Origin of the sequence: Anaerorhabdus furcosa (assembly GCF_900167375.1) — a bacterium.
Classification (GTDB): domain Bacteria; phylum Bacillota_I; class Bacilli_A; order Erysipelotrichales; family Erysipelotrichaceae; genus Anaerorhabdus; species Anaerorhabdus furcosa.
Map to the genome: position 1 here is coordinate 1 of NZ_FUWY01000003.1, position 230,686 is coordinate 230,686.

Sequence of the window (230,686 nt, forward strand, 5' to 3'; positions counted from 1 at the left end):
GATTGACTCTGCAGTTACTTTTAGTTCATCTGCATCATTAATCCATACTGTTTCTTTTACTGTTACTACTTCACTATCTCCATTTGGTAACTTGTGTGTTACTTCATAGCTTACTTCTTTTGTTTGTGTTTCATCTTTTACATAGTTGATTGTGATAACTTCACCCTCTGCAACTGTAGTTGGTGCATTATCAATATCAGATTGTACTACTTTATATCCTATTATTGTTTTTGCAATAATCGCTTGTACTGGTGCTTTTGTTTCTAACACTTGCACTGTCACTGTGAAATCATCATTGATTTCTTGTGTTCCTGCCACATGCTTCACTGTATAATGGATATCTTTTGTTTGTGTTTCATCTTTTATATAGTTAATTGTGATAATAGTGCCATTAGGTACTTTATCTCCAAATTTAACATCATTGCCTTTACCATCTTTGATCGATTCAATTTTGTAACCAGCATAATCTTTATCAGTTTTTGCCTTCAATGAATCAGATGTAACTTCAATTGTTTTTTGTGATTCTCCACGCCAAATTGTACCTTTTACCGTGTCTATTGTACTTTTTCCATTAACAACATGATTAACTTTGTATTCAATATTATCCATGATTCTTGTATAGTACACTGTCAAAAGATTATTTTGTGAGTTTATTTTATTTTCAATTTGAGAAATAGAATCTTTATGATTTTCGACAAAAGTATAATTTGTTAAATAACCTTCATTCACATAGTTCTTCGCATATAAAATTTCACCTTCAACTGAAGGAGTTTCATATTTAGAAGACATCTCTTGTTTTGTAAATGAGCCATCTTCATTTTCAAGATAATGTTGCACATAGAATATAAAATTTGGAACTGTATATTCTTTGTAGCCATAATAAACATTTTCTGTTTTATTTGCTGGATTTAAAATGATAACTTTATCAATAGATGTATTGTATTCTCCACTAGCCACATACACATAGGTTACATTATCTACTACTATCGTTGTCGGTGGATATGGATGATAAGTTCCAAAATCTAACGAACTACTTCCATTCTTTTCGAACATTTCTGTTTCCAATACTACTCTCTTAGAAAAATCATCAAGTGGAGCTCCTGTTTGCGAAATGAGCTTTCCATTTTTATCAACAAGATAATAATTCATTTGAATGGACCCTTTGTTACCAATTGTTAATGATGCATTTGGAATATCTTTAGTTTGAGATGAATTTGCATAATCTACATATGTGTTATTTGCACTTGTATTTGTATAAACTAAACCTGATGCATTTACATTTGATACCTTAACATAAATTGTTAATTTCTTTTCGGATTCGGTAATATCTCCAATATTCCAAACTACTTTATTACCTTCAATTAAAACAGTTCCATGACTTGCTTCGTAATTTACATTTGAATCTGGTTTTGAAGCAATTTCAAATATTTCAGAATTAATATAATCTGTAATAATTGCATCTGTACCAGCAATTTTAATTTGTCCTGCAAGTTCTCTATATATAGATTGAAGTTGACTTAGATCTTGAATATCTTTTGCATATTGTGAAGTAGGATTTGATGCTAACGGTTCAATAAATTCATTAAAAGGTTTCTCCCCCGCTAAACGCAAGCCTAATGAAAATACTTTAACTCCACTTGTTTTCAATTGATTTGAATACATTTTTGCAGTTTCATAATCCCCTGCATTTGGAACACCGTCACTTAAGAAAATAACAAACTTTGGACGATCACTATCAAGATCTGTAAACATTTTTACAGCACTTTCAAATGCTACTTCGTAATTTGTACTATTTCCATAAGGGGATAAAATATTCCACAAGATGTTATTATAATATTCTTTCGCCGAATATTTACCTGCACTTCCACCTGCATTAACGCTTATTAAATCATTAACACCTGCAAAGCCATCAGTATATGAATCAGCGTTCGATGAAAAAGCTAATAAGCCTATTTTATTAGTAGACGTATGTCCATTCACATCAGCATACAGTTCATTTACGAATGATTTAACTGAATCTTGTAATGGTGTCCAGCGATCTTCACCGGCATTTGTCATACTTGCAGAGTTATCAACAATTAACAATACATCTGATCCAGTAATTACTGGATTTCCTTTTACAGTAAAATCAATTGCAGCGATGCCACTATTTTCATCAACCCAACGAGCCTGTTTAGTCGTAAAAACTGCTCCTGGTTCATCATTACCCACTTTGGCTGATCTTGCTTTTTTATTGCTTGAAGATCCTGCAATTACACTGCCATAACTTAATAATTGTCCACTATTTATGATTTCATATTCATAGACGATCACATTATCACTTCTTTGTAACAATAATGAATCATTTGATGTTGATACTACTGTTTGTCCATCAATTGATAATGCATAATCTTTAGCTTGGATTGTTTGTCCAATTTCTAAATCTTCTATAATAACTTCTTTATTCACTACTTGATCATTTTCGATATATTGATGAATCGTCACCAATGTCGTTTTACCCACAGTTACTTCAGGAGTACCCGTCGGAGTTACCTCTGGTGTTGGCGCAACATCTGGTGTAGCTGTTATCTCTGGTGTTGATTCCGGTACAACTGTCACCTCTGGTGTTGTAGTTGGTTCAGACGAAAAATTACCTGTATTCTCTTCAGGTTTATTTTCGATAGTTATTGTTTCTTCTCCAACAGTAGCAAATACTTGCCATGAAGATGTAGGTACTACAGTTAACATAAGCATTAATGCTAGCATCAACTTAATCAATTTTTTCATAGTGTTGCCTCCAATTTACTTCTTACTATGGTAATGATAATAGATATCAGTTATATTCCGGTTATATAAAGAAAAAATCTCATTTTTAATTAAACGTAAGAAAAAGCCTTTATATAAGGCTTTTTAAAGTTAGTGTTACTTATCAAATTAAAATAACCAAGGTATTTAAGCACCTTGGTTATATTTTTTGTTGTTATTTATTACTATTCTGTCTTTAATGCTGCATCAAAGCTTACATCTGATGGTTGGAAATCCCACTTTTTAATATACTCACAAGCTTCTTTCGCACCTGCAAATCTTTCCATACCGCTATCTTCCCATTCTACTGCAACGGGTCCTTGATAACCAATTTGGTTTAATTCGCGTGTAATATTATCAAAATTTACGTCACCATGACCTAGAGAAACAAAGTTCCATCCACGTCTTGTATCCCCAAATTCAATATGAGATCCTAGAATACCAGCTCTACCATCAAGACGAACTTTTACATCCTTCGCATGAACATTATAGATTCTATCACCAAAGTCTCTTATAAATAACGCAGGATCCATTCCTTGCCATACAAAGTGACTTGGATCAAAATTCAATCCTAGTGTATCCCTATAATTAATAGTTTCTAATAATTTCTTTGTTGTGTAGTAATCAAAAGCAATTTCTGTAGGATGAACTTCCAGTGCAAGTTTAACTCCACATTCATCATAGACATCAAAAATTGGTGTCCATAACTCTTTTATTAGATTGAATCCATCATCAACCATTTGTTGGGTAGTTTGAGGAAATGAATACCAATATGCCCAAATAGGAGATCCTAAGAAACAAGTAACAACTTTAACATTTAATATTTTAGCAGCACGAGCAACATCTTTCATCGATTCAATTGCCCATTGTCTAATTTTCTCTGGTTGATTCGCTAAATCATTTGGTGCAAAGTTGTTCAAACGAGGATCAAAATTATCTCCAACACATTGTCCAATTAAATGAGCTCCTAGAGCACTTATCTTTAGATTGTATTTATCCAAAGTAGCAAATAACTCTTTTACATATGCTGGATCTTTGATTACTCTTGGTACATCTACATGAGCCGCAACCGCTAGTTCTAATCCCTCATATCCAAAACTACTCATTTTTTGACATAGTTCTTCAAATGGTAAATCTCCATATTGTCCACTACAAATTGATATCATTCTTTTCATTTTTCCACCTCTAATATTTTACCTTTACCATGCAATTCTTTGCTGCAGATTCTTCTGCTGCAATAACAACTCTCATCGCTTTACTAGCATCATAACCTGGAACTGGTACTTCTTTACCCTCAAGTAAAGCATTTACAAAGCCATCAATAACACCTGTATTTGTTCTACCATTGCTTGTTTGTTCTTTATTTGATGTCATTTGATCAAGTTGAAATTTTTCTACTTCTCCATTTTTCTTCTCCAAAATTAACGAATACTCAGGATCAGTATAACATTTTAATATTCCTTCTGTTCCATAAATAACAGTAGAGTTATCTTCATTACCATAGAATGTCCAACTAACATGCATTGTTCCTATTGCACCTTTTTTTGTTTGATACATACAATATGAATTATCATCAACTGTTATTGGCGTTCCATCTGGATATTTTTTATCTAATGTACGGATTTGAGCAAATACATCTGTAATTTCATCATCAAGCAGATAATGCATCAAGTCTGTCTTATGGACTCCTAAGTCTGCCATTGCTCCAAAATGTGCTAATTTCTTATCAAAGAACCATGAATTCGCATCACCCGTCCAACCCTCAGGTCCTGGGTGTCCAAATACAGTTCTAAATGTTAATACTTTTCCAATTGCTCCACTTTGAATTAATTCATGTGCTTTAACATGTGCACGAGCAAATCGTTGATTTTGCGCAACCATTAATTGTACGTGATTTTCTTTTGCTGCATTAATCATCGAAACACATTCATTAACCGTTGTTGCCATTGGTTTTTCAACCAGTACATGTTTTCCTTTGTTTAACGCTCTTACTGTTACATCAGCATGGGCAAAGTTAGCAACATTGACACTTACTGCATCAAGATCCATATCTAATAATTCATCCAATGTATCACAAGCAACTGCGTTATATTCTTTTGCAAGTTCTTGTGCTCTTTCATAGTTATTATCAAAGAAAGCAACGATTTCACAATTTGGATTTTCAGCATATTCTGGTGCATGTCGAACTTGAGTAATTTTTCCACATCCAATTATCCCAACTTTTATCATTTCATTCACCTATTTCTTTCTATTTTGGAAATTTTGCAACAATACTGCAATAACAATAATTGAACCACTAATCGCACCATTTAAGAATGATGACACATCAGCACTCGTTAAAATGTTACTAATAATCTTGAACATGAGAACACCTAAGAAGGTTCCCATTATTTTACCTTTACCACCACTCATTGATGTACCACCAATTGCTACAGCAGCAATTGCTTCCATCTCATAACCTACAGCAGCATTTGCTGATGCAACAGCCGTTAAACGTGATGCATACAATACAGCAGCAACACCACACATAATTCCTGTAATAGTAAATACAGCAATCTTAGTCATATCTACATTAATACCTGCAAGTCTTGCAGATGTTTCATTACTTCCAACTGCATAAATATGTTTTCCAAGCTTTGTTCTTTTCATGATGATGTTAAAAATAATTGCTACAACAATGAAGATTACCATCATGTATGGAATTTTAAATGATCCAATTTGGAAACCCCCTACTGCAATCATTCTAAAACTGTCATAGATTTCTTTTTTTACCGTAAATGGTCCACCTTGACCATAGAAGTTAATAATTGATCGACATGCAGTTTGCATCGCAAGTGTTGCAATCATCGCTGGCAAATGTCCTTTTGCTACAAGCAATCCATTGACAGTACCAATAATTGCACCGCCAATAATACAGAAACCAAGCATAATCCAAACACTTCCAGTTGCATTTAAAACCATGATTCCAAATCCACCTAGAATAGCTACTTGTGAACCTACTGAAATATCAATTTGTCCAGCAGATATAACCATACTCATACCCATTGCAATTAAACCAATCATTGCACTTTGTACAAAGATGTTTGAAATGTTATTCCAACTAAAGAAGTTTGGATTCATAACTGATGCAATAATAACAAGCAAGAAAAATGATAACCAATAACTATAATCTTGTACAATTTTTCTTAGTATTTCTTTTGATGATAATCCTTGAAAAGTTTTAAACATTCGTTGCTACCTCCTTATTAACTCCCGTTGAATATAACATGACATCTTTTTCATTTAATTCATCACGATTCATTTCTTTCATGATTTGTCCTTTGTATAGGACTAAGCAGCGATCCGCCACTTTGTATATTTCAGGAAACTCTGCACTAAATACAATGATTCCTTTTCCCTGTCTTGCAAGCTCTAAGATTAAATGATAAATTTCAAATTTTGCCCCTACATCAATTCCTTGTGTCGGATTATCAAATAACATAATCCCTGCATCAGCTTCAAGCCAACGTCCCAAAATAACCTTTTGTTGATTACCACCAGATAGTGATGTAATCGGATTATTTGGATTACCTACTTTAATCTTCATCGCAGATTGTTGACGTGTAAATCTTTGATTTTCTTCTTTATCACTTATCAATAATTTTTTTAATTTCGTATTGAAATATGCCATCGACATATTATCGTAAATTGATAAATCATTGAAGATTCCTCTTTCTTTACGCATACGTGGAACAAGAGCTACACCACGTTTCATAAAGTTAATAATTTTGGAACCTTTCTTCATTTCATATCCATCAATTTCTATTGTTCCAGAGTATTTTTCTGCTCCAAATAAGGCATCGGCAATTGCTTCTCTACCTGATCCCTGTAGCCCTGTAATCGCAAGAATCTCACCTGAATGCAATTCGAAATTAATATCATGAAACAACTCACTTGAGAAATTCTTTACTGACAAAACGACCTTATCTTTTGAATGATTTTCTTTATTATCAAATGAATCTTCTGCTAGGTTATGACCTATCATCATTTCAGTAATTTCACTCTCTACAATATCTTTAAAATTACCTTGTGATACATAATTACCATCACGCATAATAAAGTACGTTTTACATATTTCAAATAACTCTGGCATTTTATGTGAGATAAAAATAAAACTAACTCCCTCTTCACTTAATTGCCTCATGATATTGAACAAATTCTCAATTTCATTTGTTGATAATGCTGTTGTTGGTTCATCCATAATTATAAGTTTTGATTCAAATAATAATGACTTTGCAATTTCAAGCAATTGTTTTTCAGCTGCTTGTAAATCTGATACTGGAGACATCGGATTTATTTTTACATTCATTCTATCAAACACTTCTACACAGCGATTTATCATTTCTTTTGTTTGCGTAATACCGTTTTTAGTAATTTCTTGTGCTAAAAACATATTTTCTACAACAGTTAGTTCATTGCAAAGATTTAATTCTTGGTGAATAAATCGTATACCATATTTACCAGCAACATGTGCATTAGCAATATGAACTTTTTTACCATCGATAAAGATTTCCCCTTTTGTAGGTTGAAGTGCCCCTGCAAGTACATTCATTAATGTTGATTTGCCTGCACCATTTTCTCCAAGTAATCCAACAATATCTTTTGAATCAATTGAGAAATCTACATTGTTTACAGCACGAACTGGACCGAAGTCCATGACAATACCTTTCATTTCAACAAGCATATTCTTACTCCTTTATTTAATAAGAAAGTCGGTCAGTGACGACCGACTTTCAACATCATCATCAAATTTTATTATTCGAAAATGCTGTAACGTTCAGTGAATATATCGCTTCCTCTATATCCTTCGAAATCAAACTTAACATCTCCACCTGCATTAGAAATTGCAAATGTAGGGATTAAGTAAACTCCATCAGTTAATGTTGCACCTGTATAGTCAGTACCTTGAGCAGATGCGATACCTAAACGGATAGCTTCTCTAACCATACCTGGAGCAAAGTAATAAGTGATAAGTTTAACACCTAATTTAGTGTTTTCAAATTTGTCTAAAGTTTCTTTACGTCCACCAATTGAAGTAACAAGTTTTAAGTTGCTTAAATCAGCTCCGCCTGTGTATGCTTCTAACGCATTCATGATTCCATCAGCGATTTCATCATCATGAGTTACGATTAAATCTAAACTTTCGATTTCATCTTTTGAAGCTCCTGCTAACCATTCTTCCATTTGGTTTTGAGCAGTTTCAGAACTCCAGTTAGTTACAAATGTTTCTTTCATTTGAACAAATTTAGCAGGATCAATTACATCATCCATACCTTGTGAACGTTGAACACCAACAGTTGATGCATCACCGATGAAACGTAAGTAATTAACTGCATCATCGTCAGCATAGAATGTTGTTAAATAGTTACCCATTTGAGTACCAATACCAACGTTATCACCCATGATATCTCCTACAAATGTATCAGCAGTAAATCCATCGATTAAACGGTCATAGATAACTAGTTTAACACCAGCATCAGTAACAGATTGTGCAGCACTACGTAATGCTTCACCTTCCATTGGCCATAATACGATTACATCTGGATTGCTACTAGAAAGTAAATTTTCGATTGAAGTGATTTGATCACTTGCTTCAAGTCCATCTTTAACGATAACTTCAATGTTTTGACCACTTGCGTTGATTGCTTCTGCTTCTGCTTTTGCATGAGCTAAACTTTCACCAGTAAATCCATGGTCTCCAGAAGGAACAACTACACCAATAACAATTTTGTCTCCTTCAGTCTTGCCAGCATCGCCACCTGGAGTTGCAGCTGGATCTTTAGCAGGTGTGCTACAAGCTGCAAGGCTTAATGCTAATAATGATACAAGTAATGCTTTTAAACCTTTTTTCATTTTCTTTCCTCTCTCTCTTAATGAAATTTTATGATTAACGAGTTCCTATTCTCGTTCAATCCAATTTAAATTTTTGATGTTGATCCTCGAACAACTAGACGATGTTTAAGAATTTCAACTTTAGGTTCAGATTCTGGGTTATTAAGTTTATCTTGAATTCTTTCCATTGCTGCTTCTCCTAATTTATAACAAGGTTGATTCACCGTGGAAATTTGTGGAACCATCATTTCAGAATACTCAAGATTATCAAACCCTAGGATAGATACATCTTCTGGAACTTCTAACTTACATTCCCTTGCTCCATAGATAGCACCAAGAGCTAAGATATCTGAGATACAAAACAAAGCATCAATGTGATTTTTCTTAGAAAATATTTTTTTTGCTAAACTGCGAGCACTTGAGAATGAATAGTCTTTAGATGCATACACAATATTTTTCTCAGCGTTTTTGATTCCATGTTTTTTACATGCATCTAAGAATCCTTGTTTACGCAATTCAGTTGAGATATAGTCATTTTCACTACTCATCATTCCTACGTTGCGATGTCCTAAACCGATAAGGTATTCTGTCGCTTCAACAGCTGCTTGATAGTTATCAATGGATACACGATCGATATTGAGTGCAGGATTATATTCACTGCAGAATACTACAGGATATTTTTTAACATAAGGTAATATTTCATCGTTATCAATGTTTGTCGCTAGAATAATAGCTGCATCAGCTCTTCTGTTATCTAATATTTTTAATAGTTCTAATTCCTGTTCTTTATCACCATCAGTACTACAAACAAATGTACTGCAATCATACTTTCTTGCTGTCTCACTAATTCCTTTGATAATGTTTGAATAATATGGGTTGGTCATATTTGGAGCAATTACTAAAATTGCACCACTTGTATTACGTCTTAAATTTCTTGCAGACAAATTAGGTTCATATGCCAACTCTTCAACTGCCTTCAATACTTTTTCTTTTGTTTCTGGATTTACAAAACAGGTATTATTAATTACACGAGATACCGTCGCTACAGATACGCCAGCCAGTTTTGATACATCACTAATTTTTACTGACGAATATTTGTCCATATGCCCTCCCATGTAATCCATTACATGAACTTGTAAAAAAATATAACTTTTTTTGGAAGTTCATCAAAATCTATTTACAGTATTAAATTAGCATAAGATATTTTAAAATGCAAGCGGTTTCTGTAATCGATTACAAATCTTGTGAAGTTTTTAGCATTATATATACCAAAAAAAGCCTTTGCTATTCAATTATTTTAATATTTTCTATTTTTTAAAAATTTTTTTATTTTTATGATAAAAATAACTCTAGATTAACTAAAGAGATGATTTACTCTATTTTTATAAGATTACTTTTATATTTAATTTTTCCTGCTAAGACATCATCATAAAACTTTTGTTTTGTGTCAATATAATCAATACTCTTACTAATTGCATTGAGTTTAGTTATTAGTATCTCTTTTTTCTTTTCTAATATTTTTTTACGTTCTGTAATAGAAGATATTCCCTCCAAGCATAAATCAATATAAACTTTCATCTCAGAAATACCCATGCCACATTGCTTTAGACAAGTTAAATTTTCAATCCATGCAATATCACGATCATCAAATACACGATAATTATTACTATCTCGTTTTACGTTTGGTATAAGTCCTTCATTGCAATAATACTTGAGTGTTTCATAACTTAACCCCGTTTGTTTAGATACTTCTTTCATTGAATACATCATTATTTCTCCTCTAAGTTAAAATAACTCTTGACCGGTAGTTACTACCGAGTTTTATAATCCAATCGTACTAAATCAATTAGTAACCGTCAAGGAGGAATGACAAATGGAATATGTAACATTAAGTAATCAAGTAGTAATGCCAAAATTAGGATTTGGTGTATTTCAAATTTCAAAAGAAATTTGTGAAGAATGTGTATTGAACGCAATTCAAGTTGGGTATCGGCATATTGATACTGCACAATCTTATTTCAATGAGGAAGAAGTTGGTCAATCCATTAGTAAATGTGGTATTCCACGAGAAGAATTATTTATCACGACAAAAGTTTGGATTGATAACTATGGCTATGAGAAAACATTAAGTTCAGTAAAAAAATCACTTGAGAAACTAAAACTTGATTATTTGGATCTAGTTTTACTTCATCAACCCTTTGGTGATTATTATGGAGCATATCGTGCTTTGCAAGATTTGTATAAAGAAGGAAAAATTCGTGCAATTGGTGTAAGTAATTTTTCTCCTGATCGATTAGCTGATATTGCTGGATTTAATGAAATTCCACCTCATGTTAATCAAGTAGAAGTTAATCCACTCCATCAACAAGTAGCAGCACAAGAAAATATGATAAAACGTAATGTACAGATACAAGCTTGGGCACCTTTTGGAGAAGGCAAATGCAATATGTTTGAAAATCCTACATTAAAAGAAATTGGAGCGAAATATCAAAAGTCTGTAGCTCAAGTAATTTTAAGATGGCTTATGCAACGCAATGTTGTTGCTCTTGCAAAATCAACTCATATTGAAAGAATGAAAGAAAATATCGAAATATTTGATTTTGAGTTATCAAATGATGAGATGAAGAAAATAAGTGAACTTGATACAAATACAAGTTTATTCTTTAATCATCAAACACCTGAAACTGTTGATTATTTCTTAAGTATAATTGAAGAGAGAAAAGGAAAGATTTAATGAAGAAATGGATAATCTGTTTCTTAGGTATTCTTCTAGTTTTTGGGCTTTCCGCATGTACCTCATCAAACGTAAATACTCAAGAAGCAGTCATTGATAATCAGCCACAAGAAAATAATTCGAATAAGATACTCATTGTTTACTTCTCAATGCCCGAGACATCTTCATCTACTGACATGAGTAGCGAAGAAGAAAATAGTACTGTTGTCATTGATAATGAAGTCATGGGTAATACACAATATTTTGCTTCTATCATTCAAGAATATACTCAAGGAACATTATTTAGAATTGAACCTACTACACCTTATCTAACAAGTCATGAACTATTAATAGACTTAGCATCCACTGAACAGAAAGAGGAAGCTCGTCCTTTAATAAAGAATTCAATAGACAATTTTGAGCAGTATGACATTGTCTTTGTTGGTTATCCAAATTGGTGGGGTGATATGCCAATGATTTTATATACATTCTTTGATGATTATGATTTTGAATCAAAAACAATTATTCCTTTTAATACACATGGAGGTAGTGGGTTTTCAAATACAATTGAAACCATCAAAGAATTAGAACCTGCTGCAATTGTTTCTAATCAAGGGTTATCTATTTCAAGAAATGAGATTGAAAATTCAAAATCAACGATTACATCTCGGCTAGATGCATTAGCCAAAAACTAAACTAAAGGAGAATAAGAATGAAAAAAAATGTATTAATTCTATTAGGAAGTCCTAGAAAAAATGGAAATTCTGAAATATTAAGCCACGCTTTTGCGCAAGGAGCTAATAGTGTAGGACATATTACAGAAGAAATTTATTTACAAGAAAAAATGACTAAACCTTGCTTAGCTTGTTATGGATGTCGCAAAACAAAAATGTGTATCCAAAAAGATGATATGCAAGATTTATTAGAGAAAATGATAAACGCTGATGTCATTGTACTTGCTACACCTGTTTACTTTTATTCCATGAGTGGACAAATGAAAGTGATGATTGATCGTACATTACCCCGTTATACAGAAATAAGGGATAAGGAATTTTATTTTATTGTCACTGCTGCGGATGGTAAAGAAATGATGGAGCGTACTATGGATTCTTTACGTGGATTTACTGATTGCTTGCCAAACTCTGTCGTTAAGTCTTATCTTTACGGTGCTGAGCTTTATGAAAAAGGGGAAGCACAGAACTCACATTTAAGACAAATAGCGTATGATATGGGGAAAAATATTTAATGATTGATATGCATCTTCAACTTCATTCATTGCATTAGAGTACAATTCTTTATCAATTTATGATAAATATAGAATGATTATTTATCTTTGGAGGATTTCTATGCAAACTACCCATTTTTTACTTGATGTATTCATTTGTTCCTTAGGTGCTTATGGTGGACCTGAGGCTCACTTTGGTATCTTTTATTCACAACTTGTTCATAAGAAAAACTATCTAAGCGAAGAAGAATTAGTTGAACTTAATGCTTTGTGTTCTATATTGCCTGGTCCAACAAGTACTCAAACAATTACAGCAATTGGCTATAAAGTAGGTGGTAAACTACTCGCCTTTCTGACTTTACTTGTATGGGCACTACCCGTATTAATTTTAATGACAGTTCTTGCACTTATTTTCCCCTATTTAGAATCAAATAATTTATCAATTGATTTCTTAAGATATTTAGCACCCATGGCAATCGCATTTGTTTTATTTGCTGGACTTAACATTTCTAAGAAAGTTTTGATTAATAAATCTACTGTAATTCTTGCGATTACGAGTGCTCTTCTTACTTATTTTATTCAAGCAACTTGGCTCTATCCTGTTCTTCTATTGTGTGGTGGCGTTCTAATGATTTATCTTGAAAAACCAGATTTAAATTTATCGGATTTTCATATCAAGCCGTCCTGGAAATTTTTAATTTTTTTCTTTGTATTTGCAATTGGAAGTTATTTCCTTATGATTCTTACTGGCTCATTACTCGCAACACTTTTCTATGAGTTCTATCGTTTTGGTTATTTAGTATTTGGTGGAGGTCAAGTAGTTGTACCATTAATGATTTCAGAGTTTGTTGATCATTATCATTTTTTAAGTCAACAAGAATTCTTAATTGGTTATGGACTTATCCAAGGTCTTCCTGGTCCAATGTTTGGCTTCAGTTCTTTTGTAGGTGGCTTAGCTGCCCGGGATACGAATCTTACTCTTCAAATTATTTCCGGGTTATTATCTGGTGTATCAATATTTTTACCTGGTGTTCTTCTGATTTATTTTATTTATCCTATGTGGGATAAATTAAGGCAGGTTAAAGCAATAAAAGTCGCATTAAAAGGAATAAGTGCAGTGGCTTGTGGACTACTCTTAAAAACAGCCTTTACGCTATTATTTACACCGCTATTACCTTTGGTACAATACTTATTTATACTTTTCTTCTTTATCCTACTTTATACTAAAAAAATACCTGCACCTGCGCTTGTTGTTCTTGCGATACTGCTTGGATTTATCAACTAAAAATCTTCGAGTAAAATTACTCGAAGATCTTTTTTTATTTATTACTACTAATGTAGTCTTCTATATTTTTAGTTACCATGCTAAATGGTGCATTCCCTGATTTTAATAATGCATCATTGAATGCTTTCACATCAAACTTGTCACCTAATTCAGCTTCAGCTTTTGCACGTAAATCTAGTATTTGGAAATAACCAATACCATAAGATAAACTTACACCCGGGTTTGATTGAGTCATGTAGTATGTAGCTTCCATACCCTCTCCATTTAAACCATAGCTTGCTAAGAAATCATTAAATTCTTCAATTGTCCATCCATGATAATGAACACCAATATCCATTAGAGCACTTAATGCCCAGTTTACGTCAAAGTTTGCACGCATAATTTCTTTTAATGCTTCATTTGTATTTGCTGCATCTAACGCATAATTTGCACCATAGTTTGCAAATCCTTCAGAGAATCCAAGATGTGTTGATAATAATAAGTTGTATGGATCAATATCATTTTGAACCACATAATTATAATAATACATATGTCCTGGAATTCCTTCATGCGCAATATAATAGAATGTTTGTAAATCATCAATTAACGCTGCATTCTTAGTATTTACACGAATATAGTTTTTACCTTCCTTATCAATAAATGGTGTGATGTAGTAGGCTCCAACACCATCTGATACAAGTTTAGAAGCAGGAATCGCTTCATACTCAGGTATATTAATTTCTGTATATTGTTCTTTTGACCAATCAATTAGTGCTTCAATCATTGCTTCATAAGAATCATAACCTGCTTTATATTCTCCACTTTGCACCATTTCAAGTGCAGTTGGATCTTTCATCATAGCAGTTTGCATTGCTTGTATACTTGTTACAATACGTTGTTCAAGCATTTTTTCTGCTTCTTCAATTGATAATGTTGAACTTGTATACATGCGATAGTATAGTTCATAGATTTCTTTTCCATTTTCAAAATGAGCTAAACCAAATTGGTTATTTGCAGGATCCTTTAGTTTAGTAAGTTCTTCACCTAGTGTTAAGTAGGCAGGTACAATCGAATCAGTGTAAACAGCTCTTGCTTGTTCGATGTATTTAGCTTTTGCTGCATCATCAATACCTTCAAAAGCATTAATATTTTCTTCTACTACAGCCATCATTTCTTCACCATAACCTTGATTAGCTAAGTTATCAGCATACTTAACGATTTCATCAACATTGTAGTCAGACATGAAATAGCCTGCATCTTTTTGCTTTTTAGCATATTCTGTGTAACCTTCAAACATTGGTTTTACACTACCCATTAACGTAATTAAATCTTGTACATCTTTTTCACTATAGAACACAAAGTCAGATAAAATTTGTGGCACTGAAATATGAATTCCACTAAATAATCCAAATACATTTCCTACATATTCAAAATCTTCTCTATTTGAGATTTCATTTAATTCAATTTGATCTTTAATAATATCATAAGTATTTTGTTGCTTCTCAGTTAAAGTTTTACGATCAAATGTTTCAAATTCTTTCTTTGAAGTTTCAAATTCTTCAAGTGTTTCTTTAACTTGATTTTCACTCCAAGGCTCCGTCATTTGGACTACAATATTGTTTACATCTACGCCAAACGCCTCAGGTTTTGACACAGTTTGATGGACAGATAAATAATTATCTTCTAGGTACATTTTGATTTCATTTGTTACAAATTCATCAAAACGAGTTTGTTCAGCTACATTATCAACTGGCGCAGTTGTTTGACATCCAACTAATCCTAATACCAAGAACGTCGTTAAACTTGCCGTCAATAGTTTTTTTAAAGTATTCATGATTTCCTCCTCATCACTATTTAACTTTAACATATGTCAATTGTTATTCCAACATAAGAAAAGCCAATAAGTATAAACTCACTGGCTCATTTCATATTAGATTTTTGGTGTTTTTGTTTCAATTTCGTCTTCAATAGAATCACTTTCATTAATTTCATCTAATGAAGGATTTTGATCTTCTGGAATATCCACTGGTTTTGGTTCTTCAAGTGGCAGTTGATTTTGTTCAGCTTTTGGTTTACGTTTACGAGTTGTTTTCTTTACAACAGGTTCTTCCGTATTTCCATCATCTTTCTTATCATCCTTATTAACATCTTTCTTAGGAAGATCTTGATTGATTGGTAAGCCTTTAATCACTAGATCAATTTGCTCAGCAGTAATTGTTTCATACTCAAGCAATGCATTCGCAATTTTAATTAAATCATCTTTATGTTCTGAAATAATTTTATGTGCTTGTTTATGGCATGTATCAATAATCTTACGTACTTCTTGATCAATTTCAAAAGCAATTTGTCCCGATACATTTGAAGGCGAATTGTAATCTCTTCCTAAGAAGACATTACCACTTCCACTATCATATTTAATTGGTCCTAAATCACTCATACCATATACAGTAACCATATCACGAGCAATACGAGTTGCTGATTCAATATCACCAGATGCTCCTGCAGAAATATCATCAAAGAAGATTTCTTCTGATGTACGTCCACCCATATATGAAGTGATAGTACTCATTAAGTCTTTCTTTGTACGCATCATTTTTTCTTCCTTTTCAGTCATCAAGTTATATCCACCAGCTTGACCACGAGGAATGATTGTAATTTTTTGCACTACTGTTGCATCATCTAAGTATAAACCAATGATGGCATGCCCTGCTTCATGATAAGCAACAAGTTTCTTACTTGCTTCATCATACTTACGACTCTTCTTAGCAGGTCCCATCATAACACGGTCAATTGCTTCATCAAGTTGTGACATATGAATTAAATCTGAACTTTCACGAACTGCAAGAATTGCAGCTTCATTTAATACGTTTTCTAAGTCAGCTCCACTAAATCCTGGAGTACGTTTTGCTAATGCTTCTAAGTCAATATCTGGACCTAAATGTTTATTTCTTGCATGAACTTCAAGAATTTCTTTACGACCTTTACGATCAGGTAGTGATACTGTAATTTGACGATCGAAACGTCCTGGACGAAGTAATGCTGGGTCAAGTACGTCTGGTCTATTTGTTGCAGCAATCATAACAATTCCCGCATTTTCACCAATACCATCCATTTCAACTAAGAGTTGATTTAATGTTTGTTCACGTTCATCGTGTCCTCCACCAAATCCAGCTCCACGTTGTCTACCTACTGCATCAATTTCATCAATAAAGATAATACATGGTGAAGTTTGTTGTGCTTTTTTAAACATGTCGCGCACACGACTTGCTCCAACCCCTACGAACATTTCAACGAAATCAGATCCTGAAATACTATAGAATGGAACATCAGCCTCACCAGCAACAGCTTTAGCAAGTAAAGTTTTCCCTGTTCCTGGAGGACCTACCATTAAAATTCCTTTTGGTATACGAGCACCCATTTTCGCAAATTTCTTTGGCGACTTTAAGTAATCGATAATTTCTACCATTTCTTCTTTTTCTTCATCACATCCAGCTACATCCGCAAAACGAACTCGAATGTTGCCTTCAAGTTTTGCACGTGATTTGGAAAATTCAAATGCTTTGTTGTTTCCGCCACCTTGCATTCTTGTTAACATGAAAATTGCTAACCCACCTAATGCTAAATATGGAATAAATGAAATTATAGTATCAAGAAATAGATTGCTTTCTTCAGCATCTATTACTGCAACTTGTCCTTCATTTAATAATTCCAATACTAAATCAGATTGGCTTTCAGTGTTAGGAACTGTAGATGAGAAAAGTATATCTTGAGCTCCATCGTTATAAATCCCTTTAACATGAATTACATTGTATCCAATGCTTACATCTGCCTTAGTGACATCTTGAGTTTCTAACACATTCAACAATTCATTATATGAAAGTTTTTGTGTTGAACCAGAGCCTCCTCCTAAGTTGAATAAACTAAACATTGCGATAGCAACAACCAAGTATGGCAAATAATTTAAAAACCGGTTGTTATTTTTCATCAATTAAACACACTCCTTACTATTTATCGATAACATTCATCTTTTAATACACCAATGTATGGTAAATTACGAAATTTTTGGTTGTAGTCTAAACCAAAGCCAACCACAAACTCATTTTCAATTTCGAAACCTGTATATTCTGCTTTAATCTCAACGACTCTACGATCTGGTTTATCAAGTAAAGTCACAATCTTCACAGAGTTTGCACCTTTATTTAATAACGTTTGTTTAACTGTAGTTAGTGTTCTTCCTGTATCCACAATATCTTCTACAAGAATAATATCTAACCCCTTAATCGAGCGGTCTAAATCTTTTAATATTTTAATATCACCAATTGATTCAGTTCCTTCGTAACTTGAAACATCCATAAAATCAAATTCAATGTCCATCTCAACATGTTTTACTAATTCTGCTAAGAATGGTACAGATCCCTTCAACAATGCTACAAATAGCGGTGCTTCTTTCCCTGCATAGTCATTTGTAATTTGTTTGGCTAATTCTTTTGAGCGTGCAATAATTTGCTCCTCAGTTACTAATACCTTTTTAATCAATTGATGCATACTTTTTCCTCCGTGCTATTCAGTATTTTAACACAAATAAGTTAGGTTTTATAGAGTAATGTTCCACATTACACCCAATTCCAGGCACCAATATCACTTCGTTATTACAATTTAAGACAATCGGCCATGACTTTCTATCTTTTAATGGTATTTTTCGATCAATAAACCATCGATTTATTTTCTTTGTACCAAACCGCAATTGAATCGCATCCCCTTGTCTTACATTTCTAATTGTAAGCGGAAAATCAATTTCTTTCACCGTACATGCATTCACTCCCATCGAACCCGTTGTTTCTACTATAAAATAAGGACTTTTAAAGTCTTGAATAGATTGTATTACAACCTCATACTCTTTGTCCTCATTTCCCACAATTTCACAAATTCCTTGTGAAACAATGAGTTTTCCATTACTTAACTCTACTTCATAATTATTTCTACTCCATAAAACAGTTTCTAATTGCTCAAAATAGTCTTTTGAATTATTTGCTTCCCTTAGGTTTTGATTTCTAAACCATTGTCTTAAACAATTCATTCGAAATTCCTTTGATTCATGACTTAATGTAGAAATATCCAATTGAGCTTTTGACAAAAGCCCTTCATATTGTTTCATTCTATATCGTTCTTTATTTCTCTCTTCGATTTCTTGTAAAACACAAATACGGTCTTCATGTGTCATTTTTTCAACAATTTCATGCCGTAGTTTATTTCGTGTGTAGTGATTGGTTAAGTTAGACTCATCGATTTTGTAGGACACATCATGCGTATGACAATACGCAATACAATCCTGTTTGCTCATATTGAGCAATGGTCTTATGATTTCCATCTCTTTATACATTGAAATTTGTGCAATTCCATAATGAGAAGGAATTGATTTTCTCTCTTTTTGAAACAAATAAGTTTCAATCAAATCATCTTGGTGATGTCCCACCAATAACCCCTGAGCATTTTCTTCCTTGTAGCATTTCATAAAAAAATCATATCGCACATCCCTTGCCCAAGCCTGAAAATTTCCTTTGCCTGTTTGTTTTGGATGTAAGACAATCATTTTAATTTGATATTTTTCACAATATTCTTTTACACATTTTTCATCACGGTCTGCAGTATTTCTTTTATGATAGTTTACATGTGCAACTACAACATTCATTTTTTCTTGGACACACATGTCTAAAAGGGCCATTGAATCTGGCCCTCCTGATACTGCTACAATCCATTTCTTAGAAACAAGTTCTTTCATCATAACTATAGTTTATCACAACTAAATTAATTTTACACAGTTTCGCTTTCAGTAATTAATCGTATAATTCGTTTCTTAATCATTCGATAACAAGGTGAATCCGTCGATAAATGTGCTTTGATATCAATGATACGTGCTGTATTGATGTACTTACAATCATTTAGAAATAGAACTGATGGTTTATTCATACCGGGGTAAACATCCTAATCGCATCAAATGTTTCTTACCATTTGGATTTTCCACTAAATCATAGGCACTATGATATTGTACCTCATTGGATGTCATTGGAATTACGAAGGCTTTCTTTTGATAAAGGGAAAAGATCAAGCCAAAATGTTGAAAACCAATTTCATTGATATACGCTTGTCCATAATCTATGAAACAAATATCGCCTTCCTTAACCTCAACTCCCAACTGTTCACATGAGGTATATTGACTACGTAATACCCAATTCGCATCACTTACCAAATAATTATCACTGTTTTTTTCATCCACATGCATCATTACTTCTTTTCTTGCTTTGACATAAGCTAGCCACTTTGTCTGATAAGATTCTACGCACTCATCATCACCATTTAATAATTGATTAATCCTTTGTTTATTCATAATTACCTCCTTACTGTCTTGTTCTAAATATTGCATTAAATTCCTAAAAAAAACACTGTTTTATCAGTGTTCGTTTGTATCTTCTTTACTTTTTCCTCTAATTCGTCGCCACAATCCCAATAACGGATGAAATTTAGGATTAATCATTCCTGTTTTTTCAATGAATATCTCCGATATAAACAACAAAATAACAACCATGATCATACCTGCTACTTTATCGAAATAACTGATAACTGAACTTACTCCAAATAACATCGTCATTAAATAGAGAATTAAGACTGCATTGCGATGACCTAAATCTAATTTGTACATTAAGATATGATGCAAATGACTACGATCGGCTTCAGATATTTTTTGGCCTTTAAGTTTTCTTCGTATAATCGCGAGAAGTGTATCTGAAATTGGTATAAACAACATCAAGATTGGAAATCCCAATGTAATAAATGCAGTTGTTTTAAATCCGAGTAAGGATATGGTCGCAATCATATACCCTAAGAAGAGTGCTCCACAATCTCCCATAAAAATACTCGCCGGGTGGAAATTATACTTCAAGAAACCTAAAATCGATCCCGCTAAGATAAGAGACATAATACAAATATCACGTCTTCCCATAAAGAAACCTAGTAAACCAATGGTACAGGTAACAATAAATGAAATACCACTTGATAAGCCATCTAACCCATCAATTAAGTTAATTGCATTGGTGATACCTACAATCCACGCAAATGAAACAAATCCTGAAATAAATATATTATTAATTTGAATGCCAAATGGCAAACTAATGGATGTTAAATAAATTTGACCCACAAACATCGCAACTAAAGCAGCGGCAATTTGAAATCCTAGTTTTACAATAGGTTTTAAATCAAAGATATCATCCAGTAACCCACCTGTGAAAATAATCATTCCCCCAAGAAGAATACCATTTAACGTATCATCTGCTTTAACAAAAATAGCCATTGATATCATAAATGCTATGTAAATCGCTAAACCACCGATACGTACAATTTTCCCATGATGAACTGTTCTTTGATTCTCCTGGGCATAAATGCCTAAATTCAAACCTACTTTCTTTGCGATAGGTACACAAATAAAAGAAAGAAGAAGTGGTAGTACAAAATAAGGGAATGCCCCAATAACTAAATTCAAATTGTACACCTCTCTTTCAACTGTGAGTAATTATAGCATAGAAACAAGGGTCAAGAAAACGGGTAATGTACATTACTAGATTATCTTTCTTTTATAGTTGTGTCAAACACCTCTAAAAGAGTTTAATAAAATTATATGAGATGACAATTGTCACGAAGACCAAGATTGTTAAACTAATTGGTGTGCCATACTTCTTCGGCAAATACTTATTAATTGCATATCCCAAAATGCTTCCTATTGTAGACGAAATTAATAGCACAACAACAATTTTAGGATCAAATGAACCAAAACCTGTTGTTAAAGCTATTTTTGTAAGTTTGGTACTTAATGAAAAGAAAATAATTACAAGTGATAAAAGTGGAGCTTCTTTTTTATCATATGGAAAAAATGTCATGTATGCTGCAAGATTTAAACCACGACCACCAAAACCTAAAAAGATAATGATTGTTGATAATGTAAAACTAATCCAAAATATCTTATTCTTTGTTTCAATTACTTTTTCTTTAATCTTTATTTTATCTAAAAAGTAAAAAAACATAACGATGATAATCATGATAAAGAATAATGTTTGTATTTGTTTTACAAGCGTTTCATCAATTTTCGCTAAGTATTCTAGTAGATATTCACCTACTATACCACCCACAATTGCCCCACATGCAGAAACTAAAACTCTTGACCAATCAATCGGTGATTTATTATTTTTAAAGAAGCGATAAGTCAAAATAAAAAGCATAGGAAAAAAGGCAACCGAAATATAATATCCAATCTCAGTTACAGAATGAATATTTATTAAATCAAACAAGGGTCTCATAATTAATCCAGGTCCTAGCCCTGAACCAATACCAACCACAAGTGAGAAGAATGTCACGACTGCATACAATACAATTGCCATACCTAAACCAATATCATCTTTCTAATTTAAGTCTAGCACAACTTTTTCTCTACCTATTAAATAACGCTTCATTCAAATTAAGCTTTATTTTAAAAAGTGTCTTGTTATAATTGACTTAACAAGCAAAGGAGACAATCTCATGGAATTAAGTAATAAACTAAAAAGTTTTCTCGAATTTGATCAAGGTCACATGGACCCTACATGTTTTCCAATTCACGAATTAGATATCCCCTACTTCAAAAATCAAAAATTAGATGTTTATTTACCAGACTACACCACAACTAAAAAACCAACCGTAATTATCATTCATGGTGGTGGTTGGATTAGTGGATTTAAACAATCTAAATTTATGAAAGGTATGATTCAAATTGTTGAATTTGGCATTAACGTTGTATCTATAGATTATTCATTGTCCATTGATGCTCGCTACCCTCAACAAATCATTGATATCAAACAAGCTTTATGCTGGGTTGAAAATCACGCTGAGCAATATCATTTTGATTTAGATAATCTTCATCTGTGGGGAGAATCTGCAGGTGCTCATTTAGCACTACTTGGTGGATTGATTCAAGAAGATAATTTACTTCATTATTCTCTTACGCAAACACAACACACACTAAAAAGCATCATTGCTTTCTATCCTGCAATTGATTCCACAACCATGTCAAAACAACTCACTGATTTAGGGTGCACCTTTACAAGTGAAACAGACATTAACGATGAAGATGGGCTCATTAGTTTACTTATTGGAAAAGAAAACTTTACTAATCCAACTATACTGGCTGCAATTAATCCTACTACTTATATCACAAAAGAGATGCCACGCCTTTTATTACAACATGGACAAAAAGATACTCTTGTACCTGCTCAACAAAGCATTGATTTTTATAACACAGTAAAAGAACGTTTTCCTCAAGCTAAAATTACATTAGAATTATTCCCAACGGCAATTCATACAGATGATCAATTCTTCACTCGAGAAAACATTCAACGTGTCGTTGATTTCATTAACGAGTAAAATCATATTCAATAAAGAATTTAGAATTTTCAACTGATACTTTTGCATAAGCACCATTTACCATTGGTATCGTTGGATAGGTATGACCTATCTCAACATCATAGACAATGGGTACATTTAAATTCAAATCATTCAATGCATCACTTATCGTTACATCGAATGCTGGTTCTGCATTATTTAATTTTCCAATCATTAATCCTTTTAAATTAGATAAGTATCCTAATTCATTTAATTGCCACAATACTCTTTTTACACCTAATGTGTTGTATTCATAGGCTTCCACATATAAAATCACATCGTTGCAATATTGTTCTTTAAATGCCAGTGTTTCATCAAAACGAGTTTGTAGTAAATTAACTAACACTTCCATACAACCTCCAAGTAATCTACCTTCAAAGTGTAAATCACCGCTTGGAATTGTATAAGTTGGTTCATCTAAAAATTGTTCGAATTTATTTTGTTTACCCATTAGTAAATCTAGTAGTGCATCACTTGCTGCTTTTAGTTGTAATGTATTGTACTCAGAAACACACATTCCATATATCGAAGCAGTATTAGCACAAGTTGCAAGCGGGTGTACAAAACATGTATTGTCTGAATAGCCAATAAACCATTTTGGTTTCATTTCTTTTATTTGTTTAAAATCAAGATAAGGTAAGATTTCATTCATGATTTCTCCACCTGCACAAGACCATAAAAAATCAATTGAATCATCAGCATAAAAGTTCATAAGTTCTTTTGCTCTAATTTCTGGCAAATTACTTTGAGCTTTTTTTAGATTGTAAATACTTGGACATTCAACTAGTTTAAATCCTTTTTCTTCTAAGCTTTTTTTAGCAATAATATAATTTTCATAATATGGTGTTCCTGATACACCAAAGGATGGAGCGACTATACCAATCGTTGCATTTTCTTTAATAAATTGCGGATATCTCATAACTCTTCCTCCAAACACTTGTTAAGTATGTTAATCTTATTATATCTAGTTTAGATTAGCAACAAAGAGGAGGAAGTATAATGGAATTTAAAAATGCATATGACAAAATATATAGTGCTTGGATGGGAAAGATTATAGGTATTCGTTTAGGAGCACCTGTTGAAGCATGGACCTATGATGAAATAAAAAATACGTATGGCTATATCAACAATTATATAGTTGACTATGGAATCTTTGCAGCAGATGATGATAGCAATGGTCCTCTTTTTTTCAAAGAAGTTTTACGTAATAAAAAAATAGAAGAGATTACTGTTCAAGATATCGCTAACACCATGTTGAATTATATCCCTTATGAACATGGATTCTTTTGGTGGGGTGGAAAAGGTATCTCAACAGAGCATACTGCTTATCTTAATTTAATTGAAGGTATACAACCTCCTCAATCAGGATCATCTAAATTAAATGGACAAATTATGGCTGAACAAATCGGTGGACAAATCTTTGTTGATTGGTGTGGATATTGTTCACTTGGAGATCCTCATATTGCAAAGAAATTAGCCCATATGGCAAGTTCAATCACACATGATCAAGATGGTATTGTTGGCGGCGAATATGTTGCTGTGATGATTGCCTTAGCATTTACCTATCATGATGCCTACACAATTGTAACTAAAGCACTAGAGTACATTGATACCAACTCCATGTACGCAGAAGTAATTCAAGATATCATCCACTTTTATGATGCAAATCCAAATGATGAAATGAAATGTTTCGATTATGTTTTATCAAAATATAGTTATGATCATTTCCCTGGTATGTGTCATATCATTCCAAACATTGCAATTATGATTTTGGCACTTTTGTATGGTCGAAATGATTTTAATAAAACCATGACATTGCTCTGCACTCTTGGTTATGATACAGATTGCAATTGTGGAAACGTTGGTTCTATTATTGGTGCAATTGTTGGAATTGAAAACATTGATGAAAAATGGATAACACCTATACAAGATATTTTATTAGCGTCAAGTAATAATGGATATTTAAACCAAACAACTGTAAGTGATAGTGCTTATGAATTTACACAACTTGCATTTGAATCTCATGGATTAGAAATTCCAAATGAATACAAACGTGATCTTTCGACAACAACTTATCACTTTGATTTACCTTATGCTACAAAAGGATTTATTGCACACTCATCACGCTATTGTGAATCAAATGTAAAACAAGATCAAAACAAACTTAAAATTATTTTAAATAATTGCTTTAATGATTACAGTTTGGATGTTGATAAAATAACTTATTTTTTACCAGATGATATTTATGATGCACGTTATGATCCACTTTTCTCTCCACAAGTTTTTCCAAATGAAACCATTACAGTTTCCTTATCGAATCCTTTAAATTGTAACTTAAGTGCTTGTCTAAGAATTACTTACACCGATGGAACAATTGAAGATTCTACTTCTATACCCTTTACAGATCATATTGAACTTCAACACAAAATCATGAAGACAAAGAAGACAGTTCACAAAATCGGACTACATTTCGATTTTCATGAACGTATTATGAGAAAATATATTCTTGTGAATTCATTTGAGATTGATCATCATATGAAATATGAAATTGATTTTAAAAATCAATCACCTTGTGACTTCGGATTAACCTTTGGTGAAACTTCTTGTGTTAACCCTTTCTTATTCAGTTTGCATCGTGGTAATTTAAATTACACAAATTCAGGTTTTGAGTTAATAAGTACTGATGAAGCATTTATTCAAATGGGTGAACCTCATATCAACAAAAGAGTGATTGAAATGACTCTAGAATGTGATTGCGAAGAAGCTCATATCATCATAAGTAGCACTGGTTATAGTGATTTTCTTTCACTGAAACTAAGTCATGAAAAACCAATTTCACTTTGTAAGAAAAACGCATACAATTTTCAAGAAATTTACATAACGAATTTAATATATGAAAAAATGAATTCTGCATTGAAAGTCGAATGTACTTGTGATTTAATTATGGTACATATAAACAATCAAACTGTTCAAATACCAATGTCTTTAAATCAAAGTACTTTAGGTATGTTTGGAATTTATATCAAAGGAAACGGAAAAGTATCATTAATTGATTGTAAACTGGAAGGACAGTTTTCAATATAAACAGGAGGAAAGAGATGAAAAAGATTTTAGCAGTACTTTTGGCTATGCTACTTGTTGTTGGATGTTCAAGCAAACCAGCAGAAAAACCAAGTAACACAGACCAACCAGAGGGCGAAAAGACAATTAAAGTAGCCTTATTATTACCATACATTGGTGACCAATCATATTTCGATATCGTGTATGCAGGTTTCCAAGAAATCAGTGCTATGCCAAACGTTGAAGCAAAACTAATTGAAATGGGTAAAGACAACAGTAAATGGGAAAACTATTACCTAGAAGCAGCTGAAGGTGGTTACGACTTAATTATGGGTGGTAACTGGGAAGCTGAACCTTCACTTTACAAAATTGCAAAAGAATTCCCAGAACAAAAATTTATCAACTTCGATTACAGTGCTCCAGAAGATTTACCAAATGTGTATGCAATGACATACAAATGTGAAGAGTTAGGATTCTTAGCTGGTGCTGTCGCTGGTACCGCTACAACAACAAACAAGATTGGCGCTATTGGTGGTATGGATTCTCCATCAATCAATGATTTCTTTGGTGGTTATATTACTGGAGCTCAAGCTGCTAATCCTGATGTAAAAGTATCATTCGGATATGTTGGAAACTTCCAAGATGCTCCAAAAGCAAAAGAACAAGCTGATAACATGTACAAATCAGGTGCTGATGTAATCTTCCACGCAGCTGGTGGTGCAGGAAATGGTTTATTCGAATCTGCTTCAGGACTTGAAGGTGTTTGGGCAATCGGTGTTGACTCTGACCAATCATTAACATTCAGTGAAAAACCTGAAATCGTAAAAGTTATCTTATCATCTGCTACAAAGAATTGCGACAAAGCTTTAGTACGTGCATTCAATATGTACTTAGATGGAACACTTCCATTTGGTGAGAAAGAATTATTAGGATATAAAGAAGGTGGAGTTGGAATCGTTAAAAATGATGCATATAACAACTTCTTCTCTGATGAACAAAAAGCTGCAATCGAACAACTTGAACAAGATTTAATTGACGGCAAGTTCGATATCCCTCAAATTCGTCTTGAAACAGACAATACAAAATGGGAAGCATTAAAAGCTAGCGTTCAATAGTATTCATAAGTAATGCTCTACCAAGTAGAGCATTATTTTTATTTAGAAAGGGGATTATATGGACGATATCATCTTAAGTTTACAAGAGATTACAAAAGTATACGATAATGGTGTATTTGCAAATCGTAAAGTATCAATCGATTTCAAGAAAGGTGAAATACATTCTGTCGTTGGGGAAAACGGTGCTGGAAAATCAACAATTATGAAAATCGCATTTGGTATGGAAAAACAAAGCGAAGGCCAAATTGTGTACAAAGGAAAACCTGTACAGTTTGAAAACTCAATGGAGGCAATTAAACTCGGTATTGGCATGGTACATCAACACTTTATGTTAATTCCAAGTTTCACTGTTGCTCAAAGTATTGTATTAGGTAATGAACCTGTTAAAAACAAATTCTTTGTTGATTACAATCAAGCAACAAAAAAAGCAACAGAGCTTGCGAAGAAATACAATTTTGAAATTGATGTAAAAGCAAAAATAGAAACACTCTCAGTAGGTGCTAAACAAAAAGTTGAAATATTAAAAACGCTTTATCAAGATGCAGAAGTTATTATTCTTGATGAACCTACTGCAGTACTAACACCTCAAGAAACTGATGCTCTTTTCATTGAACTGAAAAAATTCAGAGAATTAGGACACACAGTTATCTTCATTTCTCATAAATTAAATGAAGTAAAACAAATTAGTGATCGTATCACAATTATGAAAAATGGAGAAAGTTGCGGAACTTATAATGCATGTGACATCTCAATAGAAAAAATGACTGAACTCATCGTTGGTCGTGAACTATCTACATCCTTTGAAGATATTAAAAAGAAATTAGATAATACAAAAGCTGTCTTAGCAGTTGAAAATTTAGAAATTAAAACTACAAAGAAACACACTTTAAATAATATTAATTTCACTGTGAAAAGTGGTGAGATACTTGGTATTGCAGGAGTTCAGGGGAATGGTCAATCTGAATTAATTCAAGCAATTGCCGGCATGAGATCTTTTACATCTGGTTCAATTCATTTAAATGATGTTGATATCTCCACAATTCCAATTAAGCAAAGACGCCAAAAAGGATTAGCTTATATTCCAGAGGATCGTATGCAAGATGGAATTGCAGCAAATGCTTCAATCAGTGATAATATCATATCCACTTATTATGATTCTCCTGAAATAAGTGGAAAAGTATTCATGAAGAATAAAAGCATTCGTACAATTGCCGATAATTTGATTTCAAAATTCAGTGTGAAGACTACATCTGCCAAAACCAAAATAGGAAGTCTATCTGGTGGTAATATTCAAAAAGTAGTTGTAGCACGTGAATACCAAACAGATCCACAATTACTCATTGCCGAGCAACCAACTCGTGGTATTGATATCGGTAGTGCTAACTTTATCCACAATCAATTAATTGATCTTAGAAATGAAGGACGTGCTATCCTATTAGTTAGTGCCGACTTAACAGAAGTTATGGATTTAAGTGATAAGTTAATTGTTATGTATGACGGTGAGATTGTTGCCTACTTCGAAAGTACAAATGATGTAACAGACAAAGATTTAGGTCTTTATATGCTCGGTGTCAAAAAACAATCAGAAGAAGAAATAAGGAGGGCATACCGTGTTTAAGAAAAATTCTGACGTTATGTTTGAAATTGTAAAAACTCTTGTAGCGATTGCAATTTCACTTGTCATCTCTTTCCTTATTCTAGTTCTTGTATCTAAGACTCCCGTTGATGCCTTCTTCAAATTATTAACTGCTCCAGTAACTAAAATTAGATACTTTGGTAACGTACTTGAAACCATGGTACCTATCGGATTTGCAGGACTTGCAACATCCTTGTTATTTAGAACAGGTTTATTCAATCTTGGAACAGAGGGTATCTACTACATTTGTGGTGTTGTAACTGCAACTGTTGCATCACAAATGTTTGGTAATGCCTTCTTAGATCCAATTCTTACAATTCTTATTTCAAGTGTTTTTGGAGGACTTGTTGCATTAATTCCAGGATACTTTAAAGCAAAATACAACACCAATGAATTAGTTGTATCCTTGATGATGAATTCTATCTTATTTGGATTGGGTTTATTCTTTGTAAAAACATTTATTCGTGCAAGTGATGTTCCATCTGTTGCAAGTAATAAATTCATGGAAACAACTCGTTTACCTATCTTCATCCCAGGTACAAGAACACACATTGGTGTTATTGTGTTACTTGTTGTTACAGTCTTGATGTTTATCTTGCTGTTTAAAACAAAACTTGGATATAGCATTCGTATGACAGGTTTAAATAAGAATTTTGCTAAATACTCTGGTATGAGTGCATTCGCTTTATTCTTGTCTGTACATTTTATCTCAGGTTTTATTGGGGGTATGGGTTCATCAATCGAATTGCTTGGTATGTATGAACGATTTACTTGGGTAGCCTTGCCGGGCCTTGGATTTACAGGTGCCTTAATTGCAACCTTAGGTAAAAACAATCCTTTTGGTGTACTACTTGCATCATTTGGAATTGCCTACATTCGTGTAGGTGCAGAAATCATGTCTCGTACAACCGATGTTCCTGTTGAAATGGCAGCATTTGTTGAAGCAATTCTAGTATTTCTAATCATGTCACAATATTTCCTAAAGAAATGGCGTGATCGTTCATTATTAAAGGAAGGAGATAAAGCAAATGGAACAGTATAAAGACCTCATATTTAGCGCTTCATTCTTCTTTGTTATTATTCGCGTATGTGTTCCTCTTATGTTCGCTTCTATGTCTGCCTATACCGCTAATTTATCTGGACTTCCAAATATTGCAGTAGAAGGGATCATGTTAATTGCTGCAATTATGGGTGTTCTTGGTAGTGTTTGGACTCATAGTGCTTGGCTTGGTCTTTTAGTCGCTATTGCATCTGGTATTTTAATGGCATTGATTCTAGCATTCAGTGCTATCAAGTTAAAAACAACTCCTATCATGGGTGGTATCGCATTAAATGTATTCGCATCAAGTTTCACAGTCTTCTTATTGTTTGTGATTACTGGAAGTAAAGGAACCACTGCATCGCTTCCAAGTAAAGTATTACCTACAATTCATATTCCAATTATCAAAGATATTCCAATTCTAGGAGAAATTATTTCTGGACATAATGTATTGGCATATATTTGTATGATTACAGCTGTTCTTGTGTATATCTTAGTTTATAAAACAAAATTTGGCTTGCACATGCGTGCTAGTGGTTTAGATGAAAATGCTGCGCGAAGTGTTGGAATCAACGTAAATCGTGTGCGTTTTACTTCACTTATCTTATCTGGTATTTTAGCCGCTATGGGTGGTGCATATCTATCAATGGGTTACTTGTCTTTCTTCACAGCCAATATGACAGCATCTCGTGGTTGGATTGGTATTGCTGCTGAAGCCATGGGACGTGGTAATTTCATAACTGTATTATTAACTACGCTTGTATTTGGTGTCTTTGATGCCATCACAAATGTATTATCACTTACAAATTTACCAAGTGAATTATTACAAACAATTCCTTACCTTGCTGTATTCTTCGCAATTATCGCTTACTCAATTAAAGAGTACAATAAGAAGAAAAGGAACAATGCCTAATGAGAAGAAAAATCATATTCGATTGTGATCCAGGACATGATGATATCTTCGCAATCTTATTTGCACTAGCTCATCCCGAGGAATTTGAAATCCTCGGGTTCGCTACGGTTGCAGGGAATCAAACATTAGATAAGGTTAGCAATAACCTAGCCAATGTACTTGATTTTCTACATCTTGATTTACCAATATACAAAGGCTATGACAAACCTATCGCAAAACCACTTGAGGTTCAACCTCTAGCTCATGGTGAAAGTGGTTTAGATGGTCCTGTCTTTCCAAAAAAAGAACATCAGTTTCAAACAAAACACGCAATTGAATTTTATAAAGAAATGTTAGAGACACATGATCAAATTTCAATCATCGCCATTGGACCACTGACAAATGTTGCACTTATGTTAAAAACATATCCTCATCTCATACACAAGATTGAATGTATTTCTTGTATGGGTGGTGGTATTCACGAAGGTAATATTCAAAAACGTTCTGAATTTAATATTTATCACGATCCTGAAGCCGCAAAAATAGTATTTGAAAGTGGTGTTCCAGTGATTCTCAATCCACTTGAAGTATGTGTTGCAGGTGGTATTACTTTTGCGGAAATGGATTTATTCAACACGAAAGCTCCAGTTAGTAAACTTGTATATGAACTCTTTGAATTTTACTCTCGCTATAGTAAAGAGCACAACATGTCTTCTTCACCTATCTTCGATGTATGTCCTCTATTTTATTTGTATAAACCTGAATTCTTTAAAGGATTTAAAGCAAATGTATTCATCGAATTAAATGGTAATTATACTCGTGGAATGACTGTTGTCGAAGAATCAGAACAAGGAAATACATTGGTATTGTTTGATGTGGATCGTGATGGTTTCATCCAATCCTTTATCGAAAGCATCTTTACATTAGATAGGAACCTTCAATTATGAAAGATCTCGCTTATTTAACATTAGAAAAATACAAAGATGAATTATTAGATCTTGCAACTACTTTATTCAATACTCCAGAACTTGGTTATAAAGAAATAAAAACAAAATGTATCATTCAAAACTTCTTAATCAAACACGGATTTAGAATCGAAAAAGAATATTTCGAAACTGGATTCCAAGTAACAATTGGACAAAGTGAAAAACCACATATTGGTTTAATTGCTGAATTAGATGCAATTCCTACTTTAGGACATCGTTGTGCTAATCCTCTTGATCATGCTGCCCATAGTTGTGGACATTCTACACAAGTTGTTATGATGATAGGTGCTTTGTTAGCATTGAAAGATTTAATTGATACAAACCAAATCAAAGGGAAGATAACTTTATTCTTTTGCCCAGCTGAAGAATTCATTGATATTGATTATCGTAAGCAGCTCATTCAAGAGAAAAAGATTTATGCCATTGGTGGTAAACAAAATATGATCATTGATCACATTTTCGATGATGTAGATTGTATTCTTCATGCTCATGGTATGGGTGAATTTCGCAAGTATCGCTTCAATGTAAAATCATCTCTTGCAGGATTTGTATACAAAAAATATCATTTCCTTGGAAAAGCATCACATGCTGCTATGGCACCAAGTGAAGGTATCAATGCATTGTCCGCATGCAATTTATTTCTTCAAGCACAAGCAATGCTTCGAGAAACATTCTTAGATAGTGATATGAATCGAATTCATGGTATTATAACCAAAGGTGGTGATGTTGTAAACTCAATACCATCTGAAGTTATCTATGAAGCCTATGTTCGCTCATTTTCAACAACAACCTTAATTAAGTTAAACCAGCAATTATCTGATGCAGCTAAGCATTGCGCTCTAGCAATTGGAGCAGATTGTGATATCGAAGAAATTAAAGGTTATTTCCCATTCAATCAAGATATCAATTTATCTGATGTCGTTTATCAAAATATGCTTCCATTTGTTGATTCCAAAATGATTCAAACAGATGAAAAAAGTGTGGCTTCAGGTGATATCGGTGACTTAAGTTTATTTAAACCAACTATTCAATTTGGCTATACGGGTTTCAAAGGAACAATGCATGGTAAAGACTTAGAAATAAGTGAACCTGATATAGTTTATACAACCTCATCAAAAATAGTCATTGGTTCAATCATCGATTTACTCACAAATGAAAAATCTTTAGATAAAATCATCAACACATTTGTACAACAAATGACAATTGATGAATATAAAAACTACATCTTAAATTCATAAAAATATCAAGATTCATGATAGCCTATTATCATGAATTTTATTTTCTCAAAAATGATATATTTATCAATTTCTATACTTATAAGAACTACCTATAATTATTCTTTCATCTGTGATATAAAGAACTATTACTAGTCCACTTTCTTTAATGTAAAGGAGGTGAAATACAATGGAATTGGTCGTTATGATTCACGCTATCGCAGCAAGTATAATTGCTTATTATATTTGCAAATGGCTAGACAGCAATAGAGACTAGTAATTAGCATAAATGAAAAGGCAAGAGTTGCACCTCTTGCCTTTTCCTATACAATGGAATTGATATACTTATTATATATCATCATTTGAAAAAATCAACTAATTTTCTTAGTTAACAAATAAAAAATTGTTTAGAATTTATATAATATTCTGGTTACTTCAATATCATTAGAAGTGACCTAAGATTCTATGATTAATTAGGCACAAGAACTGACTAAATAATGATATAAAACGGATTACTAAATTCTAATAAAATAATATTTGTATCACTAAATTTTCGTGAATTTTATTTTCTCAAAAATGATATATTTATTAATTTCTATACTTATAAGAACTACCTGTAATTATTTTCTCATCTGTGATATAAAGTACTATTACTAGTCCACTTTCTTTAATGCAGAGGAGGTGAAATGTAGTGGAATTGGTCGTTATGATTCACGCTATCGCAGCAAGTATAATTGCTTATTATATTTTCAAATGGCTAGATAGCAATAGAGACTAGTAATTAGCATAAATGAAAAGGCAAGAGTCGGACCTCTTGCCTTTTCTACTGCAGTGGAATTGATATTCTTATTATATATTATAGTTTAAAAAATGCAACTAATTTTCTTAGTTAATAAATAAAAATTTATTTTGCGTTTTTATGAAGTCTTTGTTGCTTCATTTCTTCAATATCCTCTTGAGTAAATATTCCTTGTTTAACATAATAATCAGTATCCAATTCATCCAGATGAATAACATCTTCATTTTTAATTGCTTCAACTAATTCTTTTTTTAGTTTCCAAAATTGTTCATTTTTATTACGTAACATTTTAGGAAAAATCGGAGGATTTGCTTCTCGATAGAAATTGATTTTCATTTCATCTAATTTCACAAATTTTCCATCTTCAATTGTATTGGGTAAACCATATTCCATTTCATAATTTACTAAGCGTTGATTTAAATTATTTCTTATCGATTCATATCGTTCAGGATTTACTTCTAATACATTCGTTGTTTCATTTGGATCATTTATTCTATCAAATAATTCTTCTCTACCCAAACTAAAATAATAATTATATTTAAACTCTTGAGTACATATACTCACCCATCTTCTATTACCACGGCAATGTTCCATAAACACTTCAGCTTTTCCGGTATGCTTTTCAAGTAGTGATTGTCCTGGTAACTTTATTGCTCCTGGATATTTTAGTCCAGCAGCATCCATCATAGTTGGAAGAATATCATTCAAACTTACTAAGCGATTATCAATTGTATGTGGCGCAATGCGACGAGGATAGCGAACAATCATCGGCACTCTACTTGAAGAATCATACGGTAAGAATTTTTGATAAGTACCATAATCTCCAAGCATCTCCCCATGATCACTTGTAAAGATAATGAGTGTGTTATCATATTCTCCAATCTCTTTTAATTTTTGTATTATTCTTCCAATATGAGTATCTACATGAGTAATTGCAGAATAATAACATTCTTTTGCTCTTCTTAAATAAGATTCATTTGGATAATCCGCAATATTCATATTTTCTAATGCAAGATTACTCAAACTAGTCTTACTTTCCTTAGATGTTGGAATTTCTTTATCACGATAGATGTCTTGGTATTCTTTTGGAACATCAAATGGTGGATGCGGTGCAATAAAGCCTGCCCAAATCAAAAACGGTCTTTCTAAAGATATCGTATCTAATGTTTCAATCGTTTTATTGGCTACCCAAGTTGTCCCATGATCTTCTTCTTTAACCAATGACTCTTGTGGTTGCATATAAAGCATGTGACGTACCCCATGAACACTTTGAAGATGCGTATATCCTTTTTCTCTTAGATACAACGCATAGTCATCATCTTCAAGAAAACGTGGAATTTCATCCATTAATAAAAGTCGATTAAATCCATTGTGTGCTCGGTAAGGTTGAAAATGCATTTTACCAATCGCAACAGTATTGTAACGATCATCTTGCAGTATTTCTGCAAATGTTGGCAAATCATATGGAATTGATTTTGATTCATCAAAATAGTTATCATCAAACCCATGATACTTTGCAGTCAAACCTGTAAGTAAATTATGACGTGCTGGTATACAAACAGGATTGGGTGAATAGGCATTCGTGAATAAGCAACCCTCATCTGCTAGTGCATCTAGGTTGGGAGTAATCATATGATCATAACCCGCACAATGCAGCGTATCATATCGTTGTTGATCTGTTGTAATAAGTAAGATATTAGGCTTCTTCATACTGTTCAACCTCATCTAATGTAGGCATAGCACTTTGTGCACCAATCTTACCAATAGAAATCCCTGCAGCGATATTCGCTTTTTCCAATGCATCAACCAAGTTGATTTCCTGTGCAATAAAAGCCGCTAATGCGCCATTAAAGGTATCTCCTGCACCTGTAGTATCAACTACATTTACTTTTTTAGGATGAATATGTACTAATTGATTACCATCATGCATGAAGGCACCTTCACTCCCTTTTGTCATGATAATTTTATTTGGATATTTACACAATACTTCTTCATAGGATTCATCAAACATTGCATTAATTTCAGTTTCATTGGGAGTGAAATATGTAACCTTATCAATTATCGTTTTATCAAATGGTACAAAAGGAGCTGGATTTAAAATTGTTTTGATACCGTGCTCATAACAATAGTCCACAAGATAAAATACAGTTTCTAATGGTATTTCAAATTGCAATACAACCATACTTGCTTCTTGAATGACTTCAAGATATTGTTTAATAAATTCAATATTTATTTTTTCATTTGCTCCTTTAATAATTACGATTTGATTATCATTCTCAGCAACTGTAATACTTGCAAGTCCTGTACTTATACCATTCAACTTAGCAACTGATGAAATACCAACCCCATGATCTTTCAAATTATTTAATGCAAGATCACCATATGAATCATCTCCAACAGCACCAATAAATTCAACATGTCCACCAAGCTTACTTGCACTAACTGCTTGATTCGCTCCTTTACCTCCACAAAATACATTGAATGAATTACCAATAATGGTTTCTCCTTTTTTAGGAAAACGCTCACTACTTACCACTAGATCTACATTAATACTTCCAATTACCACAATCTTTTTCATATAGTCTCCTTCTTTACAATGTTTGTGCAATCGCAACAATTTGTTTTTCTTTTGCTTCTAAAAACTCTTTGATACCACAATATTCCAAATCAAAATATACACCACTCATCCGTTTACAATTTCCTCTACACATCTTGTTGTATGGGCATGAATTGCATTGATTACTCAATACTCTTTTTTCTTGTATGAATTCTTGAGTTATTTTTGACTTTGCAAGTTCTACGATTGTATTTTGATTTATATTTCCTATTTTATATTGATCTAAAACATAGAAATCACATGGATAAACATCCCCATTTGATTCCGCAACAAACTGCATTGAACAAAATCCCATAGCTCCACACTGTTGTGGTGGTATCCCTGCAAACATAGGAATGATATTATCAAAGAATGTCACACTACGGTAAATCCCTTTGCGATATTCCTCAAACCACAAATCAAAAAACTCATTGTAGAAATTAAAGAACTCCTTTGGTTTTAGTCCATATTCAGATTCATGGTTGAAATCACTTAAACAAGGAATTAATTGAATATAAGATAAATCATGTTCTTGATAAAACTTGTATAACTCTTTTGCATGATTCGACAAAGAAGATGTAAGTACTGTAAGAATATTAAAATCGATTCCATTCTTTTTAAGTTGTTCTATCGTATTCATGATTCGATCATATGTGCCTTGATTATTTCTATCTTCTCGAACTAAATCATGATTTGATTGATACCCATCTAGTGATACCCCTACCAGAAAATGATGTTCTTTAAACAACTCAATCCATTCATCATTTATTAATGTTCCATTAGTTTGAATTGAATAATGTATATCGTGAAAATCTTTTTTTACTTCATTCACTTGATTGATAAATTTCTTAAATACCTCTATTCCTGCACAAGTAGGTTCTCCACCTTGAAAAGCAAAGGATATTTGTGCTGGCTCTTTAAAGTATCCAACTGTTTTATTTACTATGTTTTCTATTGTTTCATCACTCAACACATCATAACAATAGGTTTCTCGATTGCTTGCAACATCATGATAAAAACAATATTTGCATTTTAAATTACATAAGCTAGATGCTGGTTTAATCAGCATAGAAAAGTATTTCATATAATCACCTGTACCTATTATAAACTATCTCTTCATTAATCTAAAATTATATTTGCATTTTCTTTCATCATTATGTACCTTTATACATAGAGGGTAAACAATATGAAATTTACAAGCGCAATATTTGACTTTAACGGAACCTTATTCTTCGATAGTGACTATCATTTTAAAGCATGGAAGAAATTGGTAAAAGAAGAATTTAATCACGAACTCACAGAAGTTGAAATGAATACAATTATACATGGTTGTCCAAATATCGAAGCAATTGAAAGACTTGCACCAAATGCTTATTCACTTGATAAAAAGAATGAACTTTCTAAATTAAAAGAAGCGATGTATCGTGAAATATGTGCATCGATTGATCATATTAGTTTAGTAGATGGAGCTCCCGAGCTAATGAACTACTTGAAGGAAAATAATATTCCACTTACAATTGCTAGTGCATCCATTATAGAAAACATCGATTTTTTTTACACCACATTTCATCTAGACCAATGGATGAAACTTGAAGATATTATTTATGATAATGGAACTTACAAAAATAAGATTGCTATGTTTAATGATGCTTTATCCATTTTAGGTAAAGAAAAAGAGTCTTGCATTATATTTGAAGACTCTCTAAGTGGAGTATTGAGTGCTATTGAAGCTGGATTTAAACACATCATTCTTCTTCACCAACATCAATATCGCGAAGATTTTGATAAGTATCCTGAAATCTTATTCCATTCGAATAACTTTTATGATGTTCTCAATTATATAAAAAGTAATTAATTATTACTCGCACTAAAAAAACATTAAATCATTCAAAAGCTTCTTATCGGAAGCTTTTTATTTTATATAACTTCAATAAATTGATTAGTTTAACTCCGCAGATAAAACCCAAACAAATCCAAATTTATCTTTTACCATACCACTAATTCCATCATCATGTGGTGGTGGATTTACAGCCAAATCACCAATTATTTCACCGTCTTGTGCAAGAATCGAAAATGCTTTTCTTGCTTGTTCAGGTGTTTGACAATAAACATGAATGTTAATTGCTGAACCTTTTTCAAATGGCCAAATCGCATCAGCACCACTAACACCACCTGTTTCACTTAGCATTATGTGTCCATGCATGATTTTGTTTTTTTGTTCTTTATCTAAATCAGGATAAGCACTATCGGGTGCATCGCTATAACGTGCTAAAACAGGCTCTTCTGCTCCAAATGCTTGTTGGTAAAGTTTGAAAGCTTCTTCACAATCTCCTGAAAAGTTTAAATAAGGCATTATCATAGAAATCTCTCCTTTAATTTCTTTCTCTTTTGGTTCAATGTAATGTTAAAACTATATTTTATTTGTACTGCCTATTTCAAGCAAGTTACCCTCTAAATCAGCAACATAGAAATTGCGAATTCCAAAAGGATAAGTAATCGGTGCTCCTGTAGGAAATTCCAAATTAAACTTTGAAAGACGATCATATTCTGCATCTACATCAGCAAAACTAGGTAACCAAAGGGCAATTTCAAATGTTTGATTTATTTCTTTCTTAGGTGGATTATATTGTTCACCTATTGCCTTTACAAATTCTTTCCTACTATACATAAACAGTGACAACGAACCACTTGCTGTTTCAAATTCTGCAAAGTCTCCACCATCCCATGTCGTGTGAAATCCCAATATGTCTCTATAAAATCGGACCATGTTGTCAATATCACCAACTAATAAACTTACGCCTACCTTTACCTCATATCCATTCATATCAATTTCCCCCCACAGACTGCTTCTTTAATTGATTACTTGTTAGTGAAGTTAATTCTAGAAATTATTCATCAATATCTGTTGCAATAAGTTCACCTTTTCTTATTTCAACTTCATATCCTTCATTTCTAAGCCTATCAACTAGGCTTTCTTTATGTTGTTGATTCAATGTTTCAAGTACCATGGATACTGAACATTGATGTTTTAATACTTCGTTTGATAAACGATCATGTTCAACAGTAATAATATTTGCACCTGCATCTGATAATGTATCAATAACTCGTTTTAAGTTACCTGGCTTATCTGTTAAGTGGAATGACACAGAGAAACGTCTACCCGTTTTAATTAATCCTAAATCAATGATTTGTGATAAATAATTGACATCAATATTCCCACCAGATAAAACTGCAACTGTTTTCTTTTGATCAATACTTATTTTATGGAATACCGCAGCAGCAACAGCAGTAGCTCCTGCTCCTTCTGCCACAAGTTTCATTTTCTCAAGAAGCATCAAGATGGTTGCGGATATTTCTTTATCGCCAACAAGTACTACATCATCTAAATAGTCTCTGCAAATTTCAAAAGTTTTATTACCCGGTTTCTTAACTGCAATTCCATCTGCCATCGTGTTCACTTCAGCTTCTGTAATCTTATTATCATCAATTGATACTTTCATACTTGGCGCATGTTTTGCTTGTACCCCAATAACTCGAACTGAAGGTTTCAAAGTTTTAATTGCATAGGCAATACCACTAGCTAAACCTCCTCCACCAATTGGAACAAGAACCGTTTCTACATCTGGCATTTTTTCTAATATTTCAAGCCCAATTGTTCCTTGTCCTGCAATAACTTCTTCATCATCAAATGGTTCAATGAAAACTGCACCTGTCTTGCAAACTAATTCCTTCGCAAATTCATAGGCTTCATTAAAAGTATCACCGACTAGTTCTACATTTACACCATAACTACGAGTTGCTTCTATCTTTGATAGAGGAGCAGTAGCAGGCATAACGATTGTTCCTTTAATTCCCATATCACGACAAGCATAAGCTACTCCTTGCGCATGATTTCCTGCACTTGCAGCAACAACACCACAAGCTCTTTCTTCTGGCGAAAGTTTGCTTATTTTATAATATGCACCTCTTAATTTAAAGGCGCCTGTTTTTTGAAGATTTTCTGCCTTAATCCAAAGGTTGTTATGGATTAGTGATGCATCGATAATTGGTGTTTTATTGATGACTCCTCGTAAAACTTCTTTTGCTTCATGAATCATTTCTATTTTCATATGTTTTCCCCAAATTTCTTCTATTATTTTACTTCATATTGATTTGAAATTGAATACTTTTCACAATCATTTCACAGTTCAATTATAAGCCTTTAATTTTATTCCAGTCTTTGCACAATTGTACAAAGGTTTGTGCAGATTCAGTTAAATACTTGTTTTTATTATAGATAACCATGAACTTGCGGATCAAATCAATTCCCTCTACCTCAAGTCTTACAATCTCTTTCTTTTTAATATCATCTTTAATCATTAGATACGGCAATATAGATACTCCTAGATTTTTTTCAACACCACGTACCAACGCTTTTGTACTCACACTTTCCCATATCGGCTTTATGATAACATCATTAGCAGTAAACAAGCTATTCAATAAATCTCTCTCTGCACTTCCTGGTTCTCTAAATAATAAATCACAATTCTCTAGGTCCTTTAGTTTCACCGATTTACGTTTTGCTAGATGATGATCTTTACTCACTATTAAACATAACTCATCGGTATAAAATGGTATTTCAATCATTTTATCTTTATGATGACATCTTCCTTCTAGCAAAACTAAGTCAACTTCATTTTCAATTAATAAGTTTTCAATATGATGGCTATTATTAATTGTTACTTGTACTTTAGTTTTAGGATATTTTTCTTTAAATAATTTGATGATTGTTGGCAAGATAAAATTTCCTATAGTAATAGTTGTTCCAATACGAAGAGTTCCAAGTATTTCATAATTAACCAAGTTTTGTTCCATCTCATCAAACATAACTTGTATTTGTAATGCATAATCAAATAGTTTATGTGCTATTTCAGTTGGGTATATTCTTCTAGCAAGTCGATCAAAAAGTTGTATCCCATAATACTCTTCCATTTCTTTTATCGCCAAACTAACTGCAGGTTGAGCTAGATGCAATTGTTCCGCTGCTTTCGTTATACTTCCCAATTGATATACCATCACAAAAATTCTTAAATGTCGTAACGTCATGTCCCCTCCATACATAATGAATTCAATATGTATTCCATAATTTAATATTAATTTAATTATATACCTAAATAGCTTAAACTAATAGACAAGGGAGAACAAAATGGAAAATAAAGCACAACTCAGAAAAAAATTATTCTTGTCTACTTTTTACCTAAGTGCATTCACATTTGGGGGCGGATATGTCATTATTACACTTTTAAAAAATAAGTTCGTTGATCAATATCACTGGATTGATGAAAAAGAAATGCTAGATCTTGTTGCGATTGCACAATCTGCACCTGGGGTTATGGCGGTTAATGGAGCGATTGTTGTTGGTTATAAACTAGATGGTTTAATTGGTGTTCTAATCTCAATACTTGGTACTGTTCTACCACCATTTATTATCATCACAATTGTTTCTTATTTTTATGAAGCATTCCAATCAAATCAATTTATAGCACTCATGTTAGATGGTATGCAATCAGGTGTTGCAGCAGTAATCGCTGCCGTTGTCCTTGATATGGCACTTGGCATTGTAAAAGAAAAAAGCATACTCAATAACATCGTTATGGTTATTGCATTCATCTGTGCCTTTGTATTTAAAATTAATGTTGCTTGGATTGTTATTACTTGTATCATCATTGGTGTTGCACGTATGTTCATTTTTGAAAGGAGACATGATTCATGATTTATTTACAATTATTCTTTAGTTTCCTTCAAATCGGTTTGTTTAGTTTTGGTGGAGGCTATGCAGCTTTACCACTTATACAAGAACAAGTAGTTACTTTACATAAATGGTTAGAACTAAGCGAATTTACTAACCTTGTCACGATTTCACAAATGACACCCGGTCCAATCGCAATTAATGCAGCTACATTTGTCGGCTTGCAAGTAGGAGGTATTTTTGGTGCTATTGTTGCTACAATTGGAAGTGTATTACCAGCTTCTATTATTGTTTCAGCACTTGCATATTTTTACATAAAATATAAAAACGTGTCTTGGATTCAACACGTATTAAGTACATTACGTCCCGCAGTTGTAGCAATGATTGCTACAGCAGGTATCTCTATTTTAACAACCGCTTTGTGGGGCACTTCTACTGTATCACTTGGTACAGTTCGTATTGATATGATTGTTATCTTCGCAATTGCATTTATTGTTCTTAGCAAATTCAAGGCAAACCCGATTACTGTTATGTTACTATGTGGTGTTGCTAAAGTTATACTATTCTATGTAACTGCACTATAAAAACTTGCTTGCAAGTTTTTTATTTAAAACAAAAACACTCCTATTCAACAAAGATCTATTATCCACCATACAATATGATGAATTTGTACTTTGATTAATTTGAAAAGGAATGTTTTAAATTACTACTTTAATAAATCAATGCAATTACGATATCATTTACATTTGTTCCTGTTGGACCAGTTTTAATTAAACTTCCAACTTTTTCTAATGCAAAATAAGAATCATTCTTTTGTAAATACGTATCTCCGGTACCATTTAAAGCATCCCAAGAAGATTCATCAACGATACCTCCAGCTGCGTCGGTTGGTCCATCTGTTCCATCACTTCCTACTGATGCGATTGTTATGCCTTTAGTTTTATTTAGAAGCTTTGCTGCAAATAAGGCAGTTTCTTGATTTCTACCACATGGAAGTTGCAGGCGAAGACATAACTTCATTAAATGATTTCATGCCTTATGTAAGACACCTTCATACAAGTGGGAATGGTATCAATCATCAACGTGATTTCTTAACCATGCAAGATAAAGATAAGCTAGTTTCAATTAAGAATGCTATTCACACTTATAACGGTACTCTTAGTATCGAATCCGTATCTACTAATTTTATTGAAGATGCTAAAGTGAATCTTGATGTCATGCTCAGTGTCTTTAAATAAAAAAGAGATGTTTCCATCTCATGATTTTATAAATACGATTTCCCTATTTGATGAATACTCCTCGCTATAAACAAAGCCATAATCATCAAATTGTTTTATTCCATCGATGGTTGTAATATTTTTTTCAGCCATCATCCGTACTAAGGCACCTCTAGCCATTTTAGCTAAAGTGCCTTTTACTTTTATTTTGTCATTTACTCGTTCACCAAACACAACAGTTACCATATTATCTTTACAATATGACTCTATTACATCACTGTATTCTTTCGATGCTAAGTTAAGAATAATTTCATTATCCTTTAATAATTCTTTCGCAATCTTGTCTCCCCAATAATCATATAAATTAGTATGCTTCTTGATGTTGATTTTCGTTTGCATTTCCAAACGATAATGGACTACTGCATCACTAGGTCTAAGATAACCATACAATCCACTAAGGATAACTAAATTCTTATTAACATAGTCCCATGCATTATCAGAGAAAACATGAGGAGCCATTTCTTGATATTGTAATCCTTGATATGTCACTAAAGCCATCATATTCGCTTTTTCTAATTTATTCATTGCATAACGCTCATAATTTAGATTTACTAATTGATCATTGCATTTTAGTACTGTTTTTAATTCTTCTTTATCTAATTTCTTGATTTCATTGAAAATGATTTTTGCCTCATTGAGAAAGCGAGGTGTCGTTGATGGTACAAATGAATCGCTTGTATCAATCATCTTCTTTGCTGGAGAAATTATAATTTTCATTTTTATCACCAGATGTATTTTAACATATTTAAGATTCAATTACCTTACGATGATGATGTGCTACTGAATGAGTTGGTTCAATTAATCCTGCAAATATAAATGAAAGTTTTGCACAAGCAGGTCCAACCATTTCATAAAGAACTGATGAAGATAAAATAATTGTAAGTAGTAAACTGCCCATTTCTGCTGGTAGAAGTCTTTCTGCTAAGAAAGCCAACCCAATTGCTACACCAGCTTGAGGTATCATTGCTAAACCCATATATTTTTGATAGGTCGTTGGCATACCTGTTAAACGACATCCCATTGCTGTACCCGCATATTTCCCTATAATACGAATTGCAAAGTAACCCACACCAATAAGTCCTGCACTCATTAATGCCATCACATCCAATCTCATTCCCGATACAATGAAAAATAGCGACATAATTGGTGGATTGAATGAATTTACTTGATCGAAAATTTTCTTATCCTTTGTGATATTAATATAGACCGCTCCAAAAATCATACATGATAGTAGTGGAGATACATCAAATTGAGCACAAATACCAGATATAGCCAATAGAAAAGCTAATGTTAAGATAAGTTTATTATCAGTACTTCTATGTTTTAATAATTTGCTCAATGTGATTGCAGATAAGATACCTAGAACCCAAGAAGCCGCATTAAGCAATATTGGTAACATTATTTCTTGTATTTCCACACTACCCAATGTACTTGCATTGATATAGGCAACAACAACTGAAAAAGTTAATAGACAGATTACATCATCTAATGCGACTATTTGTAAAAGGGTATTCACATAATCACCTTTGACATGATATTGGCGTATTGTCATCATTGTACTTGCAGGTGCTGTTGCAGTTGCAATAGCACCTAATATTAATGAGAAGTTCCATGATAAGTTAAATAGATAGCGCATTGCAAATGTAACCAGTAAACCCGCTAAAAGTGCCTCAAAACAAGTAATTACAATTACTTTTAACCCTGTAGCTTTGATAACTTCTTTTTTAAAGAATTTCCCAACACCAAAGGCAATAAAGCCCAATGCAATATCATTAATGAATCCCATATGATTTAATAATGATAGTGGTACTAGATTCATTAAACTAGGACCAATGAATACTCCCGCTAAAATATACCCACTAACATTAGGTAAACTCACTAATTTTGTCATCCTTGTTCCTAAAAATCCTGCAAATAGGATTATTGATAAGGAACAAAGGATTAGTGTTGTTTCATTTATACTCTCCATCACATTCAACCTTCCTTTACACTTCTTGTATGGTATAATTATGGCAAGAATAATACATAAAATAAAATTATGATTATTATGATAGTCATAAATATATTTTATAGCGAGGTGGTTTAATGATCGATCCTAAATTAGAAACACTTCTTGCAGTACACGAAACTAAAAGTTTTACCAAAGCTGCAAAACATTTGAATTTAACACAACCTGCAGTTAGTCAGCATATCAAAATGCTCGAGAAAGATTTGGGGGCTCAATTATTTTTACGTACTGATGGTGCACTTAAAACCACTGTTGAAGGAGAAATTGCAGTCAAATACGCTACACGTATCAAAACACTTTATCAAAATCTTAAACAAGCAATTATTGATCAATCTACACATTTGACACGCTTAACAATTGGAATTACTCATACGGCTGAAAGTAATTATATGGTAGAAACTTTAGCACGATATAGTTCCGACAACCACGGCGTACTCATAACAATTATTTCTGATACTATAAAAAATCTTTATAAGAAACTAAAGACATATGAAATTGACATGGCTATTGTAGAGGGTAAAATTATTGATAATAACTTCAACCATATATTGCTTGATACCGATTATCTTATTTTAGCAGTATCAAAAGATAGTCCATTAAGTAAGAAAAAGATAGTGACCCTCAATGATTTAAAGAAAGAGAAACTGATCTTACGCTTACCTAATTCTGATACAAGAAAACTATTCGCATCTCATTTACAAAGTAATGGCTACTCTATTCATGAGTTAAACATTATTTTGGAGGTAGATAATGTATCAACAATAAAAGACTTGATTATGCAGAACTTCGGTTCTTCTATTCTTCCCCACAGCGTTCTAGTTGATGAAATAAAGAAGAATAAAATTATCGGATTACCCATTGAAAATTTAACCATGTCACGCGAAGTAAATTTAATGTATCACAAAGATTTTAATTATCCCGAATTACTCCAAGAGATTGTATCTCTTTACTCTAGTAATCAGGATACAAATTAATTTTGAGGACTAAGCTTATGAGAAAAAATTATAACGCAATTGATTTAATGAAATTCATTTCAGCATTTCTAGTTATTCTTGTTCACACCTATCCTTTTTATACAAGTGTTCCAACTTTAGGATTTGTTACAAGTAATATTGTAGGACGTGTTGTTATTCCTTTCTTTTTCATCGCTGCTGGTTATTTCTTTCAAAAAGGAAATCCCAATCCAGCAAGATTCAAGAAATATACCTTTAAGCTAATTCGACTCTACCTTGTATGGAGTATCCTTTATATTCCTCTTGGAATACATTTATTGAATGGATTTATGGAGATGACACCTGTACTTTGGGCCGCAGGATCATTTTTGGCTCTAGTTAATTTTGGTACCTATTTTCATCTATGGTATATGGCAGCACTTATTTTCGCTATTTGTTTTTGCTACTTCTACCTCAAAAAATTCTCAATGAAATCATTATTAATCTTGGGATTCATTCTGTTTTTGTTTGGTTGCCTTGAAACCTATTATGGTTTATTACCTAGTGGTGCTTTCTTAGATGCATTTAATATCTACCTCATGATTTTCTTTACCACAAGAAATGGATTGTTCTTCGGAATCCTATTTGTTTCTCTTGGTATGTACATTGCCAAGACAGATTTAGCCGAAAAAATAAAACACGGATGGATTTATTCAGGAGTATTTTTTGTTGCATTATGCGTTGAAGCTTTCTCGATTAAGAATTTAGGTTGGGCTATTGATTATAATTTCTATTTCATGGTTGTACCATTTAGTTTCTTTTGGTTCATTACATTGCTCAATACAAAATTAAACTGGAAAGTTGATTTTGTTGCTATGCGTGAATACAGTGTCATTATTTATTTTAGTCACGGTATTTTCTTAGAACTGATTCCTATCTTATTAGGTACCCAATACGGATACTTGTTTGACAGTGGCGTCTTTAGATTGTTTTCTGTACTCATACCTACTTTGTTATTATCCTACCTCATTAAACATAAAATTCCATTATTAAAATAATAATCAAAATCAAAGATTATTAATTACTTATATTTCAAAACGTTCTCATTGCTAGCCTACAATCTTTCCATTTCGCATAAATTTAGCAATATGTATTCTTTGTCACGTTAAACTTCTTCTACATATTTACTATTTCATATTAAAAACAACCCTTGTTTTAAGAAAACTATTATAAGTTATTCTTATTCCAATATTCTCGGTTGTTTTTTTATTTACTATCAGAATAAATAAATTTAATGACCTCTAATAGTAGAATATTTATATTCATTTAATTGTGAAATATCCACCATTTTTTCTGCTTCCTTGATATTCTACAAGATTAGAATCAACCAGTATTTTCATTTGCCTTTGAATAGTTTTCAAAGGGCGATTACCAAGTTTGCTACTTAGAGCGATTGCATTCAAGCCTTCATTAAATTTAATTGCTTGGTATAAAGAAAGTTGGCCTTTATTAAGTTTGATTTTTATACCCTCATTTATAACCTCATTTATAACCTCATTTTTATTTTGATGTATAAAAAGAGGGTGTATGTAAAGAGTTGTCACAAAGTAAGTTCTGTTTAAATCTGTTTCAAATAGTGGTTCTGGTGAACCATTATTTCTCAACGATGAAACAATTTTTCTGAACCCAGTATTCCTTCCTTCTGTTAATCGTAACTCCTTTAGAAAATCTCCAATTCTTCTGTTTCTATATCGTCTACTTATTGCACGATATTCTTTTAGATGAGTTTGTGTTATAGACCTATCTGCACCAGGATGACTAATCATTTCTATCCTGTCTGCTAACACCCTTACTTCTATTGGTTCTCTAACGTCGTACCCTTTGTGATAAACACAGTTTGACAAAGCTTCTTCAATTGCTTCATAAGGGTAGTTAAAAAATCGATTAGATTCAGCAATACCCTCAACTTTGATTATCTTTTCAGCAATTATATTATTTGAAATATATTGCAGTGCATCTCTCAATTGGATATGCAAAGGACCTTTGAATATTCTTTCGTCTAATCTACCTCCCTCATCTTCATCCGGAAATAAAACAATATCTATTTGCGCTTGTGGAAAAAACTTATCTGGAGTCGGGTTAAAAAACATCAAAGCAATATTTCTTGGTTTTATATATTCAGGCAACTCACATATTAAATTCAAATTTTTGCATAATTCTTCAATACTTAAATCATCAAGATTATCATACAAAGAACTTTTGACTTCATATAGATATTCTTTAACTAAATTTCTTTTGATATCACTAATATTTGCCTCATGATTCACTCTATCATCAAAAGGAATATTATTAGCTAGATTATATAACTCTCTAATCTCTTCCTGTGTTGGAGCTATCGTACTTGACAGCTTTCTAATATAACTAACTCTTTCTCTATTATCTTTTGACATTGTCTTAGGAGATGAATAGGGTCTTAAATTTCCACCTGGAGCCCACACAACAATAAATTTTTTGCTTTTAAAGTCAACGATTTCGGTTATCGGCATGTATTCAGGTTGAATTAATTTAAATTTATTTAACATATCTTTTAAATAACCATCAATTTTATTGGTTTCAACTCCTTTTAGAATCAAATTGTTTTCCCTATCTCTTTCATTGGATATACCAATAATTAAGTAACCACCTCCCCAATTATCAATATCATTGGCAAATGCGCAAATAGTTTTCAAAGAGGAATCAGCATTCCATGTCTCTTTAAATTCTAATCTCGCCCATTCTACAGTTTGCCCAGAAAGCAAATTATTTATATTCGCTGGAATTTTCATTATTTTTATTTCTCCTCTATAAATACTTGTTTTTGCTATTGCGAGCATCGTTTCAGCTAAATAAAGTAGTAAATTCGTTGAATATTTGCTGAAAATAAAAAATGACTAAAACAAAGCCCTTATATATATTTCATATGTTAATAAACGTATTTTTCCTAAATTATTTATGAAATATAAACAGAACTTCATCAAAGTCATCTAATTTTTGTGAATTTCAAATATAAAATTTTTATGCAAAAAATGTATTTCTACCGAACCATCTGAGCAATCATCGAAAATTGAAACAAAACTCAATATGACATTTTTTAGAACTGATTCCTATCTTATTAGGTACTCAACACGGATACTTATTTGACAGTGGCGTCTTTAGATTGTTTTCTGTACTCTTACCTACTTTGTTATTATCCTAACTCATTAAACATAAAATTCCATTATTAAAACAAACTCCAAGTCTATTCTTGGAGTTTGTTATATATTATTTCATCAATTGCTTTTGTAAATCCATCATCATCGTTTGTATCAGTAATCATTGTACAAACCTTTTTGACATCTTCATGCGCCTGCCCCATCGCAACACTAATCCCTGCTTCTTTCAACATGTCGATATCATTGAAATTATCCCCAAGAACAAGAACTTCATCTCGTTGTAATCCAAGATATTTCATTAGGAATTTAATGGCTTTTCCTTTTCCTGATTTCTTATTCAATAACTCAAAACTAAACGTTTCATTTCGTACTGTATAATAATTTTCCAATACTGCTTCAGGTATACAAGAAATAGCTTGATCTATATTTTCCTTATCACCCATGATATTTAACCTACCTATGGGATTGGTTATTTCATAAATATCTGTTTCTGTAATTGGCATGCTCAATATTTTTGAATCATGGTTTAAGGCAGGATTTATCACTTTTTCAAAACTATACAAATCATAGTCACTATAACCTGCTACTTGAATATTAATACCATTTGTATAGCTTTCTATTAGATGATAATCCTCACTATTTAAATACTTAGCACGTAATATCTCATATCCTTTATTTTGATAAACACATGCTCCTGTATTTGTAATGGAATAACTTTCTATTTCTGTAAGATTACACTGCTCTAAAAATTTCTTTATTCCTCCAAGTGGTCTACCTGTTGCAAAGCATACAATAATATTCGAATCTATTAATTTTTTAATTGTTCTTTTATTTGTATCACTTAGTTCTCTATTGCAATTCAGCAATGTTCCATCTAAATCCGTAGCAACAAGTTTAATCATTCAATAACGCTTTGAAAATGATATATGAAACATAAGCGCCTCCGTCAATGTGCCCCAACGTCTTCTCTTTGTGATATGCTGCTCTACCATGAACTGCAATCAGTTTTGATGTTTCTTCCATACCATTTTTTGCTGCTTCATTTGCAAAATGCAACGCTTCTTTTTGATTACCACTTCCACAAAATGCATTTACTGCTGGTTCTAGTGAATCAATAATTGTTTTATCACCCACTTTTGCACCTGTTTTCTCTTTGATATTTTCTAATCCCTTTTTGAACGCTTCTTGAAAATCACTTAATTTTGCATCTGTAATTCCCTTCATGCTTTTTGCCATTCCCATAAAACCAAATGAAATAATTGTTCCAAGTGATGAGGGTGCTGATTCATTGAATGTTTTTGATACTTGCATAAAATACTTTCCAAAATCTTCCTCTTCACAACTTTTAATAAATTCAACTACACTTGAAAATCCTTGATCCATTGAAATTCCTAAATCACCATCACCAAAAGCTTGATCTAATTCTACAAGCTTTGCAGAGTTTTTATGAATCTCAGTTTTAATTCTTTCAAAGTATTGTATACATTCTTTTGTTTTCATAAGTTCCTCTTTTCTTTATTTAGAAATCAAGGTTTGCCTTAACAAACCTTGACTACTTAAAATAGATTATTATTTGTATAAAATGGTGATAACGCAGGATACTCAAGTAACTTCAAGCATTCATCATCCAGTTTAAATATAGTAATTGAACATCCTGCCATCTCCATTGATGTAGCATATTCACCTATATGTGGTAAAACACAACTAACATTTTTTGATTTGCATAATTCAACAAGTTTACGATACAGAACAAACAATTCTTCCAAAGGGGTTGCACCTAATCCATTTACTAACACAGATATCTTATCTTCTGATTTTAAATGAAGCTCCCTATCTATTTTAGTAAAGATTAGTTGAGCAAGATCGTCTGCTTTCATAATATCTGCTATTTCAATTCCCGCTTCTCCATGAATTCCCATTCCGATTTCCATTTTGCCCTCATCTACTGTAAATGTGGGCTCTCCTACAGTTGGAACAATGCAAGGTGATAAGGCAACACCCATTGTGCGTATATTCTCTAATGCCTTTTTTGTAATCGTTGCTACTTCTTCTAAACTATATCCTAGTTCTGCTGCAGCTCCAGCGATTTTAAAAGCATACACCATCCCTGCTACTCCTCGCCTTTTAGCAAAATCTTCAGATGATGCGATATCATCTGTTACAAGTACTGATGATGTTTTAATATCATCAAACTCTACTTCCTCAGTCGCCATCGCAAAATTCATTTTATCTCCACCATAATTACCATATAAGCAGAGTACACCTTTTCCACTATCACAGGCACGAATTAAATCTGCCATTTTTGATGCTGAAGGTGAAGCAAATACATCGCCAATAGCACAACCATCAAGTAAACCTTCTCCTACATACCCAAGGAATACCGGCAAATGTCCACTTCCGCCTGCCGTTACAATTCCTACTTTATCTTTTTTTCTTGAGTTATCAGCACGAACAAGCATTCTAAAGTCATCATTCAACATTTTTACCTGTCCTTGATATGCAAGGCAAATTCCTTCTACTGTTTCCCTTACAAAATCTTGAGGGCTATTCAAAATTTTCTTCATTTTATTTCTCCGCAAATACTTCTGGATATTTCCAACTCTCTAATTCTGCCTTTGTAAATACTGCTGGTTCTTTTCCTTGATTAATCATGAGTGTATTGAAATAAATTTCTGCCACTTCTTCAATATATTGTGCGCTTAAAAATGCATCCGCAAGGGTTGGTCCTAAAGCAATAACACCATGCTTTTCCATCAGTAACATATCAGAATTTACTGCTGTTTCTGCAACACGTTTTGCTAAGTCAATTGTTCCAGGTCTTCCATAAGGTGCTACTGGAATTTTCCCGTCTGCTAATCTAAATCCTGCGATTTCATAGATGACAGCAGGAATTGGTTTATTTAACACCGCAAAGGAAGTTCCCATTTTTGAATGAGTATGAGCAATTCCATACGCATTGGGACAAGCTTTATAAACTTCAACATGCATTAACGCTTCACTTGATGGTTTTAACCCTTCAAGCAGTTTTAAATCTTGATCTAGAACACTGATGTCACTAACTTTTAAACATTCTCTATCAACACCAGATGGGGTTATACACACATATCCAGTTTCTTTATCACGAATACTAAAATTTCCTGATTTATGCTTACACAATCCAATTCTTTGTGCCTCTAGTGCTACTCTTAATACTTCCTCTTTTAGATTTTCTAACATAGTTTCTCCCTCTATTCAGTTTCACTGTCTTTCTTTTTCATTGTTTTAATATAGTATGCAAGTAAACCTGCCATAACAATTAATCCAACGATACCAATGACATTGCCTGATAATCCTGTTGAAATAAAATATCTAAATAATGGAGCCTCAACGCCAAAGTACGTAATCATTTGTCCAGCAGGAATAGTGATTGTACCTACAGCTTGTGCAAGTGCGGTTGCAGCAGGTGCAAACGCAGATGATACAAACAAATATATTGGTGTAAAAATTACGCCTAATATAAACATACGAATTAGATTACCATTCGTTACTACTAATGCTGGTACAGCAACAATAATATTTACAATACCTGCAAGTGGTAAAACATTTGAGAATCCAAATTTAGCCATCAAGAAAGCTAACGCTAATTCAACTGGCACTAAAATAATTGAAACAATCCAAATTTCAGAACGTCCTGCCATAAATGGCCAATCTAGTCCAATATAAATTTCTCTGTCTTTGAATTTACTCTTCATAAATGTTCCAGCAGCATCCGCAATTGGAGCAAGTGCTTGCATAAATAATTTAGCAACCATAGGGAATAGAACAAGTGCTGTAGCAACTTTAATTGCTACTTGCAATGATGATCCAACTGAATTTCCAGCTAGAAGTGATAAAAGTAAACCAACAATGAATCCCATAACACTATTCTCTGAGAAGATTCCAAGTTTTTCTTTTATCTTATCTGTTTCAAAACTCTTTGAATTTAAACCAGGTATTTTATCCATTAATTTGTTAATTGGATTCATCCATAATGCTTGTAGTAACATATAGTGTGTACATGTAACTCCAGGTATACCTGTTTCTTTTTGAATTTGTTTTTGGCTTGCACCACCCACAACTAGTTCAAGTACAACTTGTACTGTTGCTGCTAAGAAACCAAGATAAATATTATTTGTAAATGCACTAACCATTGTAGCTGTGAAAATTTTACCCCAAACATTCCATAAATCTACATTAAGAACATTTGTCCAATTAAAGCCTAGCATGACTAAGTTAATAATAATTTGTAATGGAAATACTAATAATGCATATGGCCAAGCCCATGCAATTGCAGCCATAGGCGACCAACCCACATCAATTACATTGAGTGCAATACCCGTGTTCTCAACAAATTGAGTTGCTACTGGTGATATAGCACCAAACATAAAATCTAAAATTACTGACATACCTGTAAATGCAACACCTAGTGTTAGACCTGCAATTACAGCTTTCTTTAGTTTTAATTTTACAATTAGTCCAATAATTATCATAATTACTGGCAAAAATATCGCTGCCCCTAATCCTAAAATATATTGCAGAATATCATTAAACATTTTCTATCCTCCTTGTCTTACTTAAGTAAGTTTTTTAGTTTTTCGAATTCTTCGTCAATGCCCATTCCTGTTAAGAATGCAATTCCATTAACAGTTGGAACATCATATGATTTTGAACCTGGAACAATTGTGATATAAACATCCACAGAATCAATGATATTGTCTAATGACTTAATATCCACTGCTTCAACATGACAATTGATTCCTTCATTTTCTAGCATTGATTCAACTTTTGATGCAACTGTTTGTGATGTTGCTACTCCCGATCCACATGCTACGACTACTTTTTTCATATACACTCCACCTCCTTTTCTTTTAAAATTTGTAAAAATTCTTCTTTATTTCTTGCCCTAGCAAGAGCTGAAACATTATCTTGATTCGATAATATATTCATTAAAAGTGATAAAACTGGAACTTGATTCTTTGGTTCACTTATCGCTAACATAAATATCAAATTTACCTCAATCTCCATTTTAGGATCTGCCATATATTTAAATTTCACAGGTCTATTTAGCTTCGCAATTGCTATTGCGTTCTTATTCACATGTTTACTTTCAGTATGTGGAATCGCAACATTGTAATTACCTAGCAATAACCCTGTTGGATATATTTCTTCTCTATTTAATACCCCCTCCAAATACGTTTCCTTTACAATTCCCATTTCTTGCATCTTGTTTGCTAAAATTTGAAGAACTTTTTCTTTGTCTTGCTCATCAATATCTAAAATCACAAGATCTTCATTTATTGATTCACTTAAAATTCCCATACCATTTCTCCTATTCGTATTCTTCTATTAATTTGTGTAAACACTTTGGTGTTTGACATTCCATCATTTTTTGATAAAACTCTTTATTTTGTAATAAATTAACTAAACTAAAGAATGCTCTTAAATGTGATGCCATATCTGTTACTGATAAACAACAAACAAACTGAACTTCTCCTAATGGAGAATTGTAATCTACAGAATGATTTAATTTGATTAAACTAAATCCAGTTTTCTTCCCACCATCATCAACTCCTGCATGGGGTACCGCAAATCCTTTTGCTAAAACCATATAAGGACCATTACTCTCAATTTTATTGATCATTGCATCAATATAACGTTTTTCTATATAACCCTTGTTCAATAATATTTCTGCTGATTTAGAAATACTTTCTTTCCAAGTTGATGCATCTTTTCCAAATTCAATCATCTCAATAGGGAGTAATTCAGATAGTTTTTTCTTTTCAGTTATCTCAGAATTTTCGCTAGTGTCTTTGCTTGATATTTGTTTCTTGACGACACTCTTTACTCTTTCTACAATTTCTCTCTCTTCTTTGAGATTATATTCCCTGAGTATTTCTGTAATTTCTGAAACTAGATTCTCTTCCTTTATTCCTTTTTCATTTAATAACCTTTGCGATTTAATGCTATTTACAGCTTGTGTTATTTTCGAGTAATCATCATCAGAGAAATTTAGATTAATTTTTATCCATGGAATTTCAATTTTTGATTCTCTACTTTTTACAGTAGATAGAATCATATCGACACCCTCCAATTCAAAATTATCAGAAGCATGTACAGGCAAGATATCAATGATTGAGAAATCAAAATTGTTTTTTATCTTCTCCAAAAGCAATTGACTAGAAGCAATTCCTACATCACTTACAAGAACGACTTTAATTCCTGATTCTTTAATTTTTTTTCTTTCAATGGCTGCACACACATGCAAGACAATATATTCTTTTTCTATTTCTTTTATAGGTCGATTAAGTAGTTCTTCTAGAATATACATCGATCCATCAATAGCTTGTGCTATGTGTTTATTTTCATTACATACTTCTTTTAAAATTTTCTCATCAATGACATGTTGAATTTTCTTTCTTGTCATATATTCAACATGCAAGCATAATCTAATAAAGAATAAATAGTCATTTGATAAATCCAAATGCAATGATTTCTTTAATTCCTCAATTAGTCGATTTACATAAAATTGAATACGAATGATGTCATTACTTACTTTGTTGGTCTTCAGATATTTCAGATTACTAAGTATATTCGCTACACCATTGATTTCCTCTACTGGTAAATTAAGTGCGAATTCCTGATCAATGAGTTGACACAATTTATTTGCATTAATCTTATATTGCTCATCGATCTTAGAAGCAATGTCTCTAATTAAATAACCTTCACGAATGCGATGCATCATAATATACAAATAAGCATTTATTCTTTTATAAGAGGAATCAGTCATCATAATCTTGCAATTCGATTCAAAATAAGACATGACTTGGTTAACTCGATCAATCCCTTTGTCTTTTAAACTCTCGTTAAATGTTCTACTCAGTCCAATACTGAATACTGAGGTATCTGAGCAAATCATATCCAATAGCAACATTCGCTTGGAGTATTCATCTCCTTCAAGTTTTATTCCTTTATATTGCTCTGATGTATAACTTACATCATGTTTTTTTGCAAATTCAGAAAGTACTTTTAAATCCATATTCACCGTAGAAACACTAATATATAATCGTTCTGCCATTTCTGAAATTGTTAGATAATCATCAGCTTTTAATAGCATTTCAATAATGATATAAATTCTTTCATCTCTAGAAAGCTTATAATCATAGAATCCACTCTCATTAATTAAATGAAGACAACTTTTTAAATCACTATAATCAAATGAGATATCCTTGTTTTGATGAATTATTATTTCCTTCATCTTTTTTTCACAGAGAAAATTATTCAATTCTTGAATATCATTTCTTATACTTCTTTCTGAAACATTAAATTCATAAGCCAATTGAGTAATGGTTATCTCTGGATTATCCAATATTGAAATTATTATTTTCTTTGTTCGAATGTTCATAGCTTCCTCCTAATTTAAATTCTATATGAATCATTTTTTTATACCAAATTCGATTCTTTACTTATTTTTTGGAAAAAAATAAACTTCGACAATTGCTATCGAAGCTTATTTCTTAATAAACTGTTTTTTCTTTATATATTATGCTGTTTATGTGGTAAAACTTAAATCCATTTCAATTCTTATTTTTTGCGAATAGATAAATATACTTCCTTCTTTGACTATTTATGATTTCACAAACTCTTTTTTTATACTCTTCCGGATAATTCAATTCTTTTTCTAGTATCTCTTCTACTATGTTTCTATCAAATAGAAAATTGATTTGCATTCCATATTTTTTCTCCGCTGCATCAAGTTGTTCATCAAAGCTTGTGCAAAATGTTTTTGATTTTACAGTTTCAATCAATTTTTCCGTTTCTTTCTTCATTGGATAATCCATTGTTACATCAGCTAGTAGAGATGCTCCATGATCGAAAAAGGGACAAAATTGATAATCTCCTCTTTCATCTAATATGAATGCGATGTTATTCATATGGCGATCTTCATTTAGAAAAATTGCATCTATTTCCATGATTTTTGTTAAATATTCTCCCACATGTTTTAGCCCCGTTATCTCTTCTACTTTTTGCACAACAAAATCAATTCTATCTTCAACATTTTGTATACCATATATCGATTGATTAAGACTATGTCCATACACCTTTTTAAACAACTCCTCCATTGTTATTAATCTACTTCCCTCTTTTAGAAAATTCAAACTTTTGCATCCTAAAAACTCATTATCTTTATATTCTATAATTTCTGTATCATATAGCACAAATTCATTAGCTGATAGTGATGAATAAGAAATCAATTTCGAAACAACATACTCGCTTAATCCCTCATAACCTGTGTAATCAGCTTTATACCACTCTTCATTTTGTCTCCATTTTAATTGATTACCTTTTGATGAACTTCTATTCAATTGTTCAACAGACTGTTCCAATAATTTTACCATAGTATTACCTTTCTACTTTTATCCAAAATTCATCTCCATATACTCTTCCTTCAGTTTTTTCAATTATCAAAAACGGATCATAAAATGGTATATCCAATTTTCTTAATTCAACTTTCAGCATATCTCTTTCCTCAGGAAAACATCTTTCTTTCAAAAAGTTTTTATAATCTTCATAATCAGGATTCAAATTATTACCAAAAGCTCTATCCAAAACATTATTTGTGTAGTTGACTATTGATATTAATTGTTTTTTCTCATCAATATCAATTAAAGTACATATTCTTTCTCCTAACATATAATACAATCGGATTATGTTTTCTCCTTTACTTGGAATTATCAATTTTTGTAGTAGATTTGGATTTTCATTTAAAAGCCATAATAATTTAGCTACTGAACCATCCGCTTGCGTTCTTTCAGCTTCCCATGCTTCAACTGTCCGAGATGAAACATTCAACAATTCTCCTAATTCTCTTTGTGTTAGCTTATATTTTTTTCTTATTTTCTTTATTTCGATTGCTGGAATTTTGGGAACTCTCAAAAATTTATTATTCATATCTCACCTCAACTACGATATTATAGTATTATTTAATATATTCTTATACTATTTTATAGTATATGTCAATGGTTTTAATCACAATTTAGTCAAAACAATTACTAAATGGTAATTTGCAAACAAAAACCTGATAAATATCAGGTTGATTTGTAATCTCAATTACCAAAACATTTGTGCAAGTACAACGATGATCGGAATAGTAACAATACTTAATATTGTTGTAAAAGAGATAATATGTGCACTTGTTGTATAGTCTTTATTATACATCTGCGCAAAGATTGCAAGAGTATTGGCGCAAGGCACACTGTTAGCAACCAATACAATTAATTTGATTTGCATGTATTCATTGGGTATGAATTTCAAGAACAATATAGAAAGTAGTGGTATTGCAATAAGTCTAGCAATCGCTACTAAATAACACTTCTTGTTTGTAAATAATTTAATAATTGAGTCTTTTGCTAAATATGTTCCTAGCACAATCATACTTAATGGTGTATTCATCGTCCCTATGCTTCGAAAAACATCTTCAATAATTGTGGGTAATTGAATTGGTGTACAATAGAGTACTAACCCGATAATTACCGCTAATGTATTTGGATTAGTGATAACCTTTTTAAATGATACTTCAGTTTTGTCACCAGTCATCATATAAATACCTAACGTCCAGACCAAGATAATGAATATAACAATGTATGCACTTAGATAAAATACTGCATCTTGACCAAACATTGCAATAATAATGGGTACTCCTACAAAAGAAGAGTTTGTAAAGATAGAAGCAAAACGCTCTATGAGTTTATCACCTTTGAACATGATGTTTGCAAAGATAATACCTATTGCAATAACAACTATACTTAATACAAAGGATAATCCCAATAGTTGAAATTCTACTATATTAAATTCACGAATAAATGATGTTACTAATACACTTGGAATAACATAACGCAATAAGAAATTTCCTACTTGTTTAACTGTTTCATCATTGAATACTTTTTGTTTGTACAAGATATAACCAACAAACATTAAACAAAACATTTTAACAATTTGAATTAATAAAGGGATAACAATTTCCATATTTTATTACTTTACATATTCAAGTAATAATTGAACACTAGATTCAACAGCTTGAATATGACTTCTTTCCATTCCGTGACTTGCATGAACTCCAGGACCAATAAGCGCACCTTTGATGTTGTTTGATGATCTAAGTGCCGTTGATACATCTGATCCATACATTGGATATATATCTACTGCATAGTTTAATTTATTCTTCTTAGCAATATCAATTAACTTAGAAGTCATTTCATAATCATATGGACCACTACTATCTTTCGCACAGATTGATACATCATATTCAGTACATGCTAAGTCTGTTCCAATACATCCCATATCAACACCAAGAAGTTCTGTAATATCACTTGGAATCCAAGCTCCACCATGACCAACTTCTTCAAAAACTGTAATCATAAAATATGTCTTGTGAGATAATTTCATTTTGCTTGAAGATATTTGTTCAAGAACGCTAAATAAAATCGCAACACTTAACTTATCATCCAAGAATCTCGATTTGATAAAGCCACTTGGTGTAATTTCAACATTGGGTTCAATGGCAATGAAATCACCATGATGTATCCCTAGTTTTTCTACATCTTCTTTATTTTTTACAATTTCATCAATTCTTACTTCCATTGTATCTTCATTACGTTCTAGTGTTGTTGCATCCTTATACACATGAATACTTGGTGAATTACTTAATATTGTTCCAGTATATACTTTTCCATCGCGTGTATAAATTCTGCAATACTCTCCATCTAATGTATTCATAATAGGACCACCTACTTTAGTAACCGCAAGTTTCCCATCTGCTTTTATTGAACGAACCATTAACCCTAAAGTATCTGCATGTGCACAAACACCTTTAGCCTCTTGATTCTTCCCCTCAACTTCAATAATTAAATTCCCTTTTTGAGTTACACTAGTCTTAAAACCTAAATGCTCTGCTTCTTTCTTTAAATAGTCAATCGCATTTTTTGTAAAACCTGATGGACTATCAATTTTCAATATTTTCTCTACTAATTCCATCGTATATTTTTTATTAAATTTCATTTATTTTATCCCCTTCTCATAAGCAATTCTTGGTGCATTATCCATAACATACACTTTTCCACATTCAACAAATCCATTCTTTTCTATACATCTTCTCATTGATTGATTTAATTCATGTGTATCAATTCTCATATAGTTTACACCTTTTTCTAAAGCTTGTAACTTAGCAAATTCAAAAAACTCTTTCGCTAGTCCTTTCCCTTTAGCATTTTGATTAATCGCTATTCTGTGGATTACACAATAAGGTTCATCTGCTAACCAATTACCCTCAATGACCGCATAATAGGGGTCTCTATCAAAAGAAAGCATACACGTACCTAAGATCTCTCCATTTTCTTCTAAGACATAATTGTGTTTACTTTCGATATCATGAATGACTGTATCGATATTAGGATATCCATTTTGCCATTGGGGTATATTTTTTGATTTTAAATACTCTTGTGCTTGTTGGATAATGTTATAAATTACATCTTTATCTTCAAGTTTAGCTAATCTAATTTCCATAATTCTATTCCACCTTAATATCTATCTAATATAGTACCACAAGTTAATCTTAGTTGATAAACAAACAAGAATTAGAAAGAAGTAATTTTTGTATTATCTTTTCCTTATGCGCAATATAAAAACGAACCGGAGTTCGTTTATATTTTACTTAACTGATTTTCTTAGATATTCTGCCGTTATTGTATTTGATGATTCTATCATTTCTAATGGAGTACCCGTAAATACCACTTCTCCTCCTTTAGTTCCACCATCAGGGCCAATATCAATGATGTAGTCTGCTAACTTCATGACATCCAGATTATGTTCGATAACCACTACGGTATTTCCTCTTTCCACAAATCTTTCAAGCAATCTCATGATATTTTTAACATCTGAAGCATGTAATCCAGTAGTTGGTTCATCAAGTAAATAGATATTTCCCTTTTGATCTAAATATTTAGCTAACTTAATTCTTTGTAACTCACCACCTGATAAAGTTGACATCGGTTGACCTAATGATAGATAAGATAAGCCAACCTCTTGTAAAGCATGAATCTTCTTGTATATTTTCTTATTGTCTTTAAAGAACTCTAACGCATCATCAACTGTAAGTTTTAATATCTCTAAAATATTTTTCCCAAGATAAGTATAAGAGAGTGATTCATTACTATATCGATTACCTTCACAAACTTCACAGGTTGTAATTACTGGATCCATAAAGACAAGTTCAGTAACGATAACCCCTTTACCCTTACAATTAGGACATGCACCTTTACTATTAAATGAGAATAATGATGGCTCTACATGATTTGCATCAGCAATAAGTTTTCTTATTTCATCAAAGAATCCAAGATAAGTCACTGGCATTGATCGATTTGTCGCGGTGATGGATGATTGATCAACAATAATAACTCGTTCTTCGTACTCTTTTGCAAACACATCTCGAAATAAACTTGATTTCCCAGATCCAGCCACACCCGTTACAACGCACAATACATTTTCAGGGACATCTACTGATACATTCTTTAGGTTGTGTACTGAAGCATTTCTGATGGGTAAATAATGAGTTGCACATCGTGGATTATTTTTGACTTCAATCTTTTCACACATTGCCATTCCCGTTAATGTATCCGTCTTTAACAAATCAGAATAACTTCCTTGATACAGAACTTCTCCACCATATTTACCTGCACGAGGCCCAACATCAATAATCTCATCTGCTATTGATATGACATCTTTATCATGTTCAACAACAAGCACTGTATTCCCTTTATCTCTTAAACTTTTAAGCAATTGTGTCATACGATATACATCTCGTGGGTGCATCCCTGTACTTGGTTCATCAAAAATATAGATAAGCCCTGTTAATGAACTTCCCATATATCGTACTAGTTTTAATCGTTGGGCTTCTCCTCCAGAAAGTGTTACCGATTCTCTATTCATACTCAAATAAGGTAATCCAATATCAATCATTCTAGTTAGTGATGAAACTAAAGTCTCAACAATACTCACCCCTCGAGGATCCTTTACTTCCTTTAGTACATCTCTAAGTTGAGTAAACTCCATCTCACACATTTCATCAATACTATACCCATTAATCTTACATGACCGTACTTGCGTATTGAGTCTTTTTCCATGACAATCATCACACTCATGCTCAATAACCAGTTTCTTTAATCTTGCGATTGTTTGATCACTCGAATTTGATAAGTCTCTTTTTATTAGAAGTCGTTCCATATAGTTATAAATGCCTTCCATCTTTTTATGAACTTGGGAACCACCTTTTTCATAAGCACCATAAAGCATCAAATTCTTTTCTTCTTTTGTATAATTTTTCCATTTTTTATCTAAATCAAATAATCCTGTCGATGTAATCTGTTTCCAATACCAGTTATCAACGTGATGAGCAGGAATATCCAACATATCTTCATTAAGACTTTTATCCTCATCAATAACTTGTTTCATATCCACATCCACAACTTTTCCAATCCCAAAGCACGTTGGACACATTCCACTTGGGTCATTAAATGAAAAATAAGATGCCGTTCCAACATAAGGAGTTCCAATACGTGAATACAATAATCGCAGTGCAGAGTACATATCACTGATTGTCCCTACAGTTGAACGTGCATTACCACCTAGTCGTGATTGATCAATGATGACAGAGGCTGTTAAGTTATCAATGTAGTCAACTCTTGGTTTTACATACTTAGGTAATCTTCCTCTTATAAAAGCGGAGTATGTTTCATTCATCTGTCTTTGACTCTCTGCTGCAATGGTATCAAAGACAATACTTGATTTACCTGATCCAGATACTCCCGTAAATACGACTATTTTCTCTTTGGGAATCGCTAGTGATACATTCTTTAAATTGTTTTGTGTTAAGCCTTTGATGATAATCTTGTTATGTTCCATACTTTTCTCCTCCATCATTTGTTCAATCACTATACACTCTACCACCGTGGAAGAGTCAACCACTATTTAATGACTTACCAGATAAAAATAAGAAATGGATTTTCATCCATTTCTTATAAATCTTCATATGTTATCAATTCAACATTATTATTTGTAATAAATTCTTTGATTTTTCTTGATGTTGCTGCTGCTAAATCCTTCATGCGAATTGCAGTATATGTAGACAATGGAAATAACTCTTCTTCCAAATATCCACAATGACAAATATAGGATACTTTGTCATAGCTCAAATATTTTTGCAATGCATTTATTAATTTTGATTCAACATCAGTAGCCATTTGAGCTTCAAAGGAAAAAGGTTTTGGATTCCAATCAACCGCAACTCTTTGTGCACCTGATTCTTGAGTTACTTTATAAGATAATCTTAAATCATATTTTTTTGCTACTTCTTCCATTGCTCTTTTAGTATTTGGAGTAGAAAGCGAGTGCCCATGAAAATAACCTGGTTTTCTACCCATTAGTTCTATAAACTTTAATACTTGATTTTCAATTTCAATTAGTACTTCTTCATAAACATATGGATCAGATTCAAAATATAAAATATTTCCTTCTTTCTTAATCAACTTTCCTTCATTCATTCTTCTTACAGAACTAATGAAATTACCCTCTTCATCGACTAATGATGGAATAATATTTGGATCACTTATGGGTTTTCCTGCAACAAGATTAATATCTTGTCCAACGCAAATTCCTTTTAACCCTTTTATTTCATTGGCAGCATTCTCACTTGAAGGCATATTTACAAATAACCCTGTATTTCTAACTACACCTTGATTAATTGCCTTTAATATTCCATAAGTTATTGAATCTGTAAATCCATAGTCATCTGACTGAAATAATAATTTCATGCTTTATCCTCCAAGTAATTTACCAATACATCTTTGATCTTTTCCAAACGCTCAACATTCACATGATAATCTTCTTTTGTTCTTATGTTTTTAACCACAAACTGATTATCCCTTAAGCTTCCACTTCCTACATATATTACATTTTTTGAACTATCTAGAATTGTATTGGTATCTGTATTTTCATAAATTCTTTCATAAATATCTAATTCTTTATTATTTTTGATTTTATCCACATTTATTTTTTTCTTATGTACACATACCAGTTGCTCTCCATAAGCTAAACTATCAAGAATCATGACTTTTGCATCTTTCTTTATAAAATCATCAATTTCTCTATAACCCTTAAACGAAGCTACTGCATTATCCACAAGTATAAACGCGGTGTTTGTTTCATATTTAAGTTTTGCTAATTCAATGAGCAAAGCTACACTTGCACTATTCCGATTCATATTTATTTTATTTGCATTACCATACAAAATTTTCGCTGCCATCAATAACATTACTATTGTTATAAAACCTAAGTATAAAATTTGTAATTGCGATAAATTCTTAAATATAAATGCATATACAAGAAATGGAATTGAAAGTAATAGAGATAATGACAATTGAGAAATCAGTATTTTTTTCTCACTCTTAATATTTTTATTAATATGAAACGGATAATAATCAACATTAAAAAAATACGCTTTTGATGGTGTATCATATGCTGCAATTACAACTTTATCCGCATTAGAAATATCACCTACAATACAATGAATCCCTTTACTTAAGATATCCTTTTTTTTCTTAATTTCTAAGGGTTTATCATATGCTTTTAATTCTTCTACTACCTCACTTAAAAACACATTCTTTTGTCTTCTTGAGTATCGCTTCGATAGAATTACCCCGTATTTCATTAATGTATCTTTCATCGATATAACCCCAATTATTTGAATAACCCACCAACATCTTCTGCTGGTTCTTCAGGAGTTGTTTGATATACACACTTCACTCCTTTTTCGATAATTTTTTTAAATTGCTCAACTTCTTCATCATCACAATAAATATTGTTTCCATATGCTTTGCGTTTCATTCCCGGTTTTTCAGGAGCAACTCTTCCATAATTACCTACATTGATGTAAGTAATTCCTGAAATATTCTCTAGCACTGTTACTGCATCCTTAGGATTATTAACCAACAATAATATCTTCATTGATTCACATCTTGGATCTCTCAAAAGTAAAATTGCATCATTAACACTTTTTATTGCAGTTTTAATTCCTGCGGGTGCTGCCATTTTTAATGTTTTTTGAATTAATACATTTGTAGAAGCATTATCATTTGCAACAACAATGTGATCTACCCCTGTATGTTTTGACCACTTTATCGCGATTTGTCCATGTATCAATCTTTCATCTATTCTAAATAATGTAATCATAATTCCTCCTAAAAGAATTCTTCCTCTTCTATTTCTTTGTCTACTACTCGCATTGTATATTTGTTTGCTTCAGCAATAATCTCATCTATTCTTATTGGCGAAATTTCCTCTGAAGTCGCTATTTCCAATAATATAGCTAAGTTGATGCCTGATATAAGGAAAGTATTTTTCTTGTTTATATATTTATAAAGTATTTGATTTACACTTCCCCCATAAATATCCGACATCATTATTACTTGATCATCTTCATCAACTCCCTTGAAGAATTCATCAACTAATTCTTCAACATTTGAATTATCTAGATATGCATCTATTGTGTGAATTTGATCCGTATTTCCTAACAAAATATTAGCTGAACTTTTCATTCCACTTGCTAATTTACCATGTGATGCAATAAGTATTTTTTTCATAATTTCTCCTAAATATAAGTCATAAATAATTGTATTAAAATCGGCATAATACCAATTGCATAAACTAATCTTGCTACTTGAATAATTGAAGTTTTTTTCATATCTGCACCTAAGTCACCTGCAATCAGTGCCATATCACTTACTCCAGCTGGGCTTGATGCAAATAATGCCGATTTAAAATCTAAGTATTTTATCCTATTGCAGATTTTTCCATATAGATAATTAACCACTAAATAACTAAGTAGCAAGAAAACCGCTGGTAATATTAATTCCTTTAAACCTAAAATTGTATCTCTTGTAACTGAGCATCCTACCAATGAACCAGCACATATTTGCGCAGCTATTCTTACTTTATTTGGCATGTATGTTTGTGTTGTTGTTGAATTAAATATCGCAACTAATGTCATTGAACATACTAAGACGCCTGATGGAAAATTTGTTAAGAATCCAATTATTCCAGCTAATAAAGTAATTAATAACGTAAATACTAATTTTTCATTTTTTGATTTTATAAATTTTGCTAGAAATTGATTTAATCTACCATTAAGATTTACTTCTGAATCAGTACAGTTAACTGTATTAATTTTTTCATCATCTTTTCTTGTTATCCATTGAATCCATGATGGAAAAAACAACAAGGTACCAACTAATCTTACTAGTTGAAGTAAGGCAACTATAGATGCATCAGCATTCATATCTAAACTAATAAGTGCCATATCTGTTACTCCACCCGAAACACAAGAAAGTAGGGCTGTTACTAAATCTACCTTACTTATCATTGCAATTCCAATGCCTACTACAAATGTATTTACAGTTAACATTAATACCAACAAGATTATCGGCTTTATTAGTTTTTTAATTTGCATCAAATCTTCTTTATATACTTGTACCCCTATAAATGCACCCGATATTGCTTGTGTAATCAGTTTTATTTCCACTGGTAAGTAGGCATTACCAATACATACATTGAATATTCCTACAGCAATCATACTTCCAACCATTCCAGGAGCAGGTGTTTTTAATTTCTTTGCAACGACATATCCAAAGTATCCTACAAGAATTGTTAAAAGTATCTCCATCTTTTAATTACCTTAATTACAATTCAGCTATTTTTTTCTTCATTGCTTCATGATTATAGAAATCTTCTTTTTTATTGATTGCAGAATCAAATCCGATTTTTCCTTGAATATATGTCCTTAATACCTCATAGTCATGATTAATAATCACAATATCAGCTTCTTTTCCGATTGTTAGCGAACCTGTGTTTTGATTTATTCCCAAAAATTTAGCTGGATTTAATGATGCCATTTTGACAATTTCTTCAAATGGAACTTTTACTATTTTTTCTAATTTTTCCATATTAGATAACACCCATTTCCCACTTCCACAAATTCTTCCATCTGAGTTTAAAATCAATCCCTTTTCATCTGAAAACATCTCGCGATCATATCGGATATATCTTCCCGTAGGTAATCCTGCCATGAAATTTGAATCTGATATCAAACAAAACTTATCATATGGTTGACACTTAAACATCAATTGCATCATTTCACTACATACATGATTCAAGTCTGCTATGAGCTCATATTGAATATTATTTTCTAATAACAATGCTCCTAAAGCTCCTACATCTCTGTGATGTATACCCTGCATTCCATTTCCTAAGTGTGTAGCAATATCTAACTTAACTTTTCTTTCAGCATCATGAATTTGTTGTGATTTAGCTTTCGTATGACAACACGCTACTTTTATATTTTCACTATGTAAATATTTAATGACATCATATGCATTTTCAAGTTCTGGTGCTATCGCCATCATTTTCAAAGATCCGTTGGCTAACTCAACTAGACGCTTTGTTTCTTCTAAGCTAGGGGTTGGCCAAGTCATCCCAATTGTATTTTCTCCACCTCTTGCCCAAAAGGGTCCCTCACTATGGATTCCATGGATTCGTGCTCCTTCATAATCGCTTTGCATCACATCATGTATTGCCACAAATGCTTCTTCTTTAGCAGTTGGTAATACGCCTGTAACACCCACTGTAGCTAATGATTTACAAAATCCAATAATGTCTTCTTTGTTTGCAGGATCAGTCATTGACCACCCACCAAAGCCATGATTATGAATATCGATTATTCCTGGAATAACACGATATTTTGAATAATCAATTATTTCTCCTACAGGTACTTCTTCAGTAATATCTATAATTTTATTATCTTCAAATATGATATACCCGTTTAAAACTCCACCTTCTGTGTATATTTCATTTGATTTAATTATTGTCCTCATAACGTTCCTTTCTATTAAGGTTAAAGAGGTCTTTTCAAACCTCTTTATTTAAATTTAGAAAATTCCAAAGAATGCTAATGCAATTGTAATAATAAGTATTCCAAATACTAATGTAATTGGTTTTACTCCTTTTTTAATTAATTTAACAAGTACAAAGATAAGTCCAATTGATAATATACCTGGCATAATAGAATTTACTACATCTAAAACAACTACAGATGTTTCACCCACATTAATTGTCCATGCTAAGTTAACATTAACCATTGTAGCAACCATTGCACCTACCATTGTTAATCCAACAATTCCTGCTGCTTTAGTTAATGGTTCCATTAATCCAGATTCAAAAACGGAATCAATGAATGTTGTTCCAAATGTATATCCTGCTCTTAACAAATACCATCTAGCGATAATTTGTGAGAATCCGTAAATAAGAATAAACATAACCACACCAAGTATATTCCCTTGAGAACAAAAGCCTATACCTATACCTGCTGCTATAATACGCAAACAGTTAAAGAAGAATGCATCCCCAATTCCTGCAGTTGGTCCCATTAAAGCTGCCTTAATGCTTTCGATTGTATCATCATCAACTGAATTTTTTGTTTTCTTTTCTTTTTCAAGAGCGTATGTGATTCCTGCAATTAGCGCAAACATAACAGCATGTGTGTTGAAGAAACCATTATGTCTTTTTAAAGCTGCTTTACGTTCATCCTCATTTGTATAAAGTTCCTCCAAAACTGGAGCCATAGTTAGTGCAAAAGCATTACCTTCCATTTTAACCATATTAAATCCTGCAAATACATATCCTGAATTCCAAAACATTTTTCTTAAAGTTTTTTTCTCTTGATTTGAGTATTCTATTTTAGCCATTAAAAGAAATCCTCCGTTTCATTATCTGTAGATGCTAGTTTAGTTCCATTCTTTTTTAATTCTACAATTTGTTTTTGTGTTAAGAAGTACATCACTGCTACAGTAAACGCTAATATTGCGATTGCTAATGTTGGTAGTGCCATGTATTTTGCTAACACAAACCCAGCAAAGAAAAATACTCCAATTTCTTTATTCCAAATCATTGATGTTAAAATTGCAAACCCAATCCCTGTCATCATTGCACTTGCGGCACCTAAACCTGACATAATCCATGCAGGTAGAGACGCTATGAACGCTTGTAATCCTTCAACTCCAAATGCAATTGCTAGAAATAGAATTACTGCTTGTGCCATACGATCTACAAAAAGACCAAAGAAAGTAAGCTGTATCTTCAAACTTTTTGCATTTCCAGTAGCACAAAGTCTTTCCCAATATGGTGCAAAAGATGCAAGAAATGGTTTCATAATTTCATTTACAGATGCCATAATTGTACCAATTGGTATTGCAAGTGCTAATCCAGTTTCTACATCAGCTCCCACTAGAACAGTGAAGGCAACCGCAACAATACTACTTGCACATGCATCCGCAGGAATTGACCCTCCAATTGCAGATATTCCCATAAAAATTGCTTCCAACGATGCCCCCATGATTATTCCGGTTTGTAAATCACCTAATAAAAATCCTGTAACTGTTGCAGTAACAATTGGTCTTGTACATGTTTGCCACGATAATAAACGGTCAATACCATTCACCAATAGCCATGCTAATGCACAAAGTAAACCACTTTGTATCATAAATATAATTCCCCTTTCTGCGTTGTCACGCTTATCTATAGTTCGATTATATTTGTTTTATAAAATACTACTATTCTTAAATTTTCATGTTATAAAGTGAACAAATTAAAAGTGCACTTTCATAAGTGCACTTTGCTAACTACCCCGCCTTTATATTGCGAATAAGCAATTCAAGAAAGTAATTCGATTCATTTCCTTCAGCTATTAGAGAATCAATATTTTTTGGGTTAATAGTTAATATCGATGTTGCTCTTTCAACAAAACGACAAAGTTCTAAACTATTTTGATAATCTATTGCTACAACCACAATATACTCCACTAGCCTTTCTTCCCAAATCGATTTTCTCTCTAACTTATATACCTCAAATAAATTATCATCAAGAACATCTCGAGGAATAAATAATGTTAGCACTTCATTATGAATGTGGATATCTGTATATTTTGCAATAAAGGTTTCTAATCTTTTTATTTTCTCCATTTCACTGCAAAGCTTATAGCTCAAGAAATTAATGAAACTTTTCTTTGTCTCGTAAAAGAAGTCTTTATAATACTTTCCTTTATTAAGTGAGCTTTTGATATACAACTTCTCTAAATCAAATCCACTCAAGATTACTCGATTGTAAAATTCTGTCATTTGTTCTTCTGTTGGTATTTGCGACATTTGAAAAAAAGGTAATGAATAATGATATGCATATTCATCATAATCCATAATTACATAATCATAATCTTCCATATTTAATTTTCTTACTTCGTAAAATTCATATATTTCAAGTTTTTCAAACCATTTCGGATTATATCTTCTTAATATCTTATCCCTTAATATTCTTGCACCTTCAAATCCATTGCGGCAGAATATAATTAAACGTCGTTTGACATAACTATAATCAATTCGATCTAAAAATGAATAATACCGTACTGCAATTGTATTAATATCATGATCTGTAATTTTACATGAAAATCTATCTTCAATCATTTTTGCAGATTCTTGTGCAAACCTTATCGCTAAGGGAGAACTTCTTATTCCATTATCATTTATATGTTTTCCAGTAATACTGTAGTGACTGCAATTAAAGAATATTTGGCTAACAATTGGTATAAGTGCAGCAATCATTTCTTCTTCACTGTTTTCAACACCATAAAAGTTAATATTTTCTTTCTTTTCAATTAATTTGAACATAGAATATGTTAACTCTTTTGCATCTGTATAGAATGTAGGATATAAACTCTTTATATCAACACGATAATCGATATCTCCCCAATTGAGTAACAACAATTCCAATCCTATTATTTCTTCTTCAGTAATATTAAACCCTTCAAATTTACTGAGTGCCTTTAGAATATCACTTGCAAGTTTATATTCCCTAAAATTACGTAATAAATTAAGATACATACTACCAATTTCAATATTATGCTTCAATTGGATTCTATTTCTCGTCAGAAGTAAATAATTTACCATTCTATTGCCAAGAATATCTAGCAAGCTATTCTCTGAATTTCTTAATACTGTAAGAAATTCTTTTCTTATTTGAGCTTTATCATCATTTTTATCTTCAAAGTACTTCGTAAACTCATCACAATCTATATTGCTGATTGCGTTGGGATAGTGTATTTCATAAAGTTCTATCATACATAACCTTTTACTTAATTCAGTCCCCACTGGATATACTCCACTTCCTGGTTTAGAGGATAACTCAATATGAAATGAGTTAAAAAAACTTCTTAACTCTTTTAACTCTGCCTTTATAGAACTTCTAGACAAATACAGTTGTTCAGCCAAATCATCCAATTTAATATAATCATTTTGAATTATAAGTAGTCTTGCTAATTGATTTAATCTAGCTTTTACTAGACTTTGTTTATAATCAACACTTGCAAACTGAATATCCAATGATTGCTTGGTATCTTCATACTTTTCAACGTCATTAATTTCTACAGAGATACCCTTTCCTTTTTTGACATGAATTGTGCAACCAACAGATTTAGCATAGTGTCTTAACTCTTCCATATCTTTTTTTATTGTTCTTGCACTTACATTACAAATCTCCGCCAATTCAGAAGTGGTCATGCTTTTTTCAGATTTAACAATTGCATAGAAGACAACGATTATTCTCTTCCTAACATTTTTCACAAACATCCTCCTACAGTATATTTTATAAACTTGTTTTCATTATACATGATAAACCTATTTGATTAATGAGGATTTTTATCAAACACATTAAATTCGCTTAAACAAAACAAAAACGAGTTTTCACTCGTTTTCTTATTGATCACTATAGTTTTACAAATTGTTCAACATCGACTACGAAGATTGTAGCTCCACCCACTTGAACTTCAACTGGGAATGAAGCATAACGTCCGATATCATATGATGCTGTTGATGGAACGATTTCAGTACGACGTTTACTTTCGTTACCAATAATTTCAATGGCTTTTTCCACCTTATCGTTTTCAGTACCTACAATAATTGTAGTATTTCCTGCACGAAGGAATCCCCCTGTCGTTGCTAAACGAGTAACTGAATAATTTTCTTTTGTTAATGCTGAAGATACGCTAGAACTATCATCATTTGAAACAATCGCTAATATAAGTTTCATAATTAACCTCCTGTTAAGTTACTTTCATTCTAGCATATTTCCAACAAAAATTGGGCTTGTTTTTGTGAACAGATAATGAAAATTGCAATATTTATCAATAAATGACTGCTCTCTCTGTTATAATCATTTAACTTTAATGCCAATTTGAAGTTTTAAATAGTTATTATCATCTGTTATTTACTAATCTATTTTCATAGTAAGTAAAACATCTATTTCAAATCAATATATGATAACATAATCATTTTCTTTATAACATTTGCAATTGCATTATAACATTAATGATGTTATAATAATTTTACAATGTTATAGTGAGGTTGCATTATGGAATTAGAACAATATTTATGTGAAGTATTCAAAGAGAAAATCAATATAAAAAAGATAGATAATTTAGATTGTTTTCCACAATATCTCTTGAATTTTTTTGATTTTTATCAATGTATATTACGAAATGAAAAGTATCTTTTATTGTTTTTAAAAAGTAATAAAATAATTATTGATAGAATTAAAAAGCAATTTATTCAAATAGAGTCGATTACTAAGTGCAAAGCGGTTTTAGTTGTAAATAATGTCCGGAGAGAAACAAGGAATAATATGATAGCCCATAATATTCCATTTATTGATCTAAATAAGCAAATATATTTACCCACAGTTTATTTATTATTGGATGATACAATTAAATTTAATAACTCTAGTGTTGATAAATTTACTCCATCGGCACAGTTGATATTCATATCACTTATGTATCAAGATCACACTGAAGTAAACAGTGCTGAATTACAGAAAAAATTACATTTAACTGCTATGACAATAAGTCGTGGACTTCGAGATTTACATAGTTTGAAGTTATTAAATGAAAAAGGATTCAATACAAAAAAAACCTACCAAATAATTAACAAGAAGGATTTTTGGCAAATTGGAAAAGTGTACTTGATTAATCCTGTATTCAAGAAATTTCACGTTGAACACATAAATAAATTTAACGATTTACTCTATTCAAACGAAAGTGCACTTGCCAATTTAACGATGATGAATCCACCAAGCAAAGAAATTTATGCTATTGACAAAAAGAACAATTTTTTCTTGAGAAAAGAGCAAATATTTGACGCAGAAATTGCTGAAAATTTGAACTGCTATACAATTGAATTATGGAAATACAATCCTTTACTTTTAAGTAAAGATGGCAAGAATGTGGATAAGTATTCTTTGTATGCACAGTTAAAAGATTGTCATGATGAAAGAATAGAAATTGAACTAGAAGAACTTATAGAGAGGTAGAAAATGATTGGATTAGAAAACTTTCGAGCACATTTTAAAGGATTTGAAGATCATTATGTAATTATTGGTGGAACAGCTTGTTCATTGTTAGTTGAAAATGTTGGATTAAATTTTCGAGCTACCAAAGATATTGATGTTGTTTTACTTGTAGAAAATTTAAGTACTGCTTTTGCTAAACATTTTTGGGATTTCATTAACCTTGGTGAATATTCCAATATATCAAAAAGTACAGATCATCGTAACTTTTATCGATTTGAAAAACCTTTAAAACCTGATTTCCCAATAATGATTGAATTATTTGCTCGCAAACCTGGAGAACTTCCATTATTCGAAGGTTCTCACTTATTGCCTTTACATATAGCCGATGATATATCAAGCTTATCTGCAATTTTGCTAGACGATGATTATTATAACTTCATGAAACAGGGAGTTCGAGTTATTTCTGGAATTTCTCTGCTTGATGAGTACCACCTTATCCCTTTTAAAGCAAAAGCATGGTGTGAACTAAGCAATCGAAATAAGTCTGGAGAAGTTGGGCTAACAAAACATATCAAAAAGCATAGGAAAGATATCATTGTTTTATACAGTCTTACAAAAGTATCAGATACAATTACTCTTTATGGACAAGTTTTGCATGATATGAGAACATTTCTAAATGAGATGATATTAGAATCCACTCAAGATGAAGTTTCAGTAAACACCTGGAAAGGTTTAGCAAAACTTTACAGAATTGATAATCAAAATATATAAATTAAAAAAATATACGGAGAAATAGTTATGACTGAAAAAGAAAAGATGATCCTAGGTTTAACCTATGATGCAGGAGTAGATGAACTACTTCAAGACCGAGATACTGCCAAAGACTTATGTTTTAGGTTCAATCATACACAGCCTTCAAAACGTAAAGAACAGCTACAAACACTTCAAGAACTTTTTCATACAAACAGTACCACACTATCAATTGAGGCACCTTTTTATTGTGATTATGGTTATAATATCCATTTAGGTGAATCAGTTTTCATTAATCATCATTGCACAATCTTGGATTGTTGCCCTGTAACTATCGGCGATCACGTTTTTATTGGTCCCAATGTTGGTATCTATACTGCATTTCATCCAGTAACTGCAAAAGAGCGAAATGCTGGAGTTGAACAAGCCTCCCCAATAACGATTGAAGATGATTGCTGGATTGGTGGCAATGTTGCGATACTTCCTGGTATTACTATTGGTAAAGGTAGTGTTATTGGAACTGGTAGCATCGTTACAAAAAATATCCCACCCAATTCTCTTGCGGTAGGAAATCCATGCAAAGTCATTAAACAAATAAATAACGAGGAGTAATTTCACTCTTACAAGCTTTAAATTTATTTGATATTAAGAATTTGTACATATTCCATTCGCAATTAACAAAAACAAAAAACAAGATGATTTTTTGCATGAAAATACTCTAAATAAAAGTCTTAGTATTGAATCAAAAGTATTCTAAAAAAGAACAGATAGTTGCAAGAATTTGATAAGCTACTGTTTTTTTATCGCCTACAAATCTCACCATAGGTAATTTATATTCATTATTTTATCTTTGTCTTCGCATATTAAAAAAACTAGCTCGCATGATTTTGTTAACTTTCGTACCTAGTTCTCAATCTATTACCGTCGTTTCCATATTTGGATTATAAAATTATAGAATCACCTTCATTTCAAGAAAGGTTTTTTATGAAAATAATTTCCCATACATAAAACGTATTGTTTTTATTTCACCTATATGTTTTTTTCTCTCACCTGCATATCATGTGTTTTCCAAAGAAATATATAAAAAGTAAAGCATTAATAGTCTCAACGCTTTACCCAAATATTGGACAAAATCTATCTCTAATACGCTATACTAAATTAGATAGATTTTTAGGTAACAAAATTCAATACTGGCAATTCAACAATCCTATTATTTTCACTGATTCATTCGCAATTAATTAGGATAATTTTGTTATATCAACGTTATATATCAATACATCATCGTCTACAGTTATATCCATATCAATTTCATTTGTATCTAATTGGATATGATTATCTTTTGATTGTATATTCTCATACTTTGACAGACTTTTTACAATTTTATCAAAACATGTTGATACTTCTTCATTAGAACCTTTTGCCATAATTTCTATATGAACATTATGTGTCATACTTTCATTTAATGAATAACTAAATTTAATTTCAGTATTTAGTTGATCAATCGAACTCAAAATCATTTCTTTCTCTGGAAAATCAGGAATCATAGCTTCGATTTTTTCTTTACTCATTGGTTGTATGCATGAAATCGAATTTTCATTATCATAGACAATATTTTGACAAGTAGAAGATTCTCCTAGATTAGCCAATAAACCCTTATCTTTATCCGAAACAGATAACTTATTCATGTCATTTTCATGACTATCATATTCATATGTATATTGATTTGAAACTAGATTTTCTTGAATTAATCCTCTTATATCTTCATTGTCATCAAGCAATTCAGAATAACGCACTATCAATTCATGATTATCATATTCATTAAACTCCATTTTTTTCTTTTCTTTTGAACATCCAGCTAACATTAAAACTGCTAAAGTAGCAACAATTAATTTCTTAGTATGTTTCATATGTATACGTATAAAGAAATCTTCTATACTCATTTACTTTGTTTTGAGCAGTTGTAATTTCTCTTCCTCCTTTTTTTAAAAAATTTAAGTAAAGCAATTCAAATTTAATCATGAAAATTATATTTTCATTGCTTTTTTCTTTAATTCCCGACAGTCACTTTGATAAATATTAGATCTTGAAGTTGACAATAAACTTGATTTTGCGATTCTAATAATCTGTGTTATCAACAAATCTAAAATTTTCATTTTCTTGTACCTCCCTATTAATAAAACTATATTTCATTTCCATCTTTACTTCAATGTGATTGTGATATTCATAGTTAAATCTGTGATATTTTAAATATCACAGATTTACACAACTTTATCACGATGGACTATTCTCATCACTTAAAATATTCTATTATATTTCAAAGAGGTTTTTATTATGAAAAAATTAATAGAAAAAAGATTAAATTATGACGAAGACTTGATAGCTATTTTCCTTCACGGTATAAATATCATATTTTATGATGGTTTGGGATTTTTATCCGTTTTAATTCTAGCATTTCTTTTCAATAAACTTTTAATTGGAATACTGTATATTATAATTTTTAGCAACCTAAGAATTCATGCAGGTGGTTTTCATGCTTCAACAAAATTAGGTTGTTTTGCTTTATATAATTTGTTATTCATAAGTTTTATACTTACACTCAATTCACCGCTATTAAATCCAATTATCAACATACCTTTAACGATGATTGCTACTCTGATAATTTTCAAATACGCACCAGTGGAGCATATTTATGCTCCACTAACAATCATCGAAAAATATAGAAACAAAGATAAAATACGGTTTTCTTTGTTATTTCTATTGATTTTATATATAATTTCAGTAGGAATAAATTTTGAATATTTCAAAGTAATAAGCATCACACTTATTTATACTTCTATGCTAATGATTTTACATATGAATTCAAAATATTACAAAGGATAATACAAAATGAACATAAAAACAATCATTATTGATGATAACCTATCAGATATTAATTCTTTGACGATGAACTTAGATGCCTATTCTAATGACTCATCAGTTAATTTTGATTATGTTTCTTTCTCTGATATACAATATGAAGAATTATTAGAGACAAATGGATTGCTATATATTTTAGATATTGACATGCCTTCAATAAATGGATTTGAATTAGCTGAAAAAATTAAAAGAAATAATCCTAGAGCTATTATTATTTTTTGTTCACAACATGCCAATCTTGTTTTTGAATCTTTGCGACTAGAAACAAGTTTCTTTATAAGAAAAAGTAATTTAATAGATGATTTTAATCACGCAATAGAAAAATGCATAACTATCTTAAATGACAAGTATACAGAATATTCATACAACAGTAATGGCCTACTCAAAACAATTTATTATTATGATATTGAATACTTTGAAGTTAATCTTAATGACTTATATATACATCTTTCAAATGGCGAAAAACTTAAAGAAAGAAAAACAATGAAAAAAGTTATTTCTGATATTAATAATGATAATTTTATTCAAACTCACTATTCTTTCTATATAAATGCTTCTCATATTGAATCTATCAATGAAAATGCAGTTGTATTAAAATCCAAAGTGGAATTACCTATTACAAAATCAAGATATTCCTTAGCAAAAAAAGAATTTTTGCAATATCTTGCAAGAAGGTGATTTTATGTCTTATTTTGATATATTACTTAATTTTATTGAATCCTCTATATTACTTTTCCTTATAACCTCATTAGTTAATCGAAAAGATACAAATATATTCATACCAGCTTCTATCTATTTATTTTGTAGTACAACACTTATAACTGCGATTAATCAATATCAGAGATTTGAAAGTTATCTGTTCATTTTCGATCTTGTCCTAATTGTTATATATCTTAAGATAATATCAAAAGATTCAATATTCAAAATATTAGCACTTGGTACCTATTCAACGCTACTTATCGCTAGCATTTATTCAACACTATTAATAACTGTTAGTATATTAACATTGGGTCGCTTTGATTATGTAGAGTTAATGCTAAACAACAAAATAGTGCTAAGTATTCTAGCCGAATCTTTATTTTTATTGTTTTCTTATCTATCTATCAAATTTTTTAACTCATTTAAAGATACTCTTTCAAATATTGAATATATTTATCTCTTTATTTTATTCATCTCAATACGCTTAATATTTGTAACTTTTGAAACCTTATTAGCTTCCAATCTCATCAATGATGTTAATACAATATTGTCTATCTTTAGTTTAGTTCTATTTGTACTTCTTACATGTACATTGTTTTATCGCATTAGTATCTATCGTAGTAATCTTCTTAAGAGCGAATTTGACAAGCAACTACTCAATAATCAGATAGCTTTATCAAAGAAGATTCAAAATTCACAGACTGAACTTTTATCTATACGACACGATTTAAAGCATATTCTCGCACTGATGTCTCGAAAAGATATTGATTCTATTAATGATCCACTCCTTACATCTCTTGTACAAAAATATACAGATCAGATTAATGATATTTTTATTCCTTTCGAAACTTCTAACTCTATTCTAAATAATGTTTTAAATATCAAATATTTTGAAGCATTCAGCAGAAACATTGATATTGTATGTAACATCAATGTTTCTAAAAAAATACATATCGGTGATGATGACTTGTTTCTTCTGCTTTCAAATCTTTTGGATAACGCTATCACTCATATTGGTAAAGATAAAAAAATATATGTAGATATCAACTATACTTCAGCATTAAAAATCAAAATATCAAATTCCATTGATAAAGAGGACATCATCAATCAACCTTCTATCCAGCAAAGCGAATACCATGGTTTTGGAATCCAAACAATTAAGAATATCACTAATAAATATAAAGGTGATTGTCTTTTTGAAGTTAGAAATAAGATGTTTAATGCTATCATTATCATTTGATCCAATAGAGTTTTACTTTTTGCGTTATAATTTTGTTGATAATTAACAATAATTCATATTCATAACTTTCTTTCAATTTTAGTTTCTATTCCAATTTTACCTGGTTTAAGAATTGTTATTGTATATTCAATTGGTTTTTCTTCCGATAAGATTCGAGTAAACTGTAGAAGTAAACTTTGCTTGTCAATCTGAAGTTTACTTGCTTCATGACTTGTAGGAAGATGAGGTGTTAACTTTTCACTTCCACTTAGATGACTTATTCCTAGTGATTTTAAGTAATCATATAAACTTTCAAATTCAAATTCTTTTGGAAGTCTACCTTTTACTATATTTCCTGGGATATAGGTTAGTTCCAATAATGTAGGTTCATTATCAATATAGCGTAAACGTTCTAGTTCGATAACATCACTCGTACCAAAGAGTTCTGTTACTTTTTTAGGTGCATTCAGTGTTCTTTTAAATTTTAGTATCTTAGTGTAAACATCATTTGATACTTTTCTAGCTTCCTCACTAAAACTAAAGAACCCTTCCATTTGTATGCTCATCTTTTCTTCCGCAACAAATGTACCAATACCATGTTTCTTCTCAATAATCCCTGCATTTTCTAATTCTTGCATGGCTTGTCTTACTGTAGCACGACTTACATGAAATTCTTCCATCCATTCTGGCTCTGCAGGTATTTTATCACCTACTGCTAAGTGATGTTTCATGATGTAATTTTGCACCGCTTCCATAACAACTACATATCGAGGACGTTTATCTATTTTCATATTCTTGCCTCCTATACAATTCTATTTATAAATTTTAACACGATTCGCTACTTTTGGTACCTGATCATCAGTTGATGGCCAATCTGCCTTAACTCCATGTTTAAGAGATATATGAACGATTAATGATTGCATAATTAGTGCATACAATAAAGTACCTAAAGCTGGATTGTGTCCAATTACCTTGTTTTGTTTTAACTGGAAGTAATACTTTGTTTGTACATGACACTCTTCCGGTGTATGAAACCCAACTCCAACAACCGTTCCTTTTAAGTTATCTGTTGCTACTTCATTCATCATATCAATATCATAATTCGATATAAAGAAATCAGGATATAAATAATGCATACACAATACTGGCGAATTCATGATTAATTTAGGACCATGACGATATTCAATGGAAGAATTAAAATTACTTAAGAATTTCCCACCTGTTAATTCAACTGCTTTTAACGCTGATTCAGCTGCAAGATGCTCATACTCCAAACTACCAACTGATGTCATTGAAATCGTATCTAATCCTGCAATTTCTTTAATCATATCCATTTTATTTTCAAAGATATTCCTTGCCTCTATCTGTGCATATTCACAAAATATGGCATATTCATCAATATTCTTTATATCAAATATTGCTAACGCTTGTAGTATTAGGCAAGTAAATTCTGCAGTAGCTGCAAAGCTTTTTCCCTTGGTATTGTTTGGTAATGGAATAAATAGTGTATCACTTGTCATATATTCCTTAACAAGGATTCCTGTGTCCACACACAACACAAACATTTGTTTCAAATCTTTGCACATACTTTGTGCAAGTCGTACCGCTTCAACACTTTCAGGTGTACTACCACTACTTCCAAATGAAACCATTAAGATTGGTTTATCAATATCAAAATACACTTCTGGCTGAAGAATTAATTTTGTAGAGTATACAGTTTCTACATCTAATTTTAATTTTTTCTTCAATGTATTCTCTACAATACTTGCAGCTAATGCTGAACTACCTGCACCTACTAAGTATATTTTTGTATTCTTTAAATCTAATTGATTAAAAAATGTTTCTATCTCGTTTTGTTTACTTTTAACAGTTTGAATTAATTCACTCCACAATAACGGTTGTCTTTCTATTTCAGATGCAGCAAAGAACCCACCTTTTTCTCTTAACTCATTTTCTTCTAATCCTAGATACTTCATATTTATTCCTCCGGTCGTACGTACGTCTAGTTTACCCTATAATCATTTTTCATGTCAATTAAAAAGTGTGAGTCTCCCCACACTATCTCATTGCATTATTTATCATTCGCTTTAATTTATGACATGATTTTTTAAATTCTGTGAAATCTTTTAGTTTCCATTCCCAGTTTGGTGACCCCACCGTTCCAGGTGCATTGATACGACAATCAGTCTTACAGTTCAATATATCAACCATAGAAATGATCGCAATTCTTGCATTAGAACATAATGTATATTGAATCAAACTATCTACAATAACCGGTTGTCGATATCCATGTCTTTTTAAATATCGTTGTGACATTAACTTTTCATCACGAGATAAGTTAGAATACCACGATCTCATAGGTTCATTATCATGTGTCCCAGTATAGATTAATAAATTTTCTCTATCCTTATCCATATGTCTTGGATTCCATGAATATTGAACAATACGCATTCCCATCAAATTATATGAATCTCTTAATGTATAGACTTCAGGACGCATTAATCCTAAATCTTCTGCAATAATTTTCATATCTGGGTATTTTTTATACAAAGTATCAAAGAATTGATATCCTGGTGCTTCGATCCATTCTCCTTCAATTGCAGTAGGACAACTTGATGGTATTTTCCAATAAGTATCAAACGCTCTAAAATGATCAATACGGACTACATCAAATAGTTTTGATGTATATTCCAAACGATCCATCCAAAATGCAAAGTCTTCTTCTTTCATCAAATCCCAATTATAGATTGGATTACCCCAACGCTGACCCACTTCACTAAAGTAATCAGGAGGTACTCCTGCAACAAAAGTAGGTTTACCCTCAGTATCTAATAAGAATTGATTTTGATTGCTCCAGACATCATCACTATCAAGCCCCACATAGAATGGAATGTCACCCATGATTTCTAATCCTTGAGAATTCACGTACTCTCTTAACTTATTCCATTGTCTTAATAGAATATATTGAACAAAGCATTCATAATTAATTTCTTCTTTATATTTACTTATCACTATCTCTGATACTAAATTCGGGTCAATCAACTCGTCATCCCATTCATTCCAACACTTCATTCCATTTTCTTTTTTTAGTGTTATAAATAGTCCAAATCGTTTTACCCAATTATTATTAGCTAGAAATTCCTCATAATCTTTATTTCCTTTAAAACTATGATATGCTTCTTTCAAATACTTACTTTTAAATTTACGTACTTCTTCATAATTAATCGATGTACTATCACTTTGAAATGATTCTACTTTCTTCAGCAATCCATCTTCAACCAATAGATCTAGACTAATATATAATTCATCCATTGCTTTTGACGAGTAACATTGATAAGGTGAATTACCATACCCAAGCATATTTAATGGTAGGATTTGCCACAACTTTAATCCACTTTTTTTAGCGAGTGTTACAAACTCATATGCAGTTGGCCCAAAATCTCCTATACCATAACTTGATGGTAGTGAAGCTATTGGCATTAATATTCCCGATTTTTTCATTTTTTCTCCAAATTATTTACTAGCTTGATTATACCAATTAATAAATAAAACTCAATCAATTATCGCTATTAAGTGATAATTAGTTAAATTCCCACTCCAATGTAACATTGTATTCATTTACTAGGATATTTCATTTTAGTTCAGGTGTACATAAGTTAAGAAAAAATCCAAGATAAATAGGATTATAGCTATTGTTCATCTTGTTATTTTCATAGAATAATGATCTAATATAAATAAGGATGGGTAACTATATGGAACAACTAAGAGCAGAACTGGAAAATATAAAAAGAAACTATAAAAGCATTAGAAACGTCACGTTAACAGATGATCAAGCATTCGAATACCTATGTGCATATTTCTTTCACTTCTCTGAAAAGGGAGCTTTTGAAGAGAATATTTTTGATATTGAGGAGATAATCACAAATGGGTCTAATGATGGCGGTATAGATTTTGTATTTTTTGATGATGAAAACTTCAAAATAATTTGCGCACAATGCAAGTATAGCAATAATTTTACACTAAATGACCTGATTTCTGAATTAAACAAAATGAGTACTACTTATTTAAATTTTAAAAAATTTAAAACTGGAATGTATAACAATAAACTAAAAAACGTTTTGCAAAATGCAATAGATAGACTTCCAGATGATAATGACGGAAACATACAGTATGTAATTTTTAGCATAACCAATTCAGATAAAGAAAATATTGAAAGGAAAATTAAAACAGAAAATAATGTATATGATACAGAAAATGTAACCGTGATAGGTTTAGAAGAAATTATTTTAAGAATTGATGAAGTAACTAAAAAAACAAATACTGTTAAGAATTTTAAAGTAAAGATAGATTTGCCTAATAATTATTTACAGTACAACAATATTGACGTTTCGGGTATAATGGTAAATTTATCATCTAATTCTTTAACACAAATGTATAATAAATTTAAAGACGATGGGTTGCTTGATCTAAATATAAGAAAATTCATTCCAAATAAAATAGTAGATGAGGGTATTGAAAAAACACTAGATAGTGATAGAGAAAATTTTTGGTTTTTAAATAATGTTTTAATTATAGCTTGCGAATCTTACCGAATTGATGGGAATACTATAGACATAGAGAGTTTTTCGATAGTTAATGGTGGCCAAACAACATATAAGATAGGAAACTATAAAGGAAAGAATAATGATGAATTTTATATTCCATGTAAAATCATAGAAATAAACCCCGCAAAGAAATATTTATATTCAAAAATTGCAGAATCTACCAATTCTCAAAAACCAATTACCCAAAGAGATCTAAAATCAAATGCCCCAGAAATGAAAAAATTACAAAATTGGTTGAAAACCGAAAAAATATTTTTGGATATTAAGCGTGGAGTTAAACCCGAGAAAAATAAATATAATTATAAAATTAAAAATGACGAATTAGGTCAATGCATATTATCTTTTGTATATCAACAACCTGGGACGGCAAGATCAGGTAAAAAAATAATTTTTGACAATGATACTTATTATAAGAAGTTATTCAAATTAAATTACGAGAAAGATTTAAACAAAAAAGAGTTTATCATTGATCTGATATGTTTACACAAATATTATATAGAAATTGAACAAAAGCTTAAAGCAAATTCAATATTGACTATTGACCAAAAAATTATTCTAAGCAATGCAAAATTTATAATATTTGCTATATATGGATTCATGTACATGATTGAGAATAATGATATTACCACATCAGAAATAACTTTGGATTCCAACAATTTAATTTTAAGTAGCTTTACTTACTCAAAATTCATTTCAAATTATCAAAATGATGATTTGCTTGATAAACTAGAAAATTTAACAATTCAAATTGTATATGCACTTGAAGGGGCTTACGAAAATGCAAAAATTCAGGAAGTAACTACTAGTGTTAGTAACCTTTTTAAGACAGATAAAAAGTATAAAGAAATTATCATAAAACAATTAATTCAAATTATGAACATACAAGTTTATCAATCCACTTATAAAGAAGGTATGAAACTATTTAATAGAAATTTATTGTAATGGTAGTAATATTATATTAAGCAAATTACCCATTGCAAATCTTATTAATTGTTCTAATGTTATTTCACAAAAATAACCGAATTTACCTAAACTAATAGAAATTTAATTTATTGCGGATTTGAAAGTAATTTTTATTAATAAAAATTTTTGAAATTAAAGTTTATTTCTTATTTGATAATCAAAATTATAAGATAAACTTTTCTTTCGCCAATTTTTCTTTACTTTATGATACCTTACCTTTACTTGGACGTTTCATTTAAGTTGATATTGAAAAAATTATTTAATCCTTCAATATTTCAGCTATATTCCCGTATGATTAAAGGTAGTATATTATTTATTAATCTCCATCTTTACTAAATCCCAGATAAGAGCTAAAAGCTAATAAATAAACTGTCTTAACAAGCATATCATTCGTGACTTCATTTTTACCTTCATTACCAGCGATTCTAATTAAGTCATCCAAAACTTTATCATTAGGCTTTCTGTTTTCATTCATTTCGAATACCACTTCTTCAATTATTTCAGGCAAAACCAAACACATATCATAAAATGCATTTTCTTCACCAGTAACAAGCGAATAGAATTGATCAATACTGACTCTCCTAATTAGCTTATGTCCAACTTTATCTCCATCTACCGTTGTATTCCATTTAATATTCTGTGATTTTTGTGCTATAGCTTCAACTAAAAAACAAGCACAATTATCATCTCTTAATAGCTGGCTTTGCATTTTTATAAAAGTTTTTGCTTGAGAAGCTGAATTCATGGTATTATGCTTATTTTTCATTTCCACAAAAATCTTATCCACCACAATATCTTCAGGTAAGTTAATACCATTTGCATTTTTATAAATTACATCCCAACCACCATTAGTACCATTCGCAGGTACCTCACAATTGTCAAAATACTGAAATATTCTCTGATGGAAATATCCAATATCATTATTATTTGATTTGTCACGTTGCCTTGATACCTCACTTGCAATTATTTCATCCCAACTCAATCCATACACTGTTTTGTCAAATATTAGTTTTATCGGATCTATTATATTTTTATTGAACTTATCTAAATCATAAGAATTCAACTTTTCCCCATACTTTTCGATCGTATTTTTTACATGAATTTTAAAATTCTCTTCACTTATAAAATTCAAATTATACATATTTCATATTCTCCAATCCATTTCTTATCTCTTTACCAATTTCATACGCAAGATTCACTGGCACTGCGTTTCCAACCTGTTTATAGCAACTTCCACATCCACCAATAAACTCCCATGAATCTGGAAATGTCTGACATCTTGCATTTTCTCTAATCGTGAATGGTCGAGCTTCAATTGGATGACATCTATCCGTTTGTTTTTGACTTGGGCTTGTCAAAACTGTTAGCGAAGGCTCTTCTAAACTCAATCTACGAAGAATTCCAGTTCTTCCACCACCCATATACCAACAGCTCTTCATATATTCCTTAGCTATTTCTTCAGGTATATCTTTCCAATATCCACCTGGAGGAACCAATTCAAATATCTTTTTTTTATACTCAGAATACTCTGTCCCTTTACTACTTGGGCAATCTAATAATATATCTTTCAAAACTGGCTTATACTTGTGTGGTTTAGGAAACTCAAAATTAAAACTATCTTCTAAATCTTTGCGAATTCCTATTGTAATTAGTCTTTCTCTTTTTTGTGGTACTCCAAAATCCCAAGCATTCAATACTTTAATATTTGAACTTTTTACAATATATCCTGATTCCTCAAAGATTTTTATCATCGTCTTATACGTTCTTCCTTTATCATGTGACAATAAACCCTTAACATTTTCAAAGAGAAATACTTTTGGTTGAAGCTTTCTCAAAAAAATTGCATAGTGATAAAATAATGTTCCTCTACTATCTTCTAGTCCTAATCTCTTACCAGCATAGGAAAATGCTTGGCAAGGAGCACCTCCCGATAGCAAATCTAGTTCACCTTTCTTAAGTGAAAAATAATTCAAAAGATTTTTGCTTGAAATATTAGCAATATCTTCGCAAATCACATTCCAGTTAGGTCTATTTTTCTTCAATGTTTTTACTGCATCACTATTTATTTCTATGAGTGCAAGTGCATCAAATCCTGCCATTTCGAGCCCCAGAGCTAATCCTCCTGCACCAGCAAATAGCTCGATTGTTTTATACTGCTTGTCTTTTTTTTTCATATTACTTCTCACTTATCCATCTACTATATATGCTATTATTTACTTTTATACATTATATCATAGAAAAAAAGTGAAAAATGAGGCATTAATACTTATCGCTAAAATATGACGAAAGAAATTCCTCAATCATTTTTGCACAGTCTATTTTTTCACTTTTAATCATGCCAACTAACCATTTTGGAAGTTCTATACTAACCTTAACCATTTCATGCCTAATTTTGTAATTGTAAAGCTCTGGATATATAGTTACTAAAATATATAGCTTGTCATTCATGAATGATATATTTTCATAATTATTTCTCATGAATTTATCACCATTTTTAAATAATTGGCGATTTAGATATTCTTTTGATTTCTCTATTAACTCTTCAATTGTTCTTCCAGTAACTACACATTTCCCAAAATCTTGAATACTTGCATAGTACTCATTTTCTTCTTTGCAGACTTCAATCCAGAAATTTATTTTTTTCATAAGTAAGTTCTCCTTACTTATTTATTTTCAATGATGCAAAAAATTCCTAAATCAATATATAATAGCTATACATTAAACCTAAAGTGTAAGATATCTCCATCTTTTACAATGTATTCTTTACCCTCTAAACGAAGCTTACCAGCTTCTTTTAATTTTGCTTCTGATCTATATTCCATATAGTCATCATAGCTGAAACATTCTGCTCTAATGAATCCTTTTTGGAAATCAGTATGAATGACTCCAGCACATTCTGGTGCAGTCATACCATCTTGGAAAGTCCAAGCACGACATTCTTGTACACCTACGGTAAAGAATGTTTTTAGACCTAACATATGGTATGCAGCTCTAATTACTTGATCCAATCCACTTTCTTTGATTCCTAAATCTTGTAGGAATACTGCTTTTTCTTCTTTATCTAATGAAGATAGCTCTTCTTCAATCTTTGCACAAATTGCGATAACATCATTATTTTCATTTGTTGCATATTCTTTTACTATATTGTAATGACGATTTGTTGATGGATCTGCGATTTCTTCCTCAGACATGTTTGCGATATAGATCATTGGTTTACTTGTAAGTAGTTGGTATCCTTTAGCTACTTCTAGCTCTTCTTTATCCAAATCAACACTTCTTGCTGGTTTACCTTCTTTTAAAGCATCCACTATTTTTTTAACAACACCATATTCTGCAGCTGCATCTTTGTCTTTGGCTTGTGCTTTTCGTTCGATTTTTGTCAAACGATTTTCCATACTTTGAAGATCTGCTAATGCTAATTCTAAATTAATGATTTCGATATCACGAATCGGATCTACTGACCCCTCTACGTGAGTTATATCTGCATCATCAAAACAACGTACTACGTGACATATCGCATCTACTTGACGAATATGAGATAAGAATTGATTTCCTAACCCTTCCCCTTTTGATGCTCCTTTTACAAGGCCCGCAATATCTGTAAACTCAAATGTTGTATAAATAATTTTCTTTGGTATAGCGATTTTTATAATCTCGTCCATACGAGTATCTGGCACTTCTACAACCCCCACATTAGGTTGAATTGTCGCAAATGGATAGTTTGCTGCTTCTACCTGACTTTGTGTAATTGCATTAAATAATGTTGATTTACCTACGTTTGGTAACCCAACGATTCCTGCTGTTAATGACATAGTATCAATTCCTTTCGAACACTCTATAGTTTACCTTTTTTTGTCGTTTTTCTCAATCTTTTATGTTATTCTATTAATTATATTTAAATAAGGGGAGAAATATGAAATTCAATTCATTTCAAATTAAGCTGTTTATGATGCTTTTAATGGTGTTAGATCACCTATCAATAATACCAGGATTATTACCATTTGAACTTGTAGCTATATTCCATTTTATTACTAGACCTGTAGCTATTTGGTTTGCATTTACTCTTGTTGAAGGATTTATGCATACTCATGATCGTTACAATTACTGCAAACGCCTTTTTATCTTTGCAGGCATTATGGCTTTAGGTAATCTAATTATTATGCTTACAATAAACCCTGATTTGCTTCCAAACTTTCCAAATATTATCTTCGCCTTGGCTATGTGCTGTTTAGCGTTAATCTTATTCTTCCATGATAAAGGTAAAATTACAGAAATTCCACCAATCTTTCGCATCAGTGCTGGTATTGCCGTATTAATTCTATGTACACTTATTGGTGAGGGAAGTTTCCTTATCCCAATGTTTGTATTTATCTTTTATTATAACTACAACAAACCTAAACAACGAGATTTATGGTTAATTGGTGTAAGCATCTTTATGATGTTATCTACTATTGGTTATGTCATGTCTGTTAATGGAACAATTTATGAAATGCTTTATAGTGAGGGTTGTGCTCTCCTAGTTATTCCTTTCTTGCATATGTATAATGGCAAGCCAGGTAAAAAGACAACGTTTACCCAATACTTATTCTATGTATTCTACCCATTTCACATATGGGTAATCTATACAATTGCTGCTTTTATTAAATAGCAATGAAATCTTCTTTGAATATGAGATAATATTAAAAAGGAGTTTTTATGAATAGAATTGATATTTATTTACTTGACGAATCCCTAGACCAAGCTATTAAAGATGCTGAAGAAGAATTTGCAAGAAGTGGCATAACACATGATGCAAGAGAATCTTTTGAAAAACTGAAAGAAAAATATTTCGGTCAGCTTCCCAAAAATTATAATAAAAATTAGTTTCATAAAGAAAAGAAGATGTCTTGGTTTAATCATCTTCTTTTCATATTAATCTCTAGCATTAGTTCATTGTAATGACAAATATCCCTAAACAATCCCTAGATTCCACTGCTCTTTCAATATAATAATTTTATCCTTTTCACTTATTCTCTTAGCTAATAACTTAATAGTTTCTGTTGTTATGTTATTCTTTCTCTTTTTATGTCACGTTTATTACATAATTTTCACGACATAATATGAATTATATGGGTTAAGTTATGTTTTATATTGCTTATCTTCAATATCTAATTTTTCAAGAAAATATGCTTAAATTCCTCACTTTATTTCAATTTAAGTTATGAATTTGAAATAAGGAACCAAAATCGAAGTTCTTATTTCAAATTTGTGTTAAAAAAGAAGAAATTTTCACAATTTCTTCTTCAATTTATTTATATGTAATTATTTTATACAATCCTAATTATTCGCTTTCAGCTCTTTCGACTACTTTCTTTAGCTTTCTTTCAAACTCAGCTCGATCAAACATAATTGAAGCCCCACAACCTTGGCATTTAATTTTAATATCTGCACCCATGCGGATAATCTTCCATAATTTTGATTTATGGCAAGGATGTTCCTTCTTCATTTCAACAATATCATTTAAACCATATTCTATCATCTTATACCTCTGAATTTTCGCAAGCTTCAATTGTATTCTTTAATAACATGGTGATCGTCATTGGACCAACTCCTTTTGGAACTGGAGTAATTGCGGTTACATGATCCACTACATCATCAAAGTCTACATCACCGACTAACTTTCCTTCATCATTTCTATTGACACCTACATCAATTACATAAGCGCCTTCTTTTACAAAGTCCTTTGTTACATATTTTGCTTTTCCTATTGCGACTACAAGAATATCTGCTTCTTTACAAATTGTTTGTATGTTTTCTGTTTTGGAATGACATATCGTTACTGTTGCGTTTTCATTCATCAATAAACGTGCGACAGGATTACCTACAAGATTACTTCTACCAATCACAACAGCACGTTTTCCGCTTAGTTCAACATTCATTCTTTTTAGTAATTCAATAATTCCTTGAGGAGTACAGGGTACAAATCCTTTCTCACCTAAATGTAGTTTTCCAACATTGATTGGATGTAAACCATCTACATCTTTATTTGGATCAATTGCCCACACAACTTCTTTTTCATTTAGATGTTTTGGCAATGGTAATTGAACTAGGATGCCATCAATTGATTTATCTTCGTTGCATTCTTTAATGACACTTAATAGTTTCTCTTGTGTTGTTTCTTCATCTAAGTGAATCATTTTTGAACCAAGCCCAACTTCTTTACATGCTTTTTCTTTTCCTGTTACATAAGAAACGCTTGCTGGATTATTACCTACTAAGATAACACAAAGAGTTGGAATTCTTTTTCCTTCATCTTCTCTTTTTGCAATCTTCATTTTCATTTCATCTTTTAATTCTTTAGCAACTTCACTACCATATACAATTTGTGCCATTTTCTTTTCCTCTACTTGTTCTTGTTCATCTTTTTGCATTGCTATCGCAAATGCACTTACCCCAAATATCGCAATACCAATTGCGAAGGTGACTACTACTCCCACTAATACCACCACAAATACAGTTTGTGGACTTAAATAATCTTTAATTGAGAAATAAGTATAAGCTGTTAATCCCAATATAATTAATGCTACTGCTACAAAACAAAGGGTTGCTGTTCTTACAATCTTCTTTTTCATAGAATATCCTTAGAATCAATCACAATTGTGATGGGTCCATCATTGCATAAATCAATCAACATCTCTGCACCAAAAATACCCGGCTTCGTTTCAACTCTTCTTGCACAAACTTCATTAAACTTCTCATAAAGAGGTTTTGATATTTCAGGTCTTGCAGCTGTGATAAAACTAGGACGTCTACCTTTCTTGCAATCACCATACAATGTAAATTGTGATATTGATAAAATGGTACCCCCAACTTCTTCAATACCCAGATTCATTTTTCCTTCTGCATCATCAAATATTCTAAGATCAACGACTTTGTTCGCAACCTTTTCAACTATTTCCTCTGTATCGCCATCCGTTATTCCAACCAACAAAAGAAAGCCTTTATCAATTTTATTGTACACTTCATTGTCTATTGTGACAGATGCATGTCTTACTCTTTGTATTACAACTTTCATATCCAAATTCTCCTTGTACCTATTTTACTATGAAAGTTGTACTAAATGAAGTTAACTTTTACTTAAGTTTTATCATTTATGTCTTGTTTCTATGATAAAATTATAGGATAGCTTGGAGGGCAACTATGTATATAACATCCATATCAACCTATTCTGATTTAATGAAAAATCAGAGAAATAGTGCCATTGCTGAAAAGATTGCAGGCAGTAATAAGAATTATGCACTCCATATTGAACAAGAAGATGATAACTATACTATAAATGGTTTATTCTATTACCATTCTGAGTACACTCACTCTGAACTAATTATTGAATCTGAGTCTCAACGAGTGATTGGGTTTGAATGTTCATGCAATTGGTGTACCGAAGATAGTCCTTGTGGTCATGTCGGCGCTTTATTTTTAAAATGCACAAAGATTTCAAATGATTCTCTTCCTTATGATGTAAATTATATTGTTGAAGAACAAAAAGAGTTGAGTGTTCCCACAATACCTTATAAATCAGTTGTTGAAGAAGATTTTGATTACTATAAAAAAATGCAGTTAGCTAAGAATTCTAAAGAACTCATTCAACGAGTTAAACAATCCATTACCCCACTTACCATCATCCCATCGGAGAAAATAAGACTTGTTCCTGCCTTTACTAGTTTAAATAATTCTTCATCCATTTCTTTTAAAATAGGGCTTCAAAAGCTTTATGTAATTAAAAATTTAGAACAATTCATTTATCATGTTAAACACAACGAATTCTTTGAATTTGGTAGAGATTTCTCCTCTTACCTTAATTATGATTATTTTGATGATGATTCTAAACGTATCTTGGATTTTCTTTTTCAACACATCCAATACATCAGAAATTTACCCTCATCTTCAAGTCGTAGTTTAGTCATATCCGATCGTATTTTACCAAGTTTGTATGATTTGTTTACTGATTTGAAAGATGACTATATTCTTACAACGAGTGAAATTCATGAAAAGTGTACTCTCTCTTTCCGTAAATTTGCAGAAGGTTGTGAAATGAAGTTTACTCCTACCCCTTTTACCCTTATTGATGGATATCGTTATGAACTTAATTCCAACACAATACTTCGAACTAAATATCATAAGCCAGATCAATTACTAACCTTATTCAATCTAATAAGACAAGGATTTAATCTGCTTGCTACATCTGATTTAAATTCTTTTTATCACTTATTCTTAAAAGACTTAGTTGATGATGTTGAGTTCATTGACTTTCCTTATGACCTTATCAACAACAATGAGATTAGTCGAATAGAACTTTATGGTGATTTAAACAAACAAAATGATTTAGAAATATCCGTACATTACATAAAGAATGATGGCTCTAAGCTTTATGCCTTTACAAACAATGCAAATATCAATGATAAGCGCAGCATACTCATTGAAAACTTTATTCGCCAATATGCCTATTCAATTGATACAGATGAGCACAAAGCATACCTTGATATGAATCAAGATAAAACATATGACTTTATCAAATCTGGTTTAGATGCCCTCAAAGAATATTGTGATATCTATGTTTCGGAAGCTTTGAAATCCATCGGTAGTCCAAAACACTACGCCATCAATCTAGGGGTTCGTGTTAATGCTGGCTTACTTGAATTGGATGTAACATCACAAGATATTCCACTCAGTGAATTAGCTGATGTATTAAGAAATTACAAGAAAAGAAAAAAATTCCACCGTTTGAAATCTGGTGAACTTATTTATCTTGAATCCAATGAACTTCAAGAGTTAGAAAATATCTTTGATAAGAATCATATCGCACTTGATTCTATGAAAGATGGTCTTGTGCAATTACCTTTATATCGTAGTTTTCAAACAGATGAGGTAGTAAATGATTTAAAAAACATTCATGTTCATCGTGCTGAAACATTTAAAGATTGTATTGATAACTTTAAACTTCAACACCACCAATTCAATATTGATTCAAGCTATTCAACAATCTTACGTGATTATCAAAAAGTCGGTGTACATTGGATGGCACTTTTACATAGTTATGGATTCAATGGTATTTTAGCGGATGATATGGGACTTGGAAAAACACTACAAGTTATTTCTCTTATTGATTCCTTGAAATTGAAGAAACCAACTCTTGTTATTTGTCCTGCATCCTTAATCCTTAACTGGCAAGATGAAGTCGCTAAATTTAGTAAAGATTTAAAATATCTTGCGATTCATGGTACATCTGATGAAAGAATAGAATATATTAAACAAATAAACGATTACAATTTATGCATAACAAGTTATGATTATATTAGAAGAGATATTGAGTTACTTAAACAAATTGAATTTGATTATGTCATTCTAGATGAAGCTCAATATATTAAGAATCATAACACCAAGAATGCTCAATCTGTGAAGCAACTCAAAGCCACATCTCGTCTTGCGTTAACTGGTACACCAATAGAAAACTCACTTGCTGAATTATGGAGTATCTTTGACTTCTTAATGCCTAATTATTTATACAATTATCATCACTTTAGAAGTACTTATGAAGTTCCTATCGTAAAGGATCAAGACATTGAGGTCCAAGATAAACTAAAGAAGTTAGTTGAACCCTTTATCTTGAGAAGAATAAAAACAGAAGTACTCAAAGAATTACCAGAAAAGATTGAACAAACTATTCATATTGAATTAAATGAAGATGAAACTAAGTTATACTTAGCACACGCAGTACAAGTTGCATCCTCTATTGAAGCACAAATGAATAACACAAAGTTTGATCACATCCAAATCTTAGCCATGATTACAAAATTACGTCAATTGTGTTGTGAACCTAGAATTCTTTTTGAAAACATCCATGAGCCTTCTAGTAAAATGAATGCCTGTATGAATATCATTGAAACCTTCAAAGAAAATAAAAAGAAACTTCTTGTTTTCTCCTCATTTACTTCAATCTTTCCTTTATTAAGTACTGAGTTAAAGAAAAGTAATATTAAGTATCACACATTAACTGGAGATACTGATAAAGTATTAAGAAGAGAATTAGTAAAACAGTTTCAATCGGATGACTCTACCGTTTTCCTTATTTCATTAAAAGCTGGAGGAACAGGATTAAACCTTACTGCAGCAGAGGGTGTCATTCACTTTGACCCATGGTGGAATATCTCCGCTCAAAATCAAGCAACTGATCGTTCTCATCGTATTGGGCAAAAGAATATTGTCCAAGTATATAAATTGATTACACAAAATACAATTGAAGAGAAAATACTCAAACTTCAAGAAACAAAGAAAAATTTAGCAGATACTTTTGTTGAAAACAATGAAGGTACTATATCAAAATTAACACCAGAGCAATTATTAGATTTATTCAAATAAGGAGGTCCTTTAATGAAAGAACCATTAGCATTTAGACTTCGACCACAAACTTTAGATGATGTAATTGGTCAAGAACATCTTGTAGGAAAAGATAAAATACTTCGTCGTTTAATTGAAGAAAAACGCCTATTTTCGCTTATTTTCTTTGGCCCTCCAGGAACCGGAAAAACAACACTCGCTAAATGTTTAGCGAATGAGCTGCAAATTCCTTATCGTATGTTTAATGCAGTAACTGGTAACAAGAAAGAATTGGATGGTATCTTCCTTGAAGCTAAACTAGCACCTGGTCTTGTGGTTATTGTTGATGAAGTACATCGTTTAAACAAAGATAAACAAGACTTACTCTTACCACACATTGAAGATGGTTCTATTATTTTATTAGGTGCAACAACATCGAATCCATACTTTGCGATTAATCCCGCAATAAGAAGTCGTTGTCAATTACTTGAAGTAAAACAATTAACTAACGAAGATATTGCCAAGGCAATAACACGTGCATGTACACATCCACAGGGCTTAAAAGACATCACAATAGAAGATGAAGCTGTTGGTATTATTGCTCGACATTCCAATGGTGATGTACGTTATGCCTTAAATATATTAGAAATTTGTGCTCTTGCATCCAATGGTACAATCACAAAAGATACTGTACTTCAATATTCACAATTTCCAAATACGAACATGGATAATGGCGATGATGGACATTATGATGCAGTGAGTGCATTCCAGAAATCAATTCGTGGTAGTGATGTTGATGCAGCACTTTACTACCTTGCTCGATTAATACAAGCAGGTGATATGGATTCCATTGAACGAAGATTACTTGTGATTGCTTATGAAGATATTGGCTTAGGAAATCCTGCTGCAGTTGCAAGAGTCATCAATGCAATTGATGCCGCTAAACGTGTTGGATTCCCTGAAGGGATGATTCCTTTAGGTGTCGCCATTGTAGATTTATGTTTATCTCCTAAGAGTAAATCAGGTGCTCTTGCAATTGGTGAAGCAATGCGTGAAGTACAAAATCAAGCATTACCAGTTCCTGAATATTTAAGATTAACTCCTGTAAATTTAAAGGAAGAAGATAAGTACGATTATGACCATCCTGAAGTATGGCCGCAAATTCAATATCTTCCAAATGCCATCAAAAACAAGCATTTTTATCAACCTTGGATGTCAAGTTCCTATGAAACACAATTAGCAAAAAATCTAACTGAACTCAGAAAAATCACAAAATTTAACAAAATTTCTCAAATTTCTAGAAAAACACGATAAATAAAGGCTTTTTTAAACTATACTCTCAATCAAAAAGACGATTTTTACAGAAAACATCGTCTTTTTTTTTGACAAATTTGAATTTTGTGCATAAAATGCTTGGGTGACTGAAAAAATGGAGGATTTATGAAAGCTAAGAAGTTAGTACTCACAGCTGCTTGTATTTTAGTAGTACTGTGTGGAAGTCTTTCTGAAAACATTCAGGAAGTCCAGGCTGAAGAAACAACCACTACACAAACACAAACTGAAACAGTTAGAACCGTGAGTGTGGAAGTTAATTCGACTGATGCATTCGATCAGATAAAAACAGCAGTGATTCAAAATGCAGTATTTGAAGAATCTGGTGTTGATCCAAGTCTTGTCGCAATTGAAAAATGCGAAATGACAATTGGAGCAATTGATACAACAAAAGTTGGTATTCAAGATATTAATGTCATGATCAATGTAAAACCGATCAATGAGTCAACACTTTTAATCAAACAAACGATTACTACAAAAGTCTCATTACACATTGTCGATACACAAGCTCCAACATTAGGTTTAACAAAAGACTCAGTACGAGTTCAATTAAACCAAGAGGAATTTAATCCTTGGGATTATATTGAGTATGTAATCGACAATTCAAAAGAAAACTTATACGATACACTTCAACTTGAAAGCAATGTTGATACATATACTGAAGGCGATTATTTTGTACGTTACACTGCAACAGATAGTTCAGGTAATAAAACAGAAATTGAATTACCAGTAAAAGTATCAAAGAAAATTGTTGTTCAAGGTGGTGGCGTAGGATCTGGTGATGAGATTACTTATATGCTTCAACTCATCAACAATGTACGCTCTGAAAATGGATTATCAGCACTATCACTTGCGGATGAGGCTGGTCAAACTGCAATTGCAATTCGTGCATCAGAATCTGTAGGTGATGTTTCTCACCGTAGACCTGATGGATCTCACTATAAAACAGCTTTATCTGATCAAGGTGTAAGTTGGGATCATTCACCACTTGAAATTTTGACATGTTCAGGTTCAACTGTTGAAGCAAAACTAAATTGGTGGTTAAATTCACCAGGACATCGCTCAATTCTATTACAACCAAATTACGATACAATCGCTATTGGTTATAGTGGAAATATGTGGGCAGCTATTGTCTACTAGAAGGTACAATTCAATTTGTACCTTTTTTCTTTTTTTTCATTAAAAAAGGTGAAATCCTATGAATTTCCACCCAATTCTTGAAGTGCTTTAATTGTAAACCGTCTAAGAGCCACTAAATCCTTCTCATTTGGCCGTTTTCTTTTTAAGAATAAGAAGGAGCCTGTTGTAACAAAACGTCTAGGATACACCTCTATGCCCTTCGCACGCAAATTGTTGATTAAGAGCTCAGTTTGATCTTTTTTCGTAAAATTCGAAGAAAATATCACTGCATGCTTAATTTGATTCACTGGCAAATCATCAATGTACCTAAATAATTCAGCCGAAGGTTTCCCCCCATAGATACCCGTACCAATAAATAAACAATCCACATCAAACAAACGATGTTGTTCTGTGATATTAATAGCTTCAACTCCACAAACATCCGCAACAACCCGAGCCATCTTTTCAGTATGCTTGGTTCTTGTAAAATACACAACTTCAGTTTTCATATTATTTCTTACCTACCAATGCGTTTAAAAAACTATTCGCAATACTCAATACTATTGCAGCTAACACCGTTGTAGTAAATGAATCTATTGATGCACCACTTACAAACGAAAATGCAAGTTGTAATACAAACCCGTTTATTATTAATGAAAATAATCCAAATGTTAGTAATGTTACTGGGAATGTAAATATATTGAGTATAGGTTTAATTGTAACGTTTAATAACGATAAAATAATCGCAAGAATCATCAATGTTTCACCAGAGCTAATCTCTACTCCAGTAAACAAGTAATTAACAATCCACAATGATATCGTATTAACCGCAAGTGTTAAAATTATTCTTTTCATAACCTACTCCTTTACTACACGTAGTTTAGCATATTTCCCTATTAATAGGAAGATTCTCACCTCAAAGTTCATCTAATATTCATCTAAAGTGAAGACATATAAAAACGATGGAAAACTAACTACTTCCATCGTCTCTTGGCAATTAAATCAATAACTATTGTGGTAGTACAACTTCCCCACCCTTGTAAGTATAAACTTTATTGTCCTTGTCAGTCCAAGTAACACTACCATCTGCAGCTATATCACTGCATTTTGGGTCAACTGTAACAGTCATATTGAGACCTGCATCAGTATTTGCTTTTTCAAGTGATCTTTGCGAAAAACAAGATTTAGCATTTGCTGTTCCAACTGCATCTTTTGACGCTTTGATATACCCACTAATTTGTGGCACTAATAATAGACCTAATACTGCAAGAATTGCGATTACTACGATAAGTTCAATTAATGTGAACCCTTTTTTGTTTTTAATTTTTTTCATGATTTTCTCTCCCTTTTCACTTTTATTATATAACATTGTCAAAATAATACAATATACCGTTAATTTATAGGTTATCAATGGGTTATATGATGGAATTAACTAACCTTCTTAGTAATTGTGGATCAGAGCAATGCTCCATAGCCACATCCATGGATATTTTGTTTTCTCTTACAAGTTTTGCTAGAGCCATCTCTATTGTTTGCATACCCTCTGCTGGATGAGTTTGCATAACACTTGGAATATGGTAAGTTTTTCCTTCACGTATCATGTTGCCTACAGCTTCATTCATTACTACAAGTTCTAACGCTGCAACCCTTGAGCGGTTATCAATTCTTGGCAATAAATGTTGAGCACATACCGCCTTTAAACATACAGATAATTGCAGTCTTATTTGATTTTGTTGATTTGGTGGGAAAACATCGATGATCCGGTCAATGGTTTGAGCAACATTGGTTGTATGTAATGTCGATAGAACCAAGTGTCCTGTTTCTGCTGCAGTTAACGCAAGTGATATCGTTTCAAAGTCACGCATTTCCCCAACAAGAATAACATCTGGATCTTCACGTAGTGCAGATCGAAGTGCATGGGCAAAACTATACGAGTCGCTACCTATTTCACGTTGATTAATCATTGATGATTTATGATTGTGTACATATTCTATTGGCTCTTCAAGTGTTAGAATATGACATCTTCTATTTCTATTGATTACATCAATCATTGCAGCAAGTGTTGTTGATTTTCCAGAACCCGTTGGACCTGTTACTAGGATTAATCCTCTTTGTAACATTGCTAATTTACCTAAAACCTCAGGTAACTCAAGTTGTTCAAGTGTTGGTATTGTACTATTCAACAAGCGTAGTGCTACTGCAAAATTTCCTTTTTGGCGATAAATGTTAACACGATTTCTAAATCCATCTTGTGATACATAGGTAAAGTCCAAATCATCTCCAGACATTAATTTATTAAGTTGCGCATCGCTTATCATTGATTTAACTAATAGATTTACCTCATCCTCAGATAGAGGTACATCATTAATGGGTCTTATATTGCCTGTAACACGTAACATCGCAGGTAAGCCTACTGTGATATGAACATCGGATGCATTATTTTGTCTTGCGAATCTTAAATATTGTTCAATCATATGTTTTTCTCCTAATCAATTGAGTATAGAATCTTAAGTGCTTCTTCAACACTTGTCGTTCCTTCTCTTACAAGATCTGCAAGTTCTTCTCTCATTGTAATAATATTTGTATTTCTAGCATAATCTCTTATTGCTTTTACATCATTTCCTTTTTCTACAATAATACGTTTAATATCTGGTGTTACTTTAAAGATTTCATTAACTGCAATACGTCCACGATATCCGGTATTGCCGCACAATTGACATCCTTCACCTTTGTATACTGTAGTGATGGAAGAATCATTTAATAACTTTTGTACTCTTTCATCTGCAACATATGCTTTTCTACAATGTGGACAAACACGTTTTACAAGTCGTTGTGCAATTACTCCACGAATTGAATCTGCTAGTAAATAAGGTTCAACCCCCATATCAACTAAACGTGCTATTGAAGAAAATGAGTCATTTGTATGAAGTGTTGAAATAACCAAGTGACCTGTAATAGATGCACGTACTGCAATTTCAGCAGTTTCCGCATCACGTATCTCCCCAATCATGATAATATCTGGGTCTTGTCGCAAGATTGAACGCAATCCAGAAGCAAAGGTTAATCCTGCTTTGTTATTTACTTGAACTTGGTTTACACCTTCGATACGTTTTTCTACCGGATCTTCTACTGTAACAATGTTCAATTTTGGATGGATAATTTCTTTTAACATTGTATACAACGTTGTTGTTTTACCAGATCCAGTTGGACCTGTTGCAAGTATAATTCCATTTGAATATTTTAATAAGTCATGAATAATTTTAATACTTCTATCACTAAATCCCATGTCTTCAAAATTGTAACTAACATCTTGGTTTGTTCCTAACAAACGCATAACAATCTTCTCGCCATAGATAGTAGGTAGTGAAGATACACGCATATCAATTTCTGATATACCATGTTGGAATTTGAAACGTCCATCTTGTGGAACTCTTTTTTCAGCTATATTCATACCAGACATAATTTTTAAACGGGTTACTAATAATGGATGTAGATTTGTTTGTAACTCCATATTCACACGTAAATCACCGTCAATTCTGAATCGTACTAACACTTTGTTTTCTTCAGGTTCAATATGAATATCACTTGCATTACTTTGAATTGCATCACTAACAATGTTGTTCAATAATTTAACAACTGGTGCAGCATCAATTCTTTCAAGCATTTCTGCATTTCCTGCATCAACTTGTATCTCTGTATTTTCTTGATGAAGTACATTGATAGCATCACTCGTTTTCAAACGAGTAAATATTTTATCTTGAGCAACCTCAATTTCTTTTTTACTTGAGATAATACATTCAACATGCATCCCCGTTGCAACACGAATATCTTCAATACTATAAAAATCTAGTGGATCTGCAGTGGCTACAAACAAGACACCTTCACGAACGTACAAAGGCAAAACTTTTGATTTCATCAACAATTCTTCAGGAATTAAATTGATTGCATCTGTCTCTACACTAAATACTGGATTTTCTATATAAGGCAAGTTTAACTTCTTACTCAAAAGTTTTAGAACATCTTTTTCCTTAACATAGCCCAAGTCAACAAGTACATCTCCTAAACGTTTTCCTGGTTGCATCTTTTGTTTTGAAAGAGCATCGTTTAATTGGTCCATTGTAATGTAGTTATTACTTAATAATAATTGACCTATAGGTACATTCTTTTCCATACACATTCTCCTTTATCATCGTTTTGTGTTATGCTTATTAGTAGCAAATATTAGAAGTGAGGTCACTATGCAATTACTACTAGCAATTTATTCTATATTACTTGGTCTAGTAATTGGTTCGTTTCTTAATGTTTGTATCTTACGATATCAAACACAGGAACCAATTTCAAAAGGTCGCTCTCATTGCCCTAAGTGCAATCATACCCTATCATGGTATGAACTTATTCCACTATTTAGTTGGATTGGTCTTAGAGGCAAGTGCAAACATTGTCACAAACCAATTTCTATCCAATATCCAATTGTGGAAGCATTAACCGCAATTACTTATTTAATACTCTATTTAACATTTGGAATAACACTTGATACACTTATTTATTTTATATTCGCATCCGTATTAATTTACGCTGCTGTCATCGATTTACAAACAATGATCATTCCTGATCGAACTCATCTTATTTGTATTCTATGTGGTATATTACTTCTAATTTTACACCCTTCTTCATTAAATGATAAACTAATTGGAGCCATTATCATTAGCATCCCCTTATTTATCATTGCCTATCTTACAAAAGGCATGGGTTATGGTGACGTAAAACTCATGGGGGCTGCTGGATTTGTTTTGGGTTGGCAAAATATCCTTCTTGCGATGATGATTGGTTCTATTACCGCAAGTATCTTTGGAATCATTTCAACTCGAGTAAAGAAAACATCACTTAAATCCGAAATGCCTCTTGGTCCACATTTAATCTTCGCAATTCTATTCTGTTTGATTTATGGTCAAACATTGATTTCTTGGTATTTTACGAATTTCTTTTAATTAAGGAGTGTCTTCTGCAGACGCTTCTTTTACTATACACAATGTATTCCCAGTACCATCTTTTGTAATATTTGTTTGTTTATAAGGAGCAAATGTACCCGATGTTTTATATCCATTTACACTTAAATTGACAACAACTTTTCCATCCGCAATTGAAAAACTTAAACTTATATTATTCTCATTTCCAAAATAACTATAAGGTAATGTTTTCTCAGTATTGGAAAATATAATTGATTTACCGTTTGAATATATTGTAGCATCACATGTACCATCAGTTCCAACTGCAATTGAACCTTTTGCATTTCTTATCTCATTTTTAATAATTGCGAGTGAATTATTCGCTATATCTTTACTTAAATTAAGTTTGCGTTGTACACCATAACTTTGAAGAACAGGTTGCATTCCAGTCGCTACAAAAACCATGATAATCCCTAAAACTGCGATTGCCATAATAAGTTCAACTAATGTCATCCCTTTTTTCTTCATTCTATTCTCCAACTACTCTAAATAATTTATATTTCTTTTGACTTGATACATCACACATTTGGGCACTAACAGTAAATGTATTGCCATTAAATGATAATGGCGCAATATAACTTCCGCTTGTACAATCAAAATTCCCTTGTGTGATTTCTGAAGCACCTTTTAAACTAGCATCATTTATTTTTTTATTTGCCATATTAATTTCTACCATTCTTGAGAATACAGTAATAAATAAGACAGAAATAATCGCAAGTATTCCTACTGATACAATAACCTCAATCAATGTAAATCCTCTATTTGTCGTATGTTTTTGCAAAGGTCATTGCACCTCCTCCGCTCATCTCTAAATCAAGATCAGCAAACAATCCTAGCATTTTATCTGAAGGCTTAACCCCATAAATATTAGCTGCATTTACTTGTGAAACAATACTTGCATATGCACCACCATATAAATTGGCCGTCTTATTATTTTGACCTCTTAAAGAAACTTGGCCTTTTTTTGTATCTAGTGCACCCCAAGGATCCTCATCTTGAAATGGACTTATAATCCATCCATACCCATTTACATTCTTATCCATCCCTTGAAATAGAAAGTTTGTATTCTTGCTGCCAATAATTACGAAATTATCTGCATCTTTTATATCGTTACCAAATGATGTGTCAAAAAACACTATAGGTTTATTTGATATAAAAATTACAAGATATTCTGAATCTGGATCTGTCAAAGTGAAATTACTTGACATAACACCTACAATATTTTTAAAATCGATAACTACATCTGATTTAGAATTATCAATGACAACATTCTTTCCAGTCACTGTATTACCACTTCCCTCAACAACACAACTACTATCGATTGTTGCCTCAAAATTACATTTTTGTCCTTTTGCCATTAATTGAAATTCATCTAATTTCTTATTGTATTTTTCAAGATTGGGTTCTTTTTCATATTGTGAAAATTTATCTTCGTATGTACTCGCTTTTTCCTTGAAACATTCAGTACCTACTTGAGTTGGTGATGTACCAAACAAGCAATATTCTTTGTCGCCTGGCTGTTGTACTTTTCTATAGCGATCATCAATATCATCATCACCTTGTTTTACTGTAACAGGGAATTCGAGTCCACCTTCAATTACATTCAAATAACCAGTCACTGTTCTTGATAGACCATTTAATGTTGCTGTTGAATCCACTTTCAGCTTTTTACAACTACTTACTTCTTCACCACTAGCACAGGTTATTGCAATGTTAATTTTCCCCATTTTATCAATGTTAAGTTCTGTGGATGTTGTACCTCCACCACTACGAATGAATTCAGTGATTTTGGCTCCTGTTTCTGGATCTTTTTCAAATGAAACTAATGTTGTCTCTAAACCACTCAATGCACTTTGATAAACTTGTTCACTATCCATCTCAATTTTTGTCATTTTTGTATTGTGATTTGTTAGCGTTATTAATCCCAAGCCTAAAATAGTCATTAAGCAAAAAATCATAATGACATAAAGCAAAACCGATCCTTTTTTGCTTCTACTACTCATGGATTCACTCCATTCCTTCAGTACTATAAACACTTACAGTAATTGTATACGTATTGTTTTTTGCATCTCTTGAAAACCCAATCGTTTTCATTGTTTTATTTTGTGCAATAATTGATTCTAAAAAAGCAGATACTTGTTGATTGTCTCCTGATACCTCGATACTCATGATATTTTTCTCCATATAAACATCATAAATCATAGGGAATGTAGCAACTGGCAATTCAATACCATTTACTGCAAATAGCGCATCTTTTAGTGTATAGGTTGTAGGTATTTCTGGATCAACCTCTACTTCTTCAGGATATTCTGGATACACCATTTGAATAGTTGTATCAATTAAGGTCGTTGTTCTAACTTTAAGTCCTGACTCTTCTGCAAGTGTTACTAAATAATCATGCAATTTGTCATTTGCTTGTGTTGGTAACATTTTATTTAACTTTTCTTCTGCTGCCTTTTTTGCATCCGCTAGGGCTTTATCATTTGTACCATAACGTGCAGCTGTTATTTCCATTGTTTCATGCAATTCTTTTTGTGATTTTAATTCAGCTTGATTTGCAGTGAACTGACGATATAAAGGTAGTAGTAAGAAGACCGCATAAACTGTAATAACGATGACGATTCCCAATACACTTAATAATAGTTTTTCTCGCTTTGTTAAATTCATTCTTACTCACTCCTTTCCATTGTTGCAATCACATTGAATGTATAATTATTATCTTTATCACTGTATTGCATACCATAGAAATCTACTGATTCGAAGATCCCTGAGTTTCTCAAATGATCCGCAAAATATGTTGGAATATGAGAATCTGTTGTTTGAACAACAATACTGAAGATTCCTTGTTCCAAACTAAAATCTTGGACACTTGCACCCTCATATCCATAAATTACATCCATAACATATTGATTAACATATGGAATCAAATCTAAATTAGCTTGTGCCCCATCAATTTCAGTTCCAATTGTTGCATAAGCATTTATCATTGATTCTTCTTCCAATACTTTTGCTACTTTAGTTAATAACTCTTCATTTGTTGTAAATGTCTTTTCTGCTTCGATGTCTTTCTTAAGTGTTTCATTTAAGTAAAATAAACCACCATATACACCAACTAACACTACTCCTGCAACAATAGATGTAATAAGTAACTTTTTCTTATTTGGATCCATTGCTTTTGCATCTTTTTGGAATTCATCATATAACTTATCAAAATTTAAATTCTTCGGATTTCCTACAAGTGATCCTAAAACATGAATATAAGATAAATAGTTAAAATCTTCAGGTGCTTCTAAATTACTTAATGCTGGCAATACCGCAATTTGCATCGGAACAGTTAATGATAAATCACTAATTAATTTATTAATCCCATTGTAATCTCCAAATAAATATACTGCTTCAATCTTAGATTGATAATGACGCGTTAATTGGAATTGTTGCATTAGTGAAATTTCTTCTTTGATTGTGCTTACAAGTCCTTCATAATCATCAAATGATATACGTGCACTTCTTAACAAAACGAATTTTTGTTCATCAAATAAAAATACTTTTAATAATCCATTAATAATTTCTAAAGTGATATATGGCTGTGTATTATCTTTAATTGAAGTGTTCGATAGATAATTGAATAAAGCACGATTCCCTACTTCAATTGTTCTTGCTTTTTTACACTTAACATCTTTTAAAAGTTTCTCATAAGATCCAACAAGTGATACAGGTAATCCACATACTAATATTTTTCTTAAATTCTCTTCTTTCGATAATCCAATATCCACAAAGTCAATTAACATATCTTGGTTAATCGTTTGTGATGCTTGTAGTTCATTACGTATAATTTGAACTGTTTTATTATCATCCAATACAGGTACTTTTAATTCACGATAAAAGGCACTTGTATTATTCGCAATAACAGTTGCTTTCTTTACTTTCTTATCTTGTAATTCCGTAACAATTTGATGTAGATTGTCTTGATCCATTAAAGAATAAACAGTTTTAAAACTATCTATTTTAATTTGATTCTTTTTAAATGTTGCATCTACAATTTTATATTGCGTATTACCTATTTCAATATAATATGCCATAAAATTCCCTCCCTAGTTTCTGTTTATTCTTAACTGATGTATTGCATCATGCCATACATTGGTAACATAACTGCTGCTACGATAAATCCAATGATAAGTGCCATAACGATAATCATCAATGGTTCAATTAGTGATACAATTCTTGTTGATGCTGCATCTGCTTCTTCATCAAAATAATTTGCTGCGGATTCAAGAATGGTGTCAATTGATCCTGATTCTTCACCTATGAATACCATCGATGTAAACATTGGATCAAACACTTTTGCATCTTCTAAAGCTGTCGAAATATATTCTCCACGACTTACTTTTTGTATAACCGTTTGAAATTTATCCTGAATCACAACGTTTCCTATAATTAGTGACACCATTCTAAGTAATTCAATCATATCCAATCCACTTGCATAAAGAGTAGCGAAACCACGAGCACATCGCGCAGAGTAGATAGTACGATTTAGTTTCCCAATAACTGGTGCCTTTAATTTGAATGTATCAATCTTTGTCCGAATTGGTTTAAGTTTACAAATAATTGGGATAACCATAATAACGATGGCAACTCCCGCAAGAGCAAATGGCCAATAATCAGTAAGGAAATTACTAAAAGCAACCAAGATTTGGGTAATCAGTGGTAGATCCTGTCCTTCATATAATGAGAAGAATGTTGGTAATACCATTGTCACTAAAAAGATAACAACAACAATTGCTACAATACTTAAAATGATTGGATACATCATTGCACCCTTAATTTTATTATTTAATTTGTTTTCCTTCTCAAAGTGCTCTCCCATTTTAGCTAAGTTCTTTTCTAGGATACCACCTGTTTCTCCAGCTTCTACCATGTTGATTAAAATATTAGGAAAAACCTGTTGAGCACGCATCGACACAGAAAGACTATTTCCTTTTTGCATTGATTCGTAAATTCTTTCATAGATTACTCTTGTCTTTGGGTTACTACTCTTTGATTCAAGGATATGGATTGCTCTAATTATTGTTATCCCTGCATCAAGCATAACTGAAATTTGGCGACAGAAAATAATCAAATCTTTCGCTTTCATTTTTCTAATGGATTTTACTTCTTGTTTAACTTCTTCTTTGCTCACAAGAAAATATTCCATTTGTTTTATTTTAAGCAATAAAGTTTGCTCATTTTCAGCTTCAATTATTCGAGTTACTTTGTTTTTGTTTTTATCGATAAGTACGCATTTAAAAACCTTCATTTACATCTCTCCCTATGTATATCTATTTTAGCACACACTATATAAAAGAGGTAAAGAAAATAAAAAAGCAAAGGTTTGATTACCTTTGCTTTATAAGTTAATTTAAACTTATTTAATTTCTACAGCGTTAGTAGCAGCGCTTTCTAATGCCTTTAAGTAGTCACCAACTGTCATAGTAACAGATGTTTTTAATTCTTCTACTTCAGGAACATCAGTGTGGTTTCCATCACCTTTGTCATATGTTGGCATTGCAACAACTTCTTCTACTGTTTTTCCAACTGTGTAAGCTTCGAATGCTGCGATTTGTTCGAACCATTCTTTTTTGATTTCAGAAGCAGCTAACATACCGTAAGCTTCTTTCTTTTCTTTCTTAGTTGGTGTTAATGTTGGATCTTCAGGAGCAGTGATTACACCAGCTGTGCTGAATTTTCCAGTATTTTGAGCAGTATCGATGCTTGAGTAAACGATTTTACCATCAGCATCTAAAGCAACTACAGCAAATGTAGTGTTAGCTTGGATTTGACCATCTTTGTCAGCTGTAGCATCAGCGATGCTTAAGCTTGTGAATGAACCAGAACCTACTTTAGCAACGTTTTCAACTTCAACTGCATTGTCAGCAGCAACTTGAATTGCTTTTAAGTAATCTCCTACAGACATTGTTACAGAAGTTTTTAATTCTTCAACTTCAGGAACAGCTGGATGAGCATCATCTTTTGCATATGTTTTCATTCCAACTACTTCAGCAACAGTTTTACCAATTGCATATTCTTCAAGAGCAGCAATTTGTTCGAACCATTCTTTACCGATTTCAGATGCTCCCTTCATTCCGTAAGCATCTTTCTTTTCTTTCTTAGTTGGTGTAGCTGTTGGATCTTCAGGACCTGTAATTACACCTTTAGTATCAAATTTTCCAGTGTTTTGTGCAGTATCGATAGAAACGTATTTAATTACGTCACCTTCTAATACTACAGTAGCAAATGTTGTGTTAGCTTGAACTTGTCCGTCTTTATCAGCAGTAGCATCAGCAACGCTTAAAGATGTAACAGAACCAACTCCCACTTTTAATCCTGTTGAAGCAACAGGTGCATCAGTTGGAGCAGGTGTTTCACTTGGTTTTGCAGGTGCAGTTGAGCATCCAGCTAAAACCATTGCAGCAACTAATAATGTTAATAGTTTTTTCATTTTATTTCTTCCTCCGTATGTTTCATTATAAATGGTAACAAAAGTACTGTCAATTTAATCGTGACGATTTTCACATTCAAATAAAACGCTTGTGAAATTAAGACTGTTCTTAACATCTATTCTGGAAGTTTTGTATTCTTTTTTAAGAAGACTAAAACCTTTAAAACGAGGAATAAACCTAGGATTCCAATACTTATCCAATTAATAACTTGAACGATTTTAGGAAGTACATATGCTCCAAAACTTAAATCATATAAAATAATATTTTTTTCTAGTTGTACCTCACCTATACGATTTTCTCCTATTTTAATTATCGCATACCCTTGTATTGCTTCACCTTCATCTTCATTTCGAAGTTCGACTTCAATCGCTAATGTGCTTTCGTCGGTTGACATCGGCAACAAAACATTCAAGGAATTTGATAGTGTGAAGTCTACTTCTCCAATGACTTTACTTCCATCTTTTACTTCACTGTGAACATCTCCAATATCATTTGATATTGTAACTGTTTTGTAATTATCAAAACCATAGTTAAATAATTTTGTCATATCTTCATAGCGACTATCCGCATTATCGCAACCCATAACAACTCCGATTAAATCCATATTGTCTTTTGTTGCACTATTAACCATCGTATAGCCCGCAACCTCAGTCCAACCGGTTTTACCTCCTGTTGCATAGTCATATTTAAATTTAGAGTTTTTTATCATTTCATTTGCAGAAGAAAAAACACGAGTATCTTTCTGTTTGTTAGTTGGAGCCATGTCATAGCGTACTTGCCCAAAAACCTCTTTAAAATTTTCATTCCTTAGAGCTGCACGCGTAATCATTGCCATATCATAGGCAGTTGTTACGTGGGCATCATCTGGTAACCCATGAGCATTGGTAAAATTACTATTCTTAGCTCCAGCATTTTTCGCAACTTCATTCATCAGTTTTGCGAAATCCTCTTGCGTTCCACCCACAGCTTCCGCAAGAACATTTGATGCATCATTGGCACTTTGCATAATCGAGGCATAGACCAAATCAATTACAGGAGCTTGTTCTCCATAATCTAACCAAATGTGACTGCTAGAGCGATCAATGTTATCAATCGCGGTGGCACTTGCTGTCAATAAGTCATCTTTCCCCAATTTTTCTAATGCGATGTAGTTTGTTAATATTTTTGTGATGCTCGCTGGAAACATTTGTTGATCCATGTTTTTTTGATAAAGTACCATTCCTGTTTTCGCATCAATTAAAACTGCTGACTTTGCATTCAAACCAAGTGTGTCAACAGATTGCGAAGGTGTTGGCTCAGGTGTTGGTGTTGCATTATCCTCTGCATAGCCAGGCAGAAGACTACCTACAATTAACAAGCCACATATTAAATAAGAAAATATTCTTCTTTTCATTTTAATCATCCATTCCATACCCCCATATTATACATGAAGTTTTATCTTGTTAACACATCTTCTCGTTTTTTTGATGCATGAAAATTAACAATTCAAATAAACCAAAAAGTGTTCCCCCAATGATATAACAAACAAGATCATTCAAATCAAATGTCGACCCCAACACAATGCCAAGCAAAGTACCTCTTACTTGTAAATATTGATCTAAATGGAGGAACTGTGACCCCTCTGCAATGACGCCAATAAGAATTGCATATTGAAATATAAAAGACGGTTTACTTGGAAAAATAGTTCGTATTAAACAACATAACAAGATAATAACTAAGACATCACCTACATAAGGGCGAATAAAATTATCCTTTACAAACATCCCTATAAATATTTCAATGAAAAGTAGTGTAATAAATGCAATTGCGTACATCACTCTTTTCTTTTTATTTGAATATCTCATATTGACCTCTTTTATTAATTTTCCATTTCTAGTTTAACATAAAAATAACATCGTATTTTTACGATGTTATTCTCTGTTTATTTTTTAAGTAACCGAATTGAATTTAAAATCGCAATAATCGATACACCTACATCGGCGAAGATTGCCAACCACATATTCACAAATCCAAATGCAGCTAAAGCAAGCACTAACAATTTAATACCTAAAGCTCCAACAATGTTTTGTTTTACAATACCCATTGTTTTCTTTGAGCGATTAATTGCTAGAGGAATTTTGTTTAAGTTATCATCCATGATAACAACATCTGCAGCTTCAATTGCAGCATCACTTCCTACTCCACCCATCGCAAATCCTAAATCCGCTAAAGCAAGTACCGGTGCATCATTGATACCATCTCCTGCAAAACCTAAATTACCTTGTGGTAATAAACTTTCCACAACATTCACTTTATCATTAGGTAGGCATTCACTATAAACTGAATCAATTCCAACTTGTGATGCAATGTGATCTGCAACAGCTTTTCTATCACCAGTAAGCATTACACAATTTTTGATACCTGCTTTTTTAAGTGATTGAATCGCTTGTTTAGAATCTTGTTTCAATTGATCTTCAATTACTAAGGTTCCAATATATTCATTATTCTTTGAAACATAAACTAAGGTACCAAGCTCATCAATTACTGGATACTTGATATTAAATTGATCCATTAACTTTGTATTACCTACAAGAATTGTTTCTCCATCAAGGACAATACGAATACCATGCCCTGCAATTTCCTCAACCTCTTGAATTCGTTTGGTATCAACTTCTTCCTTGTATGCATCTAAAATAGATTTTGCAATTGGGTGTGTTGAGTTGCTTTCTGCATAAGCTGCATATTCAATTGCTTTTTGCTCACCCAGAATCTTACTTACACCAAATTTACCTTGTGTAATTGTTCCTGTTTTATCAAACACCATTTGTTGAAGTGTTGATAGACTTTCAATGACTGTACTACCTTTTACTAAGATACCATTCTTACTTAATCCACCAATGCCTGCAAAGAATCCAAGAGGAATGCTGATGACTAATGCACATGGACATGAGATAACTAAGAATGCACATGCACGTTCAATGGATTCAACATAACTAATTCCTGGAACAATGATTGGTAAAGTAATTGCGATAATAACAGCTAAGATAACAACAATTGGTGTATATATTTTTGAAAACTTTGTTATGAAATTTTCTGATTTAGTTTTTCTACTACTTGTATTTTCAACAAGTTCTAATATTTTAGAAACTGTACTTTCACTATAGGCTTTTGTGACTACAACTTCGATTAATCCTCTTAAATTGACACAACCACTTAATACCTCGTCACCTACTTCAACATCGCGTTCTAAACTTTCTCCCGTTAAACTTGAAGTATCTAAGCTACTCACACCGTTTTGTACTATCCCATCCAAAGGAATTCTTTCCCCTGGCTTAACTACGACAACATCACTAATTTGTACAAGTTCTGGAGATAGATCTACTGTTTCACCATTTTTAATGACATGGGCAATATCAGGACGAATATCCATTAAGTCCGCAATGGATTTACGACTTGAATAGACCGCTCTTTCTTGGAAGTATTCACCAACTTGGTAAAACAACATAACTGCTACAGCTTCGCGATAATCTTGAAGAAGAATTGCTACAATGGTTGCAAGTGCCATTAAGAAGTTCTCATCAAACCATTGTCCTTTTAAGATATTTCGAACAGCTCTAAAAACAACATCATATCCAAGTAGTACATAAGCACCTAAAACAAAGACTATTCCTAACAAACTTGTTTCTGGTTGTAAGAATCCAATCACAAACAATCCTGCTCCTATAAAGATTCGAATCAAATCTTTTTTGAAATTTCGGTCTTCTTCTTTATCAGTACTAACTGTTTCCACAATTACATCAGGTTCATGGGTATTTACAATCGTTCTAATTTCTTGTTCAATTCGTGCTTTATCACTCTTTTGACATCTATATGTACAGGTTGTACTCATAAAATCTACACTGACACTCTCAACACCTACTACTTTTCGAATTTCATCTTCAATCTCTGCTGCGCAATGGGCACAATCTAAACCTTTAAAGAATAAGGAATAGGATTCACCCGCTTCACCAACAACGACATCTGGTTCCATATCAGTAATGATTTTAATCAGTTGAGTTTTAAGAGATTCCCAGCTCTTTTCATTTTTTGGGATAACCGTTAATTTTTTAGACATAAAATCTACATGGGCTTCTTGAATTGAATCAAGCTTTTGGATTTTTTCTTCGATTTCAGCTGCACAATGAGCACAATCTAATCCATTTAGTATAAGTTCTCGTTTCATCTTGCTTACCTCACACATATGAACATATGCTCATATGTAGTATATATTCTACTGTACTACTTGTCAATATAGTTAAACCCATAAATTTATAAAAATTTGCCTTTTTTCTCTAAATCCTATAAAATGACAACGTTATTTGTTTTAAAGGAGATTTATATGATAAAGAAAAGCATAGGAAGTACTTTGTTAATTCTAGGATTAATCTTTGGACATCTTCCATTTATAACTGTTGTAGAAGCCGAGCAACCTTCAGCTTGTACACCACAACCTACTGAACCAATTACACCTGGTGCAACTGATTCACAAGATACAGCCATTGGCTTACTACCTTGTGATCAATCTATTTCTACTACTGATAAATTCAATCAAGAATTGATTAATCTACTAGATGAACAAGCCATCAAGGTTGAAGAAGCTAAAAGAGAAGCAATTGACGGAAGCCTTAAAGGTGCCATGTCAGGTCAAATCGAATTATTTTACGACTATGCGATTGAATCAGGTATTGATCCTGTTTACGCAGTAGCATTAGCTGCATGGGAAACAGGAGATGGTTCAAGTAACATCTGCATTAATAAGCATAACTTTGGTGGGATGCGCTCTGGTGGAGAATGGACTCGATTTGAAAGTAAAGAAGCTGGAATTAAAGCTTTCATAGACTTATTAGTTAGCTATAAAGAAAAAGGTTCAGATACACCTGAAAAAATGGCAGCACGTTATGCCCCTGGTAGTGACACATGGGCACCTAATGTAAGAAAAATTATGAAACGCATTAATAACGCCATTGAGAAAAAACAAAGTGAAGTTCGTGAGTCTTATCAAATCTTAATTGATGAATTATCAAAAAAATAACCATTACGCAATGTAATGGTTTTTCTATACCTTGAATTCGTATGAGAATCCAAGTCCTTTAACTTCATTTGTATCACTCATCACAATAAATGCATTGGGATCAATTTCATTTACTAAACGCGTTAGCTCACGATATTGGTTTTTACTAACCACTGTTAGCACTACTTTTCTTTCATCATGAGAATATCCACCTTCTGCATGAAGCAGTGTTGTACCACGTACCATTTTCTCATGTATCGCATCTGAAATTGCTTGGTATTGTGGTGAAATGATTTGAACCGCTTTTGCATCTTGTAGTCCCATCATGAGTACTTTATCAACTGCTTGAGATCCAGCCCATACCGCAATAAACCCAATAAGCACTGCTTCAATTCCCATAGAGAATAATCCTAATCCTACCGCAATTGCATCTAAGATTAAAACAAGTGTAGCTAAACTAAGACTGGTATATTTATGTAAAATCATTGTTACAACATTGATACCACCTGTACTAGCGCCAGTTCTCATTGCGATTCCTGCCCCTATACCACTGAGTAATCCCCCATATAATGCCGCAAGCAATGGATCAACTTCGATTTGAAATTTACCCTTAAACAAAATTAGTGCAACTGGGTAAACAATTGAACTAATCATTGTTTTCAGTGCAAATCCTTTACCTAAGAAAACAACGCCTAGAATAAATAAGACAATTGTAAAGAAATTTACGAATAAAGTCGGTTCTACATGAATAAAAGGATATAACGCAATCCCAATACCCGCTAGTCCTCCCGATAAGATATTATAAGGCAAGATAAAAGCCGAAACACCAAATGCGATAAAGATGTTTCCTACAACTACCATTAAAATATCCACTATTTTTTTATTCATAACTTTGTTCTCCTTCAAGAATATTAAAGGTTTATCGACTGATAAACCTCATTTTTCTAATCTGTTGTTTGTTGGTCATTACGTGCAGTTTCTTGTAAATTAAATTCTTTCATTTTAGATGTAAATTCTTTTTCAGCTTCATCTAATTTTCTAAGAATTTCATCTAGTTCATTTTTAATATCATCATTTGGCTTCATAATTTCACCTCTTAACCTATATTAAATGCCTTCTTAAATGTTTTATAACAAATTGGAATATAAATCAAGACTACAATTATTTCAGCAACTGGGTATGAAGCCCATACACCGACTAATCCCCATAATTCACCAAAAATATAAGCAAATGGCACTAAGAAGATTAATTGACGAAGTAGGGTCATAATCATACTTGACATTCCCTTACCCAAAGATTGGAATACAGTGTTCATTGATATAGATGCTCCTGCAAACACAAAGGAAATTGAAATGACAACTAAAGCAACTCGTGCTACCTCTAACAAGGCAGGTGAAGGATTAAATAATCCAAGTAATAAATCCGTACCAAAGATAAAGAGTAATGATCCTGCTGCCATTAAACTAATTGCCGTGATTAAATAAAGTTTAACCGTTTTCTTATAACGCCCTACATCTTGTGATCCAAAGTTATAAGAAAGTATTGGTAATGCCCCTTGATTCAATCCAAATACAGGCATAAATACAAATGAGTTTAATTTGAAATAAATACTCAAAGCCGTAACAGCCGCATCTGAATAATTAACCAATACGAAATTCATACATGTTGTAGTAACTGATCCAACAGCGTTCATAATCGCTACCGGTAATCCTACTGAATAAATTGTTTTAATTCTTTCCCAGCGAAGATGTAACCCTTTGAACTGGAATTTAACTTCATGCTTACCAAAAGCCATGCAGCTACAAATGAAGAGCATCCCAAAGATTTGCCCAATCACTGTTGCGATTGCTGCCCCTTTAACCCCCATAGCTGGAATTCCAAAATATCCAAAGATAAAAACAGGATCCAAAATAATATTGGTAATTGCACCAATTAGTAATGAAATCATCGGTAATATCATATTACCTTGTGCTTGGAAAATTCTTTCAAAATACATTCCCACAAACACACCCACACTACAAACCATAACAATACTTAGATAATCATAACCCATCGCAATAATCGTTGGATCTTGTGTAAATAAAGATAAGAATGGTTTTGATAGGAAGATACCCACAACTGCACAGATTGCAGTATGAAATAGTGCCAAGATAAGACCAGTCGATGCTGTTTTATTCGCCTCAGCATGATTTTGTTGACCAAGACGTCTTGCTACTAAAGTTGATGTCCCAATCGCCCCTCCTAAAGATAGTGATGTAACAATCATTTGCATTGGAAATACTAACCCAAGAGCAAACATCGCTTGTTCCGATATTTGCGAAATATAAACTGTATCTACAATATTATAAAGTGCTTGTATAAGCATAGAAAACATTGCCGGGATACTCATGGAGAATAGTAATTTAGGTATTGACCAAGTGGCCATTTTATTCGGTTTTATTGTTGTCATATTCTCGCCCCCAATACGGGCTATTATATCAAAGATTACAAAGATAAACCAGTAGAAGTTTACTTAAGCAAAGGCGTAACCGCTTTTATTTACTTGCTTTTGTGTGTTAATAACTTCACAAGATAAACCCCTAAACCAGCTAGTGCAAGATAATAAAGAATTCGAATCAAAATATAAACTGGACCCGCTATTGGTTTTGGATAAAAGCCCAGAAAGAAGTCACTCATTATCATGGTTGTATAAGGTAAAATCAAAACTACAAATATTGAATAAAATTTAAAATCATCTTTTTTTGATTTTTTGCATAATTCATATACAAGTACTCCAACTAGTTGAAGAATTATTCCAGCACTAATTGATATAATCGTTTGATATTGACGCCAGCCTACAGCAGAAACTAATAAACCAAGTACACAGAGAAAAACACCAATCAAGAATCCAACCCTTTTCTTTCGGGTTTTATCTTGTGAACTTATTGTATTGATTTCTTCTAATTCGTCTTTTAATAAATAATCTGTTGATACATCAAATAATTTACATATTTCTAAAATATTCTCCACTTCTGGATAAGAATCACTGACTTCCCACTTTGATATCGCTTGCCTCGATACACCTAGTTTTTGAGCAAGCTCCTCTTGTGAATAACCTTTCTCTTTACGTAGTTGCAATAGTTTTTCATTGAATTTCATAAACATTTCCACCTTCCATAGAAATTGTATCTAAAACTACGATATCATACTACCGTCTTTACCTTGCAATTACGCCACGATTCGTTGCTTTATGATATTTAGAGCTATTATAGCCCCTTTACCACTATTTTAATCATCTCTAAGCAGGTTGTCACATCCTTTTTACTTTTAATACTTTCATTGACTAAAATCCTCATAAATTGATTTTGACAAATCGCAACTACTTCCTCATGATTTTCTAAATCAGAAACTTCAAGAAAGAAATTTTCATCTGCTCCTTCAATTTGATTAAGAATCATTTTATTTGAAACTAAAGGATTAATTCCCATGTATTCTTTTTCATCTACTGTCATTATTTTCCCTTTCTTTTGCTATTACATTTGTAAAAGTCGACACATCCATTGGAGAGTAATAATAATATCCTTGTATTAGATCACAAGCTGCTTCTTTTAACATTTCTATTTGTTCAACGTTTTCTATTCCCTCCGCAACAACATGTGATCCTAATTTTTTCGCCATCTCAATAGTACTCATAATCACAATTTCACAACGTTCATTCTCTAAACATTCCGAGAAAAATTCTTTGTCTATTTTTAATTCATCAAAATGCAAGTCTTTTAATAGCGATAAACTTGAATAGCCTATTCCAAAATCATCCACCGCAATCTTAAAACCTTTCATTCTTAAACTATTGATCCATTGTTTAAATTTCTCTATATCGCCATTCATCATGCTTTCTGTTACTTCTATTGTTAGATATTTATTTTCAACTTGATAATGGGATGTAATTTTATCCAATTGCTCTGCTATGTCATTGTTTTTTAAATGCATACGTGAAAAGTTAACTGAGATGGGAATACAAATATTCTTCTCTTTTTTAAGTGTACTTAGTAGTTTTACAGTTTCTTCAAACATGTAAAAATCAATTTTAGTAACAAATCCATTCTTTTCAAATATTGGAATAAAATCATTTGGATTTCGATATACAGTACCATTTCTTACCCATCGAACCAGTGCCTCTGCTCCATATATTTTCTCGTTTTCTAATAAGACTTTAGGTTGCAGATACAAGGTAAATTCTTTATTCTTTAGTGCTTGTATCATCTCATTTTCAACATTCTGTTTCTTAATTAACTCTTTTTCAAGTGATTCTTCATAATCAATAAATAAATCTTCACCTGTTTCATATTTTGCAAGTCCATGCGCAAGATTTACTTTTTCAATTGCTTCACTTATATTCAAGCGATTTAAACTATCTTTTCTTACAATGTAATGTCCGGTAGGAAATGTTATTTGGTAATTAAATGATTCATTCATACTTCTATAAAATTCTTCTAAGAAATCTTTTCTTTTTGCAAGTAATGCTTCTTTACTTATAAAAGGTAAAACGAAAATGAATGTATCTTTTTGTTCCCTACAATAAATTGAATGCTTATTATCCAATATTTTCCTTAATGCATTTGATATTGAAACAAGTACTCTATCTCCATATTCTTTGGAGTAAATACGATTTATTAACTTAAAGTTTTTAACATCGAGTTTCACAAAGGCAAAATCCATCTTGTTGTGCTTAAGCAAATGTTTTGCTTTAATCATAAACGGACGTAAACGATATGCTTTTGTAAGAGCATCCATTCTAATTCTAGTCTTATACCACCAAGCCAAATATAAAATCATATAACATAGTAAAACTAAGTAAATTGCAGTGATCATATCCTTTTCTAAATCAAAGATTCTTTGAAATGCTAACTTCGCTGTTTTTTCAGGAACAGCTGAAACCAAATACCAATTGTTAACACCTAACTTATATGTGCCAATCAATATTTTTTCATCTAACATTTTAGATGTGATCATAAAACTACTACCTATGTTTGCGAAATCTACATTACTCAAATCTTCACTGGAATCACTTCTTATAAAGTCAAAAAGGTTATCATAATTTGTAAACAATGTAATTTCACCCGTTACTTTATCACCTTGACTATCCACTATCGCAAACTGTCCATTCGAGTTAAAAAAATCAATTCCCATCGCTTCCTTTAGCTCATTGTATTTGTACTCATATTCAACCCATCCAAAGTATTGGTTGTTTGTTAAAATTGGTGCAGATATTAAAAGTGTTTCATCATTCATTTTAAGTATTGATGGTTGATGTGTCTTATTTAAAATAAGATTCGAATTTCCAAACACACTTCCATCTTCAAGATAAATAGCACAACTTTCAATCATTTCATCTTTTTCGATATTATTTATTATTCGATTATAATCTTGATTACTTAAGCTTGAACTACTATACGAAATAATCTCTGTTAAATCTGTAATGTATTTTATTTGTGAGACCAAGATATTGTTGATATTAATCACACTTGGTTTAATGATTTCATCATGATGTTCTTGAAGATGATTGTCTAATGATTTTTCAATTTTTACATCATAGACAAACATAACGCCAAAAAGACTTACTACAACAAGTATTGTCATCAAAATATGTATTGGTATTGTCTTAAGATTTTTTTTCATTTATTTTTCCTCGTTGATGCATTTACTTGAGCAAAATGTCGCGAAACAGGTTAAGTTTCACGACAAATTACTCTTGCTAATTCATTATTCTTTTTCTCTTTTTCTGACATAAATTAATAAAACCAAAACTCCTGCTGCTGCAATTACTGGAATTAACCAAAGCCAATTAAATCCTTGTTTTTTAATCTCTATACCCGTAATCGCAATTCCTTCAGTTGATTCTGAAGTAAATTGTATTGCTGTTGGTGTATTTCCATCATAGATAATTTCATAATCTAATTCTTTGTATTCCCCACCATTATTTTGTAATACTTTTAACTCTGTATAGTTTTTGTATTGTTCATAATCAATTGTGATTACAATTGATTCATTTAAGACTGTTTCATTTTTCTTAACACCATTTTCTTCAACAATGATATCGAAAGAATTCAGTAAATTAGGGATTTTCTTTTCAATTTCTTTTTTCGCTTCATCATTTGATTTCTCAATATAAATATTTAGCGTGGTATCAAATATTTTATTACCACTTCGAGTTTTAACTTCAACTTTTTCAACTTCATTTACAATTATATCGGTTTTACTATTTCCACCCTTTGGAGAATTAGGTGTTACTGAGGGAGACTCAGTTGGAATAGCTGAAGGTGAAAAAGTTGGCTTTGTTGCGGGTTTAGGCGTTGCCGTTGGAGTCGGCACAGGGAAAGGTGTTGGGATACTTGTCGGTTCAGGCTCCGGTTTATTATCTGGTGCTGGTGTTGACTGATTCTCATAATATTCGATTTCTATTGTTCCCTCTAATTTATCCGTAGTAAAATTCTTTGCTGTCTTCGTTTTATCCGAAACATTTTTACCATCTAAATTATCAGGTATATAAGTATATGTATAAGAGTGCTTTCCCAACAAAGGAGACTGCCCCACATCCCAACTAATTGTTCCATCTAAATCCGTATCGCTATATTTTATTTCAGGTAGAGTTTGTTGATTACTCCATAAAATTCTTGTTTCAGTTTTTGGATTAACATTTATTACAGCCGGTGTTATTTTTATGTTATATTCTTTTCCTAAATTATCATTTACAGCTGGCAAATCAGTTTGCCAAGTATAAAACAATGGAGTTATGTTTGTGTTGTAATACAAAATTCCTACACGATACTTTCCAGTATCCGCTACATTATATATGCCTGGATTAAGAACATTTGATTTAAAAGACCATGACAATCGTTTAGGTGCAGCATCATCAACAATCCACACTTGAACTTTTCTAGTTCCATCTTTAAAATAGTCACCAACATTACGATTAAATGACATTCCTATTCCTGTTTCGCCATTATAAGGTCGATCCAATGCTGGAGTAATATTTATTTTAAACTTATCTTCAACTGCAACCATGTAAGGGGAATCAACAATATCTGAGTATTCGAAGTATTTATTTGATCCTATATAAGCTTCTGGAGCACTAAAATTCCCACTTCCGTCTATTACCGATAATCCGAGTGGAGTAATCCCCCAATAATTAGCTTCATACCCTAAATTTGTCGGTATACTAGGAACAGGTATATTAACAGTATTTCTGTCATAATAGTACGCACCATTAGATTGTTTCAAATATTTTATGCTTTTTAAAAACAAAGTATGCATTTCACCATTTACATTGATTGGATTGAGATTTTTATCTACAAATATCATTTTCATTTCATAGGTAAGACAAATTTTAAATGTATTATATTTAGATCCTTCTTTATCTGCACGCAATTTCCATTTTTCATACATCTCTTGACTCGGTAGAATAACTGTAGCTTCTTGCGTTAAACCATAAAACGGAATATTACCTGATTCAGTAATATTAACTAGAGTTACAGTATCTGGATTAGCATTAAGATAAATCGTTTTAATATTTGAAGCTGAGCTAAATAAAGCACCGTGCAGTTTTTCTACAGTTGAAGGAATTGTGAGTACTTCAATAGCAGAACCGATAAATGCTTTCTCGTAGATTTCTTTAAGTCCTTCTGCAAAATACAACTCTTTTATACTACTTGATGAAAATGCTTGATAACCTACTCTTGCAATCCCAGAAGGAACTGTTAAGTGCGAAATCGGTGCATTTTGAAATGCACTTGAACCTATTTGGTTAACTGTATATGTATAACCTTTATTAGTAATTGTATCTGGAATAATCAGTGAATCTCTTGTTGAACAATTAACTAGAGCATTGCAACTTACTGCCCCAGCCTCTAACGATCCTATCCCTACTTGTACAGTTCCAGTCATCGTACTAGCATCTTCGGTTAATACTTTGTAATTAATTCCATCAATCGCAAATACTTGCCCCACTGATCTTGGAGATATTGTGTTCGTTTCTAACATGAGATTATTTTGTGAATTAGATTCTAATAATAAATCTTCTTCAGTTGTTGTTATTTCTTCATTCTTTGTATCATCAACTATAGTTTCATCATTATCTAAATTCTCTTCAGAATTAGCACCTTGTGTAGGTTCAACACTCGGCTCTGTCGTCTGCTCAGATGGTTCGGTTGTGTTGGTAACTACATTAGCACCTTCTTGCCCCTCTTCTGCTATTACAAAGTTGCTTAACCCTAAATTTGCTTGAAATGACAAAAAAAGTAGAGCTACCGTCAGTAGTTTTATTATCCCTCTGTACATTTTTACTCCTCCTTTTTATCCAAACAGTACCTTTGTCTAAATTGATACATAATGTAAATTATGTTATCTTTTCATTTTTTGTTTTCTTAAGAGGAGTTTTATACCTTTTTTTCTCTTATTTTCCATTATTTTATGTATATTTGCTTTATTCACCCTCAAAAATAAAAAAATACACCCCCATGGGTGATATATTATTTAACCTTGTTTTTATATACTATTCATGAAATAGTGCTTTATTATCGCATTTTTTAGTATTTGCAACATAATTTACATTATGTTATCTTCTCGTTTGAATTTGTTTCACAGGTTTTTATTAATTCTAATAATTGTTCTCGAGAGTTTATTTGTAGTTTCAAGTAAACTTTTTTCATGTGACTCTTAACAGTATTAATACTGATATATAGTTTATTTGATGCCTCTTTATATGAACCATAGTCAATAAAAGCAACCATAACTTTATATTCTTTCTTTGTTAAAGAGTTCAATCCTTTAAAATCATCTTCTTTCCTTGCTTTGATCAATTGGGTCTTTATGTATCTACTATAATCATCTTTAATCTCATACTCATTCAGTAGTAATAAGATTTCATCTTTAAACTCATAGAATATTGATACAAAATTATCTCTTTCAGTAATTTCAAATAGCGAGATTAAATTCTCTTTTGAAATTGATTTTTGATCTAATTTAAGATAAGCGATTGCTTTTCCTAATTTTACATAAATCAAGCCAATAACATGCATTTGTTCTTTGAAGTAATTGTCCAAAATATTACAGTAGTTTAATAACTTCCTGTAGTCTTTCTTTTTAATGCAATATAGAATCTTCAATACATAACTCAATGTCCACGCTTCATGTAACAAGTGATTTTCAGAAACATTATCATACTTTATCCAATCAGAAACTTGATCTAACTGATCATCTAAAATATTAAGCCAACTGATTGCACAATCAAGTTCACTCTCTACTATCGGCACATCCGCAATAGCATACATACTTTTTAATTCTTCCATAATTTCGAAATATAAATTCTTATCTTGATTTTGCAATGCCCATCTACCTTGAGTGAATAAAGAATTTATACAAATACTTATTTGTTGAAACTGCTTCGCTTCTTGATACGCAGTTTTTGCAAGTGAAATTACATTTTGATAATCCCCTATTTCATAGTTTCGTTCAGCTTGAACCATAAATTCACTTCCAGCATTAACTCCATAGGCTATTTGAATAAAATATTTTACTTCACTTTCAATTGTTTCTACTAAATCTTTCAAGCGGCCACTTTCGAAATGATACAAATAAAGTAAACTACAGGAACCGAATGTTGCTACCATTTTAGGATATGCAATTTTAGATTTTTCACCTTTAAAATAATAGAATGCCATTTTGAACTCTTCCATCATCTTCGATATATCATTGAAATGACTGAATGCTTTTATAAAATGATATTCTCCTTCTAATTTATCTTTATCCCCCTTGAATCGATTTTCATCTAGATCTCGTTTAAATTCATTTAGTAACTTAAGTCCTGTATAGACATCAATGTTTGTCATGCAATCACAAACATAACTAAGATAAACGTATGGGAATTGGTAACGTGTCGATGTAGGTAAACATTCAAATACTTTCTGTATAAGACAAGGATCAATGTCCATATAACTCATTGTGCCCTCTTCTAATATACGAATAATTTCATTGAAACACTTACCTTGAAAGAAATATTCAATTGCTACTAAAGGTTCTTTATTAACCAAATACCATTCACCTGCTTGTTTGAATATATTTTTTATTTGAAGTTCATTCTTATCAAGATAATTTCTAAAAGCTTCCTTAACTATCTTTTGATATTTATAGTCTTTATAATTAACTTCACGCGTTATTAGACCTTTTTCTTGTAATTCTAATATTTCTTTAGGAATTCCTTTTACCTTACAAACAGAACGTACAAAATCCATTGTAAAATTCTCAAACAAAGATAATTTTGCAAGTTCATCAATTAACTCATGCGATTTATTTTTTAAAACCTGATCGAACAAGTATTCATTGATGTAGGTTAGATCATAAATATGTTCAGTTTTTTTGTATGAGTTGAACATTGCATATACTCCAGGTGGCCATCCTTGTGAAAGTTCAAATATTGTTTTCGCTAACTCGTAATAATTATGATATTTTTCATTTTTAAATAAATAGCCAATATCTTGTTCATTAAACCAAAAATCTTTATCAATCACTCTTTGTTTTCTATCCACTACAAGTGACAAAGATGAATCTTTCAATGATTCCTCACTAATAACTACAAACCGAATTTTATTTATTTTCTTGTTGACTAGTATCTCTAGCATTCTCATCATTTCCTGAATTAAGTTTACACACAAATTATCAACAACAACATAAATATCTTCTGTAACGGAATCATTCTTCTTTATCACTATCTCTAAACACTCTTCAGGAGTAGCTATTGCAGATAGCCTTTGTTCTGTCTTTTTATTTACATTGAATAGATGATTTACTATTTCTCTCCAAAGTAAATCAATTTCATTAATTGTAGTAGCATCTATCCATATAGATTTTAAATGATATGATTTTATGAACTCTAAAACATTTGTTGTCTTTCCATATCCAATTGGAGATGAAACAAGAAAGAAATTGGAGTTTTTCAGGGCTTGTAATTTTTGCTTAATTGATTTTTTCACATTTGCTCCCTTCTTTAATTACGGATACTTTTTAGAAACCTACTTATACACTATTTATCATATTCTTTATCTTAAATCAACATCTACCAAACCCATTTTGATAAATATATCTTCATAGTCATGTTTACTTGTTGTTGTATAAATGCGAGTTGTTTCAATGTTACTATGACCTAGAATATCCGCTAAATGTACTAAATCTTTCTCTATTAAATAATAGGTCAACGCAAACAAATGTCTCAAATTGTGTGGAAAAACTTTTGCCTTACTTACTTTCGCTTCATCACATAATGACTTCATCATCTTCCATATATTGCATCGATTCAAGGGAATTCCCTTTTTAGAAATAAAGATAGGTCCTGATTCAATTTTATTCTTCAAAATAAATCTAGTTAAAACGATCGATAAAGTGGAAGGTATTAAGATTTCTCTTACCTTTCCTTTATTTAATATTGTTACTCTGTTTTTTTCTAATGACTCCACCGTTACATACCTTAATTCACTTACGCGCATTCCTGTGCTACAGATTGTTTGCAATATCAAATATGTTTTAATGTTTTTTCTTAAGGCGACATTCAATAATCTTTTATAGTCATCTTTTGTAAGCTCAATATCTTCGTTGCCAAAAACTTTTCTTTGCACTTTCATAAGTTTGACTCTACATTCGGGTTTTTTAATATAGAGCAAATATAAATTCAGTGATACCAACATACTATTTACACTTGTTGCTTTATACTTGATAATCAAGTTATTTTTGTAATCAATTACCCTCTCTTTACAAATATCATCATTACCAATAAAATTATAAAATCGTCTTACATCTCTTACATATTTTTCAATGGTAGCTTTACTTTTTTCCTCCTCAATTAAGTTTTGTTTGAATCGTTTTATTTTATTATTTACCTTTTTATTCTCCATGATTTGTCCTCTTTTCTACCACAAGATTACATTAGTTTTTCTTACTTACAAAATAAAATCTCCTTTCATTTATAAAACTACTAATTAGTGAGAAAAATTGTTTTAAATGTCATCTTATGGTCTTTCAAAATCCATCCTTATGATGAGTCTTGAAAAGAAAAAAAGTTATTCAGATGTAGAATAACTTTCATCATGTTTCGTCCGCTTCTTTTTTTAATGTATCTCGTATTTTGCGATACATTATAATTGGACTATCTCCGCGTAACAAGTGTTCACCACTTATCAAGGTAGACGCTTTTGGACGTTGGGTTTCTACTACTCTTTTATCTTGTCTCTCAATTATTCGATTCATATATCTACCCACAAATGCTGTCAGTTGATTCAAAGTCTTCATTTTGAATTGATCTGTGTAAAAACGAATGTAGAAAATTGTATGTTCATCGTCTACAGGCACGAAGAAAATTACTACTCTGATGTGGTCTGAAATATAGTTTTGCCATACATTTGGGAACATAAAACGTAAATTCATATGAGGATTAATCGCTAGTTCACTTGCCTTTATTGGTTCTTGTCCTTCATCTACACTATTGTTTGCGGATAAGACTAAAAACTTATCTTTGACTTCCAAAGCGGGTCCATTCACTACCGTTTTATTTCCCCTACCAATTGTGTTGTAGTGTACAAATGGAACGTGTACTACATCCAATTGATTTTCAATACATCTTGAGTAGTGTGCATTCCAACAATCACTCATTTCGCTATAAACTGTTCCCTCTTTAATAAGGTCATCAAAGAAGGGTAATTGTTCTGTTGCTTTTTCTTTATCTCCATACCACAAATAAATCATATCATGTGCTTCTTTAGCCAAATAACTTGTTACATTAAATCTTTCTTCTGCCTTTGCAACTTTTCCATTAGCGGGTACTAAGACTGTTTTGCCATCTTTATCAAAACGTATTCCATGAAATGGACATGCCACACAATTTCCATGATGAATACCCTTGCTTATTGCTGCACCTCGATGACTACATTGATCAACCAAACACCCTACATCCCCATCATCATTTCGAAATAAACATAAATCTAATCCCATTCTTTTTACTGCTACTATTTTGTGTGCTTTGACCTCCTTAGAAGGAAGAATTGCATACCATTGGTTCTTTATCATACTTGCTCCTTTTAGTCATACTACTGTCTATAAAATGAGCATACCACAAATTAAGGAAATTGCTTCAATTACATCTTTTTCAAATGCTCAAATTGCTATTTCCTTGTATCTCTATTTTCGTAAATAATTTCTTTTCTATTCTTTAGAGAACACCCTATTATTGTTTGTTGCATTATGATATAAAAAAATATTCCTAGTCCATCCCCTTCAAGGTGAAGCGCTATGGGCCTGTTTGATACAATCCATGCTATCATAGCATGTATAATTGTATATTATATTTGCAAATGGCTAGATAATCGTGGTGACTAGTAATTAGCATAAATGAAAAGGCAAGAGCGAGCACTCTTGCCTTTTCTCCCTTATGGGGTTGTTTGATCGAATATATTTTACAATATTTTTTTTCTATTTGCAACTCAACACCAACCAATGATTTTACTTTCGAAATCCTAAAATAATTTGTCTTATTGATTTAGCGTTCTTTGCGATTTCTTCTTTACTTCCAGTTGTGAGTAACCCACCAAAACCACATACATCTACACCCTGCATTAGCCACTCATTTAAATTATCTAATGTGATTCCACCACTTGCAAGTATAGGCATGTTGGGAAGAGGAGTTTTAAATACCTTGCATAGTTTTGGTCCATAGAAATCAGAGATTGGAAATGCTTTGATAAAGGCAGCTCCCACACTTAGTGCATCAACTGCTTCTGATAGTGTAGTACAACCAGGAGCATATGGTATTTGGTAACGATTGCATATCTTTGCAACACCTTCATCATAGTTTGGTGCAATGATAAACTTCGCTCCTTTTAGAATAGCATGGCGTGCAGTTTCACTATCTAACACCGTTCCTGCACCAACACATATTTTGTCATTAAACTTCTTATCAATTGCCTCAATAACATCACCAGCATTATTTAATGTATAACTAATTTCTAGTACATCAATACCGCCCTCAAGACATCCTTCTGCAATTTCTAGTCCACGCTCAATAGTTTCTACACGTACAATTGCTAATGCACCTGTTTCATACATTCTTAACGTTGTCTTTGCCTTATTCATTTAAATCACCAAGTTGTGATAGTATTCTACACACTCTTTCACTTGTTGAATTTGCTCTTGCGTTAATGGTTCTACAGGAAAACGTGCTGGACCTGCATTACAATCATCTCCATCCAGTGTAACACTCATTTTCATAGCTGCAGGGGTTGTTGCAAGTTTAAGTATTGCACGATAAGGTTCTATCGACTCTTGATATTTTTTAGCGCGTTCCGTATCACCCGCTTTAAAACTATTATAAATACCTAGAATTTCTTTTGTAATGCAATTGCTAGTTCCCGCAACTGCACCACTTGCGCCTAATTCTAATCCTTTTAAAATTGTTGAATCAGATCCAATTAATACATTTACATCCGTTCCTTTTACCGCATCAAGATAAGCTTCTAAATTATCCATCTTTCCACTACTGTCTTTAATTGCTTTAATATTGGGTAATTTCGCTAATCGTTCTAATACAGATGGTGATAAATTCATTCCCGTGCATTTTGGAATATTGTAAATAATAATTGGTAAATCAACTTGCTCTGTTATCATTTTATAATGATTGAATATTTCTTCATCGTTTGGAATCAAGAAATATGGTGTAACAATGGACACTGCATCTGCACCTAACTCTTTCATTTTATTTGAAAGTTCGATGGTTTGCTTTGTACTATTGCATCCAGTTCCTACGTAAACTGGGACACGTTGATTCGTTTCATCAATCACCACTTTTGCAAATTTTATTTTCTCTTCATCACTTAACATGTGAAATTCACCATTTGTTCCAAGTGGAAATAAACCATGCACACCACGTTCTATTAAGCGATTAACTAGTGCACGTGTTGCTTCATAATCTATTTCTTGATTTCCTTCTTTAAAAGGAGTCACAATTGGTGTAATAATTCCTTCAATGCTCATTTTATTTCTCCTCCTTTTGAATCTCTCGTATACTTTGACCAAGGCTTCCTCCTGGATGCCATTTTACATATTGATTCAAATCTAATTTCTTTTCTTCTTGTAATAAAACACTTAATGATTGAAGTACTAAGATTTCAGAAATGATGGATGCACGTGGAGCTTTATTTAAATCATCACCTTCTTGATTTGCATGAGCTACCAAACAAACTTCTGAATGTTTTGATAGCCATGAGTTTTCATTCCCTGTACAACTAATCACATGCGCACCATTTGCAATTAAAGTTTCTACTGTCGCTTTTAATTCACTTGTTTCACCACTATTTGAGATAGCGATAACAACATCTCCAGATCGTACTTGTCCACTAGATCCATGAACTGCTTCTGTGCCATGTAATTCATAAGCAGGTGTTCCAGTACTTGAAAGAAGTGATGCAATATATCCTGCTACATGTCCTGGTTTTCCAATTCCTGTAATGTGAATTCTTCCACCTTGTTTTTCACTTTCTAATATAATAGAAACTGCTTTTTTTAGATTTTCTTTATTTATATTTTCTATATTTTGATCAACTTCATTTTTAATTGTTGATAGAAATTGTTCTAAATCTGCCATTATCCCTGTTTCCTTTCAATTCTTTTGTATTCATTTTTATATTTCTTTAAAGACTCATTAATAAGATTTAAATCAATAGCGGATACCATGATTTGCAAGTAATTATTAAATTCTTCTAGTAATTCTATACTTCCAATAATTCCAAAATATTTATTTGATTCAATACAGATTTTTTGTATCTTTCCAATTGCCTCTTTTAACTTACTAGGATCTTTATTATCAGCAATACCTAGTGAAATCGATAAATCTGCTGGTCCTACAATAACCGCATCAATTCCTGGGGTATTAATAATTTCTTCTGCATTCTCTAATCCCTTAAGTGTTTCTATCTGTGCAATGGTTAAGATATCTTCATTGCTTTGTTTCATATTGTTTTCATGATTTCCGCTTGGTGCATAAAATGTGTTCGCACCACCTGCATAACCACGGCTTCCAATAGGTGGATATTTCGAATATTTTACTAGTTGCTCAGCATCATCTCTCGATTCAATCATGGGTACCATTACCGCAGACACACCCGCATCCAAAGCTTTAGAAATATTTCCTTTGGTATTATCTGATACACGTACAAATAATGGAACTTCATTTGATTTACCAAGAAGACTAATATCATGTAATGTTTTAAAGTCAAACATTGCATGTTCCATATCATAAAATAGAAAATCAATCTCATTGTTTTTCGCAAGTAATACCATGGCTGGATTATCAATAATCTTCATAAAACAACCGTGAATTACTTTCTTATCTTTTAATAATTTCTTACTCATACTTACCACCTTTATAAATAAGAACAGGGATTTTTCCCTGTTCTAATCATGTAATAATTAATGAACGAATATTTTGATTACGTTATATAATCCTGCACCGATAATGTTGTAATCAATATTAGGGAAACTTGCTCCTGATATACCTAGTTGAGCAAATGCTGGATATAACATTAATGGAAGAACTACTAGTCCGATACCTACGACAAACGAACCAACTAAAGCACCTTTCCAACCACCATATGCATTTCCAAATACACCACATGTTCCTCCTGAGAAGAAGCAAATACCCGCTGCTGGAATCATGATTACTGAACTCTTGAATAGAATCATCATAAGCATTCCAAATAAACCGCCTAAGAATGAACCTACAAAACCAATAACAACTGCTGTTGGTGCAAATGGGAATATTGCTGGACAGTCAACTGCTGGTTTTGAATTAGGAATATATTTTTCAGAAATTGCAACGAACGCTGCAGTGATTTCTGCAATGAATTGACGAACCCCGTAAATCAATACACTCATACCTGCTGCAAATTGTAAACCTTGTAATAATGGGTAGATGAACCATAAATCATTTCCTGACATTGTTTGTACAACTTCCATATTTCCTGTAGCTACACATGCAAATACTGCAATGTAGAATAACACAACCATGAAGATTGCAATTGAGAAAATGAAGTCACGGAATAATGAGAAGAATCCTGGTAATTTAATACTGCTAGCATCACCTTTTTCTTTATTAGCTGATTTAGAAAATAATTTTCCTATAAATCCTGATAAAGCATAACCTATACAGTTAAAGTGACCCATCGCTAATTTGTCATCACCTGTAATTTTATTCATATAAGATTGACATAATGTTGGAAGTGCTGCACCACAGAAACCTAGGATTAACCCTCCACCAATGATTGTAACAACTGCTGGTAAATCAAATGCGATAAATACTAATGCTAATACACATGCAAAGTATAAGAAGTGTTGTCCTGTTAAGAAAATTGCTTTAAATGGTGTGAATTTTGCAAACAATAAGTTGGCTGCAAATCCCACAAGCAACACTAATGCTACTTCTGTTCCATAAGTATCCAATGCCATTGCAGTTGCAACTTCTACTTGAGTTGTAACTCCTGCAATTCCAAATCCCGTATTAAATAATGTTGTAAAATTTCCTACAATTGTTCCTAAGAAACTAGAACCAATATTGAAGATCATGAATCCCATGATTGTTTTAGCTGTACCCGATATTACATCAGCAGCAGATTTCTTTTGAAGCAATAACCCAACTAATGCGATGATCCCTACAATTAATGCCGTATTACGCGTTTGCGCTAAAATTGCATCTAACATTTTCTATCCTCCCTGTTTTCTATTGTTTTGTTGCTAAAAATTCATTTAGCTTTGTTTTAATTTCAACTTTATCCATGATGTTTCTAACTCCAATTACATATGGAGCTTTGTCTGCTATTTCATGAGCTACATCTTCCATCGTAATAACAACATCACCATTAAATCCAATTAATGAATCTAGATTTCCATGTTCAACTTTAATGTCCATTCCTTCTTCACTAATTACTTGATCTACTTTTATTTTTAGTAACATACTAGATCCCATACCTGCTCGGCATGCAACTAATCCTTTATACATATCTCTACTCCTTTCAATTACATTGCATTGATGTAATTCATAACTTCTTCAGCACTTTTTGCTTTGTCTAAGAATTCATAGAATTCTTGCTGTTCCAATAAACCCGCTAGATCACTTAACGCAGATAAATGTGCGTTATTGTCTATTGCAGATAGTGTGAAAATGTATTTAACTGGATCGTTATCTTCATTTCCAAATTCAATCGGTGTCTTAAGTGTTGCAATTCCTATAGCACCTTCGATAACACCATCTTCTGGTCTGGAATGAGCTAAAGCAACATGTTTTGTTAAAACGAAATAAGGTCCAATTTCGTGCACTGCACGAATAATCCCGTCGACATAAGATTCTTTTATTTTCCCTTGGTTAACTAATGGGCAAGCTGCTTTACGTACAGCATCTTTCCAATCGCTCGCTTCAACATTAAGAACTATTAATTCTTCGCTGATCATGTTTTTAAGCATTAATTACCTCACCCCTTTCCTCTACAACTACATCTTATTCTTTCAACTATTTCAAAACAATCTTTATTGGGTTTAATATTTGTTGTTATCTTGTACAAAAAATAAACTATCATGATTTAGATAGTTTATTTGCTTCAAATTTTATTATATATTCACTTACCTCTATACTTGTTTTTGCACTCGATAAACAATTGAAAAATTCTTTATCATTAAATAAATCAACTAATATACTTAATGCATTTAAATGTGTCTCATTATCCAATGCTGTTAAGAAGAAAATATATTTAACTGGATCTAAATCAGCGTTACCAAAAACAATTGGTGTTTTTAATATACTAATTCCTAAGCCAATTTTAAGTGCTCCAAACATTGGTTTTACATGCGGTAGTGCAATGTTAGTCGTTATCACATAATATGGTCCATTTATTTTTGTCGAATTAATTACTTCATCAATATAATTTGGTGTTGCATAATCATAGTCTACTAATTTTTGTCCAGACTTACGTATTGCATCTTCCCAATCACTAGCCTCCAATTGAATATTCATTAGTCGTGGATCTGCCATTTGCGAAAGCATTAATCCTTCTTTCTTCTCTTGCTCATTCAAAGAAAAATAACCAATTAAATCGTTCGCAAGTCCAGATTCATTTTCAATCGTTCCATATTTTTTGACAAGATTAATAATCTTTTCAATATCTGGTATATTACTAAATGAAGTTTTAAGTTTCATGCAAACTTCTCTTACTACTTGATATCGTTCTTGCATATTCATGACGGGTCGAACATACACAATAGGTTTATCTTGAAGACTACTTTCATCCAAATAAGTTGTAGAAAAAATAATATCATAATCTTCTTCAATATGATTTATATTTGTACTCTCTAGTGGTTTTAAGAAATGAATTTCTGGGAAAAGATTTATTAATTCAGAATAAAGAATTGCAGAACTTCCTAACCCATTACTACATACAATAAGCCCTACTTTTTGTGAGTTTATTTTTACAATTTCTCTATTTGCATAGATAGCACCAAAATGCATGGTTAAATATGCAACTTCATCTTCTGGTATTTCATGTGTAAAGATAGCTTCTAATGGTTTTACTGTTTCAAGTACAATTCGATATAATTTGTTGTGTTCTTCTTTCACTTTATCTTTTAATGGATTAACTATAGGTAGATGATATAGCAAACGATAATATGTTGGTCTTAAATGACAATATAATTTTCTAAATATATCTTCTGTATTTTTATATTGTACACCACTCAATATCTCAAAACGATACATCATTCGATCTACAATGTTCGCAATTGTTAAACAATCATCTGTATCTTCTTCTGGATTACCGATTGATAACCCTAATATCCATGCTGTTAAATATAGTTTCTCTTTCTCTGAAAAACAGAATCCTTGCTTATAATTTTTGATTAAATCATCCACAAAAGAATACTCTTTTGTTTTTTTCATGATTTCAACGTTTGTACTTTCTTGCATGATGGATACAAAGTCCGTTGAGATATCGATTTCCTTGTGATTCGCAATTCTTGCTTTTAAGAAAATAAAAATATAAATGAATTCGGCAATACGGTCTTCTACAAATTCAATGTGACGTAGATTGGATAATTCTTGTATAACTAATTTTGAATATTGAAAAATATCCAGATTATTTTCATTAATAAATAAATCAAAAAATTTATCGTTGTTTTCTTTCGAGAGCATATTGATAACTTCTAGCATCATAAAACGACGGATATCAATTTCGTTACCTTCTAACGAATACCCCTTATTACGATCATATTTAATTTCAATTAAATTTGAATTACATATTTTTTCTAGTTCTTTTAGTTCATTTAGAACTGTTGATTTCGATACTTTTAAATTATCAATGAAATGATTTAGTGAAAGATAAGGAGCTCCAATAAACATCAAAAGATACATATACAATTGACGTTCCTTAGATGATAAAAAATAATCAGTTTCAGCATTTTCAACGATTAAATTTTTTAAATTATTTTTTATATCCTCTGTAATTGTAATTGAACTTTTTATCACTTCAATTTTAGTCCCTGATAATTCTTGATTAATTTTCTCTATTCGATAATAGATTTGTCTTCGTGTAGATTGTGTTTCAGTTTCGATTTCTTTTAGTGTTAAAAATGAGTTTTTACTCAATAGACTAACTAGTGCATGTACTTTATTATCCACCTTATTCTCCCCTATTCCACAAATTATATTTTAAATACTCTACTATAATCATATCCTATCTTGTTTATAATTTATTTCAAGTTTAACTTTTGTACATATAATCTACACTTTTTACACTGTGATGAAAAGAGGATCTTTAGAAGTATTAAAAAGAAAAGCTCACAATTTCTTTGTGAGCTTCATCGCTTAGATATTTTCTTTTACTTTTTTTATTACTTCAGTTGAAGTTAAGCCATATTTTTCAAGTAAAGCATCTGATGTTCCGCTTTCTCCAAATGTATCTTTCGTTCCTATTCTTACTACTTTTTTAGGGCACTTTTCACTTGCTAATTCTGAAATAGCTCCTCCAAGACCACCAACTATACTATGTTCTTCAGCAGTAAGTATTACATCATGATTTTTCAATACTTCTAAGATACCTTCTTCATCAAGTGGTTTAATACAACTCACATTGATAACTGTAGGATTAATTCCTTCTTTAACTAATTCATCTTTTGCTTTTAGAGCTTCTTGAACCATAAGTCCTGTTGCAAGAATTGCTACTTTGCTACCTTGATTTAATGTGGATATCTTACCAATTTTAAAATCAGTTCCTTCTGGATAAACATCGCCTACTTTACCACGTCCAAGTCTTACATAACATGGTCCAACTTCCTTGGCTACATGGTTAATAATCGCGTAAGTTTCTTGTTCATCACATGGTTGATAAACTTTCATACCTGGTATTACTCTCATAAGTGCAATATCTTCTAGTGCTTGATGGCTTGCTCCATCCTCACCTACACTGATTCCAGCATGTGTTCCGCATACTTTTACATTTAAATGTGGATAACCAATACTATTTCTTACTTGTTCCCATGCTCTTCCTGTAGAAAAGATAGAGAAACTTGATGCAAATACCGTATATCCACTAGCCGCAATACCTGCAGCCGTTGACATCATGTTTCCTTCTGCTATTCCCATATTGAAATGTCTTTCTGGGCATGCTTTTTTAGCATCTGCTGTTTTTGTAGATTTTGTTAAGTCGGCATCCAACACGATGATTTTGTCATTTTCTTCAATTAATTTCGCTAATGCGATTCCATAAGCTTCTCTAGTTGCTTTTGCCATTATCTTAACCCTCTCTTATTTCTTTCACTGCTGCTTCACATTCTTCTTGTGTTGGTGCTACTCCATGCCATGCAGCTTGGTTTTCCATAAAGCTTACACCTTTTCCTTTGATTGTCTTCGCAACAATCACTGTTGGTTTTCCTTTAACAGTTTTTGCTTCTTCAAAGGCTTTTCTAATTGCATCATAGTCATGTCCATCGATTGAAATGACATGCCATCTAAATGCTTCAAATTTCTTATCAATTGGTGTAGGATCCATAACTTTATGAATGTCTCCATCAATTTGTAATCCATTAAAATCAACTACAGCACATAAATTATCAAGTTGATAATGAGCCGCAGCCATTGCTGCTTCCCACACTTGTCCTTCTTCACATTCTCCATCACCTAATAAAGCGTACACGCGATGATCATTCATGCTTACTTTATTTGCGATTGCCATCCCTACTGCTGCGGAGATTCCTTGTCCAAGCGATCCTGTAGACATATCTACTCCTTTAACATAGTTCATATTTGGATGTCCTTGTAGTTTAGAATCAATATGTCTAAATGTATTGATATCTTCTGTAAGAATTCCTTTTTCTTTTAATACGGCATATAACACGGGGCTAGCATGTCCTTTTGACAATACAAAACGATCGCGATTTGTAGTTCCCGCATTTTCCTGGTTGATATCCATGACTTCGAAATAAAGCACTGATAGAATATCAGTTGCCGACAATGAGCCTCCTGGATGACCTGATTTTGCTGCAGTTACCATCTTTACGATGTCTTCTCTTATTTTCTTTGCATGTTCTTGTGTAGTCATAATTTATTCTCCTTGGTTTTTCTATTTTAACATGTTTTTCATCTTTTTATCTATCAAGGTGCTAATAATGATATTAAATCTTTTTAATCACAAAGTAATAGTATATTCTTGTTATTTTTGCTAAACTTATTGTAATGGAAACAAATTAGATTCTCCCTATAATTTAGTTGACCTATTTTCATCCAATATATGATTGATCACAGATGAAGAGGGATATTTACTATGAATTTAGAAGAAAAAGCACTGAATTTTTTCGCATTACTTGAAGAGAATTACTATATCAAAAGAAACTTAAGTAATATACAGAATAGTCTAAGTGATAATATTACTTGGATAGGAACTGGTATAAACGAAGTCTGTTCAAGCCTCAGTGATGCCATCGAAGCTTTAACCGCTGAAGTAAAAGAATACAGCGGTACTTTTACTATATCTGACTCGGATGTAAACTATGTTGCGTTATCCGAAGATCTTTGCTATTTATTTGGATCGCTCATCGTAACACCAATTTCTAGTGAAATAGCTGAGGAGAATTTACGTTTCTCAGTCATTTTAAAAGATGCTGGCGATGAAATGAAGGTTGAACACGTACACTTTTCTCATCCCGACTTATTGCAAGATGAACACAGTTATTTTACACCTAAATCTCGTTTAGACAATCATTGTAACTTACAAGAACGGGTGGATTCTCGGCGGAGACAGCTGGAATTATTGACAAAAAATATTCCGGGTGGTGCTCATGAATGCAAAGATGATGCTGGTTTAACTTTAATTTCAATGAGCGATGGCTTTTTAAGTCTTGTTGGTTATTCTCGCGAGGAAATTAATACTTTATTTGATAATAAGTTTATAAATCTAATTTATCCTGAAGATAGAGCTTCTGTTATCGCAGCTATTCAAAAAAGTATTTGTAATGGTGATGATGATTCAGAAATTGAGTATCGCATCTATCATAAATCAGGTAAACCGATTTGGATACTAGACAAATGTCGCTATATCAAAACAGATCATTGTTCATCCTTTTATTGTATCCTTATCGAAATTACGGATCGCAAACAAGAGCAAGAAGATCTGCGATTATCATTAGAACGATATCAAGTTGTTATTAATCAAACAACCGACATTATTTTTGAATGGGATGTATTGAGTGATACATTATCATTCTCTAATAATTTTTATAAAAAGTTTGGCTATATCGCTATATCTAAAGATATCTCACAAAAGCTTGTTATGTCAGACAACATACATAATACAGATATACAAAGTTTAACAACTATTATGCGCCAATGCCTTGCAGGTATACCTTTTACAGAAACAGAGCTACGTCTCAAGAATAATAAGAATGAATATATATGGTGTAAAATACGAGCAACAACACAATTCAACAATTACAAGCAACCCATAAAGGTTATTGGTATTATTGTTGATATCAATGACGATAAGAAACAAAAAGAAAAATTATTGAATCAAGCACAGCATGATCCACTCACTGGTATTTACAATAAAATTGCGATTAATTCAATTATTGATTCTTGTATCAAAGATAATAGCAACGGTGTTAATCAAGCTATGTTTATTCTCGACATCGATTTCTTTAAAAATATAAATGATACCTATGGTCACCTTACTGGGGATAGAGTTCTATCCGAAGTAGCAAGAGCATTAAAAAATTCTACTCGCTCTTCAGACTACATTGGACGTATTGGTGGTGATGAATTCGTTGTATTCTTGCCAGAAGTTATTTCTGAAAACGCAGCTGTTAAGAAAGCAGAAAAAATTTTAGAACAATTAAATCAACTACGTCCTTTTAAAAATGAAATGAATTTAACCGCAAGTATAGGAATTGCGATGACATCTTCTAGTGATGATTCTTTTGTCAACCTTTATGAAAATGCGGATAAAGCTTTATACGCTCAAAAGAATAATGGCAGAAATGGATATACACTATACAATGAAAACTTCCATAAAAATTCTTCGATTCAAGCATTTAATATCAAAAATTATACTGATGATAATTTTGCTGAGAATCATGTTGTTGATTTTGGATTAGCACAATATTGTTTTAGAACTTTATTTAATGCTGATAGTTTTGATTCAGTTATTTCTGATTTACTTGAAATAATTGGAAGATCATTTGATGTAAGTAGAACATATATTTATGAAACCTTAGAAGATAACAAACACACTAGTATGATTTATGAATGGTGTAATGACGGTATTGAACCTCAAGTAAACAAACTTCAAAATTTTGATTATGATGAAGATCTTGGTGGCTTTAGAGATAACTTTGATAAAGACGGTTTATTCAAATGGTCTTTAAAAGACGAAACCAATAACAACCTTGAAGAAGTATTGTCCTATCAAGATATAAAATCCATGTTGCATTGTGCAATTATGTACAAAGAAATTTTCTTAGGTGGCATTGGATTTGATGAATGTATCCATGATGATAGAGAATGGGCAAAAACACAAATCAGTACATTTAAGCTCACAGCAAATGTTATTTCTACATTTTTTATTCAAGATCGATTAAACAAGAAAGTGGAAAAACTACTCAATAAAGTATAACTAAATAAACCATGTGTTCATAAACTTAATGCTCACATGGTTTTCTTTTTGGTTTCATTACTAATAAAGCCATTGCTGCAACAATAAATAGACATCCTAAAATTTTCATGATATCCACAGATTCATTTAATAAGAAAAAACCAAAAATTACAGATGAGATAGGCTCAAACAAACAGAACATACTTGCTAGTGTGCTCCCTAATTCCTGTATTCCTATTTTCAAAAAGATAAGTGCAATAAATGAAGCTAATAATCCGATACATAACATTAACGCATAGTTAGACATTGGTTGAACAAACACAATTTGATTTGTAAAGATATTGATTACAAGCAAAGAAACACTTACAGTTGCTGCTAGATAGAATGAAAGCTTGTAATTGTTCATCGTAGATAGTCCTGCTTTTTCAATACCAACCAAATACACCGCAAAGGTAATGCCACTAAGAAGTGCCATTACAATTCCTTGTATTTTTGAAAAATCATTAAAATTAATAAAACATATAATTCCTATCATCGCTAATAAAAGAGAACTATATTGTTTTTTAGTAATGTGATCTTTATAAATGAAATGACATATGATTAAAACAAAAAGTGGATACATAAAATGCAAAGTAGTAGCTGTACCAACACCAATGTATGTATAACTACTATAAAGTAGTAAAGTTGTGAATACCGCTCCAAATAAACCAATGATTACCATTTTTATAAACTCATCTTTGTTCAGTTTTAGTGATATTTTATTTTTAATCAACAATCCACCCAACACAGGTAGAACAAATAAACTTCTAAAGAATGTCAAAGAATAAGGAGTATTACCACCTGCATAAGTTAATGAACATAACACAGGTGTAAATCCATAAATAAGTGCTGATACTATTGTTAAGATAATCGCTTTATTCTTTGTCATGTATTCTCTCCTATAAAAAGTACAAATTAAATTTGTACTTTTATTATTCCCATATAGTATGAAACGTCCCTTGTCGATCAGTTCTTTGATAAGTATGTGCTCCAAAATAATCTCTTTGTGCTTGAAGTAAATTAGCACTTGTTATTTCTGCACGATACCCATCTAAATATTGCAATGCACTTGCGAATGCAGGCATATAGATTCCGCATTCAATCATCTTAATAAGTGTTTCACGCATATCTGGGTAGTACTGTATTATCTTACCATAAAACTTTTTTGTTAAAATTAAATTATTGTCATTTTCTGAATCAAATGCTTCTTTTATCTCATTTAAGAAATTGGCACGAATGATGCAACCCTCTCTCCATACCATTGCAATCTTACCAAAATCAAGATTCCAATGATATAACATAGCAGCATCTTTTAGTAATTCAAATCCTTGAGCATAGCAACATATTTTGGCTGTATAAATTGCATTCTCAAGTGCATTTAAAACTTCTTCTTTATTATAATCTTGCGGAATACTCTCCATCGAAAGAATCTTACTTGCTTTCATGCGTTCATCTTTCTTTGAAGATAAATATCGAGCTTCAACTGCGGATACGATTGTAGGTATAGGAGTACCCAAATCAAATCCTTCAATAGCAGTCCATTTCCCTGTACCCTTTTGTTCGGCTTTATCCAAGATCATATCAATCAAGTAATTATCTGTAAATTCATCTTTTTTAGTAAGAATTTCAGAAGTTATTTTAATTAAATAAGACTGTAATTTACCTTTATTCCAATCACTAAATGTTTTTTGTATTTCCTCTGTTGTTAATTTTAATCCGTCTTTCATAAATGAATATGCTTCACATATAATTTGAATATCTGCATATTCGATTCCATTATGCACCATCTTAACATAATGTCCTGATCCCGATTCTCCTACATAATTGCAACAAGGTTGTCCGTCATCTGCCTTTGCTGCAATATCTTCTAACACTGACTTTACTTTATCATAAATAAGTTTATCACCTGATGGCATGATACTTGGACCATTTAATGCTCCTTGTTCACCACCCGATATTCCTACACCCAAATAATCAATTCCTTTATTCTTAAGATAATCGTAGCGCCTTATTGTATCTTTAAAATATGAGTTACCACCATCTAAAATAATGTCACCTTTACTTAAGTATGGAATCAATGTATCAATGACTTTATCTACTGCTTCTCCTGCAGTTACCATCAATAATATTTTTCTAGGTATTTCCAATGAATCTACAAACTGTTCAATATCATAGCAACATGTTACCTTTTTGCTTGAAGAAATGTCTTCAAAGTTTTTAGTTAACTCTGGTTCACGATTGTATACTGAGATTGAATATTCATGATTCGAGATATTCAACGCAATACTCTTCCCCATGACGCCTAGTCCAAAAATACCAATATCATTTTTCATTATTTCCGTCTCCTACAAACTTACTCGTGTTCCAAGCGTTCTTTTAATTCTTGTTTTGCTTCTTCAATAATTTTTGGATTAGCTAGTAGTTCAATTGCAGTTCTTGCCATTGATTTACTAGAAATTTCAATACATCTCTTCCCTGCTTCTGAAATTGATAAGTTTTTAAATTGTTCAGTGTGATTTGAAATCTTGTATTCTGGAAATATTGTAATGTATGGATTACAAATTGGAATAACTCTTGATATATTCCCAAGATCTTCTCCACCAAAATCAATTGGCATACCATCCATTAGTGGTTCATTTAATGCCTTTAATTCTTCTTTACATACATCTGATAAAATTTTATTTGGAATTCTTCCTTGATACCCATCTTCAATTTTTACAGTGCACTTACAACCCATTGCAACACTACAACCCTCTGCTGCATCTTTAATCATTTTTTCATAGCGATTCAAATCATTTAGATTGAAGCAACTCAATGAACCTCTAATTTCTGAGCGATCAGGTACCAATCCTGTTTGCTTACCACCATCTACAATGATTCCAGATAGTCTAGCATCACCTTTGAAATGTTGACGTAACATACCAGTTGCTACAAAGTATAAATTTGCTGCGCTTAGTGCATTAATACCATTGTCAGGATGAGAACCCGCATGTGCTGATTGTCCTAAATACTCAATACTAATTTTCTTAGAAGATAAACACTCTCCTGCTAGACGTGATGTGAAACTTGTTGGATGCATCATAATAACCGCATCTACATCATCAAAGAATCCTTCCTTTAATAAGATTATTTTCCCACCACCACTTTCTTCAGCTGGTGTTCCAATCACTTTAAATGTTCCTGAGATCTTTTCTTCTTCTAATGCTTTTTTAACACCGAATGCTGCACCAATAGCTGATGTAGAGATAAGGTTATGCCCACAAGCATGACCAATGGATAAAGCATCATATTCAGATAAGATTGCAACCACTGGTTTTCCTTCACCAATTGTTGCTTCAAAAGCAGTTGGTAAAGTTCCTAAACCTTCTTTTACATCAAATCCTTCATTTCGTAGAAAGTCACATTGCACTTTGCATGCTTTCTCTTCTTCAAAACACATTTCTGGATTTTCATGTATATATTTTGATATATTCCAAAGTTCATCCATCTTTTGGTCAATTTCAGACATGATCTTATTTTTTATTTCTTCTTTCATTTCTATATTGCAGGGCGAAGAATTCTTCGCCCTATCTCCCTTCTTCTTTTATTATTATTTTATTATCCTAAAATTCCAAAGAATGCTGCAACGATAGAAATAAGTAAAATTGTTAATACTAATTTAATATAGTTTTGTCCTTTGTGTGTAAAGTACCAATAGATACCAAAGATAGCTAGTAATTGAAGCATACCTGGTAAAATTGCATCTAAATTAGCTTGTAAGCCGATTGCTGCACCAGTTGATGAAATAACCCAGTTTAGCGGAGTTGCAACTTTAACATATGATGCAGATAAAGCACCCATCATGAATAAACCTAGTACTGATGCTGCAGTAATCAAAGTATTCATTGTTCCAGATTTTAATAATTTTGGAACTGCTTCACTTCCAAGTTTGTATCCTAAATTACATGTATAACGTCCTAAAACGAAAATCAAGATTGAGAACATTGGTGGAAAAATCAAAGCGATTGGACTTCCTTGTAATGCGAAAGTACATGCAAGTCCTAATAAGATTGCTTTTGACATTCCCCAAATTAATGTATCACCAATACCTGCAATAGGTCCCATTAATCCAAGTTTAATCCCTGTGATAACATCACCTGTAAGATTACCTTTAGCTTTCTCTTCTTCCATTGCAAGAGCAATACCTACTACAACTGATCCAATAGTTCCTTCAGTATTATAGAACTCAAGGTGACGTTGTAGTGCTTCTTTATAATCTTCATCATTTGGATAAATTTTTCTTAAGTTGCGAGCCATAGCTGCACAGAACGATGGAGCTTGTAAACGTTCATATGAGTTATTCGTTTCTGCTGCTAAATACCAAATTAAGTGTGATTGATTAACTTCCTTCTTAGAAAGCAAACGTTTTTGTTCAGTCATCTTAAGCTACCTCCCCTTTTTTGTTACTCTTGAAATACATTAGTGCAGCAATACAAATTCCAAATACTGCACATGCCATTGTCCCAACATTTAAATATTTAACTGCGAAGAATCCCATGAAGAAATATGGCAATAATTCTTTACGTCCAATTGACATGATAATTACAGCAAATCCAATAGCTGGTAATATTCCTCCCGCTACTGATAAACCTGTAATAATAAACTGTGGTAAGTAAGTTAGAATTGTTTGAACTACATTTGCACCAAACATATTAATTACAAATACTGGGATAAAACGAATTGCGAATGCTACGATTGTAGGATAAATCATTGCACACCAATAAATGCCTTTTTGATCTCCTTTGGCCGCACAATCATCTGCTTTATGTAACCAAATTAAGTTTGATGTTCTTCTGATTTGATCAATAAATGATCCTAAAATTCCAAATGGAACAGCGATTGTAACAGCTGTATCTACATCTAAGTTAAGTTGAAATGCTACTGGAATTGCAATACAAGCTGCCAAACATCCATCACTTGGAACATTCCCACCTGTGAAAACTACTCCTAAGTATAATAAGTTAATTGACGCCCCTAAAATTAAACCCTTTATTGGATCTCCAAACATTAAACCAAAAACAAACCCTAAAGTTACTGGTGCACCTATTGCACTAGATAATCCATAACCAATACGTGATGTACCTAGAAAATATAGTAATCCACTAACTACTGCTATTAATAATACAGACATATCTTCTTCTCCCTTTTTCTATTATTTTAGTTTTTCTAATACTTTTGATAATTCTGCATAACCATCTTCAGGCACTTGGTGGAAATATACTCTCGCACCTTTATCGGAAATTTCTTTTAATTGGTCGCCATCTTTTTGATCAAGTGTAATAGGACCGAATACAATTTTACGCCCTGGTGCTGCACCTAATCCTCCAATCTGAAGCTCGTTAAAATCAAAACCATTCAAATAACATTTATGTGCTGCTTGAACACTTTTGAACAAAACAAGTACATTCCCTTCGCCGAATTGATTTTCTTTCCATTTCTCTACAGCTTCATCTTCAGCATAAATTTCAACATCTACACCTGGAGGAGCTGCCATTGTATAGACACTCTTCATAAAATCATTTGCAGCTAATGTATCATCAATTACAATAATCTTGTTTGATAAAGTTGTTTTTATCCACTTATTAACAACTTGACCATGAATAAGTCTAAAATCAATACGAACTAGTTTTAAATTTGCCATCTCTTTTCCCCTTTCTAGTTACCTTTCAATTCTTTCGTAACATTTCTTGCACTCATTGATAATGTATCGATTGCACATTGTGATAATTCTTCTGTGCTGAGTGTATCTCTTTGCGAATAAACTTCAATGAACATTGCTAAATTTAAACCTGTAATCACAATGTTGTTGTACTTTTGTGACAGGATTGTAAATGTTGTACTTGGTGTTCCCCCATATAAATCAACTAAACATATCGTATTTTCTGGTAAACCTGCTAATTGCTCTTCAATAAGGACCATATAATCCTCCATTGCCATTCCTGGAATTAGAGAGATTGCACTAGCATCCTCTACATTGCCGATAATCATTTCAGCTGATTTTAAGAGCTCTTCACCAAATTTTCCATGAGTTCCAATTAGTATTTTCCTCATCTTGTAACCCCTTTCTACAAAAACAATAACACAAAATATTTTTTTGTAAATACGTTTGTTAAAAAAATATTTTTTTATTTATTTTACACTTTTGCATTCTTGTGATATTCTTAACTTAACAAAATATGACTATTAAGGGGCAATTATAATGAAAAATTTAACTGTAAGAATGAGGATAAAATCGCTTTACAGAGACATGAGCTCAAAAGAGAAATTAATCGCAGATTACGTTTTAGATAACATTAAAAAAGTTTCACGTAGTTCGATTAGTGAAATTTCTAGTGAATTAGGTTTAGCCGATTCAACTTTTTTCCAGTTTTCTAGAAAACTAGGTTATAACGGTTTTAAAGATTTTAAGATTGCACTCCTTACGGAGGAATTTGATCCCGAAATATCCATACACGAAAAAATATCTTCAAGTGATTCAGAAGTAACAATTATCGAAAAAGTTTTCGATGCTTCTGTAAAAGCAATTGAAGATACTAAGAAAATTATTGATTTTGATACTTATAAAAGCGCTGTGAATCTAATGATTAATTCAAATAGAGTTACATTCTTTGGTTTAGGTGGATCAAACGCTGTTGCGTTAGATAGTTACCATAAATTCTTAAGATCACCTATTCCAGTTAATTACGCTTCTGATTCTCATATTCAAATTATGAATGCTTCCCTGTTAACATCCAAAGATTGTGCCTTCGTCATTTCTCATACCGGAACAAGTATCGAAGCATTAAAAATAGCAAATCTTGTAAAGGAAAATAAAGCGAAACTCATTGTTTTAACAAGTTACCCTTTGTCACCTCTTGCAAAACTTGCTGATGTCGTATTAATTTCCTGTTCAGAAGAAACTACGTATCGTTCCGAATCTTTATCTTCACGATTATCTCAACTCAGTGTCATTGATGCCTTGTTTGTTACTATCATGTTTAAAAATGGCAAGAAATCAAATGAGTCACTGAAAAAGATTCGTAAAGCAATTTCGAATACAAAGGAATAAATTAGACTCTCCTAGCTCATTCATTACTTCAATCCCACGTCGTTGTAGTTACCTTAATAATATAAGTTTCAGTATGATGGACCCCCCCACTTTATTCAAAATTACTCTTATTAAAGATTATTAAAATTTCATAAAATATAAAGTAAAGCGTTGAGTTCATCAACGCTTTAGTCATATATTCGAGAAAATCGATTACCAATAGATTTACGGGCACAAATTTAATATTAAGTATTTTTATATTTTTGTTAGAGACTTCGAACATAAACCAAAAATTATTTAACTATCTGTGCTATGTGCTAAAAATGAGATTCATTGAATATTTATAATTATTTTGGCTTATATTGATTCTAACTTTAAAATTTCTATAATAGATATCACATTCTTCTAACTTTATTATGCTTCATAATATTGCTTTATAGAATCTATAAACGGAATTAAATCACTTGTTGCATTTCTATTAAAATAAACCATAAAAGCGATTAATAAAATGGCTTCAATGATAATAAAATATACAAGAAAAACAGTAAACTCCGAAATCATACTAATTGATGCGCTCATTAATATAAGCGGCACACAATACATGAAGGTGAAAATGGTAGTGCAAACTATGATGCATTTCCCTTTTTTCTTAACTTCTAAGTTGTTAGGGAACTGTTTACAATAATGTTGGATCTTCCAATTGCCTAATGACAAAATAGTCATCAATTCTTTAAATGTGTATCCTTTCAACATTTGCACACCTCTTTTCTGTGTCATCTATTTCCGAAGCTGCCAAAAATATTCAATATGGGTAAGTGCCCACTAATTCGCGACAAGCTGATGGTTGTGTATAATCATATGGATTTCCATCCCAATAATAATTTCCTTCTACCGAACCAATAAGACTTGTAAAATTTGAGTTTTTAAAAGTTTCAACTTTTCCCTTTGACAAAATATTACAAGTACTATACGACGAACCATAATACTTATTATAAACTCGTCGAGAATCATCTCCATAACTCTTAATTTCAGCTGCTATTGATAGTAGCGCCCCTGTAGTGATTCCAAATTTTTTTGGAAAACTTCCTAGAATTATACCTGCAATTACTGTAGCGGAAACACTAGTTATTTTGTTAATCAAAACATTATCTTGTCCAGTAAAATACCAACCACTCCAAGCAGCTCTTGGCTCAATTAGATATAGACTTTTTTCAATAAATGTTGCTTCTGTATGTGTCACTTGAGCTCTCGCCAATTGATTTCCATTTTCATCATAAGCGATTATAATATCATTCTCCCTTTCTATTATAATATTCATTCCATCTTCTACAGAATAAAACTTAATAGTTATTTCTATATCACCATCAATATAATTTGAAGAATCTTCTATAACGATATTCTTCATTTGACTATTATTTTCTAAAAATAACTCTTTATTATTAATACTAGATTCGGCGTAGATTGGATTAAAACTTGATAGCAATATCATTGTCGTTACTACAAATAGCACTATTTTTTTCATATTTCTTCTCCTTTTTTAATTTTATTTTTTTACTTTACTTTTTTATCTCCATTCTTGTATCTGCCCATTTTTTATCTCCTTTGTTAATTACATTTTACCATGTAACTCAAAGTTATTATGTTCGAGATAAAATAAATAAAATGCAGTTAAAGTACCTTTTAAAAAAATATTCTCTAACGTTTTTAATTAAAAATATCAGATTCTATTTATAAAGAGGACATAATTAATCAACTTTCCATCGATCAAAACGAATATCATGGTTTTAGAATTCAAGCGATTATAAATATCGCTAATAAATATAATGGTGAATGTCTTTCCGAAAGTAGAAATAAGATGTTTAATATTGTTCCTTACACCATTTCTCTCCACATAGGATAATTTTATCAATTTTCAAAAGCAGATGATTTTTATTCACCTGCTTCATATCTTTTATTCTTGTGTCCTTGACAAAGGGGATAGTTTATAAATCAATATTGAAATGTTTTTTTATTTCTTCTTCAGTACAACGCCCTTCATCAAACTTTTTACGCTTTTTGAATCTGCTGGTTTTGTACCATTTGTTGTAACTGCTCCTGTTGCTGCAGCCATTGATACTTTGATAATTTCTTCAAGTGTATACTTTTGGTCATAGCCATATGCAATTCCTCCTACAAGTGCATCTCCTGCACCTACTGGAGATTTGATTTCAACATGAATTGGCATCGCTTGATAGACAACATCTTTTGTTGCATAAATTGCACCTTCTTTACCTAGCGATACAACTACAAGCACTATCCCTTTTCTTACTAGTTCTTTTGCTTTTTCTATACACTCTGTATTGGTTAAAGACTCAACACCACACAAATCACAGAGTTCTTTTTTATTTGGCTTAATAATTGTTGGTATACTCTTAACTCCTTGTTTTAATGCTTCACCTGATGCATCTAAAATTACATAGGCACCTAGTTTCTTCATTTCAACAATCATTTTTTCATATGCATTGTCTGCAATTCCATTTGGAAGACTTCCAGATAACACTACAACATCCATTGGCTTTACATTCGCTTTCAATGCATTCATAATTTCAATTACATTTTTCTTTTCGACTTTTGGTCCTTTTTCATTGAATTCTGTAAGATGTCCTTTTTTATCAATTAGCTTTAAATTGATTCGTGTATTTTCTTCAACTGTTGATGAAAATAACGGAATATACCTTGATTCCATAACCTCTTTGATTGTCGTACCCACTGCGCCACCTAAAATTGTATATGCTGTAGACACACCATTCAAAGCTCTTACTGTTTTTGATACATTAATTCCTTTACCACCAATATCGTAGCTTACAACTTCAATTCGATTAAGCATCCCTTTTTCAAGTGATGCGCATTCTGCTGTTTTATCCAATGATGGATTTAATGTAACTGTATGAATCATTGCAATTCCTCCTTATATTATTTCATAATGTTTTAATGCATTATAAATGCCGTCTTCAAGAATATCTGTAGTAATATAATCTGCTACTTCTTTTATATCAGCACTTCCATTACCCATTGCAATCCCAATACCGCAATCACGAATCATTTCGTAATCATTCGAACTGTCCCCAATACCTATTGCTTCCTCTAGTGAGGCACCAAATGTTTCGCATACTAGTTTTGCAGCAGTTGATTTCGTTTCTGTTCTATAAGAGATTTCAACACAATGAGATCGTATTCTTGGATTTCTAAGTGTTGTTAACGCTTGAAATTCTGGTGGTAAATCTGTTTTCATTTGGTTGATGAACATTTCATCCTCACCATAGAAACAAATTTTAGCAACACGATCACTCTTATCCCGATACTCTAATGGATAATAACAATTCGATTGCATGATTTCTTTTCCCTCTTCCATATTTTTTGCAGATTTGGAAAAATAATCAAATACATGTCTAAATGCTTTTTCATCGTAATAGGCGCCCGCATTCCCTTCCAGACAATAACCTAGATTATGCTTCTTTGCTATTTCTATAAGTTGCTCTATTTCTTTTTCACTCATTGATCGATCATGAATTCTTTTTCCTTGCACATAAACAACAGCACCCGCACTAAACACAAAACCATCTACATCTAAATTCAAAAATAATTTAGCTGCTGAAAGAGATCTTCCCGTACACACAAACAGTTTATGACCATTTGCTTTTGCTTGCTTCATCGCTTCCATTGCAGAATATGGTACTGCATTAATTTGTGGACTGTATAATGTTCCATCTATATCTAAAAAAATATAACTCATAATCAACCCTCGCTTCTTTATCATTATACTATTTCTACTACAAAGAAAAAAGGCAAATCACTTTGCCTTTCTTCTTTTCAAATATATATAAGGGGATAGAATATATCTACACATCGATAGGGGTTCAATGTATAGGCAAGCTTTCTTGCAAGAGTATAGTAACAAATCACTATCAAATAGTTGTGTTACTTCTATGTGATATTATGTGAAGTTAAACTCCTGAATAAGCAGAGAAACCACCATCAACTGGAATAACTATTCCAGTTACAAAACTACTTGCATCTTCACATAGTAAATAAAACAATGTACCAATTAATTCATCAATATTACCAAAACGATTCATCGGTGTATTGTTAAGAATTTTCTTTGTTCTTTCAGTAGGTTCACCCATTTGATTAAATAGCATTTTTTCATTTTGTTTTGTAACAAAGAAACCAGGTGCTATCGCATTGCAACGTATATTTTCGTTTTTAAAGTATACTGCTAGCCATTGCGTAAAATTACTTATCCCTGCTTTTGCTGCACTATATGCAGGTATCTTTGTTAAAGGAGTATAAGCATTCATACTAGAAATATTAATGATACTACATCCTTTTTTACCAATCATATCTTTAGAAAATATTTGTGTTGGTAGTAATGTACCCATAAAATTTAAATCAAAGACAAATCGAATTCCTTCTTCATCTAAATCATAAAATGTTTTTATCTCATTAAGATTATTTCTATCATAATATTCATCATCTGTCGTTGCTTTTGAATTATTACCTCCAGCACCATTAATTAAAACATCACATGCACCTAAATCATTTTTTATTTTATCGTGAATATTTCTTAATGATTCTGAGGATAGAACATTGCATTTATACGCTTTCGCTATACCTTTCTCTTTAAGGATTTCATTTTCTAATTGCATGATTGCTTCTTCATTAATATCCAGTAGCGCAATTTTTGCACCTGTTTTTGCGATTGCTTTTGCAAATGCATTGCAAATAATTCCGCCTGCGCCTGTAATAACAACAACTTTGTTTTTTAAATCAATTTCAAAAGGAATCATTTACTTACTTCCTTTCTCTAACGTTTCCCAAATCCCAGCAAGATACATCGCACCTAATGCGCGATCATACAAGCCATATCCAGGCTTCCCCGTTTCTTGCCAAATCATTCTGCCGTGATCTGGACGAATATACCCATCAAATCCATTGTCATAGTATGCCTTTAAGATATCCACCATATCCAAACTACCACATTTCGAATAATGCGCTGATTCTTCAAAGTCATGATTATCTAGTATTTTTACATTACGAACATGTGCGAAATGAATACGTTTCATTTTTGTATATTTCGCAATTAATTTAGGTATATCATTCTTTTTTGTACAACCAAGTGAGCCACTACATAATGTTAGACCGTGATGAATATCATCATAAAGTGCTAAGAATCTATCTAGATTTTCTTCATTTGTAATGATTCTCGGTAGACCAAATATACTCCAAGGTGGATCATCAGGATGAATCGCCATCTTTACATCACACTCAACTGCTACTGGTAAAATTTCACCAATGAAATACTCAAGGTTTTTCCACAAACCTTCTTCACCAATTGTTTTATATTCCTCTATAAGGGTTGACATCTCTTCTGGTGTATAACTAGCGTCCCAACCAGGTAATGACATATTTTTAATATCTATATCATTTAATTGTTCTTGATAATAAACTAAGGCGTTACTACCATCTTGAAGTTGATGATTTAACTCACTGCGTGTCCAATCAAATACAGGCATGAAATTATAGCAAATACACTTTATCCCATGCTTTGCTAGTAAACGAATATTTGCTTTGTAGTTCTCAATGTATTCTTTGTATCTTCCTTTACCAAGTTTTATATCTTCATGTACAGGTACAGATTCAACAACTTCAAATTCTAATCCTGCATTCAAACATTTATTCTTAAGTTCAATAATTTCATCTTCTGGCCATACCTCACCCACTTGTACACTGTAGATAGCACTAACCACACCACTCATACATGGAATTTGCTTAATGTAACTAAGCGATACTTTATCTGTATCACCAAACCATCTAAATGTCATTTTCATTATCTTTGTACTCTACCTGTTGTATCACCTTGACATAAGGCCTCAACCTCAGCTTCACTCACTAAATTGAAATCCCCAGGAATCGTATGCTTCAATGCTGAGGCTGCTACCGCAAACTCCAACGCTTCTTGCTTACTTTCCTTTGTCAGTAATCCATGAATCATTCCTCCAGAGAAACTATCTCCTCCACCTACTCGATCGATAATTGGTTCGATATCATATCTCTTTGATTCGTAGAACCTTTCTCCATCATACAGTAAAGCTTTCCACCCATTGTGGTTTGCACTATAACTTTCTCTTAGTGTTGAGGTTACAATCTTGAAGTTGAAGGTTTCTTTCATCTCTTTGAAGATTTCATAATATCCTTCTGCTCCTGTTTCTCCTTTTTCTACATTTGCTGTAGGTTTAAACCCTAAGCATAACTCTGCATCTTCCTCATTCCCTATACAAACATCCACATATGCCATTAAGGGTTTCATGATAGATTGTGCTTTCTCTTTACTCCATAATTTCTTTCTGAAGTTTAAATCAACTGAAACGGTGACCTTGTTCTTCTTTGCTGCAATACATGCCTTCTCTACAAGTTTTGCTGCTGTGTCGCTAATCGCTGGTGTTATTCCTGACCAGTGGAACCAGTCTGCATCTTTCATGATGGTATCAAAGTCAAAATCATCTTCACTAGCTTCTGCTATGGCAGAGTGGGAGCGATCATAGATAACTTTACTAGCTCGCATACTTGCGCCTGTTTCTAAGAAGTAGATTCCAACACGTTCTCCACCTCTTGTAATGTAGTCAGTATGCACTCCGACTTGTCTTAGTGCATTGACTGCTGCTTGTCCTACTTCGTGTTGTGGTAGTTTGGTTACGAAGTAAGCATCATGTCCATAGTTCGCTAATGATACCGCTACATTTGCTTCTCCTCCTCCATACACCACATCAAACTCATTACTTTGTGTAATTCTACTATTTCCGGGGGTTGATAATCTCAACATGATTTCTCCCATAGTTATGATTTTCATATAGATTTTATCTCCTTACTAAATGAACTTTGAATCCATTGATTTCTTCTTTGATATAAATAAATTTCAATTCTCCACTTGCATCAAACTCCGCTGTTGATTCATCAAAACCAAATCCCTTGGTTTCAAAATATCGTTTTGCTCTTTCTACATTGTAAGTTCCCACCGCCAAATGACCATGAGTTCCTACACCATTGTTCATGATTTCAATAGATTCACTTCCAAAATATCCTTTTGTTGTTTCCCTTACATTTCCACCAAAAAGCGTTGCGAATTGTTTTGCTATATCACTTGATGTTGATGGACACGCATTTACTGCAACATGTTGTAGTTTTAATCCCAACATCGATTTAACCGCTTCTTCAGTTAAGTTTTTTATTTTATTAAAATCTTTATCCTTCATTGCTTTTGCATCAACCATCCAAGTGCCCCCACATGCTACAATTTTTTCATACTGCATGTAGTCTTTAATGTTGTCTGCATTAATGCCTCCAGTTGGCATAAAATTAACTTTTGTATATGGTGCTGATAAAGCCTTGATCATTTTCAAACCACCCAACTGTTCAGCAGGAAAGAATTTTACTGTTGTTAACCCTAACTCTAAAGCACATTCGATATCGCTCGCACATGAGCAGCCTGGTAATACAGGAATACTTTTTTCTTGGCAATATTTTACAATGTTCGGATTTAATCCTGGTGACACAATAAATTTTGCACCAGCTTCAATTGCATCATCTACTTGATTTTTAGTTAGCACCGTTCCTGCACCAACTAACATTTGTGGTAATTCTTTTGTGATGATTGTCATTGCATCCTTCGCTAAATCTGTACGGAATGTGATTTCTGCCACAGGCAAACCACCTTCACATAATGCCTTCGCAAGAGGCAATGCATCTTCTAAATTATCAATCTTTATTACAGGTACTAAACCTATTTTTTTAATTTCATTTATAATTGTCATTTTATTTACCTACTTTGGTTGTTTTCCTAAATATGCCAAAATACCACCATCAACATACAATACATGACCGTTGACAAAGTCGGATGCTTCTGATGCCAAGAATACAGCTGGTCCAACTAAATCTTCAGCTTCTCCCCAACGTTCTGCAGGTGTCTTCGATAGAATAAACTGATCAAATGGATGACGACTTCCATCCGCTTGTTTTTCTCTTAATGGATTTGTCATTGGTGTTGCGATGTAGCCTGGTCCAATTCCGTTACATTGAATATTGTATTCACCATATTCTGATGCTATGTTACGAGTTAACATTTTTAACCCACCTTTTGCAGCTGCATAGGCACTCACTGTTTCTCTTCCTAGCTCAGACATCATTGAGCAAACATTAATAATTTTTCCACTTCGTCGATTCATCATTCCCGGTAGCACTGCTTTAGAAACAATAAATGGAGCAGTCAAATCAACATCGATTACTTTTCTAAAATCATCACTTGCCATTTCATGCATAGGAACACGCTTTATAATTCCTGCATTATTAATTAGAATATCAACTTTACCAAATTCTTTTTCAATCGAAGAAATCATTTCAATAACTTTTTCTTCATTCGTTACATCACATACATATCCTTTTGCTTCAATACCCTTCTTTTTATATTCTTCAATTCCTTTATCAACAACCTCTTGATTGATATCATTGAATATAACTTGTGCTCCTGCGTCACCTAATCCTTTTGCCAGTGCAAATCCAATCCCGCTTGATGCTCCTGTTACTAATGCTACTTTTCCTTCTAAACTAAACTTATTCATTTTCTCTCCTCCTAAAGGGTTACACCTTTTTTGAATATAGCCATATCGCGGTAACTAGCAGCTTCAGATTTTATTTTTTCTCCTGTTGCTACACTAATTACCTTTTCAAATAAATCATTACTGCACTCACTCAATGTTTTTTCATTTAGAGAAATTCCAGTATCAAAATCAATCCAATTATTTTTCTTATGATAAAGAGATGTATTACTTGATATTTTTATCGTTGGTACAGGACATGCGAATGGAGTTCCTCTTCCCGTTGTAAATAACACAATCTGAGCTCCTGCTGCAGCTAATGCTGTTGATGCTACTAAATCATTCCCTGGTGATTCCAAAAGACTTAGACCTTGTTCTTTTATTTGTTCACCATAGTGCAAGACATCAACAACTATGGCAGTTCCAGATTTTTGTGTACATCCTAAAGACTTATCTTCTAATGTTGTTATCCCTCCCTCTTTGTTACCTGGTGATGGATTTTCATATACTGGTGAATTATTTTGTACAAAGTAATCTTTAAATCCATTTATTAAACAAACAAGTTTATTGAATGTAATCTCATCTTTACAGCGATTCATTAAACTTTTTTCAGCACCAAACATTTCAGGAACTTCAGTTAGAATTGTAGTTCCTCCCTCTTTAATTAGTAAGTCTGAAAAAATTCCAACCGTTGGATTTGCAGTTATTCCTGATAACCCATCTGATCCTCCACATTTCAAACCAACAATTAACTTGGAAAGAGGCTGTTGTGTCCTTTTACTTGTTTTTGCTACTTCAATTAATTCTTGAATATACGCCAACCCTATTTCAATTTCATCTTCTTCATTTTGACAAATCAACGTCTTCATATTCAATTTCTCAATATCTTGAATTTGTTTTTTTATATCTTCAACACCACTGTTCTCACATCCCAAACCAACAAGTAATACCCCCGCAGCATTTGGGTGTGATACTAAGTTAGCCAATATTCTCTGTGTGTTTATTTGATCTTCTCCTACTTGTGAGCAACCATATGGATGATTAAATGAAACGATTGCATCAATGTTATCTTGAATTAAATCTTGCGATTTTCTTTCTATCTCTTTAACAATACCATTCACACACCCTACTGTTGGGATGATCCAAATTTCATTTCTAATTCCAACTTTTCCATTGTTTCTTAAATAACCACTAAATGATCTATTATTCTTTTTTGGTAAATCATTGAATATAGGATTATAAAAATAATCTTCGTGCTCATTCAATGAAGTTCTACAATTATGTGTATGAACCCATTCACCAATTTCAACATCTACCTGTGCTTGTCCAATGATTTCTCCATACTTTACTATACTTTCTTCCTTTGCAATATTTTGACATGCAACCTTATGTCCAAACAACGTATCTTGTAAAATCACAATTGATTTATTGTCTACTTCAATTATTTCGCCTTTAGTCATATTCTCCAGCAAGACAACAACATTATCATTTTGATTAATCTTTAAGAATTTTTTATTCATGGAGTTTTTCCTCTTCAATGCAATATCTAATACCTTTCTTTTTTATACATTCTACATAATCAGCTATTCTCATTAACCATTCATCTTTCACATCAACATCGCTAAATAGTTTTGTTTTCATGATAAATTTATTTACTAACTCAAAAGAGGTTGCATCTTTATTATCAATAAAGAATTTTAGGATATCCTCGTCATCTTGAATCTTGTATTCATCATTATTTCTTTTCCCAATTAAATATCCATTCTCTTCTCTTATTCCTTGGTAGAAACAAAGGAGTGCAGCCAGTGAAAAACATAAGCGTTTGGGAATCGAATGATTTATTTCGATATACCGTTTAACACTTGGATAACATCTTGCTTTCCATTTCGATACTGAATTTAATGATATCGATAATAACTCATGTCGAATAAATGGATTTCTAAATCTGCCTTCTACTTGATTTGCAAAATCAAGTAAATCTTCTTTTGGTAAATCTAGTGTTGGTATGATTTCTTGGTGAATTGTTTGATTCATATATTCAAAGATCAGCGAATCATTCATTGACTCCATCACTGTATCATTACCCGCTAAATAACTTGCTAGTGCAAATGATGTATGAGCACCATTTAATATCCTCACTTTTCTTTGTTTGTACGGCTTATGATTATCTGTAAATATCACATCCATTCCTTTTTTTGTTTTCAATGCTTTATCCAATGGTAATTCATCGCTGATTGGTCGATCACATTCAATAACCCATAGCGCAAATGGTTCAGCAGTCACCATTAATTCATCTTGTATTTGGGTGCTCTTCCATATTTCTTCAACTTCTTTTTTTGGATATCCCGTCACAATTCTATCTACCAATGTGTTCGCAAATACGCATGATTCCATTACCCATTTTTTAAACTTGATATCCATATGCCATTTATCAATTGTTTCAATTACACATTTTTTTAACTCATCTCCATTATTATCAATCAATTCAACTGGCAGTATAATCAATCCTTTTGACAAGTCATAATTAAATGTCTTTGCACGTTCAAATAAAAACTGTGTTAATTTTGCTGGATAACTTCTTGCAGGTTTTTCTTCAAACACATCATTTGCATCACATTTAATTCCTGCTTCAGTTGTATTGGAAACAACAAATCTAACTGTTTCTATTCTAGCTAGTGAAAGGTATGAGTCATAATCCAATGTACAATCATAAATTGAATCAATTGAAGTAATATTTCTTGTTTCAATATACTCCTGGTTTTCTACTAATCCTCGAAGTAATACTGAATATTGACACTCTTGTTTTTTAAAGACTTCTATATCGCCATATGATATTGGTTTTACGATTGCAATGGACCCATAAAATAAATTTTCTTCATTAGCGATATCTACCATATAATCTACAAACGCACGTAAAAAGTTTCCTTCACCAAATTGAACAATCTTAATTGGTCTTTTCTTTGCGTGTGTAACTTTTCTATTCATTAAATTCATAGTAAAACCCTCCTATAAAAAATTATAGGGGTTTATCATGAATCATGCCTATCTTCCTAAGTCGTTTAAAACCGGTAATTTTATCTTTATTAAACAAAAAAAACTGTCTTTCGACAGTTTAATTATTCGTGTCCTACTACCTTTGCTTCACCAAAGAAGTATCTATTGTCTGAACCAATAACCTTTATATAATCCTTAACAAATTCTTTCATTGCTTTCTCAGCTGTAATACATAATTCTAAGTAATCAGTTTTTGGATTTTCTTCAACTTTCTTCAGCATTGCTTCTTGAGCTACATTGAAAGCATCGGTACAAACATTAATTTTATTGATTCCGCAAGCAACTGCTTTACGAATGTTTTCTTCACCTGAACCTGAACCACCATGCAATACTAGTGGCATATCAAGTGTTTTCTTTAATAAAGATAATCTTTCAAAATCTAATGTAGGAACAAATCCTTTTGGATAATTCCCATGAGCTGTTCCTACTGCTACAGCTAGTGCATCGACTCCAGTTTCTTCTACAAATTTCTTAGCTTGTTGAGGATCTGTATATAAATCACCTTTGTCGTTATCACCATCTGCTGCTTGACCAACATGACCAAGTTCTGCTTCTACACATATATTATGTGGATGAGCTAACTTAACAATTGTTGATGTTCTTTTAACGTTTTCTTCATATGGAAATGAAGAAGCATCAATCATAACACTTGAGAAACCATTTTGTATGCAGTCAATAATGAAATCTAAATCTTGACCATGGTCATGATTAAGAGCCACTGGTACTCTTGCTTCTTCAGCAAGTTTTTTAATTAACGGAACCATAACATTAGCATGTGCGTGTTTTCTCATTTGTCCCATTCCAATATTTACAATAATTGGTGAACGCATTTCTTCAGCAGCACTAATTACTGCACGAGCCATTTCCATGTTAATGCTATTTACTGCCATTACAGCATAATTGTTTTTATGAGCATCCTGTAAGATGTCTTTCATTGATACATACATATTTATTCCTCTTTCTATAACGATTAGATATTAATATCTAAGTCTACAATTTCTTCTTCGATTTCAGCACCTTCTACAGAAGGTTTTTTAATTAGTGAGTAAACAACTCCTGTTGCTACTGAACCAACTACTAACGCAACAACTGCCCACATTGGATTAGCCATCATTGGGAATACGAATACACCTCCATGACCTGCCATTGATTCAACACCCATTGCTACTGCAATACCACCTGCTAAAGCAGAACCAATCATTGATGCTGGAATAAAACGAGCAGGATCTGCTGCAGCGAATGGAAGAACACCTTCAGTAATGAAGCATAGTCCCATTGGGAATGCTGTTTTTGCTGTTTCTTTTTCTACATTCGAGAATTTTTTAGGAGTGATTAATGTTGAAATAAATACACCCACTGGAGGAGTCATCCCACCAATAATCTTCGCTGACATTGGTCCATAGATTCCATCAGCTCCTAAAGCGTTTGCTGCCATTGATGCTGTTTTATTAACTGGACCACCCATGTCAAATCCCATACCTGCTCCAATTACTGCACCGATGATGAATTTAGATCCACCATTTAAACTCATTATCCATTGTTGTAATGCTGTCATTGCGATTGAGAATGGTGTATTGATTACAACGAAGTAAATAACACCACACACAAGTGTTGCCACTACTGGAATGATCATAACTGGCATTAAGCCTACCATCCACTTAGGAAGTTTCCAAGTTTTCATCCAATTGATGAAATATCCAATAACAAACGCCATAACAAGTCCACCTAAGAAACCTGCTTTACCTGTGTTTGCTGCATATCCAATTATGAATCCTGGAACAATACCTGGACGCTCAGCAATAGAGTATGCAACCCCTGCTGTCATGACTGCAACTGCAAACCCCATTGCTTGTGATGATAACCAGTTCACTGCCCAAAAGAAATGATCTGGATTTAATAGATTTAAAGCTGAGAAAATTGTTGCCCCTGCTTCTGGTCCCATATTACCGATATCATAGTTATACGCTTTAGCGATAGCTCCCAATATTCCCCCAACTACTACCATTGGAATCATATAAGAGATACCAGTCATCATATGTTTTTTAAGATTTAAATTTTTCATAATAACTTACCCCTTTTCTTTTTTATTTGTTCTCTAATTTTTTTTCAATTGTTGCGATTAAGCTTTTTGGATTTTTCATAGCAACATGAATAGGAATATCCACAACTGGTTTTCCTTCAAAACGTTCCATGCCTCCAACAGCGATATCATGTGCAACGATAACAACATCCGCTTGACTAATTTCTTCTGGTGTTAATTTGTTTTGTGCACCGATTGTTCCTTGTGTTTCAATTTTGCATTGGTGTCCCGCTTCAACCGCTGCATTTTGAATTTTTTCAGCAACAATATATGTATGTGCAATCCCCGCTGTACATGCTGTAATACCTACTATTTTCATTCTCTCACCTCAACTTTCTTTTGTTTTTGTTAGCTAAGCTTGATAATAAATTATCATGGTTCCCTTGATTGACTCTAATAACTTAGGGAATTATAAACCGGTAATTTTTCATTAATCACTGACAAAGTAGATTAATTAATTCCTCTTTCGATGAAACTGATTGTAGTTTTTCTACGCGAGCATCATTTCCTAATTTTCCAGCTAATTCAGCTAAGAGCATCATATGGTTCTTTGCAAAATCATGATCGTTACTTACACAAAACAAGAAGAAAAGATTCACAGGTTCTTCATCATAACTTTCCCATTCTACATCATGATTTGTTCTTCCAATCGCAATACCAATTTTATTGACTGCATCACTTTTTCCATGAGGTATAGCAATATGGTTTCCCATTCCTGTTACCCCTTCTGCTTCACGTACATAGATATCCTTAATAAATTGATTCATATCAGAAATATATTTTTCTGCAAATAATTTTTCACTCAACTCTTTAAGAATTTCATCTTTTGTTGTTCCTTTTAAATCCAAATCAATGATGTTTTCATTTAGTATTTCTTTTAGTGCCATATTTTTTCTCCTCTATTTATTTAACTAAAAATTTATAAAATTCTAATGGTGAATCAAAACTTCTTAAGATATTTACTTCTTTGTCTGTATTCACCAAATTTATGTATTGCTTATAGAACAATTGAGTTCTCTTTATTTCAAACTCATTCGTCATTTTTACTACAAGTAAGAAGATGACATCAACTTGTTCTGTATCCCATACAATCGGTTCTTTTAATGTTGCGATTACAATCTTCGCTTCATTAATTTCGTTTTGATCTCCATGTGGTATCGCAACCATGTTCCCGATAGAAGTCGGCGTTGCATACTCACGCTCCATAACTGTTTGATAGTATTTCTTTGTTACAAATCCTTTTTTTACCAAGTTATCACACAAGAATTTTAATAATTTTGTTTTATCACTTATATCTAAATGTGTGTAAATTAGTTCTGGATCAAACAACGAATGACATACTAAATCAAATTTACCTACAATTTGATTTTGATCTCTTTTTAGATTGTCAATTGCATACCTAATTTTCTTAATTGAATTATCAGATAATAACTCATCAATCTCTACCACACGATTATCTTTGTTTAATATAAATTGTGTAGTAATAATTAAATCTGTATTCCAATAATTTTCTATTTTAAAATCATGGACACTTACAACTTTTATTGTTGCGATTTGAACAAATGCTCTTTTTATTTTGTCACATAACATTTGATTAACACCCATTGATGTTCGTGTTACTAATACGATTTCTACTGGCTTTTCATTTCGTTCCAATGCAGATTGGATATACAAGGTAATGTAACTTAACTCATCTTCTGTTACTCTTAAATCAAAATGTTCTTCAAATAAAACGGAAATCAACCAAGAAACTCTAAATGCATGTTTGAATTCATTTTTGATATAACCTTTCAAGGTATTCGATTGACTTCTTTCATATCGTAATCGAAAGATTGCTGGTTTAATATGCATGAGTAATCCGTGAAATAAAACATCATCATGGGTTAAATCACGATTCAATACTTCCGATACAACTTTAATAATTTTCTTTACAAAATCTTGTAGAGTTTGATCATATCTTCGTATGATGTCTTCAGCTGCAACATTATATCCAGGATCAATCATTTTTGAACATAGTATCGGAATTGAAAGAAAACCAATTTCATATGCATTTATTTTTGAATTGAATTCTATTTCAGCTTTTTTTAGTATCGCCTCAGCAAAACTATACTCGTTATACGCTTGTAGCATCCGTAACTCATTGACTGGTATTTCAACATGGAATTTTTCATTCACACTTGGTCTAACAATGCTCATACACAAGAACGCATAGATTTCATTGAAAGATTCCTCAGCAAATTCAATGCCCCATTCTTTTTCTGTAACAAGAATGCATTTTTTTACTTTTTCTAAATCAAGTCCTGGCATGAAATATTTAAGGCGACTATCAATTGATTCATCCGATACTAATTTCAGTACAAAATGTTTTAATGCAATACGGTATTGTGACTCATTGCATTTAAGTTCAAACCCTTTGTTTCGAATAATTTTCAGTTGAATGTCAAATAGGTTTAACCAGTCTTTGCAATCATTAATAATTTTCAAAGTTGTTGGTATACTTAAAAACATTTCTTCTGACAGTTTGTTTGTTGTGAGTCGATTATTTTTTGAGAATGAAAGTATGTATTTCAATGCTGTGAACATTCTGGATTGATCACTGTGTAAATGCTCAAATGAATTTTGGTTTATGAGCAATCGTTGAATTTGAAGTTTTTGTTCTTCGGTCGCTTCTAGCCAAATTCCAATTCGCCTTTTTTTACAAATAATACCTAGATTATTTTCAATCAGTATATTATTTATACTTTCCACCTTTGTACGAATTGTTTTTTCAGATAAGCCCACCTCTTCCGCTAGTTGCTCGGTTGTTACCATATCTGATGATTCAATCAAGCTTTTCAAAATCACTTGAGTATAATACATTGATTTCTTATCATTCATAGGTTTCTTCTTCCTTTCAAGTGTAGAATACCATTCTATCAAGTTGAGTATCGCAAATTAATTGTAAATTATAAACGGTAAATATTTATTTATTCAGAAATAAGTAAAAAATAATAGTTCAAAATATTATCAACATACTCAAAACATTATCATTTTTGTGTTGACAAAAGATCTTTTTATAGTAGATTAAAATTAAGTAATAAAAAAGCGTCCCTTACTCATAGTAAAGATGAACGCCTAATTTATTACATTGGTTTATGAATTTATCATTCGGTCTTTGATCTAAAACTATTCCCGATATGTTTTCTAGATCTGCAAAATGATAAAATCCTTTATTCATTAATTTTGAATGATCCGCTAGTACAATTACTTTTTCAGAAAGCTGAATCATGTGCTCCTTGATTTTTCCTTCTTCGATATCTGTATTGGTTAGCCCTTCATTTGATAAGCCTACAGTTGCGATGAATGCAAGATTACAATGATAACTATTGTCTGTTATATCGATACCAAAGCTAAGCGTATCTGCCTTCAACAACCCGCCCAGACATATACATTTCAAATTCGGTAATTTTGCAACCATATTCACAACTAACAAGCTATGTGTTATCACTGTAACATTTTTATGATGTGCAAGATATGGAATAATTTGACATGCAGTTGTTCCTGAATCAACGAAGATAACTGAGTTATTTTCAATTAATCTAGTCGCAATCTGTGCAATATATTTTTTTTCTTTTAAATTTGATTGTTCTCGACTTTCAATAGCTTGGACGCTATTTAACAAAGAACGATCTTTATAAATTACACCTCCATAGACTTTATCAATCTTGTCATTATCTTCAAGTATTTTTAAGTCTCTTCTTAAAGTTTGCAAAGAGATATTAAACTTAGCACACAATTCTTCATTACTAACTGTGCCAATAAGTTTAATGTAGTCTTCTAACTTTTTTAAACGATTAATTTTCATAAGTATCACCTCTACCATTATAACAACTTTACACATAAATATTTAATTATTTTAGAAAAGAGAGAATATGAATAAATTATTAGAAACAACAAAAAATTATCCAATGACTGAAATATGGAATGATTCCTGTTCAGTTCAAGAGTTAAAATACTGTATCGAAAATGGTGGTGTTGGAGCTACCACAAATCCTGTTATTGTTTTAAATGTATTAAAAAAAGAATTGCCCCTATGGGAAGAGCAATTAAAAGGCATAATTAAAGATAAACCTCATGCTACTGAAGATGAGATTGCTTGGGATATGATTAAGTTATTAGGAAAAACTGCGAGTAAAGAATTATTACCTATCTTTAATCAAACAAACGGAAAACAAGGGCGTATTTCATTTCAAACAAATGCAAAATTCTATAGAAATAAAGATTTATTATTAAGCCATGCCATTGAACTTGCAAGTACTGTCGAGAATAGTCAAATTAAAGCTCCCACATCAAAAGCTGGTGTTGAAGCTTTTGAAGAGATGACTTATCAAGGTATTAGCATCAATGCAACCGTTTCTTTTACTGTAGCACAAGCGATCGCAGTTGCCGAAGCAGTTGAACGCGGTTTAGCTCGACGTATTAAAGAAGGATTATCAATTGATACAATGAATCCAGTTTGTACAATTATGGCTGGACGAGTTGATGATTATTTAAAGAAAGATTGCAAAGAAAAAGGAATTTTAATAGAACCCGAAATTCTTGAATGGGCTGGAGTTGCAGTTGTTAAAAATGCATATCGAATCTATCAAGAAAAGGGATATCGCACAACATTGCTTGTTGCAGCTTATCGTAATCCATATCATTGGAATCAATTTATTGGTGGTAAAATCGTCTTAACAATCCCTTATGATTGGCAACTTAAATACAATTCTTCATGTTATGAAATAACTTCAACAATTGATAGCCCCATTAACGCGGTCTATTTACAACAACTTAAACAACTCGAAGAATTTAATAGAGCTTACTTACCTAATGGTTTAACATTGGATGAATTTGAACATTATGGCGCATTTTTAGATACGATGAATCAATTTTTAAACGGGTATGACGAATTGTGTAAATTGATTCGTAAGTATATGGTGATCTAGATGAGCAATCAATTCTTAATGCCATCAAAAGTATATGTAGGCATAAATGCTTTGGAAGATTGTTTCAATTCTATTCAATTTCCTGGTACTAATGCCCTGATTGTTACGGATGAATCCATGGTAAAACTGGGTTACATCAATACACTAACAACACTTCTAAAAAATAAAAATATAGCTTTCTTTATTTTTGACAAAGTGAATTTTGAACCAACTGATACTTGTATCAATGAAGGAGTTATAACATATAAATCGAATGCTTGTGATTTCATAATTGCAATAGGTGGAGGATCCCCAATTGACGCAATGAAAGCTATCGCAATGTCCGTTTCTAGTAATAGACCTTTATCCGATTATACAAGTCATGTTTTTGATCAAGCTAGACCTTTCATGATTGTTATACCCACTACTGCAGGTACTGGTTCAGAAACAACTCAATTCACTATTATTACCGATACATCACAAGATATAAAAATGTTATTGAAGGGTCCAAAATTATTACCTGATATCTCTATTATCGATCCGTCATTCACATTATCTACTCCTAGCAAAGTAACAGCTTCAACAGGCATAGATGCTCTATGTCATGCAATTGAAGCCTATACATCAAAGAAGGCACAACCCTTATCATCTCTATATGCCTTGGATGCAATAAAGAAAATTTTCATTAACTTACCTTTATGCTTTAATGATCCAACGAATATTGACGCTAGAGAACAAATGTCTCTTGCTGCATTTGAAGCAGGATGCTCATTCAATAACGCTTCTGTAACATTGATTCATGGTATGTCTAGACCTATAGGCGCTAATTTTCATATTCCTCACGGATTAAGTAATGCAGTTTTAATGTATGCATGCCTTGATTTTGTAAAAACAGATGCACAAGAAAAATTTGCGACTATCGCACGGGAAATCAAATGTACTTCTTCTAGTGACAATAAGGAAGCTTGTAGCGATTTCTTCTTAGCCTTAGATAATCTACTTAAAACACTTTGTATTCCAGCACTAAATGAAATTATCGATGATAAACCTAATTTCAATTCTCTAATCGATAAAATGGCTAAAGATGCTTACGATAGTGGAAGTCCTGCGAATTCACTTCGCAAGATTACAGTTGAAGATATCAAATCAATTTATACACAATTAATCAACTAGCTCTGTTTGAAACAGAGCTTTTATAATCTAATAATTACCGTTTTAATTTGACATCATTATATCAACCCATTGTTCTATCTCTTATATACTATAGTCGAGGTGAAACTAATGGATTGGATGCTCTTTACTGGATTTTGCGTTGTTCTATTTTCAATATTTCTTTATAAATCAATCGCTGTATATAAGATTTATAACAATACTTTTTACGAAGATCTTTATTCTAACTTTGTAGAATTCTATATTAAATTTAAATATAAAAAAAATCTAAGTCAAAGTTCTTGGATAAAGCAAGAAATAGGAACACACCGAATTTTATTCAATAGTTATTTAAATGAAGATAAAAAAATACAATACCAATTTGTTACTATATTTAGTAAATATGGCATTCATATTTTTAATATTAACAACATTCATGGTGCTGTCAGTGGTTTATCTTCCGATGCTTATTGGAAAAATGATAAATCAACCACATCTACACGTTTTCTAAATCCAACAAAAGCATGTGAATCACATAAGAAATACATTCACGATCTAACAAAAAGTAGTACACCTATAAGCATCACTATTCTTTTTTCAAATGATACAGACATTAGTAAGATTAAAAGTAGTTACACGACCAATGTATTCAAAAATTTTATTGATTGTATAAAAAATGATACTGCATCTATTCCTGAAGAAACAATTATTTTAGAATTCAATAAATGTATAGGGAGAAAATAAAATGAAAACATTTAAGCTCTACAACGAAGTAGAAATTCCATGCATTGGTTATGGTACATATCGAACTCCTAATAATGAAGAAGGTTACCTGACGATTCAAGAAGCAATACGTGCTGGTTATCGCCATATTGATACTGCACAAGGTTATAACAATGAAGATTTAATTGGACGAGCTATAAAAGAGAGTGGGATACCCCGTTCAGATTTTTTTATTACTACAAAAATTGCGAATGTAAATCAAGGTTACCAATCTACTCTAGATTCTTTTGAAGAATCCTTAAAAAAACTTGGTTCAAATTATTTTGATCTTTTATTAATTCACTGGCCAATCCCTGTAGGGCATGATCACGACTGGAAAGAATTAAATATTCAAACATGGAAGGCAATGGAATGGCTATATAAAGAAAAGAAAGTACGTGCTATCGGTGTTAGCAACTTCTTAATTCATCATCTCGATAATCTATTAGAGAATATCAAAATTATCCCAATGGTTAATCAATTAGAATTTCATATGAAATATCAGCAACGTGATATTGTAGCCTATTGCAAAACAAAGAACATACTTGTTGAAAGTTGGGGCCCATTAATGAGAGGTGCTTCTAATGGCAATCAAATTCTTGAGGCTATCGCTAGAAATCATAATAAAGATGTTGGTCAAATTTCGATTCAATATTGTTTGCAAAAAAATATATTACCCCTTCCCAAGACGAGTAATACATCACGTATGAAAACGAATCAAGAAGTATTTGACTTCACCCTAACTGATGGAGAAATAGCTCTTATGGATTCTTGCAATACATCCAATTGCTATGTGTTCCATCCAGATAGAAATCACGAGTGGCAAGAAACCATCAACAAAATGAATGAGGTGAGCAAATGACTTATATTAAATTCATCTTATTAGTAATTGGTTTAATTTTTATCATGTATGCTCGAGCAACTTACACAAAGCGAATTAACTTAAGCAAAGAACACTTTGAATTAGCTTATAATCAAAAAGAAAAATATATTGCATGGGTTGGTTATATATTATTAGGACTTGCAGCTTTACTTGCCGCATTTAATATATAATATGAATGAGATATTTACTAAATCCATAACGTATTTACTACTTATTATTTGCGGTTATTGTCTTAAGAAAACAAAAGTCTTACACAGCAAAGACTTTCATGTACTTTCTACAATTAGTATAAATTTGACTCTACCTTGTGTTCTTATATCAATGTTTGAAACATTCTATATTTCATTCGATTGGATATATTGTATATTACTTGGATTAGTAATCAATGTTATTTTAATTTTTGCTGGATTATTTTTTACTAGATATCGTTCAAGAAATACTCAAGCATTGTTTATGTTGAATACATCTAGTTTCAATATCGGTGGATTTGTACTACCTTTCTTTAATGGCATTTATCCTCCTTCTTCCATATTCTATGCAAGTATGTTTGATGTTGGTAACGCAATTATGTGTACTGGTTTAACTTATGCTTGTGCTGCTTCAAGACTTGATACATCTTCTAAATTTCAATTTAAAGATTTCTTTAAAAGAATATTTTCATCTATACCTTTTGTCACTTATCTTGTGATGATTACATTAACTCTAGTTAATATAAAGTTGCCATCTGAACTCTTTCAAGTTACAAGCATTATTGGAAATGCAAATATTGTTCTAGTCATGATAATGCTTGGATTAATGGTAGAACTAAAAATTGGTAAAGATGATATCAAAGATGTTATCCTTCATTTCTTTATCCGATATAGTATATTAATTTTCTGTGCAATTCTTATTTACTATTTCTTTCCTGCAAGTCTCATTGGTAAACAGATTTTAATCTTATCAATATTTGCACCTATATCGAGTATCATGCCTGCATTCTCGGCAAAACTAAAATGTAAAACATCCGTATACGCTGCAATTAATTCACTATCGATGCCTATAAGCATCATACTACTTTCTACACTAATGACCTTATGGCAATAAAAAAACCTCTTACGAGGTTTATTTTTTTGTTTCCAAATAATCAATTGCATCACGAATCATTGCTTTTGTGATTGGATATGGAATATGATTTAATTCTTTATTTTGAATTGTTAACTCAAGAACATCCTCTAGTGGATCATCACAACTTATTCCTAAATCATTTAAGCATACAGGTAATCCAATTGTTTTGTAGAATTCAATTGTCTTATTTAATTTAACAATTTGTTTGTCCACAATTAACTGTATTAGTACACCATATGAAACAACTTCTCCATGAAAATGTTTCTCTTCAATTTCTTTTCTACAAGTTAGACCATAAAACAATGCATGAGCTAAGGCACTATTGTAATCTGCATTAATAATTAAAGAAACAATTCCTGTAGACACTAGAATATTTTGTATCGTTGTTTCAAGTTCCTTCGATAAAACTTTAGCTTCTGCATCACGATAACCTTTTGTTGCATGAGCAACTATCGAATCATAGCATAGATTACTTACTTGAAGAGCTAATTCATCTGTATATTCTATTTCATCATTTCTACAAGAGAAATATGTTTCTACATTCTTTGCAACTGTATCACCAATACCTGCCCATAAATATTGCATGGGAGCATTCATAATCACTTCAGTATCAATCATGCAATAATTTGGTGCCTTTTTACAATGATAAATATCTTTAAAGACATGGTCCTCAGTATACATGATTGAAATCTTAGTTACCGCTGCACATGTTGACGCAATTGTAGGAATACTGATTACTGGTATATTGCACTTGTCACCAATAACCTTACATGTATCAATACATTTACCTCCACCAATTGCAAAAATCATATTTGCATTTTTGATATCACCATCATTGACAATTTTATCTACATTTTCATAAGTTGCATCCTTACCATATAGATAACTTTTTATAATTTTACAATCAAATTTTCTAATATAGCTATTTAATTTATCCTGGCAAGCTTTGTATGCTTTTTCACCATGAATTAAAACAATTTTGTTGCCATATAATCTGCTAATTTTTCCAATTGCTTCAAAGCTATCCTTGCCTATCGAATACGAAGGTAAAATAACTTCTTTCATTATTTAGCTAAAACTTCCTTAACAAAGTTTAAATATTCTTCATCTTGGCAATTAGCAAAGAAACATTCTTGGAATTTTTTTGTTAATGATCCTTTTAATAATTCTGGATCAATTGAACTAAGTGCTTCTAAAACAGGTTTTCCTACTTGACGCTTAACTTCTGCAAGAATTCTTACATTTCTATTTTGTGATTCTTTACGATCTTGAGGATAACCTTGACCTTTAGGAGAACCAAAAGCTTTTTCAAAAATTGTTTTGATGTTCAGTTCTGCTCCCCAACCAAATCCTTTTGCATATGGAATTGATAATGCATTCCCATCATTAATTTGCAAGAACAAATAAGCATCTGTTGGTTCAATGCAATACCCACAATTTACTCCAGGAAACATATTACATGCCATTAAAGCTCCTTGGCCTGTTCCACAACCCGTAACAACAAAATCTACTGCTTTTGAATTTAGTAACAAAGCAGCTTGTACTGAAATATTCATATAAGTTAGACGTGGGTTTTCTTCAGAATAATCTGTAGGTAAATCTTGTGGATTATTCACATATTGCATTCCTGTATTGAATACTGTATGTCCCATTGGTTCTACAACTGATTTCAATTGTTCTAAAACGATTGCATTCTTTGATGCTTGTGAAAATTCGTTAATAAGTGCTATTTTCATATTTTTTCCTCTTCTTTCAAATAAAAAATACCATTTTTAACTCTTTTAGAAAAACATTCTCCAAGACTATAAAACGGTAATTTTTTTGTTATTTGATAATTTAACTGATATTCTTTACATATTCACGTGTTGCTCTTTCAAGCATCCAATCACGATTTATTCTTACAAAACGATTTGGCTCAATTTCATAACCATCTTCTTCTCTTAGGAAGATTTCCTCAAACTGTTCATAATTGAGTTGCATACGTACAGGTTCTTCTTTTAATACAGTAATAATTTCAACACTGTTATCTTTCTTCGTGTTATATACTGTGAATTCTATTTCTTCTAATGTTGCACGCTTCGAATCAACAATTTGTTTCTCACAAAACATCTTTGCCATTTCCACAATGCGATCATCTAAACCTTCTTCTAAGATACGAACTTTTTCTACAAATTCCATAATCTTCTTACAATACCTGTAAGTATAGCCAGGTATTACTTCAAATGGTATCTTTGGATTTGCTTCTAATTCTTTTTCTATTGCATCATCAACTAAATAAACCATAAGTTTATTTTCAGGATCGTGATACAAACAAGGATGAACTACTTGATACACATCATGACAATGTGGACATTCTACCTTAAATATCTCATTATGAAATAATTTTTCTCTTAAATCTGGATCTAATGCTACGTTGATACTCTCCCAAATTTCAATCTCATAATCTTTTCCACATTTAGGACACGTAAACATTCTTGTTGATGACTTACTCATTTGTTTCCTCCAAACTAAAATGGTATCGAAATACCATTTTATGATTTCTTTCCTTTTTCAATCTCTGGATATTCTTCTAAGATTTCATTCACAAAATCTCTTAGTTTCTCAAACGTCTCATCATTTACATGAACTGAACTATTTGCAGAAACAAGTTGTATTTGGTTATTTAATAATACAGGTACAATATCAACTTTTTCATTTTGATGAATTCCAATATCTTTTTCAGGCTCTTTTAATAATCTACCTTCAATGAACTTAGAATTATACTCTATAGATTCTACCAAATATCGATAAAATTTTCCATCACTTAAAAAATGTACATTTAATATATCAGGATAATGAATATCTCTTTGCATATCTAATTCTTTGATGTGTCGTACTTGTGATAATTCTTGAGAAACATCCTCACTTTCAAATATCGAAGCTGCTTTTACTTGCATTTTAAATGTAGGTTGTTCAACAATATCAAATTCATAAGATACTATATCAAACGAACTAAATGTAGCTAAAGGTTCTAGAATATCTAATCCCTTTTCACAGTTGTCATAAGCATTTCCTATAGCAAGAACTGGGAAAACTAAATTTCCAGCTTTATCAATCATGCAAGTGGTAAGCATAAAACAATCATCAACATTCACATCTATCATATCTTTACATTCTTCTGTTAAGTCATCTACTTCAAATATTTGGTATTTGTGATAAAGTTCAGTAAATCTACTTTCTTCTAATATCATCATATGCCTCCCTTCTTTGCCATATTATATCAAGGATGTAGTCAAAAGGAAACATAAAGGCTTAGACTTAAAAATAAGCTTGAAAATACAGATTATCTACTTCAAATTTAGTTTGCCAACTGATTGATTGTTTACACTATCATTAATAATAATTTCCAGTGGTTCCGTCATTTGCATAGTTATCACAACGCTTTGCTCATTGCTCGATATTAGTTGATACGGAACATCTTCACTTGATAAATTAATTACTTTTAACGTGTTTATATCAATACCAGATTCCATGTCATAAAGAATCACTTGAATATATCCCTCATTATATTCTAAAATTTTAATAGTTGGTGACTTGTCATCAATACTCTCAACAATTAATTCTTTAGTTATGATTTTTCCATTTTCACTCCTTGCTTCAATTGTATAGAGTCCATTTTTATACAAGATAATTTGTTCACCTGGTACAAATTCACTTGAATAAATACGATTAGCATTTTCATCAATTACAGTCAATTCATTAATTAATGAACCTAATTTAGGCTCTATTTCAAAAACTTGATAATTTTCATTCGGATTCACCTTATTTACAGGATGAATATCAAAGTCAGAATTCATCAATATGAATGCACTCAATCCTATTCCTGCTGTAGTAAGAAAACTAAATGCAAAATTTCTAAAGAATCGATTTTGAAATGATAATTTATTTAATGATCCAGCATAGTTATTTGCTAAATTTGCAACATCTTTTGTAGGGTATGCTATTGCCTTTGCAACAATATCATATGAATTAATGATTTGATTTTCACTCATACAATTTCTCGCTATTTTACCAAGAATTTTTAAAGAAAAAGGAGTTAATATAAAAATGAATGAACTGGATGATCTTCGAATTTTATCACATTCTAATCTTAAATTTTTAATTGCTTCTGCCAACAAACGGAAAACAGTTCTATCAGAAACTTTTAAATATTTAGCGATTTCTTTTACCTTCAGTTTATCTACATATCTCAACATTATTACATTTTTAAGATTTGGTTCCAATTGATTTAGTGCCACGGAAACAATGTCTTCATTTTCAAAATCTTGTTTAAAGTATGAATTTGGATCCACTAAATCATTTGCCATTTCTTGAATATCAACAGATATAATCTTTTTTGAGTCTTTAAGTAGATCCATCGAGATTGTGTAATTCATTTTATTTAAGTAAGCAACCAAGAGATTTGGATTCTCTATCTTATCTAGGAAACTATATAATTTTAAATACAATTCTTGAACAACATCTTCCGCAAGAATTTCATCATGGGTGTGTTTTAACGCAGTATAAAACTGTATTGACACTGTGTTAAGGTATATTTCTTCAAACGCTTTTTTATCGCCTTGTTTCGCTTTTTCAACTAATTTGCCTAATTCTTTGTGTGACAATTTCTTTTGCATAATATGCTCCTGTTGAAATATCAATAACCCTTTGAAATAAAAAAAGAAAAACCGACCTGATTCTTACAATTTTTCTTCAACTTTTATCATTTAATTGTTAGATTACAAATAGGTCTTTAGCTTAAATCTAGGTTTATGTACTTCCAACTTATTTATAACAAACTTTTCAACATTACGCAATGAAAATGGTTTCTATTACTTGCCTAAACCCAACAAATATCTTGTAACAATACTTGCACAAAGTAAACCCGAAGCAGCAGGAACGAAAACAATACTTGCTGGTGGGATTCTTTCTTTTCTTGTTTTACCATCAGGATTTATTTCTACATTTTGTTTTAAAGGAATCTCTTCTGAAAATGTAACATGAATTTTATACTTTATATTCCTTTTTTTTGCTAAATCACGTAAAGCTTTAGCAAGTGGATCATATGTTGTTTTATCTAGTGTTGTTTGAATAACTTTACTTGGATTAAATCGATTTGCCATCCCTAGTGAACTAATACATGGAACCTTAAAACGATGACACATTTCTATTAAATCTAATTTTGCTGTTACTGTGTCAATTGCGTCAATTACATAGTCAATTTTTTGTGCAAAGATTGATTCGAGTTCGACACTGAAAAATTCATTAATACAAACTACTTCACAATCTAAGTTAAAAGAGTGAATTCGCTCTTTCATACATTCAGTTTTTGGTTTTCCTATTGTTTCATAGGTGGCAAGAATTTGGCGATTCAAATTACTTGATGCAACAACATCATGATCAACGAGGATTAGTTTTCCAACACCACTTCTACTTAATGATTCTGCGGCGTATGATCCAACTCCACCCACACCGACAATCAAAACAGTTGCCTTTCTTAATGAATCAACTTTTTCTTTCCCTACTAATAATTCAACTCTTTCTAAAGGATTACTCACTTCTATTTCTCCAATTTTCAATTAATTCTTTTGTTTTCTTAATTGCGTCCTCATCACTCATATCTACCCAATGAATTGGTGTTTGGTTATTGAACCAAGTATATTGTCGTTTTGCAAATTGTCTTGAGTGTTTTTGAATCTCTGCAATAGTTTCATCTAAGGTCATTTCTTTACTCATATATTTTGACCATTCACGATAGCCAATTCCTTGCATCGCTTGATCATTAAATGTTACGCCTTTTTCTAATAAAGATTTGATTTCATCAAGAAGTCCCAAATCAATCATTTTTAGTACTCTTTGATTAATTCTTTCATACAATAATTCTCTTGGCAATGTGCAACCAATAATCAATGCATCATAAATCGGTTTGTGTTCTTGAGACTCGATAATCTCTGATTTTGTTATGTTTGTTGTATCATAGATCAAACATGCACGTATTAATCTTTTACGATTATTGGGATGAATTGCTTGTGCTTGTTCTGGGTCTATTGTTTGTAAGTAATCCAATAGTTCTTCATTATTCATGCTTTCGTATTTCTTGATGAGTTCTGGATATTCATCAGGTTGCTTTTCAAAAGTATAATCATAGATGCAAGCTTTGATGTATAATCCAGTTCCTCCAACAATCATTGGAAGATGTTGATGGCTTAGTATCTCATCAATTTTTTCTCTAGCATTAGCTTGAAAATCTGCAACACTATACTTATCTGTTGGTTCCAAAATATCGATACAAGAATGTGACACATCTTGCATCTCTTCTTTGCTAATTTTCCCTGAACCAATATCAAATCCACGATAGACTTGAATTGAGTCTCCACTTATTATTTCTCCATCAAATTGTTTAGCTAATTCAATTGAAAAATCTGTTTTACCAACAGCAGTTGGTCCTACAAGTACCAATACTTTTTTCATCGATAAAACTCCTTTTCTAATCTTGATGCGTCTAAACATATAAAGGTAGGTCTGCCATGTGGACAATGATATGGTTGTTCACATTTTTCAAGTTGTGATACAACTTCATTCATTTCTGTCTCATTTAAAATTCGATTGAATCGAATTGAATGGTGACATGCCATAGTTGCTATTTTATGTTTATGAATTTTATTTTTTGTAATTTCTTTTTCATCTTTAAAACTATCGATTAAGTCTTGTAGAAACACACCTTCTTCGACTTCTTTCATCCAAATTGGTATTTCTCTTACAACAAAAGAGTCATCTCCAAACACTTCGAATTCTAATCCTAAATCTTTCACTGCTAAATTGATTTCATCTATTCTTCTTACTAAATCATTTGTTGAATGAATCATATGAGGAACTAAACATTCCGTCATTATATGTTTTAATTGATCCATTTCATTTAAGAACTTTTCATAATGAACTCTTTCCTGTGCGGCATGTTGATCGATAATATACAAACCTTCTACCCCTTCACACAAAATATACTTTCCATGCATCTGTCCAATTACTTTTAATACTGGAAATGATTTCTTTTGAAGAGGTTCTATTTTTTCTTCTTGCTGTTGCATTGGTGCTTGAACTATTTTCTCTTCAATCCCAATTGAACTAGGCAAATCATTTTCTACTTCACTCATTACTCTTGGTGCAACATATTGTACTGGCTCTTCTTTAAATACTCTTTGAATTGGTTGATCATTGTTCTCAAATAAACTTTGAATTTCAATCTTTTCCTTTACAACTTTTTCCATATTTACAATTGGTGCTTGAATATGACTGTGAATTGCATTGGGAATAATTTCTCTTAAAAGATGTTCTAGTTGTTGTTCCTTCGATAAGCGAACTTCCCACTTACTTGGATGGACATTGACATCAACCAATTGAGAATCCATTGTGACATTTAAGATAACAATAGGATAACGATCACTTGGTATATAATTTGTATAACTATCAATGATAGCTTTTTGTATGCGATAAGGTCTAACCATTCTACCATTCAAAAATACGCTAATAGCATTTCTTGTTGCTCGAGTAAATTGTGGATGTACACAAACTCCACGTACTTTATAATCAGTATCACCATCATCAATAAGAATAGAATTCTTTGCTACATCTTTTCCATATAATTGGAAGACAACTTCCAGTAAATCATTTGAACCTGATGTTTTAAAAGTTTGCTTGCTATCACTTGTAAATGAAAAGGCAATTTCTGGATGAGACAATGCAAATTTTTGCACAACATCACTAATTAATGAATTTTCATATGCAACCGTTTTTAAATGTTTCAAACGTGCTGGTGTCTTTTGAAATAAACCCGAGATATGAATCATTGTTCCTTGGTTACAAGGATAAGGTCTTGCGCTTATTAATTGACCGTATTGTATTTCTACTCTTGTACTTTCACTTCCATTGTTAGTTTCAAGTTTAACCTCTGATACAGAGGCTATGGATGGTAAAGCTTCTCCTCTAAATCCCAATGTTTTAATTGACCACAAATCTTGTGTCTTTGATATTTTACTTGTTGCATGTCTTTCAAATGCCATGGTTGCATCTACACTGTCCATGCCTAGTCCATTATCCACGATTTGTATACTTTGTATGCCACCTTGTTGAACAAGGATATCAATACGAGTTGCTTTTGCATCAATTGCATTCTCAACCAATTCTTTTACGATACCCATTGGTCTCTCCACTACTTCTCCAGCTGCAATCATATTTGTAAGTTGTATATCTAATGCTTGAATAACACCCATGTTGTACCTCACTCATCTTCATGTACTAGTTTACCATTTTTATATCCTCTTTTGTAGGATTAGCTCATAAGAAAAAACTCCTCAAGGGAGTTTCTTCTTTTTTATATATAAGGGGATAGAATAACGATAACACAATAGGGGGTTGTGTTAACCAAGCATATTATTGCTTGTGACTATACTATACCAACTTACTATCGTTATAATTTGGTAAGATTGTGTAAAATTATGTTATCTATTAATTTTTAAATCCATTCTTCTTTATGCATATTATGACCTGTTTTATTAATCATTGGTTTACCTTCTGCATCCAATAGAGGTGTAATAGCAAGACCTCCATCATGTCCACCTTTATCGAAAAGGAGATATTGTACCCCTGTTACAGTATCTTCAATAATTGTATAATAACTTCCTAAACCATCACTATATACTTGTTTAAACCTCTTCATTGCCATATTGCTCTCCATTCTGTCTATCAATAGAATGATTCTATTATATATTAAAATCAATTTAAAATTTATATTATCTTTTTTATCTACTTGATTTTTACTTATAACTTTATTAGTCCATAAGAAAAAACTCCTCAAGGGAGTTTCTTCTTTTTTTATATATAAGGGGATAGAATAACGATAACACAATAGGGGTTTGTGTTAACCAAGCATATTATTTGCTTGTATCTATACTATACCAACATACTAACGCTACAATTTGGCAAGATTATGTAAAATTATGTTATTCCATTGATTTATTTTTTTCAGCAGCTGCAACCACAGCTTGGATGATTGCATTTCTAAATCCATTCTTTTCTAAAACAGATACAGCTTCAATTGTTGTCCCTTTTGGTGAACACACATTGTCTTTTAAGCGACCTGGATGCTCCTGAGTTTCTAAAATCATTTTCGCAGAACCTAACATTGCTTGTGCTGCAAATTTATAAGCAATATCGCGAGGCATACCTTCTAATACTGCACCATCAGCTATAGCTTCTATCATCATATAGAAATATGCTGGTGATGATCCACTTACACCAATAAATGCTGAAAAAAGCGATTCATCAAGAATTTCACATTTTCCACAGTTTGAGAATAATTCTAAAATATCTTTTACTCTTGAGTCTTCTTGATTATGATTTCCAATACAAAGAGCTGTCATTCCCTCTTGTACTTGAGCTGGTGTATTTGGCATCGCTCTAAAAATATAGTGTTGATTTGGAAAATATTCATGTAATGTTAAAAGACTAACTCCCGCTGCAATTGACACGATTGTTGATTCTGGATGTATCTTATCTTTCAGTTCTTGAGCTATTCTTTCTATCATGTGTGGTTTAACACATAACACAACAATATCTGCAACTTCACACGCAAAACTATTATTCGTCGTGATATCGATTCCATATTCATTCTTTAGAGACTCAAGTTGATCAACCGTTCTTCTAGATGCAATTATATTTTGTGGATCTACCTTTGGGTTTTTACATAATCCTTTTATAATGGCACTTGCCATATTTCCACAACCTATAAACGCTATTTTCTTATCAAGCATAAATTTCACCCATTCCTTGTAAATACTATATCACACGAATCAACTCCTTTGAAAATGCAATGATGTTCTCTCTTTCCTCCGGTTTAGATGAGGCAATTAAAACAGTTAGTGTTGCAAGGGTTGTATTACTAATTCGTTGCTTATTATTAACGATGAGTTGCCTATTCTTCATTAGAAAATAAATAAAGATTGTTGCAGCTATTCTTTTGTTTCCATCATAGAAACTATGATTTTTAGTGATGAAGTACAGTAAGTTGACCGCTTTATCTTCTAAGGTAGGATAAAGTTCCACTCCTCCAAAACTTTGATAGATTTGATTAATACTCGATTGAAAAGATTTATCTCTTTCTTTTCCAAATAAATCTTTTCTACCGTCAAAAGGTGATTGTTCAATAACCTCCATACATTCTTCGTAGTTCAATGCATAGATACATTCATTTTCTGTATTCTTTTTTTCAAGAAGTGATTGATGATCATAATCATCTAATAACGCTAATCCTTGAGAATAAAGATTTAAAACATTAAGCACTTCTGATGCATCAAATCCTTTTACACCCTCCATCATATCGACTTGAATTTTCTGCATTCGCTCTAATTGTTTTAGTCTTTTGTCGTTATATACTATTCCTTTTAAAGTGTAATCTTTAAGAATTTTTGTTGCCCATTGCCTAAAAAGTATTCCTCTCTTCGATTTTACTCGGTATCCCACTGAGATAATCATATCTAAATTATAGAAGTCTATATTATAACTTTTATCATCTAAAGCAGTTTGGGCAAATTTTGCCCAAACTGAATTTTTATCTAATTCACCCTCAGCAAAGATTTTTCTAATATGTTTTCCTATTACACTTCTATCTCTATCAAATAAATCTGCAATTTGTTCCATGCTTAACCATACTGTTTCATTCTCTAAAGTCACTTTAACTGTAATCTCACCATCTTCAAAAACAACTATATTATTATCTTCCATTTTATTCCTCCTACTTGTATTTATGTAGGAAGAAATAGAAATCCTAATTTTCTTCAAATAATTGTCTAAAGCAAAGAAAAAGTCCTCTCGGACTCTTCTTTTTATATTTATATAAGGGGATAGAATATTACTAACACAATAGGGGGTTGTGTTAATACACGCAAGATATTATCTCTTGCATATATAATATAACAATATTCTATAGTTATAATTTGTTAAGAATGTGTGAAATTATGTTATTTAAGTTGATCTTTTAAGTCAATTACCATTTGTAACGCTTGAATTGGTGTTAATCCATTAGGATCTACTTGATTTAGCATATCAATAATCTTTGTTTCTTTTGTATCTTCTTTCTTCAATTCCACAATTTGATAAGATTGTTGCACAACTCTTTTCTTACTTTCCAATTCTTTTAATAAGTCTTTTGCTCGATCTAAAACAGAATCTGGTAATTTCGCTAGTTTCGCAACATTGATTCCATAAGAACGATCTGCTCTTCCTTTTTTAACACGATACATAAATGTTACGTGATCATCTTCTTCATGTACCTCTACATGAACATTTTTTACACAAGATATATTTTCTTCTAAAGCCGTTAACTCGTGATAGTGCGTTGAGAATAATGTTTTAGCATGAATACATGATGCAATATATTCAATCATTGCTTGTGCTAAAGCCATACCATCATAGGTTGATGTTCCACGTCCAATTTCGTCAAATAAAATTAATGATTTTTCCGTTGCATATGTCAATGCATGATTGGCTTCTGCCATCTCAACCATAAATGTTGATTGACCTGATAGAATGTCATCACTTGCTCCAATACGCGTAAAGATTTTATCAAAAATTGGCATCTCGCATGACTTACATGGAACGAAACATCCCATCTGTGCCATGACTACAATTAGTGCTATTTGTCGCATATATGTACTCTTACCGCCCATATTAGGCCCTGTAATGATAAGCACTTCATTTTCATCATTCATCACCAAATCATTTGCAACATATCGTTTTTCTTTCATCATCTTATCCAAAATAGGATGACGTCCATCTTTTATACTTACATCTTTTTCAGTAAATACAGGACGAACATACCCTTGCTCACTACATAGATTACTTAGCGCATAAATGCAATCTACTTCTGATAAGACCATTGCCAATTTTTGCAGTTTTGGTAAATACCCTTTTATCTTTTCTAATAACTCTTGAAATAGTTGCAATTCCATACGGATAGATCTCTCTTCTGCATGAAGAATTGCATCTTCTTTCTCTTTCAATTCTTGCGTTACATATCGTTCACAATTGGTAAGTGTTTGTTTTCGTACATAGCCATGCTCATCTTTTATTTGAGATGATGCACCTTTACTTACTTCTATATAATATCCAAATACACGATTATATCCAATCTTTAATGTTTTAATTCCAGTCTTTTCTTTTTCACTATTTTCTAATGCAAGTATCCAATCTTTCCCTTGTTTTTGTATACTTCTTATCTCATCTAACTCTTGACTATATCCTTCTTGAAACATTCCACCTTCTTTAGTAGTAAGAGGGGGATTTTCAACAAATGCATTTTCAAGTTGGTGGTGAAGGTCTTGAAGTTGATCACCTTTTTTTAATTCATCAAACATTGAATCTTGTAAGCAATCAAAAATAGCAGGAACAACTTTGAGTGTTTTTTGTAGACGTATGCAATCCATAGCATTTGCACTTCCCATTGCCACTCTTGCGATTAAGCGTTGAATATCATACATCTTTGATAAGTTTTCTTTTAACTCTTCACGAATCATGAAATTCTTCATGAGGTACTCAACACGATCTAAACGTAATTCAATCTTTCTCTTATCCACTAATGGTTTTTCAACCCATTTCTTTAATAAGCGTGAACCCATTGCACTTTGACAACGATCCATGAAACTCCACAAAGTCTCACTCTTGCTTTGAACTCTTAAAGGAATCACAAGCTCTAGGTTTTGTTGAGTAGAGAAATCCATATAGAGTACTTCATCTTCTTTTTCAATTTCAACAATTTGTAGATGTCCTAGCATTTTCTTTTGTGTTGCTTCAAGATAATGAATCATCAATCCATAAGCTTCTAGATTTCTTTCTTCTTTAATCTCTTCACACAAGTCTAAGTATTGCTCCGCTACACCCACTTCATCACAATACGAAATAACAACATTACCCAATTCACGTAAAATTTTGATTCCTTTTTCATCAAAGTTTGTATGTATTACAACCTCTTTTATATTATTTTTTAAAATCGTTTGCGTTAAAATAACCCAATTGCGATCTATGTTCTTGATGATTGTTTCCCCTGTAGACATTTCTATGATTGATAAAGCAAAACCGTATTGATAGTCAACAATACTCGCAAGATAGATACTATTTTTTTCATCGGTTATATCATCCATGATTGTTCCTGGAGTTACTACTTTAACAACATCTCTTCTAACAATCCCTTGTGCTTCAGATGGATCTTCTAATTGTTCAACAATCGCAACTTTGTATCCTCGCTGAACCAACCTTTGCACATAGGATGCAGCTGCATGATGAGGAACACCACACATTGGTATTTTTTCTTCAACCCCTGCATTTCTACCCGTTAATACTAAATCTAATTCAGATGAAGCAATTTTTGCATCATCAAAAAACATTTCATAAAAATCCCCTAAACGATAAAAAACAAGGGCATCCATATACCCCTTTTTTACATCTAGGTATTGTTCCATCATCGGTGTATATTTTGTCATTCGATCAACCACTTTCCATGTACTATTATACCTTTTTTTAAATCTTTTAAAAACCCACATAAAATAAAAACTTAATCTCCATAAGAAATTAAGCCTTTATCCTTTCATTTACTTTATAAACACATTTCGTAGATTTTCTTAATATCACTTTCATTGAGTGGTATAAATCCTTCAATTACACCCTCATCACATGCTTTTTTAGCCATGAGTTCGAAATTAGAATCATCAATATTTAACTCAGTAAATGTACTCTTTAACTCAAGTTGGTTAAAGAAGAAGTCATTTAATCGCTCAATACTTTCTTTTGCGATTTCCATAGGCGGTAATGTTGAATTAATACCAAATACATTGATGCCAAATTGTACATATTTACTAACTGTTTTTTCATTTAGACAATACTCCATCCATCGTGGTGTAAGAATAGCTAAACCTAAGCCATGCGTAATATCATATATAGCAGATATTTCATGTTCAATTGGATGACAACTCCAAGCTTGTTGCTTACCACCTCTTATAAATCCATTAATTGCCCATGAAGATGCCCACATTAAGTTAGCACGTGCTTCATAGTTTGTTGGATTTTTCATCGCAATTGGTGCATATTTTATTACAGTTTTCATTAATCCTTCCATAAAACAATCCAACATATATAAATCTTGATTCAAATTAAAATACACTTCTAAAATATGGGACATGATATCTGATGAACCACATGCTGTTTGATATGGACTCACTGTATAAGTAGTCGTTGGATCTAAGAATGAAACTGCTGGTAACATTGGTCTACCTTGTCTTCCCAATTTATCTTGAGTTTCAGGGTTACTAATCACCCCTCCTGTGTCCATTTCAGATCCTGTTGCTGATAAGGTTAAAATCGAAACAATTGGTAAAGCTTGAGTAATTGGCGCATCATTTACAAAGAAATCCCATGGATCATGTTCAACAAAAGCACCTGCAGCCATGAACTTTGTAGCATCAATTGTAGATCCTCCACCCACTGCTAACAAGACATCAATTTTTTCTTTCTTGCAGATTGCAATACCTTCTCTCACTGAATCAATTCTTGGATTTGGTTCAATACCAGATAATTCAAAGAGTTCTAACCCTGCTTCTTTAATTTCTTTTACTACCTTGTCATATAGACCAATCTTTTTTATTGATCCTCCGCCATAAGTTAGTAAAACTTTACTTCCAAATTTTTTTAATTCTTTTCCTAAATTCCCTAATTGATTTTCACCAAAATAAACCTTTGTAGGGATGTCATAAACAAAACTATTCATTTGTAGTTCCTCCATTTATCTTTCTATATTCTTCTTCATTCACTTTTTCTAACCACTCTGTGTTATAACCACTTGCTGGAATTTCAATCGCAATATGACTTAGCCAATCGGTAGTATTTGCACCATGCCAGTGTTTAACTTCACTTGGTATATGGATAACATCTCCTTTTTGAATTGAGATCGCTGTTTTACCTTCTTCTTGATAAAATCCTTTGCCTGCAGTTACCATAAGTATTTGTCCACCATTGTGGTGAATGTGCCAATTATTAATACATCCTGGTTCAAATGTTACATTGCTTATTCTAATATCTTTTTCATTTAAAGTACTCAAATACGCTTGTCCAGAAAAATATTGACCGTATATTTCCGGCATAATTTCTCCTAAATTAAAACAACTTAACTCTTTATCTTCCATTATTTGCCTCCTTTAGTAGTTTAAACATACACCCTAAAGTTGACTTTAGGTCAAGTCTTAATTTAACTTTCTCGTATTTCTTCAATTAGTTTTACTATTTCTTTTTCTTGATCTTGAGTTAATTTATACCATGTGACTTTATTGTTTGTACCTTGAGCATATTCATAACGTAATATAATCACATGATTCATTTGGTTTAAGGTAAATGAATGATACGTTTCCTCAAACATATGATTCTCCATATTAAAATATAGAATTGGCATCCCAATTACAAAATTAATTTGTGTTTCATTATAAAAATTACTAAGGTCAATTGGTTCATCAATTTCTTCAAACGCAGCTAATATACTTAATATTCGATTTGTATCAAACTCCTCAAAACTATCGTTTTCATTGTTTATAAATAAGGTATAGTTGTTGGTATCAATATAGTATTGGTGATTTGTATCCACAAGATAAACATTGCGCTTTCCTTCCCAACCATCTATTTCAAATACGTGATATGGTTGTACAACTTCACCATTTGTTAGAATCGGTGTATCATCATAAAAAAATAGAACTTTCTGATTATCTTTTGATATAGCAGCATTTTCAAGTTTACCATCTACTCTCATTTCAATAAATTGGTTTGTACTTCCAAACTTTACATCATGACCATCAAATTCCAATTGATAGGCAACATCAAAAGGATTAAACACTTCATTAACTGAAAGAAAATATAAAACTGCAAAAACTGATAAAATTATTGTACCTAGAATAATTATAATTTTCGCTATTTTTTTCATTCAGTTTCTCCTCTTTATTTCTCGAATACTTTTTTAACCATAACTAATTCGGAGTTTATATCCTTTTCCCCATTAAACTCAAACCCATTCTTTTTGTAGAGTTGAATTGCTGGTAAGTTTGATTCATATACACTCAAATATATCTCACTTACAAGATAGGTATTCATTATTTTATCAATTAAGATTGGTAAAACTTCTTTAGCATATCCTCTTCCTTGATATCGTTCATCAATGAAAAATCGATCTAACCATACACGCCCATGCTCACCTTCTTCTTTCCACATACCATACATCGCAAAACCAACATTCTCTTTATCTAACTTGATTAATGTTGGTTTCCATAAAGATAGTTCTCTTGCCTCTTGAATACATTCTTCTACTGTTTCTATTGTATTTCTTTGATCATCTTTTACATGTAAATCTAAAACATCTTCAAGACAATTAAATGCATTTTCAAATTCTATCAACATATATTTCATCCTTTAGCCGTAGTTATCAATATAGTACAACTTTTGAATCTTTTATTCTACACCCGTTGTCTAAGTGGTCATTTTATTGTCTAAGTCGCATAAGAAAAACTACTCGAAAGTAGTTTAACCTTTAATATAATGGAATGCACTTTGAGCAGCTACCGCACCATCTCCACAAGCAGTAATTACTTGACGAAGTACTTTACTAATGCAATCTCCTGCCGCAAAAATACCTTTAACACTTGTTTCCATATTTTCATCCACAAGGATATAACCTTGCTTATCCATAATTCCCAAATCTTTAGCGAATTCAGTATTTGGATCTGCACCAATATAAGGGAATACAGCTTTTGTTTCCACAGTCATTCTTTCTTTAGTATCAACATCCTCAAGAACGATTGCTCCAACTTTTCCATCTTGTTCAATGATTTCAACTGGAATGTGTTTTTTAATAAGATTAATTTTTGACTCTTGTTCAATCTTCGATTGAATGATTGGTTCCGCTCTAAATACATCGCGGCGAATAACAATATTTACTTGTGATGCAAATTGAGTTAAATAAAGTGATTCTTCCAATGCTGAATTTCCTCCACCAATGACTGTAACTACTTTATCTCTAAAGAAGGCTCCATCACAAACTGCACAATAAGAAACCCCTTTACCTGTTAACTTATCTTCATTAGGTATATTTAGTAAACGCTCTTTTGTACCTGTTGCAATAATAATTGCGTGCGCTGTATATTCAGTTCCATCTGCCGCAATTATTTTTTTGACCTCTCCGTCTTCAATTTTAGCTATATCGCCATACAAATACTCAGCACCAAAATGAGTTGAATGTTCAAACATCTGATACGCTAAGTCTGCACCATTCATTTCTTTAATACTTGGATAGTTTTGAATTTCAAATGTTTTAATTAGTTTTCCACCTGGTGCTTCTTTTTCTAACATCGCTACTTTAAGTCCTGCGCGACTTGCATAAATAGCTGCAGTCATCCCAGCTGGTCCACCACCGATTATTACTACATCATATTGTACGTCCATGGATGATCCTCCTTCACTATTTCTTTAATATCTTTTAAATCATGAATAATTACATTTGGTTTTGCATCTTTAAGAGCTTGAATACGATCCTCATTAAATATATAACCAATTGAGTACACACCTGCATTGTGAGCAGCAACAATATCTGTTGCACTATCGCCAACATAAATGCATGAATCATGACCCTCGTTGAGCATTTGACAAGCCTTGAAGATTCCTTCTGGATTAGGTTTGCCATGTTGCACATCATTTTGACCCACTATAACATCCACATATTGTGTTAAATTAAACAAATCTAAACCTAATTTAACACCATCATTAAATTTTGTAGATACGATACCTATTTTATATCCTTCTTCCTTTAATGATTTAAGTAAGTCTTCTGCATTCTCCATTGGTTTAACAAACTCAGGGTGAATTTTAAAATTGTATTCTCGATATTCATTAATTAATTCATCAACGTTTTTATCTGGAAAATATTTTGGGAACATCTTCGCGAGCGGAGGTCCTAACACTTCCAATTGTTTTTCTTTATCAAACTCATCTGCAGTACGATATTTTTCAAACAGATGACGATATGTTTCTAGTATTGCAGGTTCTGTATCCAGTAAAGTACCATCCAAATCAAATAACATTAATGGTTTTGACTCTTTCATAAATTTCCTAAATAAACCTAAATAACCAAGGACTCCTACAAAAATGAAAACTACCGATATAAGTTGTGCCATACGAATTGGTCCAAACATTAAACTATCTGTTCTCATTCCCTCTACAATGAAACGACTCCATCCATACCACACAAGATAGAAGTAAACACCATCTCCACGTTTCATAAAATGATATTTTTCGTTTAGTTTCTTAATCACAAAATAAATTAATACAAAACCTAATAAGTTAAGCACACTCTCATACAAGAAAGTCGGTGCATAGTATTGTCCACCAATAAACATATTGTTTTTAATGAACTCTGGAAAGTGATTGAAGTAGGCTTCAGTAACAGGTGCACCATGTGCTTCTTGATTAATGAAATTACCCCAACGACCAATTGCTTGTGCAATCAACATGTTTGGCACAATACAATCTGCAAGTCTCATAAAGTTAAATTTGTGTTTGTTTGCATAATATAAACCATATAATGCACCCGCAAACAGGCCACCTTGAATCGCTAGTCCTCCATTATATATTTGGAAAATTCGAATTGGATCTTGTAGGTAATAGCTTATATCAAAAAATAAGCAATACCATAATCTTGCACCTACAATACCCCATAAGAAACAACCAATCGCAAGGTCTTCTGCAACCTCGATGTTGTAACCACACTTCTTCATCTCTCTTAAACTAAATAGGAAAGTTACTCCTACTCCAGTAATCATCAATACGGCATACCATTTAATCCCAATATTACCGAATTGGACCAATGTCTGTGCATCTGGAAAAAATGTCATTCTGATTGAGCTCCTTTATTTGCGTTATTTTGTTGTTCTATATAGCGTAGAACTCTTTCTTCAAATTCTTTTGCACTATTGAATCCACCTTCTTTTAATTGGAAGTTAGTTACTGCAGATTCAACAAGGACTGCCATACTTCTTCCCTCTTTTACTGGAAGTATAATTGTAGGTATATTGATATCAAGAATATTTGTATACTTATCCTCTTCAATTCCTACACGAGCATAATCCATTTTATCATCATATTTTTCAAGTTTGATAACAACATCAATGTTGTCTTTAGCAAGCAGTGAACTTGCCCCAAACATTTTCGCAACATCAATAATCCCAATACCACGGATTTCAAGCATTCCTTGAAGTAGTTCTGGACTATGTCCAATTAGGTTGTTATGAACTTTTGATACATCAACACGGTCATCCGCCACAAGGACATGTCCTCTACGTATTAACTCAAGCGCAATTTCACTCTTCCCCATGCCACTCTCACCAGTGATGAGCACACCCTTACCAAAGACACTGATAAGAACTCCATGCAAACTATCACTTGGTGCAAGTCTTTCATCCAAGAAACTTACTAAATCAACCATCAAACGATAACTTGGTAAATCTGATTTAAAGATCGGGAAATTCATTTCATCTGCTACTTCAATTAATGCTAAAGGTACTTCCCTATTTCTTGAGAAAACTATCATTGGTGTATATGCATCTGTAATTATTTTAAAACGTTCATATTGCGTCGCTTTATCCAATGTCTCAATATAAGCTAATTCTTTATCTCCAATAATTACAATACGGCGAGTTTCATTTTCTTTGAAAAATCCCGCTAGTTCAAGACCTGGACGATTCAGATCTGGTACAATAACCCAACGATTTAAAGATTCTTCATTTCCCGTAACTTGTTCAAATTTAAAATAATCAACAAGTTCTCGTATCATTACCTTTCCTTCTAATTCCTCCATCATCTCATCCTTTCTGTAATACTTTCTTCAAGTATTGACCTGTATAACTTTCTTTGACTTTACTTACTGCCTCAGGTGTTCCAGTCGCAACAATCGTTCCTCCACCATCGCCACCTTCAGGTCCTAAATCAATCAAGTAATCAGCACATTTAATCACATCTAAATTATGTTCAATGATTAATACTGTATCTCCATTATCCACTATTCTTTCAAGTACTGACAATAGTTTTTTTACATCATGACTATGCAATCCTGTTGTTGGCTCATCTAGGATAAATACAGTTTTTCCTGTTGCTTTCTTTTGAAGTTCACTCGCAAGTTTTACCCGTTGAGCCTCTCCCCCAGACAATGTTGTGCTTGATTGACCCAGTTTAATATAATCTAATCCAACATCGTGTAAAGTTTGTAGTTTATCTTTGATTTTATGAATGTTATTAAAGAAGAGAATTGAATCTTCAATTGTCATATCAAGAACATCATAAATATTCTTTCCTTTATATGTAACTTGAAGCGTTTCTTCATTGTATCGCTTACCTTTACATTCTTCACAAGGAACATAAACATCTGGCAAGAAATTCATGGAAATTCTTCGAACACCATCACCTTGACAAGCTTCACAACGTCCACCCTTAACATTAAATGAGAAACGTCCTTTATCATAACCTCTTAATTTAGCTTCTGGTGTCATCGCAAATAAATCACGAATATCATCAAATACGCCTGTATAAGTAACTGGATTAGATCTTGGTGTTCTACCAATTGGATCTTGCCCAATTTCAATAACTTTATCTAGTTGATCCAATCCTTTTATTTCTTTATGCTTACCTGGTTTAATTCGAACCCTACCTAAAGAATGTTGAACTGCTTTGCATAGAATTTCATTTACAAGTGTACTTTTTCCACTACCACTAACACCTGTTACAACAGTCATTGTACCTAGTGGAATTTTAACTGAAATATTCTTTAAGTTATTTTCACTCGCTTTAATAATTTCTAAAAAGTTTCCATTTCCTTTGCGTCTTTTCTTAGGCACTTCAACTTTCATAGTACCTGCAAGATATTGACCCGTAATTGATTTTTCATTGTGCATTACTTCCTCTGGTGTTCCTACCGCAATAACTTCCCCGCCATGAACCCCTGCACCTGGTCCAATATCGATAATATAATCACTTTCCATCATGGTTTCTTCATCATGTTCAACGACAATTAATGAGTTTCCCAAATCTCTCATATTCTTTAATGTTTGAATTAATTTCGCATTATCCCGTTGATGTAATCCAATAGATGGTTCATCTAAAACATAAAGTACTCCTGTTAATCTTGAACCGATTTGTGTTGCTAAACGAATACGTTGAGCCTCACCACCACTTAATGTTCCCGCAAGACGATCTAGTGTTAAATATTCTAACCCTACATCCAATAAGAAAGTTAATCTATTTTTTATTTCCTTCAAGACTAAGTCAGCAATCTTCATTTGTGTTTTGTTTAGTTTTACATTCGTGATCCAATCAAGTCCTTGTTTCACACTCATTTCTGTAAACTCTACAATATTCTTATCACCAACACGAACACTCAAAGCCATTTCATTTAGTCTTCTACCTTTACATGTTGGACAAGTACTTTCCATCATAAAACTTTGGTACCATTCTTTTGACATGGTTGACGTTGTTTCTACAAAACGACGTTCAATCAATGTTTTTACACCTTCAATATAATCATTACGTGAATAACGATTTCCACTACTTGTTTTTATTGAATATTCGATTGGTTGATCAGAACCATACAAGATAACTTCTAACTGTTTCTTTGTTAATTTCTCAATTGGTTTATCTAAATCAATCTTATAAAATTTACATAAGATTGCGAATGTTTGCCATTCGATATTTGTAGAATCCACGATATTCTTATAATAAACAATACCACCTTTACGAATTGATTTACTCTTATCTGGAATCAAATAATCTACATCAACTTCTTGCGTAATTCCTAGCCCCTTACATGTATCACATGCTCCAAGAGGTGCATTGAACGAGAATAGTCGAGGCTCTAAATGTGGTACTGAGAATCCACAAATATTACATGCGTAGTTGCTCGAAAATAACAATTCATCTTCTGGTGTCTTTACGATAACTGTGCCATCAGATTGTTTTAATGCATTCTCTAATGAATCATGTAGTCTTGATCTAGAATCATCACTTTTCACAATACGATCCACTACAATTTCAATGGTATGCTTCTTATTTTTTTCAAGGATAATTTCTTCCTCTAATAACTTAACTTCACCATCTACACGTACTCTTACATATCCATCTTTTTGTAGTTTTACAAACAAATCTTTGTGAGTACCCTTTTGCTCTTTAATTACAGGTGATAAAATTTCTAATCGAGTTTTATCTGGTATTTCCATAATACGATCTACCATTTGGGTAATTGTTTGTGATGTAATGGGTTCATTGTGTATTGGACAATATGGAATACCTACTCGTGCATACAAAAGACGCAAGTAATCATAAATCTCCGTTACTGTTCCTACAGTTGAACGTGGGTTATTGCTTGTTGTTTTTTGATCGATAGAAATCGATGGTGATAATCCTTCAATTAATTCAACATCTGGTTTTTCTACACCACCTAAAAATTGACGAGCATATGCGCTTAAAGATTCTACATATCTTCGTTGTCCTTCTGCATAAATTGTATCAAATGCCAAAGATGTCTTTCCAGAACCTGATAACCCTGTCATGATAACAAGTTGATTACGTGGAATCTCCAAATCTATGTTTTTTAGATTGTTTTCTTTTGCACCTTTAATTACTATTTTATTTTGTTCCATTTTCTTCACCTAATTCCTGTTCTATTATACCCTCTTGTCGCTATTTCCACAATTGAAAGGACCATAGCCACTTCTCATTTAACCTTGTTAAGTATAGCATATTTTTAGAATTACTTGAAGAATTTTCAAGTCTTTTATCAACATTTTTTCATTCTTAGGACTATGTTATAATCATGATGAATGAAAGAGGTTATTATGCGACTAAAAGATGAGTTCTCACATACAATAGTGATTGAAAAATCTGAGTTTATTTGTTATTTAAAGAAGACATTTAATGAGCCTGAAGCTCGTGAATTCATTGAATCCATTCGTAAAAAACATCGTGATGCCACTCATCGTTGCACTGCTTTTATTTGTGGTGAAGCAAATGAAGTACAACGTTCTAACGATGATGGCGAACCAAGTGGAACCGCAGGCGCTCCCATGCTAGATGCCTTAAAAAAAAGCGATATTACTAACTGTACCGCTTGTGTTGTTCGCTACTTTGGCGGTATTAAACTAGGTGCTGGCGGATTAATTCGCGCTTATTCAAAGAGTGTATCTGAAGCACTGCATTTAGCCCCAAAGGTAAAAACTGCCAAAGTTCAGCTCTATAAATTAACATTCCCTTATGATCTAATTGGAAAGCTTGATTTCTTTTTGAAAGATCAATGTGATATCTTAACAAAAGAGTATGATGTGGATGTCATTTATACCCTACAAACAGAAAACTTTAGTTTTAAAAAGGAACTCATTGAATTCACTAGCGGCAAAATTCCTTGTGAATTTATTGAAGAAAAGATGATAGAAAAAGAAATAACGGGGGACTAATGTCTCCCGTTATTCTTCTGTTGTTTCTTTGTCTGTAGGTAAGTTGTCACCTGCACAACGCCATAATTCGCTGTATGCAATAAATGGTATCGCTTTGCTATTTTCACGAGCTTGTGCTCTTTGCTTTTTCACATCACCTTGATAGCGTGATTGTAAAATAGCTTTGTTTACCATGTATTGTACATACACGAGTTTCTTTAGTAAGAACCAAGCACCTACTGATTCTCTAATCATTGGTGTCTTATCTTCTAAAGGACGAATCATTTCAAATGCATTATCTTTAACTTCCGCTGCAATACTCATTGCATCAGCTTTTAGGCTTTCATATGAAGTATATTTATCTTGATCGACTTTCTTTTGAAGAACTCCTGCAGGTTTAGTGAATGCTTCATTAAATATTTGCATCGTCTTCTCAATATCTTTTGAATCCATTGTTACAATATTGTTTTTGTAAGCTTCAAAAATACTAGTTGGTTCTGTTAAGCAAAAATACAATGATTTCGCAAACAAATAACTAGCACGTTTATTACGCGTTAGTAAAAACAATCTTTCTTCGTCATCTTGATTTAAATAAACTAAAAATGGACAAACCAAAGCTTTTCCTTCTAATTTAAATGCATCTTTATATCCAATGATTTGGTTTGATACTACTTCTTTGTTGATAGCGAATCTAAGTCCGACACAAACTCGAGCATTTGGATATTGTTGTAATACTTGTTGGAATAATACTTGGAGGTGTTCTTCATGGTTATCTAATAAATGAAGATAGTCTTCCAAGTAGCCGTTGAACAAACAGTCATCTCCATTTTTTCGAGCATCATTGAAGGTTGTAAGAATGTCTAAAATCACTTCATTCCCTCCTGTTAACTTATTTAGTTATGCTATCATTATAACTTATTTTTTCTATTAATGACAACCATGTTTAAGAATGTGTTAAAATAAATTTGGTGATACTTTTGAAAACACTTTTACTTGATTCAAAGACAAGAGATTTGGTACTTTATAATACGCTTCAAAAGAGCAAAGAAGCATCTTTAGTAAATATAAAAACGATGCCTTTTCATGCTTGGCTAAACCAGTTTTCAAAAGAAATTAAAACAAGCGATGTTCAAACAATCCTTCTTTATAAAAAACTATCTAATCTAATTCAACATTATCCTATCTATGGAAAAATGTTTCATTATCCCCAATTTGTAGCGCAACTCATCGAATTCAGTAAAAAATTATATCATTGTGAGACATTTAAAGCGTTTTTGTCTACTCCTTTTGAAGGAAATATCATCGATTCTTTACCTGGAAAAACTCAAAGCGAATTAGAACTAAAGTCTTTGCTTGAGCTATGTCTAGCAGATAAATCTATTTTCTCTTTACATAGTGAACTACAGCTCCCATGTATAGATGAAGTAGACATAGAAATATATGGTTCTTTCTATTCGAATATTTTTGATTATTTGGTCGTGTCAAAATGTATCCAACAACATTTTAAATTTAACGAAATACAAAATGTTGCTCAACCACAAATTACCTATCGTCACGCATTAAATCCTCGTATTGAAATCGAAGCAATTGCACAGGAAATAATACAAAACAAGTTTTTGGCTGAAGATATCGCTATTATCGCCTTTGAGTCTACTTATTATGATCTGATCGAGCAAGTTTTTAATCAGTATCAAATCCCCTTTGGAATTGTGAATAAATCCGAATTATCACAATGTTATTTGCATGCATTTGCTTTATTGCAGTGCTATCTAAAACAAGATATCGCATCTATTCTTTATGCCCTCGAAGTTCGTGCACTGGATATTGAATGCAGTCAAGGAGTTTGTCACTTTATAAACCAATATATTGCCACCATAAATGACCTCACCGATTCTTCCCACCGCTTTGAATCATCTGATTTTACAATTTTAAATAACAAAGAACTCAAAATCATGCAAAGAGAAGAACTTGATTTTAATGATTTTTCAACCAAAATTACTCCTTTTATACAAAAAATTCAACTACTTACCAATCCAAAAGAAATACTAGAAGATGTTTATAATCAATGTGTACTTATATCAAACCCTTCCAAACAAAAAGATTTGTATGATTTAAAGTCATACCTCGAAGACATTAGTGCTGTCATTGAAACAAAAGAAGATTTGCATCTTGTATTATTCCAAACTAAAGGCAAAATGACATCAAATTCTACTTCTTGTCTAGGTAGAGTTTGCGTGAGTGATCCTACTCATATAATCCCTTCAAGAAAAATTGCATATGTCATTGGTGCAAGTCAAAAAAATTATCCTGGGTTTGTAGCAGAATCCGGAATTTTTGATGAGGCTTATTGCGAACAAACACCTTATCCAAGTATGCAATTTAGATTTGAAACCTATACTCAACAATTGGAATGGATTAAACATTGTGCAGAAACAATCCATTTTACATTCCCTTTGTTGGATTACCAAGGTAAGAAATCAGAAGCAGCTTTCGAAATTGAAGCCTTAGTTGAGACTGTAGAAGAAATGAACTGCATCATAAATGATAATGACCTTTATGAAATACACACCTTATCACCTAGTTTCTCTTCGGCGTTATTTTTTAAAGAACAACGACTACATGGAAGTATTTCCTCTTTTGAACAATACTTCAAATGTCCTTATTCTTACTTCTTAAAATACGGACTTCGCGTTGATGACTTTAGTTATACTGATATTGAAGCAAATACCATCGGAACATTACAACATGCCATTTTAGAAGAAGCATGCAAACAAAAAGGAAAGAATTACGCAAAAATCACAAGAGAAGAAATGGTGACAATTGCAAAACCATATCATCAATCTCTTCTTGCTTATCTTCCAAAATCAAAGGAACGTTTAAATCTCATCTATGAGAAAATGATTTCTAATCTTCTTACTTCATTTGAATTTTTAAATGAAATGGAAATCAATACTTCTTTTGCCCCTGAACATGTAGAATATGAATTTACAAGTGAATACTTTAAGCACATTACATTGCGAGGTATTATTGATCGCATAGATTTTTCATATGACTTACTTCGAATTATCGATTACAAGTCTAGCTCAAAATCATTATCTGAAACCGCAATTAAATCTGGACTTCAACTTCAACTATGTACTTATCTGATTTTAGCCAATCATTTATTTAATAAGAAACCCGTTGGTGCTTATTACTATTCATTGAAAAATGATAATATTTCACTTCCTTCTATTATACAAAACAAGGAGGAATTTACTGATTGGTCTAATGATGATACACATACTGAGTTTATCAAGAGTCACCAACTATCAGGATGGACTTTACAGGAATTGGATACATTGGATTATACCGCAACCCACATCAAAAATATTCGTTTAACAAAAAACGGACTTTCTTTTACCTTGTATGATGAAACTTTATTAGAACAATGCTTGCATGAATTATATGAACTTCTTTATGAACGTGTTTCATCAGGCAAGATTGAAGTTAATCCCGTTGATGGTGCATGTACTTATTGTAAGTATCGTCCAATTTGTCGTTTCAAAGGACAACAAAGAGATGCGGTTGCTTTGGTCATGACTAATGAATCATTTAAGAAAGGACGTGAAACTGATGAAGTGGAATAAAGAGCAACTAGAAGCGATTAATACCACCGGAACTAACGTTCTTGTTTCTGCATCTGCAGGTGCAGGCAAAACTGCCGTTTTAGTTGAACGTCTTGTTAAGCGTTGTTTAACTGACAAAGTACAATTAAACGAGATTTTAGCAATGACTTTTACCGAAGCTGCTGCAAACGAAATGAAAAAGCGGTTATCAAAACGTTTAAACGAAGAATATAATTCACCTGGATCTGATCAAGAATATATTGCAAAGCAATTAGTCTATTTACAAGATGCAAAAATATCTACAATTCACTCATTTTGTTTAGATCTAATTAAAAAACATGCGGACGCAATTGGATTAAATCCTAATTTCGCAAATACTATTTTAGAAGAAGGCCAATTGAATTTCGCAAAAGAAAATGCTTTCAATGAAGTTCTTGATGGTTGGTGTACACATCGAAAAGAAGACATCTCTCTCTTATCACAGTATTTTTCATCTCGGAGTGAAGACTTTAGCGAAATGAAAAATACTGTATATCAAATCATTCAAGCCGCTAATGCATCCAGTGATGAACACACATGGTATCAAAACGCAAAATCATCTTATCAAAGAATTACAAATCAACATGATTTCTCCAATGATACTTTGCATTACTTCTTTTCTTCATGTAAATTAGATATTGAAATTCAAATTCAATATCTAATGCAATGCAAAAAAATAATGGAGTTAAGTGATATTGATAATCAGAAAGTATACACTAGTATATTAAGTAATTTAGAATTTATGTTAGCTGCAAAGAATAGTGTAGATTCAAAGACTATCGACGCTCTTGTTGACTCATTTAGAAGAGCTTGTTCAAAACCATTAGCTCCATTTGGAAAAAACAAAGAATATACAAGTGTTCGTACTGAATGTTTAAAACACAGAAGTAAGTGTATCGCTTTATATCCCGATTTAGAAACTAGCCGAATCGACTCAAATCATATGAGTGATTTCGCAATGCATCTTCTTGATTTTTCAAAAGAAGTTGGTCTTGCACTCATTAATAACAAAGTGAAATTCGAAGCTATTCATTTTGATGACATGGAAAGATATGCTTATCAGATTTTACTTCAAGATGATTTTCGTATTGCTAAATTGTATCGAGAACTATTCAAGGAAATTCTTGTCGATGAGTTTCAAGATACAAGTGAACTACAAAATGAAATTATTTGCTTAATTTCCAATGGCAATAATATTTTTAGAGTTGGTGATGTTAAGCAATCTATTTATCGCTTTAGAAAAGCAAAGCCAGAAATTATGCGCAGTCTTATGGTTGATTCAACTACCAAGCAAATTAATCTAGCTTTCAATTATCGCTCGAATCACTCAATCGTTTCTTTTACAAATGATCTTTTTGATAAATTGATGAATGTTGAAGGTTGTAAAGATAGTTATCGATCCATTGATCATGTACAAGCCGGAACTGATCTTCAACACAGTTTCGATTCACCAGTTGAATTCTATGCTTTACATACAAAAGAGATTTATGAAAACTTAGATAGTAAGCAAGCTAAAGCAAGATTCATCGCTCAGAAAATTATCGAAATGAAAGAGACTACAAATTTTAAAAAATGGAGCGATTACGTAATCCTCGCAAAATCTCACGCAGATAAAAATCTTTTAAAACAAGTCTTCTCAGAATACAACATACCTCATAGCATTGATGCAAAAGAAGGATTCTATCAATCTACTTGCTGCCATATAGTTGTTAGTATGTTACGGCTTATTGATGCAATCGATGATATATCACTTGTCGCAGTCTTAACATCTCCTTTGTATAAAATGAGTGATGATGAACTTGCCTTACTCAAGCTCAATTACAAATCTATTTACGATGGTTGTTTAAAATCCAATCATCCGCTTATTCGTGATATTAAGTTTTGCCGTCAAACAATTCGAGAAGAAGGTCTATGCAAATGTCTCAACTACATTGCAACAATAAATAATTTTGTAGAAGAACAACTTGATATACAACAAAGAACAAATTTTGATTTATTATTTCAAAAAGCTTCTTCTTTCCAATTACAATCAAATAGTTTAAAACAATTTATTAATCAAATTGATTTGAATATTGATGAGAAATCAGATGAGGCTACATCACTTGGTCCTGAAGAAGATGTTGTTCGTGCTATTACGATTCACCATTCAAAAGGATTACAATACAAAGTTGTTTTCTATTGGAGTACTTCAAGTAATCGTCAATTAGAAAAAGCTGATTCTGTATTAGTTGATCCTGATTTGGGGATTGGATTGTATGGATTTTATTTACCTTATCGATTACGCCGTGCTACGATTCAACGTATCGCTATTGAACACAAGAGTAATCTTGAGGACTTAGAAGAAGCAATCAGGGTGTTGTATGTAGCCCTTACTCGAGCAGAAACGAAACTTATCATCGTGGATAAAGTAGACAAAGAAATCGAGAAAACAATCATTACTCTTTCCCTACTCAATGCAAGAAAGGGAATGACACAACTTATTCTCTCTGCATTAAGTAGCCAAGTTAACTTCACAAGATTTGATGTATTCTCAATCGATAATCATATTGCTACAAGTAAAGAGAAAGAAAATATAAGTTTCAAGATGAAATACAGTTTGGAAGATCATACAATTAAAACTCTTTCACCAAGTTCCACTGAAAATTACTTTGTGCCTAAGTTAAATTTCCATGACTCAACAAATCGCGGTACAACTTTACACGAAATTATTGAAAGACTACCCAATAGAGTATGGAATGAAAATGATTTTGATTCAAGTCAAATCTCTATGAATGATATTCAGAAATGTATTCACTTTAGTCAAACAGATCTCTATGCAAAATGCATTACTATGGATATAAAAAAAGAGTATCCATTTACTCTTCTTGATCACCAAACATTAATTCAGGGAAGCTTTGACTTTATCGCTACAGATGAATCAAATTGTATCTTAATCGATTTTAAAACTGATCGAAATGTATTAAAGGATGATTTGTGTTTGCGCTACACAAAACAAATTGAAACGTATTGTCATGTTCTAACTAATCTCTATCCTTCATTAAAAATTAAAGCTTATTTATACAGTTTTGAATTAGAACAATTTATAGAAATAGAAAGCTAGTTCAATGTGCTGAACTAGCTTTCTTCTTATCTTGATCATAATCTTCTTTTAAATTTTTTATGCGACATGATGTTTCTTGGGCACAGCCAAGACATGTTCCCGAACAATTTTCTTTCTTTGTTTTTCTCATCAAAACAATCGTAATCAAAATACCTATTCCAAAAAAAAGCAATATCATAGCATCAGTAAAATTCATATGACCACCTCTTTGAGATACTACTATAATTCATTTATTATTTTCATGCAATTGATTTACTCAACATCTTCAATCAAGTGATCATATTTATTCCAATATCCCATATATGTGAAGTCATTATCTATAAAGTTTAGTTGATACATACGGAATGTGACCATGAAATTTTTAGGTTGCCATATTTCGTGATACGAATATTTATATTGCATACCTAGTTTTTTCATTACTTTTCCACTATTTGGATTATTTACATCATGAGTTGCAGTTATATATTCTATTCCGTCCTGTTTTAGCTGTTTAAGTACTGCTTCACATACTTCACTTGCATATCCTTGATGCCAATAGTCTTCATGGATTGCATATCCAAAATCATTACACTCACTTTGACTTAGACCGACATAACCAATTACCTTATTAATATCTTTTACACATACTGCATAGCGATAACTTGATACATTATTGTATTTCTCAATATGACTTTTTATTAGAAATTCTTTTGCTTCATCTTTTGATTTAAATGGTAATAATGGTATGTATTTATTTACTCTCTCATTACTCATCAACTCATAGAAATCATCCACATCATCTAATGTAAACTTTCTAAGTATACATCTTTTTGTTTCAATTGTTGGTGTATTATTTTCAATCATTATCCAATCCTTTCTTCTGTATCCTTGTCAAACATATGAAGTGATGCACTTTCAAAATGCAAATCAATCTTTTTATTAGTTTGGATTTCATCTGATGCATTTACACGGATTGTAATTGTATTTCCATTACAATCCACATAGAGATAAGCTTCTGCACCTATTAGTTCATATAATGAAACTGTTCCAATTAGCTTATTACACTCTGTTAAGTTATTATCATTAATAAATAGTGCTTCTGGTCTTATACCAATTGTAATTTTCTTTCCTACATAATTACGCAAGACATTTTCTTGTTCTTTAATTAATTGTATTCTACTTTGATTCACTGTTAAGAAAATACTAATTCCATCACTTTTTACTTCCGCATCAAGAAAATTCATTGGATAATTTCCAATAAAACCTGCTACAAATAGATTACTCGGGTTTTGATAAATTTCTTTTGGCGTTCCTACCTGTTGGATAAGCCCATCTTTCATAACTACTACTCTAGTACCAAGAGTTAGTGCTTCTGTTTGATCATGTGTTACATATACAATTGTATTTTCGAGACGCTTGTGTAATTTCGATATTTCTACTCGCATTTGTACTCTTAATTTTGCATCCAAACTACTCAATGGTTCATCCATAAGTAATATCTTAGGATTTCGTACAATCGCTCTTCCTATTGAAACACGTTGATTTTGACCCCCAGATAATTCTCCTGGCTTTCTTTTTAATTGATTTTCTAGTTCTAATATTTTCGCTACTCTGAACACTTCTTCACTAATTTGTTGTTGAGTATAACCTTTATACTTTAAACCAAAAGCAATATTATCAAAAACAGTCATATGAGGAAACAATGCATTACTTTGAAATACCATTGATAGATTACGATCTTTTGGTTCTAGTTCATTGATACATTGTCCATCCAAAATTAATTCTCCAGACGTCACTTGCTCTAGACCTGCAATCATTCTTAAAACTGTGGTTTTCCCACATCCTGAAGGCCCAACTAAAATTAAAAATTCTTTGTCACCTAGTTCCAAGTTGAAGTCTTTTATTGCCTCAATATGATTAGGATATGTTTTGTTTATATTTCTTAATTGTAATGATGACATAGTATCCTCCAACTGTAATTCTTAGTACTATTTTACCACACTCACTTCAATAATTATAAAAGCATTACCAATATGGCAATGCTTTCTTTTAATTTTAAATCCTACTCCCAAGGGGATTCGAACCCCTGTTTCACGGATGAGAACCGCGTTTCCTAACCGATTAGAAGATGGGAGCAGATTACTCTTTTAGTATATTCCTTTCTTAAAAGCTTTCAATACCTAATTTGATTAATTTTCTCTCATATCAAATAAAATAGTATGTGATTGAGTAATTGCCTTTAATGTAATCATGGATTCATCTTGGATTTCTACACCATCTTTTTCATCGATTAAAACACCATTGATGCTGCCTTGTCCTTCTATTTGAACAAGATATGCTTGACGTCCTTCCTCAAGTTTATAACTTATTGATTCTCCTTCTTTCAATTCTGTAACAAAGACATTGATATCTTGATGAATTTTGATTGGAGCATTTCCTTTTGTACTTGATACAATTTCCAACCATTTCCCTACGCGTTCATCCCAATTAAAGTTATAATCACCATAGTTTGGTTCATACCCTTCTTTATCTGGTAATATCCAAATTTGTAGTATTCGTAATGGATCATCTTTTAAGTTATATTCGCTATGTGTTACACCTTTACCAGCACTCATATATTGAACTTGGCCTCTAGTCAATTCTTTCATATTTCCCATGCTATCTTGATGACTTAATGTTCCTTTGACAACATAGCTAATGATTTCCATATTTTGATGAGGATGTGTAGGAAATCCGCTTTGAGCATCAATAATATCATCGTTGATTACTCGGATAACTCCAAAGTGTATATTCTTTGGATTATAATATTCTGCAAATGAGAAATGAAAGATACTATGCAACCAACCTCGTTCACTTTTTCCCATTTGTTTGTGATTAATAATTTTTATCATATTTAACCTCCTACTTTAGTTATATTTCATATTTTAAATATTACCAGACATATGCCCAAAGAAAAAGGAATCGCATTTTTTGCAATTCCTTACTTATTAGTCTTTAACAAACCTAACAATGACTTTAAAATAATCTCCATCTGTTTCAATATTGAACTTACCATTTTGTGCTTCTGCGAAACCTTTAGCAATCGCAAGACCTAATCCTGAACCATCAGAATTTCTTGATTTATCCCCACGTACAAATCGCTCAACTAAATCATTTGGATCAAACATAATTTCTTCTACCGATACATTTCTTATCGAGAAAATAACATCGTATTCATTTTCCACAATATCAATATATACGCGTGTACCCTCAACCGAATACTTATAAGCATTTGTAATTACATTTTCAATGATGCGATATGTTTTATGTGCATCAAGCTTCAAGATGATTTTATCGCGAGAGTATGTTGTTTTGAATTTAATGTTTGCTTTATCAATTTGTGGTCTACATTCAAACAATGTTTGATTCACAAGAGATACTATATCAACATCCATGACTTCAAGTTTTATATCACCGCTGTTTGCTTTACTAACTTCAAACAAGTCTTCAATTAAATGTTTTAATCGAAGTGAATTTCTTTCTACTGTTTCTAAGTATTCTTTTTTCTTTTTAGCATCTTTTTCTTTCTTTAGCAAATCGATGTATGAAATCATCGAGGTCAAAGGTGTCTTTAAATCATGTGATACATTGGATATTAATTCCGTTTTCATTTTTTGACTCTTTGTTTCTTCATCAATAGCCACTTTAAATCCAATACGAATATTTTCCAACTCATTCTTTAATGGTTCAAATGCTCCTAGATTTTCTTCGATTTCAGTTGATAGATCTCCATTAGATAAGCGTTGAGTACATTCTAGCAATTTTTGATAATTTTTTTGAATTTCTTTCATGAAGTAAATTGCACAGAAAGCTAATGCAATGGAATAAATAATTGATCCAAACCAATAACCAAAGATTAGAATCAATCCACTAAGTAACAATACATTTAATACAAGGATTCCTGCAAGCTTAATATAAGCATCTTTTGATAATTTAATAGTTACTAGACTTAGCATCCAGTTTCTACATATTTGCAAGAAACTAACAATTAATGATTTTGTTTTAAACTTCTTTATGTTAACTTTCCATCCATCTTTGAAAATAGATTTAAACCAGTAAACACTTATTATGATTCCAATATATTCAAATACAAGGACACCAAATTGCGTTAATGATTGAATTAATATTTCAAAGATTGCACTACCCTTGGTATATGTTGACAAAGAATAGGCAAGTCCACTAAAAATATCAAATGGGATTGCAATACAAATCAAAAAGATTACCGCAACAATTACCAAGCGTATTTCCCACCAAGTTTTATCCAATACTTCACCATAATGTGTAGCTCTTACTTGGTTAAATGAAACGAAGAATGCTAAGATAGTGAACACAAACATGCTCATGATATATAAACTTTCGATTTGATAATAAGGTAATCCACCAGAATAATTTTCAATAATACTGGTAATTGAATCGTATTCTCCAAATGTACTTGGAATAGAAAAGATAATCGTACAGTCCTTAATTTGTGGAATTTTTAAATCGGATTGAGGTAACCTATCCTCAATTAGCATGGTTGAATTATCATCACTCATAGATGATGAATACCCCGATGTGTCATTATTTGTTTGATTACCATACGCATATTTTAAATCCATCACTACTCTAGTAATCGGATTATTGTTATAAACTACTTTTGAATCTAAACTTGAAATTGTTTGATTTCCTTTAGAATCAAAATCTACGCGATACCAAAATTTAACATCATTAGCATTCACACTTCCTAAATCGTGTGCAATCATTGAACCTTTATTAAAATAGATTTGTTTATTTGTCGTGTTATCAATAAAGACTGCATCTAAATTATAAATATCACCTAAATAATCTATATAATTTCTTCTTAAATAGGTTTCTAAAATTTCTTTTTCTTCTTTAGTTATATCACTACTCTCATTGATGAAAATATCAATATAATCTGATTTATTCGTTTTGAATATTTCATTTTCTGCAAATAATTTTAGTGTTACATCATTTATGAGCGATTCAAGGTGAGCATTTTGTCTGAATACATCCTTAAAATCTGTTCCAGCTAAATTTCTTCTATATAATCCAATTCCTGATACACAAAGTATTAATAGAATAGCGAATGAGATTGCGAGTAAAATTATTTGTTTCCAAATTTTTTCAAATTTAATCATTCCCTACTCCTTTTCTATCTTGTATCCAACTCCCCATACAACTTTTAGATATCTTGGGTTCTTTGAATCGATTTCTATTTTTTCTCTTATATTTCTAATATGTACCATTACTGTATCTGTCGCAATTGCTTCTTCATTCCAGACAAGTTCATAAATACTTTCCAAACTATATACTCTTCCAGGATTTTTTATAAGAAGTAATAGTATTTTAAATTCAATGGGTGTACACTTCACTATCTCTCCATCAATTTTCACTTCTTTTGTGTCTTCATTAACTTCAAGACCACCTACCACATAAGTAGTATTTGAATCATCTTGTTCATTGATTTTTTCTAAAAATCGATTGTATCTTCGCAATTGCGAATTTACTCGAGCCAGTAATTCCATCGGTTTAAAAGGTTTTGTAATATAATCATCTGCCCCCATATTTAAACCTGTAATCTTATCTAAATCTTCCGATTTAGCAGATAAAATCAAAACCGGAAAATCATTGCTCTCCCTTAATTTCATAATCATAGTTAAACCATCCATCTCCGGCATCATCATATCAACGATAGCTAAATGAATCTTGTTTTTGCTAATGACATCCAATCCTTCTTTACCATTGTAAGCACGAAGTACCTCATAATTTTGATTTTTTAGATATATCTCAATTGCATTACCAATTTCGATATCATCTTCAACAACTAAAATTGTCTGATTTCCCATATTCTTGCCCCCATAATATGTCTAGTATACTACACTCTTTATGATTCTGTTACCGATGAATTTTCATATCTTGATGAAAGATTCTTGGTTGAATTTCAAATATTTTACGTAATGCTTCTTTGTTAAACTGATAATTTTTAAGTAAACTCATCGCTGCAATGACTTTGTTTCTAAGTAACATTCTATTTACTTCTGGTTTAAGTGTTGGATCAAATTCAAGTATATTTTCAGCTTGAATTCTACATGCCTCCATCATATCATTCAATATTTCTGGTTTTAGACCATAAGTAATACTACCAGTTGATGCAACATTATAATGATAATAAATCGAAGGAATAATTACCGTTTTCTTACTTTTAATTAATACCTTATGAACTGTTGCGATATCCTCAAATACTTTATTTATTGGAAATTCTACTTGATTCCAAAGTTCTTTTTTCATAAGTTTTCCCCATGCATAATTTCGAACACTTCTATCCTTCAATAAATATTTTAGTACTTCTCTTCGATTTGGACAAATTTGTGAGTGAACACAATTTTTTATACCAAACACTCCTTGGAGATCATTACCACAAACTACTACTTCAGCACTTGTCTTTTCAACAACTTTCATCATGGATTCAATTGTTTCAGGACTGATGAAGTCATCTGCATCGAGGAAGAAAACATATTCACCTCTTGCTTCATAAAGAAGACGATTCCTAGCAGCTGATACACCCATATGACTTGCTTGAATTACTCTTAACTGATTATTGTAATGCTTTGCATATTGATTTAAACGTACTTTCGTATTATCTGTTGAACCATCATCGACAACAATGACTTCTAAATCTTTATATGTTTGTTTAATTGCTGAGCGAATGCTTGTGTAGATTGTATCTTGTGAATTATATGCTGGAATTAATATACTGACTTTCATCTTTAATTTCTCCTTTTCCTTTTTTAACAATATTTCTATATACAAACCAACCTACTATACTAAATAGAAATGTAATTGCATAGATTCCTGCAACCATCCAGAAATCTTGTTGCATTAGATAATCTCCTGCGATTGTTGATGTTACTACTGAAGGTATTCTCGCAATTGTTGTTAGTCCTATGAAATTCCAAATTTTAACTGAAGTAAGTCCTGCAAAATAAGTAATGAAATCTTTGGGAGTTCCTGGAATAAAGAAAATCAAGAAGACTAACTTATTCATTTTCTTTTCATCTTGTAAGAATGATAATTGTGTTATTTTTTCTTTTGGCATGAAGTATTCAACCATTTTAATTCCGAATTTTTTAACAAGAATTAATATAATATAACTTCCTAGTGCTGCACCTATTAAACAAAGTACCATGCCTTCAAATGTTCCATAAGCAACTCCAGCCCCTAGTTCAATAATCTCCCCTGGAAGAAACGCAACAAGGACTTGCAAACACATCATGATAACTAAGACAACTTTACCAAACCAACCAAATTGTTCTAACCATGTTTTGAAATGTTGCGGGTCATTTGCAATAGAAGTAAAGAATGCATACAAAGCAAATCCCATTACAACTAGAAAGAATAAACCACCTATGATTGATACTATCTTTAATATCTTGAATACTTTCTCTTGCATTTCCATCACCTCTTGATGATTAAATGATACAAGTCAAAAATAAAGAAATAGTTTATCTATTTCTAAAGGTTTCCTTAAGAAAAAAGAAAAAAGCCTTTAATAAAGGCTTTTAGAAGAATAATTTTACTGCAATTAATGTCGAAACAAATAACGAAACCCATGTAATACCTCCAAGAATCACCGCTTGTTTTCCTTCTTGGAATATTGTATTGAATTTGATTTTGAAACCCACTCCACACAATGCAATCGTCATAAGGAATTTACTTAAATCTTTAATTAATGATGGTAAGTAGCTTTTGCTATTAAACATTGTTTCACTAGCAAGTTCAAAGACACCAAATGTATTTAGTAGTGATGCAACAATAAACATCAAAATAAATGGTGGTAATACCTTAGTTAATTTTAATGATGATCCTGTTTCTTTTTCGCTTTTTGATTGAACAAATGATAAACCAAGTGAAACAAGCAAGAGTAATGTCGTTCTTGTTAGTTTAACTGTTAACGCATTACTGATATCTAAGCCATGAAGAACATTGTATGTAGCTTCTGCAGCCGCAACACTTGATGTGTCATTAATTGAAGCTCCCGCAAAAACTCCGAACTGCTCTGGTGTTAAGCTTAGTATTGTTGCAAGATATGGATATGCTACTGCAGCCAATAAATCAAAGAAGAAGATTGCAGCCATTGCATACGCTATTTCTTGTTCTTTTGCTTTTATGATTGATGCGATTGTAGCAATTGCACTACCCCCACAAATACTAGTCCCACCACCAATCATCAAATATGTATTTCGTGATATACCTTTTTTCTTACCAAAATATCGTGCAACTGCAAAGGCAATAAGAATGTTAATTATTAATAGTGGAACTGCTTTACCACCATACCCAATGATTTGTTTTAAATTCAATGTTGCCCCAACAAATATGATGGATAGATTTAATATCCTTTTTGCACAATATTTAGCTCCTTCAAGAAATTCAGATTTAAATGAAAAAATATTCATCATAATCATTCCTAAGATTAATCCAATCATTGGACCACTAATAACACTTTGAACCTTTGATAAACCTGTTGCAATGATTGCCAAGATCAAACAACAAAGAACCCCGTATTTTTTATCCATTTCTTTTCCCCCCTTAAAATGTGATAACAAATCCCCAACTTATTTTTTAATTAAATCTATAATATACATTTTTTCGTATTTTGACAATGATTATCGTAAAATATTTATTTTATCTATTCTTTTAATTTATCAAATTTAATATCAAAGTGTCCAATACAAAAGGAAGACTATTTAACTTCCATAGTCTTCCTTCATTCTTTATTAATCGTTACAAATTTATCTAATTAATCATTTTTAGGATTAAATAAATTATATACATCAGATACAGGTGAATGTGTTTCGATTGCTTCGATTGTTTTTGAAATCATATATCCTACTGATAGCGATGTGATTTTCTTTGTACTTGCTTTTTGTTCATTTGATAATGGAATTGTATTTGTAATAACTAGTTCACGTATTGGTGAATTTTCAATACGTTCAATTGCAGGTCCTGAAAGAACTCCATGTGTACATGCACAATATACATCTTTTGCACCTTTATCAACCAAGATGTTAATACTCGCTACCAAACTTCCAGCAGTATCAACGATATCATCAATGACGATTACAGTTTTACCTTCAACCTCACCAATTACATTCATTGCTTCAGCAACATTTGGTTTTGGTCTACGTTTATCTACGATTGCAAGTGGTGCACCTAATGCATCTGCTAGTTTTCTAGCACGAGTTGTTCCCCCATGATCTGGTGATACAACAACAACATCATCTAATGCTTTTGACTTAAAGTATTGTCCAATCATTGGTACTGCTGTTAAATCATCAATTGGAACATTGAAGAAACCTTGAATTTGAGAAGCATGTAGGTCGATTGTAATTAATCGATTAGCTCCTGCAGTTTGTAGTAAATCTGCTACCAATTTAGATGTTATAGGTTGGCGAGCTCTTGCTTTGCGGTCTTGACGTGCATACCCATAATAAGGCATTACCACATTGATTTCTCCAGCACTTGCTCTTTTACAAGCATCAATACAAATTAAAACTTCCATTAATCTTTCTGTTACTGGAGCACATGTAGATTGAACAATATATACTGATCTTCCACGAACGGTCTCCTCTGGTTCAACAAGAATCTCACCATCAGCAAAATGTTTAACACTTATCTTACCCAAAGGTAATCCTAAATGATCAACTATTTCATTGGCTAATTCAACACTTGATGTTAATGCAAATACAATCGTCTCATTCATTTTCTTTTCCACCCTCTTATTTGTTTTTGTATTTTGTTCCATACCCTGGTTTGTTTTCTTGGCGACATCTTGCGATTGCCATATCACCATCAGGCACATCTTTTGTTGCGGTTGATCCTGCTGCAACTACCGCATTCTCACCTACAGTTACAGGTGCAATCAAATTTACATTACTTCCTATAAATGCTCCATCTTTTACAACAGTTCTGAATTTATTCTTACCATCATAATTGACAGTTACAACACCACATCCAATATTAACTTTACTTCCTATATCGCTATCTCCGATATAAGTTAAATGAGCACAACGGCTATCATAGCCGAAATTTGTATTTTTAAATTCTACAAAGTTGCCAATTCTATTTTTACTATCAACTACCGTATGCATACGTAAGTGAGCATATGGCCCTACTGTACAATCATCTTTAACTTCACTATCAGTGATTCTTGAACTATCAATCGTACATCTTTCTCCAATTCTTGCATCAACAAGGAAACTATTTGGTAGAATCACAGTTCCTTTAGCAATCTTAGTTTTTCCTTCTAGGTAAACATTTGGATAAATTGTTGTATCTGCTTCTATTTCTACCTCTGCTCCAATATAAGTTGCATCAGGATTAATAAGTGTAACACCTTTTCTCATCCAATTACTATTAATTCTTTGTTGCATTGTATGATTAGCATAAGCTAGTTCTACTTTATCATTAACTCCTGCAACTTCATCATTATCAGTAGCTACAACAGCACTCACTTTAATTCCTTTATTATTTAGTATTGCTACTAAATCTGTAATATAATATTCGCTTTGAGCATTGTTATTTTGAATCTCTGTAAGATTTGAAAACAATGTTTTATTATCAAACGCATAAATACCTGTATTAATTTCTTTTATTTTCTTTTCTTCTTCTGTACAATCTTTAAACTCTACAATTTTAGTTACATATCCATTCTCATCACGAATAACTCTTCCATATGCAGATGGATCATCTAAAATTGCTGTTAAGATTACCATTTTTGTATTGTCTTTTAATTCTAATGCCAATGTAGATAAAGTTTCATTTGTTAAACAAGGACAATCTCCATTAATAACGAGTGTTTCTCCATCTTCACTTGCACATTGCTTTGCTTGCATAACTGCATGCCCTGTTCCAAGTTGAGGTTCTTGTAATGCAAAGTCTGTTTTACCCTTCATTGCTTCTTCAATGACTTCATGGCCATATCCAACAACTGTTACAACACGTGTTGCACCAGCTAATTTTGATTGATCAATTAGGTGTTCAACCATTGTCTTTTGGCAAACCTTGTGCATTACTTTAGGTAATTCAGACATCATTCTTGTCCCTTTACCAGCCGCCATAATAATTGCTTGTCTCATAGTCGTTCCTCCACCCTTATATTCTACTCAAAAAGACACTATAAAAAAAGTCAATTTACACTTTTTTACTTATGTTTGGTAAACTTTTGTTATTTTTTGCAAGAATTTTGGTAATACGCACAAAATTTGAATTCACTTTCATTTTTCGTGCAACCTCTTTTACTAGTTGTTCATTTTTTGACAAAGCAAATACAGTAGAACCACTACCTGACATTAATGCCCCATCCATACCAAGTTCCAATAACTCTTGTTTTATCTTCGCAATTGAAGGTACCATTTTGAATGCTGGTTGTTCTAATGTATTTCCCAAGGAATTTACTATTCCTTCATAATCTTGATTCATTAAAGCACTTATCATTTTTACACAGTCAGGATGTATAGCTGTACTGAAATCTAAACTTTCAAATGCCACCTTTGTTGACACACCCTTAAATGGTTTAACAAGAAGCACATAGAAATCCGTATTGAATTCAAATGGTTCCAACACTTCACCAATTCCTGATACAAGGGATGGCTTATTGATACAACAGAAAGGAACATCTGCTCCTACTTTTTTAGCAAGTTCTATCATTTTTGATTGATTCATTTGGAGGTTCAATAATCGCTTTAGCAATCGAATTGTTGCAGCTCCATCCGCACTACCTCCTGCAAGACCACCTTGCGTTGGTATGTGTTTCATCAAATCTATTTTGAAATTTTCTTTAAATCCATATTCCTCACGTAATACTTCAATCGCTTTAATTATTGAGTTCTTTTCATTCATTGGCAAATAACCCGCATTGCTACTTAATGACATTTCATCAGCAATTTCTATATCCAATACATCATAAAAATCAAGTGGTACCATAATCATATTTAGTTCATGATATCCATCATCTCTTTTACGTACAACATCTAAACAAAGATTTATTTTTGCGTAAGCTCTTTCTTTCATAACTCTCTCCACAAATTGTATAATTCAATAAATTTATCTAAATCACATGCCTCAGCACGAATTGTTTCACTTAGTCCTGCATCATCAATGCATTTCTTGATAACCTCTGGTTGTTTCCCTAATTCTTTTAAATTATTATAAAGAGTTTTTCTTCTTTGTTTAAAACATCCCTTAACAAATTCAAAGAATGCTGCTTCATTATCAACTGTATTCTTTTCACTCTTCTTATTAAATTGCACAACTGCAGAATCAATATTTGGTTTTGGATTGAAGATTGTTCGTGGTATTTTCATAATCGTTTTTGCATCATATAAATACTGGGTTATAACACTCAATGCATTATAATCTTTTGTTGATTTGTTTGCACAAAACCGGTCCGCAACTTCTTTTTGTACCATGACAGTTATACAATCAACTTCCTCTTTGCTTTCGAATATCTTAAACAAGATTGGCGTTGTAATATAGTAAGGAAGATTAGCACAAACAACTATTTTCTCATATTGTTTCTTTAATTCCTTTATAAGTTGATCAAAATCCATTTGCAAGAAATCTTCATGTATAATCTCAACATTATTGTACTCACTTAACGAATAAGCTAACACATCGATTAAGCGATCATCAATTTCATAGGCAATTACTCGTTTTGCACGAAGAGCTAATTGTTCAGTCAACGCTCCAATTCCAGGACCAATCTCAATAATACATTGATTATCTCCTTGAGCATTCTCTGCTATTTTCCTTACAATACCTGGCTCTATAATAAAATTTTGACCATATCCTTTTTTCGCATACAAGTCAAACTTCTTTAATATTTCATTTGTTCTTGCAACACTAGCAATGGGTTTGTTCATTTTGACTCCTCACTTTGCAGTAATATCATAGCTTATTACACCAAATTATACAATCTACACCCAAAAGAAAAGGAGTGATTTTCATCTTCTCCTTAGTCCGTTTTAAACTATTGTGAATTGATTTCTTCCGTTCTTTTTACTTTGATACAAAGCTTCATCTGCTCGTTTGAATAATGGATCAAATTTTTGCTCACCGTTATTTACCGCAATACCGATACTAAAGGTAATGTGCGGCATATCCACAATCGAAGTCTTTATTGCTTTTGTTTCCTTTAAAAGTTTGTTTGCAATCTCCTTCACCATTCCATTAGATTCTGCATTTTTAATATAAAGGATGAACTCATCTCCACCATATCTTCCAACGATATAGTTTTCTTGTTTGTATTTTCTTAAGACATCTGCAACACCTAACAAAATACTATCTCCTACATCATGCCCTAACTCATCATTTACACGTTTGAAATAATCAATATCAATGACAAATAATACTTGATGACCAGCTTTTGAATTTTTCAATAAATCTTCGCTTATTTTGTTTTCCACATAAATTTTGTTGTAGATTTCAGTAAAAGGATCTATTTCAAGTTTCTTTTGAAGCAATATTTTTTCTTCAGCCGTATCTTTGTGTGTTTCTTTTTCTTCTTCCAATTCAATTTGAACTAATAAACTTTTACTATAAGTATTTCTTAGCATCATAAACGCTTTTTTGCTATTTCTATAATAATTCGAAAAGTTTTCATCGACTGTTTTATTTTCATACTTAAAGTCAAAGAGGCAAAGTACAGAGTCAAATTCTAAATCAAATGTAGCTATTTCACTTTTATTACGCTTCTCGTGCATCATTTTTATTAAATGCCTACATGCTTTTTCATCTGCTTTTTCAACTGCAATTTCCAATATCTTAATTGCCATTCTAAAAATATAGATAAAGTCATCAATGGATTCACATTTATTAGTGAATCTTTCAATTTCATTTACTAGTTCATCCGTCGTAAATACATCTTGTTTCTTTACAATTGTATTCATTTGGATCATGCATTCTACAATTTCTTTTCCTTCATATTCAAAGAAATTGTCTTCTAAACTTGTCCAATAATCTACTTTATCAAAGTGATGGGCAAAAGAATGAAGTTCAATTAGATTAATCATGAGTTGCATCACCATTAATGGTTCTTTGTCTTTTTTTGACATGTACTTGTTGTAGGCAGATTCAATGAAAGAAACTCCACTCTCATAATCTTCTATCCACACAAATAGATTCCCAATATTATTTAGCACTACCCAATCTAAATCATATTCTTCATATTTTGTAGCCAAATAATAAGCTTTTAAATAGTTTTGAAGACTTTTTATATAGTCTGCTTTTTCTGAGTAGTCAATTCCTAAACAGTTATATGATTTTACTTGAATATAAACATTACCACTTGTTTCAGCAAGTCGTAATGATTTTTCAGTAATCTCAATTCTTTCATCAATTGGATAACTTAATGCATGATAAAAATAATAGGCAGCATAAATGTACGAATCATTATTTTTTTCAGCTAACTCTTTTAAATGGTTCAAGGCTGCAATTTTCTTGTCATCCATTTCAAGCAACTGAAAATCTAAGATTTTTATAATTTCATTGTATTCTTTTTCACTTTGAAATTTCATATCTTTTCCTGTCCTTTTATTTTATCCATTATAACATTTTTATGTGAATTTTATATCAATATTCTCGACTATAGTCACAAATTCATCTCTATCCAAATAGATTTTTCATTAATTCTTCGAATTGACATCGAGTATACCCAAGTAAAATTAATCTTTTATATAATGTTTTCGCGTTGGACTCTCCTACTTTCAAATAATCAGTTACTTTTTTTCTTCTTATTTTACTCTCACTTGTACTTATCAGACCGTATTCAAGTAAATCTGATATTGTTAAATCTGATGTCTTTTCTTCATCAAATGTCACACAATTCGAAAGAGCTTCTTCCAAGTCTTTCTTGTTTGCGTGCTCTACACCCACTTTTTTAGTTGTTTTTGATTTTTCTTTATCGATAAATGCATTTTTGCATCCTTTTACCTTCTCATTAATCTTATTTCTAATCATTGTCCCTGGATAATCTGGATCTGTAAAAATAATCACTCCTCGTGATTGATTTACTTGAGCAATTAATTCCAACGTTTTTTCACTCAGGTGTGTCCCATGAGTTTCAATTGTATCGCACTCAAAATATGATTGAAGGACATTTGTATCATTTTTACCTTCAACTACAATTACTTCTTTGATTTTCAACTTTATCACCAACTTCATTATACATCAAAAAGGAGAATCACAAACCCATTCTCCTAGTTACTTACCGATTTACTTTGAATAATTTATCATAATTCTTATGGATTGCTTCTTGGAGCTCTTCATTTGGGATTTCTTTTAATTCACAAATGTACTCCCCTACATGCTTTACATATCCTGGTTCATTCTCTTTGCCACGATGAGGTTCTGGTGTTAAGTAGGGAGAATCAGTTTCAATTAATAGACAGTCCATTGGTACCATCTTCGCTACTTCTTTAGGTTCTCTTGCGTTTTTAAATGTAACAGGCCCCGCAAGCGAAAGAATATACCTTAGTTTAATAAACTCTTTTGCCATTTCTACACTATATGAGTAACAGTGCATAACTCCAAAATGGTTTACTTCTTTTAGAAGATCAATGGTATCTTTTGCTGCATCTCTTGAATGAATTAAAATTGGTTTATTAACTCTTTTTGCTATCTCAATTTGTCGCTTAAGATTTATTCTTTGAACTTCTCTTTGCTTTTCATCTTTTTCCCAATAGTAATCTAATCCCATTTCACCTATCGCAACAATACGTTGATCTTGCGACACCTCTTCTAATCGTTTCCAATTTTCTTCTGTGTACAAATCATAATCTGTTGGGAATAGACCCATCGCAATATCGACTTGTGGAAAACGTTTCTTCACTTCAAATGCTTTTTCTAGTTCTTCAAAATTTAAACATATTGTAAGAATTTTATCCACATTGTTTTCTTCGCATTTCGCTATTACTTCATCTATTCTATTATATAGTCGATCATCACTTAAATGTGCATGACTATCTAACCATCCGAATTTTCCCATACACCTGTCCTCACTATCTTGTCATGAATTGAAGTACTATAATCATTCGTCATTAACAACAATGACAATACTGCCGGAATTGAATAAATCGCAAATAAAGATATCGACTTACTACAAGAACGAATAAGTTGTCTTCTTTGAGATATTCTTCTTTTTCCTCTATCTGTTTCAATATGAATTCGAAATTTATTTTTACCAATTGTTGTGCGAAATTTTCGCATATATCCATAATCATAGATTGCATAAAAAATAATATAGAGCGTTGATATTTGAACCAAGAAATCAAATTGACCCAAGAATGAATTAACTTGTGGAATTTCTTTTAACAAATGTCCTACTGCTGCAAAAATAAGTGTAGGAATTGAAACAATACCGATATCGACTAAAGTTGCGAGCACACGTCTAACTAATAAATTGTCCATTATTTACCTAAACAGAAATTGCTAAATAAAGCATCTAGCAAATCATCTCGACTTACTTCACCAAGAATTTCTTTTAATGATGTGTACGCATCTTGTAGATCAATTGTAACCAAATCCAATTCAACTTTATTCTCCAATGCATCAATTGCTTGTTTCATTGATTGACGAGCAGCTATCGCTAAACCAATTTGTCTTTCATTGTTTAGTGTTACTTCATTGCTATCATGAATTTGAGATTCGTATCTTTTATTAATCTCATCAATTAAAATATCTATCTCTTGATTTAAAGCACTTATCGATATTCCTTCTTCAGGTTTATTTAAATCATTCTTATTGTAAACAAGAATACGGTTTGTATTTTCTGTTAATGCAAGTAATTTCTTATCTTCATCATCAAGTTCTTTTGATGCATCTAAGACAACAAGAATTAACTCAGCTTTGTCTAATGCCTTAAGTGATCGTTCTATTCCAATTTGTTCAACAATATCAACCGTATCGTGTATACCCGCTGTATCAATTAAATTCAATGTCACATTTTTACAATGTACAACTCCTTCAACTAAATCACGAGTTGTTCCTGCAATATCAGTAACTATTGCTTTGTCTTCTTCTAGTAATGCATTTAATAAACTACTCTTTCCAACATTGGGTTTTCCTAGAATAACAGTATTAATTCCCTTTTTTATTTGGTATGAGTTTTCCGCTTGTTTGATAATCTTTTCGATTCGACGATACCATTCTTTTGCTTGTGGTAATACAACTTCTTGAGAAAGTTGTTCAACATCCTCATATTCTGGATAATCTATATTCACTTCAATATGTGCAATGATTTGTAATAAATCCTCACATAGAGGATGAATTAAGCGAGTTACAGACCCTTTCATTGATGAAAGAGCTTTTGATGCACCTTGTGTATTTTCGGCTTGTATCAAATCCAATACTGCTTCCGCTTGTGTTAAATCAATTCTACCATTCAAAAACGCTCTCTCTGTAAATTCCCCTGGTCTTGCTACTCTAGCACCAGCACCTACACAAAGACTTAAAACTTTTCGCGTAATATAAATCCCACCATGACAATTAATCTCAACAACATCTTCTTTTGTATAGGTTTTAGGCGCTCTAAATACACTAATCAATACTTCATCCACCGGTTGATCATTATCTTGAATCATTCCATAATGAATTGTATGACTAGGTACATCTAGTAAATTACGACTAAAAAGGCGGTTTGCGATTTCAATTGCATCATCACCACTTAGTCGAATAATAGAGATAGCTCCTTCTTGAAAAGCTGTAGATATTGCTACGATTGTATCGTTCATAGGCACCTCTTTCTATTTATTATTTTATCACAACTGCTCTTTATTTTGTTATTTATCAGATAATCATTGCATATTGTGCCCAAACACTTTACACTTACAACATGAAAACTAAATTTAATGAATATCACTTAGACAAAAGAATATTACAAGCAATCGATGATTGTGGCTACACAGACTGCACAGAAATACAAAAACAGGCTTTCCCACTACTATTAGAAAAGAAAAACTGTTTGATTCAGTCAAAAACTGGATCTGGTAAAACTGCTGCTTTTTGTATACCATTAATAGAATCAATTAATTTTGATGATCCAACAAGTGCTTTGATCTTGGCACCAACCAGAGAATTAGCACAACAAATCCAACATGAATTTAATCGTTTGGCAATCTACAAGAAAATTAACTGTGTTTGTTTAATTGGAAGACAAGATTTCCAGAAACAAGCTCTCCAACTTAAACAAAAAGCACATGTTGTTGTAGGAACTCCTGGAAGAATATTTGATCATCTTGAATCTGACAATATTAATCTAGATCATATTAAAACGCTTGTACTTGATGAAGCAAATGAAATGGTAACCTTAGGTTTACTTGAACAAGTTGAAACCATCGTTAAGAAATTACCACAACACAACACATGGTTATTCTCTGCAACTATGGACTCTGAACTTTTATTAAATAAATTAAAAGTGAACGACGCAAATATCATCACCATTGATTCTCCTCTACAAATTAGTAATCAAATTGATACATATCATATTAAAACAAATGATAAAGAAAATTGTTTGCTTGAATTATGTACACACCTACATATCGAATCAATGTGTGTTTTTGTTAACACACGAGAAGAAACAAAACAAATCGCTACATTGCTTCAAAAAGAAAATTATTTATGTAGTATTCTACATGGTGGTATGGAGCAAAAAGAAAGAACACAATCACTTGCTAAATTCAAACAAGGAAAAACAAGAATTCTTGTATCAACTGATATCGCTGCAAGAGGCATTGATGTAGATCAAATCACAACCGTTATTCACTATGATTGTCCATTAACAATTGACAGTTATATCCATCGCTCTGGAAGAACTGGAAGAAAAGATGAACAAGGCACATCCATTACACTCATTTCAAAAGATGACACTTCAAGCATCAAAAATCAAATCTTAAATGAAACTGATTCATTTGTTATTCCTCTTGAAAGAGTAGATAATCATTTAAATAAATCCGTTCATAAAGAGGATAAAGATTCTACAATTAAAGCAAAGAATACCCAATTATTCATACGAGCTGGTAAAAAAGATAAAATTCGAAATCTAGATGTAGTTGGAGCATTGTGTTCATTGGATGAATTTAATTCTGATAATATTGGGATTATTGATATTCAACAAAACTACACAACAGTTACTTTATTAAACATGAATCAGGATATTATTCAGAATATACAATCCGTGAAAATAAAAGGAAAAAATAGAAAAGTTGAACTTAAAATAAAATAAGTTCAACTTTTTTTAGTCTATCGTATTTGTGCGTAACCTATTGATTAACAGTTCAAATAGAAAGGCAACAATGAACACACACAAGATTGAAAATCCAAGCCCTGGATAAAACCCACTTCTTGAGTATGCATTAATCACGCTACCAATTGTTCCAGCTACTCCAATGGCAGGACCTACCACTACCGCTACCGCAAAGTTAATTTCACTTCTCATCGCAAGCCATGCAATAATTCTTGTTGCACATGTTGGCAATACTGCCTCCGTTATGACTTGGAACCAGCTTGCTCCACTTGCTTTTAAAGCTTCAATAATTCCTGCATCAACTTCTTCAAAACTTTCACTATATGACTTTACAAAGAATGCCCAGCCATGGAAAATCATTCCCACAACTGCAGTCGTTGCACTTAGTCCATAAGATGATATAAAAATTAATACCCATATAATTGTTGGAACAGCTCTTACAAAACTAGCGACCGCTTTAATACAATTGGATACTCGAAGACTCGATAAGTTTGTAGCCGCTAGTAATCCAAAAGGAAATGCAATTACTGCCGCTAGTATAGTTGATAAAACCCCCAAGAATACTGTATTAATTAATAACGAAGCAATATAAGTCATTTCACTAAATTTTAAAGCATCAAAGCGAAGAAATGAAACAGCCATATTCATAATGATTTCTGGTCTAAATTGATCCCATTTATAGGTAGTCGTTGATAAGAAAACAACTAAAGAAATACAAAATAAGCATAGTATGATTTTTATTAGCTTATCACTAAAATCTTTATTTTTTAATTTATATCGTTTTGATTTACTCGTTCTATATTCGTTATTTACTAATTGAATTTCACTCATTATTCCATTATCCTCCTTCGTATGTAACTTGAAGTTTGGTCAAACACAAGAATCACAAGTACTACTAAGATAATTGCAGTAAACAAGGATGTGAACTCTCTAAAGTGTTTATAATTACTGATTAAGTATCCAATACCACTACCTGTTAACATACCAATAATTGTAGAAGAACGGATATTGTTTTCTGTGGAATATAATCCCCAAGAAATTAGAGATGGCATGACCTCGGGGATTACAGCACAGAAGATGATTTGCCAATAAGAAGCACCAGTAGCTTCTAAGGCTTCTATACATGCAGAATTGGTCTCATCAATCGCATCTGCATAAACACGTGTTAAGAATCCATAAGAGATGATTGATAACACAAGGAAAGCTAAGAATTCACCAAACCAGAAGCTAATAAGAAGAATAATAGCCCATACTCCTTCTGGTATATTTCGCGTTAACGATGCAATAAATCTTATAACTCCTTTTAGTATTTTATTTTTCCCAGTCTTTTTTGAAATCGCTATTGCAGATAATAATCCAAGAATCATACCTACACACGACCCTGCAGCCGCAAGTAGAATTGTGATTCCCATTTGTGCAATCATTGCATTTAGATTTGTTAAGTCAGGTGGTAAATAGAGTTCTATAAATCGTGATACACCTTTAGAGAAATTAGTTATGGAATTTATCCACTCAAATGAAATCATATTTCCAATTAAAATTGTTCCAAACAGAAGTATGAATAGTCCAATGATGAGTTGATTTCTTTTTTTATTCAAATAACTCATCGGCTGTGATTTTCCTGACTAATTAATTCTTCCATTTTGACACCATATATTTTCTCTATCACTTCATCTGTAAGTTCTGATGGTTTACCATTAAACACAATTTCACCTTGATGCATCCCAATAATACGATCTGAATAGTGGATAGCAACATCTACTTGATGAAGATTCACAAGACAAGGAATTTTTGTGGTTTGTACAATATCTTTTAAATATTCCATAATTACTTTACTTGATTGCGGATCCAATGATGCAATGGGCTCATCACATAAAATCATTTTTGGATTTTGTACTAGTGCTCTAGCAATACCTACACGTTGTTTTTGACCGCCTGATAATTTCGAACAACGATCATATGCTCTAGATTCTAATCCTAACATTTTTAATATACTCATTGCGGAATCAATATCTTCTTTACGATATTGTTTGAATAGTGATTGATACCAAGTATAATTCGCAAGTCTTCCATGAAGTACGTTTTCCAATACACTTGAACGATAAACTAAATTGTAGTGTTGAAAAACCATTCCTATATTCTTACGAATCGTTTTTAATTCTTTTTTATTAGCCTTAACAACATCTACTCCATTGAATATGATGTTTCCTTCAGTCACATCAATCATACGATTGATTGTTCTTAACAAAGTTGATTTTCCTGCACCACTTGGTCCGATAATCGAAACCAACTCTCCTACATGAACTTCAACCGAAACATTCTCTAATGCTTTAATTTTATTATCGTATACCTTGTATACGGAATCCATTTGTAATACTTGCGTCATGATATTCTCCTTTAATCTTTATACATTTCGTATAAGAAGTCGTAGAATCCTTCAGGTATTTTTACAAAGCGATTTGCTCCAGCCCCATCGCTTTCAAAGAAGAACCCATTTTCATTATCAAAGAAATTCTCTACTGAATTTTCTGGTGTCATTGCTACAAAATGATTAATAATTGCTTCTTGCATCTCTGCATTAATATAGTCTGAATTTACCCATAATGGTCCATTTGGTACATCTACTTCATCAATAATATAAAGTTGATCCATATAATCATCGCCATATTTACAACAGAATGCTCCTGCATAAACTTTATTTTCTACAATTAATTGAACACTTCCTGGATGATTTCCTCCAAATTGAACTTCTGAGAAAATTCCACCATCTTTAGTTGTCTTTTCGAATACTTGAGTTTTTGTTGTTACTTTACCATTACCCTCTGGTCCAAACGCCATAAACAATGTTGTTGTTGGTACAAGTCTTCCAGAGGTAGATGTTGCTGATACAAATGAAAATGATTTATCTACTAATTGACTATATTGTTCTTCTTTAGTTTTTCCAGCAAAATCTGCTTCATTTGCTTTGTTAGTAGCAATAAATGCAGGGTATGATGCTTGATTAACATCGCCATCTACTCCATAAGTAACAAGTGGGATAATAGCATCATCTTCCATCTTTGTTGCAACAAATGTTGCTCCAGATTCCCAAGCAATTTGTGCTGTGCCCGTTAACATAGCTTCTGTTACCGCAGAGTAGTCATCACACACAATACCATTGATTTTTACTCCATCACCTAATGCTTTTTGTAATTCATTAATTAACATTTGATCTACAGTACTAATTGTTCCAGAACCCTCATTTGGTAAGAACGCTACTGTAATTGTATCTAATGTTTTATTTCCTGAATCTGAATTTGTTTCACTATTTTTTGTTTGACATCCCACAAGTAACACAAGTGAGAAAAGTGCTAGTAATAATTTCTTCATATATCCTCCACGTAGTTCGCCTACACTAGTACTATAGTTTTTATTTATGAAAATGGAATTAACTCTTTGTTAAAACTGAGTTAATTCCATTCATTACATTCGCTAATAAATTGTTGAAGTAATTCTTTTGATGTTGCAGCAATGCACGTTTGATTACACTCTAACGTATTTAAAGTGTAATAAACATCCATATTACCTCCCACCTCTTCCAATATAATTCTCGCTGCAGCATAATCCCATATCTTAATATGATTCGATATGAATAATTGTTCTTTGTTTTGCGCAAGATGACATATCGCAAGTGAACTACATCCTAAACTACGATGTGCTCTTATTTTTTTACTGATTTCTTCTAAATTTAATCCATGCTGCTTATTGAATCCCAGCAATGATTTAATACTTCCGTTGAGTATACTTTCCTTCATTTCTGAAATTGGTAACTTCATTAATCTTGTTTGATTAACAAATGCACCTTGATCAGTTATGCAATGAAATACTTCATCATTTACTACATCATATACAATACCAAATGTTGGTTTACCTTGATGATAATAAGCAAGAGATACGGCATAGTTACAACGTTGACTAATGAAATTAGTCGTTCCATCAATTGGATCTAAAATCCACAAATTACTATTTAGTATTTCATTGACATTTTCTTCGCAAAGCCATGAATCCTCTACATACTTTTCTTTTAAAGAATTCATAATTTTATTTTGAACTTCAACATCACAATTTGTTACAAGATCACTAATATCATTATTTTTCATTTCGATGATGATTTCATTTTTTTCTTTTAATTCTTTTCCTACTAGTTTTACAATTGCATAGGCATCTTTAAATTTGCTTGATATAAGTTCCAATTTCTGGTTCATTTCCATACTCACCATGATTATCACTACCTCCTGTTTCAATCAATTTATATTGAAGTGCTAGTTCATGACATATCGCAACTTCTTTTTGATTGTGTGAACTGTGATATGTTTCGATACCATCTATTCCTAATTGATGATAGCGATGTATTTCTTTGATACATTGGCTATTAAATGGGTGTGCTAGCACTGCTATTCCACCATCTTGATGAATTGCATTAATTGCATCTTCGATACTAGGTAACTCTAGTTTCATAAGACATGGACCACCACTTTTAAACATTGTTTTATAGAATGTACCATAGTATTGATCTGTAACTTCTTTTTCAATTAATACTTTTAAAATATGTTGTTTATAAATCGTTGTACTGTTTTTTTGATTTTGATAAACATCATTCATCGAAATGTCATAACCCAAGTTCTTTAAAACTTCTACTTGTTTATAAGCAATTTCTTTTCTTTGCTTTAATGTGTTTTCACATAATTGTTTTATCTTCGTTGCTTCTAAGTTGAAATGATATCCAAGAATATGAATTTCTCTATTTAGTGTTCTATCCCATGTACTTATTTCTATTCCAGTGATGACTTCCATTTCACTATCATTATGTTTTAAGGCTTCTAATGTTCCTTCAAATGTATCATGATCTGTAATTGAGATTGAATTGCACCCTCGTATTTTACTTATCGCAATGATTTCCTCAATACTTCTTGATGAATCAGAATAGCTTGAATGGATATGCCAATCCTTATTCATCAATAACTCCTCTTTGCATATTGAATTCTTTATCGCAAAGTCCTTCCATAAACTCTAAGTCATGGAAAATACCAAGCATTGTTGTTCCATCATTTTTAAGTTGCTCTATGAGTGTTCTTACCTTTGACTTACTTGCATTATCAAGTGATGCAGTTGGTTCGTCTAACAAAAGAAGTTTTGGTTTTTTTACCATTGCCATCGCAATATTTACTCTTAATTTCTCTCCACCTGAAAATGTATTTGGATAAGCATCCCATAATGTTTCGTCTAAATCAAAATGCTTTAAAATTGTTTCTGCTTTCTCTTTTGCTTCTTCTTCACTTCCACCTGTTTCTAATACTGCATTTTCTACAAGTTGTCTCGCAGTAGTTCTAGGCATTATTTTTAGAAACTGAGATACATAACCAATTTCATGTTTTCTTAAATGAACAATTTGTCGTTCACTTGCTTTACATAAATCTATCCACCCATATTCATCACTATCGTAGTGAATTTCACCTTTTTGTGGATAGTTTGTGCGATAGATTCCTTTTAAAATTGTGGATTTTCCACTGCCACTTCTACCTGTTATTCCAATAAACTCACCTTTCTTTAATGAAAGGTTGACATCTTCGCATGCTTTTACTATTTTGTTGGCATTATATACAATAAACTCTTTTGATAGATTTTTAATTTCTAAACAAATTTCACTCATATAGTTTCCTCATATTTCTTTATGAATTCATCGATAGGTAAAACAAAATCTTGCCAGTTTTGAATTACTTTCTCTGCTGGCCAATTCCACCATGAAATTTTTTCTAAAGCTTCAATTTGTTGTGTATTGAAGCGATATTTTAATACTCTAGCTGGATTCCCTACTACAATAGCATAAGGTTCAACATCTTTTGTAACGACTGCTCCACTTCCTACAACACAACCATTCCCTAGTGTTATTCCTGGTTTAATAATCGCTCCATGACCAATCCATGTATCGTGACCAATTGTTGTAATTCTTGATGCCCTAGTTTTAAAAAACTCTACATCATCTTCATCTGCTAAACCAAACATACGCCTACGGTAGGTAAAGTGATGCAGTGTTGGTCTCTCAATCGGATGATCAGTTGCTCCAATTCTCACCATTGCTGCAATATTTGAAAAGTTTTTTACAATAACATTTTGCAAAATACAATACTCACCTGTATATGAAAATTTTCCTAAATCTACATTTTCCAAACGATTAGAACAACCTACTTCTGTATACTCTTTCAAATCACACTCATGAATGATACAGTTTGAATTTATTGTCGGCTTCTTTGTAATCATATTAAACGCGATAGTTCATGTTGGATACAAGAACCCCTTCAACAAAGACATGTGTGATTGCTGGGTATTTATCAGGTAAACGCATTACAATTAACATATCTGCTTTTTTACCTACTTCAATAGAACCTACTTCATGATCAATGTTTACTGCTTTGGCTGCATTTAAACTAACCTTATTAATCATTTCATGTAGAGGTTGCCCTTGATCTACCATCATAAATACTGCATGTAATAATGATGCTGGATAGTAGTCAGAGCAAAGTATTTTTGCACATCCCGAATCAATCGCTTCTTTTGCACTAAGATTTCCTGCATGAGAGCCACCCAATAATATATTAGGTGCACCAACAACTGTATCAAATCCTTGTTTATATGCTTCTTCTAGCACTTCCATGGTGATTGGAAATTCTGATATTGTTGCATGGAAATTTTTAATTACTTCTAGTTTTTCCAATGTATCATCATCATGAGAAGCAATTGGAATTTTCTTCTCTTTTGCCAAATCAGCAATTTTAATTATTTTATCTAATGTCAGTTTTTCTTTTGTCATTAAATCATTTACTTTTTGATTTACTTGCTCTTCAGTTAACCCTTCGTCATTCAAATATGATTTCTTGTAGATTTCTAAGTCGCGATACTGTCCTTGCCCTGGAGTATGGTCCATAAATGAGATAAGATGGACCTTATCTTCTTTAATGTAATTTACTACATCATTGTATACATCAATATTATCTAATTCTAAACGCAAGTGAAAACGATGATGTACTAAGTGAAGTTGTTTATGACTTTTATCGATAAGTTCTATCATCTTCTTCACATTTTCAGGTTTACGTAATGCCTTTTTACCAGTTTCCTTTAGAAATGAAATTGAATGATACATTGTTGTAATTCCATGTGTAACAAGTTCTCTTTCAAACTCATAAAGCGCTAAACTAAAATCCATTACACTTGTAACACGTGGGGCAGCAAGTTGTTCAATATAATCTGAATGAATATCAATAAATCCTGGAACAAGATACCCTCCTTGCCCATCAATAATTTCATTGATTCCTTCATCTTCAATTGAGTATGCAATTTTTTGAATTATTCCATCTTTAATTAATACTTCGTAATTTTCAAGTACTCCATCTTTTGTTACAACATCTATATTTTTTATTTTTTTCATATCATCTCCTATAGTAATGAGTAAACTAATTGTTGTGTATATGGATGTTGAGGGTCTTCCATAATTTGATCGGTAAGTCCAGATTCAACTATTTTTCCATTGAGCATAACAATGGTTCTATCTGCCAACATCTTAATAACACTCAAGTCATGTGATACAACAATCATCGATACTTTACTTTCTCTTTGTATTTGTTTTATTAAATCCAATACATTTGCTTGCACTGACAAATCTAATCCCGTTGTAACTTCATCTAGTAAAAGAATAGGTGGATTATTCGACAATGCTTTAGCAATTTGAACTCTTTGTTGCATACCTCCAGAAAAGTTTTTAGGACACTCTTTCATACGATATTCTGCAATATTCACTTTGTTCAATAAGTTCTTTCCTATTGTTGTCATCTGTTCAACATTTTGATGATTTGCAGCTATTAACTTTTCTGCAATATTTGAAATAGAAGAAAAATTCATTTTTAATCCTAAGTATGGGTTTTGATAAACCATACCTAAAATTGTGTTTCTAATCATTCTTTTTTGTTGATCTGTTTCTTCAAACACATTTTTCTTACCCTCTTTATGTCGTGCTAGTAAATATTGACCACTAGTTGCTTGTTGGTCAAAGTATAGACATTGAACTAGTGTAGACTTCCCACTTCCTGACTCTCCAACAACCCCTAGGATTTCTCCTTCATAAAGTTCAATATTGATATCATTGCACGCATATACTGTTTTGCATTTTGGGCAATAATTACCTTGCAATGTTTGACTTTGTTCATCACGACAAAAGTCACAACCAGGTCCAAATTGTTTATATAAATGTTTTACTTGAAATATTGGTTGTTCACTCATTGTATTTCTCCATTTCGTCTTTTTAAGCAATAACTTGTATCATTACATTGATAACTTACACTGCCAGATTCTTGATCAATAATTTCATCTAAATAAACATGACTTGCACCACAATGACTACAACTTTTTCCTTTAAAGTTTTCTACTTCAAATGGAACATCTTCAAAATCAAGAGATATAACTTTAGTATAAGGAGGCACTGCATAAATTTTCTTTTCTCTTCCTGCACCAAGAAGAATTGTTGCTTTTGATTCGTTTAGTTTTGGATTGTCAAACTTTGGAATTGGACTTGGTGCCATAACATAACGATTATTTACTTCAACTGGATGATCTGCACCTGTTGCCATTGTGTTATATTTCATGATTTGTTCAAACAGTAATAGTTTTGCACCCGTGTACTCTTTTTCTCCGTGAAGAATTTTCGTTTTTGTTTCACTTGGTTCATAGTCACGAAGAGGTTCAGGGGTTGGGACTTGTAGAACGATAATTTGATTTTCATTTAATTCTTCTTCTGGCACTCGATGGCGAGATTGAATAATCGTTGCATCTGTTGTTGATGTTGTTATTTCTACATCAGTTGTATCTGTGATTAGCTTTTTAATACTAATTGCATTAACACTTTCATCACTTCCCTGGTCGATTACCTTAACCACATCTTTTTGTCCAATACAAGAAAGTGTCAATTGAATACCTCCTGTACCCCACCCACGAGCTACTGGCATTTCTCTTGAAGCAAATGGTACTTGATATCCTGGAATTGCGATTGCTTTTAAAATTGATCTTCTTATTTCTCGTTTACTTCCTTCATCAAAGAAGGCAAAATTAAATTTCTTTTTCATCACTATTTCCCTTTACTTTTCTTGCACTATTTAGTTTTGCTTGGAATGTAACATAATGCGGAAGTTTTAAATGTGATATAAAACCTGTTGCTTCTATACTATCTACATGGTACAAAACAAATTCCTCATCACTCGTCGCAAATCCTTCATCTTTTCTTTCCAAACATTGATCTAGTATACTCATTGCTATCGCTTTGGTTTCATTTTGTCCCAGTGTAACTCCATAGCCAATTTCAAAATTAATTTCATGACTTCCATCTTTCAAAAGTTTTGTAACTGGAACTAAACTTTCAACTTCTGTTATTTCAATACTCCCAATTGAGTAAGAATCTTCTTCACTTGTTGGATTGTTTGGATTTTCAATTGTGATTGGAAGTTGCCCAACTCTTAATTCTGCAACTGTTGGATGAACTGCTCCATATCCTCTTAATGATGCATAACCTAAACCGATAACTGCTTGACTCATTCCACGCTGTAAGATTTGTAATCTTTCGGAACGACTTGCTGGAAATTTTAATGTTTCTTTTGTTGTATCTCTTGGTTCAGTATCATCATTATCAATCTTTGCTATTAATCCTTCACTTTTTAAATAATCAACAACTTTAGGAAACTGCTCAATTTCACTTTCCTCTTTTTTAAATTTTGATTCTATTTTTCTAAAGAATTTTCTTGCATCCTCATCTGTTTCATCTTTTAATTCAAAATCAACTAAACGATGCGTATAATCAAATGATGCTCCAAGAATTTGTCCTTTCGGAATATCTTTGAATGCTGCAGATATTCTTCTTTCTACAAACATCGATGAACTCTCTGCATTTCTTGAGTAATATTTTCTTGGTAATGTGGAACGATAAGCTCGTAATAAGAATACCGCTTCTTCTACTGAGCCTTCAGCTTGTTTCAATGCAATTGCTGCAAGTTCTCTTGAATATAAAGATGATTCTGATAACACTTGATCAATCAACAGACGAAATGAAGCTTCTATATCTTCTGTCTTGATTGATTTCTTTTTTTCTAGTCTTTTATATTTAAGCCGTTCAATACTTTTCTCTATTGCTTTTTGACCGCCTCTAACCGCTACATATGCCATACGTTACACTCTTTCTACTTGCGTTGTGCGTGGTAATGCAAGCAAGTTATAATTCTTATCTACAAAGATCAAATCAACTCCTAGTGGAAATTCAATATTCTTTTCATTGCGTGCATCTAACCAATCACTTTGAATGTTAATTTTAATTTCTTTTGTTTCTTTAATCCCTGGCCCTTTACATCTATATACTTTCCCCGATGTACAACTATTACATTCAACAATAATTGTTGCGCTAAGATGCGGATCAATTAATGTCCCAATTTTTGCTTGTGAAATGATTTTATCTAACTCAGATTGGTTTTCATTAGGGATGAAAATATAATCTGCATTGGCTATATCATTTTTTCTGCAATATGTAATCATTGCCAATTTCTCATCAATGTTTTTACTTCCAATCACGTTGTAACTTGTATCTGCATCCAATAAAGAAATTGCAATTGCCTGAGTAGTTTTAAATAAGTCCATTGAATAATCACAACCATTACAAATAGAATGAACATTCTTAACACTTGCAGCATATGACATACTATCAAGTACTTGTCTAAATAATTTTTGAGTATCAAAGACTCTATGAAATTTTGACATATTATTCCTCCTGCATTGTATCGAATGATACTCTTGTTTTTAATATCGCTTGCATTTCTTGTCTTTGTTTTTGATCTTGTTTTTGCTTTTCTATTTCAATTGTTTTTTCAATTTTATAGCAGAGAGAACTCTCTGCATTAAATGCTGCATCAATAATCGCAAGAAGCTTTGCTTTCTTTAAATCAAATCCTTGTAATATACCAAATCCAATGTGATTATCAATAATTACTCTACACTCACTTACAACAACTTCGCTTAAATAAAACAAACTATTCTTTGCACCTTCTCTTTTTCTAATCATTACCAAGCTATGAGATGGTGCTTCTATCTCTTTTACTTCATGCTGTTCATTTATCTTCTTAGCTAATGAACGAAGTAAACTTGTGTTCATGTTGATTAATACATTAGTCCTATCTTTTCTATTCATACATTCCTCCTGTATTCAAATGTATTCTATCAATTCTTTTTCCTTGATTAGTTAAATCGATGTAATATTTGATTAAGACTTTGTAAAGTTATAATCCTGATTATTAAATTTTTATTGCAGAAAAAAAGGAGACTTTTTTATTCTCCC

At 32.1% G+C, this 230,686-nt stretch carries 220 protein-coding genes and 1 tRNA gene; 44 read left to right on the plus strand and 177 right to left on the minus strand.

All coding sequences use genetic code 11. The features are described 5' to 3' along the window. The 8 genes from B5D14_RS05530 to B5D14_RS05565 form a co-directional block, all read right to left on the minus strand. The coding region (locus tag B5D14_RS05530; RefSeq protein WP_143254398.1) for a vWA domain-containing protein at positions 1 to 2,766 on the minus strand (2,766 nt) is incomplete at its 3' end. A 203-nt stretch (positions 2,767 to 2,969) separates the two neighbouring features. Next, on the minus strand, positions 2,970 to 3,959 hold the full coding sequence (locus tag B5D14_RS05535; protein ID WP_078711600.1) for a sugar phosphate isomerase/epimerase family protein: 990 nt from the start codon (positions 3,957 to 3,959) through the stop codon (positions 2,970 to 2,972). Positions 3,960 to 3,969: 10 nt separating this feature from the next. Next, a complete protein-coding gene (locus tag B5D14_RS05540) occupies positions 3,970 to 5,013 on the minus strand; it encodes a Gfo/Idh/MocA family protein (RefSeq protein ID WP_078711601.1) in 1,044 nt (347 codons plus the stop codon). Between the two features lie 9 nt (positions 5,014 to 5,022). Further along, complete coding sequence (locus B5D14_RS05545; RefSeq protein ID WP_078711602.1) at positions 5,023 to 6,012, minus strand: ABC transporter permease; 990 nt, start codon at positions 6,010 to 6,012, stop codon at positions 5,023 to 5,025. After that, positions 6,005 to 7,507, minus strand: a complete 1,503-nt coding sequence (locus tag B5D14_RS05550; protein ID WP_078711603.1) for a sugar ABC transporter ATP-binding protein — start codon at positions 7,505 to 7,507, stop codon at positions 6,005 to 6,007. Before B5D14_RS05550 ends, B5D14_RS05545 begins: the two co-directional genes overlap by 8 nt. Positions 7,508 to 7,578: 71 nt before the next feature. After that, complete coding sequence (locus B5D14_RS05555; RefSeq protein WP_078711604.1) at positions 7,579 to 8,676, minus strand: sugar ABC transporter substrate-binding protein; 1,098 nt, start codon at positions 8,674 to 8,676, stop codon at positions 7,579 to 7,581. Between the two features lie 65 nt (positions 8,677 to 8,741). Next, on the minus strand, positions 8,742 to 9,758 hold the full coding sequence (locus B5D14_RS05560) for a LacI family DNA-binding transcriptional regulator (protein WP_159443735.1): 1,017 nt from the start codon (positions 9,756 to 9,758) through the stop codon (positions 8,742 to 8,744). 268 nt (positions 9,759 to 10,026) lie between these two features. Continuing rightward, positions 10,027 to 10,422: a MerR family transcriptional regulator gene (locus B5D14_RS05565; protein WP_078711606.1), complete on the minus strand. Its 396-nt coding sequence runs from the start codon at positions 10,420 to 10,422 to the stop codon at positions 10,027 to 10,029. A gap of 106 nt (positions 10,423 to 10,528) precedes the next feature. Between B5D14_RS05565 and B5D14_RS05570 the strand changes: the two genes are divergently transcribed. From B5D14_RS05570 to chrA, 4 genes are all read left to right on the plus strand, one after another. Further along, complete coding sequence (locus tag B5D14_RS05570; protein ID WP_078711607.1) at positions 10,529 to 11,389, plus strand: aldo/keto reductase; 861 nt, start codon at positions 10,529 to 10,531, stop codon at positions 11,387 to 11,389. Further along, positions 11,389 to 12,063: a flavodoxin gene (locus tag B5D14_RS05575; protein ID WP_078711608.1), complete on the plus strand. Its 675-nt coding sequence runs from the start codon at positions 11,389 to 11,391 to the stop codon at positions 12,061 to 12,063. The genes B5D14_RS05570 and B5D14_RS05575 overlap by 1 nt, the downstream gene beginning before the upstream one ends. 17 nt (positions 12,064 to 12,080) lie before the next feature. Then, positions 12,081 to 12,614 carry a flavodoxin family protein gene (locus B5D14_RS05580; RefSeq protein ID WP_078711609.1) on the plus strand — a complete coding sequence of 178 codons (534 nt, stop codon included), beginning with the start codon at positions 12,081 to 12,083 and terminating at the stop codon, positions 12,612 to 12,614. 100 nt (positions 12,615 to 12,714) lie between these two features. Next, positions 12,715 to 13,878 carry a chromate efflux transporter gene (chrA, locus tag B5D14_RS05585; protein WP_078711610.1) on the plus strand — a complete coding sequence of 388 codons (1,164 nt, stop codon included), beginning with the start codon at positions 12,715 to 12,717 and terminating at the stop codon, positions 13,876 to 13,878. Positions 13,879 to 13,912: 34 nt separating this feature from the next. On the opposite strand, the gene B5D14_RS05590 is transcribed toward chrA, so the two are convergent. From B5D14_RS05590 to B5D14_RS05620, 8 genes are all read right to left on the minus strand, one after another. Further along, positions 13,913 to 15,691: a DUF885 domain-containing protein gene (locus B5D14_RS05590; RefSeq protein ID WP_159443736.1), complete on the minus strand. Its 1,779-nt coding sequence runs from the start codon at positions 15,689 to 15,691 to the stop codon at positions 13,913 to 13,915. Between the two features lie 96 nt (positions 15,692 to 15,787). After that, positions 15,788 to 17,842 (minus strand): ATP-dependent zinc metalloprotease FtsH, encoded by a 2,055-nt coding sequence (gene ftsH, locus B5D14_RS05595; protein ID WP_078711612.1) that lies wholly within the window; start codon positions 17,840 to 17,842, stop codon positions 15,788 to 15,790. Positions 17,843 to 17,865: 23 nt separating this feature from the next. Next, positions 17,866 to 18,402: a hypoxanthine phosphoribosyltransferase gene (gene hpt, locus B5D14_RS05600; RefSeq protein ID WP_078711613.1), complete on the minus strand. Its 537-nt coding sequence runs from the start codon at positions 18,400 to 18,402 to the stop codon at positions 17,866 to 17,868. A 19-nt stretch (positions 18,403 to 18,421) separates the two neighbouring features. Further along, positions 18,422 to 19,639 (minus strand): tRNA lysidine(34) synthetase TilS, encoded by a 1,218-nt coding sequence (gene tilS / locus B5D14_RS05605; RefSeq protein WP_078711614.1) that lies wholly within the window; start codon positions 19,637 to 19,639, stop codon positions 18,422 to 18,424. 29 nt (positions 19,640 to 19,668) lie between these two features. Continuing rightward, entirely contained in the window at positions 19,669 to 19,824 is a 156-nt protein-coding gene (locus tag B5D14_RS12315) for a hypothetical protein (protein ID WP_200804765.1), read from the minus strand. Next, positions 19,817 to 20,242, minus strand: coding sequence for a hypothetical protein (locus B5D14_RS05610; protein ID WP_200804766.1), 426 nt, complete (start codon positions 20,240 to 20,242; stop codon positions 19,817 to 19,819). Before B5D14_RS05610 ends, B5D14_RS12315 begins: the two co-directional genes overlap by 8 nt. A gap of 63 nt (positions 20,243 to 20,305) precedes the next feature. Then, positions 20,306 to 21,391 carry an MraY family glycosyltransferase gene (locus B5D14_RS05615; protein ID WP_200804767.1) on the minus strand — a complete coding sequence of 362 codons (1,086 nt, stop codon included), beginning with the start codon at positions 21,389 to 21,391 and terminating at the stop codon, positions 20,306 to 20,308. A gap of 112 nt (positions 21,392 to 21,503) precedes the next feature. Then, positions 21,504 to 22,283: a sulfite exporter TauE/SafE family protein gene (locus B5D14_RS05620; protein ID WP_078711615.1), complete on the minus strand. Its 780-nt coding sequence runs from the start codon at positions 22,281 to 22,283 to the stop codon at positions 21,504 to 21,506. Positions 22,284 to 22,422: 139 nt separating this feature from the next. Here B5D14_RS05620 and B5D14_RS05625 point away from each other — a divergent pair, with 139 nt between their 5' ends. Then, positions 22,423 to 23,301, plus strand: a complete 879-nt coding sequence (locus B5D14_RS05625) for an alpha/beta hydrolase (protein ID WP_078711616.1) — start codon at positions 22,423 to 22,425, stop codon at positions 23,299 to 23,301. Here B5D14_RS05625 and B5D14_RS05630 read toward each other — a convergent pair. After that, positions 23,291 to 24,238 carry a S66 peptidase family protein gene (locus B5D14_RS05630; RefSeq protein WP_078711617.1) on the minus strand — a complete coding sequence of 316 codons (948 nt, stop codon included), beginning with the start codon at positions 24,236 to 24,238 and terminating at the stop codon, positions 23,291 to 23,293. The two genes, B5D14_RS05625 and B5D14_RS05630, sit on opposite strands and share 11 nt — an antisense overlap. 80 nt (positions 24,239 to 24,318) lie before the next feature. On the opposite strand from B5D14_RS05630, the gene B5D14_RS05635 reads away from it, so the two are divergent. The 7 genes from B5D14_RS05635 to B5D14_RS05665 are packed head-to-tail and all read left to right on the plus strand — an operon-like array spanning position 24,319 to position 33,285. Beyond that, positions 24,319 to 26,403 (plus strand): ADP-ribosylglycohydrolase family protein, encoded by a 2,085-nt coding sequence (locus B5D14_RS05635; RefSeq protein ID WP_078711618.1) that lies wholly within the window; start codon positions 24,319 to 24,321, stop codon positions 26,401 to 26,403. 14 nt (positions 26,404 to 26,417) lie between these two features. Continuing rightward, a complete protein-coding gene (locus B5D14_RS05640) occupies positions 26,418 to 27,494 on the plus strand; it encodes a BMP family lipoprotein (RefSeq protein WP_078711619.1) in 1,077 nt (358 codons plus the stop codon). 58 nt (positions 27,495 to 27,552) lie between these two features. Next, on the plus strand, positions 27,553 to 29,112 hold the full coding sequence (locus tag B5D14_RS05645) for an ABC transporter ATP-binding protein (RefSeq protein WP_078711620.1): 1,560 nt from the start codon (positions 27,553 to 27,555) through the stop codon (positions 29,110 to 29,112). Continuing rightward, complete coding sequence (locus B5D14_RS05650) at positions 29,105 to 30,172, plus strand: ABC transporter permease (protein WP_078711621.1); 1,068 nt, start codon at positions 29,105 to 29,107, stop codon at positions 30,170 to 30,172. The genes B5D14_RS05645 and B5D14_RS05650 overlap by 8 nt, the downstream gene beginning before the upstream one ends. After that, entirely contained in the window at positions 30,159 to 31,082 is a 924-nt protein-coding gene (locus B5D14_RS05655; RefSeq protein ID WP_078711622.1) for an ABC transporter permease, read from the plus strand. The genes B5D14_RS05650 and B5D14_RS05655 overlap by 14 nt, the downstream gene beginning before the upstream one ends. Further along, positions 31,082 to 32,008 carry a nucleoside hydrolase gene (locus tag B5D14_RS05660; RefSeq protein ID WP_078711623.1) on the plus strand — a complete coding sequence of 309 codons (927 nt, stop codon included), beginning with the start codon at positions 31,082 to 31,084 and terminating at the stop codon, positions 32,006 to 32,008. The genes B5D14_RS05655 and B5D14_RS05660 overlap by 1 nt, the downstream gene beginning before the upstream one ends. Further along, positions 32,005 to 33,285 (plus strand): amidohydrolase, encoded by a 1,281-nt coding sequence (locus tag B5D14_RS05665; protein ID WP_078711624.1) that lies wholly within the window; start codon positions 32,005 to 32,007, stop codon positions 33,283 to 33,285. Before B5D14_RS05660 ends, B5D14_RS05665 begins: the two co-directional genes overlap by 4 nt. A gap of 880 nt (positions 33,286 to 34,165) precedes the next feature. Here B5D14_RS05665 and B5D14_RS05670 read toward each other — a convergent pair. From B5D14_RS05670 to B5D14_RS05680, 3 genes are read right to left on the minus strand one after another with little or no spacing between them, the layout of a single operon-like run. After that, entirely contained in the window at positions 34,166 to 35,770 is a 1,605-nt protein-coding gene (locus tag B5D14_RS05670) for a sulfatase family protein (protein ID WP_078711625.1), read from the minus strand. Next, positions 35,757 to 36,638 (minus strand): ribokinase, encoded by an 882-nt coding sequence (gene rbsK, locus B5D14_RS05675; protein WP_078711626.1) that lies wholly within the window; start codon positions 36,636 to 36,638, stop codon positions 35,757 to 35,759. Before rbsK ends, B5D14_RS05670 begins: the two co-directional genes overlap by 14 nt. Before the next feature lie 13 nt (positions 36,639 to 36,651). Next, positions 36,652 to 37,740, minus strand: a complete 1,089-nt coding sequence (locus B5D14_RS05680; protein WP_078711627.1) for a radical SAM/SPASM domain-containing protein — start codon at positions 37,738 to 37,740, stop codon at positions 36,652 to 36,654. Between the two features lie 102 nt (positions 37,741 to 37,842). Between B5D14_RS05680 and B5D14_RS05685 the strand changes: the two genes are divergently transcribed. Further along, entirely contained in the window at positions 37,843 to 38,511 is a 669-nt protein-coding gene (locus tag B5D14_RS05685) for an HAD family hydrolase (RefSeq protein ID WP_078711628.1), read from the plus strand. 84 nt (positions 38,512 to 38,595) lie between these two features. Here B5D14_RS05685 and B5D14_RS05690 read toward each other — a convergent pair whose 3' ends face one another. The 4 genes from B5D14_RS05690 to B5D14_RS05705 all read right to left on the minus strand — a co-directional run bounded on the left by B5D14_RS05690 (position 38,596) and on the right by B5D14_RS05705 (position 41,741). Further along, positions 38,596 to 39,015 (minus strand): VOC family protein, encoded by a 420-nt coding sequence (locus B5D14_RS05690; protein WP_078711629.1) that lies wholly within the window; start codon positions 39,013 to 39,015, stop codon positions 38,596 to 38,598. Between the two features lie 51 nt (positions 39,016 to 39,066). Beyond that, positions 39,067 to 39,480, minus strand: coding sequence for a VOC family protein (locus B5D14_RS05695; RefSeq protein WP_078711630.1), 414 nt, complete (start codon positions 39,478 to 39,480; stop codon positions 39,067 to 39,069). Between the two features lie 64 nt (positions 39,481 to 39,544). Further along, positions 39,545 to 40,765, minus strand: a complete 1,221-nt coding sequence (gene ilvA / locus B5D14_RS05700) for a threonine ammonia-lyase (protein ID WP_078711631.1) — start codon at positions 40,763 to 40,765, stop codon at positions 39,545 to 39,547. An 82-nt stretch (positions 40,766 to 40,847) separates the two neighbouring features. Further along, positions 40,848 to 41,741, minus strand: coding sequence for a LysR family transcriptional regulator (locus tag B5D14_RS05705; protein WP_078711632.1), 894 nt, complete (start codon positions 41,739 to 41,741; stop codon positions 40,848 to 40,850). Between the two features lie 100 nt (positions 41,742 to 41,841). Between B5D14_RS05705 and B5D14_RS05710 the strand changes: the two genes are divergently transcribed. After that, entirely contained in the window at positions 41,842 to 42,408 is a 567-nt protein-coding gene (locus B5D14_RS05710; protein ID WP_078711633.1) for a chromate transporter, read from the plus strand. Further along, complete coding sequence (locus B5D14_RS05715) at positions 42,405 to 42,968, plus strand: chromate transporter (protein WP_078711634.1); 564 nt, start codon at positions 42,405 to 42,407, stop codon at positions 42,966 to 42,968. Before B5D14_RS05710 ends, B5D14_RS05715 begins: the two co-directional genes overlap by 4 nt. Before the next feature lie 127 nt (positions 42,969 to 43,095). Here the strand turns inward: B5D14_RS05715 and B5D14_RS05720 are convergent, their stop codons facing one another. Beyond that, positions 43,096 to 43,404, minus strand: a complete 309-nt coding sequence (locus tag B5D14_RS05720) for an MOFRL family protein (RefSeq protein WP_078711635.1) — start codon at positions 43,402 to 43,404, stop codon at positions 43,096 to 43,098. Between the two features lie 11 nt (positions 43,405 to 43,415). Here B5D14_RS05720 and B5D14_RS12050 point away from each other — a divergent pair, with 11 nt between their 5' ends. Next, positions 43,416 to 43,622 (plus strand): hypothetical protein, encoded by a 207-nt coding sequence (locus B5D14_RS12050; RefSeq protein ID WP_143254400.1) that lies wholly within the window; start codon positions 43,416 to 43,418, stop codon positions 43,620 to 43,622. 18 nt (positions 43,623 to 43,640) lie between these two features. On the opposite strand, the gene yaaA is transcribed toward B5D14_RS12050, so the two are convergent. Together yaaA and B5D14_RS05730 are read right to left on the minus strand one after the other, a co-directional pair. Continuing rightward, positions 43,641 to 44,378 (minus strand): peroxide stress protein YaaA, encoded by a 738-nt coding sequence (gene yaaA, locus B5D14_RS05725; RefSeq protein WP_078711636.1) that lies wholly within the window; start codon positions 44,376 to 44,378, stop codon positions 43,641 to 43,643. A gap of 28 nt (positions 44,379 to 44,406) precedes the next feature. Next, complete coding sequence (locus B5D14_RS05730) at positions 44,407 to 45,630, minus strand: cation:proton antiporter (RefSeq protein WP_078711637.1); 1,224 nt, start codon at positions 45,628 to 45,630, stop codon at positions 44,407 to 44,409. Positions 45,631 to 45,746: 116 nt separating this feature from the next. Here B5D14_RS05730 and B5D14_RS05735 point away from each other — a divergent pair, with 116 nt between their 5' ends. Then, the gene (locus B5D14_RS05735; RefSeq protein ID WP_078711638.1) at positions 45,747 to 46,643 is read left to right on the plus strand and encodes a LysR family transcriptional regulator; all 897 of its coding nucleotides are present in this window, start codon (positions 45,747 to 45,749) and stop codon (positions 46,641 to 46,643) included. A 17-nt stretch (positions 46,644 to 46,660) separates the two neighbouring features. Continuing rightward, the gene (locus B5D14_RS05740) at positions 46,661 to 47,659 is read left to right on the plus strand and encodes an acyltransferase family protein (RefSeq protein ID WP_078711639.1); all 999 of its coding nucleotides are present in this window, start codon (positions 46,661 to 46,663) and stop codon (positions 47,657 to 47,659) included. Between the two features lie 264 nt (positions 47,660 to 47,923). Here the strand turns inward: B5D14_RS05740 and B5D14_RS05745 are convergent, their stop codons facing one another. The 25 genes from B5D14_RS05745 to B5D14_RS05865 all read right to left on the minus strand — a co-directional run bounded on the left by B5D14_RS05745 (position 47,924) and on the right by B5D14_RS05865 (position 73,042). Next, the gene (locus B5D14_RS05745; protein ID WP_078711640.1) at positions 47,924 to 49,426 is read right to left on the minus strand and encodes an RNA-binding domain-containing protein; all 1,503 of its coding nucleotides are present in this window, start codon (positions 49,424 to 49,426) and stop codon (positions 47,924 to 47,926) included. Between the two features lie 452 nt (positions 49,427 to 49,878). Further along, entirely contained in the window at positions 49,879 to 50,694 is an 816-nt protein-coding gene (locus B5D14_RS05750; RefSeq protein WP_078711641.1) for a Cof-type HAD-IIB family hydrolase, read from the minus strand. Continuing rightward, positions 50,687 to 51,292, minus strand: a complete 606-nt coding sequence (gene dhaL / locus B5D14_RS05755) for a dihydroxyacetone kinase subunit DhaL (RefSeq protein WP_078711642.1) — start codon at positions 51,290 to 51,292, stop codon at positions 50,687 to 50,689. The genes B5D14_RS05750 and dhaL overlap by 8 nt, the downstream gene beginning before the upstream one ends. Positions 51,293 to 51,348: 56 nt before the next feature. Next, on the minus strand, positions 51,349 to 52,356 hold the full coding sequence (locus B5D14_RS05760) for a dihydroxyacetone kinase subunit DhaK (RefSeq protein ID WP_078711643.1): 1,008 nt from the start codon (positions 52,354 to 52,356) through the stop codon (positions 51,349 to 51,351). Position 52,357: 1 nt separating this feature from the next. Then, positions 52,358 to 53,008, minus strand: a complete 651-nt coding sequence (locus B5D14_RS05765) for a class II aldolase/adducin family protein (protein WP_078711644.1) — start codon at positions 53,006 to 53,008, stop codon at positions 52,358 to 52,360. A gap of 11 nt (positions 53,009 to 53,019) precedes the next feature. Further along, entirely contained in the window at positions 53,020 to 54,363 is a 1,344-nt protein-coding gene (locus B5D14_RS05770) for a PTS galactitol transporter subunit IIC (RefSeq protein WP_078711645.1), read from the minus strand. A 17-nt stretch (positions 54,364 to 54,380) separates the two neighbouring features. Beyond that, positions 54,381 to 54,656 carry a PTS sugar transporter subunit IIB gene (locus tag B5D14_RS05775; protein ID WP_078711646.1) on the minus strand — a complete coding sequence of 92 codons (276 nt, stop codon included), beginning with the start codon at positions 54,654 to 54,656 and terminating at the stop codon, positions 54,381 to 54,383. Then, positions 54,653 to 55,129, minus strand: coding sequence for a PTS sugar transporter subunit IIA (locus tag B5D14_RS05780; RefSeq protein WP_078711647.1), 477 nt, complete (start codon positions 55,127 to 55,129; stop codon positions 54,653 to 54,655). Before B5D14_RS05780 ends, B5D14_RS05775 begins: the two co-directional genes overlap by 4 nt. A 10-nt stretch (positions 55,130 to 55,139) precedes the next feature. Beyond that, a complete protein-coding gene (locus B5D14_RS05785) occupies positions 55,140 to 57,212 on the minus strand; it encodes a BglG family transcription antiterminator (RefSeq protein ID WP_078711648.1) in 2,073 nt (690 codons plus the stop codon). A gap of 172 nt (positions 57,213 to 57,384) precedes the next feature. Then, the gene (locus B5D14_RS05790) at positions 57,385 to 58,206 is read right to left on the minus strand and encodes a HipA domain-containing protein (RefSeq protein ID WP_078711649.1); all 822 of its coding nucleotides are present in this window, start codon (positions 58,204 to 58,206) and stop codon (positions 57,385 to 57,387) included. Positions 58,207 to 58,210: 4 nt separating this feature from the next. Continuing rightward, positions 58,211 to 58,759, minus strand: a complete 549-nt coding sequence (locus B5D14_RS05795) for a helix-turn-helix domain-containing protein (protein ID WP_078711650.1) — start codon at positions 58,757 to 58,759, stop codon at positions 58,211 to 58,213. 159 nt (positions 58,760 to 58,918) lie between these two features. Then, positions 58,919 to 59,833 (minus strand): AEC family transporter, encoded by a 915-nt coding sequence (locus tag B5D14_RS05800; RefSeq protein ID WP_078711651.1) that lies wholly within the window; start codon positions 59,831 to 59,833, stop codon positions 58,919 to 58,921. A 6-nt stretch (positions 59,834 to 59,839) separates the two neighbouring features. Then, on the minus strand, positions 59,840 to 60,865 hold the full coding sequence (locus B5D14_RS05805) for a M42 family metallopeptidase (RefSeq protein WP_078711652.1): 1,026 nt from the start codon (positions 60,863 to 60,865) through the stop codon (positions 59,840 to 59,842). Next, positions 60,866 to 61,369, minus strand: coding sequence for a GNAT family N-acetyltransferase (locus B5D14_RS05810; protein WP_078711653.1), 504 nt, complete (start codon positions 61,367 to 61,369; stop codon positions 60,866 to 60,868). A 144-nt stretch (positions 61,370 to 61,513) separates the two neighbouring features. After that, positions 61,514 to 63,763, minus strand: a complete 2,250-nt coding sequence (locus B5D14_RS05815) for an ATP-binding cassette domain-containing protein (RefSeq protein WP_078711654.1) — start codon at positions 63,761 to 63,763, stop codon at positions 61,514 to 61,516. Positions 63,764 to 63,876: 113 nt separating this feature from the next. Beyond that, positions 63,877 to 64,671, minus strand: a complete 795-nt coding sequence (locus B5D14_RS05820) for a ChbG/HpnK family deacetylase (protein ID WP_078711655.1) — start codon at positions 64,669 to 64,671, stop codon at positions 63,877 to 63,879. Beyond that, complete coding sequence (locus B5D14_RS05825) at positions 64,668 to 65,582, minus strand: hypothetical protein (protein WP_078711656.1); 915 nt, start codon at positions 65,580 to 65,582, stop codon at positions 64,668 to 64,670. The genes B5D14_RS05820 and B5D14_RS05825 overlap by 4 nt, the downstream gene beginning before the upstream one ends. 14 nt (positions 65,583 to 65,596) lie before the next feature. Beyond that, a complete protein-coding gene (locus B5D14_RS05830; protein ID WP_078711657.1) occupies positions 65,597 to 66,088 on the minus strand; it encodes a PTS sugar transporter subunit IIB in 492 nt (163 codons plus the stop codon). 8 nt (positions 66,089 to 66,096) lie between these two features. Beyond that, on the minus strand, positions 66,097 to 66,498 hold the full coding sequence (locus B5D14_RS05835) for a PTS sugar transporter subunit IIA (RefSeq protein WP_078711658.1): 402 nt from the start codon (positions 66,496 to 66,498) through the stop codon (positions 66,097 to 66,099). A gap of 8 nt (positions 66,499 to 66,506) precedes the next feature. After that, positions 66,507 to 67,577, minus strand: coding sequence for an AbrB family transcriptional regulator (locus B5D14_RS05840; RefSeq protein WP_078711659.1), 1,071 nt, complete (start codon positions 67,575 to 67,577; stop codon positions 66,507 to 66,509). Between the two features lie 16 nt (positions 67,578 to 67,593). Continuing rightward, the gene (locus B5D14_RS05845; protein WP_078711660.1) at positions 67,594 to 68,784 is read right to left on the minus strand and encodes an N-acetylglucosamine-6-phosphate deacetylase; all 1,191 of its coding nucleotides are present in this window, start codon (positions 68,782 to 68,784) and stop codon (positions 67,594 to 67,596) included. A gap of 54 nt (positions 68,785 to 68,838) precedes the next feature. Continuing rightward, positions 68,839 to 69,654, minus strand: coding sequence for a PTS system mannose/fructose/sorbose family transporter subunit IID (locus B5D14_RS05850; protein WP_078711661.1), 816 nt, complete (start codon positions 69,652 to 69,654; stop codon positions 68,839 to 68,841). Continuing rightward, a complete protein-coding gene (locus B5D14_RS05855) occupies positions 69,654 to 70,448 on the minus strand; it encodes a PTS mannose/fructose/sorbose/N-acetylgalactosamine transporter subunit IIC (protein WP_078711662.1) in 795 nt (264 codons plus the stop codon). Before B5D14_RS05855 ends, B5D14_RS05850 begins: the two co-directional genes overlap by 1 nt. A 139-nt stretch (positions 70,449 to 70,587) precedes the next feature. Further along, positions 70,588 to 72,576 carry a BglG family transcription antiterminator gene (locus tag B5D14_RS05860; RefSeq protein ID WP_159443737.1) on the minus strand — a complete coding sequence of 663 codons (1,989 nt, stop codon included), beginning with the start codon at positions 72,574 to 72,576 and terminating at the stop codon, positions 70,588 to 70,590. A gap of 142 nt (positions 72,577 to 72,718) precedes the next feature. Beyond that, positions 72,719 to 73,042, minus strand: a complete 324-nt coding sequence (locus B5D14_RS05865; protein WP_078711664.1) for a cyclic-di-AMP receptor — start codon at positions 73,040 to 73,042, stop codon at positions 72,719 to 72,721. Positions 73,043 to 73,363: 321 nt separating this feature from the next. Here B5D14_RS05865 and B5D14_RS05870 point away from each other — a divergent pair, with 321 nt between their 5' ends. From B5D14_RS05870 to B5D14_RS05880, 3 genes are read left to right on the plus strand one after another with little or no spacing between them, the layout of a single operon-like run. Continuing rightward, positions 73,364 to 74,317 (plus strand): hypothetical protein, encoded by a 954-nt coding sequence (locus B5D14_RS05870; protein ID WP_078711665.1) that lies wholly within the window; start codon positions 73,364 to 73,366, stop codon positions 74,315 to 74,317. 3 nt (positions 74,318 to 74,320) lie between these two features. Next, positions 74,321 to 75,067, plus strand: a complete 747-nt coding sequence (locus tag B5D14_RS05875) for a nucleotidyl transferase AbiEii/AbiGii toxin family protein (RefSeq protein ID WP_078711666.1) — start codon at positions 74,321 to 74,323, stop codon at positions 75,065 to 75,067. 27 nt (positions 75,068 to 75,094) lie between these two features. Then, on the plus strand, positions 75,095 to 75,658 hold the full coding sequence (locus B5D14_RS05880) for a sugar O-acetyltransferase (protein ID WP_078711667.1): 564 nt from the start codon (positions 75,095 to 75,097) through the stop codon (positions 75,656 to 75,658). 626 nt (positions 75,659 to 76,284) lie between these two features. On the opposite strand, the gene B5D14_RS05885 is transcribed toward B5D14_RS05880, so the two are convergent. Next, a complete protein-coding gene (locus B5D14_RS05885) occupies positions 76,285 to 76,953 on the minus strand; it encodes a membrane lipoprotein lipid attachment site-containing protein (protein ID WP_143254401.1) in 669 nt (222 codons plus the stop codon). A 117-nt stretch (positions 76,954 to 77,070) separates the two neighbouring features. After that, a complete protein-coding gene (locus B5D14_RS12360; RefSeq protein ID WP_280940284.1) occupies positions 77,071 to 77,199 on the minus strand; it encodes a hypothetical protein in 129 nt (42 codons plus the stop codon). 178 nt (positions 77,200 to 77,377) lie between these two features. Here B5D14_RS12360 and B5D14_RS05890 point away from each other — a divergent pair, with 178 nt between their 5' ends. From B5D14_RS05890 to B5D14_RS05900, 3 genes are read left to right on the plus strand one after another with little or no spacing between them, the layout of a single operon-like run. Further along, positions 77,378 to 77,926 (plus strand): accessory gene regulator B family protein, encoded by a 549-nt coding sequence (locus B5D14_RS05890; protein WP_078711669.1) that lies wholly within the window; start codon positions 77,378 to 77,380, stop codon positions 77,924 to 77,926. Between the two features lie 6 nt (positions 77,927 to 77,932). Then, the gene (locus B5D14_RS05895; RefSeq protein ID WP_078711670.1) at positions 77,933 to 78,640 is read left to right on the plus strand and encodes a LytR/AlgR family response regulator transcription factor; all 708 of its coding nucleotides are present in this window, start codon (positions 77,933 to 77,935) and stop codon (positions 78,638 to 78,640) included. 4 nt (positions 78,641 to 78,644) lie between these two features. Further along, positions 78,645 to 79,901, plus strand: coding sequence for a GHKL domain-containing protein (locus B5D14_RS05900; protein WP_078711671.1), 1,257 nt, complete (start codon positions 78,645 to 78,647; stop codon positions 79,899 to 79,901). Positions 79,902 to 79,960: 59 nt separating this feature from the next. Here B5D14_RS05900 and B5D14_RS05905 read toward each other — a convergent pair whose 3' ends face one another. From B5D14_RS05905 to malQ, 3 genes are all read right to left on the minus strand, one after another. After that, positions 79,961 to 80,671 carry a GntR family transcriptional regulator gene (locus tag B5D14_RS05905; RefSeq protein WP_078711672.1) on the minus strand — a complete coding sequence of 237 codons (711 nt, stop codon included), beginning with the start codon at positions 80,669 to 80,671 and terminating at the stop codon, positions 79,961 to 79,963. 21 nt (positions 80,672 to 80,692) lie between these two features. After that, positions 80,693 to 81,856 (minus strand): SIS domain-containing protein, encoded by a 1,164-nt coding sequence (locus B5D14_RS05910; protein WP_078711673.1) that lies wholly within the window; start codon positions 81,854 to 81,856, stop codon positions 80,693 to 80,695. 82 nt (positions 81,857 to 81,938) lie between these two features. Then, on the minus strand, positions 81,939 to 83,381 hold the full coding sequence (gene malQ, locus B5D14_RS05915; RefSeq protein ID WP_078711674.1) for a 4-alpha-glucanotransferase: 1,443 nt from the start codon (positions 83,379 to 83,381) through the stop codon (positions 81,939 to 81,941). Positions 83,382 to 83,632: 251 nt separating this feature from the next. On the opposite strand from malQ, the gene B5D14_RS05920 reads away from it, so the two are divergent. Beyond that, the gene (locus B5D14_RS05920) at positions 83,633 to 85,426 is read left to right on the plus strand and encodes an AIPR family protein (RefSeq protein ID WP_159443738.1); all 1,794 of its coding nucleotides are present in this window, start codon (positions 83,633 to 83,635) and stop codon (positions 85,424 to 85,426) included. 337 nt (positions 85,427 to 85,763) lie between these two features. Here the strand turns inward: B5D14_RS05920 and B5D14_RS05925 are convergent, their stop codons facing one another. The 4 genes from B5D14_RS05925 to ychF all read right to left on the minus strand — a co-directional run bounded on the left by B5D14_RS05925 (position 85,764) and on the right by ychF (position 89,259). After that, the gene (locus B5D14_RS05925) at positions 85,764 to 86,588 is read right to left on the minus strand and encodes an Eco47II family restriction endonuclease (RefSeq protein ID WP_078711676.1); all 825 of its coding nucleotides are present in this window, start codon (positions 86,586 to 86,588) and stop codon (positions 85,764 to 85,766) included. Next, complete coding sequence (locus B5D14_RS05930) at positions 86,581 to 87,621, minus strand: DNA cytosine methyltransferase (protein WP_078711677.1); 1,041 nt, start codon at positions 87,619 to 87,621, stop codon at positions 86,581 to 86,583. The genes B5D14_RS05925 and B5D14_RS05930 overlap by 8 nt, the downstream gene beginning before the upstream one ends. Before the next feature lie 85 nt (positions 87,622 to 87,706). Then, positions 87,707 to 88,093 carry a type II toxin-antitoxin system HicB family antitoxin gene (locus tag B5D14_RS05935; RefSeq protein WP_078711678.1) on the minus strand — a complete coding sequence of 129 codons (387 nt, stop codon included), beginning with the start codon at positions 88,091 to 88,093 and terminating at the stop codon, positions 87,707 to 87,709. A gap of 65 nt (positions 88,094 to 88,158) precedes the next feature. Next, positions 88,159 to 89,259: a redox-regulated ATPase YchF gene (ychF, locus tag B5D14_RS05940; RefSeq protein ID WP_078711679.1), complete on the minus strand. Its 1,101-nt coding sequence runs from the start codon at positions 89,257 to 89,259 to the stop codon at positions 88,159 to 88,161. A gap of 101 nt (positions 89,260 to 89,360) precedes the next feature. On the opposite strand from ychF, the gene B5D14_RS05945 reads away from it, so the two are divergent. Together B5D14_RS05945 and B5D14_RS12140 are read left to right on the plus strand one after the other, a co-directional pair. Beyond that, positions 89,361 to 90,095, plus strand: coding sequence for a TraX family protein (locus tag B5D14_RS05945; protein WP_078711680.1), 735 nt, complete (start codon positions 89,361 to 89,363; stop codon positions 90,093 to 90,095). Between the two features lie 47 nt (positions 90,096 to 90,142). Beyond that, positions 90,143 to 90,310 carry a hypothetical protein gene (locus tag B5D14_RS12140; protein ID WP_159443739.1) on the plus strand — a complete coding sequence of 56 codons (168 nt, stop codon included), beginning with the start codon at positions 90,143 to 90,145 and terminating at the stop codon, positions 90,308 to 90,310. Positions 90,311 to 90,767: 457 nt separating this feature from the next. On the opposite strand, the gene B5D14_RS05950 is transcribed toward B5D14_RS12140, so the two are convergent. Genes B5D14_RS05950 through dtd form a run of 3 tightly spaced genes read right to left on the minus strand, consistent with a single transcriptional unit; the run spans position 90,768 to position 92,501 of the window. After that, complete coding sequence (locus B5D14_RS05950) at positions 90,768 to 90,965, minus strand: DUF951 domain-containing protein (protein WP_078711681.1); 198 nt, start codon at positions 90,963 to 90,965, stop codon at positions 90,768 to 90,770. A 1-nt stretch (position 90,966) separates the two neighbouring features. Continuing rightward, positions 90,967 to 92,058 carry a bifunctional methylenetetrahydrofolate dehydrogenase/methenyltetrahydrofolate cyclohydrolase FolD gene (folD, locus tag B5D14_RS05955; protein ID WP_342585673.1) on the minus strand — a complete coding sequence of 364 codons (1,092 nt, stop codon included), beginning with the start codon at positions 92,056 to 92,058 and terminating at the stop codon, positions 90,967 to 90,969. Beyond that, positions 92,055 to 92,501: a D-aminoacyl-tRNA deacylase gene (gene dtd / locus B5D14_RS05960; RefSeq protein WP_078711682.1), complete on the minus strand. Its 447-nt coding sequence runs from the start codon at positions 92,499 to 92,501 to the stop codon at positions 92,055 to 92,057. Before dtd ends, folD begins: the two co-directional genes overlap by 4 nt. 125 nt (positions 92,502 to 92,626) lie before the next feature. Here dtd and B5D14_RS05965 point away from each other — a divergent pair, with 125 nt between their 5' ends. The 3 genes from B5D14_RS05965 (at position 92,627) to B5D14_RS05975 (ending at position 98,272) form a co-directional block, all read left to right on the plus strand. Further along, positions 92,627 to 95,842 carry a DEAD/DEAH box helicase gene (locus B5D14_RS05965; RefSeq protein ID WP_078711683.1) on the plus strand — a complete coding sequence of 1,072 codons (3,216 nt, stop codon included), beginning with the start codon at positions 92,627 to 92,629 and terminating at the stop codon, positions 95,840 to 95,842. 12 nt (positions 95,843 to 95,854) lie between these two features. Beyond that, the gene (locus tag B5D14_RS05970) at positions 95,855 to 97,114 is read left to right on the plus strand and encodes a replication-associated recombination protein A (RefSeq protein WP_078711684.1); all 1,260 of its coding nucleotides are present in this window, start codon (positions 95,855 to 95,857) and stop codon (positions 97,112 to 97,114) included. Positions 97,115 to 97,240: 126 nt separating this feature from the next. Continuing rightward, positions 97,241 to 98,272, plus strand: coding sequence for a CAP domain-containing protein (locus tag B5D14_RS05975; protein ID WP_078711685.1), 1,032 nt, complete (start codon positions 97,241 to 97,243; stop codon positions 98,270 to 98,272). 56 nt (positions 98,273 to 98,328) lie between these two features. Here the strand turns inward: B5D14_RS05975 and B5D14_RS05980 are convergent, their stop codons facing one another. The 5 genes from B5D14_RS05980 to B5D14_RS06000 all read right to left on the minus strand — a co-directional run bounded on the left by B5D14_RS05980 (position 98,329) and on the right by B5D14_RS06000 (position 102,422). Further along, positions 98,329 to 98,760, minus strand: a complete 432-nt coding sequence (locus B5D14_RS05980; RefSeq protein ID WP_078711686.1) for a flavodoxin domain-containing protein — start codon at positions 98,758 to 98,760, stop codon at positions 98,329 to 98,331. A 1-nt stretch (position 98,761) separates the two neighbouring features. Then, positions 98,762 to 99,106, minus strand: a complete 345-nt coding sequence (locus tag B5D14_RS05985; protein WP_078711687.1) for a phage holin family protein — start codon at positions 99,104 to 99,106, stop codon at positions 98,762 to 98,764. Positions 99,107 to 99,260: 154 nt separating this feature from the next. Then, on the minus strand, positions 99,261 to 99,584 hold the full coding sequence (locus B5D14_RS05990; RefSeq protein WP_078711688.1) for a type II secretion system protein: 324 nt from the start codon (positions 99,582 to 99,584) through the stop codon (positions 99,261 to 99,263). Between the two features lie 82 nt (positions 99,585 to 99,666). Further along, entirely contained in the window at positions 99,667 to 100,725 is a 1,059-nt protein-coding gene (locus tag B5D14_RS05995; protein ID WP_078711689.1) for a type IV pilus twitching motility protein PilT, read from the minus strand. Between the two features lie 11 nt (positions 100,726 to 100,736). Next, a complete protein-coding gene (locus tag B5D14_RS06000) occupies positions 100,737 to 102,422 on the minus strand; it encodes a GspE/PulE family protein (protein ID WP_159443740.1) in 1,686 nt (561 codons plus the stop codon). A 67-nt stretch (positions 102,423 to 102,489) separates the two neighbouring features. On the opposite strand from B5D14_RS06000, the gene B5D14_RS06005 reads away from it, so the two are divergent. Further along, positions 102,490 to 103,239, plus strand: coding sequence for a prepilin peptidase (locus B5D14_RS06005; RefSeq protein WP_078711691.1), 750 nt, complete (start codon positions 102,490 to 102,492; stop codon positions 103,237 to 103,239). Here the strand turns inward: B5D14_RS06005 and B5D14_RS06010 are convergent, their stop codons facing one another. From B5D14_RS06010 to B5D14_RS06055, 10 genes are all read right to left on the minus strand, one after another. Continuing rightward, on the minus strand, positions 103,240 to 103,725 hold the full coding sequence (locus B5D14_RS06010; RefSeq protein ID WP_078711692.1) for a type II secretion system protein: 486 nt from the start codon (positions 103,723 to 103,725) through the stop codon (positions 103,240 to 103,242). A 1-nt stretch (position 103,726) separates the two neighbouring features. Continuing rightward, positions 103,727 to 104,038: a type II secretion system protein gene (locus tag B5D14_RS06015; protein WP_078711693.1), complete on the minus strand. Its 312-nt coding sequence runs from the start codon at positions 104,036 to 104,038 to the stop codon at positions 103,727 to 103,729. Further along, entirely contained in the window at positions 104,016 to 105,260 is a 1,245-nt protein-coding gene (locus B5D14_RS06020) for a hypothetical protein (RefSeq protein ID WP_078711694.1), read from the minus strand. Before B5D14_RS06020 ends, B5D14_RS06015 begins: the two co-directional genes overlap by 23 nt. Positions 105,261 to 105,264: 4 nt before the next feature. Next, a complete protein-coding gene (gene gspM / locus B5D14_RS06025; RefSeq protein WP_078711695.1) occupies positions 105,265 to 105,924 on the minus strand; it encodes a type II secretion system protein GspM in 660 nt (219 codons plus the stop codon). Positions 105,925 to 105,926: 2 nt separating this feature from the next. Continuing rightward, entirely contained in the window at positions 105,927 to 107,336 is a 1,410-nt protein-coding gene (locus B5D14_RS06030) for a type IV pilus biogenesis protein PilM (RefSeq protein WP_078711696.1), read from the minus strand. Between the two features lie 29 nt (positions 107,337 to 107,365). Next, the gene (locus B5D14_RS06035) at positions 107,366 to 108,550 is read right to left on the minus strand and encodes a type II secretion system F family protein (RefSeq protein WP_078711697.1); all 1,185 of its coding nucleotides are present in this window, start codon (positions 108,548 to 108,550) and stop codon (positions 107,366 to 107,368) included. 108 nt (positions 108,551 to 108,658) lie between these two features. Next, positions 108,659 to 109,732: a YdgH/BhsA/McbA family protein gene (locus B5D14_RS06040; protein ID WP_078711698.1), complete on the minus strand. Its 1,074-nt coding sequence runs from the start codon at positions 109,730 to 109,732 to the stop codon at positions 108,659 to 108,661. Between the two features lie 116 nt (positions 109,733 to 109,848). Then, positions 109,849 to 111,126 carry a D-alanyl-D-alanine carboxypeptidase family protein gene (locus B5D14_RS06045; protein WP_159443741.1) on the minus strand — a complete coding sequence of 426 codons (1,278 nt, stop codon included), beginning with the start codon at positions 111,124 to 111,126 and terminating at the stop codon, positions 109,849 to 109,851. Between the two features lie 49 nt (positions 111,127 to 111,175). Further along, positions 111,176 to 111,577, minus strand: coding sequence for a ribosomal maturation YjgA family protein (locus B5D14_RS06050; protein ID WP_078711700.1), 402 nt, complete (start codon positions 111,575 to 111,577; stop codon positions 111,176 to 111,178). Between the two features lie 77 nt (positions 111,578 to 111,654). Continuing rightward, positions 111,655 to 113,934: a heavy metal translocating P-type ATPase gene (locus B5D14_RS06055; protein WP_200804768.1), complete on the minus strand. Its 2,280-nt coding sequence runs from the start codon at positions 113,932 to 113,934 to the stop codon at positions 111,655 to 111,657. 156 nt (positions 113,935 to 114,090) lie between these two features. Between B5D14_RS06055 and B5D14_RS06060 the strand changes: the two genes are divergently transcribed. After that, a complete protein-coding gene (locus B5D14_RS06060) occupies positions 114,091 to 114,783 on the plus strand; it encodes a glucosaminidase domain-containing protein (protein WP_159443742.1) in 693 nt (230 codons plus the stop codon). A 24-nt stretch (positions 114,784 to 114,807) separates the two neighbouring features. Here B5D14_RS06060 and B5D14_RS06065 read toward each other — a convergent pair whose 3' ends face one another. From B5D14_RS06065 to B5D14_RS06155, 20 genes are all read right to left on the minus strand, one after another. Next, positions 114,808 to 115,650 carry a YitT family protein gene (locus B5D14_RS06065; protein ID WP_078711703.1) on the minus strand — a complete coding sequence of 281 codons (843 nt, stop codon included), beginning with the start codon at positions 115,648 to 115,650 and terminating at the stop codon, positions 114,808 to 114,810. 56 nt (positions 115,651 to 115,706) lie between these two features. Then, positions 115,707 to 115,847, minus strand: coding sequence for a hypothetical protein (locus B5D14_RS12145; RefSeq protein WP_159443743.1), 141 nt, complete (start codon positions 115,845 to 115,847; stop codon positions 115,707 to 115,709). A gap of 11 nt (positions 115,848 to 115,858) precedes the next feature. Further along, entirely contained in the window at positions 115,859 to 117,211 is a 1,353-nt protein-coding gene (locus B5D14_RS06070) for an MATE family efflux transporter (protein WP_078711704.1), read from the minus strand. A gap of 89 nt (positions 117,212 to 117,300) precedes the next feature. After that, on the minus strand, positions 117,301 to 117,900 hold the full coding sequence (locus B5D14_RS06075) for a helix-turn-helix domain-containing protein (protein ID WP_143254402.1): 600 nt from the start codon (positions 117,898 to 117,900) through the stop codon (positions 117,301 to 117,303). A 107-nt stretch (positions 117,901 to 118,007) separates the two neighbouring features. After that, positions 118,008 to 118,253 (minus strand): hypothetical protein, encoded by a 246-nt coding sequence (locus tag B5D14_RS06080; protein ID WP_078711706.1) that lies wholly within the window; start codon positions 118,251 to 118,253, stop codon positions 118,008 to 118,010. Continuing rightward, entirely contained in the window at positions 118,240 to 120,420 is a 2,181-nt protein-coding gene (locus tag B5D14_RS06085) for a GGDEF domain-containing phosphodiesterase (protein ID WP_078711707.1), read from the minus strand. The genes B5D14_RS06080 and B5D14_RS06085 overlap by 14 nt, the downstream gene beginning before the upstream one ends. 84 nt (positions 120,421 to 120,504) lie before the next feature. Then, complete coding sequence (locus tag B5D14_RS06090; protein WP_078711708.1) at positions 120,505 to 123,078, minus strand: leucine-rich repeat domain-containing protein; 2,574 nt, start codon at positions 123,076 to 123,078, stop codon at positions 120,505 to 120,507. 272 nt (positions 123,079 to 123,350) lie between these two features. Beyond that, positions 123,351 to 125,768, minus strand: a complete 2,418-nt coding sequence (locus B5D14_RS06095) for a helix-turn-helix transcriptional regulator (protein WP_078711709.1) — start codon at positions 125,766 to 125,768, stop codon at positions 123,351 to 123,353. A 66-nt stretch (positions 125,769 to 125,834) separates the two neighbouring features. Next, positions 125,835 to 126,683: a tyrosine-type recombinase/integrase gene (locus B5D14_RS06100; RefSeq protein WP_078711710.1), complete on the minus strand. Its 849-nt coding sequence runs from the start codon at positions 126,681 to 126,683 to the stop codon at positions 125,835 to 125,837. 190 nt (positions 126,684 to 126,873) lie between these two features. Then, positions 126,874 to 127,851: an aromatic ring-hydroxylating oxygenase subunit alpha gene (locus tag B5D14_RS06105; protein ID WP_078711711.1), complete on the minus strand. Its 978-nt coding sequence runs from the start codon at positions 127,849 to 127,851 to the stop codon at positions 126,874 to 126,876. 432 nt (positions 127,852 to 128,283) lie between these two features. Continuing rightward, complete coding sequence (locus B5D14_RS06110) at positions 128,284 to 128,913, minus strand: beta/alpha barrel domain-containing protein (RefSeq protein ID WP_078711712.1); 630 nt, start codon at positions 128,911 to 128,913, stop codon at positions 128,284 to 128,286. Then, complete coding sequence (dapA, locus tag B5D14_RS06115; RefSeq protein ID WP_078711713.1) at positions 128,914 to 129,810, minus strand: 4-hydroxy-tetrahydrodipicolinate synthase; 897 nt, start codon at positions 129,808 to 129,810, stop codon at positions 128,914 to 128,916. It lies immediately after the preceding gene. Between the two features lies 1 nt (position 129,811). Continuing rightward, positions 129,812 to 130,420, minus strand: a complete 609-nt coding sequence (locus B5D14_RS06120; RefSeq protein ID WP_078711714.1) for an SIS domain-containing protein — start codon at positions 130,418 to 130,420, stop codon at positions 129,812 to 129,814. Then, positions 130,420 to 131,187, minus strand: coding sequence for an HpcH/HpaI aldolase family protein (locus B5D14_RS06125; protein WP_078711715.1), 768 nt, complete (start codon positions 131,185 to 131,187; stop codon positions 130,420 to 130,422). The genes B5D14_RS06120 and B5D14_RS06125 overlap by 1 nt, the downstream gene beginning before the upstream one ends. 57 nt (positions 131,188 to 131,244) lie before the next feature. After that, a complete protein-coding gene (locus B5D14_RS06130) occupies positions 131,245 to 132,531 on the minus strand; it encodes a PTS ascorbate transporter subunit IIC (protein ID WP_078711716.1) in 1,287 nt (428 codons plus the stop codon). A gap of 19 nt (positions 132,532 to 132,550) precedes the next feature. After that, positions 132,551 to 132,829: a PTS sugar transporter subunit IIB gene (locus tag B5D14_RS06135; protein ID WP_078711717.1), complete on the minus strand. Its 279-nt coding sequence runs from the start codon at positions 132,827 to 132,829 to the stop codon at positions 132,551 to 132,553. Positions 132,830 to 132,846: 17 nt separating this feature from the next. Next, positions 132,847 to 133,290 (minus strand): PTS sugar transporter subunit IIA, encoded by a 444-nt coding sequence (locus B5D14_RS06140; RefSeq protein WP_078711718.1) that lies wholly within the window; start codon positions 133,288 to 133,290, stop codon positions 132,847 to 132,849. Between the two features lie 109 nt (positions 133,291 to 133,399). Further along, positions 133,400 to 135,493 carry a BglG family transcription antiterminator gene (locus tag B5D14_RS06145; RefSeq protein WP_078711719.1) on the minus strand — a complete coding sequence of 698 codons (2,094 nt, stop codon included), beginning with the start codon at positions 135,491 to 135,493 and terminating at the stop codon, positions 133,400 to 133,402. Between the two features lie 186 nt (positions 135,494 to 135,679). Next, complete coding sequence (locus tag B5D14_RS06150; RefSeq protein WP_078711720.1) at positions 135,680 to 136,603, minus strand: transketolase family protein; 924 nt, start codon at positions 136,601 to 136,603, stop codon at positions 135,680 to 135,682. 4 nt (positions 136,604 to 136,607) lie between these two features. Beyond that, the gene (locus B5D14_RS06155; RefSeq protein WP_078711721.1) at positions 136,608 to 137,411 is read right to left on the minus strand and encodes a transketolase; all 804 of its coding nucleotides are present in this window, start codon (positions 137,409 to 137,411) and stop codon (positions 136,608 to 136,610) included. A 222-nt stretch (positions 137,412 to 137,633) separates the two neighbouring features. Between B5D14_RS06155 and B5D14_RS06160 the strand changes: the two genes are divergently transcribed. Continuing rightward, positions 137,634 to 139,976, plus strand: coding sequence for a sensor domain-containing diguanylate cyclase (locus tag B5D14_RS06160; protein ID WP_078711722.1), 2,343 nt, complete (start codon positions 137,634 to 137,636; stop codon positions 139,974 to 139,976). 25 nt (positions 139,977 to 140,001) lie between these two features. On the opposite strand, the gene B5D14_RS06165 is transcribed toward B5D14_RS06160, so the two are convergent. From B5D14_RS06165 to B5D14_RS06195, 7 genes are all read right to left on the minus strand, one after another. After that, on the minus strand, positions 140,002 to 140,883 hold the full coding sequence (locus B5D14_RS06165) for a DMT family transporter (RefSeq protein WP_078711723.1): 882 nt from the start codon (positions 140,881 to 140,883) through the stop codon (positions 140,002 to 140,004). Positions 140,884 to 140,926: 43 nt separating this feature from the next. Continuing rightward, positions 140,927 to 142,327, minus strand: coding sequence for an NADP-dependent phosphogluconate dehydrogenase (gene gndA / locus B5D14_RS06170; RefSeq protein ID WP_078711724.1), 1,401 nt, complete (start codon positions 142,325 to 142,327; stop codon positions 140,927 to 140,929). Positions 142,328 to 142,347: 20 nt separating this feature from the next. Then, on the minus strand, positions 142,348 to 143,529 hold the full coding sequence (locus B5D14_RS06175) for a M20 family metallopeptidase (protein WP_078711725.1): 1,182 nt from the start codon (positions 143,527 to 143,529) through the stop codon (positions 142,348 to 142,350). A 62-nt stretch (positions 143,530 to 143,591) separates the two neighbouring features. Further along, the gene (locus B5D14_RS06180) at positions 143,592 to 144,413 is read right to left on the minus strand and encodes a PTS system mannose/fructose/sorbose family transporter subunit IID (protein WP_078711726.1); all 822 of its coding nucleotides are present in this window, start codon (positions 144,411 to 144,413) and stop codon (positions 143,592 to 143,594) included. A gap of 1 nt (position 144,414) precedes the next feature. Continuing rightward, complete coding sequence (locus tag B5D14_RS06185; protein ID WP_078711727.1) at positions 144,415 to 145,164, minus strand: PTS mannose/fructose/sorbose/N-acetylgalactosamine transporter subunit IIC; 750 nt, start codon at positions 145,162 to 145,164, stop codon at positions 144,415 to 144,417. 21 nt (positions 145,165 to 145,185) lie between these two features. Further along, on the minus strand, positions 145,186 to 145,674 hold the full coding sequence (locus B5D14_RS06190; protein ID WP_078711728.1) for a PTS sugar transporter subunit IIB: 489 nt from the start codon (positions 145,672 to 145,674) through the stop codon (positions 145,186 to 145,188). A 14-nt stretch (positions 145,675 to 145,688) separates the two neighbouring features. After that, a complete protein-coding gene (locus B5D14_RS06195; RefSeq protein ID WP_078711729.1) occupies positions 145,689 to 146,084 on the minus strand; it encodes a PTS sugar transporter subunit IIA in 396 nt (131 codons plus the stop codon). 148 nt (positions 146,085 to 146,232) lie between these two features. Here B5D14_RS06195 and B5D14_RS06200 point away from each other — a divergent pair, with 148 nt between their 5' ends. After that, positions 146,233 to 147,081, plus strand: a complete 849-nt coding sequence (locus tag B5D14_RS06200; RefSeq protein WP_078711730.1) for a MurR/RpiR family transcriptional regulator — start codon at positions 146,233 to 146,235, stop codon at positions 147,079 to 147,081. Between the two features lie 393 nt (positions 147,082 to 147,474). Here the strand turns inward: B5D14_RS06200 and B5D14_RS06205 are convergent, their stop codons facing one another. The 17 genes from B5D14_RS06205 to B5D14_RS06280 all read right to left on the minus strand — a co-directional run bounded on the left by B5D14_RS06205 (position 147,475) and on the right by B5D14_RS06280 (position 164,665). Next, positions 147,475 to 147,813, minus strand: coding sequence for a hypothetical protein (locus tag B5D14_RS06205; RefSeq protein ID WP_078711731.1), 339 nt, complete (start codon positions 147,811 to 147,813; stop codon positions 147,475 to 147,477). A 49-nt stretch (positions 147,814 to 147,862) separates the two neighbouring features. Next, positions 147,863 to 148,582, minus strand: a complete 720-nt coding sequence (locus tag B5D14_RS06210; protein WP_078711732.1) for a hypothetical protein — start codon at positions 148,580 to 148,582, stop codon at positions 147,863 to 147,865. A gap of 486 nt (positions 148,583 to 149,068) precedes the next feature. Further along, complete coding sequence (locus B5D14_RS06215) at positions 149,069 to 149,995, minus strand: 1-phosphofructokinase family hexose kinase (protein ID WP_078711733.1); 927 nt, start codon at positions 149,993 to 149,995, stop codon at positions 149,069 to 149,071. 12 nt (positions 149,996 to 150,007) lie between these two features. Continuing rightward, entirely contained in the window at positions 150,008 to 150,832 is an 825-nt protein-coding gene (locus tag B5D14_RS06220; RefSeq protein WP_159443744.1) for an HAD family hydrolase, read from the minus strand. A 211-nt stretch (positions 150,833 to 151,043) separates the two neighbouring features. Beyond that, complete coding sequence (locus B5D14_RS12055; protein ID WP_143254404.1) at positions 151,044 to 151,886, minus strand: SDR family oxidoreductase; 843 nt, start codon at positions 151,884 to 151,886, stop codon at positions 151,044 to 151,046. Continuing rightward, on the minus strand, positions 151,887 to 152,927 hold the full coding sequence (gene uxuA, locus B5D14_RS12060; RefSeq protein ID WP_143254405.1) for a mannonate dehydratase: 1,041 nt from the start codon (positions 152,925 to 152,927) through the stop codon (positions 151,887 to 151,889). Continuing rightward, positions 152,927 to 153,946 (minus strand): sugar kinase, encoded by a 1,020-nt coding sequence (locus tag B5D14_RS06230; protein ID WP_078711735.1) that lies wholly within the window; start codon positions 153,944 to 153,946, stop codon positions 152,927 to 152,929. Before B5D14_RS06230 ends, uxuA begins: the two co-directional genes overlap by 1 nt. A 7-nt stretch (positions 153,947 to 153,953) precedes the next feature. Beyond that, positions 153,954 to 154,907 carry a bifunctional 4-hydroxy-2-oxoglutarate aldolase/2-dehydro-3-deoxy-phosphogluconate aldolase gene (locus B5D14_RS06235; protein ID WP_078711736.1) on the minus strand — a complete coding sequence of 318 codons (954 nt, stop codon included), beginning with the start codon at positions 154,905 to 154,907 and terminating at the stop codon, positions 153,954 to 153,956. 9 nt (positions 154,908 to 154,916) lie between these two features. Beyond that, positions 154,917 to 155,711 carry a gluconate 5-dehydrogenase gene (locus B5D14_RS06240; RefSeq protein WP_078711737.1) on the minus strand — a complete coding sequence of 265 codons (795 nt, stop codon included), beginning with the start codon at positions 155,709 to 155,711 and terminating at the stop codon, positions 154,917 to 154,919. A gap of 11 nt (positions 155,712 to 155,722) precedes the next feature. Further along, positions 155,723 to 157,207 carry a UxaA family hydrolase gene (locus B5D14_RS06245; protein ID WP_078711738.1) on the minus strand — a complete coding sequence of 495 codons (1,485 nt, stop codon included), beginning with the start codon at positions 157,205 to 157,207 and terminating at the stop codon, positions 155,723 to 155,725. Further along, complete coding sequence (locus tag B5D14_RS06250; RefSeq protein ID WP_078711739.1) at positions 157,200 to 158,681, minus strand: tagaturonate reductase; 1,482 nt, start codon at positions 158,679 to 158,681, stop codon at positions 157,200 to 157,202. The genes B5D14_RS06245 and B5D14_RS06250 overlap by 8 nt, the downstream gene beginning before the upstream one ends. A gap of 122 nt (positions 158,682 to 158,803) precedes the next feature. After that, positions 158,804 to 159,688 (minus strand): class II fructose-bisphosphate aldolase, encoded by an 885-nt coding sequence (locus B5D14_RS06255; protein ID WP_078711740.1) that lies wholly within the window; start codon positions 159,686 to 159,688, stop codon positions 158,804 to 158,806. Between the two features lie 23 nt (positions 159,689 to 159,711). Continuing rightward, positions 159,712 to 160,803 carry a PTS fructose transporter subunit IIC gene (locus B5D14_RS06260; RefSeq protein WP_078711741.1) on the minus strand — a complete coding sequence of 364 codons (1,092 nt, stop codon included), beginning with the start codon at positions 160,801 to 160,803 and terminating at the stop codon, positions 159,712 to 159,714. 22 nt (positions 160,804 to 160,825) lie between these two features. Continuing rightward, entirely contained in the window at positions 160,826 to 161,140 is a 315-nt protein-coding gene (locus tag B5D14_RS06265) for a PTS fructose transporter subunit IIB (RefSeq protein WP_078711742.1), read from the minus strand. A 115-nt stretch (positions 161,141 to 161,255) separates the two neighbouring features. After that, on the minus strand, positions 161,256 to 161,708 hold the full coding sequence (locus B5D14_RS06270) for a PTS sugar transporter subunit IIA (protein ID WP_078711743.1): 453 nt from the start codon (positions 161,706 to 161,708) through the stop codon (positions 161,256 to 161,258). Positions 161,709 to 161,724: 16 nt separating this feature from the next. Beyond that, entirely contained in the window at positions 161,725 to 163,698 is a 1,974-nt protein-coding gene (locus B5D14_RS06275; protein WP_078711744.1) for a BglG family transcription antiterminator, read from the minus strand. Between the two features lie 214 nt (positions 163,699 to 163,912). Continuing rightward, on the minus strand, positions 163,913 to 164,665 hold the full coding sequence (locus tag B5D14_RS06280) for a DeoR/GlpR family DNA-binding transcription regulator (RefSeq protein WP_159443745.1): 753 nt from the start codon (positions 164,663 to 164,665) through the stop codon (positions 163,913 to 163,915). 67 nt (positions 164,666 to 164,732) lie between these two features. Here B5D14_RS06280 and B5D14_RS06285 point away from each other — a divergent pair, with 67 nt between their 5' ends. From B5D14_RS06285 to B5D14_RS06310, 6 genes are all read left to right on the plus strand, one after another. Beyond that, positions 164,733 to 165,788: a transaldolase family protein gene (locus B5D14_RS06285; RefSeq protein WP_078711746.1), complete on the plus strand. Its 1,056-nt coding sequence runs from the start codon at positions 164,733 to 164,735 to the stop codon at positions 165,786 to 165,788. Continuing rightward, positions 165,789 to 166,940, plus strand: coding sequence for an iron-containing alcohol dehydrogenase (locus B5D14_RS06290; protein ID WP_078711747.1), 1,152 nt, complete (start codon positions 165,789 to 165,791; stop codon positions 166,938 to 166,940). Positions 166,941 to 167,048: 108 nt separating this feature from the next. Further along, the gene (locus B5D14_RS06295) at positions 167,049 to 167,660 is read left to right on the plus strand and encodes a hypothetical protein (protein ID WP_078711748.1); all 612 of its coding nucleotides are present in this window, start codon (positions 167,049 to 167,051) and stop codon (positions 167,658 to 167,660) included. A 1-nt stretch (position 167,661) separates the two neighbouring features. Beyond that, positions 167,662 to 168,540, plus strand: a complete 879-nt coding sequence (locus B5D14_RS06300) for an aldo/keto reductase (RefSeq protein ID WP_078711749.1) — start codon at positions 167,662 to 167,664, stop codon at positions 168,538 to 168,540. Further along, positions 168,537 to 168,731, plus strand: coding sequence for a hypothetical protein (locus B5D14_RS06305; protein ID WP_078711750.1), 195 nt, complete (start codon positions 168,537 to 168,539; stop codon positions 168,729 to 168,731). Before B5D14_RS06300 ends, B5D14_RS06305 begins: the two co-directional genes overlap by 4 nt. 1 nt (position 168,732) lies before the next feature. Then, the gene (locus tag B5D14_RS06310) at positions 168,733 to 169,644 is read left to right on the plus strand and encodes an AEC family transporter (RefSeq protein WP_143254407.1); all 912 of its coding nucleotides are present in this window, start codon (positions 168,733 to 168,735) and stop codon (positions 169,642 to 169,644) included. 18 nt (positions 169,645 to 169,662) lie between these two features. Here B5D14_RS06310 and B5D14_RS06315 read toward each other — a convergent pair whose 3' ends face one another. From B5D14_RS06315 to uvrA, 20 genes are all read right to left on the minus strand, one after another. Further along, positions 169,663 to 170,730: an iron-containing alcohol dehydrogenase family protein gene (locus tag B5D14_RS06315; protein WP_078711752.1), complete on the minus strand. Its 1,068-nt coding sequence runs from the start codon at positions 170,728 to 170,730 to the stop codon at positions 169,663 to 169,665. Then, entirely contained in the window at positions 170,730 to 171,401 is a 672-nt protein-coding gene (locus B5D14_RS06320) for an RpiB/LacA/LacB family sugar-phosphate isomerase (protein WP_078711753.1), read from the minus strand. The genes B5D14_RS06315 and B5D14_RS06320 overlap by 1 nt, the downstream gene beginning before the upstream one ends. A 100-nt stretch (positions 171,402 to 171,501) precedes the next feature. Beyond that, positions 171,502 to 172,158 (minus strand): CpXC domain-containing protein, encoded by a 657-nt coding sequence (locus tag B5D14_RS06325; protein WP_078711754.1) that lies wholly within the window; start codon positions 172,156 to 172,158, stop codon positions 171,502 to 171,504. A 38-nt stretch (positions 172,159 to 172,196) separates the two neighbouring features. After that, positions 172,197 to 172,895: a hypothetical protein gene (locus B5D14_RS06330; protein WP_078711755.1), complete on the minus strand. Its 699-nt coding sequence runs from the start codon at positions 172,893 to 172,895 to the stop codon at positions 172,197 to 172,199. Between the two features lie 96 nt (positions 172,896 to 172,991). Then, positions 172,992 to 174,320 carry an RNA polymerase sigma factor gene (locus B5D14_RS06335; protein WP_078711756.1) on the minus strand — a complete coding sequence of 443 codons (1,329 nt, stop codon included), beginning with the start codon at positions 174,318 to 174,320 and terminating at the stop codon, positions 172,992 to 172,994. Positions 174,321 to 174,515: 195 nt separating this feature from the next. After that, a complete protein-coding gene (locus tag B5D14_RS06340; protein ID WP_078711757.1) occupies positions 174,516 to 175,241 on the minus strand; it encodes a tRNA threonylcarbamoyladenosine dehydratase in 726 nt (241 codons plus the stop codon). Continuing rightward, positions 175,234 to 176,154, minus strand: coding sequence for a tRNA (adenosine(37)-N6)-dimethylallyltransferase MiaA (gene miaA / locus B5D14_RS06345; protein WP_078711758.1), 921 nt, complete (start codon positions 176,152 to 176,154; stop codon positions 175,234 to 175,236). The genes B5D14_RS06340 and miaA overlap by 8 nt, the downstream gene beginning before the upstream one ends. Continuing rightward, complete coding sequence (gene mutL, locus B5D14_RS06350) at positions 176,151 to 177,950, minus strand: DNA mismatch repair endonuclease MutL (RefSeq protein WP_078711759.1); 1,800 nt, start codon at positions 177,948 to 177,950, stop codon at positions 176,151 to 176,153. Before mutL ends, miaA begins: the two co-directional genes overlap by 4 nt. Before the next feature lie 242 nt (positions 177,951 to 178,192). Continuing rightward, on the minus strand, positions 178,193 to 178,402 hold the full coding sequence (locus tag B5D14_RS06355) for a DUF6440 family protein (protein WP_078711760.1): 210 nt from the start codon (positions 178,400 to 178,402) through the stop codon (positions 178,193 to 178,195). Positions 178,403 to 178,679: 277 nt separating this feature from the next. Beyond that, complete coding sequence (gene proC / locus B5D14_RS06360; RefSeq protein WP_078711761.1) at positions 178,680 to 179,489, minus strand: pyrroline-5-carboxylate reductase; 810 nt, start codon at positions 179,487 to 179,489, stop codon at positions 178,680 to 178,682. A 25-nt stretch (positions 179,490 to 179,514) separates the two neighbouring features. Beyond that, positions 179,515 to 180,459 (minus strand): virulence RhuM family protein/type II toxin-antitoxin system death-on-curing family toxin, encoded by a 945-nt coding sequence (locus tag B5D14_RS06365; RefSeq protein WP_078711762.1) that lies wholly within the window; start codon positions 180,457 to 180,459, stop codon positions 179,515 to 179,517. 236 nt (positions 180,460 to 180,695) lie between these two features. Beyond that, on the minus strand, positions 180,696 to 183,212 hold the full coding sequence (mutS, locus tag B5D14_RS06370) for a DNA mismatch repair protein MutS (RefSeq protein WP_078711763.1): 2,517 nt from the start codon (positions 183,210 to 183,212) through the stop codon (positions 180,696 to 180,698). A gap of 113 nt (positions 183,213 to 183,325) precedes the next feature. Continuing rightward, on the minus strand, positions 183,326 to 184,492 hold the full coding sequence (locus B5D14_RS06375; RefSeq protein WP_078711764.1) for an iron-containing alcohol dehydrogenase: 1,167 nt from the start codon (positions 184,490 to 184,492) through the stop codon (positions 183,326 to 183,328). Continuing rightward, the gene (locus tag B5D14_RS06380) at positions 184,485 to 184,907 is read right to left on the minus strand and encodes a cupin domain-containing protein (protein WP_078711765.1); all 423 of its coding nucleotides are present in this window, start codon (positions 184,905 to 184,907) and stop codon (positions 184,485 to 184,487) included. The genes B5D14_RS06375 and B5D14_RS06380 overlap by 8 nt, the downstream gene beginning before the upstream one ends. A 62-nt stretch (positions 184,908 to 184,969) precedes the next feature. Continuing rightward, positions 184,970 to 185,692, minus strand: coding sequence for a hypothetical protein (locus B5D14_RS06385; protein WP_078711766.1), 723 nt, complete (start codon positions 185,690 to 185,692; stop codon positions 184,970 to 184,972). Positions 185,693 to 185,706: 14 nt separating this feature from the next. Beyond that, positions 185,707 to 186,162 carry a GNAT family N-acetyltransferase gene (locus B5D14_RS06390; protein ID WP_078711767.1) on the minus strand — a complete coding sequence of 152 codons (456 nt, stop codon included), beginning with the start codon at positions 186,160 to 186,162 and terminating at the stop codon, positions 185,707 to 185,709. 123 nt (positions 186,163 to 186,285) lie between these two features. Next, entirely contained in the window at positions 186,286 to 187,203 is a 918-nt protein-coding gene (trxB, locus tag B5D14_RS06395) for a thioredoxin-disulfide reductase (RefSeq protein ID WP_078711768.1), read from the minus strand. Continuing rightward, positions 187,182 to 188,648: a prolipoprotein diacylglyceryl transferase gene (gene lgt / locus B5D14_RS06400; protein ID WP_078711769.1), complete on the minus strand. Its 1,467-nt coding sequence runs from the start codon at positions 188,646 to 188,648 to the stop codon at positions 187,182 to 187,184. Before lgt ends, trxB begins: the two co-directional genes overlap by 22 nt. Next, a complete protein-coding gene (gene hprK, locus B5D14_RS06405; RefSeq protein WP_200804769.1) occupies positions 188,645 to 189,586 on the minus strand; it encodes an HPr(Ser) kinase/phosphatase in 942 nt (313 codons plus the stop codon). Before hprK ends, lgt begins: the two co-directional genes overlap by 4 nt. 28 nt (positions 189,587 to 189,614) lie before the next feature. Further along, positions 189,615 to 192,440, minus strand: coding sequence for an excinuclease ABC subunit UvrA (gene uvrA, locus B5D14_RS06410; protein ID WP_078711771.1), 2,826 nt, complete (start codon positions 192,438 to 192,440; stop codon positions 189,615 to 189,617). A gap of 195 nt (positions 192,441 to 192,635) precedes the next feature. Here uvrA and B5D14_RS06415 point away from each other — a divergent pair, with 195 nt between their 5' ends. Next, entirely contained in the window at positions 192,636 to 193,250 is a 615-nt protein-coding gene (locus tag B5D14_RS06415) for a YigZ family protein (protein ID WP_200804770.1), read from the plus strand. Positions 193,251 to 193,259: 9 nt separating this feature from the next. On the opposite strand, the gene B5D14_RS06420 is transcribed toward B5D14_RS06415, so the two are convergent. Beyond that, positions 193,260 to 194,099 (minus strand): hypothetical protein, encoded by an 840-nt coding sequence (locus tag B5D14_RS06420; RefSeq protein WP_078711772.1) that lies wholly within the window; start codon positions 194,097 to 194,099, stop codon positions 193,260 to 193,262. A gap of 107 nt (positions 194,100 to 194,206) precedes the next feature. On the opposite strand from B5D14_RS06420, the gene B5D14_RS06425 reads away from it, so the two are divergent. After that, positions 194,207 to 196,855: a PD-(D/E)XK nuclease family protein gene (locus tag B5D14_RS06425; RefSeq protein ID WP_078711773.1), complete on the plus strand. Its 2,649-nt coding sequence runs from the start codon at positions 194,207 to 194,209 to the stop codon at positions 196,853 to 196,855. Further along, positions 196,842 to 199,973: a UvrD-helicase domain-containing protein gene (locus B5D14_RS06430; protein ID WP_159443746.1), complete on the plus strand. Its 3,132-nt coding sequence runs from the start codon at positions 196,842 to 196,844 to the stop codon at positions 199,971 to 199,973. Before B5D14_RS06425 ends, B5D14_RS06430 begins: the two co-directional genes overlap by 14 nt. 1 nt (position 199,974) lies before the next feature. On the opposite strand, the gene B5D14_RS06435 is transcribed toward B5D14_RS06430, so the two are convergent. The 19 genes from B5D14_RS06435 to mnmE all read right to left on the minus strand — a co-directional run bounded on the left by B5D14_RS06435 (position 199,975) and on the right by mnmE (position 217,777). Then, on the minus strand, positions 199,975 to 200,169 hold the full coding sequence (locus B5D14_RS06435) for a hypothetical protein (protein ID WP_078711775.1): 195 nt from the start codon (positions 200,167 to 200,169) through the stop codon (positions 199,975 to 199,977). Positions 200,170 to 200,225: 56 nt separating this feature from the next. Next, positions 200,226 to 200,816, minus strand: coding sequence for a GNAT family N-acetyltransferase (locus B5D14_RS06440; protein WP_078711776.1), 591 nt, complete (start codon positions 200,814 to 200,816; stop codon positions 200,226 to 200,228). Next, positions 200,816 to 201,913, minus strand: coding sequence for an ABC transporter ATP-binding protein (locus B5D14_RS06445; RefSeq protein WP_078711777.1), 1,098 nt, complete (start codon positions 201,911 to 201,913; stop codon positions 200,816 to 200,818). The genes B5D14_RS06440 and B5D14_RS06445 overlap by 1 nt, the downstream gene beginning before the upstream one ends. Positions 201,914 to 202,015: 102 nt before the next feature. After that, a tRNA-Glu gene (locus tag B5D14_RS06450) sits at positions 202,016 to 202,088 on the minus strand. Positions 202,089 to 202,141: 53 nt separating this feature from the next. Continuing rightward, the gene (locus B5D14_RS06455; RefSeq protein ID WP_078711778.1) at positions 202,142 to 202,843 is read right to left on the minus strand and encodes a pirin family protein; all 702 of its coding nucleotides are present in this window, start codon (positions 202,841 to 202,843) and stop codon (positions 202,142 to 202,144) included. Positions 202,844 to 202,939: 96 nt separating this feature from the next. Further along, positions 202,940 to 205,129, minus strand: a complete 2,190-nt coding sequence (locus B5D14_RS12320; RefSeq protein ID WP_078711779.1) for a sensor histidine kinase — start codon at positions 205,127 to 205,129, stop codon at positions 202,940 to 202,942. A 3-nt stretch (positions 205,130 to 205,132) separates the two neighbouring features. Further along, a complete protein-coding gene (locus B5D14_RS06465) occupies positions 205,133 to 205,837 on the minus strand; it encodes a response regulator transcription factor (protein WP_078711780.1) in 705 nt (234 codons plus the stop codon). Between the two features lie 49 nt (positions 205,838 to 205,886). Then, positions 205,887 to 206,756, minus strand: a complete 870-nt coding sequence (locus tag B5D14_RS06470; RefSeq protein WP_078711781.1) for a glycosyltransferase family 2 protein — start codon at positions 206,754 to 206,756, stop codon at positions 205,887 to 205,889. Then, complete coding sequence (locus B5D14_RS06475; protein WP_159443747.1) at positions 206,725 to 207,441, minus strand: TVP38/TMEM64 family protein; 717 nt, start codon at positions 207,439 to 207,441, stop codon at positions 206,725 to 206,727. Before B5D14_RS06475 ends, B5D14_RS06470 begins: the two co-directional genes overlap by 32 nt. Before the next feature lie 109 nt (positions 207,442 to 207,550). Beyond that, positions 207,551 to 208,564 carry a YeiH family protein gene (locus B5D14_RS06480; protein ID WP_078711783.1) on the minus strand — a complete coding sequence of 338 codons (1,014 nt, stop codon included), beginning with the start codon at positions 208,562 to 208,564 and terminating at the stop codon, positions 207,551 to 207,553. 224 nt (positions 208,565 to 208,788) lie between these two features. After that, on the minus strand, positions 208,789 to 209,751 hold the full coding sequence (locus tag B5D14_RS06485) for a ribose-phosphate pyrophosphokinase (RefSeq protein WP_078711858.1): 963 nt from the start codon (positions 209,749 to 209,751) through the stop codon (positions 208,789 to 208,791). 16 nt (positions 209,752 to 209,767) lie between these two features. Next, on the minus strand, positions 209,768 to 211,126 hold the full coding sequence (glmU, locus tag B5D14_RS06490; protein WP_078711784.1) for a bifunctional UDP-N-acetylglucosamine diphosphorylase/glucosamine-1-phosphate N-acetyltransferase GlmU: 1,359 nt from the start codon (positions 211,124 to 211,126) through the stop codon (positions 209,768 to 209,770). 55 nt (positions 211,127 to 211,181) lie between these two features. Further along, positions 211,182 to 212,060, minus strand: coding sequence for a 4-(cytidine 5'-diphospho)-2-C-methyl-D-erythritol kinase (gene ispE, locus B5D14_RS06495; protein ID WP_078711785.1), 879 nt, complete (start codon positions 212,058 to 212,060; stop codon positions 211,182 to 211,184). Beyond that, a complete protein-coding gene (gene rsmA / locus B5D14_RS06500; protein WP_078711786.1) occupies positions 212,057 to 212,911 on the minus strand; it encodes a 16S rRNA (adenine(1518)-N(6)/adenine(1519)-N(6))-dimethyltransferase RsmA in 855 nt (284 codons plus the stop codon). Before rsmA ends, ispE begins: the two co-directional genes overlap by 4 nt. A 102-nt stretch (positions 212,912 to 213,013) precedes the next feature. Then, positions 213,014 to 214,564 carry a GGDEF domain-containing protein gene (locus B5D14_RS06505; RefSeq protein ID WP_078711787.1) on the minus strand — a complete coding sequence of 517 codons (1,551 nt, stop codon included), beginning with the start codon at positions 214,562 to 214,564 and terminating at the stop codon, positions 213,014 to 213,016. 88 nt (positions 214,565 to 214,652) lie between these two features. Continuing rightward, complete coding sequence (rnmV, locus tag B5D14_RS06510) at positions 214,653 to 215,201, minus strand: ribonuclease M5 (protein ID WP_342585674.1); 549 nt, start codon at positions 215,199 to 215,201, stop codon at positions 214,653 to 214,655. 52 nt (positions 215,202 to 215,253) lie between these two features. Beyond that, a complete protein-coding gene (locus B5D14_RS06515; RefSeq protein WP_078711788.1) occupies positions 215,254 to 216,033 on the minus strand; it encodes a TatD family hydrolase in 780 nt (259 codons plus the stop codon). Further along, positions 216,012 to 216,455 carry an RDD family protein gene (locus B5D14_RS06520; RefSeq protein WP_078711789.1) on the minus strand — a complete coding sequence of 148 codons (444 nt, stop codon included), beginning with the start codon at positions 216,453 to 216,455 and terminating at the stop codon, positions 216,012 to 216,014. Before B5D14_RS06520 ends, B5D14_RS06515 begins: the two co-directional genes overlap by 22 nt. Continuing rightward, a complete protein-coding gene (gene mnmE / locus B5D14_RS06525) occupies positions 216,455 to 217,777 on the minus strand; it encodes a tRNA uridine-5-carboxymethylaminomethyl(34) synthesis GTPase MnmE (protein WP_078711790.1) in 1,323 nt (440 codons plus the stop codon). The genes B5D14_RS06520 and mnmE overlap by 1 nt, the downstream gene beginning before the upstream one ends. A 101-nt stretch (positions 217,778 to 217,878) precedes the next feature. Between mnmE and B5D14_RS06530 the strand changes: the two genes are divergently transcribed. After that, entirely contained in the window at positions 217,879 to 219,267 is a 1,389-nt protein-coding gene (locus B5D14_RS06530; protein WP_078711791.1) for a DEAD/DEAH box helicase, read from the plus strand. 12 nt (positions 219,268 to 219,279) lie between these two features. Here B5D14_RS06530 and B5D14_RS06535 read toward each other — a convergent pair whose 3' ends face one another. The 14 genes from B5D14_RS06535 to phnG form a co-directional block, all read right to left on the minus strand. Continuing rightward, positions 219,280 to 220,119: a PhnE/PtxC family ABC transporter permease gene (locus B5D14_RS06535; protein ID WP_078711792.1), complete on the minus strand. Its 840-nt coding sequence runs from the start codon at positions 220,117 to 220,119 to the stop codon at positions 219,280 to 219,282. Beyond that, the gene (locus tag B5D14_RS06540; protein WP_078711793.1) at positions 220,119 to 220,895 is read right to left on the minus strand and encodes a PhnE/PtxC family ABC transporter permease; all 777 of its coding nucleotides are present in this window, start codon (positions 220,893 to 220,895) and stop codon (positions 220,119 to 220,121) included. Before B5D14_RS06540 ends, B5D14_RS06535 begins: the two co-directional genes overlap by 1 nt. Then, a complete protein-coding gene (phnC, locus tag B5D14_RS06545) occupies positions 220,892 to 221,674 on the minus strand; it encodes a phosphonate ABC transporter ATP-binding protein (RefSeq protein ID WP_078711794.1) in 783 nt (260 codons plus the stop codon). The genes B5D14_RS06540 and phnC overlap by 4 nt, the downstream gene beginning before the upstream one ends. Positions 221,675 to 221,685: 11 nt before the next feature. Beyond that, positions 221,686 to 222,657, minus strand: coding sequence for a PhnD/SsuA/transferrin family substrate-binding protein (locus B5D14_RS06550; RefSeq protein WP_078711795.1), 972 nt, complete (start codon positions 222,655 to 222,657; stop codon positions 221,686 to 221,688). Positions 222,658 to 222,737: 80 nt separating this feature from the next. Continuing rightward, a complete protein-coding gene (locus tag B5D14_RS06555) occupies positions 222,738 to 223,532 on the minus strand; it encodes an inositol monophosphatase family protein (RefSeq protein WP_159443748.1) in 795 nt (264 codons plus the stop codon). Further along, positions 223,495 to 224,283, minus strand: a complete 789-nt coding sequence (locus B5D14_RS06560) for a PHP domain-containing protein (protein ID WP_078711797.1) — start codon at positions 224,281 to 224,283, stop codon at positions 223,495 to 223,497. The genes B5D14_RS06555 and B5D14_RS06560 overlap by 38 nt, the downstream gene beginning before the upstream one ends. Beyond that, on the minus strand, positions 224,276 to 224,977 hold the full coding sequence (locus tag B5D14_RS06565; protein ID WP_078711798.1) for a phosphonate C-P lyase system protein PhnL: 702 nt from the start codon (positions 224,975 to 224,977) through the stop codon (positions 224,276 to 224,278). The genes B5D14_RS06560 and B5D14_RS06565 overlap by 8 nt, the downstream gene beginning before the upstream one ends. Next, entirely contained in the window at positions 224,974 to 225,585 is a 612-nt protein-coding gene (locus B5D14_RS06570) for a DapH/DapD/GlmU-related protein (protein ID WP_078711799.1), read from the minus strand. The genes B5D14_RS06565 and B5D14_RS06570 overlap by 4 nt, the downstream gene beginning before the upstream one ends. A 1-nt stretch (position 225,586) precedes the next feature. Then, positions 225,587 to 226,750, minus strand: coding sequence for a phosphonate metabolism protein PhnM (gene phnM / locus B5D14_RS06575; protein ID WP_078711800.1), 1,164 nt, complete (start codon positions 226,748 to 226,750; stop codon positions 225,587 to 225,589). An 8-nt stretch (positions 226,751 to 226,758) separates the two neighbouring features. After that, a complete protein-coding gene (locus B5D14_RS06580) occupies positions 226,759 to 227,598 on the minus strand; it encodes an ATP-binding cassette domain-containing protein (RefSeq protein ID WP_078711801.1) in 840 nt (279 codons plus the stop codon). Continuing rightward, the gene (locus B5D14_RS06585; protein ID WP_078711802.1) at positions 227,595 to 228,437 is read right to left on the minus strand and encodes an alpha-D-ribose 1-methylphosphonate 5-phosphate C-P-lyase PhnJ; all 843 of its coding nucleotides are present in this window, start codon (positions 228,435 to 228,437) and stop codon (positions 227,595 to 227,597) included. Before B5D14_RS06585 ends, B5D14_RS06580 begins: the two co-directional genes overlap by 4 nt. Further along, positions 228,421 to 229,527, minus strand: coding sequence for a carbon-phosphorus lyase complex subunit PhnI (locus B5D14_RS06590; protein WP_078711803.1), 1,107 nt, complete (start codon positions 229,525 to 229,527; stop codon positions 228,421 to 228,423). The genes B5D14_RS06585 and B5D14_RS06590 overlap by 17 nt, the downstream gene beginning before the upstream one ends. Before the next feature lie 3 nt (positions 229,528 to 229,530). Further along, entirely contained in the window at positions 229,531 to 230,112 is a 582-nt protein-coding gene (gene phnH, locus B5D14_RS06595; protein WP_078711804.1) for a phosphonate C-P lyase system protein PhnH, read from the minus strand. Between the two features lies 1 nt (position 230,113). After that, positions 230,114 to 230,539: a phosphonate C-P lyase system protein PhnG gene (gene phnG / locus B5D14_RS06600; protein ID WP_078711805.1), complete on the minus strand. Its 426-nt coding sequence runs from the start codon at positions 230,537 to 230,539 to the stop codon at positions 230,114 to 230,116. Between the last annotated feature and the right edge of the window lie 147 nt (positions 230,540 to 230,686).

Bases quoted from the DNA above. Each gene is read 5' to 3' on its own strand.
- B5D14_RS05535 (WP_078711600.1), bottom strand. From the start codon at position 3,959: ATGAAAAGAATGATATCAATTTGTAGTGGACAATATGGAGATTTACCA.
- B5D14_RS05540 (WP_078711601.1), bottom strand. From the start codon at position 5,013: ATGATAAAAGTTGGGATAATTGGATGTGGAAAAATTACTCAAGTTCGA.
- B5D14_RS05545 (WP_078711602.1), bottom strand. From the start codon at position 6,012: ATGTTTAAAACTTTTCAAGGATTATCATCAAAAGAAATACTAAGAAAA.
- B5D14_RS05550 (WP_078711603.1), bottom strand. From the start codon at position 7,507: ATGCTTGTTGAAATGAAAGGTATTGTCATGGACTTCGGTCCAGTTCGT.
- B5D14_RS05555 (WP_078711604.1), bottom strand. From the start codon at position 8,676: ATGAAAAAAGGTTTAAAAGCATTACTTGTATCATTATTAGCATTAAGC.
- B5D14_RS05560 (WP_159443735.1), bottom strand. From the start codon at position 9,758: ATGGACAAATATTCGTCAGTAAAAATTAGTGATGTATCAAAACTGGCT.
- B5D14_RS05565 (WP_078711606.1), bottom strand. From the start codon at position 10,422: ATGTATTCAATGAAAGAAGTATCTAAACAAACGGGGTTAAGTTATGAA.
- B5D14_RS05570 (WP_078711607.1), top strand. From the start codon at position 10,529: ATGGAATATGTAACATTAAGTAATCAAGTAGTAATGCCAAAATTAGGA.
- B5D14_RS05575 (WP_078711608.1), top strand. From the start codon at position 11,389: ATGAAGAAATGGATAATCTGTTTCTTAGGTATTCTTCTAGTTTTTGGG.
- B5D14_RS05580 (WP_078711609.1), top strand. From the start codon at position 12,081: ATGAAAAAAAATGTATTAATTCTATTAGGAAGTCCTAGAAAAAATGGA.
- chrA (WP_078711610.1), top strand. From the start codon at position 12,715: ATGCAAACTACCCATTTTTTACTTGATGTATTCATTTGTTCCTTAGGT.
- B5D14_RS05590 (WP_159443736.1), bottom strand. From the start codon at position 15,691: ATGAATACTTTAAAAAAACTATTGACGGCAAGTTTAACGACGTTCTTG.
- ftsH (WP_078711612.1), bottom strand. From the start codon at position 17,842: ATGAAAAATAACAACCGGTTTTTAAATTATTTGCCATACTTGGTTGTT.
- hpt (WP_078711613.1), bottom strand. From the start codon at position 18,402: ATGCATCAATTGATTAAAAAGGTATTAGTAACTGAGGAGCAAATTATT.
- tilS (WP_078711614.1), bottom strand. From the start codon at position 19,639: ATGATGAAAGAACTTGTTTCTAAGAAATGGATTGTAGCAGTATCAGGA.
- B5D14_RS12315 (WP_200804765.1), bottom strand. From the start codon at position 19,824: ATGAATAAACCATCAGTTCTATTTCTAAATGATTGTAAGTACATCAAT.
- B5D14_RS05610 (WP_200804766.1), bottom strand. From the start codon at position 20,242: ATGAATAAACAAAGGATTAATCAATTATTAAATGGTGATGATGAGTGC.
- B5D14_RS05620 (WP_078711615.1), bottom strand. From the start codon at position 22,283: ATGGCAATTGTATTGTATGCAGTCGTGACATTCTTCTCACTTGTGGTT.
- B5D14_RS05625 (WP_078711616.1), top strand. From the start codon at position 22,423: ATGGAATTAAGTAATAAACTAAAAAGTTTTCTCGAATTTGATCAAGGT.
- B5D14_RS05630 (WP_078711617.1), bottom strand. From the start codon at position 24,238: ATGAGATATCCGCAATTTATTAAAGAAAATGCAACGATTGGTATAGTC.
- B5D14_RS05635 (WP_078711618.1), top strand. From the start codon at position 24,319: ATGGAATTTAAAAATGCATATGACAAAATATATAGTGCTTGGATGGGA.
- B5D14_RS05640 (WP_078711619.1), top strand. From the start codon at position 26,418: ATGAAAAAGATTTTAGCAGTACTTTTGGCTATGCTACTTGTTGTTGGA.
- B5D14_RS05645 (WP_078711620.1), top strand. From the start codon at position 27,553: ATGGACGATATCATCTTAAGTTTACAAGAGATTACAAAAGTATACGAT.
- B5D14_RS05655 (WP_078711622.1), top strand. From the start codon at position 30,159: ATGGAACAGTATAAAGACCTCATATTTAGCGCTTCATTCTTCTTTGTT.
- B5D14_RS05660 (WP_078711623.1), top strand. From the start codon at position 31,082: ATGAGAAGAAAAATCATATTCGATTGTGATCCAGGACATGATGATATC.
- B5D14_RS05665 (WP_078711624.1), top strand. From the start codon at position 32,005: ATGAAAGATCTCGCTTATTTAACATTAGAAAAATACAAAGATGAATTA.
- B5D14_RS05670 (WP_078711625.1), bottom strand. From the start codon at position 35,770: ATGAAGAAGCCTAATATCTTACTTATTACAACAGATCAACAACGATAT.
- rbsK (WP_078711626.1), bottom strand. From the start codon at position 36,638: ATGAAAAAGATTGTGGTAATTGGAAGTATTAATGTAGATCTAGTGGTA.
- B5D14_RS05680 (WP_078711627.1), bottom strand. From the start codon at position 37,740: ATGAAATACTTTTCTATGCTGATTAAACCAGCATCTAGCTTATGTAAT.
- B5D14_RS05685 (WP_078711628.1), top strand. From the start codon at position 37,843: ATGAAATTTACAAGCGCAATATTTGACTTTAACGGAACCTTATTCTTC.
- B5D14_RS05690 (WP_078711629.1), bottom strand. From the start codon at position 39,015: ATGATAATGCCTTATTTAAACTTTTCAGGAGATTGTGAAGAAGCTTTC.
- B5D14_RS05695 (WP_078711630.1), bottom strand. From the start codon at position 39,480: ATGAATGGATATGAGGTAAAGGTAGGCGTAAGTTTATTAGTTGGTGAT.
- ilvA (WP_078711631.1), bottom strand. From the start codon at position 40,765: ATGAAAATAGAAATGATTCATGAAGCAAAAGAAGTTTTACGAGGAGTC.
- B5D14_RS05705 (WP_078711632.1), bottom strand. From the start codon at position 41,741: ATGACGTTACGACATTTAAGAATTTTTGTGATGGTATATCAATTGGGA.
- B5D14_RS05710 (WP_078711633.1), top strand. From the start codon at position 41,842: ATGGAAAATAAAGCACAACTCAGAAAAAAATTATTCTTGTCTACTTTT.
- B5D14_RS05715 (WP_078711634.1), top strand. From the start codon at position 42,405: ATGATTTATTTACAATTATTCTTTAGTTTCCTTCAAATCGGTTTGTTT.
- B5D14_RS05720 (WP_078711635.1), bottom strand. From the start codon at position 43,404: ATGAAGTTATGTCTTCGCCTGCAACTTCCATGTGGTAGAAATCAAGAA.
- B5D14_RS12050 (WP_143254400.1), top strand. From the start codon at position 43,416: ATGCCTTATGTAAGACACCTTCATACAAGTGGGAATGGTATCAATCAT.
- yaaA (WP_078711636.1), bottom strand. From the start codon at position 44,378: ATGAAAATTATAATTTCTCCAGCAAAGAAGATGATTGATACAAGCGAT.
- B5D14_RS05730 (WP_078711637.1), bottom strand. From the start codon at position 45,630: ATGGAGAGTATAAATGAAACAACACTAATCCTTTGTTCCTTATCAATA.
- B5D14_RS05735 (WP_078711638.1), top strand. From the start codon at position 45,747: ATGATCGATCCTAAATTAGAAACACTTCTTGCAGTACACGAAACTAAA.
- B5D14_RS05740 (WP_078711639.1), top strand. From the start codon at position 46,661: ATGAGAAAAAATTATAACGCAATTGATTTAATGAAATTCATTTCAGCA.
- B5D14_RS05745 (WP_078711640.1), bottom strand. From the start codon at position 49,426: ATGAAAATTCCAGCGAATATAAATAATTTGCTTTCTGGGCAAACTGTA.
- B5D14_RS05750 (WP_078711641.1), bottom strand. From the start codon at position 50,694: ATGATTAAACTTGTTGCTACGGATTTAGATGGAACATTGCTGAATTGC.
- dhaL (WP_078711642.1), bottom strand. From the start codon at position 51,292: ATGAAAACAAAAGAATGTATACAATACTTTGAAAGAATTAAAACTGAG.
- B5D14_RS05760 (WP_078711643.1), bottom strand. From the start codon at position 52,356: ATGAAGAAAATTTTGAATAGCCCTCAAGATTTTGTAAGGGAAACAGTA.
- B5D14_RS05765 (WP_078711644.1), bottom strand. From the start codon at position 53,008: ATGTTAGAAAATCTAAAAGAGGAAGTATTAAGAGTAGCACTAGAGGCA.
- B5D14_RS05770 (WP_078711645.1), bottom strand. From the start codon at position 54,363: ATGTTTAATGATATTCTGCAATATATTTTAGGATTAGGGGCAGCGATA.
- B5D14_RS05775 (WP_078711646.1), bottom strand. From the start codon at position 54,656: ATGAAAAAAGTAGTCGTAGCATGTGGATCGGGAGTAGCAACATCACAA.
- B5D14_RS05780 (WP_078711647.1), bottom strand. From the start codon at position 55,129: ATGGGAATTTTAAGTGAATCAATAAATGAAGATCTTGTGATTTTAGAT.
- B5D14_RS05785 (WP_078711648.1), bottom strand. From the start codon at position 57,212: ATGAACATTCGAACAAAGAAAATAATAATTTCAATATTGGATAATCCA.
- B5D14_RS05790 (WP_078711649.1), bottom strand. From the start codon at position 58,206: ATGGTAAAATTATTGGAACAGTCTGTTGAACAATTGAATAGAAGTTCA.
- B5D14_RS05795 (WP_078711650.1), bottom strand. From the start codon at position 58,759: ATGAATAATAAATTTTTGAGAGTTCCCAAAATTCCAGCAATCGAAATA.
- B5D14_RS05800 (WP_078711651.1), bottom strand. From the start codon at position 59,833: ATGGAAATTGTTATCCCTTTATTAATTCAAATTGTTAAAATGTTTTGT.
- B5D14_RS05805 (WP_078711652.1), bottom strand. From the start codon at position 60,865: ATGAAATTTAATAAAAAATATACGATGGAATTAGTAGAGAAAATATTG.
- B5D14_RS05810 (WP_078711653.1), bottom strand. From the start codon at position 61,369: ATGGAAATTAGATTAGCTAAACTTGAAGATAAAGATGTAATTTATAAC.
- B5D14_RS05815 (WP_078711654.1), bottom strand. From the start codon at position 63,763: ATGGAACATAACAAGATTATCATCAAAGGCTTAACACAAAACAATTTA.
- B5D14_RS05820 (WP_078711655.1), bottom strand. From the start codon at position 64,671: ATGAAATTATTATTTCAGTCAGATGACTATGGATTTACAGATTCAATA.
- B5D14_RS05825 (WP_078711656.1), bottom strand. From the start codon at position 65,582: ATGAAAGATACATTAATGAAATACGGGGTAATTCTATCGAAGCGATAC.
- B5D14_RS05830 (WP_078711657.1), bottom strand. From the start codon at position 66,088: ATGATTACATTATTTAGAATAGATGAAAGATTGATACATGGACAAATC.
- B5D14_RS05835 (WP_078711658.1), bottom strand. From the start codon at position 66,498: ATGAAAAAAATACTTATTGCATCACATGGTAAATTAGCAAGTGGAATG.
- B5D14_RS05840 (WP_078711659.1), bottom strand. From the start codon at position 67,577: ATGGAGATACTTTTAACAATTCTTGTAGGATACTTTGGATATGTCGTT.
- B5D14_RS05845 (WP_078711660.1), bottom strand. From the start codon at position 68,784: ATGAGGACAATAATTAAATCAAATGAAATATACACAGAAGGTGGAGTT.
- B5D14_RS05850 (WP_078711661.1), bottom strand. From the start codon at position 69,654: ATGGCTAAAATAGAATACTCAAATCAAGAGAAAAAAACTTTAAGAAAA.
- B5D14_RS05855 (WP_078711662.1), bottom strand. From the start codon at position 70,448: ATGATACAAAGTGGTTTACTTTGTGCATTAGCATGGCTATTGGTGAAT.
- B5D14_RS05865 (WP_078711664.1), bottom strand. From the start codon at position 73,042: ATGAAACTTATATTAGCGATTGTTTCAAATGATGATAGTTCTAGCGTA.
- B5D14_RS05870 (WP_078711665.1), top strand. From the start codon at position 73,364: ATGGAATTAGAACAATATTTATGTGAAGTATTCAAAGAGAAAATCAAT.
- B5D14_RS05875 (WP_078711666.1), top strand. From the start codon at position 74,321: ATGATTGGATTAGAAAACTTTCGAGCACATTTTAAAGGATTTGAAGAT.
- B5D14_RS05880 (WP_078711667.1), top strand. From the start codon at position 75,095: ATGACTGAAAAAGAAAAGATGATCCTAGGTTTAACCTATGATGCAGGA.
- B5D14_RS05885 (WP_143254401.1), bottom strand. From the start codon at position 76,953: ATGAAACATACTAAGAAATTAATTGTTGCTACTTTAGCAGTTTTAATG.
- B5D14_RS12360 (WP_280940284.1), bottom strand. From the start codon at position 77,199: ATGAAAATTTTAGATTTGTTGATAACACAGATTATTAGAATCGCAAAA.
- B5D14_RS05890 (WP_078711669.1), top strand. From the start codon at position 77,378: ATGAAAAAATTAATAGAAAAAAGATTAAATTATGACGAAGACTTGATA.
- B5D14_RS05895 (WP_078711670.1), top strand. From the start codon at position 77,933: ATGAACATAAAAACAATCATTATTGATGATAACCTATCAGATATTAAT.
- B5D14_RS05900 (WP_078711671.1), top strand. From the start codon at position 78,645: ATGTCTTATTTTGATATATTACTTAATTTTATTGAATCCTCTATATTA.
- B5D14_RS05905 (WP_078711672.1), bottom strand. From the start codon at position 80,671: ATGAAAATAGATAAACGTCCTCGATATGTAGTTGTTATGGAAGCGGTG.
- B5D14_RS05910 (WP_078711673.1), bottom strand. From the start codon at position 81,856: ATGAAGTATCTAGGATTAGAAGAAAATGAGTTAAGAGAAAAAGGTGGG.
- malQ (WP_078711674.1), bottom strand. From the start codon at position 83,381: ATGAAAAAATCGGGAATATTAATGCCAATAGCTTCACTACCATCAAGT.
- B5D14_RS05920 (WP_159443738.1), top strand. From the start codon at position 83,633: ATGGAACAACTAAGAGCAGAACTGGAAAATATAAAAAGAAACTATAAA.
- B5D14_RS05925 (WP_078711676.1), bottom strand. From the start codon at position 86,588: ATGTATAATTTGAATTTTATAAGTGAAGAGAATTTTAAAATTCATGTA.
- B5D14_RS05930 (WP_078711677.1), bottom strand. From the start codon at position 87,621: ATGAAAAAAAAAGACAAGCAGTATAAAACAATCGAGCTATTTGCTGGT.
- B5D14_RS05935 (WP_078711678.1), bottom strand. From the start codon at position 88,093: ATGAAAAAAATAAATTTCTGGATTGAAGTCTGCAAAGAAGAAAATGAG.
- ychF (WP_078711679.1), bottom strand. From the start codon at position 89,259: ATGTCATTAACAGCAGGAATCGTTGGGTTACCAAACGTAGGTAAATCA.
- B5D14_RS05945 (WP_078711680.1), top strand. From the start codon at position 89,361: ATGAAATTCAATTCATTTCAAATTAAGCTGTTTATGATGCTTTTAATG.
- B5D14_RS12140 (WP_159443739.1), top strand. From the start codon at position 90,143: ATGAATAGAATTGATATTTATTTACTTGACGAATCCCTAGACCAAGCT.
- B5D14_RS05950 (WP_078711681.1), bottom strand. From the start codon at position 90,965: ATGATAGAATATGGTTTAAATGATATTGTTGAAATGAAGAAGGAACAT.
- folD (WP_342585673.1), bottom strand. From the start codon at position 92,058: ATGAAAAAGAAGATTGTAAGAACAGCAACCCTTTGTTTTGTAGCAGTA.
- dtd (WP_078711682.1), bottom strand. From the start codon at position 92,501: ATGAAAGTTGTAATACAAAGAGTAAGACATGCATCTGTCACAATAGAC.
- B5D14_RS05965 (WP_078711683.1), top strand. From the start codon at position 92,627: ATGTATATAACATCCATATCAACCTATTCTGATTTAATGAAAAATCAG.
- B5D14_RS05970 (WP_078711684.1), top strand. From the start codon at position 95,855: ATGAAAGAACCATTAGCATTTAGACTTCGACCACAAACTTTAGATGAT.
- B5D14_RS05975 (WP_078711685.1), top strand. From the start codon at position 97,241: ATGAAAGCTAAGAAGTTAGTACTCACAGCTGCTTGTATTTTAGTAGTA.
- B5D14_RS05980 (WP_078711686.1), bottom strand. From the start codon at position 98,760: ATGAAAACTGAAGTTGTGTATTTTACAAGAACCAAGCATACTGAAAAG.
- B5D14_RS05985 (WP_078711687.1), bottom strand. From the start codon at position 99,106: ATGAAAAGAATAATTTTAACACTTGCGGTTAATACGATATCATTGTGG.
- B5D14_RS05990 (WP_078711688.1), bottom strand. From the start codon at position 99,584: ATGAAAAAAATTAAAAACAAAAAAGGGTTCACATTAATTGAACTTATC.
- B5D14_RS05995 (WP_078711689.1), bottom strand. From the start codon at position 100,725: ATGATTGAACAATATTTAAGATTCGCAAGACAAAATAATGCATCCGAT.
- B5D14_RS06000 (WP_159443740.1), bottom strand. From the start codon at position 102,422: ATGGAAAAGAATGTACCTATAGGTCAATTATTATTAAGTAATAACTAC.
- B5D14_RS06005 (WP_078711691.1), top strand. From the start codon at position 102,490: ATGCAATTACTACTAGCAATTTATTCTATATTACTTGGTCTAGTAATT.
- B5D14_RS06010 (WP_078711692.1), bottom strand. From the start codon at position 103,725: ATGAAGAAAAAAGGGATGACATTAGTTGAACTTATTATGGCAATCGCA.
- B5D14_RS06020 (WP_078711694.1), bottom strand. From the start codon at position 105,260: ATGAGTAGTAGAAGCAAAAAAGGATCGGTTTTGCTTTATGTCATTATG.
- gspM (WP_078711695.1), bottom strand. From the start codon at position 105,924: ATGAATTTAACAAAGCGAGAAAAACTATTATTAAGTGTATTGGGAATC.
- B5D14_RS06030 (WP_078711696.1), bottom strand. From the start codon at position 107,336: ATGGCATATTATATTGAAATAGGTAATACGCAATATAAAATTGTAGAT.
- B5D14_RS06035 (WP_078711697.1), bottom strand. From the start codon at position 108,550: ATGAAGGTTTTTAAATGCGTACTTATCGATAAAAACAAAAACAAAGTA.
- B5D14_RS06040 (WP_078711698.1), bottom strand. From the start codon at position 109,732: ATGAAAAAACTATTAACATTATTAGTTGCTGCAATGGTTTTAGCTGGA.
- B5D14_RS06045 (WP_159443741.1), bottom strand. From the start codon at position 111,126: ATGAAAAGAAGAATATTTTCTTATTTAATATGTGGCTTGTTAATTGTA.
- B5D14_RS06050 (WP_078711700.1), bottom strand. From the start codon at position 111,577: ATGAGATATTCAAATAAAAAGAAAAGAGTGATGTACGCAATTGCATTT.
- B5D14_RS06055 (WP_200804768.1), bottom strand. From the start codon at position 113,934: ATGAAACGAGAACTTATACTAAATGGATTAGATTGTGCTCATTGTGCA.
- B5D14_RS06060 (WP_159443742.1), top strand. From the start codon at position 114,091: ATGATAAAGAAAAGCATAGGAAGTACTTTGTTAATTCTAGGATTAATC.
- B5D14_RS06065 (WP_078711703.1), bottom strand. From the start codon at position 115,650: ATGAATAAAAAAATAGTGGATATTTTAATGGTAGTTGTAGGAAACATC.
- B5D14_RS12145 (WP_159443743.1), bottom strand. From the start codon at position 115,847: ATGAAGCCAAATGATGATATTAAAAATGAACTAGATGAAATTCTTAGA.
- B5D14_RS06070 (WP_078711704.1), bottom strand. From the start codon at position 117,211: ATGACAACAATAAAACCGAATAAAATGGCCACTTGGTCAATACCTAAA.
- B5D14_RS06075 (WP_143254402.1), bottom strand. From the start codon at position 117,900: ATGAAATTCAATGAAAAACTATTGCAACTACGTAAAGAGAAAGGTTAT.
- B5D14_RS06080 (WP_078711706.1), bottom strand. From the start codon at position 118,253: ATGACAGTAGATGAAAAAGAATACATGGGAATTAATCCTTTAGTTTCA.
- B5D14_RS06085 (WP_078711707.1), bottom strand. From the start codon at position 120,420: ATGAAAAAAAATCTTAAGACAATACCAATACATATTTTGATGACAATA.
- B5D14_RS06090 (WP_078711708.1), bottom strand. From the start codon at position 123,078: ATGTACAGAGGGATAATAAAACTACTGACGGTAGCTCTACTTTTTTTG.
- B5D14_RS06100 (WP_078711710.1), bottom strand. From the start codon at position 126,683: ATGGAGAATAAAAAGGTAAATAATAAAATAAAACGATTCAAACAAAAC.
- B5D14_RS06105 (WP_078711711.1), bottom strand. From the start codon at position 127,851: ATGATAAAGAACCAATGGTATGCAATTCTTCCTTCTAAGGAGGTCAAA.
- B5D14_RS06110 (WP_078711712.1), bottom strand. From the start codon at position 128,913: ATGAATAAGGCAAAGACAACGTTAAGAATGTATGAAACAGGTGCATTA.
- dapA (WP_078711713.1), bottom strand. From the start codon at position 129,810: ATGAGCATTGAAGGAATTATTACACCAATTGTGACTCCTTTTAAAGAA.
- B5D14_RS06120 (WP_078711714.1), bottom strand. From the start codon at position 130,420: ATGGCAGATTTAGAACAATTTCTATCAACAATTAAAAATGAAGTTGAT.
- B5D14_RS06125 (WP_078711715.1), bottom strand. From the start codon at position 131,187: ATGAGTAAGAAATTATTAAAAGATAAGAAAGTAATTCACGGTTGTTTT.
- B5D14_RS06130 (WP_078711716.1), bottom strand. From the start codon at position 132,531: ATGTTAGATGCAATTTTAGCGCAAACGCGTAATACGGCATTAATTGTA.
- B5D14_RS06135 (WP_078711717.1), bottom strand. From the start codon at position 132,829: ATGTATAAAGGATTAGTTGCATGCCGAGCAGGTATGGGATCTAGTATG.
- B5D14_RS06140 (WP_078711718.1), bottom strand. From the start codon at position 133,290: ATGCTTAAAAACATGATCAGCGAAGAATTAATAGTTCTTAATGTTGAA.
- B5D14_RS06150 (WP_078711720.1), bottom strand. From the start codon at position 136,603: ATGGCAAAAGCAACTAGAGAAGCTTATGGAATCGCATTAGCGAAATTA.
- B5D14_RS06155 (WP_078711721.1), bottom strand. From the start codon at position 137,411: ATGACTACACAAGAACATGCAAAGAAAATAAGAGAAGACATCGTAAAG.
- B5D14_RS06160 (WP_078711722.1), top strand. From the start codon at position 137,634: ATGAATTTAGAAGAAAAAGCACTGAATTTTTTCGCATTACTTGAAGAG.
- B5D14_RS06165 (WP_078711723.1), bottom strand. From the start codon at position 140,883: ATGACAAAGAATAAAGCGATTATCTTAACAATAGTATCAGCACTTATT.
- gndA (WP_078711724.1), bottom strand. From the start codon at position 142,327: ATGAAAAATGATATTGGTATTTTTGGACTAGGCGTCATGGGGAAGAGT.
- B5D14_RS06175 (WP_078711725.1), bottom strand. From the start codon at position 143,529: ATGAAAGAAGAAATAAAAAATAAGATCATGTCTGAAATTGACCAAAAG.
- B5D14_RS06180 (WP_078711726.1), bottom strand. From the start codon at position 144,413: ATGACTGAACAAAAACGTTTGCTTTCTAAGAAGGAAGTTAATCAATCA.
- B5D14_RS06185 (WP_078711727.1), bottom strand. From the start codon at position 145,164: ATGTCTGTATTATTAATAGCAGTAGTTAGTGGATTACTATATTTTCTA.
- B5D14_RS06190 (WP_078711728.1), bottom strand. From the start codon at position 145,674: ATGGCAAATTTAAAACTAGTTCGTATTGATTTTAGACTTATTCATGGT.
- B5D14_RS06195 (WP_078711729.1), bottom strand. From the start codon at position 146,084: ATGAGGAAAATACTAATTGGAACTCATGGAAAATTTGGTGAAGAGCTC.
- B5D14_RS06200 (WP_078711730.1), top strand. From the start codon at position 146,233: ATGAAAAATTTAACTGTAAGAATGAGGATAAAATCGCTTTACAGAGAC.
- B5D14_RS06205 (WP_078711731.1), bottom strand. From the start codon at position 147,813: ATGTTGAAAGGATACACATTTAAAGAATTGATGACTATTTTGTCATTA.
- B5D14_RS06210 (WP_078711732.1), bottom strand. From the start codon at position 148,582: ATGAAAAAAATAGTGCTATTTGTAGTAACGACAATGATATTGCTATCA.
- B5D14_RS06215 (WP_078711733.1), bottom strand. From the start codon at position 149,995: ATGATTCATACAGTTACATTAAATCCATCATTGGATAAAACAGCAGAA.
- B5D14_RS06220 (WP_159443744.1), bottom strand. From the start codon at position 150,832: ATGAGTTATATTTTTTTAGATATAGATGGAACATTATACAGTCCACAA.
- B5D14_RS12055 (WP_143254404.1), bottom strand. From the start codon at position 151,886: ATGATTCCTTTTGAAATTGATTTAAAAAACAAAGTTGTTGTTATTACA.
- uxuA (WP_143254405.1), bottom strand. From the start codon at position 152,927: ATGAAAATGACATTTAGATGGTTTGGTGATACAGATAAAGTATCGCTT.
- B5D14_RS06230 (WP_078711735.1), bottom strand. From the start codon at position 153,946: ATGAAAATCATAACTATGGGAGAAATCATGTTGAGATTATCAACCCCC.
- B5D14_RS06235 (WP_078711736.1), bottom strand. From the start codon at position 154,907: ATGACAATTATAAATGAAATTAAAAAAATAGGTTTAGTACCTGTAATA.
- B5D14_RS06240 (WP_078711737.1), bottom strand. From the start codon at position 155,711: ATGAATAAGTTTAGTTTAGAAGGAAAAGTAGCATTAGTAACAGGAGCA.
- B5D14_RS06245 (WP_078711738.1), bottom strand. From the start codon at position 157,207: ATGAATAAAAAATTCTTAAAGATTAATCAAAATGATAATGTTGTTGTC.
- B5D14_RS06250 (WP_078711739.1), bottom strand. From the start codon at position 158,681: ATGAATTTAATGAATAGAAAAGTTACACACGCAAAGAAAAGACCAATT.
- B5D14_RS06255 (WP_078711740.1), bottom strand. From the start codon at position 159,688: ATGTATGTATCAATGAAAGACATCTTACAGGATGCTCATAAAAACAAT.
- B5D14_RS06260 (WP_078711741.1), bottom strand. From the start codon at position 160,803: ATGAAAAATTTAAATCTTAAAAAACATATGATGACTGGTATCTCTTAT.
- B5D14_RS06265 (WP_078711742.1), bottom strand. From the start codon at position 161,140: ATGAAAATAGTAGGTATTACAGCATGTACAGCGGGGATTGCACATACA.
- B5D14_RS06270 (WP_078711743.1), bottom strand. From the start codon at position 161,708: ATGGCACTAAAAGAAATACTAAATGAAAACATCATTGATTTGGATTTA.
- B5D14_RS06275 (WP_078711744.1), bottom strand. From the start codon at position 163,698: ATGAATGATAAGAAATCAATGTATTATACTCAAGTGATTTTGAAAAGC.
- B5D14_RS06280 (WP_159443745.1), bottom strand. From the start codon at position 164,665: ATGAAAATTAATCGTTTAAAAAAGTTAGAAGACTACATTAAACTTATT.
- B5D14_RS06285 (WP_078711746.1), top strand. From the start codon at position 164,733: ATGAATAAATTATTAGAAACAACAAAAAATTATCCAATGACTGAAATA.
- B5D14_RS06290 (WP_078711747.1), top strand. From the start codon at position 165,789: ATGAGCAATCAATTCTTAATGCCATCAAAAGTATATGTAGGCATAAAT.
- B5D14_RS06295 (WP_078711748.1), top strand. From the start codon at position 167,049: ATGGATTGGATGCTCTTTACTGGATTTTGCGTTGTTCTATTTTCAATA.
- B5D14_RS06300 (WP_078711749.1), top strand. From the start codon at position 167,662: ATGAAAACATTTAAGCTCTACAACGAAGTAGAAATTCCATGCATTGGT.
- B5D14_RS06305 (WP_078711750.1), top strand. From the start codon at position 168,537: ATGACTTATATTAAATTCATCTTATTAGTAATTGGTTTAATTTTTATC.
- B5D14_RS06310 (WP_143254407.1), top strand. From the start codon at position 168,733: ATGAATGAGATATTTACTAAATCCATAACGTATTTACTACTTATTATT.
- B5D14_RS06315 (WP_078711752.1), bottom strand. From the start codon at position 170,730: ATGAAAGAAGTTATTTTACCTTCGTATTCGATAGGCAAGGATAGCTTT.
- B5D14_RS06320 (WP_078711753.1), bottom strand. From the start codon at position 171,401: ATGAAAATAGCACTTATTAACGAATTTTCACAAGCATCAAAGAATGCA.
- B5D14_RS06325 (WP_078711754.1), bottom strand. From the start codon at position 172,158: ATGAGTAAGTCATCAACAAGAATGTTTACGTGTCCTAAATGTGGAAAA.
- B5D14_RS06330 (WP_078711755.1), bottom strand. From the start codon at position 172,895: ATGATATTAGAAGAAAGTAGATTTACTGAACTTTATCACAAATACCAA.
- B5D14_RS06335 (WP_078711756.1), bottom strand. From the start codon at position 174,320: ATGCAAAAGAAATTGTCACACAAAGAATTAGGCAAATTAGTTGAAAAA.
- miaA (WP_078711758.1), bottom strand. From the start codon at position 176,154: ATGAAAAAAGTATTGGTACTTGTAGGACCAACTGCTGTTGGTAAAACA.
- mutL (WP_078711759.1), bottom strand. From the start codon at position 177,950: ATGGGTGTTATTCAAGCATTAGATATACAACTTACAAATATGATTGCA.
- B5D14_RS06355 (WP_078711760.1), bottom strand. From the start codon at position 178,402: ATGGCAATGAAGAGGTTTAAACAAGTATATAGTGATGGTTTAGGAAGT.
- proC (WP_078711761.1), bottom strand. From the start codon at position 179,489: ATGCTTGATAAGAAAATAGCGTTTATAGGTTGTGGAAATATGGCAAGT.
- B5D14_RS06365 (WP_078711762.1), bottom strand. From the start codon at position 180,459: ATGGAAGATAATAATATAGTTGTTTTTGAAGATGGTGAGATTACAGTT.
- mutS (WP_078711763.1), bottom strand. From the start codon at position 183,212: ATGACAAAATATACACCGATGATGGAACAATACCTAGATGTAAAAAAG.
- B5D14_RS06375 (WP_078711764.1), bottom strand. From the start codon at position 184,492: ATGAATAGTTTTGTTTATGACATCCCTACAAAGGTTTATTTTGGTGAA.
- B5D14_RS06380 (WP_078711765.1), bottom strand. From the start codon at position 184,907: ATGGAAGATAAAGAGTTAAGTTGTTTTAATTTAGGAGAAATTATGCCG.
- B5D14_RS06385 (WP_078711766.1), bottom strand. From the start codon at position 185,692: ATGAAAAAAATAGCGAAAATTATAATTATTCTAGGTACAATAATTTTA.
- B5D14_RS06390 (WP_078711767.1), bottom strand. From the start codon at position 186,162: ATGTTGATAGAATTTGAAAATGCATTTAATTGTCTTGAAGATGTTTTA.
- trxB (WP_078711768.1), bottom strand. From the start codon at position 187,203: ATGGACGTACAATATGATGTAGTAATAATCGGTGGTGGACCAGCTGGG.
- lgt (WP_078711769.1), bottom strand. From the start codon at position 188,648: ATGACATTTTTTCCAGATGCACAGACATTGGTCCAATTCGGTAATATT.
- hprK (WP_200804769.1), bottom strand. From the start codon at position 189,586: ATGATACGAGAACTTGTTGATTATTTTAAATTTGAACAAGTTACGGGA.
- uvrA (WP_078711771.1), bottom strand. From the start codon at position 192,440: ATGGAACAAAATAAAATAGTAATTAAAGGTGCAAAAGAAAACAATCTA.
- B5D14_RS06415 (WP_200804770.1), top strand. From the start codon at position 192,636: ATGCGACTAAAAGATGAGTTCTCACATACAATAGTGATTGAAAAATCT.
- B5D14_RS06430 (WP_159443746.1), top strand. From the start codon at position 196,842: ATGAAGTGGAATAAAGAGCAACTAGAAGCGATTAATACCACCGGAACT.
- B5D14_RS06435 (WP_078711775.1), bottom strand. From the start codon at position 200,169: ATGAATTTTACTGATGCTATGATATTGCTTTTTTTTGGAATAGGTATT.
- B5D14_RS06440 (WP_078711776.1), bottom strand. From the start codon at position 200,816: ATGATTGAAAATAATACACCAACAATTGAAACAAAAAGATGTATACTT.
- B5D14_RS06445 (WP_078711777.1), bottom strand. From the start codon at position 201,913: ATGTCATCATTACAATTAAGAAATATAAACAAAACATATCCTAATCAT.
- B5D14_RS06455 (WP_078711778.1), bottom strand. From the start codon at position 202,843: ATGATAAAAATTATTAATCACAAACAAATGGGAAAAAGTGAACGAGGT.
- B5D14_RS12320 (WP_078711779.1), bottom strand. From the start codon at position 205,129: ATGATTAAATTTGAAAAAATTTGGAAACAAATAATTTTACTCGCAATC.
- B5D14_RS06465 (WP_078711780.1), bottom strand. From the start codon at position 205,837: ATGGGAAATCAGACAATTTTAGTTGTTGAAGATGATATCGAAATTGGT.
- B5D14_RS06470 (WP_078711781.1), bottom strand. From the start codon at position 206,756: ATGAAAGTCAGTATATTAATTCCAGCATATAATTCACAAGATACAATC.
- B5D14_RS06475 (WP_159443747.1), bottom strand. From the start codon at position 207,441: ATGCAAGAGAAAGTATTCAAGATATTAAAGATAGTATCAATCATAGGT.
- B5D14_RS06480 (WP_078711783.1), bottom strand. From the start codon at position 208,564: ATGGATAAAAAATACGGGGTTCTTTGTTGTTTGATCTTGGCAATCATT.
- B5D14_RS06485 (WP_078711858.1), bottom strand. From the start codon at position 209,751: ATGAATGAGACGATTGTATTTGCATTAACATCAAGTGTTGAATTAGCC.
- glmU (WP_078711784.1), bottom strand. From the start codon at position 211,126: ATGAGACAAGCAATTATTATGGCGGCTGGTAAAGGGACAAGAATGATG.
- ispE (WP_078711785.1), bottom strand. From the start codon at position 212,060: ATGAAAGAAAGAGCTTACGCAAAAATAAATCTTTGTTTAGATGTTGTA.
- rsmA (WP_078711786.1), bottom strand. From the start codon at position 212,911: ATGAACAAACCCATTGCTAGTGTTGCAAGAACAAATGAAATATTAAAG.
- B5D14_RS06505 (WP_078711787.1), bottom strand. From the start codon at position 214,564: ATGAAATTTCAAAGTGAAAAAGAATACAATGAAATTATAAAAATCTTA.
- B5D14_RS06515 (WP_078711788.1), bottom strand. From the start codon at position 216,033: ATGGGAAAATTCGGATGGTTAGATAGTCATGCACATTTAAGTGATGAT.
- B5D14_RS06520 (WP_078711789.1), bottom strand. From the start codon at position 216,455: ATGGACAATTTATTAGTTAGACGTGTGCTCGCAACTTTAGTCGATATC.
- mnmE (WP_078711790.1), bottom strand. From the start codon at position 217,777: ATGAACGATACAATCGTAGCAATATCTACAGCTTTTCAAGAAGGAGCT.
- B5D14_RS06530 (WP_078711791.1), top strand. From the start codon at position 217,879: ATGAAAACTAAATTTAATGAATATCACTTAGACAAAAGAATATTACAA.
- B5D14_RS06535 (WP_078711792.1), bottom strand. From the start codon at position 220,119: ATGAGTGAAATTCAATTAGTAAATAACGAATATAGAACGAGTAAATCA.
- B5D14_RS06540 (WP_078711793.1), bottom strand. From the start codon at position 220,895: ATGAGTTATTTGAATAAAAAAAGAAATCAACTCATCATTGGACTATTC.
- phnC (WP_078711794.1), bottom strand. From the start codon at position 221,674: ATGACGCAAGTATTACAAATGGATTCCGTATACAAGGTATACGATAAT.
- B5D14_RS06550 (WP_078711795.1), bottom strand. From the start codon at position 222,657: ATGAAGAAATTATTACTAGCACTTTTCTCACTTGTGTTACTTGTGGGA.
- B5D14_RS06555 (WP_159443748.1), bottom strand. From the start codon at position 223,532: ATGAACCAGAAATTGGAACTTATATCAAGCAAATTTAAAGATGCCTAT.
- B5D14_RS06560 (WP_078711797.1), bottom strand. From the start codon at position 224,283: ATGAATAAGGATTGGCATATCCATTCAAGCTATTCTGATTCATCAAGA.
- B5D14_RS06565 (WP_078711798.1), bottom strand. From the start codon at position 224,977: ATGAGTGAAATTTGTTTAGAAATTAAAAATCTATCAAAAGAGTTTATT.
- B5D14_RS06570 (WP_078711799.1), bottom strand. From the start codon at position 225,585: ATGATTACAAAGAAGCCGACAATAAATTCAAACTGTATCATTCATGAG.
- phnM (WP_078711800.1), bottom strand. From the start codon at position 226,750: ATGAAAAAAATAAAAAATATAGATGTTGTAACAAAAGATGGAGTACTT.
- B5D14_RS06580 (WP_078711801.1), bottom strand. From the start codon at position 227,598: ATGAGTGAACAACCAATATTTCAAGTAAAACATTTATATAAACAATTT.
- B5D14_RS06585 (WP_078711802.1), bottom strand. From the start codon at position 228,437: ATGAAAAAGAAATTTAATTTTGCCTTCTTTGATGAAGGAAGTAAACGA.
- B5D14_RS06590 (WP_078711803.1), bottom strand. From the start codon at position 229,527: ATGGCATATGTAGCGGTTAGAGGCGGTCAAAAAGCAATAGAGAAAAGT.
- phnH (WP_078711804.1), bottom strand. From the start codon at position 230,112: ATGTCAAAATTTCATAGAGTCTTTGATACTCAAAAATTATTTAGACAA.
- phnG (WP_078711805.1), bottom strand. From the start codon at position 230,539: ATGAATAGAAAAGATAGGACTAATGTATTAATCAACATGAACACAAGT.